Origin of the sequence: Pseudomaricurvus alkylphenolicus (assembly GCF_011683955.1) — a bacterium.
GTDB classification, from domain to species: Bacteria; Pseudomonadota; Gammaproteobacteria; order Pseudomonadales; family Cellvibrionaceae; genus Pseudomaricurvus; species Pseudomaricurvus alkylphenolicus.
Window position 1 is genome coordinate 230,686 of record NZ_JAAQPI010000005.1, and the last position, 202,100, is coordinate 432,785.

162 protein-coding genes and 2 pseudogenes (1 of these 164 running past the window's edge) are annotated in these 202,100 nt (G+C 53.1%); 94 read left to right on the plus strand and 70 right to left on the minus strand.

Annotated elements, in window-relative coordinates; all coding sequences use genetic code 11:
• The 9 genes from guaD to xdhA all read right to left on the minus strand — a co-directional run.
• Nucleotides 1-845 carry the 5' portion of a guanine deaminase gene (gene guaD / locus HBA55_RS15150; protein WP_166993024.1) on the minus strand. Its footprint begins 469 nt before the window's first position, so 845 of the gene's 1,314 nt are visible here — the first part of the coding sequence; the start codon lies at nucleotides 843-845; the stop codon falls past the left edge of the window.
• Nucleotides 846-938: 93 nt separating this feature from the next.
• Complete coding sequence (locus HBA55_RS15155; RefSeq protein ID WP_166993027.1) at nucleotides 939-1,460, minus strand: ureidoglycolate lyase; 522 nt, start codon at nucleotides 1,458-1,460, stop codon at nucleotides 939-941.
• A gap of 3 nt (nucleotides 1,461-1,463) precedes the next feature.
• Nucleotides 1,464-1,805: a hydroxyisourate hydrolase gene (gene uraH, locus HBA55_RS15160; RefSeq protein ID WP_166993030.1), complete on the minus strand. Its 342-nt coding sequence runs from the start codon at nucleotides 1,803-1,805 to the stop codon at nucleotides 1,464-1,466.
• A 47-nt stretch (nucleotides 1,806-1,852) separates the two neighbouring features.
• Entirely contained in the window at nucleotides 1,853-2,353 is a 501-nt protein-coding gene (gene uraD / locus HBA55_RS15165) for a 2-oxo-4-hydroxy-4-carboxy-5-ureidoimidazoline decarboxylase (RefSeq protein ID WP_166993033.1), read from the minus strand.
• Entirely contained in the window at nucleotides 2,350-3,366 is a 1,017-nt protein-coding gene (gene alc / locus HBA55_RS15170) for an allantoicase (protein WP_166993036.1), read from the minus strand. The genes uraD and alc overlap by 4 nt, the downstream gene beginning before the upstream one ends.
• 187 nt (nucleotides 3,367-3,553) lie before the next feature.
• Nucleotides 3,554-4,912: an allantoinase AllB gene (allB, locus tag HBA55_RS15175; RefSeq protein WP_166993039.1), complete on the minus strand. Its 1,359-nt coding sequence runs from the start codon at nucleotides 4,910-4,912 to the stop codon at nucleotides 3,554-3,556.
• A gap of 122 nt (nucleotides 4,913-5,034) precedes the next feature.
• Complete coding sequence (gene xdhC, locus HBA55_RS15180; protein WP_206019812.1) at nucleotides 5,035-5,898, minus strand: xanthine dehydrogenase accessory protein XdhC; 864 nt, start codon at nucleotides 5,896-5,898, stop codon at nucleotides 5,035-5,037.
• Between the two features lie 21 nt (nucleotides 5,899-5,919).
• Entirely contained in the window at nucleotides 5,920-8,253 is a 2,334-nt protein-coding gene (gene xdhB / locus HBA55_RS15185) for a xanthine dehydrogenase molybdopterin binding subunit (protein ID WP_166993045.1), read from the minus strand.
• Nucleotides 8,246-9,736, minus strand: a complete 1,491-nt coding sequence (gene xdhA / locus HBA55_RS15190) for a xanthine dehydrogenase small subunit (RefSeq protein WP_166993048.1) — start codon at nucleotides 9,734-9,736, stop codon at nucleotides 8,246-8,248. Before xdhA ends, xdhB begins: the two co-directional genes overlap by 8 nt.
• Before the next feature lie 317 nt (nucleotides 9,737-10,053).
• On the opposite strand from xdhA, the gene HBA55_RS15195 reads away from it, so the two are divergent.
• The 4 genes from HBA55_RS15195 (at nucleotide 10,054) to HBA55_RS15210 (ending at nucleotide 15,033) form a co-directional block, all read left to right on the plus strand.
• On the plus strand, nucleotides 10,054-10,896 hold the full coding sequence (locus tag HBA55_RS15195) for an outer membrane protein OmpK (RefSeq protein WP_166993051.1): 843 nt from the start codon (nucleotides 10,054-10,056) through the stop codon (nucleotides 10,894-10,896).
• A gap of 482 nt (nucleotides 10,897-11,378) precedes the next feature.
• Nucleotides 11,379-12,209, plus strand: coding sequence for an outer membrane protein OmpK (locus HBA55_RS15200; RefSeq protein WP_166993054.1), 831 nt, complete (start codon nucleotides 11,379-11,381; stop codon nucleotides 12,207-12,209).
• A gap of 112 nt (nucleotides 12,210-12,321) precedes the next feature.
• Nucleotides 12,322-13,071 (plus strand): type 2 periplasmic-binding domain-containing protein, encoded by a 750-nt coding sequence (locus HBA55_RS15205; RefSeq protein ID WP_166993057.1) that lies wholly within the window; start codon nucleotides 12,322-12,324, stop codon nucleotides 13,069-13,071.
• A 24-nt stretch (nucleotides 13,072-13,095) separates the two neighbouring features.
• Nucleotides 13,096-15,033, plus strand: coding sequence for a methyl-accepting chemotaxis protein (locus tag HBA55_RS15210; RefSeq protein ID WP_166993060.1), 1,938 nt, complete (start codon nucleotides 13,096-13,098; stop codon nucleotides 15,031-15,033).
• A 210-nt stretch (nucleotides 15,034-15,243) separates the two neighbouring features.
• On the opposite strand, the gene HBA55_RS15215 is transcribed toward HBA55_RS15210, so the two are convergent.
• Complete coding sequence (locus HBA55_RS15215) at nucleotides 15,244-15,432, minus strand: DUF2783 domain-containing protein (RefSeq protein WP_166993063.1); 189 nt, start codon at nucleotides 15,430-15,432, stop codon at nucleotides 15,244-15,246.
• A gap of 25 nt (nucleotides 15,433-15,457) precedes the next feature.
• Nucleotides 15,458-17,071 carry an FAD-dependent oxidoreductase gene (locus HBA55_RS15220; protein ID WP_166993066.1) on the minus strand — a complete coding sequence of 538 codons (1,614 nt, stop codon included), beginning with the start codon at nucleotides 17,069-17,071 and terminating at the stop codon, nucleotides 15,458-15,460.
• A gap of 531 nt (nucleotides 17,072-17,602) precedes the next feature.
• On the opposite strand from HBA55_RS15220, the gene HBA55_RS15225 reads away from it, so the two are divergent.
• Entirely contained in the window at nucleotides 17,603-18,013 is a 411-nt protein-coding gene (locus HBA55_RS15225) for a DUF805 domain-containing protein (protein WP_166993069.1), read from the plus strand.
• A gap of 232 nt (nucleotides 18,014-18,245) precedes the next feature.
• Here HBA55_RS15225 and HBA55_RS15230 read toward each other — a convergent pair whose 3' ends face one another.
• On the minus strand, nucleotides 18,246-18,449 hold the full coding sequence (locus HBA55_RS15230; RefSeq protein ID WP_166993072.1) for a hypothetical protein: 204 nt from the start codon (nucleotides 18,447-18,449) through the stop codon (nucleotides 18,246-18,248).
• Between the two features lie 28 nt (nucleotides 18,450-18,477).
• Between HBA55_RS15230 and HBA55_RS15235 the strand changes: the two genes are divergently transcribed.
• The 4 genes from HBA55_RS15235 to HBA55_RS15250 all read left to right on the plus strand — a co-directional run bounded on the left by HBA55_RS15235 (nucleotide 18,478) and on the right by HBA55_RS15250 (nucleotide 24,687).
• Nucleotides 18,478-19,701, plus strand: coding sequence for an APC family permease (locus HBA55_RS15235; RefSeq protein WP_166993075.1), 1,224 nt, complete (start codon nucleotides 18,478-18,480; stop codon nucleotides 19,699-19,701).
• 161 nt (nucleotides 19,702-19,862) lie between these two features.
• Nucleotides 19,863-20,669: a crotonase/enoyl-CoA hydratase family protein gene (locus tag HBA55_RS15240; RefSeq protein ID WP_166993078.1), complete on the plus strand. Its 807-nt coding sequence runs from the start codon at nucleotides 19,863-19,865 to the stop codon at nucleotides 20,667-20,669.
• 113 nt (nucleotides 20,670-20,782) lie between these two features.
• Nucleotides 20,783-21,835 carry an AraC family transcriptional regulator gene (locus HBA55_RS15245; RefSeq protein ID WP_166993081.1) on the plus strand — a complete coding sequence of 351 codons (1,053 nt, stop codon included), beginning with the start codon at nucleotides 20,783-20,785 and terminating at the stop codon, nucleotides 21,833-21,835.
• Nucleotides 21,836-22,272: 437 nt separating this feature from the next.
• Nucleotides 22,273-24,687, plus strand: coding sequence for a TonB-dependent receptor (locus tag HBA55_RS15250; RefSeq protein WP_166993084.1), 2,415 nt, complete (start codon nucleotides 22,273-22,275; stop codon nucleotides 24,685-24,687).
• A gap of 36 nt (nucleotides 24,688-24,723) precedes the next feature.
• Here the strand turns inward: HBA55_RS15250 and HBA55_RS15255 are convergent, their stop codons facing one another.
• A complete protein-coding gene (locus HBA55_RS15255) occupies nucleotides 24,724-25,926 on the minus strand; it encodes an MFS transporter (protein ID WP_166993087.1) in 1,203 nt (400 codons plus the stop codon).
• A gap of 117 nt (nucleotides 25,927-26,043) precedes the next feature.
• Between HBA55_RS15255 and HBA55_RS15260 the strand changes: the two genes are divergently transcribed.
• Nucleotides 26,044-27,711, plus strand: coding sequence for a thiamine pyrophosphate-dependent enzyme (locus HBA55_RS15260; RefSeq protein WP_166993090.1), 1,668 nt, complete (start codon nucleotides 26,044-26,046; stop codon nucleotides 27,709-27,711).
• Between the two features lie 3 nt (nucleotides 27,712-27,714).
• On the opposite strand, the gene HBA55_RS15265 is transcribed toward HBA55_RS15260, so the two are convergent.
• Nucleotides 27,715-27,915 (minus strand): phenylacetate--CoA ligase, encoded by a 201-nt coding sequence (locus HBA55_RS15265; protein ID WP_166993093.1) that lies wholly within the window; start codon nucleotides 27,913-27,915, stop codon nucleotides 27,715-27,717.
• Entirely contained in the window at nucleotides 27,912-28,781 is an 870-nt protein-coding gene (locus HBA55_RS15270) for a LysR family transcriptional regulator (RefSeq protein ID WP_240946097.1), read from the minus strand. The genes HBA55_RS15265 and HBA55_RS15270 overlap by 4 nt, the downstream gene beginning before the upstream one ends.
• A gap of 145 nt (nucleotides 28,782-28,926) precedes the next feature.
• Here HBA55_RS15270 and HBA55_RS15275 point away from each other — a divergent pair, with 145 nt between their 5' ends.
• Nucleotides 28,927-29,892, plus strand: coding sequence for a pyridoxamine 5'-phosphate oxidase family protein (locus HBA55_RS15275; RefSeq protein ID WP_166993099.1), 966 nt, complete (start codon nucleotides 28,927-28,929; stop codon nucleotides 29,890-29,892).
• Between the two features lie 17 nt (nucleotides 29,893-29,909).
• Here the strand turns inward: HBA55_RS15275 and HBA55_RS15280 are convergent, their stop codons facing one another.
• From HBA55_RS15280 to HBA55_RS15290, 3 genes are all read right to left on the minus strand, one after another.
• Nucleotides 29,910-30,428 carry a hypothetical protein gene (locus HBA55_RS15280; RefSeq protein WP_166993102.1) on the minus strand — a complete coding sequence of 173 codons (519 nt, stop codon included), beginning with the start codon at nucleotides 30,426-30,428 and terminating at the stop codon, nucleotides 29,910-29,912.
• A gap of 58 nt (nucleotides 30,429-30,486) precedes the next feature.
• Complete coding sequence (locus HBA55_RS15285; protein ID WP_166993105.1) at nucleotides 30,487-31,515, minus strand: glutathione S-transferase family protein; 1,029 nt, start codon at nucleotides 31,513-31,515, stop codon at nucleotides 30,487-30,489.
• 135 nt (nucleotides 31,516-31,650) lie between these two features.
• Nucleotides 31,651-32,514, minus strand: a complete 864-nt coding sequence (locus tag HBA55_RS15290) for a fumarylacetoacetate hydrolase family protein (protein ID WP_166993108.1) — start codon at nucleotides 32,512-32,514, stop codon at nucleotides 31,651-31,653.
• Nucleotides 32,515-32,610: 96 nt separating this feature from the next.
• Here HBA55_RS15290 and HBA55_RS15295 point away from each other — a divergent pair, with 96 nt between their 5' ends.
• On the plus strand, nucleotides 32,611-33,759 hold the full coding sequence (locus HBA55_RS15295) for an alpha/beta fold hydrolase (RefSeq protein WP_166993111.1): 1,149 nt from the start codon (nucleotides 32,611-32,613) through the stop codon (nucleotides 33,757-33,759).
• Between the two features lie 264 nt (nucleotides 33,760-34,023).
• Here HBA55_RS15295 and HBA55_RS15300 read toward each other — a convergent pair whose 3' ends face one another.
• From HBA55_RS15300 to HBA55_RS15345, 10 genes are all read right to left on the minus strand, one after another.
• Nucleotides 34,024-34,662 (minus strand): TetR/AcrR family transcriptional regulator, encoded by a 639-nt coding sequence (locus tag HBA55_RS15300; RefSeq protein WP_166993114.1) that lies wholly within the window; start codon nucleotides 34,660-34,662, stop codon nucleotides 34,024-34,026.
• A 450-nt stretch (nucleotides 34,663-35,112) separates the two neighbouring features.
• Entirely contained in the window at nucleotides 35,113-35,691 is a 579-nt protein-coding gene (locus HBA55_RS15305; protein WP_166993117.1) for a YtfJ family protein, read from the minus strand.
• Nucleotides 35,692-35,703: 12 nt separating this feature from the next.
• Nucleotides 35,704-36,861 carry an amidohydrolase family protein gene (locus HBA55_RS15310; protein WP_166993119.1) on the minus strand — a complete coding sequence of 386 codons (1,158 nt, stop codon included), beginning with the start codon at nucleotides 36,859-36,861 and terminating at the stop codon, nucleotides 35,704-35,706.
• 41 nt (nucleotides 36,862-36,902) lie between these two features.
• Nucleotides 36,903-39,158 carry a TonB-dependent receptor gene (locus HBA55_RS15315; RefSeq protein WP_166993122.1) on the minus strand — a complete coding sequence of 752 codons (2,256 nt, stop codon included), beginning with the start codon at nucleotides 39,156-39,158 and terminating at the stop codon, nucleotides 36,903-36,905.
• A 388-nt stretch (nucleotides 39,159-39,546) separates the two neighbouring features.
• Nucleotides 39,547-40,206, minus strand: coding sequence for a peroxiredoxin (locus tag HBA55_RS15320; protein ID WP_166993125.1), 660 nt, complete (start codon nucleotides 40,204-40,206; stop codon nucleotides 39,547-39,549).
• A gap of 130 nt (nucleotides 40,207-40,336) precedes the next feature.
• Nucleotides 40,337-41,179 carry a glutathione-dependent disulfide-bond oxidoreductase gene (gene yghU / locus HBA55_RS15325; RefSeq protein ID WP_166993128.1) on the minus strand — a complete coding sequence of 281 codons (843 nt, stop codon included), beginning with the start codon at nucleotides 41,177-41,179 and terminating at the stop codon, nucleotides 40,337-40,339.
• A gap of 31 nt (nucleotides 41,180-41,210) precedes the next feature.
• Nucleotides 41,211-42,086 carry a lysophospholipid acyltransferase family protein gene (locus HBA55_RS15330; RefSeq protein WP_166993131.1) on the minus strand — a complete coding sequence of 292 codons (876 nt, stop codon included), beginning with the start codon at nucleotides 42,084-42,086 and terminating at the stop codon, nucleotides 41,211-41,213.
• Between the two features lie 154 nt (nucleotides 42,087-42,240).
• Nucleotides 42,241-43,020: an SDR family NAD(P)-dependent oxidoreductase gene (locus HBA55_RS15335; protein ID WP_166993134.1), complete on the minus strand. Its 780-nt coding sequence runs from the start codon at nucleotides 43,018-43,020 to the stop codon at nucleotides 42,241-42,243.
• A 40-nt stretch (nucleotides 43,021-43,060) separates the two neighbouring features.
• Nucleotides 43,061-43,561, minus strand: a complete 501-nt coding sequence (locus HBA55_RS15340) for a VOC family protein (RefSeq protein WP_166993137.1) — start codon at nucleotides 43,559-43,561, stop codon at nucleotides 43,061-43,063.
• Between the two features lie 7 nt (nucleotides 43,562-43,568).
• Nucleotides 43,569-44,468, minus strand: a complete 900-nt coding sequence (locus HBA55_RS15345; RefSeq protein ID WP_166993140.1) for a VOC family protein — start codon at nucleotides 44,466-44,468, stop codon at nucleotides 43,569-43,571.
• Nucleotides 44,469-44,748: 280 nt separating this feature from the next.
• Here HBA55_RS15345 and HBA55_RS15350 point away from each other — a divergent pair, with 280 nt between their 5' ends.
• The 4 genes from HBA55_RS15350 (at nucleotide 44,749) to HBA55_RS15365 (ending at nucleotide 50,622) form a co-directional block, all read left to right on the plus strand.
• Entirely contained in the window at nucleotides 44,749-46,845 is a 2,097-nt protein-coding gene (locus HBA55_RS15350) for a TonB-dependent receptor (protein WP_166993142.1), read from the plus strand.
• Nucleotides 46,846-46,986: 141 nt separating this feature from the next.
• Entirely contained in the window at nucleotides 46,987-48,201 is a 1,215-nt protein-coding gene (locus HBA55_RS15355) for an MFS transporter (protein ID WP_166993145.1), read from the plus strand.
• A 75-nt stretch (nucleotides 48,202-48,276) separates the two neighbouring features.
• Nucleotides 48,277-49,311 (plus strand): AraC family transcriptional regulator, encoded by a 1,035-nt coding sequence (locus HBA55_RS15360; RefSeq protein WP_166993148.1) that lies wholly within the window; start codon nucleotides 48,277-48,279, stop codon nucleotides 49,309-49,311.
• 81 nt (nucleotides 49,312-49,392) lie between these two features.
• Nucleotides 49,393-50,622 carry a zinc-dependent alcohol dehydrogenase gene (locus tag HBA55_RS15365; protein ID WP_166993151.1) on the plus strand — a complete coding sequence of 410 codons (1,230 nt, stop codon included), beginning with the start codon at nucleotides 49,393-49,395 and terminating at the stop codon, nucleotides 50,620-50,622.
• 1 nt (nucleotide 50,623) lies between these two features.
• Here HBA55_RS15365 and HBA55_RS15370 read toward each other — a convergent pair whose 3' ends face one another.
• Nucleotides 50,624-51,676 carry an AraC family transcriptional regulator gene (locus HBA55_RS15370; protein WP_166993154.1) on the minus strand — a complete coding sequence of 351 codons (1,053 nt, stop codon included), beginning with the start codon at nucleotides 51,674-51,676 and terminating at the stop codon, nucleotides 50,624-50,626.
• A 124-nt stretch (nucleotides 51,677-51,800) separates the two neighbouring features.
• Here HBA55_RS15370 and HBA55_RS15375 point away from each other — a divergent pair, with 124 nt between their 5' ends.
• The 7 genes from HBA55_RS15375 (at nucleotide 51,801) to HBA55_RS15405 (ending at nucleotide 59,302) form a co-directional block, all read left to right on the plus strand.
• Nucleotides 51,801-52,571: an SDR family NAD(P)-dependent oxidoreductase gene (locus HBA55_RS15375; protein WP_166993156.1), complete on the plus strand. Its 771-nt coding sequence runs from the start codon at nucleotides 51,801-51,803 to the stop codon at nucleotides 52,569-52,571.
• A 33-nt stretch (nucleotides 52,572-52,604) separates the two neighbouring features.
• Complete coding sequence (locus tag HBA55_RS15380) at nucleotides 52,605-53,609, plus strand: thiamine pyrophosphate-dependent dehydrogenase E1 component subunit alpha (protein ID WP_338109416.1); 1,005 nt, start codon at nucleotides 52,605-52,607, stop codon at nucleotides 53,607-53,609.
• A gap of 25 nt (nucleotides 53,610-53,634) precedes the next feature.
• Nucleotides 53,635-54,612, plus strand: a complete 978-nt coding sequence (locus HBA55_RS15385; RefSeq protein WP_166993159.1) for an alpha-ketoacid dehydrogenase subunit beta — start codon at nucleotides 53,635-53,637, stop codon at nucleotides 54,610-54,612.
• Between the two features lie 11 nt (nucleotides 54,613-54,623).
• Nucleotides 54,624-55,919: a dihydrolipoamide acetyltransferase family protein gene (locus tag HBA55_RS15390; RefSeq protein WP_166993162.1), complete on the plus strand. Its 1,296-nt coding sequence runs from the start codon at nucleotides 54,624-54,626 to the stop codon at nucleotides 55,917-55,919.
• 11 nt (nucleotides 55,920-55,930) lie between these two features.
• Nucleotides 55,931-57,436, plus strand: a complete 1,506-nt coding sequence (locus HBA55_RS15395) for an aldehyde dehydrogenase family protein (RefSeq protein WP_166993165.1) — start codon at nucleotides 55,931-55,933, stop codon at nucleotides 57,434-57,436.
• 113 nt (nucleotides 57,437-57,549) lie between these two features.
• On the plus strand, nucleotides 57,550-58,359 hold the full coding sequence (locus HBA55_RS15400) for a substrate-binding periplasmic protein (RefSeq protein ID WP_166993168.1): 810 nt from the start codon (nucleotides 57,550-57,552) through the stop codon (nucleotides 58,357-58,359).
• A gap of 199 nt (nucleotides 58,360-58,558) precedes the next feature.
• Nucleotides 58,559-59,302, plus strand: a complete 744-nt coding sequence (locus tag HBA55_RS15405; protein WP_166993171.1) for an aldehyde dehydrogenase family protein — start codon at nucleotides 58,559-58,561, stop codon at nucleotides 59,300-59,302.
• Nucleotides 59,303-59,316: 14 nt separating this feature from the next.
• Here the strand turns inward: HBA55_RS15405 and HBA55_RS15410 are convergent, their stop codons facing one another.
• Entirely contained in the window at nucleotides 59,317-60,222 is a 906-nt protein-coding gene (locus tag HBA55_RS15410) for a LysR substrate-binding domain-containing protein (RefSeq protein WP_166993174.1), read from the minus strand.
• A gap of 152 nt (nucleotides 60,223-60,374) precedes the next feature.
• On the opposite strand from HBA55_RS15410, the gene HBA55_RS15415 reads away from it, so the two are divergent.
• On the plus strand, nucleotides 60,375-61,436 hold the full coding sequence (locus HBA55_RS15415) for a tartrate dehydrogenase (RefSeq protein WP_166993178.1): 1,062 nt from the start codon (nucleotides 60,375-60,377) through the stop codon (nucleotides 61,434-61,436).
• Between the two features lie 70 nt (nucleotides 61,437-61,506).
• Here HBA55_RS15415 and HBA55_RS15420 read toward each other — a convergent pair whose 3' ends face one another.
• The 3 genes from HBA55_RS15420 to HBA55_RS37850 are packed head-to-tail and all read right to left on the minus strand — an operon-like array spanning nucleotide 61,507 to nucleotide 74,218.
• Nucleotides 61,507-63,495 (minus strand): CHASE2 domain-containing protein, encoded by a 1,989-nt coding sequence (locus tag HBA55_RS15420; RefSeq protein ID WP_166993181.1) that lies wholly within the window; start codon nucleotides 63,493-63,495, stop codon nucleotides 61,507-61,509.
• 17 nt (nucleotides 63,496-63,512) lie between these two features.
• A complete protein-coding gene (locus tag HBA55_RS15425) occupies nucleotides 63,513-66,953 on the minus strand; it encodes a TonB-dependent receptor domain-containing protein (protein ID WP_166993184.1) in 3,441 nt (1,146 codons plus the stop codon).
• 41 nt (nucleotides 66,954-66,994) lie between these two features.
• Nucleotides 66,995-74,218 carry a DUF4214 domain-containing protein gene (locus HBA55_RS37850; protein WP_166993187.1) on the minus strand — a complete coding sequence of 2,408 codons (7,224 nt, stop codon included), beginning with the start codon at nucleotides 74,216-74,218 and terminating at the stop codon, nucleotides 66,995-66,997.
• A gap of 241 nt (nucleotides 74,219-74,459) precedes the next feature.
• On the opposite strand from HBA55_RS37850, the gene HBA55_RS15435 reads away from it, so the two are divergent.
• Nucleotides 74,460-75,194 carry an SDR family NAD(P)-dependent oxidoreductase gene (locus HBA55_RS15435; RefSeq protein WP_166993190.1) on the plus strand — a complete coding sequence of 245 codons (735 nt, stop codon included), beginning with the start codon at nucleotides 74,460-74,462 and terminating at the stop codon, nucleotides 75,192-75,194.
• A gap of 21 nt (nucleotides 75,195-75,215) precedes the next feature.
• A complete protein-coding gene (locus HBA55_RS15440; protein ID WP_166993195.1) occupies nucleotides 75,216-75,836 on the plus strand; it encodes a 2-hydroxychromene-2-carboxylate isomerase in 621 nt (206 codons plus the stop codon).
• On the opposite strand, the gene HBA55_RS15445 is transcribed toward HBA55_RS15440, so the two are convergent.
• The 4 genes from HBA55_RS15445 to HBA55_RS15460 all read right to left on the minus strand — a co-directional run bounded on the left by HBA55_RS15445 (nucleotide 75,833) and on the right by HBA55_RS15460 (nucleotide 79,224).
• A complete protein-coding gene (locus HBA55_RS15445; RefSeq protein ID WP_166993200.1) occupies nucleotides 75,833-76,177 on the minus strand; it encodes a T-complex 10 C-terminal domain-containing protein in 345 nt (114 codons plus the stop codon). The genes HBA55_RS15440 and HBA55_RS15445 overlap by 4 nt on opposite strands.
• Nucleotides 76,178-76,446: 269 nt before the next feature.
• Nucleotides 76,447-77,307: an alpha/beta fold hydrolase gene (locus HBA55_RS15450; protein ID WP_166993205.1), complete on the minus strand. Its 861-nt coding sequence runs from the start codon at nucleotides 77,305-77,307 to the stop codon at nucleotides 76,447-76,449.
• Between the two features lie 26 nt (nucleotides 77,308-77,333).
• Nucleotides 77,334-77,537 (minus strand): DUF2783 domain-containing protein, encoded by a 204-nt coding sequence (locus tag HBA55_RS15455; RefSeq protein ID WP_166993209.1) that lies wholly within the window; start codon nucleotides 77,535-77,537, stop codon nucleotides 77,334-77,336.
• 10 nt (nucleotides 77,538-77,547) lie between these two features.
• Nucleotides 77,548-79,224 (minus strand): FAD-dependent oxidoreductase, encoded by a 1,677-nt coding sequence (locus HBA55_RS15460; protein ID WP_166993214.1) that lies wholly within the window; start codon nucleotides 79,222-79,224, stop codon nucleotides 77,548-77,550.
• Between the two features lie 294 nt (nucleotides 79,225-79,518).
• Between HBA55_RS15460 and HBA55_RS15465 the strand changes: the two genes are divergently transcribed.
• Nucleotides 79,519-80,481: an MBL fold metallo-hydrolase gene (locus HBA55_RS15465; protein WP_166993220.1), complete on the plus strand. Its 963-nt coding sequence runs from the start codon at nucleotides 79,519-79,521 to the stop codon at nucleotides 80,479-80,481.
• A gap of 201 nt (nucleotides 80,482-80,682) precedes the next feature.
• Nucleotides 80,683-81,144: a MarR family winged helix-turn-helix transcriptional regulator gene (locus HBA55_RS15470; protein ID WP_166993223.1), complete on the plus strand. Its 462-nt coding sequence runs from the start codon at nucleotides 80,683-80,685 to the stop codon at nucleotides 81,142-81,144.
• A gap of 206 nt (nucleotides 81,145-81,350) precedes the next feature.
• Here HBA55_RS15470 and HBA55_RS15475 read toward each other — a convergent pair whose 3' ends face one another.
• The 4 genes from HBA55_RS15475 to HBA55_RS15490 form a co-directional block, all read right to left on the minus strand.
• Nucleotides 81,351-82,481 carry a GGDEF domain-containing protein gene (locus HBA55_RS15475; RefSeq protein WP_166993239.1) on the minus strand — a complete coding sequence of 377 codons (1,131 nt, stop codon included), beginning with the start codon at nucleotides 82,479-82,481 and terminating at the stop codon, nucleotides 81,351-81,353.
• 224 nt (nucleotides 82,482-82,705) lie between these two features.
• Entirely contained in the window at nucleotides 82,706-83,278 is a 573-nt protein-coding gene (locus HBA55_RS15480; protein WP_166993242.1) for a TetR/AcrR family transcriptional regulator, read from the minus strand.
• Nucleotides 83,279-83,515: 237 nt separating this feature from the next.
• Entirely contained in the window at nucleotides 83,516-85,609 is a 2,094-nt protein-coding gene (locus HBA55_RS15485) for a TonB-dependent receptor (RefSeq protein ID WP_166993246.1), read from the minus strand.
• Between the two features lie 122 nt (nucleotides 85,610-85,731).
• Complete coding sequence (locus HBA55_RS15490; RefSeq protein ID WP_166993250.1) at nucleotides 85,732-86,529, minus strand: SDR family oxidoreductase; 798 nt, start codon at nucleotides 86,527-86,529, stop codon at nucleotides 85,732-85,734.
• Between the two features lie 771 nt (nucleotides 86,530-87,300).
• Between HBA55_RS15490 and HBA55_RS15495 the strand changes: the two genes are divergently transcribed.
• The 13 genes from HBA55_RS15495 to HBA55_RS15555 all read left to right on the plus strand — a co-directional run bounded on the left by HBA55_RS15495 (nucleotide 87,301) and on the right by HBA55_RS15555 (nucleotide 107,591).
• Nucleotides 87,301-88,347 carry an FAS1-like dehydratase domain-containing protein gene (locus HBA55_RS15495; protein ID WP_166993254.1) on the plus strand — a complete coding sequence of 349 codons (1,047 nt, stop codon included), beginning with the start codon at nucleotides 87,301-87,303 and terminating at the stop codon, nucleotides 88,345-88,347.
• 94 nt (nucleotides 88,348-88,441) lie between these two features.
• Complete coding sequence (locus HBA55_RS15500) at nucleotides 88,442-89,869, plus strand: aldehyde dehydrogenase family protein (protein ID WP_166993257.1); 1,428 nt, start codon at nucleotides 88,442-88,444, stop codon at nucleotides 89,867-89,869.
• 103 nt (nucleotides 89,870-89,972) lie between these two features.
• Nucleotides 89,973-91,184 (plus strand): thiolase family protein, encoded by a 1,212-nt coding sequence (locus HBA55_RS15505; RefSeq protein ID WP_166993260.1) that lies wholly within the window; start codon nucleotides 89,973-89,975, stop codon nucleotides 91,182-91,184.
• A gap of 3 nt (nucleotides 91,185-91,187) precedes the next feature.
• Complete coding sequence (locus tag HBA55_RS15510) at nucleotides 91,188-92,111, plus strand: bifunctional OB-fold nucleic acid binding domain-containing protein/MaoC family dehydratase (protein ID WP_166993263.1); 924 nt, start codon at nucleotides 91,188-91,190, stop codon at nucleotides 92,109-92,111.
• Between the two features lie 94 nt (nucleotides 92,112-92,205).
• A complete protein-coding gene (locus tag HBA55_RS15515) occupies nucleotides 92,206-92,955 on the plus strand; it encodes a TetR/AcrR family transcriptional regulator (protein ID WP_166993266.1) in 750 nt (249 codons plus the stop codon).
• A 352-nt stretch (nucleotides 92,956-93,307) separates the two neighbouring features.
• Complete coding sequence (locus tag HBA55_RS15520; protein ID WP_166993269.1) at nucleotides 93,308-93,484, plus strand: hypothetical protein; 177 nt, start codon at nucleotides 93,308-93,310, stop codon at nucleotides 93,482-93,484.
• Between the two features lie 504 nt (nucleotides 93,485-93,988).
• Complete coding sequence (gene malQ / locus HBA55_RS15525; protein ID WP_166993272.1) at nucleotides 93,989-96,082, plus strand: 4-alpha-glucanotransferase; 2,094 nt, start codon at nucleotides 93,989-93,991, stop codon at nucleotides 96,080-96,082.
• Entirely contained in the window at nucleotides 96,079-98,370 is a 2,292-nt protein-coding gene (gene glgB, locus HBA55_RS15530) for a 1,4-alpha-glucan branching protein GlgB (protein ID WP_420821502.1), read from the plus strand. The genes malQ and glgB overlap by 4 nt, the downstream gene beginning before the upstream one ends.
• 9 nt (nucleotides 98,371-98,379) lie before the next feature.
• Entirely contained in the window at nucleotides 98,380-100,473 is a 2,094-nt protein-coding gene (gene glgX / locus HBA55_RS15535; protein WP_166993275.1) for a glycogen debranching protein GlgX, read from the plus strand.
• 2 nt (nucleotides 100,474-100,475) lie between these two features.
• Nucleotides 100,476-102,923, plus strand: a complete 2,448-nt coding sequence (locus tag HBA55_RS15540) for a glycogen/starch/alpha-glucan phosphorylase (protein ID WP_166993278.1) — start codon at nucleotides 100,476-100,478, stop codon at nucleotides 102,921-102,923.
• A 57-nt stretch (nucleotides 102,924-102,980) separates the two neighbouring features.
• On the plus strand, nucleotides 102,981-104,249 hold the full coding sequence (gene glgC, locus HBA55_RS15545) for a glucose-1-phosphate adenylyltransferase (RefSeq protein ID WP_166993280.1): 1,269 nt from the start codon (nucleotides 102,981-102,983) through the stop codon (nucleotides 104,247-104,249).
• Nucleotides 104,250-104,360: 111 nt separating this feature from the next.
• Nucleotides 104,361-105,995 (plus strand): alpha-D-glucose phosphate-specific phosphoglucomutase, encoded by a 1,635-nt coding sequence (locus tag HBA55_RS15550; RefSeq protein ID WP_166993283.1) that lies wholly within the window; start codon nucleotides 104,361-104,363, stop codon nucleotides 105,993-105,995.
• 33 nt (nucleotides 105,996-106,028) lie between these two features.
• Nucleotides 106,029-107,591 carry a glycogen synthase gene (locus HBA55_RS15555; RefSeq protein ID WP_166993286.1) on the plus strand — a complete coding sequence of 521 codons (1,563 nt, stop codon included), beginning with the start codon at nucleotides 106,029-106,031 and terminating at the stop codon, nucleotides 107,589-107,591.
• A gap of 13 nt (nucleotides 107,592-107,604) precedes the next feature.
• Here the strand turns inward: HBA55_RS15555 and HBA55_RS15560 are convergent, their stop codons facing one another.
• The 3 genes from HBA55_RS15560 to HBA55_RS15570 are packed head-to-tail and all read right to left on the minus strand — an operon-like array spanning nucleotide 107,605 to nucleotide 109,014.
• A complete protein-coding gene (locus tag HBA55_RS15560; protein WP_166993289.1) occupies nucleotides 107,605-108,042 on the minus strand; it encodes a phosphate-starvation-inducible PsiE family protein in 438 nt (145 codons plus the stop codon).
• 1 nt (nucleotide 108,043) lies between these two features.
• Nucleotides 108,044-108,610, minus strand: coding sequence for a universal stress protein (locus HBA55_RS15565; RefSeq protein ID WP_166993292.1), 567 nt, complete (start codon nucleotides 108,608-108,610; stop codon nucleotides 108,044-108,046).
• Nucleotides 108,610-109,014, minus strand: a complete 405-nt coding sequence (locus HBA55_RS15570; RefSeq protein ID WP_166993294.1) for a universal stress protein — start codon at nucleotides 109,012-109,014, stop codon at nucleotides 108,610-108,612. Before HBA55_RS15570 ends, HBA55_RS15565 begins: the two co-directional genes overlap by 1 nt.
• A gap of 261 nt (nucleotides 109,015-109,275) precedes the next feature.
• Here HBA55_RS15570 and HBA55_RS37225 point away from each other — a divergent pair, with 261 nt between their 5' ends.
• Both HBA55_RS37225 and HBA55_RS15575 read left to right on the plus strand, forming a co-directional pair.
• Nucleotides 109,276-109,746 carry a (2Fe-2S)-binding protein gene (locus tag HBA55_RS37225; RefSeq protein ID WP_206019813.1) on the plus strand — a complete coding sequence of 157 codons (471 nt, stop codon included), beginning with the start codon at nucleotides 109,276-109,278 and terminating at the stop codon, nucleotides 109,744-109,746.
• On the plus strand, nucleotides 109,743-111,911 hold the full coding sequence (locus HBA55_RS15575; RefSeq protein WP_240946098.1) for a xanthine dehydrogenase family protein molybdopterin-binding subunit: 2,169 nt from the start codon (nucleotides 109,743-109,745) through the stop codon (nucleotides 111,909-111,911). The genes HBA55_RS37225 and HBA55_RS15575 overlap by 4 nt, the downstream gene beginning before the upstream one ends.
• Before the next feature lie 150 nt (nucleotides 111,912-112,061).
• On the opposite strand, the gene HBA55_RS15580 is transcribed toward HBA55_RS15575, so the two are convergent.
• Nucleotides 112,062-113,240, minus strand: a complete 1,179-nt coding sequence (locus HBA55_RS15580; protein WP_166993301.1) for an FAD-binding oxidoreductase — start codon at nucleotides 113,238-113,240, stop codon at nucleotides 112,062-112,064.
• Nucleotides 113,233-114,840 (minus strand): phytoene desaturase family protein, encoded by a 1,608-nt coding sequence (locus HBA55_RS15585; protein WP_166993304.1) that lies wholly within the window; start codon nucleotides 114,838-114,840, stop codon nucleotides 113,233-113,235. The genes HBA55_RS15580 and HBA55_RS15585 overlap by 8 nt, the downstream gene beginning before the upstream one ends.
• A 173-nt stretch (nucleotides 114,841-115,013) precedes the next feature.
• On the opposite strand from HBA55_RS15585, the gene HBA55_RS15590 reads away from it, so the two are divergent.
• Together HBA55_RS15590 and HBA55_RS15595 are read left to right on the plus strand one after the other, a co-directional pair.
• Nucleotides 115,014-115,646 carry a TetR/AcrR family transcriptional regulator gene (locus HBA55_RS15590; RefSeq protein WP_166993307.1) on the plus strand — a complete coding sequence of 211 codons (633 nt, stop codon included), beginning with the start codon at nucleotides 115,014-115,016 and terminating at the stop codon, nucleotides 115,644-115,646.
• A 110-nt stretch (nucleotides 115,647-115,756) separates the two neighbouring features.
• Nucleotides 115,757-117,349 (plus strand): ABC-F family ATPase, encoded by a 1,593-nt coding sequence (locus HBA55_RS15595; RefSeq protein ID WP_166993310.1) that lies wholly within the window; start codon nucleotides 115,757-115,759, stop codon nucleotides 117,347-117,349.
• Nucleotides 117,350-117,385: 36 nt separating this feature from the next.
• On the opposite strand, the gene HBA55_RS15600 is transcribed toward HBA55_RS15595, so the two are convergent.
• Genes HBA55_RS15600 through HBA55_RS15615 form a run of 4 tightly spaced genes read right to left on the minus strand, consistent with a single transcriptional unit; the run spans nucleotide 117,386 to nucleotide 122,806 of the window.
• Nucleotides 117,386-118,528 carry an acyl-CoA dehydrogenase family protein gene (locus HBA55_RS15600; protein WP_166993312.1) on the minus strand — a complete coding sequence of 381 codons (1,143 nt, stop codon included), beginning with the start codon at nucleotides 118,526-118,528 and terminating at the stop codon, nucleotides 117,386-117,388.
• A gap of 26 nt (nucleotides 118,529-118,554) precedes the next feature.
• Nucleotides 118,555-119,739 (minus strand): acyl-CoA dehydrogenase family protein, encoded by a 1,185-nt coding sequence (locus tag HBA55_RS15605; protein WP_166993315.1) that lies wholly within the window; start codon nucleotides 119,737-119,739, stop codon nucleotides 118,555-118,557.
• A 28-nt stretch (nucleotides 119,740-119,767) separates the two neighbouring features.
• A complete protein-coding gene (locus tag HBA55_RS15610; protein ID WP_166993318.1) occupies nucleotides 119,768-120,958 on the minus strand; it encodes an acyl-CoA dehydrogenase family protein in 1,191 nt (396 codons plus the stop codon).
• A 45-nt stretch (nucleotides 120,959-121,003) separates the two neighbouring features.
• Nucleotides 121,004-122,806, minus strand: coding sequence for a long-chain-acyl-CoA synthetase (locus tag HBA55_RS15615; RefSeq protein ID WP_206019816.1), 1,803 nt, complete (start codon nucleotides 122,804-122,806; stop codon nucleotides 121,004-121,006).
• Between the two features lie 293 nt (nucleotides 122,807-123,099).
• Between HBA55_RS15615 and HBA55_RS15620 the strand changes: the two genes are divergently transcribed.
• Genes HBA55_RS15620 through HBA55_RS15635 form a run of 4 tightly spaced genes read left to right on the plus strand, consistent with a single transcriptional unit; the run spans nucleotide 123,100 to nucleotide 126,367 of the window.
• Nucleotides 123,100-123,546: a Zn-ribbon domain-containing OB-fold protein gene (locus tag HBA55_RS15620; RefSeq protein WP_166993325.1), complete on the plus strand. Its 447-nt coding sequence runs from the start codon at nucleotides 123,100-123,102 to the stop codon at nucleotides 123,544-123,546.
• Nucleotides 123,547-123,566: 20 nt separating this feature from the next.
• Nucleotides 123,567-124,682, plus strand: coding sequence for an acyl-CoA dehydrogenase family protein (locus HBA55_RS15625; RefSeq protein WP_166993328.1), 1,116 nt, complete (start codon nucleotides 123,567-123,569; stop codon nucleotides 124,680-124,682).
• A 9-nt stretch (nucleotides 124,683-124,691) separates the two neighbouring features.
• The gene (locus HBA55_RS15630; protein ID WP_166993331.1) at nucleotides 124,692-125,873 is read left to right on the plus strand and encodes a lipid-transfer protein; all 1,182 of its coding nucleotides are present in this window, start codon (nucleotides 124,692-124,694) and stop codon (nucleotides 125,871-125,873) included.
• A complete protein-coding gene (locus HBA55_RS15635) occupies nucleotides 125,870-126,367 on the plus strand; it encodes a nuclear transport factor 2 family protein (protein ID WP_166993334.1) in 498 nt (165 codons plus the stop codon). Before HBA55_RS15630 ends, HBA55_RS15635 begins: the two co-directional genes overlap by 4 nt.
• 409 nt (nucleotides 126,368-126,776) lie before the next feature.
• On the opposite strand, the gene HBA55_RS15640 is transcribed toward HBA55_RS15635, so the two are convergent.
• A complete protein-coding gene (locus tag HBA55_RS15640) occupies nucleotides 126,777-127,931 on the minus strand; it encodes a helix-turn-helix transcriptional regulator (protein WP_166993337.1) in 1,155 nt (384 codons plus the stop codon).
• 259 nt (nucleotides 127,932-128,190) lie between these two features.
• Here HBA55_RS15640 and HBA55_RS15645 point away from each other — a divergent pair, with 259 nt between their 5' ends.
• Nucleotides 128,191-129,282 (plus strand): aromatic ring-hydroxylating dioxygenase subunit alpha, encoded by a 1,092-nt coding sequence (locus HBA55_RS15645; protein WP_166993340.1) that lies wholly within the window; start codon nucleotides 128,191-128,193, stop codon nucleotides 129,280-129,282.
• Between the two features lies 1 nt (nucleotide 129,283).
• On the opposite strand, the gene HBA55_RS15650 is transcribed toward HBA55_RS15645, so the two are convergent.
• The 6 genes from HBA55_RS15650 to HBA55_RS15675 all read right to left on the minus strand — a co-directional run bounded on the left by HBA55_RS15650 (nucleotide 129,284) and on the right by HBA55_RS15675 (nucleotide 135,395).
• Complete coding sequence (locus HBA55_RS15650; protein WP_166993343.1) at nucleotides 129,284-130,057, minus strand: slipin family protein; 774 nt, start codon at nucleotides 130,055-130,057, stop codon at nucleotides 129,284-129,286.
• Nucleotides 130,054-131,415 (minus strand): NfeD family protein, encoded by a 1,362-nt coding sequence (locus HBA55_RS15655; RefSeq protein WP_166993345.1) that lies wholly within the window; start codon nucleotides 131,413-131,415, stop codon nucleotides 130,054-130,056. Before HBA55_RS15655 ends, HBA55_RS15650 begins: the two co-directional genes overlap by 4 nt.
• A 73-nt stretch (nucleotides 131,416-131,488) precedes the next feature.
• Nucleotides 131,489-132,118 carry a maleylacetoacetate isomerase gene (gene maiA, locus HBA55_RS15660; RefSeq protein ID WP_166993348.1) on the minus strand — a complete coding sequence of 210 codons (630 nt, stop codon included), beginning with the start codon at nucleotides 132,116-132,118 and terminating at the stop codon, nucleotides 131,489-131,491.
• Between the two features lie 20 nt (nucleotides 132,119-132,138).
• Nucleotides 132,139-133,437: a fumarylacetoacetase gene (gene fahA, locus HBA55_RS15665; RefSeq protein ID WP_166993351.1), complete on the minus strand. Its 1,299-nt coding sequence runs from the start codon at nucleotides 133,435-133,437 to the stop codon at nucleotides 132,139-132,141.
• A gap of 37 nt (nucleotides 133,438-133,474) precedes the next feature.
• On the minus strand, nucleotides 133,475-134,797 hold the full coding sequence (gene hmgA / locus HBA55_RS15670) for a homogentisate 1,2-dioxygenase (protein ID WP_166993353.1): 1,323 nt from the start codon (nucleotides 134,795-134,797) through the stop codon (nucleotides 133,475-133,477).
• A gap of 127 nt (nucleotides 134,798-134,924) precedes the next feature.
• Nucleotides 134,925-135,395 carry a MarR family winged helix-turn-helix transcriptional regulator gene (locus tag HBA55_RS15675; RefSeq protein ID WP_166993356.1) on the minus strand — a complete coding sequence of 157 codons (471 nt, stop codon included), beginning with the start codon at nucleotides 135,393-135,395 and terminating at the stop codon, nucleotides 134,925-134,927.
• Between the two features lie 151 nt (nucleotides 135,396-135,546).
• On the opposite strand from HBA55_RS15675, the gene HBA55_RS15680 reads away from it, so the two are divergent.
• Nucleotides 135,547-136,089: a VOC family protein gene (locus HBA55_RS15680; RefSeq protein ID WP_166993358.1), complete on the plus strand. Its 543-nt coding sequence runs from the start codon at nucleotides 135,547-135,549 to the stop codon at nucleotides 136,087-136,089.
• Between the two features lie 16 nt (nucleotides 136,090-136,105).
• Here HBA55_RS15680 and HBA55_RS15685 read toward each other — a convergent pair whose 3' ends face one another.
• Complete coding sequence (locus HBA55_RS15685) at nucleotides 136,106-138,463, minus strand: CHASE domain-containing protein (RefSeq protein WP_166993360.1); 2,358 nt, start codon at nucleotides 138,461-138,463, stop codon at nucleotides 136,106-136,108.
• Between the two features lie 166 nt (nucleotides 138,464-138,629).
• On the opposite strand from HBA55_RS15685, the gene HBA55_RS15690 reads away from it, so the two are divergent.
• From HBA55_RS15690 to HBA55_RS15725, 9 genes and pseudogenes are all read left to right on the plus strand, one after another.
• Complete coding sequence (locus tag HBA55_RS15690) at nucleotides 138,630-139,844, plus strand: NupC/NupG family nucleoside CNT transporter (RefSeq protein ID WP_338109417.1); 1,215 nt, start codon at nucleotides 138,630-138,632, stop codon at nucleotides 139,842-139,844.
• A 119-nt stretch (nucleotides 139,845-139,963) separates the two neighbouring features.
• Nucleotides 139,964-140,533, plus strand: coding sequence for a phosphoribosyltransferase family protein (locus tag HBA55_RS15695; protein WP_166993362.1), 570 nt, complete (start codon nucleotides 139,964-139,966; stop codon nucleotides 140,531-140,533).
• A 101-nt stretch (nucleotides 140,534-140,634) separates the two neighbouring features.
• Nucleotides 140,635-141,519: a methylenetetrahydrofolate reductase gene (locus tag HBA55_RS15700; RefSeq protein ID WP_166993364.1), complete on the plus strand. Its 885-nt coding sequence runs from the start codon at nucleotides 140,635-140,637 to the stop codon at nucleotides 141,517-141,519.
• A gap of 11 nt (nucleotides 141,520-141,530) precedes the next feature.
• On the plus strand, nucleotides 141,531-141,968 hold the full coding sequence (locus HBA55_RS15705; RefSeq protein WP_166993366.1) for a PilZ domain-containing protein: 438 nt from the start codon (nucleotides 141,531-141,533) through the stop codon (nucleotides 141,966-141,968).
• 252 nt (nucleotides 141,969-142,220) lie between these two features.
• The gene (locus tag HBA55_RS15710) at nucleotides 142,221-142,796 is read left to right on the plus strand and encodes a helix-turn-helix domain-containing protein (RefSeq protein ID WP_166993368.1); all 576 of its coding nucleotides are present in this window, start codon (nucleotides 142,221-142,223) and stop codon (nucleotides 142,794-142,796) included.
• Nucleotides 142,797-143,542: 746 nt separating this feature from the next.
• A pseudogene (locus HBA55_RS38195) lies at nucleotides 143,543-143,812 on the plus strand (methyl-accepting chemotaxis protein); the annotation flags it as partial.
• A gap of 87 nt (nucleotides 143,813-143,899) precedes the next feature.
• A complete protein-coding gene (locus HBA55_RS38200; RefSeq protein WP_420821503.1) occupies nucleotides 143,900-144,214 on the plus strand; it encodes a CZB domain-containing protein in 315 nt (104 codons plus the stop codon).
• Nucleotides 144,215-144,444: 230 nt separating this feature from the next.
• Complete coding sequence (locus tag HBA55_RS15720; RefSeq protein WP_166993372.1) at nucleotides 144,445-145,995, plus strand: PQQ-binding-like beta-propeller repeat protein; 1,551 nt, start codon at nucleotides 144,445-144,447, stop codon at nucleotides 145,993-145,995.
• Nucleotides 145,995-146,564, plus strand: coding sequence for a TetR/AcrR family transcriptional regulator (locus tag HBA55_RS15725; RefSeq protein WP_166993374.1), 570 nt, complete (start codon nucleotides 145,995-145,997; stop codon nucleotides 146,562-146,564). Before HBA55_RS15720 ends, HBA55_RS15725 begins: the two co-directional genes overlap by 1 nt.
• Before the next feature lie 39 nt (nucleotides 146,565-146,603).
• Here HBA55_RS15725 and HBA55_RS15730 read toward each other — a convergent pair whose 3' ends face one another.
• Entirely contained in the window at nucleotides 146,604-147,764 is a 1,161-nt protein-coding gene (locus HBA55_RS15730; RefSeq protein WP_166993376.1) for an aromatic ring-hydroxylating oxygenase subunit alpha, read from the minus strand.
• Between the two features lie 135 nt (nucleotides 147,765-147,899).
• Between HBA55_RS15730 and HBA55_RS15735 the strand changes: the two genes are divergently transcribed.
• On the plus strand, nucleotides 147,900-148,892 hold the full coding sequence (locus HBA55_RS15735; protein WP_166993378.1) for a GlxA family transcriptional regulator: 993 nt from the start codon (nucleotides 147,900-147,902) through the stop codon (nucleotides 148,890-148,892).
• A 12-nt stretch (nucleotides 148,893-148,904) separates the two neighbouring features.
• Here the strand turns inward: HBA55_RS15735 and HBA55_RS15740 are convergent, their stop codons facing one another.
• Together HBA55_RS15740 and HBA55_RS15745 are read right to left on the minus strand one after the other, a co-directional pair.
• Entirely contained in the window at nucleotides 148,905-149,711 is an 807-nt protein-coding gene (locus HBA55_RS15740) for an MBL fold metallo-hydrolase (protein WP_166993380.1), read from the minus strand.
• A gap of 136 nt (nucleotides 149,712-149,847) precedes the next feature.
• Nucleotides 149,848-150,054, minus strand: coding sequence for a type 1 glutamine amidotransferase family protein (locus tag HBA55_RS15745; protein WP_166993382.1), 207 nt, complete (start codon nucleotides 150,052-150,054; stop codon nucleotides 149,848-149,850).
• 164 nt (nucleotides 150,055-150,218) lie between these two features.
• On the opposite strand from HBA55_RS15745, the gene HBA55_RS15750 reads away from it, so the two are divergent.
• Both HBA55_RS15750 and HBA55_RS15755 read left to right on the plus strand, forming a co-directional pair.
• Nucleotides 150,219-151,478 (plus strand): FAD-dependent oxidoreductase, encoded by a 1,260-nt coding sequence (locus tag HBA55_RS15750; protein ID WP_166993383.1) that lies wholly within the window; start codon nucleotides 150,219-150,221, stop codon nucleotides 151,476-151,478.
• Between the two features lie 34 nt (nucleotides 151,479-151,512).
• Nucleotides 151,513-152,493 carry an ornithine cyclodeaminase family protein gene (locus HBA55_RS15755; protein ID WP_166993385.1) on the plus strand — a complete coding sequence of 327 codons (981 nt, stop codon included), beginning with the start codon at nucleotides 151,513-151,515 and terminating at the stop codon, nucleotides 152,491-152,493.
• Between the two features lie 2 nt (nucleotides 152,494-152,495).
• On the opposite strand, the gene HBA55_RS38040 is transcribed toward HBA55_RS15755, so the two are convergent.
• The gene (locus HBA55_RS38040; RefSeq protein ID WP_166993387.1) at nucleotides 152,496-152,960 is read right to left on the minus strand and encodes a winged helix-turn-helix transcriptional regulator; all 465 of its coding nucleotides are present in this window, start codon (nucleotides 152,958-152,960) and stop codon (nucleotides 152,496-152,498) included.
• Between the two features lie 163 nt (nucleotides 152,961-153,123).
• On the opposite strand from HBA55_RS38040, the gene HBA55_RS15765 reads away from it, so the two are divergent.
• The gene (locus HBA55_RS15765) at nucleotides 153,124-154,317 is read left to right on the plus strand and encodes a cytochrome P450 (protein WP_240946125.1); all 1,194 of its coding nucleotides are present in this window, start codon (nucleotides 153,124-153,126) and stop codon (nucleotides 154,315-154,317) included.
• 12 nt (nucleotides 154,318-154,329) lie between these two features.
• A complete protein-coding gene (locus tag HBA55_RS15770) occupies nucleotides 154,330-154,650 on the plus strand; it encodes a 2Fe-2S iron-sulfur cluster-binding protein (RefSeq protein ID WP_166993391.1) in 321 nt (106 codons plus the stop codon).
• A 74-nt stretch (nucleotides 154,651-154,724) separates the two neighbouring features.
• Here HBA55_RS15770 and HBA55_RS15775 read toward each other — a convergent pair whose 3' ends face one another.
• Nucleotides 154,725-156,521 (minus strand): acyl-CoA dehydrogenase C-terminal domain-containing protein, encoded by a 1,797-nt coding sequence (locus HBA55_RS15775; protein ID WP_166993393.1) that lies wholly within the window; start codon nucleotides 156,519-156,521, stop codon nucleotides 154,725-154,727.
• Nucleotides 156,522-156,690: 169 nt separating this feature from the next.
• Here HBA55_RS15775 and HBA55_RS15780 point away from each other — a divergent pair, with 169 nt between their 5' ends.
• From HBA55_RS15780 to HBA55_RS15810, 7 genes are all read left to right on the plus strand, one after another.
• Entirely contained in the window at nucleotides 156,691-157,365 is a 675-nt protein-coding gene (locus HBA55_RS15780) for a TetR/AcrR family transcriptional regulator (RefSeq protein ID WP_166993395.1), read from the plus strand.
• A 245-nt stretch (nucleotides 157,366-157,610) separates the two neighbouring features.
• Nucleotides 157,611-159,821, plus strand: coding sequence for a TonB-dependent receptor (locus tag HBA55_RS15785; RefSeq protein WP_166993397.1), 2,211 nt, complete (start codon nucleotides 157,611-157,613; stop codon nucleotides 159,819-159,821).
• Nucleotides 159,822-159,840: 19 nt separating this feature from the next.
• Nucleotides 159,841-160,647: an enoyl-CoA hydratase/isomerase family protein gene (locus HBA55_RS15790; RefSeq protein WP_166993399.1), complete on the plus strand. Its 807-nt coding sequence runs from the start codon at nucleotides 159,841-159,843 to the stop codon at nucleotides 160,645-160,647.
• A 439-nt stretch (nucleotides 160,648-161,086) separates the two neighbouring features.
• A complete protein-coding gene (locus tag HBA55_RS15795) occupies nucleotides 161,087-163,894 on the plus strand; it encodes a TonB-dependent receptor plug domain-containing protein (protein WP_166993401.1) in 2,808 nt (935 codons plus the stop codon).
• 5 nt (nucleotides 163,895-163,899) lie between these two features.
• The gene (yfcC, locus tag HBA55_RS15800) at nucleotides 163,900-165,381 is read left to right on the plus strand and encodes a putative basic amino acid antiporter YfcC (protein ID WP_166993403.1); all 1,482 of its coding nucleotides are present in this window, start codon (nucleotides 163,900-163,902) and stop codon (nucleotides 165,379-165,381) included.
• Nucleotides 165,382-165,388: 7 nt separating this feature from the next.
• Nucleotides 165,389-166,579: a beta-aspartyl-peptidase gene (gene iadA / locus HBA55_RS15805; RefSeq protein WP_166993405.1), complete on the plus strand. Its 1,191-nt coding sequence runs from the start codon at nucleotides 165,389-165,391 to the stop codon at nucleotides 166,577-166,579.
• A complete protein-coding gene (locus tag HBA55_RS15810; RefSeq protein WP_166993407.1) occupies nucleotides 166,579-167,865 on the plus strand; it encodes a cyanophycinase in 1,287 nt (428 codons plus the stop codon). The genes iadA and HBA55_RS15810 overlap by 1 nt, the downstream gene beginning before the upstream one ends.
• Before the next feature lie 55 nt (nucleotides 167,866-167,920).
• Here the strand turns inward: HBA55_RS15810 and pepD are convergent, their stop codons facing one another.
• Nucleotides 167,921-169,378, minus strand: a complete 1,458-nt coding sequence (gene pepD, locus HBA55_RS15815) for a beta-Ala-His dipeptidase (RefSeq protein WP_166993409.1) — start codon at nucleotides 169,376-169,378, stop codon at nucleotides 167,921-167,923.
• A 170-nt stretch (nucleotides 169,379-169,548) separates the two neighbouring features.
• Here pepD and tdh point away from each other — a divergent pair, with 170 nt between their 5' ends.
• The 3 genes and pseudogenes from tdh to HBA55_RS37470 all read left to right on the plus strand — a co-directional run bounded on the left by tdh (nucleotide 169,549) and on the right by HBA55_RS37470 (nucleotide 174,348).
• Nucleotides 169,549-170,577, plus strand: coding sequence for an L-threonine 3-dehydrogenase (tdh, locus tag HBA55_RS15820; protein WP_166993411.1), 1,029 nt, complete (start codon nucleotides 169,549-169,551; stop codon nucleotides 170,575-170,577).
• 56 nt (nucleotides 170,578-170,633) lie between these two features.
• Nucleotides 170,634-171,824 carry a glycine C-acetyltransferase gene (locus tag HBA55_RS15825; RefSeq protein WP_166993413.1) on the plus strand — a complete coding sequence of 397 codons (1,191 nt, stop codon included), beginning with the start codon at nucleotides 170,634-170,636 and terminating at the stop codon, nucleotides 171,822-171,824.
• A gap of 232 nt (nucleotides 171,825-172,056) precedes the next feature.
• Nucleotides 172,057-174,348: pseudogene (locus tag HBA55_RS37470) on the plus strand (penicillin acylase family protein).
• On the opposite strand, the gene HBA55_RS15840 reads toward HBA55_RS37470, so the two are convergent.
• Nucleotides 174,338-175,288: a LysR family transcriptional regulator gene (locus HBA55_RS15840; RefSeq protein WP_166993417.1), complete on the minus strand. Its 951-nt coding sequence runs from the start codon at nucleotides 175,286-175,288 to the stop codon at nucleotides 174,338-174,340. The pseudogene HBA55_RS37470 and the gene HBA55_RS15840 sit on opposite strands and share 11 nt — an antisense overlap.
• 145 nt (nucleotides 175,289-175,433) lie before the next feature.
• On the opposite strand from HBA55_RS15840, the gene speB reads away from it, so the two are divergent.
• Nucleotides 175,434-176,450, plus strand: a complete 1,017-nt coding sequence (gene speB, locus HBA55_RS15845; RefSeq protein WP_206019817.1) for an agmatinase — start codon at nucleotides 175,434-175,436, stop codon at nucleotides 176,448-176,450.
• Here the strand turns inward: speB and HBA55_RS15850 are convergent.
• A complete protein-coding gene (locus HBA55_RS15850) occupies nucleotides 176,431-178,008 on the minus strand; it encodes a bifunctional aminoglycoside phosphotransferase/ATP-binding protein (RefSeq protein ID WP_166993419.1) in 1,578 nt (525 codons plus the stop codon). The two genes, speB and HBA55_RS15850, sit on opposite strands and share 20 nt — an antisense overlap.
• Nucleotides 178,009-178,128: 120 nt before the next feature.
• Here HBA55_RS15850 and HBA55_RS15855 point away from each other — a divergent pair, with 120 nt between their 5' ends.
• The 3 genes from HBA55_RS15855 (at nucleotide 178,129) to HBA55_RS15865 (ending at nucleotide 181,156) form a co-directional block, all read left to right on the plus strand.
• Nucleotides 178,129-178,389 carry a hypothetical protein gene (locus tag HBA55_RS15855; RefSeq protein WP_166993421.1) on the plus strand — a complete coding sequence of 87 codons (261 nt, stop codon included), beginning with the start codon at nucleotides 178,129-178,131 and terminating at the stop codon, nucleotides 178,387-178,389.
• 221 nt (nucleotides 178,390-178,610) lie between these two features.
• Nucleotides 178,611-180,098 (plus strand): aldehyde dehydrogenase, encoded by a 1,488-nt coding sequence (locus HBA55_RS15860; RefSeq protein WP_166993423.1) that lies wholly within the window; start codon nucleotides 178,611-178,613, stop codon nucleotides 180,096-180,098.
• Between the two features lie 125 nt (nucleotides 180,099-180,223).
• Nucleotides 180,224-181,156, plus strand: coding sequence for a LysR family transcriptional regulator (locus tag HBA55_RS15865; RefSeq protein WP_166993425.1), 933 nt, complete (start codon nucleotides 180,224-180,226; stop codon nucleotides 181,154-181,156).
• 74 nt (nucleotides 181,157-181,230) lie between these two features.
• Here HBA55_RS15865 and HBA55_RS15870 read toward each other — a convergent pair whose 3' ends face one another.
• Nucleotides 181,231-182,628, minus strand: coding sequence for an aminotransferase (locus tag HBA55_RS15870; protein WP_240946099.1), 1,398 nt, complete (start codon nucleotides 182,626-182,628; stop codon nucleotides 181,231-181,233).
• 270 nt (nucleotides 182,629-182,898) lie between these two features.
• On the opposite strand from HBA55_RS15870, the gene HBA55_RS15875 reads away from it, so the two are divergent.
• From HBA55_RS15875 to HBA55_RS15905, 7 genes are all read left to right on the plus strand, one after another.
• Nucleotides 182,899-184,170, plus strand: coding sequence for an NAD(P)-binding domain-containing protein (locus tag HBA55_RS15875; protein WP_166993429.1), 1,272 nt, complete (start codon nucleotides 182,899-182,901; stop codon nucleotides 184,168-184,170).
• The gene (locus HBA55_RS15880) at nucleotides 184,170-184,580 is read left to right on the plus strand and encodes a RidA family protein (RefSeq protein ID WP_166993431.1); all 411 of its coding nucleotides are present in this window, start codon (nucleotides 184,170-184,172) and stop codon (nucleotides 184,578-184,580) included. The genes HBA55_RS15875 and HBA55_RS15880 overlap by 1 nt, the downstream gene beginning before the upstream one ends.
• Before the next feature lie 26 nt (nucleotides 184,581-184,606).
• Entirely contained in the window at nucleotides 184,607-185,287 is a 681-nt protein-coding gene (locus HBA55_RS15885; RefSeq protein ID WP_166993433.1) for a DUF1028 domain-containing protein, read from the plus strand.
• Nucleotides 185,280-186,452: an acetylornithine deacetylase gene (gene argE, locus HBA55_RS15890; RefSeq protein ID WP_166993435.1), complete on the plus strand. Its 1,173-nt coding sequence runs from the start codon at nucleotides 185,280-185,282 to the stop codon at nucleotides 186,450-186,452. Before HBA55_RS15885 ends, argE begins: the two co-directional genes overlap by 8 nt.
• A gap of 110 nt (nucleotides 186,453-186,562) precedes the next feature.
• Nucleotides 186,563-188,968 carry a TonB-dependent receptor gene (locus HBA55_RS15895; RefSeq protein ID WP_166993437.1) on the plus strand — a complete coding sequence of 802 codons (2,406 nt, stop codon included), beginning with the start codon at nucleotides 186,563-186,565 and terminating at the stop codon, nucleotides 188,966-188,968.
• A gap of 66 nt (nucleotides 188,969-189,034) precedes the next feature.
• Entirely contained in the window at nucleotides 189,035-190,456 is a 1,422-nt protein-coding gene (gene aspA / locus HBA55_RS15900) for an aspartate ammonia-lyase (RefSeq protein WP_166993439.1), read from the plus strand.
• Nucleotides 190,457-190,468: 12 nt separating this feature from the next.
• Nucleotides 190,469-191,887, plus strand: a complete 1,419-nt coding sequence (locus HBA55_RS15905) for an APC family permease (RefSeq protein ID WP_166993440.1) — start codon at nucleotides 190,469-190,471, stop codon at nucleotides 191,885-191,887.
• Between the two features lie 10 nt (nucleotides 191,888-191,897).
• On the opposite strand, the gene glpD is transcribed toward HBA55_RS15905, so the two are convergent.
• Both glpD and HBA55_RS15915 read right to left on the minus strand, forming a co-directional pair.
• A complete protein-coding gene (gene glpD, locus HBA55_RS15910; protein ID WP_206019818.1) occupies nucleotides 191,898-193,484 on the minus strand; it encodes a glycerol-3-phosphate dehydrogenase in 1,587 nt (528 codons plus the stop codon).
• Nucleotides 193,485-193,633: 149 nt separating this feature from the next.
• Complete coding sequence (locus HBA55_RS15915; protein WP_166993442.1) at nucleotides 193,634-194,395, minus strand: DeoR/GlpR family transcriptional regulator; 762 nt, start codon at nucleotides 194,393-194,395, stop codon at nucleotides 193,634-193,636.
• A gap of 211 nt (nucleotides 194,396-194,606) precedes the next feature.
• On the opposite strand from HBA55_RS15915, the gene glpK reads away from it, so the two are divergent.
• The 3 genes from glpK to HBA55_RS15930 all read left to right on the plus strand — a co-directional run bounded on the left by glpK (nucleotide 194,607) and on the right by HBA55_RS15930 (nucleotide 197,439).
• Entirely contained in the window at nucleotides 194,607-196,082 is a 1,476-nt protein-coding gene (gene glpK, locus HBA55_RS15920; protein WP_166993444.1) for a glycerol kinase GlpK, read from the plus strand.
• Between the two features lie 31 nt (nucleotides 196,083-196,113).
• On the plus strand, nucleotides 196,114-196,803 hold the full coding sequence (locus HBA55_RS15925; protein WP_166993446.1) for a helix-turn-helix domain-containing protein: 690 nt from the start codon (nucleotides 196,114-196,116) through the stop codon (nucleotides 196,801-196,803).
• 105 nt (nucleotides 196,804-196,908) lie between these two features.
• The gene (locus HBA55_RS15930) at nucleotides 196,909-197,439 is read left to right on the plus strand and encodes a DUF3806 domain-containing protein (RefSeq protein ID WP_166993448.1); all 531 of its coding nucleotides are present in this window, start codon (nucleotides 196,909-196,911) and stop codon (nucleotides 197,437-197,439) included.
• Nucleotides 197,440-197,560: 121 nt separating this feature from the next.
• Here the strand turns inward: HBA55_RS15930 and HBA55_RS15935 are convergent, their stop codons facing one another.
• Nucleotides 197,561-197,782, minus strand: coding sequence for a hypothetical protein (locus tag HBA55_RS15935; protein WP_166993450.1), 222 nt, complete (start codon nucleotides 197,780-197,782; stop codon nucleotides 197,561-197,563).
• Nucleotides 197,783-197,961: 179 nt separating this feature from the next.
• Here HBA55_RS15935 and HBA55_RS15940 point away from each other — a divergent pair, with 179 nt between their 5' ends.
• From HBA55_RS15940 to HBA55_RS15960, 5 genes are all read left to right on the plus strand, one after another.
• The gene (locus HBA55_RS15940) at nucleotides 197,962-198,597 is read left to right on the plus strand and encodes a YceI family protein (protein WP_166993452.1); all 636 of its coding nucleotides are present in this window, start codon (nucleotides 197,962-197,964) and stop codon (nucleotides 198,595-198,597) included.
• A gap of 272 nt (nucleotides 198,598-198,869) precedes the next feature.
• Nucleotides 198,870-199,514 carry a transporter substrate-binding domain-containing protein gene (locus HBA55_RS15945; RefSeq protein ID WP_240946100.1) on the plus strand — a complete coding sequence of 215 codons (645 nt, stop codon included), beginning with the start codon at nucleotides 198,870-198,872 and terminating at the stop codon, nucleotides 199,512-199,514.
• Between the two features lie 18 nt (nucleotides 199,515-199,532).
• Nucleotides 199,533-200,423 (plus strand): glutathione S-transferase family protein, encoded by an 891-nt coding sequence (locus tag HBA55_RS15950; protein ID WP_166993456.1) that lies wholly within the window; start codon nucleotides 199,533-199,535, stop codon nucleotides 200,421-200,423.
• Between the two features lie 319 nt (nucleotides 200,424-200,742).
• Complete coding sequence (locus HBA55_RS15955) at nucleotides 200,743-201,612, plus strand: dienelactone hydrolase family protein (RefSeq protein ID WP_166993458.1); 870 nt, start codon at nucleotides 200,743-200,745, stop codon at nucleotides 201,610-201,612.
• Between the two features lie 292 nt (nucleotides 201,613-201,904).
• On the plus strand, nucleotides 201,905-202,100 hold a 196-nt coding region (locus tag HBA55_RS15960), incomplete at its 3' end, for a helix-turn-helix domain-containing protein (protein WP_166993460.1).

A 202,100-nucleotide genomic window follows, 5' to 3' on the forward strand; every position in this document is an offset into this window, starting at 1 on the left:
TGACATTCGTCTTCACACAGGTGAATGCCGTGGGCGAATACGCTGCGTTTGCCCAGCAGGCCGTGTTGGTCGTAGGCGTCCAGGTAGTGTTTGCTGTCCGGGAACAGTTCCGATACCCACACCACCTCGTTGGCGTTTTCGGAAAGGTGGGTGTGCATATACACATCCGGGTATTCCTTCAGTAGCTCGGCGGCGCGGTGCATCTGCTCGCTGCTGCAGGTGGGTGCGAAACGCGGGGTAACGGCGTATTGCAGTCGGTCGCGGCCGTGCCACTTTTCGATCAGGGCCTTGCTTTGTTCGTAGCCGCTGTCGGCGCAGTCGGTGAGTTCTTCCGGGGCGTTGCGGTCCATCAGCACTTTACCGCAGATCATGCGCAAGTTTTTGGCCTGGGCGTGTTCGAAGAAGGCGTCCACGGATTCCGGGTGAACGGTGCCGAATACCAAAGCGGTGGTGGTACCGTTGCTCAGCAGCTGGTCGAGGAAGAACTCGGCACGCTGGCTGGCGTATTCGCGGTCTTTAAACTGAGTTTCCGTGGGGAATGTGTAGGTGTCCAACCATTCCAGCAGTTGCTCCCCGTAGGAGCCGATCATCTCGGTCTGCGGGTAGTGAATATGGGTATCGATAAAGCCGGGGGCGATCAGGCCGTCGGTGTGGTGAATCACCTCGGTGCCTGCGGGCAGGTCGGCGAGCATCTCTTCCGCTTTGCCCAGCGCCTCGATGCGGCCGTTGTGTACCAGCATCAGACCGTCTTCCAGGTACTGGTATGATTTCTCTGACGGCATTTGGGCCGGGTCGCCCAAAAAGTGGAGAATGTCGCCGCGAAATGCCTTTAGTGTATCGCTCATGGTTTTGTTCTCTTGAACTTTCGTTTTTTCGTTTCTTCGTTCTTTCGTAGGGTGGATTAGGCGCTTGCGCCGTAATCCACCATTTGCCTCGCCCTATGCATTGTCTGATAGGTTAACGCGCAGTTGCTGCTCTGGGGTCAGCTCTATTTCATCGCAATTGTGACCATCGCCACCGCGGTCTACCACCAAAAAGTCACTCTGTTCATTAAGCGCCAGGCAGAAGTGGTGCCAGGTGCCTTTGTGGTAGTTAACACCCTGGTCGCTGCGGGCCAGAAACACCTGCAGCTGCGACTCATCGAAATCGCCCGCCGGCGCCACTACCACCAGGTAGGGTTGTTGGCCCATGGGGATAAACGCCTGGCTCGATAATGGATGGCGCTCCATCATTTTGATGGCAATGGGTTGCTGCAGTGGCGTGGAGCGAAAAATGCTCACAATGGCGCGGCCGCCTTCGGCGTCCACATCGATGTCGGCCAGGTTGTGGTATCGCTCGGTGTAACCCTGGTTAATGCCGAAGTGGTGCGCTTGGTCGCTCACTTCAATCACATCGCCGAAGGGCGCAAAGGCTTCGCGGGTCAAGGGTTGTGGCTGCACGGTGTTGATGGTGTCGCTCATGGTTCAGCTGCCCCGGTAGGTGGAATAGCCGTAGGCGGTCAGCAACAGCGGAATATGATAGTGAGCACCACTGCCGTCGATGGTAAAGACGATATCCACGTAGGGATAAAAGCCGGCTTCTTCGTTGCGATCAAAATAGGCCTGGGTGTCAAAGTGCACGCGGTAGCAGCCACCGTCCAGTACCCGGTCCTGGTCCAGCAAATTGGGGATGCGACCGTCGCTGTTGGTGGTGCCGGAGGCCAGTTGCTGCCAGTCGCCGTTGACCTGCTGATACAGGGTAATGGCTAGGTCGGCGGCGGGCAGGCCACGGGTGGTATCCAGAACGTGGGTGGTAATTTGGCTCACGATTGGGCTCCTTTGTTTTCCCTTGTCGTCGAATCAGCTTAGCTGCTTCAGACCAACTTATTCAGGCGGATATGGAAGATCTTGCGCTGTTCTTCCGCCGCGTTTTTCAGTTCGGCCTCCCGGTCGTTGGGGAGACGGGCATTGAGCAACGCCAGCATTTCTACAGCGCTCTTGCCAGTAGCACAGACGATAAAGATAAAACCAAACTTCTCTTCGTATTCGCTGTTACCGGCGGCCAGGGCATCGATCACTTCGTCGCTGGCTTCGTTTACCGAGGATTGCTCGCCGCTGGCCAACTCCTTGGTGTTGGCGTACTTGGCCTTGAGGCTGCTGACGTCGCCGATTTTGGGGTGACCGTCAAAGGCTTCCAGGTAGTCGCCCTCCGCCAGGTCGAGCCAGTTTTCATTGGCTGCGGTGTACAGAGCATCGGCATCGGCAAAAGGGCGCGCCTCGACCATGCGGGCAACCCAAGTGCTGCTGGTGCAGCACTGCATAAACGCGTGGGTCGCCTGGTCGGCGCTCATGGCATTGAGATCCGCGAGGCTCATTTCAGGTCTTCCTTACGGTAACCGAAGACGCGCATGCGCGATACACCACCATCCGGGAAGATGTTCAGACGCACGTGGGTAAAGGTCTGCTGCGCTGACTCGATCTCTTGCATAAACAGGTGCTCGCGGTGGGCGTAGAGCTTCTGTTCGCCAATCACGGTTTGCCACTCGGTGTTGCCGGCCAGTACATCGCTGTCGCTGCCGTTGGTACCTTCCAGGGAGAAACGGTCCGGGAAGTTACCTTTAAAGTGGGCCGTGTCCACGAGAACTTTGTTGACGGAACCTTCGGTGGCCAGCTTGACGATGGACCAGTCGGGGCCTGGGTCACGGCGGCGCTTGGTTTCCCAGCCGTCACCCATGTTAACGCCACGGCCGGGCATGATCAGGTTGTTCTTGTCGCTGAAGAACATGTCGGAGCACAGCAGTGCACGACCGCCGTTTTTGATGGAGGCCAGGTCGATCAGCTCACCGGGCAGGAACTGGGAGGCATCGATGCTGGGGTCGCCGTACACGCGGAAGCGGGCCACACCACCGTCCGGGAAGATGTTGAGGCGGATGTGGGTCCAGATCTGGTCGCTGTCGATGCTGAACAGGTTCTGGCTGTGGGCGTCTACCGGGGTCTGGGGCAGCAGGGTGGTCCACTCGGTGTTGTCATCCAGCTGACCGTTGCAAACGCAGGCTTCGATGGAGACGGACTGAGGGGCGTTACCGCGGAAGTGGTTGGTGTCCACATCAAAGCCGCGGATCACACCGGGAATGCCCAGGCGAATGGTGCACCAGTCAAACTCGCGACCGTTGTCGCGACCGTAGCTGCGGCGCGATTCCCAACCGTCCATCCACTTGCCGCGATCGGTGTATTTGTCATCGATAAAAACGCCGCGACCGGGTTTGAGCAGATTTTCCATGCCCGCGAAGAAGTCATCGCTGCAGGCCAGGGTTTCGCCGCCAAGGCGCTCAGAGGCCATGTCGATCAGCTGTTGGGTAAAGTAGGTGTTCAGTTCTTCGTTGTTCATTGTCGGTCCATTCGTAGGTTGGCGTTTCGCGATGTCGTCCAATCCCTTCTGAGGCTGGGTTCTCGCGATATCGTTCAATCGTTTTGTAGGTTGGATTAGCGCAGCGTAATCCAACGGGTTTTTGGTTTAATTTTAAATAATGTCGGATTACGCTGCGCTAATCCGACCTACGTTTTTGCGGTTTTAATTACTTCAAATTTCCCTTAAGCAGGGGTTGTCCGGCCGGGCCGGTCACAAACTGGTCGTTTTCAAACACTTTGGTGCCGCGCAGGTAAGTCGCCATCACCTCGCCCACAACGGCTTTGCCTTCATAGGGGGTGATCTTGTGGCGGTGTTTGATCATGTCGTTGCTGATCAGGTATTCGGCACCGTCGTTAAATACCAGCAGATCGGCGTGGTAGCTCTCGGCGATGCGGCCCTTAATATGGCCCAATCCGGCAAAGTCGGCGGTGGCGGCGGACATCAGTCGCGAAACCTCTTCCAGTTCAAAGCCGCGATCCAGTGCGTCGGTCCAGATCAGGGGCAGTCCGAACTGCAGCGCCGAGATACCGCCCCAGGCTTTTTCCACGTCACCACTGTCGATGTGTTTGAGCTGTGGTGTGCAGGGGGAGTGATCGGAGACGATAAAGTCGATCACGCCATCTTTAATCGCCTGCCACAGTTGTTCGCGGTTGCTGTTTTCGCGAATCGGCGGGCAGCACTTAAACAGCGTCTTGCCGTCCGGGATGTTTTCTGAAAACAGGGTCAAATAGTGGGGGCAGGTTTCTGCACTCACGCCCAGTCCTTCGCTGCGGGCGGCACTGATGTTTTCCAGCGCCTCGGCGGAGGAAAGGTGCACGATGTGGGTTTTGCAATGGTGACCTTCTTGCTTGAGTTCGCGGGTCAGTTTGATCATCAGATCAATGGCGTCGTTTTCCCACTGCTTGGGGCGCGACTCCAGAAACGTCTGGTAGCTGTCGCCGATCACCGGTGGTTCGGTGTCTTCACTATCCAGCTCTGCGTGAATCAGGTAGGGGGCGTTGTGCTTGGCCAGAATCGGCATGGCCTTGCGCAGGTCCTCCTCGGTCATATTGGGGAATTCTTCGATGCCGGAGTCGATCAGGAAGGATTTTACACCGAGCACACCGGCGCTCAGGAGTTCGTCCAGATCGTCGACGCTGTCCGGGATAACGCCACCCCAGAAGCCGACATCGACCCAGAGTTTGTCGACAACCGCTTCCATCTTTTCGTGCAGTGCCTGCTTGTTGATGGTGACGGGGATGCAGTTCAACGGCATGTCCACCAGGGTGGTAATTCCGCCGGCGGCAGCGGCCTGGGTGGCGGTGTTAAAGCCTTCCCAGTCGGTGCGGCCGGGTTCGTTGATGTGCACGTGGGTGTCCACCAGACCGGGCATTAATACTTGGTTGCCCAGGTCTTCCACTGTGCAGCCGGGGTTCTCGTTATGGGGCAGTACGGCTTCAATAACACCGTCGTTGATTTTGACGGTGGCCGCGCGGATTCCTTCTGGGGTAATAACCCGCTGGCTGCGTAAGGCAAACTGACTCAATGTCGGTTACTCCGTGTTTTTGTGGAGAACAGCAGATAGTCTTTTCTCAACCGGCAGATTAGGGCTGCCGGGCGCACGCAATTTGGGAAAAGACTATCGGCTGTCCTCCGTGTGAAATGGGTTTAGGCGCTGGCGACGGTGTCTTCGCTCAACATGGTTTTCAATTCTTTCCAGTGCAAACCCTGTTGCGTGGGTTTGGCCGGTTCGTCCCGTTGGTACAAGCCGATGATCTCACCGGCTATCGACACGGCGACTTCCATCGGGCGTTTGCCCGGCACGGCGCTCAAGCCCACCGGGCAGTTGATGCGTTGCACCAGTTCCGGGGCGATGCCGCGGTGGTCAAAGCGCTGCTGGAAGCGCTTCCACTTGGTGTCAGAACCGATCAGACCCAGGTAGCCAAAATCTTCGCGCTTCAGCACACGGCGACAGATTTCGTAATCCAGCTGGTGGTTGTGAGTCATAACAATGTAATAGCTGTTGGCCGGCATGGTATCGACTTCGTCGGCCGGGGTGTCACTGACGACTTTGACAACATTGCTGCTGTTGGTGGCGTTTGCCGGGAACAGTTCCTCGCGGGTGTCCACCCAGCTCAGGCGACAAGGCAGGCCTGAGAGGATAGGGGCCAATGCCTGACCAACGTGCCCGGCACCAAACAACATAATGTTGATACGACTGGCGGCAAAGGGCTCGAACAGCAGGCTGGTGCTACCGCCACAGCATTGACCGAGGGAAGGACCCAGCGGAAAGTGCTCAATGTGCTGTTGGGTATCGCCACCGGCGAGAATACGATGGGCAATCTCGACGGCTTTGTATTCCAGATGGCCGCCACCAATGGTGTCGTAGCTGCGATCGGCGGTAACCACCATCTTGGTGCCACTGTCGCGGGGGGCAGACCCCCTCACGCCGAGTATTGTCACCAAAACATAAGCTTCACCTTGTGCCGTTAAGTCATTGACCGCGTCGACCCAGCGAGTATTGGCTGTCATTGTCATGATCCTGACCTCTCGTTAGCGCTTTTGCAGGTTAGCGACGGCTGCCAGCACACGCTCGGGCGTGGCCGGGGTATGCAGCTCCGGGCTGACCTGGTAATCGGCGACACTGGCAACGGCGTCGCGTAGGGCGGACCAAACGGAAATCGCCAGCATAAAGGGGGGTTCACCCACTGCCTTGGAGTTGTAGATGGTGGCTTCGCGGTTGGGCTCGTCCGGCATCAACTCCACGTTAAACACTTCGGGCATATCCGCTACGGCCGGGATCTTGTAGGTGGCCGGACCGGTGGTGAGCAGACGCCCTTGGTCGTTCCACATCAGTTCTTCTGTGGTGAGCCAACCCATGCCCTGGACAAAGCCGCCTTCAATCTGGCCGATATCGATGGCCGGGTTCAGCGAGTGACCCACGTCGTGGAGAATATCCACACGGGTGACCTTGTATTCCCCAGTTAAGGTATCGATCAATACCTCGGAGCAAGCAGCACCGTTGGCGTAGTAGAAGAACGGGCGACCGGCGGCTTTTTCACGATCGTAGTGAATTTTAGGGGTTTTGTAGTAGCCGGTGGACGACAGCGAAATACGGTTGGTGTAAGCCAACTGCGCCAGTTCACCAAAGCTCATCACTTTTTCGCCGATAGTGACTTGGTTATCGGCAAATACTACTTGAGAAGCATCGACATTAAAGTGCTCGCAGGCGAAATCGATAAAGCGCTGCTTAATGGTGCGCGCCGCGTTTTGAGCGGCCTTACCGTTCAAGTCAGTGCCGGAAGAGGCAGCGGTGGGCGATGTATTAGGCACCTTGTCCGTGCGGGTGGAGGTGACGTTAATGGTGTCCACATCCACCTGGAATTCTTCAGCGACAACCTGGGCGACTTTGGTAAACAGGCCTTGGCCCATTTCGGTGCCACCGTGATTGAGCTGAATGCTGCCGTCGGTATAAACATGAATCAAGGCACCGGCCTGGTTCAGGTGTTGTACGGTAAAGGAGATACCGAACTTAACGGGAGTCAGAGCAATACCTTTCTTCAACAGAGGGTTGGCGGCGTTAAATTCCAGAATTTCTTCGCGGCGCTGCTGGTAGTTGCTGCTGGTTTCCAGCTTTTCGATGATTTCCGGCAGCAGGTTGTGTTCGACGGTCTGATGGTAATGGGTAACATTGCGATCATCGGTGCCGTACAAATTGGTCTTGCGCACTTCCAGTGGGTCCTTGCCCAGCTCGCGTGCGATATCGTCCATGACACCTTCGATGGTCATCATACCCTGAGGGCCACCAAAGCCACGGAAGGCGGTGTGAGAAACGGTGTTGGTTTTACAGCGGTTACCGGTGACGCGCGCCTGGTTCAGGTAGTAGGCGTTGTCGGAGTGGAACATGGCCCGGTCGACAATGGCGTCGGACAAGTCCGGTGAGTAACCACAGTTGCCGTTAACGGTGACTTCGATACCTTCGATGCGGCCGTCGCTGTCAAAACCAACGCGGTAGTTGTTTTCGAAGGGGTGACGCTTACCGGTCAGTACCATATCGTCGCTGCGGCTCAGGCGCAGTTTGACGGGCTGACCGCTCTTGCGTGCCAGCAGGGCGGAAACACAGGCCCAGGGTGCGGCGTGGGTTTCTTTACCCCCAAAACCGCCGCCCATACGACGCATGTCGACGGTTACCAGGTTAAAGGGAATGCCCAGTACCTCGGCCACCAGCATCTGTACTTCGGACGGATGTTGGCTGGAAGTATAAATGGTCATGCCGCCGTCTTCGGTGGGTTCAGCGGTGGAGATTTGACCTTCCAGATAAAAGTGTTCCTGACCACCGATCTGTACTTCACCTTCGAGCACATGGGCGGCTTTGGCAATCGCCGCGTTGGCATCTCCACGCTGCTGGGTGTGAGGTGGGCGAACAAAGTTTTCCTGTTCCAGGGCTTTCTTAACGCTGAGCACAGGTTCCAGTTCTTCGTATTCCACAACGGCCAGTTTGGTGGCCTTGCGGGCCAGGTCGTGGCTGGTGGCGGCGACGGCAAAAATGGTCTGGCCAAGGAATTCAACTTTTTCTTTGGCAATCACCGGATCACCGGGAAATACCGGTCCGATATCGATGTGTCCGGGGACGTCGTCGGCGGTGATCACCGCTACCACACCTTCGGCTTCGCGAACCTTGGAGAGGTCCAGGCTTTTGATCAGTCCGTGGGCAATGGTGCTTTGACCGATGGCTGCGTGCAATTGGTTGGCCAGTTCGGGGCGATCATCTATATAGACGGCTTCGCCGCTGACGTGTTTGTCGGCGCTCTCGTGTTTGCGTGACTTGCCTATGCCTCCTTTAATGGCGGAGGACTGAGCCGGATTGATTTCGGGGAGATTACGCATGGCTGGTCGCTCCTTTCTGACTGATAAATCCTCCATCAAAGTAATTCACTACGCGGGAGTTGGCTTGCGGCTGATCCAACTCCAGGTAGCATTTCTTGAGAAGGTTTTTGGCAACCTGCATGCGGTAGTCTGCAGAGGCGCGAACATCGCTCAGTGGTGAGAAGTCGTTTTCCAGCGCCTGCATGGCATTTTCAATGGTGGCGGTGTTCCAGGCTTGGCCTTTCAAGGCGGCTTCGCAGTTAGAAGCACGCTTGGGAATGGCCGCCATGCCACCGTAGGCCACGTCGGAAGTTTCGATGACTCCGTCTTTCACGTTGATGTGAAATACGCCGAGTACGGCGGAGATATCGTCGTCCAGTCGCTTGGAGATCTTATAAATCTTGAGGGCGTGATCGGCTTTGGCTTTAGGGATAAAGACGCTGCGAATAAATTCGTGTTCGCGCTGGTCTGTGACTTTGTAATCGACAAAGTAGTCTTCAGCTGGGATGGTGCGTTCCTGCTGACCACGACGCAATGTGATGGTGGCGCCCAGGGCGATCAGCACCGGAGGGGTGTCTCCGATGGGGGAGGCGTTGCCGATATTGCCGCCGAGTGTGCCGTGGTTACGAATTTGCAGTGAGCCGAGCCGCTCTATCATGTCGCCAAAGTCGGGGTATTCCGCAGCAAGGCGTGGCGTGAACTCACTGTAGGGCAGGGCGGCACCAATGGTGAAGCCTTGGTCCGTTTCTTCGAATATCTGCAGTTCTTCAACGTTGCCGACGTAAATCAGCGTTTCGAGCTGCTTAAGCTGCTGGGTGATTTCCAAGGCCAGGTCGGTACCACCGGCCAACAAACGCGCCTGGGGGTGTTGCTGGAGCAGGCTAGCGAGTTCTTCAACCGTGTTGGGGGCGAAGGCGCTGTGTTCACCGTCAGTCAGCTCACGGATGCTATCAGCGTGGATAGCCTGCAGGGTTGCGGTGGTGTAGGCCTTGTTGCGATCGAACTGGTCGGGCCCATGGTTTGCCGCGGCCTTGGCGGCATCCAGAATGGCTCGGTAGCCAGTGCAGCGGCAGAGGTTGCCGGCCAGGGCTTCCAGTGTCTGGTGTTGGTCGGGGTTGGGGAAGTTTTTGTGCAACGCAAACAGCGACATGACAAAACCGGGGGTACAAAAGCCGCACTGGGAGCCGTGGTGGTCGACCATGGCCTGCTGCACCGGGTGCAGTCTGTCGCCGTCTTTCAGGTCTTCGACGGTAATCAGTTGCTTGCCGTGCAGGCTCGGCATGAGGCCGATGCAGGCATTGAGGCTCTTGTAACGCAGGTCGCCGTTTACCAGCTCCGCTATGACAACGGTGCAGGCACCACAGTCGCCGGAGCAGCAGCCTTCTTTAGTACCGCTGCGCTTCTCCTCGGCACGCAGGAACTGGAGGATGCTGGTATTGGGGTTGCAATCAGTCAGGGTTCTCACGGTGTTGTTCAATAAGAACCGGATGGATTTGTCCGCCATATTTCTCGATCCAGATTTATTGTGATTTGGGGCCAAACGGTTTTTCTCAAAACCTGACACATGTGACAGGTTTTCTAATCTAAACGAAACACCAGGCCGGGTCAACTTAGTTTTAGCTTGTTTTGGCGACTGTTTCTGACTGTTGTGGCAAGTTTTGGTCAAATACTCTAAGCCGTTGTTTTTATAGGAGGAAAAGTAATGAAAATGACATTTATATGACTGTGAGAGGGGTTTGGTTGACAGATACCGGGCCCCGGACTTGACTTTGAAAAGGCGCCAGGAGCGGCTGATTAATAACGAATTGGGAGTAAGTGTGTATGATTTTTAACCAGAAAAGGTCATTTCCGGCTTTTGTGACGGTTTTGTTAAGTCTTTTTTCACTGGGAGCGGTAGGGGCGCAATGGAGTTCAACGGAGTTGCATTTGCAGTATGGGAATTTGCAGAAGGCGTTTCAGGGGGGCGACGGAGGTGCTGAGACGGGGGGCACGACGATTTTGACCCTGCAGCATGCCAGTGGTTGGAAGTATGGGGATAACTTCTTTTTTATTGATCATTTGAATTATGGCCGTACGGATCTGGAGAAGCTTGCGGGTATAGAGCCGACTGATGAGTTGTATGGGGAGTGGTATTCGAATTTCAGTCTCGGGAAGATGACGGGTAAGGAGTGGTCGTTTGGTCCGGTGTCGGATGTGGGGTTGATTGCCGGGTTTAATTTCGCGCAGGAGGTGGACACGCTGTTTTATCTGCCGGGGGTGAGGTTTTCTTTGAAGTTGCCCGGGTTTGCCTTTGCGAATGTGGATGTGACGGGGTATTTCCAGGATGGTCCGGATAAGTTTGGGGTGGATGCGGATGATGATGGCTTTATGGTGGATTTTAATTGGGCGTTTCCGTTTAAGTTGGGGGAGACGCTTTGGAGTCTTGAGGGGCATGTTGAGTATATCGGTGGTGCGGATTTGACGATTGATGGTTTTGATGTGGGGGCTGAGCGGGAGAGTTGGATTTTGGCGCAGCCGCAGTTGCGGTTGGATGTGGGGCATTTGTTGTTTGGTACTAAGGATCAGTTGTTTGCGGGGGTTGAGTATCAGTATTGGAGCAATAAGTTGGGGGATAAGGATACGGATGAGAGTATGGCGCAGGCTTTGTTGGTGTGGCGGTTTTGATCTTTTTGTGCCTCAAAGGGAGGTTGTACCAAATTCGTGGATTTACCCCAAAGGGGCACAAGAGCCGCGAAGCGGTGTAATCCGCCGGTCTGGTTCTGTGCCTCAAAAGGCGGTCGGGCGGTTGTTTTCGGAGCTGTCGGTCGGCCCTCCAGGCTACCCTCAGTCCAGAAAAAGCCCGGCAAAAAACGCCGGTCTTTTTCACTCCTTCGGCTCCCTCTTTAACGCTCCGAAAACAACCGCCCGACCACCTCTCACACCGCGGTATGCTGACTCGGGTGCCTTAATGAAAAAATATCTCCAAATTGATCAATTTCTTACCTTCTCTAACTCTCTGATTTAAATAAACTGAAACGTTTAACCTAATCACTAAGGTAATTAAAAACCTGTCTTGAGTGTCAAAAATATTCTTGACACATGTGCCAGGATTCTGTTTTTCTTGGTCTCGCAATAACACTGACTAATTGTTTCGTGGAGAGACGAGAATGATAAAAACCAAAACCACCTTGACCGCTTTGACTCTGATGACTTGCGCCAGCGCATTGCAGGCCGCTGACTGGAGCAGTACCGAAGTCCATTTCCAGCACGGTAATCTGCAGAAGGCCTTCCAGGGTGGCGGCAGTGAGTCCGAGACTGGTGGCACTAACATTTTGACGCTGCAGCATGCCAGTGGCTGGAAGTACGGCGACAACTTTTTCTTTATCGACCACCTTAACTACGGCCGCACCGATGCCGAGAAGGCTTCCGGTTCTGGTACTGACGATGAGCTTTACGGTGAGTGGTATTCGAACTTCAGTCTTGGCAAGATCACTGGTAAGGATTTGAGTTTTGGTCCTGTCAAGGATATTGGTCTGATCGCCGGTTTTAACTTTGCGCAGGAAGTCGACACGTTGTACTACCTGCCCGGCGTGCGCTTTGCTCTGAATCTACCCGGTTTTGCCTTTGCTAACCTCGATGTGACTTCCTATATTCAGGACGGCGAGGATAAGTTCGGCGTTGACGCCGAAAGCAACACTTATATGATCGATTTTAACTGGGCCTATCCGTTCAAGATTGGTAACACCAGTTGGAGTCTGGAGGGGCATGTGGAATATATCGCCGGTTCCGATATCACTATCAATGGCGCAGATTTTGGTGCCGAGCGTGAGAGCTGGATTCTGGCGCAGCCACAGTTGCGTCTGGATCTTGGGGAGGTGCTTTTCGACAACAAGGGTAAGTTGTTTGTCGGCCTGGAGTACCAATACTGGAACAACAAACTCGGTGATGCAAATACCGACGAGAGCGAAGTGCAGGCATTGGTCGTCTGGAATCTGTAACAGTCTGACGATCGAGGTCGAACACCTCTCGAAAAAGGATCTTTCAAGCCCGGTTGCCGGGCTTCTCATGGGGTAAAGGTCACTGTAGCTATCCAAAGAGGGTGGCACAGCTATGATTTACCGCCTGATGTTCATAGTGGCCTTTATGGCCCTGGCAAATCCGCTTAAGGCTCAACAGACGCACTTTGTGTTTGGCGTTGAGGACTTGGATTATCTTCCTCACTACGGTTACGCAGAAGGGAAGGACTACGGTGGATTTTCCCGGGCGGTGTTCGATCGCTTCGCCGATTGGGCCGGAATCACAATCAGCTACAGACCCTTGCCCATCAAACGGCTCTACAAGGAGTTTCTGTTTGAGGATGAGCTGGACTTTAAGTACCCGGATCATCCTCAGTGGCAAAGCGAGCTTAAGGATGAGTTAAGGATTCACTATAGCCGTTCGGTGGTGAGTTATGTGGATGGCATTATGGTGCCCCCTGCTAAATTGCAGACATCGGCCGGGACCATGAAAACGCTCGGGGTTCCCAGAGGTTTTACTCCGACGGGTTATCTGCAGCAGATTCGTGATGGCGGCCTGGTGGCAGTGGAGCAGCCTAATCTGAACGCATTGCTGAAGATGGTAATGACGCGACGTGTGGATGCTGCCTTGATCAACGTCGATGTGGCCCGCCACCGTCTGCTTAACGATTTGGATAATCCTGGTGGTCTGGTGTTCGATCCAAGCCGCCCACATTTTAAGAGTTCGTACTTTCTATCGACTCGAAAGCACCCCGAGCTGTTGCGAAAATTCAATCAGTTTCTGCAATTGCATCAGCGCGAGATTCAACAATTCAAGGACAAGTTTCAGATTCACGAGGGATGACATTTGACTGACAGGTAACCCACTATGAAGTCACTGCTCAATCTGCGTCTTAAACACAAATTGATTATCAGTATGGCTGCGGCGTTGTTGTTGCCGCTGATTATCAGTACCACTTTCTTTGCTCACAGTATCCGTAGCCTGATGGACGAGCGTATGACCGCCTCGGAATTGCCGACGGCATTGCGTGAAGTTCGTAACAGTATGGAACTGGAGCTGCAAAAGCCTGTACTCATTTCCAAGGGTATTGCTGAGAACCGGTTTGTTCAGCGTTGGTTGGAATCAGGCGAGTCGCCGGAGCAATTGGGCGATATCAAGGACTACCTGAGTCACTTGAAGGAACAGAATCAGGCAATATCAGCCTTTGTTGTTTCTGGCACCACCGGGTCTTACTATAACAACGGTGGTCTGTTCAAAACCCTGTCCAGGGATTCCGCCAAAGACGGTTGGTTTTACGATTTTATCGACAGCGGCCAGCCAGTAGGTTTAAGTATTGATGTGGACGAAGCCTCTGGCCAGACCACGGTATTTATCAACTACGGTATCACACTTAATGGCAGTGTAAACGCCGTTGGGGGGATTGGTGTTTCCCTCAGCCGTATGTCAGAGATCGTTCGCGAATACAGCGTTGGTCAAACCGGACAGATTTTTGTGGTGGACGCCAAGGGACAGATCAAGCTGCATCGCAACGCCGCATACAGTGGCAAGGATATTACTGAGGTTATCGAAGGTGAACAGATTCATCGCAAGTTATTGAGCGATGGAGGTTTTGCCAGCCTGGAATTTGAACGGCAGGGGGAGTCGTTTATTGGCGCCGCTATACCGTTGGTTTCCAGTGACTGGATTCTGGTTGCCGAGATTCCGAAGGCGGAGCTTTACTCAGGGCTCAACGATACGATTGTCAGCAGTATATTGATCAGTCTGGTGATTGCGGTTGTATTTTTGGTCTTTATCGCAATGCTTGCGCGCAATATTATTAATCCGATTGAAACCATCTCGGAGTCGCTGGAGGATATCGGTAAACGCGGGGGTGACTTGACATCGCGCCTGCCCGAAGATCGAGCCGATGAAATCGGCGATCTCGCCCGAGGTGTGAACCAGTTTATCGAGCAGCTGCAGGAGATGTGTCGCAAAATACTGGAGGCATCCATAGCGTTGGATGGTGCCACTTCTGATGTGAATCGCAATATTGAAATCGCTTCGGATTGCACGCAACAGCAGCAGCAAAATACAGATATGGTGGCTACGGCTGTCAACGAGATGGGCTCTACGGTATTGGAGATTGCCCGCAATGCCAGTGAGGCCGCGGACGTGTCTCGTATGGCTCAGGAGGCGTCTGCGCAGGGGCAGGAGTTTGTGGAGCAGAGCATCCAGGATATGGGCCAGTTGACAATGGCGATGGACAGCTCAGTGGAATCGGTGCAGGCGCTGGCCCATGAGATCCAGTCCATTACCAGTGTGTTGGAAGTGATCCGCGGTATTTCCGAGCAGACCAATCTGCTGGCTCTCAATGCCGCCATTGAAGCGGCACGGGCGGGAGAGCAGGGCAGGGGCTTTGCCGTTGTTGCTGATGAGGTTCGGACACTGGCGCAACGCACCGCCCAATCTACGGAAGAAATCAATGAGATGATTCAGCGGCTCGACCAACGTGCACACGATACGGTAACCGCTATTCAGATGGGGCATTCCCAAACGGAAACCAGCGTCAAAGGGGTGGAGGAAACCGGAGAGCGGCTGCGCAGCATCGCGGAACGTATTACTCGTATCTCGGATATGAATTATCAGGTGGCGGCGGCTACGGAGGAGCAGAGCCAGACCACCGAGGAGATTAATCGCAATGTGACGCTGATTGCGGATCATTCGCGCACCACGGGTGAAGCGGTGGTGCAGTGTAATGAGCTGTGCACGAGGCTTAATCAGCAGGCGCAATTGCTGAATGGATTAATGGGGCGGTTTACGTTGTAAATGTAATCATGGCAAGGCGTTGGGTGGATTTACCCAAAAAACGGGCACAAGAGCCGAAGGCGTCGCCTAGCCAACAGTAGGCGCTTTAGGCGAGCGCCTACTGTTGGAATCCACCAATTGCCGGCAAAGTGCCAAATCCAAGGTGGATTACGCTACGCTAATCCACCCTACGCAGGTACGCAGTGCGATTGAGCTTTAGGGTAATCGCGATTACTGCTCCGACGCTACCTCAAGCGCCTGGTCTAGCACACCTGCTTCTCCAATATGATTGGCCAACACCAAAATCAGCTTGGCGTTCATCAGTTGGATTTCGTCTTCCGATAAATCCCGCTGAGCATCGATCAGCTTCTGGTAAAAATCGTCCGGGTTTTTAATATTGGCTTTCAGATTTAATGACATTTTTTGCTCCTTTATTCTATCTTATTTAGTGCTGGCAAGTGGCTTTGGCGATGGCGGCCTGAATGGCGTCGGCATCGAATTCACGCCAGCGGGCGGCAACGTGCTGATCGGGGCGCAGCAGATACACGGCACCTTGTTGCCCGTCGAAGCGCTCTGTCAGTAGGCCTTCTTTATCCTCCAAATCGCGTCCGACTACGGTTACCTTGGCATTAATACCGTTAAAAGAAACGGTGTTGGTCGCAGGAGCATCACCAAATACCAGTACTTCAAATTCACCGCCGATCTGGTTCAGGAACCAGCCGTCTTTGCCGTCTTTAACGATGGGAGAGTCTGCGCAGTTGCTACCGGGCTTCATGCAACCGGCAAACTCGGTACCGTCATCGGTATTCAGTGATGACTGCACATAAGGCGTCGGCATGGACAGGCGTCCACTGTTGACAAGAGGCCTGGCAAATTCGTGTTTTTCCGCTAACCTCAGCACAGCGTCGCGAAAGAATCGACTGCTTTTGCTCTTGGGGGTAATAAAGTCGGTGGAGCGAGTGGAATTCAGCAGGTTGTCATCGGCCGCGAAAACGCGCTCCTCGGAGTAGGTGTCCAGCAGTTCCAATCCGGCTTTGCCGTCCAGTACAAGCTTGAGCTTCCAGCCCAGATTGTCGATATCCTGCACACCGGTGTTGGCGCCGCGGGCACCAAAGGGGGAAACCTGGTGGGCGGCATCGCCGGCAAACAGCACACGACCGTAGCGGAACTTGTCCATGCGGCGACAGGCAAATTGATAAACTGAAACCCACTCCAATTCAAATTCCGCATCGTCACCGAGCATCTGTTTCAGTAGAGGAATAACATTTTCGGGTTTCTTGGCTTCTTCGGGGTCGGCATCCCAACCTAATTGGAAGTCGATGCGCCAGACATCGTCAGACTGTTTGTGAAGTAGAGCGGATTGATTCTTATGGAACACCGGATCGAACCAGAACCAGCGTTCAGTCGGGAAATCGCTCTTCATAACGACGTCAGCAATCAGGAAGCGGTCCTGGAAGAACTGACCGGAGAATTCGCCGTCCACCATTTTGCGCGTATCGCTGTTAGCACCATCGCAGGCGATGATCCAGCCCGCCTCCATGGTAAAGACACCGTCGGGAGTCTCAATTACCAGCGATGCATGGTCGTCGTGCTGTGTGATGTTCAGCAATTTGTGTTTCCAGCGCAGATCAACGTTCTCTTCACTTGCGCACTTGGCAACCATATATTCTTCCAGGTAGTACTGCTGCAGATTGATCATGGCCGGCATCTTGTGGCCTTCCTCCGGCAGCAAATCAAATTCGTAGGCCAGTTTTTCCTTGAAAAACACCTTGCCCACCTTCCAGCTTACGCCTTTTTCAACCATAGGGGCGGCGACACCGAGACGGTCCCAGACTTCCAGCGGACGTTTGGCGTAACAGACGGCCCGCGAGCCGATACTGACGGTGTTGTTGTCATCCAGCACTACGGTGGGTATGCCCTGAGCGGCGCATTCCAGTGCGGCGGTCAGGCCGATGGGGCCGGCTCCGATAATGACGACGGGATGACGCTTGATAACGCCTTGCTCTTGCTCTCGCGATTGCTGGTATTCAAATTCCGGGTAGGTGTAGGTGTTTAGCATTGTTATAGGTCTCCATTAATGGCATGCCTTGGTGATAAGGCAGTAGTTACCGTTGAAACCAATAGTAGTTACATGTGAAACTAAAATCAAGAGATATCACCACAGAAATTCAGGTTATTTTAGGTTTTTGGCGGTCTGAATGGACGATAAAGTTTGTAAAACAAGGAGGGATCATCAAATAAAAGAAGGAATAGGTTTAATGTGGCCAAAATAAAACCGTGGCAGTCTTACATATGGTTGCATATGAGAGTATATGAAGGGTTGGGTGGCGTTGTTGGGTGCTCGAGTAACCAATCCTTTATTTGATTTGAGCGGAGCGCCAGCCGTTTGGGTTCGCCGGGACAGTGTGTTAGAGGTCATATGAAGATAAGTCATAGATAGATGGCGAATGTCGTGCTATAACCTCTTGTGCTCATAGGGAATTGGGTCTTGATTCACCAAAAAGGAATTTTCCTTCCTGAAGTCAATCCTCTCCCTTGTGTACTTGTTTGTCAGGCGACGTGTTCAATTGTAAAAAGGGAGTTAACCATAATGACGGAAAATATTTACGAAAGCCCCAACTCGCAGATCTTGAACGAATCTGACGAGGTTGTGTCCCACACTGTGAAGGAAATCCTCTTTTCTTTTCGGGGTCGTATTCGCCGATCTACTTACTGGAAGTCAATGCTGGGGATGATGGGGGTCTTTCTGATACTTTTTCTTGTCGTCGGTGCATTAAATGTCAGCGAAGGTGCTATTTCACTGGCAATGCTGATTTTGTATTTGCCATTAATGTGGATTTCTTTCGCAATCCAAGTGAAACGTTGGCATGATCGGGACAAATCCGGGTGGTGGGTACTTATTTCTTTTGTTCCTATCATTGGTCCGATCTGGGCATTTGTTGAAAACGGTTGTCTGGCCGGTACAGAAACCGCGAATCGTTTTGGCCCACCGGAAATCTAAAATCTGTCGTCGCGCTGACCTGGGCCACCCCTTTGAGGTGGCCATCTGGTGGTGAGAGTGGTTAAGGGAATGTTTTCTGGTTTAGAAAGCTTTGTTTAGTGTGACGCCGAAGGTACGGGGATTACCGGTGCATCGAAGGTGCTGCCTTTGTAGGATTTATCCAGAACGTTGCGTCCCCACAGCGTCAGTTGCAGATCACCTGATCGGATAGGAATTCATAGTCACAGTAGACTTAGCCATCAATGCCTTCTGTAAGAGATAAGGACTGCTTAATCCCGAGGCTGACAACATTTTCCGGATCAATCACCAAACGATCTCCCGAGCGGTCACGGCTGCCGTTGCCGTTCTGGTTAGGATCGCCCCGTGCGTCAAATGCCAGAGCAAGCCGGTGGGGATAGCTTGGCAATCCGGGCCCCAAATTGATAATTTGTGCCATGCTTGGGCTAGTGCATAAGGGAAGGATTATGACTGAGCCTCAGTTAAAACGTTCTATCTCATTGCCGCTCCTTGTATTTTACGGATTGGGGACCATCGTTGGTGCGGGGATATATCTGTTGGTCGGGAAGGTCTCCAGTGAGGCAGGCACAGCAACCGCTTATGCTTTTCTGTTGTCAGGACTGGTCGCTTCTTTTTCAGCACTCAGTCACGGGGAGTTGGCAGCCAGGCTGCCGCGCTCTGCCGGTGCCAGTGTTTATGTCGATCGGGCCTTTAGGCGCAGGTGGCTTGCAGGGCTTGTGGGCTGGGCGGTTGTCGCAACCGGCATTGTCTCTAGCGCTGCTATGGTGCGGGGCAGCGTGGGATATCTGGATGTATTTATCACATTGCCACCAGCCCTTGTGATGGGAATTTTTACCCTGTTGCTGGTTGGGATTGCGATATGGGGAATGAAGGAAAGTGCCCTATTGATCACTCTCATAACCTTGCTTGAAGTTGGGGGGCTGATCGTCGCGATTTACATCAGCAGTGACTTGGCCCCAGTATTGTCGTGGTCTGAAATTTTGATGCCCCCAATTGATACGGGTGCCTGGCTGGGGATCAGCATAGGAGCCTATCTGGCTTTTTATGCCTTTATTGGCTTTGAAGATATGGTCACCGTCGCAGAAGAGGTGACAGATGTGGAACGTGCCATGCCCCGGGCCATCATAATCGTAATGGTCCTCGCGACAGTACTTTATGTCGGTGTTGGCATCGCCGCACTGCGGGTTATGCCTGTCGCGGATCTGGCTGCCAGCTCCGCCCCATTTGCCGACCTCATCAGTCGTGCCGGGCAATCCCCTGTTTTTATCACCCTTATTAGCCTGATCGCCATCATTAACGGCGCGTTAGTGCAGATCATCATGGCTTCCCGGATGCTCTATGGAATGGGGCAGGAAGCATTGGCTCCCAAATTTCTGTCGGTAGTGCACCACAAGAGACAAACGCCCCATGTCGCCAGCTTGATGGCGGGTGTGGTCGTGCTGGCTTTTGCGCTTTTTTTACCCCTCGTTACGCTGGCGAAACTCACAAGCAGTATTATTCTGATGGTGTTTACCCTGGTGAATCTGGCATTGGTTCGCCTGCGACTACGGGACGGTGTACCGGATGACGCTTTCAATCTTCCCCTGCTTGTTCCTATCATTGGTGCGCTTCTTTCGCTAACACTTTTTCTTTGGCCGTTCATTGGTGAGGTTGTTGGTGTCGGACATTAACGGTTTCATATTTGGCGCAATATGTACTCATGTTGCGAAGTGTATTGCAGTACACAAGCGCCACCGTACCGGCTGAACAGTAGGTCACGATACCGGGGTTGCCAGAGGCTGGCGTTGTTTGTATATTTCAAAAAATACAAATAAGTGACAAGTGGTGTAATATGTCTGAGCAAGACTCAATATTAACCGAACGCCAGGGCGACATTCTGATTGTGACCCTCAATCGCCCACACGCTAAAAACGCCGTCGATCCGGAGACTGCTCGTAAATTGGCGGAGACCTTTGTGGCCTTCGACAGGGACGAAAACACCAAAGTGGCTGTATTTATGGGTGCACACGGGACCTTCTGTGCCGGGGCCGATCTTAAGGCGGTGGGTTCAGGCAACTTTGGCGAACTGCCCGACCCGCAAACACCCATTGATCCCTATGACGGCTCTGCGCCTATGGGACCAAGTTATCTTCGGTTGTCCAAACCTGTGATTGGCGCAATATCCGGTTATGCGGTGGCCGGAGGGCTGGAGTTGTCGCTCTGGTGTGATATGCGGGTGGTAGAAGAGGATACCGTGTTTGGGGTGTTCTGCCGTCGTTGGGGGGTGCCTTTGATTGATGGTGGCACGGTACGATTACCTCGGTTGATCGGTCACTCCAACGCCATGGATCTGATACTGACCGGCAGACCCGTCCATGCCGACGAGGCTAAGTTGATGGGCCTGGCGAATCGGGTTGTGCCAAACGGTAGTGCCAGGGAAGCGGCGATTGCGCTCGCCGAGCAGATTACCCGCTTCCCACAGCAGTGCATGCTCAATGATCGCCGTTCCGCCTACGAACAGTGGGATCTGTCTTTTGATAAAGCGATGGCCAACGAGGCGCGACTTGGGCGCATGACGCTGGAAAGTGGGGAAACCGTGGCTGGTGCGCAACGATTTGCCTCCGGCAGGGGGCGCGGGGGCTCCTTCGACGATCTTTAGCCTGGTTTAGGGGGCGGCACCAGGCTAATCACCTACCGCCATTAGATTAGTCATTGGCGGCAAATGATTGCTATGCTGGGGTAGGGTGGACAGTGACCATCCAAGGAGCGCCCATGACCAGCATGATCATCAAAAAATCCATCGAACGTCCAATGCCCAGTGAAATTGGCAGGCAATCGACGCTTCTGGCCGCCTGGGCAGTCGTTATTCATCGATTATTGGAGCATCGGGGCATTGATGCCAACGCGCTGTTTACCGAGTGCGGGATCGACCGTGAGTTGCTGCTCAATCCTGCTAACCGAATTCCGCATCACCAGATTGGTAAAGTCTGGCAGCGTGCCGGTGAGATCACTAACGACCCCAGCCTCGGGCTTGATGCCGCTGAAGTGATTTTTCCTGGCATGTACCACACCTTAAGTGCCGCCATTTATGCGGCGCCCAATATTCTGACCATGCTGGAATATCTCTCGCGTTATCGACGTATCTTTCATCCTTTGTCGCGTATGGAGCTGCAGCGGGATGGTCGCTGCTTTCGATTTCACTGGGGCCCCAAAGAGCCTTATGTATCTCACTTTGGAGCGGAGGCGGTCGTTGCAGCATTTATTGGTTTGTGTCGACAGTTAGGGGGCGCAGATTTTGCGCCCAGTGAAATCCACATCAAGCGCCAACTCAACCCATCGGCACAGCGTCGCTACAAGGCGTTTTATCGGGCACCGCTGTATTGCAGCCAGCCTGAAAACACTCTTGTGTTTGCTCCCGGACCACTGGAAAAACCACTGCTGACCTCGAATTCAGTAATTGAAAAGCTGAGCGTACAGGCTACACGGGAATATATCGCAACCCTGGATGAAGAGGATATCTGCAATACGGTGTATTGCAAAATCATCGAAGCCTTGCCAGCCCGCGCTTACGGCGAAGAGATGATTGCTCAGGATCTCCACCTCAGCGTGCGTACCATGCAGCGCAGACTCAAAGACGCTGGCACCAGCTATGATCGTCTGTTGCAGGATACCCGGCGAGAGCTGGCGCTCAGCTACATTCGCAATCAGGATTTGAGTCTACAGGAAATCAGTTACCTGGTTGGATTTACCAAACCCACCAATTTTACCCGAGCCTTTAAGCGCTGGACCGGGCAGACACCCGGCGCATATCGAGAAGGGCGATAGTTAGAGGAGCCCTCAGCGAGTAAAAAGAGCCCTCAGCGAGTAAAAAGAGCCCTCAGCGAGTAAAAAAAGCCCTCAGCGGTTAATAAATGTCCTCAGCGAGAAAAAGAACTTCAGCTTGCTGGCAACAGTTTAAATACGTCCTACAATCAAAAAAATAGGACGTTCGATCAATTTTAATAATCGTACAGAATCTGTCAAAGCGCGTTAAATAACGAATTGATCTAGGCTGTTTTTGAAAATAGGACGGTAGATCTATTTTATATCGGGCGCGGCTCTGCTAGTATTTTCTGAAAATAGATCGGGCGTCCTAATGATTGGGTGTCCCATTAATGTCATCAATGATCTAACGGAGAAATGAGAACGCGAAGAGCAATCCTGTTACCGGTGATCCACCGGTAGCGTTAGAAGAGCACATCTTATTGAGAGGAGAGAGTGCAATGAAAACAATAAAATCAATAAATTCAAGAACAAAAGTCTTAACACCATTATTGTTGGCGACCGCCATTGCCAGCGGTAATGCCAGTGCTGCGGTACTGGAAGAAATTGTGGTTACGGCGCAAAAGCGTGAGCAAAGTTTACAGGATGTGGGTATCGCTGTTTCCGCGTTCACCGGTGACCAGATGAGTCAACTGGGTTGGGATACCGCGGATGACGTGGTTTCTCAAGCCCCGGGCGTGACACTGGTTCAGCCCAACGGGCCGGGCTCGTTTTACATTAATATCCGCGGTGTCGCGCAGAACGATTTCTCCGGGGATAACCAGGAATCACCCGTCGCAATCTATGTGGATGATGTCTATGTGGCGTCACCGACAGGAGCGGCATTCCAGTTGTTTGACTTTGAGAGAGTGGAAATTCTCCGTGGTCCTCAGGGCACTCTCTTCGGTCGTAATGCTACCGGTGGTTTGGTGCACTATGTCACCAAACGCCCGGAACAGGAAGCCAGCGGCTACGTTAAGGCGACTTTGGGTGACTATGACCAGGTGGATATAGAAGGGGCCATTGGCGGCGGACTGACAGACTCGGTGTCAGGACGACTATCTTTTAGCTCCAATACCCACGATGGCATTATCAAAAACAATGCCGGTTCCGATTTGGGCGACAATGACAGCTGGGGGGCTCGTGGACAATTGCTGATTGAGCTTGGCGAATCTTCAGAGCTGCTGTTGAATGTTCGCGCCGGTGAGCTGGACAACAGCAATGCGCCGTTTGATCACAGCTCCGCAAGACCCGGCCCCCTGGGTCTTGGTGTCCACTTTGATGGCAGCGATTTATCAGACGACGGAGGCTATAACGGTTGGGGTAACTACGCCGACCCGGATGGTGGTGAGATTCTTGAGGGCGAATACGACGCAGACGCGTATGTCAAAATCGAAACACAGGGTTACACCGCAACATTTAAAACCGATGTCGGCGAGGGCTTGGAGTTCGTTAGTATAACAGACTACAACGAGCTCGAACGCGATTACCGTGAGGATTCGGATGCGAGTCCCAACCCCTTTTTCCACTTCACGCTTACGTCGGATATGGAGCAGTTCTCTCAGGAATTTCGCTTGAGCGGAGAAACGGATAATACCAGTTGGGTGACCGGTGCCTACTACATGAAGTACGAAGGTGACCTCTACACTGGTGGTACCGCCGGTGGCTTCGCACGAGCGGCATTTGGCCCGCTGATTGGCGACCAGGCGACACTGGACGCTTTATTTCCCGATGAGTTTGGCTTCGACAGCCCCTTCAGTACCCAGACGGAATCAACCGCTATCTTCGGTCAGCTTGAATATAGCCTGTCCGATTCACTGACGTTGACTGCGGGTCTGCGTTGGTCAAAAGAAGAAAAAGAGACGGAGTTTATTCAGTATTTTTCTCTGTTTGAGTCAACTACATCTAACGAGATTGCCACTCGGGATTCTCTTGGAATCGGTCCTTACTGGAGATACAGCGACGGTACCTACTCAAACCTGGGGGCTTACGTCTTCGAAGGTGGCGAGGGTAACCCTGTTGTTCCTCTGATTGAAGGCGAAGCTGATACCGAAATTGACGACGAATTCTTCACTTGGAAGCTGGGTCTGGATTGGCAGGCGACGGAAGACACACTGTTGTATCTGAGTTATAACCGTGGCATCAAGGCGGGTGGATTTAACGCACCTCTGGACGCGACTTTGTTCTCTTATGGCGCTTTGACTCCAGATGAGTTCAACTTCGACAAAGAGACTCTGGATGCCTATGAGTTCGGTTTCAAAACTGAGTTGTGGGACGGTCGTGCACGACTGAACGGTGCCATCTACTACTACGATTATCAGGACTACCAGGCGTTTAACCTGGAAAGCCTGACCCTGTTTGTGTTTAACACTGACGCGGTCAATCAGGGCTTTGAGCTGGAATTGCAGGCCTCACCGGTTGAAGGTATGGATGTACTGCTGGGTATGGCCTACACCGATACCAAAGTGGAGGACGCCTATAGTCCGGACGGCGGTGCGACACTGCTGGATCGCGAAATGATTATGACACCCGAACTGACCTTTAACGGCATGTTTCGTTATGAGTGGGAGCTGGGCGGCGGTAGTCTTGCGGCGCAGTATGACTTCAGCTATATGGATGAGCACTTTTTCCAGTTAAAAAATTCTCCGGTGGTTGAAGAAGATGCCTATGTCATTTCCAATATTCGTTTTACTTACACCACTGATGAAGGCGACTGGATGGCAACCGCGTTTGTGAATAACGTGACTGACGAAGAGTATCGTCAGATGGCACTGGATCTTTCCGGAGCGCCCTCTGCCGGTGGATTTGGCATGACGGAAAGTGCCTATGGCAAACCTCGTTGGTGGGGCTTTAGCGTTACCTACAACTGGAACTGATTTAAGTTCAGCGGCGGCTTCGGTCGCCGCACCTCGTCAACCTCTCTTGGGCTCCGTATGCGGAGCCATTTTTCTTCCGCTGCGCAGTTCCAGGGAACACAAAAGACACAAAACGGCGCAGATCATCAGGGCAATGGCCAGCGCCAATGGTGTACCCTGAAAAATGCGACCACAAATGGCGCCCGCGCCGGCACCGACTAATAATCCCACTGCGTTATGCAATGACGATGCGGCTCCCGCCGCTTTGGGAAAACGTTTAATACAACCACTGTTGGCGTTAATTCTGATGATGATAATGGGCATCAGACTTGCCAACATCAGCACCGCAACGATCATGGAATTACCCCAAGGCCAAATGATCAGCAACAGAAATACAATGCTGATCACGGTCAGTGGGATACTGGTCAGCAACATCATGTTGTCCAATCCAGCTTTGCTCACCCAGCGGTTGTTCAAAAAGGCGGCTGCCATCATCAAGGCCGTACCGGTCGCGTAAATGTAACTGAATTGATGTTGGGCGAATCCCACGTATTCCACCATCAGATTTGAGGCAGCGGCCAGATAACAGAACAAACCTATGGAGGTGGCAATCTCAGCACCGATATAGAGTTGGATAAACCGGTCCGCCAATACTTGTCGGCAATCACGTTGTACCTGTGATAGCGAGAAGGGACGGGGCTTAAACGGAGCCCTGATCAGTTTTGACTCTCGCCGAAAGTAAATGATCAGAAGTATCGTCAGTGAGAGAAAGGTGACAAATAACCAAGACCAACCCCAATGGCTCGATAAGGAAAAGCCCGCGATCGGGGTGACCACCCTGACGGCCATAGCCACCACAAATGTTGAAGAGATTAAGCGAGCGGTCTGTTCAAGGTCGAATCGATCACCGATCAGTAAAGCCGCCTGGGCACTGGCGGCACCTGCCCCAAGGCCTTGAATTGCACGCATGACCAGCATGCTGCTGAGACTGTCAGATAGAGCGCATCCAACGGTTGCCACAGCAAAAAGACCCAGACCCCATAGTAAAATTCGCGAGCGGCCATAGGCATCGGAAAGAGGACCGGCGAGAAATTCCCCGGTGGCCATACCGACGACAAAGGCACTGATGATCAAACTGCCGTCTTCGGCCGTAGTACCAAGCCCTTGAGTGATCAGCCCCAGGGAGGGGACGATACCATCAATGCCGAGCGCGGCGATGGAAAAAAGCAGTCCATAGAGGATGATTTGGAATTTGGTCATGGCGATCGATTATTGCATGGGCTGATAACTGGCGCCAGCGGATACCATTGTGGCGGCAGGGGATTAGCGTGGGTCGTTACAATCAGTGTTAATCCTTTTTTGATCCGGAGTTTTCAGATGACCGATTCCAATACTTCCATCTGTGGTGGAGAAGCCATTATTCGAGCTGCCATGGCCAACGGTGTAGACACCATTTTTGGCATCCCTGGCGCACAAATTTATCCGATGTTTGATGCTATGCAGCGTCTCGGTGTCAATACGATTACCGCACGCCATGAGCAGGGTGCGGCCTATATGGCGATGGGTTACGCCAAAGCAACCGGTAAACCCGGAACCTTCGCGGTGGTGCCCGGTCCCGGGGTACTGAATACGACGGCTGCATTGTGCACCGCCATGGGGGGCAACAGTCCTGTGTTGTGCTTGACCGGGCAAGTGCCTTCCGCGTTTATGGGCAGTGGCCGCGGGCATCTGCATGAGCTGAGCGATCAGACCGGAACCTTGAAAACTCTGATCAAAGACGCGATTCACATCAGTGATCCAGCACAAACCTCCAGGCTGATGAACGATGCATTCAGCACCATGCTGAGTGGTCGACCCGGGCCGGTTTCTGTGGAGATGTGCTGGGACACTATGGCCAAACCCCAAAAGGGTATTCATATTGACGCCGGTATTGAATCGGTTCAGCAACCGGCGTTGAATCCGGATCAGATCGAAGCGGCCGTCAAGGCGTTGTCCGCTGCCAGGTTCCCGATGATTATGTGCGGGGGCGGTGCTCAGCACGCCTGCGAAGAAGTGTTGACACTGGCGGAGATGTTACAGGCTCCGGTCACCGCCTTTCGCAGTGGTCGTGGAGTGGTATCAGAGGATCATCCACTGGGAGTGTCATCGGTGGCCGCCAGGGAGCTGTTTGACAAGGTGGATGTCCTCGTGGGTGTCGGTTCTCGCCTCGAAATGATCTATATGCGTTGGCGGGATATGGGCTTTTATGAGCGGAAACCTGAAGGTGGTCCCACCCTGATTCGCATTGATATCGACCCCTTGGAAATGCAGCGCTTTGAGCCCGATATTCCTGTAGTTGCCGATGCGGCGACGGCTTGCCGGGCATTGGCGAACGCGCTTCAATCCCGCGTGTCTGTGGATAGCCATCGAGTCGAGGTCATCGCTGCGGCCAAAGCCAAAACCAGAGCCGCCATTGAAAAGGTGCAGCCCCAAATGGCGTACCTGGATGTCATACGCGAGGTTTTGCCCCGCGATGGATTTTTTGTGCCGGAGCTTTCCCAGATGGGTTTTACCTCTTATTTCGGCATGCCCATTTACGAACCCAGAACCTATGTCACCGAGGGTTACCAGGGTACCTTGGGGTATGGTTTCCAGACGGCATTGGGGGTTAAGGTGGCGTGCCCGGATCGCGCGGTGGTCTCTGTTAACGGCGATGGCGGTTTTATGTTCGGTGTGCAGGAGCTGGCGACAGCAGCGGCGCACAACATCGGATTGATCACCCTGGTATTCAATAATAATGCCTATGGCAATGTACGCAGGGACCAGATGCAAGGCTATGGTGGGCGACTCAACGGCTCTGATCTGGTTAACCCGGATATGGTTAAATTGGCAGAGAGCTTTGGAGTCGATGCCTATCGGGTGAATACACCGAATGCGCTCAAGGCGACACTGGCCAAAGCGATCGACAATGACCGTCCGGCGTTAATCGAAATTCCCGTTGAGCGCGGCAGCGAAATCGCGCCTTGGGAGTTTATTCATATGTCGGATAAGCCCTGGAGCCAGTGACCTTTACGGCGAATTCTTCAGAAGCTGCCGAGCGAAGGAGGGTGTACAGACCATAAAATCCGGGCTGGTGAGTTGAATCATTTCCACGACTTTGGCACTGCCCACCAGACCGCCCACCGGTATGACATTGGCGCCATAGGATTGCAGAGCATCCACTGTGGGTATGCCTGCGACCCACAACCGCTTTTTTGATAGTGAATTCACTCACCAAATTCCCGTACGAGAAAATCAATAAAACACCGGACCTTGCGCGATAAATACCTCCGATGGGGGTATATGGCATACATGCCAAATTCCAGGGTGGTGTACTTGGGAAGCACTTGTTTTACCAAGCCCTCCTGTAACGCGTCTTCGATAATAAATCTGGGAATCAGTCCGATACCACCTCCTGCTATCGTAATCTCTCGTACGGCTCTTGGGCTGTTTACCGCGACCCGGGATTGAACCTCCACCGTTTGCATGGTGCCATCGGCCTTTACCAGTGGCCATTGGCGTGCGATGCGAAAGTTGCTGTCGATGATACAGTGGTGATCAGGCAGTTGCCGGGGCGAGTGAGGTGTGCCGTTTTTTTTGAGGTACTCGGGAGAGGCACACAGGATTAACGGGTAGGTTTTAATGTGACGGGCGACGAGATTGGAGTCGTCGACACTGCCAATCCGAACGACGACGTCGATGCCTTCTTCAAGCATGTCGATCATGCGGTCTGTGAGTTGCAGGTCTACATTGAGGTCTGGGTGTTTCTGTAAGAATCCGGGTAGCCGTGGTGACAGTTCCATTTCGCCGAAGGTTACGGGTGTACTGATTCGCAGTATCCCACGAGGCTGGGATTGTTCGCCTGCCACGTCATCGAGCATGGAGTGGTATTCGTCCAGTAGTGGCAGTACACGATCGTAGTAGTTTTGGCCGGCTTCGGTCAGCGCCAGGCGGCGGGTGGAGCGGTTAAATAGCCGAACTCCCAGACGCTTCTCTACTTCTCCCACGTATTTGCTTACCAGGGCCTTGGACAGGCCCAGACGCTCGCTGGCGGCGGTAAAGGAGCCCGTCTCCACCACTGCAATCACGGTATTCATGCCATCGATTGTGTCCATAATTGTCAATATAGCATTGACAATATTTCAATGATAGCAATGTTTATCAATATATCATTTACGGCGATACTGAACTCCGTCGGTCTGATTTGGTAGTGCCAGGGGCGAGGAACTTCGGAGCAAGGCTATGAAGAGTACTTTTGAATCGTCACCCTTTCATCGGGGTGAACAGCAGCTACAGCACCGGATGGGTGTGCGCGAGCGTATGGAGCAGTTTGGCCGTCGCGTGATTCGCGATCATATGCCGGATCAACACCGGGCGTTCTATCAGCAGTTGCCGTTTGTTATGGTGGGGCACGCGGATGAAGGCGGGCGGCCCTGGGCTTCTATGCTTTTGGGTGAGCCGGGTTTTATTCAGTCGCCCAATGAGAAGGTATTGAGTATTGAGGCACAACCGGTGAAGGGTGATCCACTGGCGTGCAGTTGGAAGGTGGGTCAAAAATTTGGTTTATTGGGGATTGAGTTACACAGCCGGCGGCGTAATCGTCTGAATGCTACGGTTGAGGAATCGTCCGAAGCAAATGTTGTCTTGAGTGTGGATCAGTCGTTTGGAAACTGCCCAAAGTACATTCAAAACCGCTCTCTGCAAATGTTGGATGGTGTTAAATTGCCGGAACCTGAGGTGGAAGTGATTCAGGCGTTGGATGATCGTGCCCGCGATTTAATTCGCAATAGTGATACGTTTTTTGTTGCCAGCCACGTGAATACCGGCAGTGGTGAGGCCAGTGATGGTGCCGACGTCTCCCATCGGGGTGGTCGCTCCGGGTTTGTGCGGGTGGATGAAGACGGGACCCTGGTGATTCCGGATTATTCGGGCAATAACCATTTCAATACGCTGGGTAATTTTGTCGAGAATCCCCGAGCGGGACTGCTCTTCGCGGATTTTGAGAATGGTCATTTGCTGACCCTTACCGGGGCAGTGGAGATTATCTGGGATTCTCCAGAGGCCGAGCACTTTGCCGGGGCTGAGCGACTGTGGACGTTTAGGGTCGAAGAGGGACGTTGGCTGAATCACAGTCTGCCTTGGCGTTGGCAGTTGCAGGAGTATTCTCCGTTCAGTTTAAAGACGGGGACCTGGCAAGCGGCGATGTGAACCATTCCGGCTGTCACTCAGGGATTTGCGTATTCCTCCCGCTCAAATCCAAATTCCCGCGACAACAGGCGCAGCTCCTCGCTGGGGCGGCGGGCATCGGCCCAACCCCTGGCGAGCATGCACTGTTTGTGCACTTCGGTTTTGCTTTCTTTTGAGCGCTGAGTGGATACCGGACGAGGTTCAGTACGGGAGGGGGTCCGGCCCAGGTCGCAATCCACGTCCCTGGACATGCCCGCCGATGCACTGACACCGCCACCAGCGACTGTAGAGCTGTTGCCGGAGTGAAAACAGCCGGAGCCTTGACCGGTTACTTTCATGGCGTGTTCTTCACACTGGTTGCGATCTTCGCGGTGTTTGGCCATCAGCGCCTTTCGCTCCTTCAGATATTGGTAGCGGTGTTTGAGGCAGCCGCGGTAATCGTCCGGGGAGTTTTTCATGCAGTAGTTTTGCGCCTGTTTGGAGATGTCCGGCCCGCTACAGCCACTCAACAGCAGCAGGAACAGTGTGATGGGTAATACCGTTGCACCAATGCGCATGACCTGAAGCCTCCCTTTGCTGATGCCAGGTAACTTCAGTGTAGCAGTTAGCGGGCGGTTAGCGACTGAACGCGTGTCCCGCGAAACAGGTTTCCAGTTTGCGGGCCAGGGCCGGGTCGGCGGCTTTGCTCTGTTGAATCAACTGCAGTGAGCTGTCGATAGAGTGGTGGCCGTGTTCAAGGATGGCGGTTCGGTAGCTGTCCCGGGATTTCAGTGCCTCCCAATAGCGGCTGATGTTGGGGTATTGATTGTCCCGCAGGTAGTAGTCCAGCCAGTCAGCCTCGCGCAGACGTTCAAACACGGTGAGCCAGCTTACATCGGCCAGGGTGAATTGTTCGCCCATGATCCAGGCGCCATTGATCTCCAGCTGTTGTTCAAGATCCGACAGATGTTTGTGCATGTAGTCGCGGCCGGCGGCCATCTTTTTCAACAGCGGGTTGAGTTTGGCAAAGCCTCCCAGGCCAGTCAGTTTCAAGAGTGTAAAGAGGACGGCTCGAATCTTCAGGCGATGAAACAGTAAACCAACCAGCGGATAACGCAGCGGAATAAAGGTCATGCCGGCGGCGAACAAGGGCAGGCTCAACATTCCGGAACAGTAGCCAGCGCTGATCTTGATACCCTCGTCAGCGTTTTCGCCGATGACGGAGGCCTTATCCACCCAGTACTGCATTTCCTGTTGCGCCTTTTCAAATTTCGGGACCAGGAGGTACGGGGTATCTGAGTGGGACGCTGCATAGGTCAGGATGTCGTGGGATTCGTACACGGGGTGACCGTTATGAACCAGCACGGGCAAGATGCCGGCGGGATTGACCTTGAGAAAGTGTCTGCTCAGGGTTTCGTAATAGCCGGTTTCGATCAAGTGAATATGGTGACCTTTGTAGGGAATGCCAAGCTCGTCGAGGCAGACTCTGACTTTCTTGGAACACAACGACAAGGCGTTGTGGTAGAGCTCGAACTCCTGTTCATGGCGCAGGGTGATGTCCTTGTGCACACCTCCGGCCATGGCGTGGGTTTTGCGGTGGCGTTTCTCCCACAGGAACCAACAGATAGACAGGCCCACTGCCAAACAAAATAACCCAAACAACATAGTTACTGCCTTTGCACTCTGTAATGGTGAAAGCGGGTTGGACGTACCCCGCTCTCTAGTAATTGAGGTTCTGACATAATATCTAAAAATGACAATATGTCAATTGAATATGATCCAATAGGCGTTTGTTTGATTTTACGCGGGCTGGTCAGCCACTCCATTGACCAGAGTTCCGACACCACTGACTTCCACTTCGACCTGGTCTCCAGCTTCGAGCTTCACCATAGGTTGACGTAGAGCACCCACACCCTCGGCGGCGCCGGTAACTATGACATCACCAGGCTCCAGCCAGGCAAATTCTGAGATATAGCTGATCAGCTCAGCGAACCCAAAAATCAGATCGTCCAGGGCCATGCGCTGCATTTCCTGGCCGTTAACGCGACAGACCAGAGTCATGGTGTCCAGATCCACTTCGTCCGCAGTGGCCAGGCAGGGGCCAAAGCCACCGCTGCGATGAGCATTTTTACCGGCGGTAATTTGGTTGGAAGCAATCTGATACATACGCGCAGATGCATCGTTAAACGGGGTGTAGCCGGCTACATAGTCGAGTGCTTTCTCAACCTCAATATTGCGCCCGCGTTTGCCGATGACCAGGGCAATTTCTCCCTCGTAGTCAAACACGGGTTCAAGGCGGGGTTTTTCAAGGTCGTCGCCTGATGCGACCAGGGTAGCGGGGCTGCGCAGGAACAAGACTGGCTTTTTGGGTTTTTCCTGCAGGTGCATATGGTCTTTGGCTTCTTCGTAATGGGAGTGGGTATTCATACCTGCACACCAGATGGTGCCGGGGTTGGGGATAACTGGCAGCTGCTGTATCTGACTGAGTTCAAGATCTCCGTCGGTTGCGTTGACTATTTCCCGCGCTTCTTCCAGGCCGGATGCCAAAAGTGATTTCAGGTCTGGATATCGGTTGCCCAAACGTGCTTTTAGTTCAATAACCCGGTTACCTTTTAAAGCACCGAAAGAGGGGATCTGCTGGTTCAGGTAGCTGATCAGTTTCATGGTCTATACCTTGGTTAATGTCTTAACTTGTAATCTAGTTCATTAATGAATATTATGTCAATTAATAACCGAAGACAAAGTATTACGGGAGCTGTTATGACCACGATTGAACTCTTATTGCCGGCACTTATCGTGGCGAGCGGTTTTTGGATTTACTACCGCTTGCCGGTATCGGACAAGCCATGGTCCATTCTGCTGAACGGCTTAAGTGGATTTCTGGTATCCCGTGAACATAAAGGCAGACCTACTCCGATCCCGCAATTTACGACGGACATGCGCTATCAGGGCACGACGCCACCGCCAAACACCTCCAATAAACATGGGGAGATTGAATACCTGGATGGCGATATACCTGTGATTCACTGGTATGAAGAGGTCAGGGGCAGTGTTTTTCATTTTGTCACGGCCGGAAATCCTGCCAATGAGGCGGTGGTGATTGTGCCTGGCCTGCCGGAGTCATGGTGGGCGTTTCATCACCAGATCGTGGATCTGTCGTCGGATTACTATGTGATTGCCGTGGATTCAAAGGGCTACGGTCAATCCGATAAGCGGCTTTATCTCGACTACACTAATCCGGGTATGGCGGAGGATATGGCGGCGTTGGTGGATAAGTTGGGCATTAAGCAATTTAATATGATGGGGCATGATCGCGGTGCCGTGGTTACGGATCATATGACCAATGTGGCATCCCTGAAGGGGCGGATACTGCGTTATGTGCGTATGCAGCAGTCTTTTAATGAGCCCCATGGCAAGCCCGTTCCGCCACACCATATTATGAAAACCAAATTTGGTGAGGCACTGTTTCGGTCGAGGAATTTTGTGTCGTTTATTTATCGGGCCTGGTTTCCGTCGAATCTCAGTGAGTCCACGTTACAACGGCTTGAGTACGAGTTTTCGTTTAAAGGTACCGCTGCTGCGATGCGAAAATATTTTGAGACGACGGATTTTGGCGTAGAGCTTAACGACAGGCACAACACGTTGTTTAATGCCATGACCATGCCGATGTTGTTGTTGCAGGGGCAGTACGATAAAGGCCAGCACCCGGAAGAGTATGGCCAGTCGCCGGCGTTTGTGACGGACGCGAGGGTTCAATTTATTCATGCGAATCATTTCTTGCACCTGGAGAATCCGGTAGCCACTAATCGGGCGATTCGGAAGTTTTTTACCGAGGTTAAGGTGGCAGACAAACCGGAGTCCAAGCGAAATCGGGTTAAGGCAAAGGAGCAGGCCGCTGAGGCGAGTTAGTCGCGAAAAGTGAGTCGACAACAGCAGAACGGCGGCAATCGCGGTTAGCGTAACGTCAGGGCTCTGGACTGTTCTGCTGTTAAACGGATTTTTTCTGGTAAGAAATCAGAGTAGTGAATTCAAAGTTTGTTGAAAAGTGCCTTCGCCAAAATTGGATAACTGCGTTGGCTAACTATGATGTAGCACCACTATGCCAGCGTCCAGGCGCCTTATTCTCCTAATTTTGGCTTTGAAATTATTTCAAAGAACTTCGGATTTCCGACACTAATTTTCCAGTCCGCTGCATTCCTGGGTGATTTTTTGTGCTTTCTTATCTGTGACGCCCAGTACTCGAAGATAGATCAGGGTCAGATCGTGGGTGTACTGAGCCAAGTGGTCCGGTTTACGAACCGCTTCATAGAGTACGCCGGTAAATCCCCAGATTAAAAAATCCCGCAGGGCATCCAATTCGCAGGGTATTTTGAAGGCACCGCTTTCCACTCCCAGCCGAATATCATCCATCGCATCTTCTGCGATCAGACGTGCGATCTCGTCTGCCATGATGTGTGGTTTTTGGGTGAGCCATTGAATGGCGGCGTCCATCATGACTTTTTTGAAAAGCAGGTTGATGCCGATGGCGATTCGGGTTACCGGATCGTCGTATTGTTGCTGGAGTTCTTTGATGTCTTCGTTGTTTTTCTTCAGTAGTGCTTCGGCGACGACAGGTACGACGTCGCCGACGGAGTCGAAGTAGTTGTAGAAGGTACCGTAAGCGACGTCAGCGGCGTTGGTGATGTCGGTGACTGTGGTGTTTTCGATGCCTTTGTCGAGGAAGACTTCGCTGGCAGCCTCGAGCAATTTGATACGGGTTTTCTGTTTGCGTCGGGTTTGACGGTTGGCGGTTGGCGCAGTGGTCGAGCTCATGGGTTTCCGATGCCATAAATCAGGGTGTTTCGGAAAAATCTACCACAGTATCAGTATTGATACAATGTCAAAATTGTGGGAGTGATTGTCGGCAGTGTACCATAACCGGAAGTTCATAATCCTGGTTCAGGGCACCATGGGCGTTCGATAATGTCTGCAACGACCGCACGACGTAGGGTGGATTAGAAGCGCTTTGCGCTTCGTAATCCACCGATCCGCCGAAGGTTTAAATTGGCGGCGGCCGTGTACAAATCACCTGTTACAGGCACATTCAAGGGTGTTAAAAACCGGGCCGAAGCCAACGAACATCTCCGGCAGAACCGGCGGATTACGGCGCAAGCGCCTAATCCGCCCTACGCATAAACAACGCCGTCAGAGTACCAATCCTGCGAGTTTCTAAGACCGGTTATGGCACAGTGAAGACTTCGCCATTGAAAGAGTGGCCGTGGATCAGAAGTTGCTAAGCCGTTGTTGGACCAGCTCGATAAAGGTGTTGATTTCTTCTGATGATAATTGACCATTTCTGTGGGCAACGACAATTCCGCGGGCATCCACCAAAGTGATACTGGCGCCTTTGTTTGGTAGCCCCCATGCTTTTCGGACACTTGCTTCTTTATCCAGCACGAATTCAGCGTCACTATTGGAACGTTGCATATCCTCAATTTGCAGGCGCGCCATTTTTTGCAGAAACGACGAGACGTCCGCTACGTTTAATATCGTTAGGGTGGCAAATCGCTCGTTGTCAAGTTGCAGGTTGTCCAGTTGCTCGAACAATTCCCTATTGATGGTGTCCACCCCCAGCGCCGCATTGAGGTGATTGACGATACGTAGCTTGTTGGTTAAGTTTCGGGCTTGCCAGTTCTTGTAGTGTATGTCATTACCTTCCTGAACCAGTTGCTCGGCTGTGGCAATAGTTGCGGGTACCATTTGGCCGCTGACCGGATCGGCGGCAACATTGACAGCGGCAAATGCCAAGGTCGTCGCCAGGCTCAGGCGGGTCAGCGACTTTAATGTTTTGGTTAGAGTCATTAAGTGAAATCTCTATGACAGCCGAAACAGTTTTTCAGCATTGAGGTGGTAGATCTTTTCTTTGTCCGCGGTGCTGATCGGTGCGGCGTCCATCATACGAACGGGTTCTTCGGCTTCTTCGGCGGGGTAATCCACCGCAAAGAGGATGCGGTCAGGGCCTACGACGCTGTGTGACAGCATGAGTGGGTGTTCGTAGTTCATTCCGCTGGTGGTGATATAGAAGTTGTCCAGGAAGTATTCGCTCGGTTTTTTGTGTAGTGACCGCTGTGGCGGTTGCAGGCTGTGGAACAGCGCCATTTTGTGGTCGATGCGAGGCAACCAGAAGGGGATGCCTTCGCCCATATGGCCCAGGACTATTTTCAGTTTTGGGAATTCTTCAAAAACGCCGCCGAGTATCAAACGCAGAGCGTGGAGGCTGGTATCTATGTTAAAGCCAAAGGCGGCGGCTTCCAGGCCAAAGTATTTCTGAAAGGGTTTGACCATATCGGGCGCAGGTGTACGGGGATGGATGTAAATTGGTACGTCCAGCTGTTGTGCTTTTTCCAGGATTACCCAGTATTTTTCCTCATCCAGAAATTCGCCTTTGGTATGGGAGTTGATCATCAGGCCTTTCATGCCGAGTTTGGTTACGGCGCGTTCCAGTTCCTTTGCGGCACCTGAAGGGTCTTGAGGCGCGACGGTGGCCAGTCCGGCAAAACGGTCCGGATGGCGTTGTACCGCACTGGCCAGCTGTTCGTTAACGGTCTGGGCAAGATCACTTCCCTGGCGGGCATCGTAAACCTGCACGCCGGGAGACATTAGCGACAGCAGTTGCATATCGATGCCGTCGCGGTCCATCGCGGCCAGGCGCAGCTCGCCGATATCCATCATCCGTTCCATGTTACCTTCTGCGCCTTTGGCGGCCAGGCTCTTCATGGTGGTGCCGAAGAATTGGGTAAAACCCGGTTCGTCGGCGGGCTTTTGAGCCAGTAACTTTTGCTGGGCGAATGCCAGTTCGGGGGTGATAAAAAATTCTTCAACGGTAATGCGTTTGAAGGTTTTGCCGCCGGCGACGGAGCCCGCTTCGCGCCTGGCCTGACCCGCTAGCGGACTGTGACTGAGTGTGGTCGCACCGAGTAGGGCTGAGGTGGAGAGTGCTCCCTTGATCAGTGTTCGCCGGTTAATGCTCATAGATAAGTGCTCCAGTATTGTCTATGCGAATTGGTGGTTATTTAGAAAGTGTAGGTCAATTCCAGCCCGTAGCGGCGTGGTGTGGCCCAGCTTTGTCGGCCGCCGCCGCCGATTACATCGGGGAAAATAGCTACATTGTTAAGGTAGTCCTCGTCACCGCAGTTATTGCAGAAGGCTCTGATGCGGGTTTTACCGTCGGCAAGATCCCACCACGCGGCCAGGTTGATAACGCCATAGCTTTCCTGCAGGGCATCCGGGGAGTTGTCGAAGTCGAAGTAGTAGTCGTCTTTCCAGGCGTAGTTACCTTGAAAAGAGAGTTCGCCACCGGATTCGAGAGAGAGGGTGTAGTTAAAACCGACGCTGACGGCATGTTCAGGTGCGTAGGCCATTTTGTTGCCTGCCCGATCACCGTCGATGGAGTCAAACTCATCGAACTCTGCATCCTGAAAGGTATAGCTGAAGTTTACCGTTAAACCCGGGGCCAGCAGCGCGATCACATCGGCTTCAAAGCCGTTCATGGTGCTTTCGCCGGCGTTTTGAGTGAGTCCGGTCGGGGAGCCATTGATTGCGATAATGGATTGAACTTGCTGGTCTTCGTAGTTGTATCGATACAGTGCTGCGTTGAATTGCAGGCGTTGGTGCCACCATTGTGATTTGAGTCCGACTTCCAGCATGGTCAGGGTTTCTTCATCAAAACTCTGACGGGCAGCTTCGGGAGTGGTGACCTGAAATTGTACGCCACCACTTTTAAAGCCGGTGGCGTAGGAAGCGTAGACCATGACGTCATCGGCCAGCTGGTAGTCCAGTGTGATTTTGGGGTCGGTTGATGAATAGTTGAGGGTATCTCCGACGCTAAAGGGTATCTCCAGTGGTGGAAACAGTGGGGTATTGGTAATGCCGCCGTAGGTGTATTCCTTTTCGTCGTCTGTGTAACGCAATCCCAGGGTGAGACTCAGATCCGGCGTTATGGCGTAGGTGGCCTGGCCGTAGATAGCGTAGCTCTGGGTTTCGATTTCCACATCACTGCCACTGGCGTTGTATTCCAGACCGGGGAAGCTCAGTAAACCGCCCGAAAAAATCGGCGCCAGTGAGGGGGCAAGGCGACTGTCGGGGCCAAACGGAAGAACGTCTATGCGGCTGGCGTCGTCACTAAAGTAGTAGATACCTGTGACCCATTGCAGACGGTCGTCGAAGGTAAAAGCGCCGCCCTCGACGGAGTTGAACCGAAATTCCTGACTGTATTGGGTGGAGGCTTGTTCGATACTGTGGTTCCAGATGTCCAGTACGGTGGCGTCCAGGTCTCGACTTTCTTGGTAGTCTTCGTCACTGCGGCTGGTGATGGAGGTGAAGTCGACGGTTTCTCCCATCCATTTGACTTTGAGGGCCAGCAAGTTGCTGTCGCGTTCGAGAAAACCGGGGTCGGTAAAGGCGTTGCTGTAGCGGTTTTTTTGGTTGTCGGCAACCGCGGCGGCGACGCTACCGTTCATGATTAGCATGGGTGACGCCGCGGTAATGCCGGAGGCTGCTTGCAGGGGTTCAGCCAATTGGGCATCGGAATCCACTTGGTTGACTTCAGCGGTAAAACTGACTTCAAGGTTGTTGGGTGTGGCCAGCAGTGTCAGGCGAGCGCTTTGATTGTGGTTGTTGTCATCTTTACCGCTAACCGTGTCTTTGTAGATACCGTCGGCATCAGTGGTGGCGAGGCTCAGGCGCGCGAGCAGTTTTTCTTCCAGCAATGCACCGGAGAAGGAGCCGCTGGCGAGGTAGTAGCCGTCATTGCCGATGGCGCCTTTGAGTTTGCCTTCGAATTCGTTAGCTGGCTTGCGGGTGATCATGTTGATGGCACCACCGATGGTGTTACGGCCGTAGAGGGTGCCTTGTGGGCCTTTAAGAACTTCGACGCGTTCGAGGTCGAGGATACCGGTCAGGGTGTTGCTGAAGCGGGCGTTGTAGATTTCGTCGACGAAGACGCCGATGGAGCCGTCGGTGCCTATGTCGAATTTGCGCGTGCCGATACCACGGATAAAGACGTAGGGGCGGGCGAGACTTTCGCCGCCGACGGCGACGCTGGGCATCGCGTGCTGGAGTTGGTCAATGTCACCCCAGCCGGCGTTTTCAATGTCTTCGGCACCGAAGGCCGAAATCGAGGAGGGGACTTCCTGCAAGCTTTCGGCGCGTTTTTGCGCGGTAACGATTACTTCTTCCAGGGCAAAGGATGTCTGTTCCTGGGTCAAGCCCGTCGTTGGCAGTGTTATCGCCAGGGCAGCCGCCAGGGGCATGAGTTGTGGCTTACGCATTGGTCTCTCCTAAAAACGCCGGTTTTTATGTCTATTAGTGATAATCAATATAATAATGACTATATGTCAGAACTGATATTGAATTCATTTTAAGTGGTTGTCAATAGTTTGTGTTTTTGCTGCGTTAGTTGGAGGGGAGTCAATTGATGGAATTAGGGTTATATGGAGGGGCCTGAGGAGCCCTGCCTCAAGCGAAAGCCGGGGGTTCCGCTGAATCCGTGGTTGGTTTAGTTTGGTACCTTATTCGACAGGTTTTTTGTCAGACTTTGACTGGATCAAGGTGATGAGCTGATTACCAGGAGGGGGCGCAGGGGCCGCGAGAGATTGGAATACTTGATAAGCGTTAAAACAGGCTCCCGTCCAGGCGGGAGCCTCGGGAAATGGCAAATTAACCCGGCTGTTTAACCTTGCGAAGATAGGGCTTAACGGTTTCCCAGCCTTCGGGAAACATACCTTTGGCCTCCTCATTGCTTACCGCAGGTACAATAATCACGTCTTCTCCCTGCTGCCAGTTTACAGGTGTGGCCACTTTGTGAGCCGCCGTCAGTTGCATGGAGTCAATGACCCGCAGGATTTCGTCAAAGTTGCGCCCCGTGGTCATGGGGTAGGTGATCATCAGTTTGATGTTTTTATCCGGGCCAACGACGAAGACGGAGCGTACGGTGGCGTTGGTCAGTGCGGTGCGGCCTTCGGCAGTACCGGTCTCATCGGCCGGAAACATGTTGTAGAGCTTGGCGACATTGAGGTCGGTGTCGGCGATAACGGGGTAGTTAATCGTTGAACCCCCGACTTCTTCGACGTCCTGCAGCCATTTTTCGTGATCCTCCACGGGATCGATACTAAGGCCGATGATTTTGGTGTTGCGTTTTTCAAATTCAGGCTGGATTTTTGCCATATAGCCCAGTTCGGTGGTACAGACCGGGGTGAAGTCCTTGGGGTGGGAGAAGAGGACGGCCCAGCCGTTGCCGATCCATTCGTGAAAATCGATGTTTCCCTGAGTCGTCTGTGCCTGGAAGTTCGGTGCTTGATCGTTGATACGCAGTGACATGGTGGCCTCCGTGAATTGATGTGCGATGCGCTCTTTAAATCTAGCAGGCTTTTGGGGCGGCGAGATGTCAGCGGCGCCAACAATTCACGGAGTTGAAATCGCCCCTGGGTTACAGGGGGTTTCTTAAGCGTTAGTCCAAGTCGCTGGCGTCGTGGCGTTCTTTGACCTGCAGTTCTTCGGGGCCCCAGACGCGGTTGACCCGGCGACCGCGTTTAACTGCGGGGCGCTCGTGAATTTCACTGGCCCAGCGTTTTACGTGTTCGTAGGAGTTTACGTCCAGGAATTCCTGGGCCTCGTAAATATTGCCTACAACCAGGATGCCGTACCAGGGATAGGTGGCCATGTCGGCGATGGTGTACTCGTCACCGCTAAGGTAAGGTCTTTCAGCCAGGTTTCTGTTCAGCACGTCTAACTGGCGTTTGACTTCCATGGCGTAGCGGTTGATGGGGTATTCGTATTTTTCGGGCGCGTAGGCATAGAAGTGGCCGAAACCGCCGCCCAGGAAGGGGGCACTGCCCATTTGCCAGAACAGCCAGGATAGACACTCAGCGCGCGCTGCCGCTTCGTTGGGTAGGAATTCACCAAATTTCTCTGCCAGATGCATGAGGATGGCGCCGGATTCGAACACGCGAACGGGTGTTTCTCCACTGCGATCCACCAGGGCGGGGATTTTCGAGTTGGGGTTGATTTCAACAAAGCCACTGCCGAATTGGTCACCTTCACCAATGTCGATCAGGTAAGCGTCGTATTCTGCGCCGCGGTGGCCCAGGGCCAGCAGTTCTTCCAGCATAATGGTGACTTTGACGCCGTTGGGCGTGGCCAGCGAATGCAGTTGAAACGGGTGTTTGCCCACGGGTAGTTCGTGAGTATGGGTTGCTCCGGAGATGGGGCGGTTGATGTTGGCAAAACGTCCGCCGCTGGCGTGGTCCCAGGTCCAGACGCGGGGTGGGGTGTATCCGTTGGTATCACTCATGGCAGTTCCTTGGGTGTGTTGCGGCGAGGGGTTAGATTCTCAGCAGGCGACGCCAGAGGGCATCGCCCGAGCGGTTCTGCTCGCGCAGTACCAGCAGCTCGCCAATCATGGTCTCAATGGAATGGGCAACCTTGCTGCGGGTTGCGCGCATTTTCTGTGGGCTCAGTTTTTGATCTTTGAGGTTCGAAAGATCAATGGCATCGCCAAACTTGATGTAGCAGTGTTGAGGTTTTGGCAGCCAGGATCCGAGTGCCCCGGAAGGGACCGGCGGCAGCATATCAGTACGGGTATCCTGGTTGAGCAGACCCATCTGGGTCATTAGCCGACCTATTGGGGTATTGGGAAGATCTTCGCCTTCAAGCAGGTGCCCGTAGAATTCATCCGGCCCTACCAGAGCGGTGGGAACAATGGTGTAGCCATGTTTGGCCGCCAGTTTGACGAAGCCGTAACGTTGCTTCCACTGCAATGTGTATTTTTGCGCAGCGGTTTTGGTGGCTTCGTGAGCTCCGCCAGGAAAGACCAGAATGTCGCTGCCGTTCTCCATCAATGCGCTGCACACTGTTGGGTCGCCGATCACGGCTCCCTGGCCGAGTAGGAAGTCTTCGCTGAAACGATTCCAAAGAAATTTGTCTCCCATGGCGCGCAAAAAGCGGCCGTGTTCCATATAGAGCTTGGGGCCAAGAATCATGCCGTCGAGGGCGAACAGGGAGTGGTTGCCAATAAACAGACAGGGTCGGTTGGGAATTTTGTCGGCGTCGATCAGAGTGGTCTGAAAGATCCAGTCCAGCGCCTGGAATACTCGTCGAAATCGGGAAAATGCTGGATAAGAGACCCGCAGTGCCTTTTCAATGTGCCGCTCTATACCGGCTTGGTCGTAGGGTAGGTTGTGTTTGCTGGTGATGTCCATACTGCTTCCTTGGCTCATTTCCTCGTGGCGTGGTTTTCAGGCGCCAGCGCAGAAGCAATATAGCCTATTTGTATGGATGCGTCGCGGGTTAACGACCGGGCGAGCGTGACGGTCCAGTCACGCTCGCCTGTAGATCAGAGGAGTGTATTTGTTATCAGTGACCGCCCGGTGCTCCGTTGCTGCCGGTGACCAACTGCAGCAATGCACCGGAATATCCACTGTGCATTCCACCATCCACGCTGATCGCCTGACCGGTGATATAGCGACTGGCGTCGGAGCCCAGGAACAAAAACACAGGCGCAATATCCTCGGCGGGATCGGCGTGTCGAGCCAATGCTGTCAACATTTGGGTTGTCCGGCGCTCTTCGGGGCTGTTGCCCAGCGCTGTATCCACATATCCCGGGCAGACACTGTTGACCCGAATGCCCCGCTGACCCAATTCCATCGCAGCCATGGAAACCATACTGTTCACGGCGGCTTTGGCCGCGGAATAAACACCACTGCCCGGCATGCTGAGCTTACTGGCCATCGAAGAGGTGGCAATAATGGCGCCGCCATCGTTCAGATGTTCTGGGGCGTACTTCAAGCCGTAGAGTACACCCCACTGGTTAATACTGGTGATCTTCTCAATAAGGGCTTGGTCGGTTTGTTCAAAGGTTGGGCCGATGTCGCCGACACCGGCGTTAAGCACCACAATATCCAGCTTGCCGTTCAGTGCATCTTCTGCGCCGGCGAGGGCGTTGGCCACGCTGGTTTCGTCGGCGACATTACAGGGTAGATAGTGGGCGCCGATTTGGTCGGCGATTGCGGTAGCGTCGACAATATCGGCAATGACTACCCGGGCGCCGTTTGCAATGAAGAGTTCCGCTATGGCGCGCCCAATGCCAGATGATCCTCCGGTAATAAATGCCTTTTTGTTTTCTAAGTCAAACATCGTTGGGTATCCTGCTCAGTGTTGAAGGTGGTATCCGATCTTATTGAGACCCGGTAAACCGATCGAGTCGATCCACGCCCGCTAGCCGAGTTGGATTTTCGTCAGCACTGGGAATTTCGCAAAGCTCCAGAATATTGCCGAACGGGTCCCGGCAATAAACCACATAACAGTCATTGACGCCCGCCACTGGCTCACCAAGGGCAGATCCGCCGAGGGCAAGTAAACGGTCAAATTCCGATTTGCAGTCGTCCACGTAAAAGGCCAGGTGCCGGATACCGGGTTCGTGAGGGCCGAGTGTGCCGGGGGCATCGCCGCGGGCACAGGGCGACTGGTATTGCCAGAGTTCCAAGTGGCAATTGTGACCCGCCAGCAGGTGTCCGCGACAGGCACTGCCTTTGGCGCCTATGGCCCGGTCAGCCTCAGGGCTGTTTTCCCAGCCTTCATTGGTCATGACTTCGAAGCCAAACATCTTGTGGTAAAACTCAACGGCGGCTTCCAAATCCGGGACCACCAGCCCCGGGTGGGCAAATGCTAGAATCATTTTGACCTCAGAAGGTTTTGGCGGGTGCGTAGTGTTCCAACAGCAGCAATACGTTGCCACCACAGGGTTCCAGCACTCGCGCACAAAGTAGCCCGGTTAATGGGTCTCTTTCGGGGGCATGCAGGCTTTCCATGCCAGCCCACAGAGCGTCGTCATAGGCGCGCTGTACGTCTTTGGCCTGGTAAACGATTTCACTGATATAGGCACCGTGTTGCTCCTTATGCGTTTTCTGTTGTTCGGTACGGGCGTTTTGTAAAATAAAGAAACTGCGCCGGGCTATTGGATCGTAGTTCTGATCGGTCATAACCACCCACTTGTCGCCATCGTTTTCAAAGGTTTCCAGAACCCGCAAATCCATGACCTTGCCATACCATTCCGTCATGGCATCCACGTCGTTGCAAACCGATGTCGTACCGACCATTTCCAGACCACATTCCCCCGAAGGCGCATGGGTAAACTCCTGCACCCGAAAGGTCTCGTTGGTGTATTCCATAATCTCAATCCAGCGCCCCTCGGGGTCGTGCACCACAAAACCGTCGTAGGTGGGGAATTCTTCAAACGGCATCACTTCCCGGGCGCCGTGATTCAGCAAATGGTCCATAGAGGCACGGGCATTACTCGTAATCCAGCAAATATGATTGTAGCCATGGCCGTGCTGACTCCACCAATTGCGTTCATACTCAAACTGAAAGGGAGGTGCTTCGATCTGAATCTGATAGGCGCGGCCACCACAGCCCATAAAGGTGTAGTCCGAGTGTCCCTCACCGGTCACGTGAAATACGGCTCCGGAGAAATAGTTGGTAATACCATGGTGCCAGCGCAGGTAGGGCATCATGTTTTCTCTGGGCTTATCGTCGTATATGCAGAGGTGGTGCAGGGTGTAGTTCAGCTCGGTAACGCCGGTCATATCTGGACTCCTGGGTGTTTACTGTGTCGCGGGAACAACTAGATTAACTCCAGAGGAGAAGGTAATAAGTGGCTTTTAAGGTCTGTTGTGGTGGCTTTTTAGGACAAAGTGTGAAGGTGAGGTCTAGGCCTTAAAAGATACTGAGGTAGTCCTTAAAAGATATTCGAAAATTCGCGGGTACTGCTAGTCTGTTCCCAGGCAGTAAGTGTTGAGAGAGCGATCTCATTTGAGAGCGAAATCTCATCTAATGATAAAAGCCCCGAATGAGGAGAGTTGGACAATGACTTTTAACTATAGACCCCTGACCCTGGCGTTAGCCGTTTTGATGCAACCGAGCCTGGGAATGGCGCAGCAGTTTGAGCTTGAGGAAATTGTCGTTACCGCGCAAAAACGTGCTCAGAGTACGCAGGACGTGCCACTGGCAATCAGTGCGTTTAATGGTGAAGATCTAAAGGCTATGGGGGCAGTGGATTCCAGTTCCATTGTTGCCCGCACACCGGGAATGAACGGTGGCAAGGACTCGGATACCCAATCCGTTATCTCTATTCGTGGAATTGGTACATCGGCGTTTTCTCCCGGTACCGATAATTCCGTGGGTACCTACTATAACGAAGTGCCGGTCAGTCGCACTATTGGTGGCCACGGTTTCCTCGATGTCGAGCGGATCGAGGTGGTGAAGGGCCCGCAAGGCACTTTGTTCGGACGCAATACTTCTTCTGGTGCCATTAGCGTTACTAACAATGCTGCCGAGCTCGAAGCGGATAATTTGGACGTCACCCTGGGTGTAGGCACCGAGAGCTATTCCATGGTGGAAATCGTGGCCAACAAGTCTCTCGGTGACAATGCTGCGATTCGTTTTGCGGGCAAGCACGATGAGCGTGACGGAACCTATTCCGATGTGGATGGAACCGAATTAAACAATCGCGATCACGATCAATATCGAGTATCACTGCAGTGGAACCCTACCGATACCCTTAACGTTAAATGGTTTTACGAACGCTTTGAGAGTGATACGGACTGGGGGCCGGTCGCACGGGACCAGGCGTTTAACAGCAAAGTGGATATCGAAGTACCGCCGTCGGGTTTTGTGGAATCCGACCTGGCTGTATTGAATATCGGCGTTGATCTGGGCGAAGACTATACCTTGACGGCCATCACCGGTTACTACGATAACGAAACCCGTTTTAGTGCCGATATCGATGCCGCTGAAGCCGGCGAAGGCTTTGATATTGGCGAGCTGGCGGAACTCTGGGATATGGAACAGTTCAGTCAGGATTTTCGTATTAATTATAGTGGTGATCGTTTCGATTGGTTTGTCGGCGCCAGCTACTATAACGAAAAAGTTTCCGTTGGCAGTTTTGCGGAGTTGCGCGGGCTGGATATAGGCTTTGGTCCTTTCCCTGATGAAAACGGATTTGGCAGCAACGAAACCGATAGTGTCGCTGTTTATGGTGACCTGATATACCGCCCGACTGACGAGCTGACCTTAACGCTCGGTGCGCGCTATACCCGCGAAGAGAAGGACGCAAGGGTCGATAACGCCGGCATTGTTGTGTTCCCCGCGCAGGCCACAGGCCAACCTCTGCAGGCGAGCGAAGACTGGACCTCTTTCGACCCGCGCTTCGCCATTGACTACGCGTTGAACGAAAACACGCTGATCTATTTTAACTTCGCCCAGGGGTTTAAGTCTGGTGGATTCAATCGTCAGCCCAATGCCTTGCTCACCGGTGTGGACGCAGTGGACCCGGAAGAGAACAACGCGTACGAGATAGGTATCAAAGCCGACTTGCTGGAAAACCGCGCCCGTATTAACGCCGCTTACTTTTTCTACGACTACACTGATTTTCAGAGCGAAGTGCAGCAAAATGGCGTACTCAATATCTTTAACGTAGGCAACCTGGAAACTCAGGGTATTGAGATCGATGCCACCTTCTTGGTGACTCAAAACCTGGATTTGCGATTGGCTTACGCCTGGCTGGACAGCGAAGTGCAAGACGGCTTTGTCGACGACCCTGCCTCCGGAGTGCCAGTTTCCCTGAAGGGTAACGATGGTTTGCGCTCACCGGAAAGCTCCTGGTCTTTGGCGGCCACCCACAGTTACCCCATGGCGCAGGGTGAGCTGGTGTCCCGGCTGGAGTACACCTACACGGATGATATGTTCTACACGGTCACCAACGACCTGCAGGCGGAAGATTATGGTCTGTTGAATCTGCGTCTGGCTTACGTCTCTGGCGACGATACCTGGAGTTTGGCACTGATCGGTGAGAACCTGACTGACGAGGAATATGAGTCTTCGGTTGTGGCGCTGTTTGATGCGCTTTCGGTACCCGGTATGAAGCGTACTGTGCGCGCCGAGGTTCGTTACAGCTTCTTCTAAAGTCTGTGTCGGTACAAGGAAGTACCGGCAATGCACATATTCCGCCAGGTTTGGGCGCCTTCGTAGCAGCGGGCTCAGACCGCGACAAAACCCGATCAATGATACAAACTTAAACTGTACAAAACAGCGGTTATAGGCTTTGTGAGCGATTTACCTATGCAGACTTACCCTACTGATGACTACCTTAATCGTGGCTCAGCCATTACTGCAGCGTTGGTTATCGCCGTTGTGGGGGCGATTTTTTACAATATTTTGCCTTTGACGATTGGTACTTTGCAGGAATATCGACAGTTGTCCGGAGCCCACAGCGGGTTGGTGGGGTCATTGTTTTATGTGGGTTTTAACCTGACCGCCGCCAGCGCGTTTTTTTGGATTCGTCGTATTGACTGGCGGCTGGCCTGTGGCATTGCCATTGTGATTACGGCGTCCTCGCTATTGGTCAACGGCGTCTTCAGCCGCTATTGGGTTCTGTTGACCAGCATTGTTATCGCCGGCGGCGGCTTCGGTGTTCTCTATGCGATCTCCACCACGCTAATCGGCGATACAGAGAACATGAGCCGTTGGTACGGCATTAAAATTGCTCTGGAGGCAGGTGCGGGTGCGCTTTTGTTTCTGGTGCTGCCTTCTACGGTCATCAGCCTTTGGGGGTTTGAGGGCTTGATTATCGTACTGACGGCTATGGTCATTGCGGCAGTTCCGGTGTTACCGTTTTTACCCAGAGGCGGCGTTAAACAGGCCTCGGTAGAGCCGTCGACCAAGGCGACAGTAAACACCACCAATCGTGCGGCAGTAGTCCTTGGTCTGGTGGCGTTGATGGTGTTTTTTACCGGTGAGACCGCCGCCTGGGCATTCGTGGAACGGATTGGAAACTCTGCAGGCATGGACGGCGTTCTGGTCGGACAGATTCTTTCGCTGGCGTTGCTGTTTACCCTGTCTGGCTCGTTTCTGGCAGCGGCGCTGGGGGCACGGTTGGGGTATTGGGTGCCTATGTTATTGGTGACGGGAATCTTCCTGCTGGGACTGACGGGTTTGTTCTTTGCCGCTCACACAGTCATCTATGCAGCCAGTGCCTGCCTGGTGATGTTCTCAGTAGGCTATGGCGTGCCCGTGATGCTTGCCTCCATTGCCAGCCTGGATTTGGATGGCCGTTTTGTGGTGCTTACTGTGCCGGCAGTGGGCCTGGGGGCAATGTTGGCACCGGGGCTGGCGGGGCTAATCAGCGATTGGGCAGGTACCCTGCCTGTGCTGCTGTTCTGCGCAAGCTGTGCCCTGGTGGCCCTGATGCTGCAGTTTTTCTGTTTACGCCAGAGCAAAAACTCTGAATCACATCTCACTTCCGTTCCTCTCCCCATGTAAACCCTACATTGGTTGTTGCAATATGGCTTCGCTCTTCCTAAAGTCAGAAGGAACCAGGGGAAGGCGGATACCACCATGCGCACAACAGACCAGGTTGACGTGATCACCAATAATACCAACGCACTCTACGCCATTAAGCTGCTGGATGAAGCGGTGGCACTCGGTCTTGACCGAGGGGAGTTGCTGGCAGATGCGGGGGTGCATCGCAGCGAAGTCGACAACCCGGAAGCGCACCTGGCCATGGAAAAGTACCTGCGCCTGGTTGAGATTACCATGGACCGGTGCGAGGCTCCGGATCTGGGTTTTCGCGTAGGGGAACATACCTCGCTGATGGAGCATGGTGTACTCGGTTACGCCATGTTGAACAGTGCCAACTTTGCCGAATGTCTGCAGCGTTATTGCCGTTACCAACGCTTGGTCGGGCCTCTGTTTGAAGTGGAAGTGGTCACCGAGGGAGATGTCGCGATGATGTGTACCCGGCCGTTGCCTGGCGGTTGGCAACTTTCCCCCAGTGTTATCCGCTATTACACCCAGGAATGGTTGGCAACAGGTGTGATCTGGGCGTCGTTGATTGGACGCGACTATCTGTTTACCGAGGTGGAGATCGCCCATAGCGCTGAAGGTGGGGAGCAGGCCTACGAGAATCACCTCAAGCTTATGCCTCGTTTTGGTCAATCGGGAACCCGGGCAAAGTTTCCGGCGGAGTGGTTGTCTTTACCACTGCAGGTAGCCAATGAGAGCATCGGCGCAATGTGCGCCCAGCAGTGCGAACGCTTGCTTGATGAACTTTCACACTACCGTGGCTGGGCGGCGGAGGTCTACCGGCAATTATCGCTTTCCCCCGGCGAGATACCCAATATGAATGCCATGGCGGACCGTCTGCATATGGCATCACGAACCTTGCGGCGTCGTTTGGATTCCGAAGGATTGACGTACCAGCAGCTGGTGATTGATTTTCGACTGGCGATGGCCAGGCAATACCTGCGAGAGAGTCAGTTGCCCGTCAATGAGGTCGCAGAGCTGGTGGGTTACGCGAATCCCGCCAATTTTTATCGTACCTTCCTGCGTGCCGAGGGTATGACTCCCCAGAAGTTCAGAACTGTTATTTGAAGGTTCAGAAATGTCATTAAGCGTCGGGGCGGGACTGCCTAGAATAAAACTCATCGATGGTTAATCAGTGAGGAGCCCCAGATGCCAAAGACCAATACCGTGCTTACCATCCCCGAACCCAAGCGCGTCGCCCTGAAGCAGAAACCTTTTCCCAAAATCGCACCGGGTTATTCCCTGATGAAGGTGGAGATAGCGCCAGTATGCATCGAACATCAGGTGTATCTGGAACACCGCATGGAGTGGCACTCCGACGAAGAGCACCAGGGGCATGAGGGTGTGGGCACTATTTGCGAAGTATTGCCGGGTTCGCGTTTTAAAGTGGGTGACCGTGTGATTATGTATCAGGGTAACCCCTGCCAAGAGTGTTTTGTTTGTACCCGTGGACTCAGCCCCACCCATTGCATGGAGATCCCCTACGAGCTGTTTGCCGAAGCCGGTACCCAGGATCCTCGCGCTAACCTGGATATTCTCCAACAGCTGGGAGTGGAATCACCTTTGGATGTACCCGGTGGTCTGAAGGACATCGAAAACAAATGTGGCAGCGAATCCGGTGGCTTTGGCTTCAGTCAGTATCGCATCGGTCCGGATCATATGATCCAGAAGATCCCCGACGATTTGCCGTTTCGTTACGCGGCACTGGCCAACTGCTCTCTTGGTTGTACCTATACGGGCATTGAAGAGATGGGGGTGAAAAAGGACGACTGGGTTATTGTTGCCGGTGTGGGTTTTATCGGCTTTGGTTCCATCATCAACGCCAAGTATCGGGGTGCCAGGGTTATCGTGCTCGGTCGTAATCCGTTCCGAATGGAACAGGCGAAGAAAATGGGCGCCGACTATATTGTCAATCCGGATGATGAGGACTGGCTGGAACAAATCCACGCACTCACGGGTGATCTAAAGGGGGCCGATCATGTGATCGAAGCTTCCGGTTATCCCTATTACCAGAAAAAATGTCTGAAGGCTGTTCGACGATTTGGCAATATGTGGCTGTACGGATTCCTGGTGGAGAACAATGAGCCACTACCCATCCATTTGCTGGATGAGATCCATAACCGTGGCGTTAAACTGAGCGGCAACCACGATGTGCATGTTAAACATCGCGAAGGCCTGCTACGCATGCTCTGTAATCCGGAAGTGCAGAGGATGGCCGATCACCTGATCACCCATGAATACAATATGTCGGAAGGGGCAGAAGCCTTTGAAGCGGCATTGTCAAAAAAAGCCGGCAAGATTTTTCTGTATCCACAGGAGAACTGCCCGAATTCCGGGCCCTCGGCGAGTCTGAGGGAGTTAGAGTCCGCGGTGAGGTAAATCAGTCCGCCAGAGCCTGTTCCCGACAGTGAATAGGTGGAAAACCGTAATACGCCTTAAACGCCCGGCTAAAAGGGCCGGGTTGGGAATAATCCAGTAAATAGGCGATCTCCTGTATCGATATGCGGGTGGCTTCCAGATATTGCCGGGCCAACGTCATTCGCACTTCCAGCACAATTTGTTTGTAACTGGTGTCGGCGCGGTACAGGCGTTTGCGTAACTGTGCGGTGGACAGTCGCAGTGACTCTGCGGCTTCCTCTAACCGTAACATACGCCGGCCGGGACGGCTCAGCAGCAGTTGACGCACAGAATGAGTGGTGTTGGCAATGGGCTCGCCAGGCCCCAGAATCCGTTCGCACATCACATTGCAAACATCAGACATGGCCCAGTTGGCGGTAGCCACGGGCATTTCCAACCAATGGGCTGGAAAGCGGATTTCCGAACGTTCCTGGTCAAACTCATGAGCGCAACAGAATGCCTGCCGGTAGAGCTCTGAGTAGCTTGGGGGAGCAAAGGCAAAGCTGATTTTTGCCTCGGAGAAATCCACCTCGTTGCCCAGCAGCTGGGTGAGCAGATTCCAGTTTCCGGCAAGGCTGTCCTCGATCACATCCTGAAAGTCCCCCATATGGGCCATATAGGGCACTGGGCGCAATACCACCGTATCACCTTCAACTTCGATGATGTCATCGAAGCGATCGGTGGTCAGTTCGTGGTAGCGCATCAGAATATCAATGGCCTTGCCGACGGTGCCGCTGCTGGCCCCGGCATAACCGATCATCCCCAGATCAAGTAAGGACAACTTAGAGAACAAATGTACGGTGATGCCCGGTATTTTTTCGCGGATATGTCTGAGAACTCGCCCCAGCTTTTCATGACTCAGGTTGTGATTATCATCAATGTCGCTGTCGCTGATGCCGGCATGGAGCAAGCCGGCTCTATAGGCAAAATCCTGATCCTGGCCCAGGCACTCCTGCAGCCGCCGCAAGGTATTGGCAAGTATGCGATTTTCCTCGGCTTGGCGTGAAAATGCAGGCTCATGGGCGGTCGATGACATATAGCTCTACGGGATCTGTTGTGGGTGTTCACAAGTGTAAAACGATGGGTCAGAAATGTCATTAAGCACGGCCTGGGGGTGCTCTAAAATATTTCTCAATCAACTGAGTGGGAGGAAACACAGCATGCACACACTGGATAATAAAATTGCGGTGATTACGGGCGGTACCAGCGGAATTGGTCTGGCGGTTGCCAGGAATTTTGTCGCCGCCGGAGCCAGGGTGGTGATCTGTGGCCGACGCGATGCTGCCAAGATAGCACAGGAGATCGGTGCTACTGCCAAAGTTCTGGATGTGACTCAAGAAGCACAGGTTGAAACTCTGCTGCAGGAAGTGAGCGCTGAAGTTGGCAAGATCGATATTCTGGTCAACAACGCGGGTATTGCCGAAGACGGCGATGTTGAAAGTTTCGACTCCGATGCGATGAAGCGCATTATTGATATCAATCTGTTCGGTCCCTGGTATCTCCTCAAACATGCTCCCTGCCACATGAATGACGGTGGCTCTATTATCAATACCGGTTCAGTGGCCGGTTCGGGCATAACGCACGCCGGTTCCGGTGCCTATTCCGCCAGCAAGGCGGGGCTGTCTTACCTGGCTCGTACCAGCGCTATTGAACTCGCCCCCCGAGGTATTCGGGTTAATACCGTCTGCCCGGCTGTCATTGCCGGTACCGGCATGATGGGTGAAGACGACGGCGGTGCCGAGGCTCAGTTTATGGGTGCGCTGACCGCGCTTGGCCGCATGGGACGGCAGGATGAGGTCGTGGGCATTTATAACTTTCTGGCCAGCGATGCCTCCACCTTTATTACCGGCCAGGACGTTCGTGTTGATGGCGGCATGACGGCGGGAATCGGCTTGCCGATTTTCGCCGCCCTCTCTGGCGAATCTCTCTAAGTCGTGCAACGGATCCAAGCAGGAAGTGACATTGTGAACACCGCATTAAAAACCACCACGCTCAGTCATGAACAAAAGGTCAAACTCTTTACCAATCTGGTGAGGGGCAACCACTACGACAAGATGATGTATCGCCGCATGATGCAGGGCAAGTTGATCGGCTTTTACCATCCTGCAGAGGGTGGTGTGGCACCAGGGGTCGGCGCCTGCAGCTTTCTCAATCAGGACGACAACCTCAATCCCCATCATCGCGGTCACGGAATCATCCATATGATCAGCAAGGGAGTGGACGTTCGAACCTTCCTGGCTGAGCACACCGGTAAGGACACTGGTTGTTGTAAGGGGCGTTCCGCCTGGCACTTTTCTTACCCCGAACACAAGGTATACCAGCAGTCGGGCTTTATCGGTCACAACTTTGCTCCCACCGTGGGCTGGGGCTGGGCAGCCAAACGTCGTGGCAAAGGGCAGGTGGTGATGAACTGCTCCGGCGATGGTTCTTACGGAGAAGGCCGTGCCCATGAGTCTTTGTTAATGGCACAAAACTGGAAGCTTCCAGTGATTTTCTTCTGTGAAAACAACTCCATGGCGATCTTTGCGTCCGCAGAAGAAATGCACCCTCTGCCGGATATCTCCTCCCTGGCGCAGGGATTTGGTATGCCCGCCATGGTGGTTGATGGCCAGGATGTGTTCGCCGTGGCTGAGGCTGCTCTAGTTGCCATCGATCGGGCGCGACGCGGCGAAGGACCGACGTTTGTCGAATGTAAGACACAGCGCTTTAAAGAACACGATATTGGCACCCCTGACCTGCGTGGCTGGGAAGAGCGCAGTGACGAAGAACATCAGCAAATGCGCAACCGCGAGCCGGTAACTCTGGCCACGGAAAAGGTGCTGGCAGACGACGTGTTAACCCAATTGCAAATCGAGGACATCCACGAAGCGGCGCTAAGAGAAATCGAAGAGGTCGAAGCCTTTGCCGACAACAGTGAGATCGCTAATCCCACCGAAGAAGAATTGATGGCAGCCGTTTTTGCTGACTGACCCGCTGCCAACCGGAGAATAAATCATGAGAACTTTGACGCTGATTGATGCCATCAAAGAGGCTTACCAGGAAGAGCTGCGCCGGGACGATGACGTCTTTATGGTGGGCCAGGATATTCGCGGTGGGATTTTTCCGCATACCAAGGGACTGGTGGAAGAATTCGGATCTGATCGTATCCTGGATACACCCATCGCCGAGTCCGGTATGTATGGCGTGGCACTGGGAGCGGCCCAGGAAGGTATGCGGCCAATCGTTGATTTTATGTTTGGCGGATTTTCCTATGTAACTTTTTCTGAATGCTCGGTGACCACCGGTCAATATCATTTCTTGCACGGCTCCCAGAGAGCCCTGCCGATCACCATGACGGCGGGCGTGGGCACCGGCCAGCGCCTGGCCAACGATCACGCCATGAGCATACACGGCACTTTTGCCCATCATCCGGGCATCAAGGTTGCCATGCCTTCGACGCCCTATGATGCCAAAGGCATGTTCAAGGCGGCCATTCGGGATAACAATCCGGTGATGATTCCCTGGCATATGGGCATCATGATGCTGAAGGGTGAGGTGCCGGAGGAGGATTATGTGGTGCCCCTGGGGGTAGCCGATATCAAACGAGAGGGAACCGACGTTACGGTGCTGGCCAACAGCCTGCAGCTGCAAAATGCACTAAAAGTCGCGGACAAATTGCACGGCGAGGGCATCAGTTGTGAGGTAATCGATCCGCGCTCGTTTGTGCCCTTTGATTTGGAAACGGTGCTACGTTCGCTGGAAAAAACCAACCGACTGGTTGTGGTTGACGAGGACTGGGAGTCGGGCTCGTTTGCCAATACCGTATCCGCCAAGGTGATGGAGCAGGGATTTGATTTGCTCGATGCCCCGGTAACGCGAGTCACTTTGCCGGATATGCCTGTGCCGGGTGGATATATGGAGGATTATATTGCTCCCAACGTCAACAAAATTGAAGCGGCCATTCGTAGCGTGTTGGCCCGTATTGCGGCTTGAGGAGAAAAATCATGGGAATTGCTTACACCATGCCCAAGCTGGCAATGGCGATGAATGAGGGCACTATCAACGAGTGGTTGGTTCAGCATGGCGCCAAGGTGCAGAAGGGCCAGCAGATTATGAATGTGGAAACCGAGAAGGTATCCTACGAATGCGAATCGCCTGAAGAAGGGTTCTTGTGCATTGTGGTGCCCGAAGGAGAAACAGTGCCCTGTGATACCACCATTGCTCATTTCTGTGCCAGTGAGGAAGAGGTTAACAACCTGCTGGGTGAAAACGACTCATCCGCGCCGTCGCCAGAGACTGATGCGCAAACTTCAGAATCGACTGTGGATGAATCTGCGGACGCAAGCGCAACCAGAACGCCGCTCGAATCCGTTGTTGACAAAGGCTACGAAGCAGGTCGAGTGAAGTCTTCACCCGTGGCACGCAAGCTGGCCCGTGAAAATAATCTGGATATTACCCGGATTGAGGGAACCGGCCCCGGTGGTCGCATCATAAAATGCGATGTGCTTGCAGCCGTAGAGAATCGCATTGAGCCTTCTCAGGCGACCTCTGCATCGCCATTGGCAGTTCCCCCTACGGAAGGGACCAACGTCAAAGCCCGAATTCCCATCAAAGGCATGCGTAAGACCATCGCCGACCGTATGCAACAGAGTTTGCAAACAACGGCGCAGCTGTCGTCCAACTGGGAATCCGACGTTACCGACCTGTTGGCCCTGAGGCAACGATTTGTGCAACGGCAGGAACAGCTGGGTACCAAGGTTTCGGTAAACGCCTTTTTAATCAAAGCTATTTGTTGCGCCATAAAACAGGTACCCATTGCCAATGCCTGCCGGGAAGGTGATGAAGTTGTGATCTATGATTCGGTCAATATGGGAATCGCTATTGCGGTGCCCGGTACCACTGAATTTGACAGCGGTCTTATGGTTGCTGTGTTGCATGGGGTGGAGCGTATGGGCGTGGCGGAAATTGATCTTGAGATGAAAGCGTTAATCGGTCGGGTCAGAAACGGCGAGGCCCGCCCGGAGGATTTGTCCGGCTCGACCATTACAATGTCTTCCACAGCGGGTATTGCACCTCCGGGTATGACGGCAACTCCAGTATTGAATCTGCCCAATGTCGGCCTGGTTGGCCCTTCCACACCGCAGCAGAAACCGGTGATTTATAATGGAGAAATGGTGGCGCGCACTATGTTGCCCATGAGTTTTACCTTTGATCACAGTGCAATGGATGGAGAGCCCGCAGCGCGATTTATGTCTGCATTGCATGAAGTCCTGGAGACGCCCGAACTGATGTTGGCCTAAGGGGTATTATTGTGGATTCATTGATTCAAAAATTACTGTGCAAGTACGGAGCAACCGGAGAAACCCATCGATTCTTTGGTCAGCATCACAAAATGTATATCAACGGTGAGTTTACTGACGCCAGTGATGGTTCGATGTCTGAGGTGTTGGAGCCCTGTACTGAAGCACTGCTTGCCAGAGTTCCTGCGGCCAGCACCGAGGACGTCGATCGCGCGGTGGCCGCCGCTCGTTATGCATTTGATCAGGGCGAGTGGTCTAACTGGAAGCCGGCTCAACGTGAACGGCTGCTCAATTGTTTGGCGGATCTGGTTGAAGAAAACGCCCAGACGATAGCCGAAATCGAATCCCTGGATGCCGGCAAAGCCATCGAGGGTTGCAAGGCGGTAGACATCGCCGGCTCCGTTGACCTGCTGCGCTATATGGCAGGTTGGGCACGCAATATTGAGGGCAGTACTCGCCAGGTATCTGCTCCCGGTGAACATTTTGCTTGTACTTTAAAGCAACCGATCGGTGTGGTCGCGGCTATTGTACCCTGGAACTGGCCATTTAATATGGCCATTTGGAAGTTGGCGGCGCCGCTGGCGACGGGTTGTACCCTTGTGCTTAAGCCTGCACAAATTACACCGTTGAGCATGTTGTTTTTTGCCGGGCTGTGTGAACAAGCCGGCGTTCCCAAAGGGGTGATTAATATCATTACGGGTAAAGGCAGCAGTGTCGGCAATGCACTGGTGGCGCACCCCAACGTAAACAAAGTATCTTTCACGGGTTCGACGCCCGTGGGTAAAACCGTGGCAAAAGCAGCAATGGACAATATTAACCCGGTCACTCTGGAGCTGGGCGGTAAGTCACCCATGGTGGTTTTTGAGGATGCCGACATTGATCAGGTGGTTGAAGCCACCCAGCAGAGTATCTTTTTTAATACCGGTCAGGTTTGCAGCGGCGGTTCTCGGTTGTACGTGCATCGTTCCATTTATGAAGAGGTGATTGAGGCGGTAGCAGATCGTGCAGAGGTGATGAAAATCGGTTTTTCCCTTGACCCGTCAACGGAGATGGGTCCGGCTATTTCGGCGGATCAGCAAAGCACGGTTCTGGACTATATCGAAGTGGGGCGTGAAGAAGGGGCTCGTCTGGTGTGTGGTGGGCACCGCCCGGATGACGCCGGTTACTTTGTGCAGCCAACGATCTTCGCAGACTGTAACAACAATATGCGTATTGTGCAGGAGGAGATTTTTGGTCCCGTATTGGCGGTGATCCCCTTCGATACCGAGGAGGAGGCGCTTGAGCTGGCCAATGACAATATCTATGGTCTGGCGGCGAGCGTGTTTACCAGGGATTTTTCCCGTGCGATGCGATGTGTGCAAAGGCTTGAGGCTGGGACTGTCTGGGTAAACACCCACGATATGATTGACAGCAATACCCCGTTTGGCGGGGTAAAACAGTCGGGTTTTGGTAAAGACTTGGGGCCTGAGCAATTGGAGCATTTTCTTGAGACCAAATCTGTTTGGATGACGTTATAACCCCCCGATAGAAAATTATTGGCAATAAAATGGACACATCAGGTAATCGGGTGCTTGCTGCAGTCTGTTAAGCTGGTTATTCCGTCAATAGCTGCTTCAAGGCAGGGTTATCTATGCATGCACTTCTGTGGATTCTCGGTGCTCTGCTGCTGTTAAGTGGTTCTGCGAGCACCGGAGCTGACAATCAGGGTCTCAGGTTACACATGGCGGGGGTTGAATACCGTAAACCATTCGAATATCTGGAGGGCGGTGAAGTCAAGGGTGTCAGCATTGATATCGCCCGTGCCGTCTTTGCTGATATGGGGGTTGATGTGTCTATTGAACTGCTGCCCCTCAGACGGTTAATTCGGGATCTCAAGACTGGCCGCATCGACGGCAGTGTAATCTGGGTGCCGGAACTTGACGCGATGGTGGACGGTGTTATTCGCACAGGTGTACCTCACTACTATTCACGAACCAGCTTTTTTGCGCTCAAGAATATCCCGCTAAACTTGGATCGAGCGTTTGGCAGCTACCGGCTAGGAATTATGGGGCCGACCGAGAACGTCCGCGTGCGCTTTCCCGACTCTCACATCGTGTCCTACAAAGACGACTACCTTCTTGTCAAAGCGCTTAAACGCGGTCGCGTTGATATCATCGCACTTGAAGATGCTGTTATCGACGAAGTGGCGAAAACGCTGAAGATTGCAGACCAGATCACCCATGTGGCGCTGGAGACTTATCTGCGATCATACGCGGCGTTTTCGTTCAATGCGCTGGGGCTGAGAGCAGAAAATTATCGACGGCGCTATGAACGCAGTCTTCTCAAATTGAAGCGCTCCGGCGTGATCAGAAATATCCTTGATCGGTACAGTGACCTTAGTCACTACAGTCACTATGGCGAGACAATGACAGAAACCCTGATCGCCACACACCTGAAATAGCAGGTATTCGATAGGCTGGTGGTTCTATTATCCTATGCGGCCAAACGATTAACATCGCCATTTATCGCCATTGTGCGATGGTCTTCATCTTCAGTACGCTGGTGCAAGCGTTCGATAACACTTCAGGAGATTCAGTCCATGGCTCGTATACCCGCACAGCGACTACAAACATACCGAAAATTTCCGGCCGGCGTGGTAAATGTGCTGGCGGAAAATTATGGCCGCCGGTGCTGATAGTCTTAAACAGCTGACACTGGAGCTCGGTGGCAATGACGCGGGTATTGTATTGGACGATGCTGATCCGAAAGAGGTGGCACCGGGGATTTTTGCTACCGCGTTTATGAATAGTGGCCAGGTGTGCGCGGCCCTCAAGCGCCTCTATGTACACGACAGTATTTACGACGCCGTGTGCGATGAGGTTGCCAGTCTGGCCAAGGCCGCAGTTGTTGGAGACGGTGCAGATCCTCGAACCCAGTTTGGCCCGGTACAAAACCGGGCGCAATATGAAAAGGTCTGTGCCTATATCAACGATGCCAAAGCTAACGGTAAGGTGATTGCCGGTGGAATGATTCCGGAGGGGCCTGGATTCGTGTTGCCACTGACGGTGGTACGCGATATTGAGGATGGAACTGCGGTGGTGGATGAAGAGCCTTTTGGGCCTATTTTGCCGATTCTTCGCTATAGTGATCTTGATGATGCCATCAGACGAGCCAATGGGTCTGAGTTCGGGTTGGGTGGGTCCGTGTGGTCTTCCAATGTTCAGCGGGCGCAGGCATTGGCGTCGAGGCTCGAGTGTGGTTCTGCCTGGGTAAACCAGCACGCTGCCTTCGCGCCTAATATACCTTTTCCAACCTGCAAACAGTCGGGCATTGGCGTGGAGTGGGGAATGGAAGGGTTGGAGCAATTTACCCGCCTGCAGGTTATTAATATCTCCAAACAGTAAACGAGGAAAAAGTTTTATCCTCGTTTATATTCAACAATTGCCTCGGCCAGCAGGCGTGCCGGCAGCGTTAACTGGTCAGGGTGGTGATGGACAAGATGGACGGACTGCTGAACCGCCATGGGCGGTTCAAGAAGAGTGATCAAACGCCCTTCGCGTAGGTCTTTTCCTACTTCGCTGCCATCAGCCAGGACAATACCCAACCCCAGCTTCGCTGCGTGAATGGCCTGAAACCCATAGTCCATGTAGAGGTTTTGCTGGTTGCGGTCCGGTTGCAGATGATTTAGCTGAAACCAGCGCTGCCATTGGCTGATGCGATCGTGAATTAAGGGATAGGCCAACAGATCCTCGGCATTTTGTACAGGCGTATCCGCCCGTACCAGTTTGGGGCTGCAAACTGGAATGTAGGACTCTTGATATAGCGGGGTCACCATGCGCAGGGTTTCCACCGGTTCGCCCAAGCATACTGCCACATCAAATTCTGCGGGCAGGGTTTGCTGTCGTGGCGTCAGCGTGATCAGACGCAGCGTTATTTCGGGGAAGCGCTGGTGAAACCCGCCCAGCACTTCCATCAGCCAGCCCATGGCGATGGTGGAGGTGGAGGCTACCACCAGCTCTCCGCTCATGCTTTCGGGATCGAGATAGGCTAACCCATCGGTCAATTCGGCAAAGGCGCTTTGTACGCTCCTCAAAAGTCGATTACCAGCGGTGGTCAGGCTCAGGCGGTTGTGCTGGCGGTGAAACAGCGCCACTCCTAATTGTTCCTCCAGTTGGCGAACATGACGACTCAGGGCCGTGTGGGAGATGTTCATCTCCTCGGCGGCGCGGCGGACGTGGCAGTGACGCCCGACGGCTTCAAAGGCCTTGAGAGCGCTGAGGGGTAGGTTACGGAGGGTGAGGGAGGCAGGGCTGGATGGTTTCATGGTGCTTTTTTGTTACCAACTTGGTCTAATATGGCTGCTTTCTGGAAAGCATAGCATTCCATATACTCTTGTCTTGTGGCAACGATAAAATATTCTGATTTAGTTTGCTCCATTCACTGTTTCAACATTGATCCGAGATAGAGGACCCACCCATGACAACACTTAACATTGCGGTAATTCCTGGAGACGGCATCGGCAAGGAGGTTATTCCCGAGGGAATACGGGTGTTGGAGGCCGCCGGAGCAATTCATGGTATCGAGTTTCAATGGACGGAGTTTGACTGGTCTTGCGAAACCTACCATAAAACCGGCCGTATGATGCCGGAGGGTGGCATTGATCAGCTGCGGGGCTTTGATGCTGTTTATCTCGGGGCTGTGGGTTTTCCCGGAGTGCCTGATCATATTTCCCTTTGGGGGCTGTTGATTCCTATTCGTCGCGAGTTCGATCAGTATATAAATTTGCGACCGGTACGACTGTTCGATGGCGTTCCTTGTCCATTGGCTGGCAAGAAACCGGGCGATATCGATATGTATGTGGTGCGTGAGAATGTTGAGGGTGAATACTCGAATATTGGTGGTATTCAGTACGAGGGTACAGATCAGGAGCTGGTGGTTCAGCAGAGTGTGTTTACCCGTCGTGGTACGGATAGGGTGATGCGGTATGCGTTTGAGTTGGCGAATCGGCGCCCCGGCAAGCATATCAGTTCTGCCACCAAGTCTAACGGTATTATTCATTCGATGCCGTTTTGGGACGGTCGTTTTGCAGAGATGGCGAAGGCATTCCCAGATGTGAAAACCGATCAGTTTCATATCGATATTATGACGGCGAATTTTGTGCGCATGCCGGAGTTTTATGATGTGGTCGTGGGGTCGAATCTGTTTGGGGATATTCTGTCTGATCTTGGGCCGGCGGTGACAGGTACTATTGCTATTGCACCTTCGGCGAATATTAACCCGGAAAGAAATTTTCCGTCTATGTTTGAGCCGGTGCATGGCTCTGCGCCTGATATTGCAGGGCAGAATATTGCCAACCCTATTGGTACGATTTGGGCTGGTGCGATGATGTTGGAACATCTCGGGTACCGTGAGGTTCATGATACGGTGATGGAGGCTGTGGAGCGCGTATTGAAAGAGGGCGCCGGACTTACCCGTGATATGGGAGGGACGGCGAGTACTCAGGAGCTGGGGCGTGCTATAGAAATGGCAGTTGGTTAGGTTTATTGATTTCTCTTCACTACTTTTGGGGCATTTTGGTTTGTGCCCCTGTTTTTTTAGTGTGGATTTGTTATTTGCTGTCTACGATCACATCGCCATTCCAACGGCGCATGTCTGGTGGCGAATTTCGATAGGTTTGCAGAATCTTGAGATAGTACTGGGAGGGGCCATCGCCGCCGCGTTGCGTCTGGCATTGCTCAAACCCCTGCCGCGCTTCTTCAAAATCACCCGCCTGAAAGGCGTCCAGCCCCAGGGAAAAACTCTCAATCCAGGGTTCGCCTTCCCGGCAGTCTACCAGTACCTCGTAAAGGGGTACTGAGTCCTTTTTGCCCAACAGTTGAAAGCGTCCTACCGGACGATGATTGAAGGATTCGCTGGTCTGATCCAGGGTGTCCTGATCAATCAGAATACTGGTGCCGAGATACTTGTTAAAACCCTCAATGCGCGAAGACAGGTTAACCGCATCGCCAAGGGCGGTGTAATCGAAACGATAGGTGGAACCCAGATTTCCGACCAGGCACTCCCCGCTGCTAATGCCGACCCGCGTCGTGAGTGTATGGCCGTAGATTTTCTGCGAGCGAATCGTATGGATCATGGTACTGGCGGCGTGGACAGCGTGGTCTGCTTTGTTCTCGTCCTCCAGGGGAGCTCCCCAGATAGCAAACACGGCGTCGCCGATATATTTAATTACCGTACCGTGAGTTTCCAGCACATCCTTGGTCATCATTTCAAAATAGGCATTTAATACGCGACCCAGTTCTTCAGGATTGGTGTGCTCTGATAGCGAGGTGTACCCCTGCAAATCCGTGAACATCACAGTGATGGGTTTCATTTCACCCCCGGGCGTGAGATCAAAACCGCTTTTGGCCACTTTTTCGGCAATGACAGGAGAGATGTAGGAGGAGAAGGCCGAAATCAACTTGCGTTCTTTGCTGGCGGCCACATAGTAACGCTGGATGGTGGAAATCAATAGTGCCAGCGGCAATTGAATCGTCAAAGGCATCAGCCAGTTAAAGAATATCAGCTGTTGCCAACAGATCCAGATGCTCAGTGAACCGAACACCAGTGCGTACAGCAGGGCCAGAAAAATTGTGACTTTCAAGGGGATGTAGTAAAAGGAGGCGACGAACGCTGCTGCCAGTATCACTACCACCAACAAGTCAAAGAAAGCACCTGTTCGAACCAACCAATCTCCCTTGACTAAATTGGAGAGCACGTTGGCGTGCACCTCGACCCCGGGTGCAAACGGGTGGCCACGCAGGGAGTAGGGGGTCAGAAAACTGTCTCGCATATCACCACTGAAGCCCGTTGCGTATTTGCCGCCAATCAGAACAGTTTTACCGGTAAAATAATCTTCAGGTACTCCCTCGTCGTCCAGCGCCTGAGAGAAGCTGATAGAATCCACGGTGCCGGGAGGCCCCAGGTAGTTAATCCAGAGTTCCCGGTCGGGAATTTCGCTGGCGGACTGGCCCTTTTGTCGTCGGAGCTCCTCTGCAGCTAACCAGCTGGCGTTCTTGATGGGTATATCGCCAGAGCCCAGGTTCATGCGCCTGACACCGAAGTCCGGGTCTACGGGGTCCAATGTCAGTAATCCCCAGCCAAAGGTGGGTTCTCTAAGTGTTAATAAAGGCGCGGCCACGGCTCGCTCGATGACCCCCATATTGCGCTGAGCCTTGACGCTCGCTCCAAGAATCACCCGACCGCTACGCTTGATGGCCGCCTCAAAGGCCGCATCTGCCTTTTTGTCTGAACTGGCGACATCAAACAGAATATCGTAGATCACCAGGTTGGCTTTCTGGCGAGTGAACTTGTCAAGCAGGCTGGCGTGCAAGCGTCGGTCCCAGATTCGATCCAGAGGTTGCTTGAGTTGTTTGTGGGCGGTCTCGTCGAGATACACAATGACGATTTCCTCGGTCTGAGCCAAGGGGCGAAACACAAACAGAAGATCGAAGCTGAGACGCTCCAGGCCATTGCCCAGGCGGCTGAAATTCACCAGAATGCCGGCCAAAATCACCATGGTGATGCTGATAAGCAGAGAGCGGGTGTGTTGGGTCAGCATACCTTGCCCGGGGCTTCCTAGAGGTTGAGGTTGAGTGTGATCCTGGCGGTGCGCCGGGATTGGATTTCAGCGCGGGGAATCAGACTGTTGATGCGGGGCTCCTCGTCCTCCAGGTTGTCCACGCGCAGCTCCACTTGCCAACGTTGGCGCTGGCTGCGATAGCCGAGGCGAAAGTCGCTGGAGCTGAAATCATCTTGCTGTTCAACACCATAAAAGCCGCTGTCCTGGGGCCAATAAAATGTCGAGTCCAGTCGTGCAAAGATTCCCAGTGGATGATTGTAGGCGGCCATGACACCGAAGCTTTGAAGGCGGGCGCGGGTATCGGTGGACGTGAGCCCGGTGATCAAGGGATCGGTAACGACAGCGTCTACACCCAGCAGACCGGTTTCCAGATCCGACTGCACAAATTCGTAACGCGCGCCCACCGACCAGTATTGAGACAACAATTGATTGGCACTCAGAGATATATTTTGTTCTCGATATTCAAGCCGATTGGTCAGTGCCTGTGGAGTCGTTTGTCGGGTTAAAAGATCGTAATCAAAAGCCCCGAGCCGCTCATTACCCCGCTGCTGTATCCACTGGTATTGCGCATCCAGGAACAGATCGGCGGAAGGGCTGTATTGCAAACCGATGCCAGCAACATCAAAACGCGATCCGGAAACATCCGGTGCGATCGGGATAAGTGAACGATAAGTCTGAACAAAACCGGCTAACAATGAGGGTTCCAGGCGCAGGCTTTGGTCCGCAGCAAAACCGCCCAACGAGCCGCTGTAAGCTGCACGTAAACGCCATTGCGGTGCCGGACTCCAGTTTAATCCGAGTTTTGGTGACCAGCGTTGCTCCCGAAAGCTGCCCCCTGTCGCCGGTGGCGAATCAATATGTCGCGGTGCTTCGAGCCACTCATAGGCCAGGCCCAAGGTCAAATCCAGTTGCGACTCCAGTCCCAATGTCAGGTAGGTGTAGGCACTGGTGCGTTCCAGGTCTTCGCTCAGTCGCGTGACCGATACCGGATCTGCAAAAAAGGGTCGGGTGGCACCGGTGAGGTGGTCCAATTGTTCATCTAAGGTAATATCGCCGCGTTGCAACCGCAGGCCGCTGATCCACAATCGTTCGGCGTTCTGCTGTATATGATTAAGTTCCAGTGAGGTCAGTTTTTCTTCGGCCATGCCGGAGGATTGGAAAGGTAAATTGAGGCCGGAGGTGGTTTCTCCCTCAGCGCCCTGTGTAAATATCATAGGTACAGACGGTGTTTCAAAACGGGTTTCGGCATCGTAGCGGCTGATGAGCAACAGCGTATCACTTCCCGGCCGATGGCGGTGGTGAAAGCCCAGTGTATAAACATCAATATCCGCGTCGATATCGCCGTCAATTTCGCCGCCAAAAAAACCTGCATCGACATCTGTGCTGCTGTCTTCGAGTTGCAGATACACGCTGGTTTGCTCAGTGAGATGGTGTTTGATCTGCAGGCTCAAGAGCCCGGTATCAAAATCCGTCTCCACCGAGTCGGCTTCGAAGAAGTTCAGGGAACCCCCAATACTTGCATCCAAAACCACGCTGGTGCGGTGACTATTCAGGTAAGCACTGATCTCACTCAGGCTTTCATGGTCTTCATCGAGATAGGCATTGACGTCCAAGCCGTAACGCTTGTTGTTAAAAAACGCGGAGTATTCCTGATTGCTGACAAACCGCGAAAGTGTACCGGTTTGCGCAGGGGCTAACAGATTCGCCAGCAGCAGTTCACTGGCAATCGCCGCCTCAGTACGCAACAGATCCGTGCCGGTTTGTCGGGTCAGGCTGTCCGCCATATAACGATGGGCGGAATAATTGCTGTAATCGTCTTCGATAGCCTGGCTGGCGTAGCGGACAGCTCGAGTGGACATGCCCAGGCTTTCATAAATGGCTGCCAGATTGGTTTTGCGTACCGACAGGTCCTGATCAAGCAATAACCGCGATCGAAACAGATTACGATTGTCGTTCAGTTCGATGGCCCGGTGCATGGAACGGGCTGCATCAGAGTATCGATTCTGTTGTTTGTCCAACAAGGCGCGATAAAACAGCGGGGTGGGGTCCTGAGTATCCAGCGCCTGCGCCAATACCAGCTCTTGACGGGCCTTATCCTGAAGTTCATTTTCCGCCAGGGCTTTACCGAGATAGCTGCGCAATAGCGAGCGATTGGGTTCCATAGCAGCCGCCAGTTTGATGGATTCCAGCCCCTCATTGGCTTGCCCTTGCCGAAATGCCTGCAGACCGTCTCCCAGCCAGCTTTGGGCAAAGTCCGCGTCCAGTGCCAACGCCTGTTGAAAATAGGGCAGAGATTCCTCTGTCGCTGCTGCCGATAAAAAACCCTGCAGCGAGATTGACATGGGATTATTAGGGGAAAGCTCCAAGCTACGGCTGAGAGATTCTCTCGCATCCCGAAGTTCACCGCTACTGAATTGGAGTTCCGCCAGTCTTGCCAAGATTGGGCCAAAACTGTCGCTTCTCTGCAGCGCTTGTTGGGCCGCCGCCAGCGCACCGGGAATGTCTCCACGAGACTGTTTCCAATAGGAATAGGCCAGCCATTCAGAAGCATTGTTTGTGGGAGCAACTTGCTCGTGGGAGGCAAAGGTGACCGCATCAAACATCTTGCGCAATGACTGTAGCAGGGGGCTTTTGTCAGCGGCGTCCATCAAGGCCTTTGCGTCGTCCAATTGTCCTGCCATGAGCTTGAGGTTGGCCCGGTAAAGCTGGGCATCATTGCCGGTCAAGGTCTGTTGGGCCAAACCGGTGGCAACGGCGGCTTTGAGATTGCCCTGTTGATAGTGTTGGAGTGATTCCTGCAGCCGCCTGCGATCCTGATCATTGAGCTGTAATTCTGAAGGCACCAGTACCGGGGGATAATAGAGCCATTGGTGCAGCTCCCGGTAGTTGTTGCTCAGCGACGATGTCTGAATCTCTCGACTCGGTCCCAGCATGGCAACTTCACCGCCTGCCAGACTGACGGAATGTCCCTCGCTGGTAATGTCCACGCCCCCCTCGACCATGGCGTAGGTTGTCGCGCCCTGGCGACTGACGCTGAGATTAAACTCCGTGCCCCGTATGGCCCCGGTGGCGGAGGGAGTCAGGATTTCCACGGCTTCGGGTGTGCTGCGACTAAAGAAATAAAACAGACCCTCTATGATGCTGAGTGCTACAGAGTTGTCGGGTTGGGAGGGAGGAACAAGATCAACCAGGCTGAGTTCATCAATCCTCAGAATGGCTCCGGTGGAAAGTTTGATGGCGGCGCGGCTGTCATCCCCGGTACGCAGTCGTGTGTTTGCGCCCACCTGTTGTCCCTTGGCGGCGTCGTGCCAGATTTTTCCGTCCACAGAATAATCAACGTCGCCACGAACCGAAACGATTGTCGCGCTGAAAGGTACCTCGCCAAAAACAGTGGACGTCGCCAATAGAGCGATCAAGCAATACAATCCCAGCCTCATTATCCCTTCCGTTATTATTCGTTCTGCAACAGACCGTTTGTTCAGGCCTCCCAAAAGGAATCCCACAGCGCTTGGTCCTCGACCACACCGGTGAGTGTGATATCGTTGGTAAAGACATAATCGATAATTTCCTTGGCGGTATCTGCGGTGGCGCTGTCACTGGTTACCGCACTGATCAAGGTGTTGACGTTTTGATCAAAGCCTTCATCAGGGTATAGCATGGTGCGCTCAGCATAGTAAACCGAGACCTCATGCTTATTAATCAATATTGCCCTGTCGCTTTCTCCACCGGTGGGCGCGTAGGCGCCGTTAATAACAGCCAGAATAAATACGTCTCTAGGCATGCCTGCATCGAGTTGCTCCTGCCAGTAAATAAGTCCACCCTCCGCAGGAGAGCGATTGAACATGTTCTGGTAAATTGACTCGATAAATTCCAAATTGCTGGTGCCCTGGGGATAGGTATTCTGGTATTCCTCTTGGACGGAGAAGCTTTGAGCGGCCTCATAAAAAGTTAATGCACCTGAATAAATTTGCCCAAACCAATAGGTAAGTCCGGTGGCCTGGGGTGCACGGCCGAAATAGGCGATATAAAGATCACTGAGGGCGTCGAGCTGAGTGGCGGCATTGGATTTGAGTGCACCCGCGCCATCTGGATCCTGCAGGTCTTCTAGCGCGACCTCAACCTGGAAGACATCATTGCCCATGCCATAGCCGAAACCCACCGACTCGATACTGGTGATGGTATCGCGATCTTCATCACCATCGAGAATGCCGTCAGCATAGACATACTGGCTCGGCAGGTAATCGGCCAACAGAATATCATTGCCCTCGCCGCCATCAATAATATCGTTACCCAGCCCGCCTGACAGTTGATCGTCGCCTTCTTCGCCGTAGATTTCGTCGTTACCGGACTCGCCAAACAGCTGGTCGTCACCTTCGCCGCCGATCAGACTGTCATCGCCAAAGCCCAGGCTTAGAAAGTCATTACCGGCGCCCGCATCGACCACGTCTGCAATCACATTGGTGCTGGTAATCTGAATGGCATTATCGCCCTCGAGGAAGTCACCTTGCCAGTTGTCCAGTACTTCGTCTACTTCGCGAGATTCCGCGTAGGCCATCTGGCTGACCGGAGAATAGCCTTCGACAAAGGTGACCGAATTAACGTTACCTTTAATATCTTCACTGGTTTCGGGCTCATCTTTTGCGAAGACACCCTCCAGCTGAATCCGCAGGCCGGTATCGTCATCCAGAAAGCTGATTGCATTCTCATCGGCTGACAACACTGAGCCGCTGAGCTTTGACGGAACCGCTTGAGGGGTGGCCGCCACCGAGGAAAGATCAAGGGGACCACCCACGTTATCGCCTTCGCTGAGGGCTACGGTCGCTGAACCGTCGTCGGCGTTTTCGCTTAAAGGCAACAAATAAAGCGGTTTTTGATTGAAATAGTGGAAGCCTGATTCCGACTGAGTGTCTTCCAACACCGATGACAAGACACTTCCAGGACCAGGTTCTTCCGTCTGTAGACCTCCGTTGTCCTGAATCACCAATTCCGGGCTGATAAATGTGAAGTCGTCAGCGCTGTTGTAATTCACTTCATAACCGAGGTCCTGCATGGCTCCCACGGTCACAATGCTCAACGGCATGGGGGGACTGTTTTCGGCAAATCCGGTCATCAGTTCAGTGTCGAATAAGCTCTCAGTCCAATGACTGCGTGCGGTGCCTGGTCCACCCTGGGTTTCCAGCGGAACGGAAGTGGCGGTGGTGTTGTTAATCAGTTGCCCATAGGCTGTGGCGGCATTGGTTCCGGTAAAATTAAAGCCTTGCGCAAGACCAAGTTGGTCAAAAAACCAACCGGAAAACCCCAGCACATGCCCCATCTCGTGAATGATTACGTCCTGCAATATGCCTTTGGCTTCCATGGCGAAAACATCTGCGGAGTCAAATGACATAATGCCGTGAATAGGCAGAAAACTGGAAGTGCGAATCCAGTCAGCTCCCGCTTGCGCGAGTATACCTCCGGGGCCATCAATGGAGGTCACAGAGGCATCAATCAGCAGATCGTCCACAAATCCCCATGACTCTGTTTGTACGCCGGGCAGATTCCCGACAATAATCTCCTCCCATCGCTGAGCTGCGGCTTCGAACAACGGCAGATAACTGGCGTCGCCGCTAAAGTTAACGACAATATCGAAATCACCAGGGTTAGAGGACTGCACCTCGGAGACACTAAGCGTGTAGGTACCCAGGCTGTTTTCTTTACCCGAAGCTTCTATGTAATAGGTACCGCTGGCATCGGGGGTAAACAGTAGTTGGCTGTCAAAACCGACACCGCTGTCGTCGTCGCTGGTGGCGTCGAGCAGGGTGGTTTGATAGATACCGGATAGAAATGGATCTGTGAGTGTGCCGCCGTCGCTGTTGGTACCATTGAGATTAAAGCGATAGGTGATTCCTGCCTGCAATTCCACGGCGAACCAATCCCGATCACCAAAACCTTCGATTACACCGCTACTGGAGCCATTAACGGTCACGCTGCCTGCCGTTGCCGCCTCATTGCCAAAGTCGTCTTCGATGACGGGTTCCGTAGCGTCCAGCACCGACACTTCATAGCCGCCAGTGGCTCCGGCATAACCGCTTGCCGCTATGTAAAAAACGCCAGTTTCACCGGGGGAAAAATCCAAATAGCTGTTGCGGCCGAAACCGCTGTCATCGTCGCTGGTGCCGTCGATCAGAGCCCCGGTGGCATCGTATAGACCGCTGAGGAAGGGGTCATCGAGATCGCCTTTGTCTGTGGCCGCGCCTTCGAGACTGATCTGATAATGTCGCCCGGATTCCAGTTCGACAGCAAACCAGTCTATATCACCGGCGCTTTCCAGTTCGCCGTTTGTTGCCTCACCGATGACAACGGCTCCGGTATTGTCGATACTGTCTCCGAAGTCGTCACTGGCGATGGCTCCGAGATCGGTCAAAGAGAGTTTATAGCTGCCGCGGTCATCTCCGAAGGCCGCTGCTGCCACAAAATGGGTACCCGATTCCCGTGGTGAAAAAATCAGCTGACTGTTTAGGTCAACGCCGCTATCGTCGTTGCTGGTGGCTTCGATAAACAATCCAGTTTCTGCATAGATACCGGCAAGGAAAGGGTCCGAGAGGTCTCCCGCTCCGGTTGGCAATCCCTCAAGGTCAATTTGATATCGATTGCCCTGTTGCAGTTGTACAGAAAACCAGTCCTCGTCTCCCTCGCGTTCGATCGTCCCCCTGACGGAGCTGTCAATGTTGAGCTGGCCTCGAGTGTCAGCGTCGGAGGCAAAATCGTCTTCAAGAGCAAAGAGGTTGAGCGATAGCTGATAAGAACCTACCGATTCACCGTAGCCACCCGTGGCGATATAGTGAATGCCGCTGTTGACGGCGGTAAAGAACAGACGGCTGTTGGTATCCGTGCCGCCATCGTCATCTTCACTGTTAGCCAGCAGACTCGAGGACGCATCGTAGATACCGCGCAAGTAGGTATCGTTGAGTGTTCCACGCCCGCTAGGGGATCCCTCCAGATCGATCTGATAAGTTTGCCCGGCGGTCAAGGTAACCGCAAACCAGTCTTGGTCCCCGGCTTTTTCGATAAGGCCGCTAACAGATTCAGCGATTGTTAAAGTGCCTTCGGTACTGGCGTCATCGGTAAAGTCGTCGTCCCCTCCCAGTGCATTGACGCTGAGGCGATAGCTGCCGGTGTTATCTCCATAACCCGAGGCGGCAACAAAGTAAAGGCCGGTTGTTGCAACACTAAGTTCGATCTGGCTGTTAAAGCTCTCTCCACCATCGTCATCGCTGGTGCCAACCAAAGCCTCGCCGTTGCTGTCAAATACACCAGTGAGAAACGGATCGGCGAGCGTGCCTGCCATGGTAGCATTGCCTTCGAGATCGATCTGATAGGAGGTATCGGCATTGAGCACCAGAGCAAACCAATCCTGGTCGCCGACTTGTTCAATCTCGCCTCCGGCGCTGTCACCGACCAGCAGTTCACCCAGGGTGTTAATATCAGAACCAAAGTCATCGTTAGAGACAGGGTCTGTAACGCTGAGTCTGTAACCGCCGGTTTCGCTGCCAAACGCCGCGGCCGCAATGTAATAAGTGGCGGTTGTGTCGGGCTGGAAGCGCAACTGGCTATAGAGTCCCTCACCGCTGTCGTCGTCGCTGGTGAAGTCGATAAAGTTGCCGGATGTGTCGTAAATGCCGTCCAGATAGGTATCTGAGAGCGCTCCATTGTCGATTTGGAACCCTTGAAGATCGATCGTGTAGGTCTGCCCGCTCTGCAACTCAATAGCAAACCAGTCTCTGTCACCGGCGGTTTCGATAGTTCCCGTTACCTCCGAACCGGGCAGCAATTGTCCAAGAGTGCTGACATCTGCACCAAAGTCGTCTTCGATACTGGCATCGTCGTTGAGGATGGTGGCCTCAGCCCAGGTCAGTAGCAGGTCACCACTGTAGAGATCTAACCAGAGGTTCTCGTCACCCTCGCTTTGCAGGTCTCCTTTGATGTCCAGAGTGATATTCCGACTGGTTTCTCCGCTGGCAAATATCAGGCTTCCCGAGGGTAAAACACCACCGATAAAATCATCGCCGTCGACATCAAGGCCGTTGTACACCTCCCAGCGCAATACTGATTCCTGATCCAGATCTCCGCTGCGCACCACCTGAAAATTCATTGAGGTGCTGCCGGTGTTGCCCTCCAACACCGACGGGTCAAGCGCTTCTATGGTAAATTCGACGTCGGGTGGGGTAACGTCGTCCAGGCTCAGGTTGTAGGTGCCAACCGTATCTCCGAAAGCGCCAGCCGACAGGAAGTAAACGGCCGTGGTCTCGGGGGTAAAGAAGACCTGGCTATTGGTATCTATGCCGCCATCGTCGTTATCAGTCCCCGGGACCAAATTTCCAGAGGCGTCGTACAGCCCTCGAAAAAAGGGATCCGTGAGTGTTCCGGCTGCTGTTGGGGTGCCCTCCAGGTCTATGAGGTAATTGTGGCTGGCTTCCAGTGAGGCAGCGAACCAATCCTCATCACCCGATGACTCTATGGTGCCCGTTACTGATTCGCCGATAAGCAGTGAACCAAGCGTATTGATATCCTGAGTGTAATCGTCGAGATCGTCGTCGTTGAGAATGGCACCTTCTGACCAGGTCACCAGTTCGCCATCCACGTAGAGATCAAGATAGAAAAACTCGTCCTGCTCCGGAGTGATATCTCCCTGAACTTCAATAAACAGGGTTGCGTTGGTTTGATCGGGTGCGAATTCAAATTCTCCGAAGGGCAGTCGACCACCGACAAAATCACTGCCATCGATGCCTTCGCCAGCAAATACCTCCCATTGGAAACTGGAGGCCAGTTCGGTATCGCCTGTGCGCAGGATTTCGAAACTTAACTGCGCGCCGGTTTCATTCCCCTCCAGCTGGGAGGCATTGAGAGGAGCCAGCGAGTATTGCCAGTCTGCCTGAGTGATATCCTCTACGGACAGCTGATAGGTGCCAGTATGAGTACCAAACGCTCCGGCAGCAATGTAGTAGGTGCCCTGAACTTCAGAGGTGAAGGACAGCTGACTGTTGGTGTCTGTGCCGCCATCATCGTCCGTGCTGCCGGGCAGTAAGTTTCCTACGCTATCGTAGATGCCGCGAATATAGGTGTCATTGAGCGTACCCATTGCTGTCGGCGCGCCTTCCAGATTAATCAGATAGTCGCGATCCAAGGCCAGTTCAATCGCAAACCAATCGTTGTCTCCGGATTGTTCAATGGCGCCGATGACGGGCGTACCCGGGAAAACGACGCCTGCGGTCTGCGCGTCTTCACCATAATCGTCCTCAGCGGCAAGGTCATCATTTAAGATTACCCCCCAGTCGTAAGCGATGGTTTCGTCGCCAGCGATCAGAGTCACGTATAGTGTTTCGTCACCCTCTGGTAAGGTGTCCCCTTGAATCTGCAGGGTCAGCGTCTGGGAACTTTCTCCCTCCAGAAAATCCACTCTGCCAGAGGGCAGTTCCCCACCGACAAAGTCATCCGCTTGCGGATCGCCAAAAGGATCGAGCTGCCAGTCGACGCTGGACGGTAAGCTTAAATCACCTTCGCGCACCACCTCAAAACTGAATTCGGTAACACCGTCATCGCCTTCCTCCTTGCGGGCGTCGAGAGCTGAGACGCTATAGTTCCATTGCGGTTCACGCGCTACCTCTTCAACCGATAATCGGTAGGTACCTGTGCTATCGCCGTAGCCGCCTGCGGCGATAAAGAATGTGGCGCTCACCGTGGGTGAATAAAACAGACGGCTGTTGAGGCCTTCGCCGCCATCGTCGTTGGCGCTGTCTTCCAGCCAAACGCCGTCTGCGCTATATATCCCGCGGATGTAGGTGTCTGGCAATGTGCCCTGTTCTGTTGCCGAGCCTTCCAAGTCAATTTGATAGTCAGTGCCGGCTACCAGTTCAACAGCAAACCAATCCTGGTCATACGCAATTTCGATCTCGCCGGTGACACTACTGGCGGGGACTATTTGTCCGCTGGTATTGATGTCCTGGGAATAATCATCCGGGCTGTCGTCGTTGAGAACGGTAACTTCGTCATAAGCGATAAAGGCACCATCGCTGTATAGGTCGAGAAAGAAAGATTCGTCGGATTCGGGGTCGTCGTCGCCCTGGATATCAACAAAGACAGTCGCGGTGATCTGTCCCGCCTCAAACTCCACCTGCCCGAAAGGAAAGAAACCTCCGGCAAAGTCGAGAGTGTCCATGTTTTCCGTAAAGACTTCCCACTGAATAGTGGAAGGGAGATGGACATCACCGCTGCGATGAATATCGAATAGTATGGTCGTCGAGCCGGTGTTGCCTTCCTGAACACTGGGCAAAAGTGCCTCGACAGCATATCCCCAGCCCACTTGATCCAAGGTTAACTGATAACTGCCGATGTTGGCCCCAAAGGCTCCGGCGGATAAATAATAGATTCCGCTGAGGTTGGGACTGAACAGGAGTCGGCTGTTTAGCCCATCGCCCGAATCATCGTCACTAGTGCCTTCGAGAAAGACGCCGTCAGCGTCGTAAATGCCATCAAACAGAGGATCCGTCAGTGTGCCCTGGCCGGTGGGGGCTCCCTGTAAATCGATGGCGTAAGTGCTGCCCGCCACCAGCTCGGCGGCAAACCAGTCGAGATCTCCAATCTCCTCTATTTCACCTAAAACGCTACTTTCGACCTCAATAAGGCCTGGTTCCGTGCTTGGCGAGTTGCCAAAGTCATCGGCCATTTTACGTCCCCTGTATGAGGGCTGATTATGGCCCTTTTCCTATCCAGACTAGTTGAGTATGGCTGTTTCAAATAGACCAAAGTGGTATCTGAACGCCATAGTGATATGAACTATTGTCATAAACCGACTGTCACTTCTGACATATTAATTGACACTGGTTCCGGTTTTCTCTTTTGAGAGTTGCAGAATGGAACTCACTGTGTGACATTAACACCAATACTCACAGAGAGAGTTCAAAAGCATGAATCAGAACAACAGCGGTTCCGTATTGGTCGTCGGTGCCGGCGATGCCATTGGCAGTGCGATAGTGCGCAGATTTGCCCGCGAAGGCTATAGTGTTATTGGGGTTCGCCGCAAGGGTGAACAACTACAGCCTTTAGTTGACGAATTAAATGCCAAGGGACTGAAGACTTACGGCTGGACTTGTGATGCCCGTAAAGAGGAAGAGGTGGTCGAGTTGATGGAACGCATCGAATCGGAGATCGCACCACTGGATACGGTGATCTTTAACGTTGGTGCTAACGTACCTCTTAAAGTGCTGGAGACCACCAGCCGTAAGTTTCAGAAGATTTGGGAAATGGCCTGCTACGCAGGTTTTTTGACCGGGCGTGAAGCCGCCCGACATATGTTGCCGAGAGGGAAGGGAACGATTCTGTTTACCGGAGCAACGGCCAGTGTTCGTGGTGCAGCGGGCTTTGGTGCATTCGCCATGGCCAAGCACGGGCTGAGAGCATGGGTTCAGAGCATGGCTCGGGAATTGGGACCTCAGAATATTCATGTCGGGCATTTGATTATCGATGCCGCGGTGGATACCCCTTGGATTCAGGAAAACGTTTTGAAAGGAGTCTCGGATCGTAAATCTGACGATATAGTTAATCCCGATTCCATTGCGGAAGTTTTCTGGCAAATGAAGGAGCAAAAGCGCGATGCCTGGACGTTTGAGCAGGATTTAAGACCCTGGGTGGAGCGCTGGTGATAGATATCAAGGAGTAGAAAGATGACTAAACGGGTTGAATTGTATTTTGATTTTGGCAGTCCCACGACTTATCTGGCGTATCATCGTTTGCTATGGATTGAGCAGAATTATGATATTAAGCTGCACCCCATTCCGGTATTGCTTGGGGGGATTTTCAAAGCCACCGGGAATCATTCGCCGGTGACGATACCTCTTAAGGCCGCCTGGATGAATGGGGATTTACAGCGCTACGCGAATCTCTATGGCGTGCCGATGGAGTTCAATCCCCACTTTCCGATTAACACATTGTATTTGATGCGCGGTGCCATTGCGGCTCAACACTTGGGGGTTTTTGACAATTATCTGAATACTGTTTTCCATGCAATGTGGGCTGAGCCTGTTGATATGGGGGATCTAAAAGTGGTGGAGGAAGTGTTAACACGGGCAGGTATTAATGCCGGTGAGATACTTGAAATGATGCAAACCACCGAGGTTAAGGAGCAGCTTAAGGCTAATACGGAGCTGGCCGTAGCAAGGGGGGTGTTTGGTTGCCCGGCGACCTATTATGAGGAAGAGTTGTATTTTGGTCAGGATCGCTTGTTTTTTGTCGAACAGCAACTGGAGACGGATGGCTTGAAACGACCTGCACAGCTCAGAGCTTAACCGCCCATTGTTATGGGGAAGTTTGATATTGAACGGGTGGCATCTTCGACGGTAGTGAAACTGTATTCCCCTTCGGCGTTGACTCCTTCGCTGCTACCGTCTGGGTAACTGACCGTCCAGGAACCATCGGGACGATATTTTTCAGTAGTGCCATCCAGGGCAATGACGGAAGTTGAGCCGTCAGGGTGGGTACGGAAAACAGTGCCGTCAGCGTCGGTGGTTTCTGTACTGCCGTCCTGGCGTCGAATCACCTGTTTTTGTGATCGCTGTTGATGAAATGTCTCCAGCTCGGCCAGTTCCGTAGAGATCTTTTTGGATGTTGCAATATTATAAATGATCATGTTGCGCCGCCCAGTGTTGATTGGATAGTCGGAAATCTAGGTTATAACCGCGAGGTATATGCCTCTTTATAAATATTCGAAAGATGAATAGTACGCCATTAATAGTAGCGATCTGCTTTTTTGAGGCAATGCCAGAAGAGGAAAATTGAGACAAGGTTCATGTTGCAACCGCAGGAAAACCGGAGTTGCGGACGGGCGGTAGCGGTTCAGGGATAAAGGGCGTATGGGGACTGGTGAATCTGTAGGTTCACGGTTGTTAACCTCTGGCTTTACCGCAAAAATCCGGCAATGGCATTTTGTTCCAATGCAGTCTGATAGAGTGAGACGTGCCCACCAGGCCGATTGATGACCCGGCAGCGTGCACCTGTGGTTTGCATGCGCTTGACGTCATTGTCGGTCATCATCTTTGTTTTTTCCCCGCGGATCAGAAGTGTACTGGCGGTAATCTGCTCATAGCAATCCCACAGTTCGTAGTCACGGGGATCATAGATCAGCATATTCCACAGCTCGGGGGTGTGGTGGTAGGTGTAGGTGTCCTTCTCAGTACGACGGGACCAGATGCGAGCTAACCAACGCCATTCGGCATCCTTCAGCTGCAGGTGATCCCTGGACAAGCCGGCACGCAACAATTTCTCGAAACCCTCCAGGGAGTCTGCCTCGGGCAGTGTCTGCAGATTCCTGGCGAGCGCAAGACGAAATTTTTCCGGGAGCTGCGGAGCGGAGTCATTAATCACCAAATGCGTAATGTCGATTCCGGTGATATGGGCGCAGGCGTAAATTCCCAATGAGCCACCTCGTGAGGCACCGATCCATCGGACTCTTTCCACGCCAAGTTGTTCCAGCAGGGATTGAGCAACTTCACACTGGGATGCCATCACCATGTCCCGGGTTGGGTCCTGAGGCCACTCCGATTTGCCGCAACCGATTGAGTCGGGGCAGAGGACGTGGTACTCGGTTGCCAAATGCCTTGCCAGCAGTTCACCTTCAGCGGCGTTGCCGGCGACACCGTGCCATATAAGCACAGTGTCGTGGTTCGGGTCGCCCCATTCGAGAAAGTGTATGCGGTGCCCCGCACAGTGCAGCTCACGCGAGCGCGGCACCAGGGTGAGTCGGCTTTCCAGTGTGGTCACACTCGTTAATCCTTATAGCTCAGCGCCTAATTCTGTACGGGGTCCAGATCTTTGGCGATGGCCATGGCTTCGCTCAAAATACGATTATCGCCAATGTGATTGGCGAGTAACAGAATCAGTCTGGCGTTGACCCGCTCACTGTCGGCAGTTTGCAGGTCCCGGTGCAGGTCGGTGAGCTCCGCGTAGAAGGCATCGGCGTCGTTAAGATTGGCTTCGGTATTCAGGTGCATGTCGTAATCCTCAGAGATCGTAGCCCAGGGCTCGGCGGTGAGCGGCGTGAATGTCGGCAGCGGTAGGTTGTTGCCAGCGGCCACAAACCACTTGGTCCGGTCTGAACAGGTAGGCACTACCGGGTCGCAAAGCCAGACGTTGGGCGACCAATCCCTGCGGATCGGAGATAGCTTGAACAGCAGCTTGCGACAGCTGTCTGGCCAGCGTTTGGGCTTTGTTGGCATCTTTGCTGAGAAGTATCCAGGCCAGATCTGGGTTCTCGGTGACGAGGTTGGGTACTACTTCGCCGTTCGCGTCAATGTCCACCATGGCGACAAAGCGGTTGCCCAATTGGTTCATCAGCCAGGCGTCTTCGCCATTGATTTTGATTGGCGCGTCTTTGCACACGGCACCGGGCACTACACCGCCGTTAAAGTCCTCACTGTCTGCTGTGTTAAGGGGTGATCCTTCGTAAGTGCAGGGCAGCGACAGTCGACCGCTGTTGACCAGGCTGCGGGCAAAGGGCTGATCTTTTGCCAGACGCAGGGTTTCGTCTCTAAAGACCCGGCTGATGTGATTTTTGGGGGTGATAAAGTCAGTGGCGCGGGTGGAGTTCAGAATGTTCTCGGCTGCTCCGTGCTGGCGCTCGGTATTGTAGGTTTCCAACAGTGCCAGTGGTGCCTCTCCCTTGAGGATGGCGCTGACTTTCCAGGCCAGGTTCTCTACAGACTGCACACCACCGTTTGCTCCGCGTGCACCGAAGGGCGATACCTGATGGGCCGCGTCGCCCATAAAGATCACCCGATCTTTGATGTAGTCATCCATCTTGCGGCACTGGAAGGTGTATACGCTGGCCCACTCCAGTTCAAACTCCACATCTTCACCCAACATGGCTTGCAGGCGGGGGCGGATATTTTCTTCTTTCTTTTCCTCTTCCGGATCGGCGTCCCAGCCCAGCTGCAGGTCGATACGCCATACATCGTCTGCCTGACGGTGAAGCAGGGCAGATTGGTTGCGGTGGAAGGGGGGATCAAACCAGAACCAGCGCTCGGTGGGGAAGTCAGCCTTCATCACCACATCGGCAATCAGGAAGCGGTCCTGGAACACCTGGCCCTTGCTCTCAAGGCCCAGTTGGGTACGTATCTTACTATTGGCACCGTCCGCCACCAGCAGAAAATCACAGCTTAGTTGGTAGGTACCATCTTTGGTCTCAACTGTGATATGGGTGCCTTCCGGGTTGGTTTCCAATTCGGTGACCTTGTGCAGCCAGCGCAAGTCAATGCTGTTCTCTTCGGCGATACGATCGACCAGATATTCTTCAAAGTAGTATTGCTGGAGGTTGATAAAGGCCGGCAGCTTGTGTTGGTCTTCGGGCAGCAGGTTGAATTCGTATACCTGTTCGTCCTGGAAGAACACTTTGCCCAGCTGCCAGGTCACACCTTTGTCCACCATGCGCTCGGCGGCGCCGTAGCGGTCCATAATTTCGAGTGTGCGCTTGGCAAAGCATATGGCTCTGGAGCCTACGCTGACGGTGTTGTTATCGTCGAGAACAACGGTGGGGATGCCCTGAAGGGCAAAATCCAGGGCGGCAGCCAGTCCACAGGGACCTCCACCCACAATGATGACCGGATGATGCGTCCGGCCTGACGAGTCCTGATCCGGGCTGCGAACATAGTCGTAGACCGGGTTCTTATAGGTTTTTTGCATATCGGCTATCCAGATTTATGTAGGTTTGGTTCTGAGAGGCTTTTCAATAGTTATCCCAATAGCTATTTAGTCTCTTCTGAACTCTTATTTTGTTTCTTATGAAACTATATATCAGGTGAGGCGTGTTTGTTAAGTGGTTTTTTATAGCGATATTTGCGGGAAAACGTTGTGTGATATGGATAAATAAGTTACATTGGCAACTAATCTGGATGTGGAAAGCCCCCGATCCGATAGCCAAACGTTTCAAAAACAACTTTTAACGACAATTCGATTAAATAGATTCAGGAGCTTGTAATGGCCAAGAAACCCTTCGCCTCTTCGGCAGATCTGGGAGAAAAGAAAGAAACCCTGGAAGTCCTGGCAGACGGCGTTTACGCCCTGACCGCTGAAGGTGACCCCAATGTCGGCGCCATCGAAGCCGAAGACTTTGTGATTGCCTTTGAAGCCCGTGCAACCCCTAAAGCTGCCAACGATTGGCTGGAGCAGCTACGGGAGCACACCGACAAGCCGGTCAAGTATCTGGTGCTCTCTCATTATCATGCCGTACGTGTTCTGGGGGCTTCTGCTTTCAATGCGGAGTCCATCATCGCCCATGAAAAAACCAAATTCCTGATAGAAGAGCGCGGTATGCAGGATTGGGCCAGTGAATATGGCCGTATGCCCCGCTTGTTCCGTGAGCCGGATGGTATCCCGGGACTGACTCACCCGGACATCGTGTTTAATGACCGTTTGGAAATTCCTCTGGGTGGTGATCGTGGCAGTCTGATTCTGGAGTACTGTGGTCGCGGCCATACCGCCGGAGATATTTGCGCCTGGTTGCCCAAGCAGAAGGTCTTGTTTGCGGGTGATCTGGTCGAGGCTGCGGCAGCACTGTACACCGGTGACGCCTTCCACTTCGATTGGTCCAGCAACACCCTGGATAAGGTCAAGGCTTATGAAGCCGAGGTTCTGGTCGGTGGTCGTGGTGCCGTCGCCCGAGGACGCGATGAGGTGGATGCAGCCATTGAGCAGACCCGTGGTTTCCTGTTGGGTATGATTGAGAAGGTGGGCGAAGTCCACCGCGCTGGGGGTACTCTGAAAGAGGCTTTTGAGAAGACCCGTGATCACTTGGCACCGAAGTTCGGAATGTGGCCGATCTTTGAGCACTGCCTGCCGTTTGATGTTCAGCGTCTGTGGGATGAAATGGAAGGGGTTGATTGGCCTCGCATCTGGACCGACGAACGTGACCAGGAAGTTTGGGATCAGCTGCAGGACTGATCTTCTAACGCATTGTTACTCTGCAACAGGGCGGTCGCGTGACGGCCGTTCCTGCGTGTCTTTGAGCAGGTCGGGGTTATTCCGCGATCTGCTTTTTTTTGCTTTGAATTTATAGTCTTGTCAGCTTGTTTTAATTCCGGTCTTCTCCCCCTGTAAGAAAATGGTTACACTGGTAACTAAAATTTCAGTTAAGTGCAGTTCATGACTTCCAATACCGACCGTACCTTGATTCTCGATCGTTTTATTGCTTACCGCATGGTGAATTTGGCCAAATGGATGAGTGATTCCTGTTCTGAGATTTATACCGATGAATTTGGCCTGACGATTGCCGAGTGGCGTATTTTGGCTCGGTTGGCGGAGCATGAGCAGCTGAATGCCCGCGACATTGGTGAAATTACATTTATGGATAAGACCAAGGTATCCAGGGGGGTGAAGCTACTCGATTCCAAAGGGTATCTGAATAAGGAAAAGAGTGAGGAGGACAGTCGAGTCACTTTCTTGTCGTTGACGGATTCCGGGCGGGAGGTTTATCACGAGATTGTTCCCAAGGCGTTGAATTGGGAGAGTCGGTTATTGAAGGCACTGGACGTAACTGAATATCGGGATCTGGTGATGATTCTTGATAAATTGGAAAAACAACTGTCGGTTATTGATGACGGGTGAGCTAAATTGATAGGCGTTAAGACCTGGAAGTTTAATAAGGTCTCCTGGTTAAAAATTAACCAATGCGCTGAACCAAAGACTATGACAGGGCTGTAACATTTTTTCCGAAAGTCGTCCAAAGACTTATCCACAGAAGTTGTGAATAGATTCCCATCTCATTCGAGTAAAACTTCGGTTTCACATCTAGGTTCCACGGCAGAATTGACCTAATCCGCCGAAACAACACGATTGCGCCCTTCGGTTTTGGCTTGATATAACCGTTGGTCTGCCAACTTAAAAAAGCTCTCAACACTCTCGCTTATATCGGGAATTTGCTCCACCATGCCGGCGGAAATCGTTACAAAATCACCTATGTCGCTGCCGAGATTGGGAATCTCTAATGCCGCAATCTTGCGACGAATGCGATCGGCGGTATTGCTGCCATCAATGAACTCAGGGTCAGTAATCAATACTCCAAACTCTTCTCCTCCGAGTCGAAAGACAAAGTCTCCTGGACGCCGGAACAGGCGGTTTAACTCATTGCCGATAGTCGCTAGTGCCTGGTCTCCGGCGGCATGCCCATGCAGATCATTGAGGCGCTTAAAATAATCGATATCGAGCATGATGAATACGAGATTGCTGGAAACCCGCTGTGCTCTGCGCAGTTCGCGGCTGAAAATTTCATCGAAGCTGCGGCGATTAAGAAGGCCCGTCAGTTGGTCGGTTGTTGCGAGCTTTTCAAGTTCACGGTTTAGGCTCTTCAACCGGTCTTGTGCCTCCTGGCGCTGAAGACGCTCGCGCATCAGATCCAGGGTGCGTGACGACAGGGCGTCGTACATAATCAGGACGGCGTCGATTAACAGGCGTGCTGCGCTCTGCATTTGTTCACTAGCGCTGCGTTTGGCATCATCTATTTCCAAGCCGGCCTGGCTCAACTTGACGACCAGTGCCATACGCATGTCTCCGTCCACAATATGTGTAGCCAGCCAGCGCATCAAGTATTTAAGAATCTGTTCAAGCTCCTCACGCGAGGGGTGCTCGCTGGCGCTCGTTTTGAGCTTCATGGCATCGGGCAGAAACTTCCGATGTTCCTGGCAGTGGCGTTGAGTCCATTCGTCGTCGGCCAGATTTTTCTTCCAGATCGCTTCTTCCGTTTCAAAATGGTATTCGGCGTAAGCGGTAAGCTCATCGAAAATACGGCGGTGTTCCAGAACGTCATCGTGCACGATTGCGTTGGCGAGTTGGTTCAGCAGTTGCACCAGGCGCTGATGTTGCTTATCGATAATATCGATCCCGGTTTCGAACTTACTGCTCCAGGGAAAAACCTCAAAATAGTCCAGGGACTGTGTTTCGCTCATTACACCTCTGTATTTCTGCGGATGTCACTTTCAGTATAAGCTTCAGTCCGTTGAATACAGTGCCAAGTGTTTGATCTATATCATAAATTCTGCTTGTGTGCAGGTAAATGTGTCTAGCGGCCATAGCGGTGGTAATCATGGCTGGGTTTCTCGTCTTGAGAGGATCACCTCACTCTGGCTTAAGTTTAGTTTATATGGCTGATCCATGAAGACTCTATGCGGCGCTAGCTGAGTTTATCTCCAAGACCGGTGTGGATCAGAACCGCCAGGTCTTCCGCCAGGCGGGGAATACTACTCTTGATATCGCCTGTGATAACCGCTTCCAATACACCATTGACGGCGGCGCCGTAAAATACGGCATAGAGGTTGATTTCCCGCGCCGTAAGTTTGGCATCGGCAGCGCGGGAACGGGCTCGCAGCATTTCTACATTGTGTTTGCGAATGGTCTGCATGGCCGCATCGCCGGCGCGTCCCGTCAGGGCCAGCCGCAGTATGGGGTCATCGCGATTGATACTGCCGAGCCAATGTTTGAGAAACTCTGTCAGGCGATCCAGGGGGCAAAGGCTTTCGTCTTCATGGTATTGGTCAGAGACCGCCTTCATTTCCAGCAGCCATTCGCCAATATGCTCCACTACGATGGATTGACGATCTTTATAGTTTGAATAGAACGTCGGACGGGTGACGCCAGCTTCATCTGTGATTTGTTCGATGGTGATTTCTTCGAGGACTTGATGCTCGAGCAGGCGGCCAAGTGCGTCTTTGAGTTTTTGTCGGCTTTTGGCTCGGCGTAGATCCATAGTACAGCGTCCGGGCAGTGTTCTTATTGCTTTACTCTACGTGGGTTCAGCACATTTCTAGCAAATAGGGGGTAACCCGCTGAATTTATTAAAAAAATTGCCAGATGATTCGAATATAACACTGGCTTTGCCAAAACACAATTAGCGCATGGTCGGGAAACAGGACAGGAAGTTGAGTTGGGCTTCAAGTAAGAGAAGGGGCACCTTGGAGTTGTGCCCCTGATATGGCCGCCTGCCTCAGAATTGGTAGGCGATATCGAGACCGTAGGTACGGGGATTACCCAGATAGTTCACCCCGACGCCTGCCTGAACATTGGGTACGCCATTGATGTAGTAATCTTCGTCGGTGAGATTCTTGCCCCAGATGGACAGCTTAAACGCACCGGTTTCTCCGACTTTGATGTCAGACCATGTCAGTCGCGCGTTGAGCAGAGAGTAGTCATCGACGGCGGTAAGCGCAGCCGAAGGCGCGTCGAAGTAGAGCACATGATCATCTACATAGCTGTAGTCCAGGCGCAGGTTCAGCTCTCCCACGGGAAGCGGGGTATTGTAGTTAACACCGAGACTATAGGTGGTTTCGGGCGAATAGGGGAAGAGTGCAGTGTCTTTGGCGTCGGTACCATAGAGGACAAATTCATCGTATTCGGCATCCAAATAGCCGTAATTGGCGTTGAACGTCAGGCTGTCGGTAATTGCCGCTACTATTTCCAATTCAAAGCCATTGACACTGGTCTCACCGGCATTGGTGGTCTGTGAGTAACCGTAAAAACCGAGGAACTCATTGAGCTGCAGGTCCTCGGTATTATTTTGGAACAGTGCCGCATTTAACTGGATGCGGTTATCGAACAGGCGAGACTTGAGACCCAATTCGTAAGTTGTCACTGTTTCTCCGTCATAAGGGGTGGAGGCCACTGTCGCGTTTTCGGCTTCACCGTTGAAACCGCCTGACTTCCAGCCTTGGGCGACTTTAAGGTAGGTGTTCACCTCTTCGCTCCACTGGTAGCTGGCGACAAACGCCGGCGAGACATTGCTCCAGGTATCGGAAGATTTGGAACTGTATACCGGGTCACCGGGCAGCCGGAAACCCAAGTGTTCGACGTAAAACTCTTTTTCTTCTTCGGTCCAGCGCAATCCGGCGGTTAGTGTCAAGGCTTCGGTGACTTGGTATTCCACTTGCCCATAGGCAGCGTAGGAGGTGGCATCGACACCGTAGGTGTTAGAGACTACGAAGGGCCCCGGGAAGATGTAAGGGTTATTGGCGTCTGCCTGTTCCTGAAAATAAAACAAACCAGCGACATAATCGAGATCGCCGATGGAACCAACAAACTGGAATTCCTGGGACAGCTGCTCGTGCTCCACTTCTCGAACGGTATGAAAGAAAGTCAGTGCAGTGGCATCAAAGTCAAAGGTATCGTCGAAGCTCATTTCGCGATAGGCGGTAATAGATTTAATGGTGAGATCACCAAAGTCTGCGGTTACATGCAGTGCATGGCCTTCACCGGTGGAGCGGTCATAGATGGCGCCGTTGGCCCCGGCATTGTCCAAGCGCTCGTATACCGGTTGCGGAGTGGCTTGCGGCATGGACGGGGTATTGTTTTTCTCAGACCAGTCGAAACTGTATTGAAGCTCCAGGTTGTCGGTGAGGTTGGCAAGTACGGAAAAGCGGCCGGCCTCGGAGTCCAGTTCTTTGTATTTATCACCGGTTGCCGGATTATCGTCAAAGCCGTCGCGGTCTTGTTTCAGGTAGGAGAGGCTGGCACTGACGCGATCTTCAATGATTGAGCCGGTGATGCTCGCGCCCAGTTTGCGAGCGCCGTAGTTACCGATACCAACGTCGATCTTACCGCTGAGCTCTTCGCTGGGCTGGCGGGTGATCAGATTGATGGCACCACCGACAGTATTCTTGCCATAGAGGGTTCCCTGGGGACCGCGGAGAACTTCGATGCGTTCGAGTTCAGCGACGTCAAATATGCCGCCGACGTTTTTCCCGATAAACACGCCATCAAGGTAGATTCCGACGGTCGGTTCCCAGGTAACGGCGGGGTTGATGGTCACAGAGCCGCGTATGGAGATGGTGGCGCTGGTGCTGCCGGCGGGGGATTCGGCAATTTGTACATTGGGTACGTATTGGCTGACGTCTTCAATGTCGCCAATGCCCTGGTGTTCCAGTGCTTCTGCGTTAAAAGCGGAGATCGCTACCGGTACGTCCTGGAGATCCTGGGCGCGTTTTTGTGCCGTAACGAGCACCTCTTCAAGCACGGCAGCTTGGGTCATGGAGGTGGCGCTCATGCATACCAGCGTCGCCAGTAGACGTCGGGAATAGGGAATCATGTTGTCTCTCCGAAATTTTAGAGTTGTTATCGACTTCGTCCTCTTGGGGTGCGGTTGCATCCACCTCGAAAAGTCTAAAACCGGAGGAGTACTTGATATACCTACAAATGTAGTAGGGCGACTCAGCCCTGTGCCAGTGCCAGCGCGTCTTCTGCCATTTTCAGAAAGCTTGGGGGTTCTCCACCGCCGTAGACTTCCAGCGCGGCGCCGCTGACATAGGCCGAGCTGTCAGCTGCCAGGAACAGACAGGCGTTGGCGATGTCTTCGGGGGTGGCCATGCGGCGCATGGGCAGTGAGTGTTCGATCAGTTCGATACCGGCCTTGCCGCCGTAGTGGTCTTCGGCCGCAGAGGTACGGATTAGGCCGGCGATAATGGCGTTGACGCGAACCTGTTCGGGGCCCCACTCCTGGGCCAGAGACCGGCTGAGGTTGATAAGGCCGGCTTTGGCGGCGCCATAGGCGGCGGTTCCCGGGGAGGGGCGTGCGCCGGAGACGCTGGCTATGTTAATGATGCTGCCACCTCCATTTTTAACCATTGCGTTGTGGGCCTGTTGGGCGAGTATGAGCGGTGCAATGAGGTTGAGGCGGATGATGGATTCGCTGAGGCGGTAGGGGGCATCGGCGGCAACTACGGGGGGGCTGCCGCCGGCGTTGTTAATGAGAACGTCCAGGCGACCGGTGTGTTCGAGTGCGGTGTTGATGAGTGTTTGTGAGGCTTCGGGGTCCCTGACGTCTACGGGAATAAATATGGCTTTTTGTCCGTTGGCTTGGGGCAGTTGTTCGGGTTCGCGGCGGCCGCAGATGTAGACTTGGGCGCCGGCCTGGAGGAAGGCTTCGCTGATGCCGTAGCCGACGCCTTTGCCGCCGCCGGTGACGATGACTGTTTTTCCGGTGCCTTGGAAGTGTGGGGTGTTGGGCATGGCGCTTTAGACCTTGTTTCGCTGCTTTTTACGATAGCTTTGATGATGGCAATTTGGGGGAGTGGGTACAATCGTTATTGGGTTGTGTGGAGGAAGGGATGGATTTTTTTACTCTGTTTAGACTATGAGTTTGGCGGTTTCGGGTTGAGTACCTCTATTGGTAGTTGAAGGTTCTGTGTCGGATCGATCCTCCTGTGGTGGTAATTAGCTGTGTCAGGGTCGGTGCCTCAATCGGTGGCTGGGGGGGCGCGTTTTCAGAGCTGTCGGGCGGCCCTCCGGCCTTCCCTCAGTCGCGAAAAAGCCTAGTACTCCTTCAAGGTGATATTGCCTAATGCAGCGTCAATCAGGGCGTTTTCTGCAAGGCGCGCTGGTGAAGGCATAGTGGGCCTATGTCAAGCCAGGGCAACACAGCAGAAGGCGCCCTGATTGGCGCCCTTCGGGTCAAAATCTAAGCGGCCCATTGCGTTGTTGTTCCCTCTCGACGTAGAACCACTACGCCTTCGAGGAAACGCCTAGCACTGAGCCGCTTAGATTTTGACTGCATTAGGCAATATCACCTTGAAGGAGTACTAATAGAAAACGCCAGTCTTTTTCACTCTTTCGGCGCCCTCTTTAATGCTCTGAAAACGCGCCCCCCCAGCCACCTTGGTCTGTGGTAGGTCTGAGTTGAGCGTCTTAATTGAAGGTGGTTTCAACAAAAATATTGAAATTGAATTCAAAATCGAGTTTACTGAAATAAGTGGCCAGTATTTGCATGGGAATTTTGATGTTATGACGAGTGAAGCAATCGATTTTGACTGCCAGGAAAGTTTTGAACAGGCGATCCATGCCTATGTGGGTCAAGAAGTGGCGCCCAGAACCCGGGGGCTGGATCCGGTCAATGCGACGATGATCCGCCATTGGTGCGAGGTGATGGGGGATACGAATCCGGTATATACGGATGAGGTATTGGCGCGGGATTCCGTGAAAGGTGGCCTGATTGCACCGCCGAGCATGTTGCAGGTGTGGAGTATGGAAGGGTACCCGATGGCCTTTGATGCGCTTGAGGGGACGCCGCTTGATTTGCAGAAGGAGCTGCATGATGTGTTCAACCGCGGCGGTTATCCGTCAGTGGTGGGCACGAATTGTATCCAGACATATGAGCGGGATTTGCGCCCCGGTGATGAGGTCTATTTCCGTACCGTCATCGACAGTATTTCTGAGCAGAAAACCACGGCATTGGGTACCGGTTATTTTATTGAGACGAAAACGGAGTTTACGGACGCTCAAGGTGGGGCGGTTGGCTCAATGATTTTCCGGGTGCTTAAGTTTCGTCCGCATGGGCAGAGTGAGGGCGCAGCTGCACCGGTGAGTGCTCCTGTGGATGTTGCGGCTGTTGCGATTGCGGCTGAGCCTCAGGGATTAAAACGTCTGGACTTTGGCAGTGTTGGCGTCGGTGATCAGCTACCATCGTTTGAGATTCCCGTTACTGCCGGTTTGATTGTGGGCGGTGCCGTCGCGTCGCGGGATTTTACGCCGGTGCATCACAATAAGGCGGCAGCAGAGGCGCAGGGAATGCAGGATGTGTTTATGAATATTCTGACCAGCGGTGGTTTGCTAGGGCGTTATGTAAGTGATTGGGCTGGCTCGGAAGCTCGGGTGAAGTCGATGAATTTGAAGTTGGGTGCGCCTAATTTCCCCGGTTTTACCATGACAGTGAGCGGTGAAGTGACGGAGTTGGATGCCACCACTGGTGAGCTGAGCCTGAAGGTGGTGGGCACGAATGCCTGGGGTATGCATGCCCAGGCGAATATGGTGCTTGAGTTGCCTGTTGCGTAGTCCGAAGCGCTGTTTTCCAGAATCCTCATCCATCGTGCAGGTTTGACCGAAACACACTGCATACCTGCGGTGTAATCTTTTCAGGAAAGTGAATATGTCCGATTTTCAATTGACCATCAATGGCAAGGGCGTGGATGCCGAACGTTATTTTGAAGTGATTAACCCGGCCACCGAAACACTGGTGGCGCAGGCCCCCGATGCCGGTCGTACGCAACTGGAAGCCACTGTGGCTGCTGCCAATGCGGCATTTGTCAGCTGGGGCCAAAGCGCCAGAAGCGAGCGCAATAGTCACGTGCAGCAGTTGATGGGGCTACTGCAGAAAAATCTGGAGTCGCTCGCGCAGTTGTTGACACAGGAACAAGGCAAGCCATTGCAGGATGCCCGTGATGAAGTGGGGGCTTGTCTGATGTGGTGTGAGGCGTTTGTTCATACCAGGTTGACCAATAAAATCCTGCAGGATACTCCGGAAAATCGCATTGAGCTGCAGCATCGTCCTCTGGGTGTGGTCGCCGCCATAGTGCCATGGAATGCCCCGCTGATGGTTGCTGTTTGGAAGCTGTTGCAGGCTGTTTTGAGCGGCAACACGATCATCATAAAACCGTCTCCTTATACCCCTTTGACGGCCTTGAAGCTCGGTGAATTCTGCCGGCAGGCGTTTCCGCCCGGTGTGGTTAACGTGTTGTCCGGTGGCAATGAACTCGGTCAATGGATGACATCTCATGAGGGCATTCACAAGGTGTCATTTACCGGCTCCACCAACACCGGTAAACAGATTATGGCCAGCGCATCCGGCAACCTGAAGCGGTTGACCCTGGAACTGGGTGGCAATGACGCAGCGATTGTTTTGAATGACGTTGATGTAGCCGCCGTGACTGAAAAGCTGTTCTGGAGCGCGTTTTACAACGCCGGCCAGATCTGCGCTGCACTCAAGCGTTTGTATGTTCACGAGGATATCTACGAGGCGCTTTGTCAGGCCTTGGTCTCCTATGCGGGCTACATTAAACAGGGCAACGGCCTGGAAGAGGGCGTGGCCATGGGACCGGTGCAAAACCGAATGCAGTTTGAAAAACTCTGTGAACTGAGCCGTTCGGTGCAAGAAGAGGGTGGACGCTTCCTCTGTGGCGGTGTGGTCACGGCACAGCAGGGCTATTTCTTCCCGATTACTCTGGTGGCTGACCTGGCTGACGATTCCCGCTTGGTGTCCGAGGAGCAGTTTGGCCCCATTTTGCCCATTCTCAAGTTTAGCGATGTTGATGAAGTCATCGAACGGGCGAACAACACGCCCTATGGATTGGGTGGTTCGATCTGGACAAACAATTTGGAATTAGGGGCTGAACTGGCTAATCGCTTGGAGAGCGGATCCGCGTGGGTGAATCAGCACGCAGCGGTGCGGCCGGATGTACCTTTTGGGGGGGCCAAACAGTCGGGTATCGGTGTTGAAAACACGGAACTCGGTCTGGCCGAATTTACCCGGGTTCAAGTGATCAATGTCGCTTCTCCAGCAGCAGTAAGTGCGAATTAGGGCATAAGAAATATTGAAACCGAATTCAACTAATCGTATTATTGAAATTGAAACCAAATTCAATAGGTGCAAACAGTACTAGATTCAAAAGCAGGTATTCAGTATGGGATTAAAAGGTAACGCGGCGATCGTGGGGTTTGCCCAGTACAAGCCGGAAAAGTACGCCACGGCGCCGCGGGCGTTTCATTTGGATCAGGTGGCGGAGCTAACCCGTCTGGCTATTGCCGATGCCGGGCTGGAGGCCAAGGATATTAACGGCCTGGCCGTCAATGGCCCCTGGTTTAATGAGGCCGCGAGTTTTGTACCGGCTTCTGTAGCTGAGTATCTGGGCACCGAGCTGAACTTTGCCGAGGTGGTTGACCTGGGGGGCGCTGGCTCTGTGGCTATGGCCTGGCGGGCCGCAGCCGCGATCGAACTGGGACTGGCTGACGTGGTGGTGTGTACGATTCCCCAGCGGATGGCGCCCATGGCTCCTGACGCCGACCCTTTGGCTGCCGCCGCCAGCATGAGATACGGCGGACACAGTACCTTATATGGCGCGCCGGAAGCGGAATTCGACATCCCCTATGGCCATATGGCCCAAAATACCGGTTATGCCATGATCGCCAAACGCTATGCCGATCAGTATGGCTATGACGAGCGGGCTATGGCCAAGATTGCGGTGGATCAACGCATCAACGCCCTGGCCAACCCCGACGCCTTGTTCTTTGGCCAGCCCATTAGCATTGAAGATGTATTGGCCAGCAAAATGGTCGCCGACCCATTGCATATGCTGGAGATTGTTATGCCGGTTGCCGGTGGGGGTGCTTTTGTCGTTGCCAGTCGCGAGGTGGCACAGAGATTGAACAAACGCCCTGCCTGGATTACCGGGTGCGGTGAAAGACTGACCACCAAATCCCCCAGCTATACCACTAACATGCTGGCAACCCCCATTGGGCCAGCATCGGAAAAAGCCTTCAATATGGCCTCCGTGCGACCCTCCGATGTGGATCTGGCCTGTATCTACGATTGCTACACCATCACGGTGCTGCTGAGCCTGGAAGATGCCGGTTTTTGTGGCAAAGGGGAGGGTATGGGTTTTGTCGCCGACAACGACCTGACCTACAAGGGCAACTTCCCGGTAAATACACACGGCGGTCAGCTCAGCTTTGGCCAGGCCGGCACCGCCGGTGGCATGTCGCAATTGATCGAAGGGGCGACCCAGATCATGGGCTCGGCCGGCGAACGCCAACTGCAAACCTGCAATACCGTTTATGTCTCAGGCACCGGCGGGGTGATGAGTGAACAGACGGCACTGATTCTTCAAGGGGACTGATTGATGAACAAACCTGCACCCGTCGCAACTGACACCTCCGCTCACTATTGGAAAACCCTGCGTGAACATCGCGTGGATATCCAACAGTGTAACTCCTGCGATCATTGGATCTTCTATCCACGCAACCACTGCCCCAAGTGTCTGTCGGCAGATTTGGCATGGAAAACGGTTTCTGGAGAGGGAACGCTCTACAGCTACACCCTCAGCAGAGTGCCAACAGCGCCCGAATTCGGGGGGGAGTTGCCCCAAAAGCTGGCAGTGGTACAGCTGGACGAAGGGCCGCGACTTAATACTACGCTGTTGTACCTGGATGAAGACCGGATTGAAATCGGCATGCGACTCAAGCCCGTGTTTGAAGATCGGGAAGACTGCACGCTATTGCACTATACGGCAACCAGTGTCGAACCGCCCCAATGTGAACCCAAGGTCGCTGAACAATCTGTTGTTGAAGCTGAAGCCCCTATGCGTCAGATTGCCCATAACGATATCGAGGGGCTCAAGAGCCTGATCAGCGACGAGTTCAGTCCTTGGAGTAACCCGGTAGTAGTCACGCAAGAACTGATTGACCGGTTTGCCGAGCTGAGTGGTGACGACTATTGGATCCACACCGATGTCGAAAAAGCCAAAAAGCTCAGTCCCTTCGGCGGTACCATAGCCCAGGGTGCATTGGTACAGGTTCTGCAATCTCGCTTCACGGTGCCGCAGCATTACGAAGTCACCGGCTATACCAACATGGTGAATTATGGCTCCGACAAGCTGCGATTCCCAAGCCCCGTATTGGCTGGCAATCGGATCCATATGCGCAACCGCGTCAAGGCCGTCGAAGCCTCCTCCAGCGGCACCCGTATCACCCTGGAAATGCACACCCACGTAGTAGGCCAGGACAAGCCGGCGGTGATCAACGAGATTGTGATAGGCTATATGTAAACTTGAAGCTGAATTCAAACCCAACGTATACTTGCCCCAGATCCAGACAAACCCCGGATTCGACGGGGCAAGAGAGAAGGGAAGTAAGCGAAGTATGGCAGCCAAACGCAAAGCCCCGGCCAAAAAGGTCAGCATCAAAGACGCAAAACCCCGTGAGACACGCAGTGCCCGCGGTGCCGCGGCCCGTGAAAAGCTCAAAAAAGCAGCGGCTCGGGTACTGGAGAATGTCGGCTACCACCAAATGAAAGTCGGTGATGTTACCAAAGAGGCCGGTGTCGCCATGGGGTTGTTTTACCATTACTTCTCTGATCTAAGGTCCCTGACCGAAGAAGTCCTGGAAGACTTTCTCGACAGCTTTGAGCAACTCGAAGAAATTGAAAAAGACGTTCCCAAAGGCGACTGGTATCTGCGAATGTACGCCCACAACAAGTTTGTGGTCGACTATTACACCCAACACGCCGGTTTGATGCGTTGCCTGTTCCAATTTGCTGACGAAAACCAGGAATTCAAGGAGCTCTACCGTCAATCCACTCTCAGACAATTGCACTGGCTCGCCGATTTGCTGCCACAACTTTTCCCTGATGCCGGGTTGAATGAAGACGAATCCCTGATGATTGTCTACGGGTTGGCGGGTAGTGGCGTGTCGCTTCTGCGCGAATACTATATAGATCAGAATCCGGCGCTGCGCACCAGCAAGCTCACTGGTGAAGAAATGGCTGAATTGATCACCGTTATTCTCTACCGCGGGCTGTTCCTGGAAAACCCACCCGCTGAACACCTGAAATACGCTGGCAAGTTGTCTCACATGAAAGGGATTCATCGATTGATGGTGTCTTCGCACTAATTATTGTGAACGCCTGATGTCGTACGGCCGCAAGATAAGATTCATTTTCTTTGGTGCGGCGCCTTATTTTGGGAATTTGAAACTGTCAGAGCCCAATGCAATACTTGTCCATCGTGGAACATCCACTTGTACAGAGAGCCACATCGGGACAAGAGGTGACAAGGGAAGAATGGTCCCGACAGCCCCTCATCGCCCCCCATCTGGCAGAATACATGAAAGATAGGCTGGTGATGTTCAAGGGCAATGAAGCTTCCAGGATTGAGTGTGATAACTATTCCGTGATAAAGGAAGTGCATAAAAAATCGGACTTTATTTCACCGCCTATGGTTCTGACCAGCTTCGTGCTTTGAAGATGCGTGACTTAACCAGCATGTCGGTGGCAATGCCCAACGTCGCTCTGGATGATGCCGGCACCACCAAGGGCAGTGCAAATTTTTCGATCCTTGGGCTAGGCATCAATAGTAATATTCCCTCCAGCGAGTTCGAGGCAACTGTCAAGGCAGCTGTAACGATCACTTTGATAGGCTGATTGCGCTTCATCGCTCTTGTTCGGGCTTTCTGAAATGTCCTTATAAGGTGCTATGGCGTGTTCGTAGACAGTGGTCTTTGTCATGAGGCTGTTACCAGTGGGTTTCCATTAGCGATAGATGGTCAGATTCTTCTCTCTCGATAACTGAGAGAATTATCTCCGCTGGTCTGAGGCTTGGGAAATTCCGCTTTTTCCCCTCGCGATAGAATCGTTTCATGACAGGTGGGGACTGATTGATGCGCTTCAATAGTAAAAAAAGGCATTTACGGCCAATGTTGATCTGTTTACAGGGAAATAACCGGTAAGTTAGCCAATTCCCCGTTGTTTAATTAAGTTAAGTGAAATATCATTAAAACCACTTAGTCATTTAATTCAATTAAATTTGAAAAAAGGGCTGAATGAGTTGACAGGCTCTGGATTGCTGCGATCATGTGGCGAGGTTTGTCTTGGGAGTCGCGGGCTATTGCCGTGGCTGATGTGGTCTGCTGGTAACTGACACCCTGCATGAGCAATCTTGACAAATTGTTGTACCTGACCGGGGTGGCGGCGGACTACCTTGATTACTCCGGGCACAGGCAGCAACTGCCATGGGAACGGCGGCTGGAGGTCCTGCGCGTTGCAGGATACCGGCCTGAAGACTCTGCGGCCGTCGATTCGGCGGCGTTTGAACTGGACGCTCGTCCCTGGCTCCAGTGGTTGCAGCCGTTCAATGTCGTTGACCAAGCTACCCCTGAACTTTGGATTCGCCTCCATCCTGACCAACTCGGCCAAAGCCTCGACTGGCAACTGTGCTGTGAAGACGGTACGGAGTTTAAGGGCACAGTCCTGCCGGCTGAACTGGTTGAAGCGGGTGATTATTATATTGATCAGGTACGCTACAGCGCCCGTAATTGGACGCTCCCCGGTGATATACCCAGCGGCTACCACCAATTGACGCTGACTAACGGCGAAACATTCGCCCAGGCGACCGTGGCGGTGTGCCCTCAAAGGGGCTATAGCCAGATTGACGACGCGTCGGAAAAGATCTGGGGCATAGCCTGTCAGCTATATACTCTGAGATCGGAACGCAATTGGGGCGTTGGCGATTTTAGAGATCTGTCGGAGCTGATCGATCTGGTTGTCGGGCAAGGCGCAGACATGATCGGCCTCAATCCGCTGCATGCGCCATTAAGTGACAACGCCGACACTCCAAGCCCCTACAGCCCTTCTGACCGGCGTTTGCTGAGTCCGCTCTATATCGACCCCGAGCAGGTGCCTGAATATCGCGCCAGCGCTGACATCAGCAGACTGGAACGGGACCCCGCTTTTGTTCAGGAACTGGCCGATCTCCGAACTCTGGAACTGGTGGACTATGACCGCGTGCTACGGTGCAAATACAAAGTCTTCGAACTGATGTACAGCCAGCTGCTCAAGGCCGGTCAAAAGACCTCAGAGCGCTGGCAGGCACTGCGGCAATTTGTCGCCAAGCAAGGTGAATTGCTGCAACAGTTTTGCGAATATGAGATCCAGCACAATCGATATGCAAGGGCGTACCAAAAGGATGCCGGCTTCTACCAGTACCTGCAGTGGCTGGCGAGCGACCAGCTAAGGCAATGCCAACAGCAAGCGACACGGCGCGGTATGCGTATCGGTCTGCTGGGGGATTTGGCTGTAGGTTCCGTGGCCGAGGGCTGCGAGGTGCAAGCGAATCCGAGGCTTTACCATAGGGACGTCACCATCGGTGCGCCACCCGATCCCTTTTCCGAAACCGGTCAAAACTGGAATCTTCCAGTGCTTAATCCGGTGCAGCTTCGGCAGAGCGGTTACGCCCACTTCATTGGTTTATTGAGGACCAATATGCGTAATGTCGGCGCGCTGCGCATTGATCACATTATGGCGTTGATGCGTCTGTGGTGGTGCCTGCCGGGTGAGGAGGGCAGCGATGCCCGCAACGGCATATACGTTTACTACCCATTACGCGAGTTGATGGCGTTGTTGCGGTTGGAAAGCCATCGCAACCGTTGCCTGGTGGTGGGCGAAGATCTGGGCGTCGTTCCTGTTGAGCTGCGTGAACAGATGACGCAGAGTCGGATTTACAGCAATAATCTGTTGTATTTCGAGCAGGATTACGAGGGCAGGTTCTTTGCGCCCGGGCACCAGCAGGCAGATGCATTGCTGATGATCACCAATCATGATGTTCCGTCTCTGGCTGATTGGTGGAGTGGGGAGGATTTACGCCGTCGTGACCAGCTGGGGTTATTCAGCCCGGAAGTATTTGAGCAGGAGCAATCACAGCGCGCTCATCATCGCTATACGTTGTTGCAGTGGTTGCAGCACCACCATGTTCTTCCTGCCGGCTGGGGGCCAAACGATGTTGATCACCCTTTTGATTTTGATCTGAGCGAAGCCATCCATCGCCTCTGCGGACGCAGCCAGTCGCAGCTACTGCTGGTGCAACTGGAAGACCTGCAAATGGATTTACCGCCGGTGAATATTCCCGGCACCCATTTGCAATACCCCAATTGGCGTCGCAAACAATCCATTGATACAGCTGAGCTGTTTGAGACTGAACAGGCTCAGAGAATTTTTTCCGCGGTTAACAAGGAACGCAAACATTGAACAGCAAGGCAACCACCAAGGCCAGTAGCAAAGTCAGTCGCAGCGAAAACCGCAAGTCGGCCAAATCGACCCGATTGACCAAAGTAGCGCCGACCCTGACTCAAGACGAAATCCAATCCCTGTTACAAGCCCGCCACGCCGATGCGTTTGGCGTACTGGGCTTACATGACAACCCCAATGGCAAAGGGCTGGTGGCCCGCGCCCTGTTTCCTGGAGCCGACAGCGTTGAATTGATTGCCAGAACCTCCGGCAAAAAGATTGCCAGCCTTAAACCCATTCACCCGGATGGTGTGTTCGAGGCGACCATGGGTAATCGCAAGAATCGCTTCGAATATTTTTACCGGGTGAGCTGGGGGGAGGTGACGCGTGATCAGGAAGATCTCTACCGCTTTCCGTCGTTGCTCAGCGAGGACGATGCCTATCTGTTCTGTCAGGGCAGTCACGAGCAGGCCTATCGCTTTTTGGGGGCTAACCCAGCAACCTGCGAAGGCGTCGAAGGGGTTCTGTTTACCGTGTGGGCGCCGGCGGCCAGTCGTGTGTCCGTGGTGGCGGATTTTAATCACTGGGATGGGCGTACCCATGTGATGCGCAAACATCCCGGCTGCGGCATCTGGGAGCTGTTTGTTCCCGAGGTGGCGCAGCATGCGCTGTACAAGTATGAAGTGATCGATGCCGAAGGCAATCTCCTGCCCCTTAAAGCCGATCCCTATGCCCGCTCCATGCAGCACCCACCGGAGACGGCCTCGCGCGTGATTCTGGATCAGGATTACCAATGGAACGATGGCGACTGGATGCAACAGCGCGCCGAGCAAACCCACTTGGACCAGCCGGTGTCCATCTATGAAATCCATGCGGGCTCCTGGCGACGCAAGCCGGAAGAAGGCAACCGCTATCTCAGTTACCGTGAACTGGCGGACGAACTGATTCCCTACGTGCTGGATATGGGGTTTACACACGTGCAGCTGATGCCGGTCAGCGAGTTTCCGTTTGACGGTTCATGGGGTTACCAGCCCATTGGCATGTACGCACCGAGTATCCGCTTTGGCACGCCGGATGAGTTTAAGTATTTCGTGGACGCATGCCATCGCAACAATATCGGCGTATTGCTCGATTGGGTGCCGGGGCACTTTCCCACAGATCAGCATGGTCTGGGCCGCTTTGACGGCACCTGCCTGTACGAGCACGAAGATCTGCGCCAGGGTTTTCATCCGGATTGGAATACGCTGGTGTATAACTACGGCCGCTGTGAGGTCATGAGTTACCTGATCAGCAATGCCAATTACTGGCTCGACGAATTCCACCTGGATGGTCTCCGTGTAGACGCTGTTGCCTCCATGCTCTACCTGGACTACAGCCGCGAAGAGGGCGAGTGGATTCCCAACGAGCACGGCGGCCGCGAGAACCTGGAGGCCATCTCACTGCTGCAGGCGGTCAATTCCCGTATGTACAAGAACCACCCCGGCATAATGATGATTGCCGAGGAATCCACCGCCTGGCCGGGTGTTTCCAAACCCGTCGATGGCGGCGGTTTGGGCTTCGGTTACAAGTGGAATATGGGTTGGATGAACGATTCACTTCGCTATATGGAGAAAGACCCGATCCATCGCCAGTATCATCACAACGAAATGACCTTCAGTACGGTTTACGCCTGGGACGAAAATTTTGTCCTGCCCATCAGCCACGACGAGGTGGTACACGGCAAGGGTTCTTTGCTGAACAAGATGCCCGGAGACGAATGGCAGCGTTTTGCCAACCTGCGGGCTTACCTGGGCTTTATGTGGACGCATCCCGGTAAAAAACTGTTGTTCCAGGGGTGTGAATTTGCCCAGGGGGACGAGTGGAATCATGATGAGAGTCTGCAATGGCATTTGCTGCAGTACGACTTTCATCGTGGTGTGCAGGAATTGGTCCGTGATCTCAATAAGACCTATCGGCAATTACCTTCTCTGCATCAGCTGGATGCCGATGGCAGTGGTTTCGAATGGCTGCAGCTTAACAGCCAGGAAAACTCTATTTTTGCCTGGTTGCGCAAAGGTGGTGACGAGCATCTGCCGGCGGTTGTGATCAGTAATATGACCCCCCAGACCCACTTTGATTACCAGTTGGGTGTTCCCCATGCCGGTGCTTATAGCGAGCGTCTGAATACGGATGATCCGCGTTACGGTGGCAGTGGTCAGGCCAACGGCGAGTTACACACTACTGACATAGCCTGGGACAACCAGCCGCATTCCCTCTTTATCACAGTGCCACCTCTGGCGACGGTGATACTGCAGTTCGATCGGGGCTAATACACCACCATGCGAATGGAACCCGGCCAAGCGATGCCTCTGGGTGCTACCCTGGATCAAGAAGGGTGCAACTTTGCGCTCTTTTCCGAGCATGGGACGGCGGTTGAGTTGTTTCTATACGATCCCAGCGGTGAGCGGGAACTTGCCCGGCACTGGCTGGCGGAGAGAACCGGCGATGTGTGGCACGGTTACCTGCCGGGAGTGGAAGCGGGGTTGTGCTATGGCTATCGGGTCCATGGGCCCTATGAGCCCGAGGCCGGGCACCGGTTTAATCACCATAAATTATTGCTCGATCCTTACGCGCGACAGTTGCGCGGTACCTATCGGCATCATGCCAGTTGTTATGGGTATGACAGCGACAGCGAAGATAAAGATCTCAGTTTTGACCGTCGCGACAACGCTGATTGTGTTCCCAAGGCGGTTGTCACGGCAGACAGTACAGACGTGCATGGGATAGATCATCCTCGGACCTCCTGGGCGTCCACGGTGATCTACGAAGCCCACGTGCGCGGCTTTAGTCGTTTGAACGAAGCCTTGCCGCAGCCACTGCGGGGAACTTTTGCCGGGCTTGCAGAGAGCGTGGATTACTTTAAATCGCTCGGCATCAGCGCCGTGGAACTGATGCCCGTGCAGGGTTTTATCAACGAACCTTTCTTAACGAAAAAAGGCCTGAGTAACTATTGGGGCTACAGCACGCTGGCGTTTTTTGCGCCGCATCGCAGTTATATGAACAGTGCGGACATCATGGAATTCCGGCGCATGGTGGATAAGTTTCACGATGCCGGTATCGAAGTGATTCTGGATGTAGTGTATAACCACACCTGTGAAGTCGATGAGCTGGGCCCGACATTAAGTTTCCGGGGCATCGATAATGCCAGCTACTATCAATTGCAGATTGATGAGCCGCGCTATTACGTGAACCATTCAGGGTGCGGAAATAGCCTTAATATCCAGCATCCGCACGTCCTGCAGATGGTAATGGACAGCCTTCGTTATTGGGCGGGTACCATGGGGGTTGATGGTTTTCGTTTTGATCTGGCCTCCAGTTTGGGGCGTGGCTCCGAGGGCTTCGACCCTCACTCCACTTTCTTCCAGGCCATTGCCCAAGACCCACTGTTGTCGCGCTTGAAAATGATTGCCGAACCCTGGGATCTCGGTCCCCACGGTTATCAGCTGGGTCACTACCCACAGCCCTGGAGCGAGTGGAATGATCGCTATCGCGACAGTGTTCGACGTTTCTGGCATGGAGAAGGCGGCGAAATGCCAGAGCTGGCGAAACGGCTGCATGGCTCTAGCGATATTTACGAAGCCGGTCACCGTCGCCCCCATTCCAGCATTAATTTTGTCACCAGTCACGACGGCTTTACGCTTCATGATTTGGTGAGCTATGACCATAAACACAACCAGGCCAACGGCGAAGACAACCGCGATGGTCACCACCACAACCTGAGTGCCAATCATGGTGTCGAGGGCGACACCAATGATGAAAAGGTCAACTGTCTACGCCGCCGCCAGCAGCGCAATTTCCTGGCGACGCTGATGATGTCTCAGGGTGTCCCCATGTTGTTGGCTGGAGACGAGCGGGGGCACAGCCAGGGTGGTAACAATAACGCCTACTGCCAGGATAATGAAATCACCTGGCTGGACTGGAATCTGGATCAACATCAACAAAAGCAGTTGGCGTTTACGCAACGATTGCTGCGGATAAGGCGATCGATTCCCTTGTTACTGGCGGACCGTTACCGACACGGGCCCGGCGAGCTGGCAGCTGACGAAAATATTACCTGGGTCAACGCCAATGGCGAACACATGCAGGATCACCACTGGCATCAACAGGATGCCGGCCTGCTCGGCTACTTGTTGACCCAGACTCACCAGACAAAAAGACAATGGCTGGTGATTCTCAATGCAGAAGAAAAGGCACGAGCATTTCGACTCCCGACAAGCCCCAGCGGATGTTGGTGGGTCCTGGCTGATACCGAAAAAGACAGCGGTGAATCGATTTCGGAATCTCATGATTCGGCCACTGTGATCGAACTGACGGCTAAGTCTGTGCGGATCTTTTCCTCGCAACCGGAACACACCGATACAGAGGTGCAATAACCATGACAAAAGAACCAAATACCATTGGAGTAAACCGCGGTTCGCTGCAAGACGAACTGCAGAACCATTTTGAACTGACCCTGGGCCGAGACGGCCTGGATGGTTCTCATCATTATCTGTACAACGCTCTGGCCCTGACCGTACGCGACCAGCTGGTAGCCAAATGGCGTCAGACCCGTGCCCGCTATAAAGCGGAAAAACCACGCCGGGTTAACTATTTGTCGCTGGAGTTTTTGATGGGGCGCAGCCTCAATAACGCAGTCCTGAATCTTGATCTCGAAGACAAAGTGCGTGAGGCACTGAAGCAATACGCCTGTGATTTGGAAGAAGTCGAAGCGGCTGAAATGGACGCGGGTTTGGGCAACGGTGGCCTGGGGCGCCTCGCAGCTTGTTTCCTCGACAGTTGTGCCAGTCTGGAATTGCCGGTGACCGGTTACGGTATTCGCTACCAGTATGGTATGTTTCACCAGAAAATAAAAAATGGCTATCAAGTGGAGACACCGGACCACTGGCTGCGCAATGGCAACCCCTGGGAATTCGAAAGCCCGGAAAACACCCGTCGGGTCCAGTTTTTTGGTCGAAGCGAATATTACAAAGATGAAAAGGGTCGCCAGAAAGTGCGTTGGGTGGACAGCCACGATGTACTCGCGGTGCCTTACGATATGCCTGTTCCCGGTTATCGCAACGATACCGTCAATACGTTGCGCCTTTGGAAGGCAGAAGCGACGGATGAATTTGACCTGGAAGAATTCAACGCCGGTAGTTATACCGATGCCGTGGCAGAAAAGAACCAGGCTGAACAGATCACCATGGTGCTTTACCCCAATGATGTCAGCGAGCAGGGTAAAGTCCTGCGCCTGCGCCAGCAGTACTTTCTGGCCAGTGCCAGCTTGCAGGATGTGATTTGCCGCTGGGTCAACCGCAATGGCAAGGACTTTACTGAATTCGCCGAACAAAATGCCTTTCAACTCAATGACACCCACCCGACCGTGGCCGTGCCGGAGTTGATGCGCCTGTTAATGGACGAATACGGCTTTGGCTGGGAACAGGCCTGGGCTATTACCACCAAAACCATGGCCTATACCAACCATACGTTGCTGCCCGAAGCGCTGGAAACCTGGTCGGTGGATTTGTTCAGCGAACTATTGCCACGATTGTTGGATATTATCTACGAAATCAATGCACGCTTTCTGACAGAGGTCGCTGAACGTTGGCCCGGTGATTACGACCGCCAGCAGCGCATGTCGATTATCGAAGAGGGGCACGGCCGACGTATCCGCATGGCACACCTGGCTATTGTTGGCAGTTATTCCGTCAATGGGGTGGCGGCGCTGCATACAGATCTATTGAAGCGTGGTCTGTTCGCTGATTTTTTCCAGCTCTGGCCCGAAAAATTCAATAACAAAACCAACGGCGTGACTCCGCGCCGTTGGTTGGCTCACTGCAACCCGGAATTGAAAGATCTGATCAATGAATCGATCGGCGACGAGTGGGTGCATGATCACCAGCAATTGTCCAAACTAAGGGCTTTTGCCGATGATTCGGCCTTTGCCAAGAAATTCCTGACCATTAAGACGCGCAACAAGAAAAGGCTCGCCCAGATGGTGAGCGAGAAGTGTGATGTGAGTTTCGATACCAGCATGATGTTCGATGTGCAGGTGAAGCGTATCCATGAATACAAACGCCAATTATTGAACGTTCTGCATGTCATTCACCTCTATGACCGTGTGCGCCGCGGCGATACCGAGGGCATGCAGCCCCGCTGTGTGCTGTTCGGCGGTAAAGCCGCTCCTGGTTACGCCCTGGCCAAAACCTTTATCAAATTGATCAACAATGTGGCGCAAGTGGTTAACCGCGACCCACAGTTGCAGGATTGGTTGAAGGTGGCATTTCTCCCGGACTATTGCGTGACAGCCATGGAAACCATATGCGCAGGTACGGATCTCTCCGAGCAGATCTCTACCGCCGGTAAGGAAGCTTCGGGTACCGGTAATATGAAGTTTATGATGAACGGCGCTGTGACCATCGGCACACTCGATGGTGCCAACATTGAAATTCGTGAACAGGTCGGTGACGACAATTTCTTCTTGTTTGGGTTAACCGCCGACGGGGTCGAGGCGATGAAAGGAGACTACGATCCCAATCGCATTATCGACGAAGACCCGGATTTGTCCCGGGTGATGAATTTGCTGGAGGGTGGCCATTTCAACCTGTTTGAAAATGGTATCTTCGATCCGGTGTCCGCGAGTATTCGCAGCGCCACCGACCCCTGGATGACAGCCGCGGATTTTCGCAGCTACATTGAGGCGCAGCAGCAAGTGGCCGAGGCTTACCAGAACAAGCAAGCCTGGGCTCGCATGAGTATTCTCAACACTGCATGCAGCGGACACTTTTCCAGTGACCGTACCATCAGTGAGTACCGAGACGATATCTGGCACAAACAAGCTTAGGTCCAAGAGTTTCGCTTGCGCCAGTCGTACTAAAACCTAATAAAAAGGTAAACTGCTATGGAAGATCAAAATCCACGCTACGTCAGCCGCCTGACCAAAAAAACCTTTGCCTTGATTCTGGCGGGGGGACGAGGGTCGAGGCTTTATGAACTGACCGACTGGCGCGCAAAGCCGGCATTGTATTTTGGCGGCAAATACCGAATCATCGACTTTCCCTTGTCGAACTGTATCAATTCGGGAGTGAGGCGAGTGGGCGTTCTCACTCAGTACAAAGCGCACTCCCTGGTTCGTCACATTGTTCGCGGCTGGAGTCACTTTAAGAAAGAGCTTGGCGAGTTTGTGGAAATTCTGCCAGCTTCACAGCGCTATTCCGATGACTGGTATCAGGGCACCGCGGACGCCATTTATCAGAATCTGGATATTATCCGCGCGGAAAAACCGGACTATGTGCTGGTGCTTTCCGGCGACCACGTCTACAAGATGGACTACGGTGCCATGCTGGTGGAGCACGTGGAAAGCGGTGCGGATATGTCCGTCTGTTGTCTGGAGGTTCCCGTCGAGGAAGCCGCCAATGCCTTTGGTGTGATGCAGGTAAACGAAGACAGCCGTGTGATTGGCTTTCAGGAAAAGCCGGCCGAACCCGCCCAGGTCCCCGGTAAACCCGGTCTGACCCTGGCCTCCATGGGTAACTATATTTTTAATACGGAATTCCTGTTTGATCAATTGATCCGGGATGCGGGGGATGGTTCGTCTTCTCACGACTTTGGGAACGACATTATTCCGGCCATTATCGATAAGAACCATGTGCACGCCTATCCCTTCCGTGATGAGAAAACCGGTGACCGAGCCTATTGGCGCGATGTCGGCACCCTGGATTCCTTCTGGCAGGCCAATATGGAGCTGATCGACACGGAGCCGAAGTTTGATATGTACGACGGCGACTGGCCGCTGTGGACCTATCAGGAGCAGCTGCCGCCGGCGAAATTCGTGTTTGACGCTGAGGATCGCTGTGGCAGCGCGGTGGAATCGATGGTGTCCGGAGGTTGCATTATCAGCGGCGCAGAGGTCAAGCGTTCGGTGCTCTTCTCCAACGTGCGCATCGAGTGTTACTCCCAGGTGGAACGCTCAGTGATTCTGCCCGAGGTCACCGTTGGCCAGAATGTGAAAATTCGCAATGCCATTATCGACCGGGGGGTGACGGTACCCGATGGCATGATAATCGGCCATAATGCGGAGCAGGATAAGGCCAATGGCTTGAGGGTAACTGATAAGGGTGTGGTACTGGTGACAAGGGGGATGTTGGGCCAGCCCGAGGGCTTCGCATAACAGAAAGCGTGATGCAAAAGCCTGATGGAGACCAATGGGAGTGAGAAACCATTAGCCAAAGTGGCGCGACCCGGACCGGTCGGGCCACCATACGTATAAAGAGAGAAGATTATGGCAGTTAAGACCGTAACGACGAGTCCCTTTGAAGGGCAAAAGCCGGGCACCTCCGGCTTGAGAAAAAAGGTTCGGGAGTTTTCCCAGCCTGGCTATTTGGAGAATTTTGTTCAGTGTATTTTTAATGTGATTGGCGATTGCCAGGGCAAGTCCCTGGTGATCGGGGGCGATGGCCGCTACTTTAACCGCCAGGCGATTCAGACCATTATCAAGATGGCCGTGGCCAACGGCTTCGGCAAACTGATCATCGGCCAGGGCGGAATCCTATCAACCCCCGCCGCCTCCTGTGTGATCCGCAAGCACCGCACTGAGGGCGGCATTATCCTTTCCGCCAGCCACAATCCCGCCGGGCCCGAAGAAGACTTCGGCATCAAGTACAACGGCGTCAATGGTGGCCCGGCTACAGAGACGGTCACCAATGCGATCTATGAAGCCACCACCACTATCGATCAATACTTGATTGCGGAAGCCGGGGATCTGGATCTCGACCGGATTGGCGTCAGTCAGATCGAGGATACCCAAATTGAAATCATTGATCCGGTGGCTGACTACGCCGATCTGATGGCGGAGATTTTTGACTTCGAAAAAATCCGCTCCCTGTTAACCCACAACCGTTTTCACATGTGCTTCGACGCCATGCACGCGGTAACCGGCCCCTACGCGGTAGAGATACTGGAAAAACGCCTCGGTGCCGAGCCAGGCACCGTTATCAATGCCGTACCCCTGGAGGATTTCGGCGGAGGCCATCCGGACCCCAATTTGGTTCACGCCAAAGAGTTGGTCGCCAAGATGAATAGCGATGCCCCACTGGCGTTTGGGGCTGCATCTGACGGCGATGGCGACCGAAACATGGTTTTGGGCAGCGGCATGTATATCAATCCGTGCGATTCTCTGGCGGTGCTGGCAGCCAATGCTCATCTGGTACCCGGCTACTCGGAAGGTATCGCCGGAGTGGCCCGCTCCATGCCCACCAGCCGTGCGGTGGATCGTGTCGCCAGAGCTTTGGATGTTCCCTGTTTTGAGACGCCAACGGGCTGGAAGTTTTTTGGTAACCTGATGGATGCCGGCAAGATATCCCTGTGCGGTGAGGAAAGTTTTGGTACCGGCTCAGATCATGTTCGTGAGAAAGACGGCCTATGGGCAGTTCTGTTCTGGCTGAATATTATTGCCACCTTGGGACAACCGGCCCGATCACTGGTGCGGTTGCACTGGGAACGCTATGGTCGCGATTACTTTAGTCGCCACGATTATGAAGCGGTCGACGCCGAAAACGCAGCGAAATTGGTGCAACAATTGCGCGCAAGTCTGAGTGACTTACCGGGTAAGAGTTTTGCCGGCCTGACGGTGGAAAGTGCCAACGATTTTCACTACGTGGATCCCGTTGACGGCAGCGAAAGTGCTAACCAGGGGGTAAGAATCTATTTTGAAGGCGGTGCGCGGGTAGTGTTCCGCCTTTCCGGTACCGGCACGGCGGGAGCAACATTGCGGGTTTACTATGATCGCTACGAAGGCGACCGCGCGATGATGAACATGGATGCGCAACGGGCACTGGCAGATGTGATTGCGGCGGCAGATGCCTTGGCAGGCATCGAAGAATTCACGGGCCGCACGGCGCCGGATGTGATTACCTGATCAAACTGCCAACCCTGGAGGCATAGCAACAACATGAAGATACTAATGGTTGCCGCTGAAAACGGCGCCTTGGGCGGCGGCAAAGTGGGTGGTATGGGGGATGTGATTCGCGATATTCCCCGCGCCCTGAGCCGCTTGGATCACCAGGTGGATGTGGTGATGCCGGGATACCAGAAGTTCTCCCGCCTTCCGGGCACGCAAGTGGTGGCAGAGTTGGTGGTGAACTTTCGTGGCGAAGACCAGGCATTGACTCTGTCTCGCCTGCCCAGCGATGAGAATTATCCGAATCTGTGCACCTGGGTGGTCGACCACCCGATGCTGGCCCCCTTGGGTGATGGCCGTATTTATTGTGATGATGAACCCGGTAAGCCGTTCGCCACCGATGCGTCCAAGTTCGCCTTGTTCTGTATCGGTGTTGCCCAGGCGCTGATAGAAAAGCATCTCGGTGAGCCTGAGGTTATCCATTTGCACGACTGGCATACGGCATTGCTGGCGGTATTGGCGCATTATCACCCGCGCTATCATTCGCTGGGGGATACGCGGATGGTTTATACCATTCACAATCTTTCGCTGCAGGGTATTCGTCCGTTCAGTTGGGACGATTCAGCGTTGGAGAATTGGTATCGTCAGTTGGCGTTTGATTACGAGGCGATTCGCGATCCCCGTTATGAAAATTGTTATAACCCGATGCGAGCGGCCATCAATTTATGCCACAAGGTGCATGGGGTATCGCCGACCTATATTGGAGAGATTCAGAAGCCCAGTCAGCCTGAGTTGGGCTTTGTTGGTGGCGAGGGACTGGAGGATGACTTGCGCCGGGCAGCCGAGGAGGGACGCCTGGTTGGGATTCTCAATGGTTGCGAATATGGGCCTGAATTTACCGATGTCGGCGGGCTAGATGACTGTTTGGTGCTGATGGAAGAGATGCTGCGTAAATGGCGGTTGTCTGGTGACACGCCTGAGCGGCATGATACTGCGTTGGCGAGGGTTGCCCGCTGGAGAGGTCAGCGAGAGGCCGGTGACTGCAGTGGACTGGTGTTGACGTCTATCGGACGTATCAGCGATCAGAAGGTACGCTTGTTGCAACAGCCGATGCAGGACGGTCGCAGTGCCTTGGAGCATTTGTTGGATCGATTGGATGAGGCTGATCGTCTTGTCCTGCTGGGCAGTGGTGATAAGGGACAAGAGGCGTTTTTCGCTTCCATCGCCGAGGCCCGCGCGAATCTGATTTTCTTGTGCGGTTATTCCGAACCCCTGTCATTGTCGATCTACGCCAATGGCGATTTGTTCCTGATGCCGAGTTCGTTTGAACCTTGCGGCATTAGCCAAATGCTGGCAATGCGGGCGGGGCAGCCTTGTCTGGTACACCACGTTGGGGGACTGGTGGATACGGTTGCGGATGGTATCAACGGGTTTGCGTTTACTGGGGATTCGCCTTTGCAGCAGGCTGAGAATATGGTGCGGCGTTTGGAATCGTGTTTAGCCTTAAGTAAGGACGATCCGGACGCTTGGGGTCAAATTGGCAATGCCGCAGAGAAAGTCCGATTTCTGTGGTCCGGTGTAGCCGAACAGTATATTGCAGAGCTATACCACTAAGCGCCAGTTTCGATTAGCTTTGGCTGGCGCTTGGGAGTTTGTGAACCATCCAGTAACCTATGCTCATGGCGACCACGACGACACCAATTGCGTAGACGTACGACGGCTCCAGCTGTTCAAAGTCCATAATGATCACCTTTTGGGCGATTGCCATAAGGGCGGTGGCCATGACGATCTTGACGTGAATAACATCTTCCCGCAGATATATGGTGATGTTGATCAGGATTTCGATCGCGATTAACACCGCCATAAAAGCGCCAAAAGTTGCCAGCATGTCGGAGATAGTCAAGATAAACTTGGGTGCTGACATCAGCTTTTGCCAGATAGTCCAGCCTACATCGACGACACCCATAATGATGACGAACACCATAAAAATCGATAAGAGTCGCACGCAAAATTTTACGATAGCGTAGAGTTTCAGCGTGAGGATGTCATCCGAGTCTATCTTCACGTCAGACCCTCTCCAGCTTGGATGATTCAAATTGAATCGGTGAGGCAAAGTCTGAGGGTTTTACAGTCAGAACGTTACAGGATACAGAGTCAATAACCGTTTCAGCAGTATTACCAATAAACAGACCAGGCAATCCTGTGCGACACACACTTCCCATGATCAAAAGCCCGGATTCAACGGTATTGAGATAATCGGAGATACAGGACTTTGGTGGACCCTCGATAAATTTAAGCTGTATCCGACTCATATCGAATTGTTCAATGGTTTTTAGAATCTGTTTTCGACGTGCGTTAAATTCCTGTTCCGCCAATCGGGCAATACACAAGTCATCTTTTTTAGACCAGTATTTGAGGAATTCTTTACCGTAAAGCTGCCAGGCATGAAGCACAGTAATCGGGCACTTAAGTGCGGTGGAGATCGCAAATGCTTGTTTTAGAAGCTGGTGGTTCAATCTGTCACAGGCCACTTGATCGTCACCAAATTGGACGTCCAGGGCGACAACTATAGACTCCAGTCGAGCACTGGTTTGCTCAGCGGCTGCCCAGACTAAAATGGGGGATTTGCGCATCAAGTGCTTAGTGGTGCTGCTAAAATAAGATCTGTTTTGCGGACGATTCTTGCGGCACCCGTTACGATGATGTCGACCTGATGGGATGTACAATAACGGAGGATTTCCCGATAGGCAGTTCCCTTTAACACTTGGTAGTCGAATCGAATGTTTGGGTAGCCGCTCTGGCAGGTTTGGATGGCTCCCCGCAGTTGCTCCGACAGGTTTCTTTCGGCAATCGCGAGGAGCTCCATCGGTGAGTAGGCCTCCTGGACTACCGCCGGGCTGTTTTTTAGGGAATCGATGACGGTTAGCAGGGTGACGCGACTCTGCGTGGCTTCCGCGTAGTCCATAACGTTGCAATGCTGCTCGCTGAGCCTTTCATGAGGTGAAATGGCCAGAGCCAAATGGGGTCTGTGCATCATTTGCTGACTCCTTTCTGTGTGTCTGACGAAACGGTAATCAATTGACAGCATCAGTGTTGCATGTTTTCTATATAGACAAAAATAGATATTATCTAATATTGAAATAAATAATTATCTATATATTTGTTTGACTTTCATCTTTGCCAGGCTTTGAACTTTTTACTTGGGTCAGCATCCATTGATATGCCGTGTGGCAGGGTTTAACCTTATTGCCAATTTTTATTCTTACCGGAAACCCGGTTATTGCAGGGGCAGTGAGTCATGAGCGATAAAATCATTATTAATGGTAAAGAGCAGACTGTAGACGTGGATGGCAATATGCCGCTGCTGTGGTATCTGCGAGACGAGCTGAATCTTACCGGTACCAAGTTTGGGTGTGGGATGGCATTGTGCGGTGCTTGTACGGTTCATATCAATGGTGAAGCCGTCAGATCTTGTGTTACACCTGTTAACCAGGCGGTTGGTAAGCAGGTGACGACCATTGAAGGACTGTCCGATAGTGGTGACCATCCCTTACAGAGGGCCTGGATAGAACACAAGGTGCCGCAATGCGGATATTGTCAGGCAGGTCAAATTATGAACGCTGCAAGTTTACTGGCGCAAAACCCAACACCCACTCAGGAAGAAATCGAGCAGGGGATGCAGGGCAATATCTGCCGTTGCGGTACCTACAACCGTATCAAGAACGCCATCGCTTCTGCAGCTGTGCAGATGCAGGAGGTGAAGTCATGAGCGTATTCAAATTATCGCGTCGCGATTTTTTAAGAGTCTCCGGAACGGCAGCGGGTGGGGTCGCGCTTGGTGTGATGTTGCCCGCTGGTAATGCGACCGCAGGTCACTCGGAACATTTTGAACCCAATGCGTTTGTCTTAATCGATTCTGAGGGCAATACTACTATTCATTGTGGCCGCTGCGAAATGGGGCAGGGGATTTCAACAGCGCTGCCAGCAGCGGTAGCCGATGAGTTGGAAGCGGATTGGTCCAGAGTGACGGTATTACAGGCTGATGGCGACAGTGACAAGTATGGCCCTCAGGCGACTGGTGGGTCACGCAGCATTAATACCATGTATGTGCCCATGCGTGAAGCGGGAGCTTCTGCTCGCATGATGCTGGTTACTGCAGCCGCCAAAATCTGGCAGGCGGAGGTGGACGATTGCTATGCGGAGAACCATTTTGTTTATAACCGTAAATTGAAAGCTCGACTGAGTTACGGGGAGTTGGCTGCCATCGCAGCGGAGTTACCGGTTCCGGAAAAGCCTGCGCTCAAGACAAAGGATCAGTATCGTTATATCGGAAAACCATTGCCCCGCCACGATCTGGGTAAGGTGGTGGTTGGAGAGCGCACTTACGGTATTGATACGCGTATCCCCGGAATGAAGTTTGCCGCAATTAAACACGTGCCTGTTTACGGTGGTTCGGTTAAATCTTTTGATGCCTCTGAAGCTGAGGCGATGAAGGGTGTTGAAAAGGTGGTTAACATCCCGCGTTTCCAAGCACCTTACGGTTCACTGGGTGGCATAGCGGTGGTAGCCAATAATACCTGGACGGCGCAGCAGGCGCTGGCAAAGGTGAAGATTGAGTGGGACCGTGGGCCTCATGGCGGCTATAACACCAATGCCTATAAAGCAGCGATGGTGGAGCAGGTGGAAAAGCCAGCAAAGCCGGTGTTCAAAAGAGGGGACCTTAAAGCGGCGTTTGACGCAGCCAAGGTGACACACTCAGCGACTTATGTGCAGGGTCATTTGTCCCATTCGCCCATGGAGCCCATGGTGAGTTTGGTTTCAGTCACCGAGGATGCCTGTGAGGTATGGGCATCGACACAGGATCCGGAAGGTATTCAGCGTACCTTGGGTGCTTATTTGGGCAGGGCTCCAAAGGATATTTTGGTGCACGTGATGATTTCGGGCGGAGCTTTTGGGCGTAAGTTTAAGTGTGACTACGTTCAGGAGGCGGCAGCACTATCGCAGGCCGTTGGGGCACCGGTGCAGCTGGCTTGGTCACGGGAGGAGGATACCAAGACGGGCTATTATCATTCCACCAGTGTACAGCATCTCGAAGGGGCAGTGGACTCGGAGGGCAATGTCACTGGTTGGTTGCATCGCAGTGCGTTTCCTACCATTGCTTCTACGTTTGATCCGTCGATTGAGTGGCCCCGGGAGCAGGAGTTGGGCGCGGTCATTAATCATCCGTACGGAATTAGGAATTTGGAGGTGGAGTCCGGGCACGCGCCGGCGCATACACGCATTGGCTGGTATCGTGCGGTGAGGGCATTGTTTGAGGGGTTTGCGTTTAACTCTTTTACGGATGAGTTGGCTTATCAGTCCGGGATGGATTCTTTGGAGTTCTTTCGCAAACTTTATCATAACAATAAGGACCCGGATCAGGCTGAGCAGGTGGAGAGGTCTTTGGCGGTTCTTGAGCTGGCCGCTGAAAAAGGGGGTTGGGGCAAGGAGTTACCGCAAAACCAGGGCTTGGGTATTGCGGTTCACTACAGCTTTGAGAGTTATTTGGCGATGGTGGTCCAGGTCGAGGTTATCGGTGATGATATTAAGGTGCATCGTGTGGATTGTGCGGTCGATTGTGGGGAGGTGCTGAATACGGACGGGGCTACGGCGCAGATGGAGGGGGCTGTGGTGATGGGGATGTCTCTGGCTTTGTATACGGAGATCAGTTTTCGGGACGGGGAGGTTGTTAACAGCAATTTCCATGATTATCCGGTGTTGAGAACCAGTGAAGTTCCTCCGATTATCAATGTTCATTTTGCCGAAAATGATTATAAGGCGACGGGGCTGGGTGAGCCGGGTGTGCCGACGTTTGCGCCGGCCTTGACGAATGCGATTTTTGCGGCGACCGGTAAGCGGTATCGGTCTTTACCGATTAAGCCGGTTTATTCGTAGTGTCTGTTGAGACTGGGCGCAGTTCAGTGCCTCAACGGGCGGCTGGGCGTTCCTTTTTCGGAGCAGTCGGGCGCCCCTCTTTAAGCTCCGAAAAAGGAACCCCCAGCCACCCTTTACACCGCGGTATCCGATGTTGGGTGCTTCAATATTTTAGAGTTGGATTTCAATGTCCTCCAGTGGAAACGCCACGCAGGAGTGACACCAGCCGTATTGTTGGTCGGTTGTTCTCAGGTGCGCTTCAGATGGGTTGAAGACTTTGCCTTTGGTGATTTTTACTCGGCAGAGGCTGCACTCTCCAGAGCGGCAGGCGTTTTCGGTTCCGTAGCCGTTGCGTTCCAGGGCATTTAGCAGCGGTTCGTTGACCGGTGTTTTAAAGCTCCCGCCACCTTGTACTGTTACTGTGATTTCTTGTGTCGGAATGATTTGCTGCGGCCATCCCGGTTGTTGCTCCGGGTGTTTGGGGGGACCATTGGCTTCGATTCTTACGTGCCTGGGTTTTACGGCCAGGGTGCTTAGCTGTTGCGCGCAGTATTCGTTAAAGGGTGTGGGGCCACAGATATAGAACATTTTGTTTTCTATTGTTTCGAGGCGCTGTTGGATAAATTCTGCACTCAGGTGTCCGGTCAAACCCTCATAGTGCTTGGTGGGGCGGGAGATCACTTTATCCAGAATCAGATTTGGCAGTTGCTCAGACAGTTGTTTCAATTCTTGATCAAAAATAATGTCATTTTCATAGCTTGAGGCGTAGATCAGATGAAAGCGATACGGGTGTTGCCGGTCTGCGATTTCTCGAATCATACTGATGGCGGGGGCAATGCCGGAGCCTCCCGCCAGGAATACCAGATCTTCTCCGTGGAATAGGGGGTTGTGGTAGAAGGTGCCCATTGGGCCAGTACTCTGGAATCTGTCGCCGACTTTAACCCGGTCTAATAGGAAGTGGGTAACATAACCGGGTGTTACGCGCTTGATGGTCAGGTCGTAGTGAGTTCGAGTCAATGGTGCTGAGGAGATGGCGTAAGGTCTGGCGGTTTCAACTCCGTCGATGTTGACGAACAGGTTGATATACTGCCCCGCCTGGAAGGGAGGCAGTTGACGGTCATCGCTCGAGACCAGCCTCAGAGTTTTAGTGGACGCGGTATCGTCAATGATTTCTGCCACGGTCAGGTCGAGGCGTTTGGGGTGCAGGGTGGCAATGGTGTTGGCGACTTTACCTCGGTGATCTGCGAAATCTGAGCCACAGCTTTCCAGTTCTTGTTTGTGTTTAATCCCTTCCTGGTAGCCGTGCAGTTGGTTGAGGAAGGCTTGTTTTTCAGTGGTTTGTTCAGGCATTTTCAGCAGCCTCCTCGTGGGCGATTTGCGGTTCTATCTGTTGTAGATGTTTTAGTACGGCTCTGGCGGTACTTTCTCCCGCCATATAGGTTGGCTGAAAGCCACCCATGCCATTCCAGCAGCCCGCCAGGTACAGGCCTTTGATGGCGTCCATGCGTTCGCGAAACAGGGGGCCGTCCTGAATATTTTGGTCGAAGCCGTAGATGGCACCGCCGGGGGTATTGAGGTACCGCATCATGGTCAGTGGGGTGGCGGCTTCGATTTCCTCAATGTGCTCACGAATACCGGGGAAGACTCTTTCTGCCTGGTCGAGCAGGTGTTGGGCGAATTGGTATTTGGTCTGTGCATAATCTCGCGGCGGCACGGATTCCCAGGGCTGACCGTACTGCAGGCACAGGATCGACAGGGCGCTTTTGCCGGGTGGGGCAAAGCTGGGATCGTCGTGGTTGTAGCAGGTCATCATGATATTGGGCGGCGGCGCCAGGCTTTTCATGGCTTCAAAGGCATGTTCTTCGTCGCGCTCGTCGATAATAAAGTTTGAAGCTGCGGTCACGCCGATGTCTTGCGGTGAGCAGTCGAGTCCTACGTAGAGGACAAAAGCGGAGGTTCCCAGGCGTCGGGATTTCATATCCTCGGCAACCGTCGGTAGTGGGTTGTCGGTGTCCAGCAGTTCATTATAGGTGTGGATAGGGCTGGTGTTGGAGACCACCGTGGCGGTGCGGTACTCTTGACCATCTTCGGCGCTTACGCCGATAACTTTTCCATTTTTCGTGAGTATTTTGTGTGCCCCACAATTAAAGCGAACTTGCCCACCGGCTTGCTGGAAGGATTCCAGCAGCGCGCTGGAGATCGCCTGGGAGCCACCCCGTACATGGCAGGGTTTAAAGGCGGCGTAGGCGTAGATCATCATCGCAAGATCAACAAAGGGAAGATCTTTGGTGGGCATGCCGATATAGCACCAGTAGGCCGCCAGTACGGTTTTCAAATCCTGATCCTGAAAGAACTCGTCCAGTACTTGTTTGGCGGGTACCAAACCGTATTTGACATAGTTGGGGCAAGAGCTGTGCAGCAGCTCGGTATTCAACTGTTTTTGCGCGTGAGGAAAGGCCATAAAGGCCTCGATGGTGATGGTTTCCGCGAGGATCATGAAACGGTGGATGGCCTCGGCCTCATCAGGATAGGTCTCGATCAACAGTTTCTGTATCTCGCCCCAGTCGGCGGGAAGTGTGACGTCCAGTTCGCCCGGCAGTACGATACGGTAGAGCTCTTTTTCTTCAACTACTTCGAGCTTATCCATGATGCCCAGCTGTTCGAACATCTGGCGCAGTACAAAGGGTTGTTCCTCCGTGCCCATGCCACTCAGCTGGTGCAGGGCGACTTCAAACTCAAACTGGCCCCGAACAAAAGAGGTTGCGCAGCCGCCAGGGATATTATGCCGCTCCAGCAACAGGGTTTTGGCTCCACCCCGTTGGAGCGCGGTGGCTGCAGTGAGGCCGGCATTTCCGGCTCCAATGACTATTGCATCAAAATAAGAGTCTTCAACCGTATCAAAACAAGAGTCATCAACTGGTTCAAAATAAGAGTCATCAATTTGAGTCATGCTGGGTCCTCGTTGTCCCTGTATGCAATCTTTACAGTGTAAATTACAAGGCAGCATTACTCCTGTCAATCTTTACGTTGTAAATATTTGGTGGCATTTGTGGCTGCAGACTCTGGTAGGGTGGTATAGTGGCGCGGTTTTGGGTTGTTTGGCGGGATTTGCCAAGGTCGTAAATGGGCTCCAATAAGAAAATCAATAAAGCTGAGGGCAGCTATCACCACGGTGATCTCAAGAGTTCATTGATCGACGCCGCCTATGAGATTCTCAACCGCGTGGGCGCCGATGGGCTGTCCTTGAGGGCGATCGCAGCAGAGGTAGGGGTGTCGCATATGGCACCTTACGCACACTTCAAGAACAAGAAAGAGCTGTTCCAAGCGGTGATTGAGACGGGTTTCGACCGTCTGGCCGATGCCATGGACAGTAAAGGAAAGAGCTGCGAAACGCCCCGTGAACAGATTCTTGTCTATGGCTCGGCCTATCTGGAATTCGCCACTGGAAACCCTGAGCTGTATCGGTTGATGCTTGGGCAGATTCAGGGGCTGGGGCTTAAGAAGCAAGCACCCGATGCCGCCAGCCCGGTTTCCAAATCTGAGGAGTTGATCATCAGCAGCAAACGCCCCTTTGTGCTGCTGGTGCAGGCGTTCTCCAAGATCCACAGTGACCCGGAAAAAGGCAAGAACCAGGCGCTGGGGGCATGGTCGCTGGTACATGGAATCGCTGCGCTGGTGATTGAGGGGTATATCCAGGTTCCGGAAGGGGTGGATATGCGTGATTTCTTGGTCGCCGTGACACCTCAGGGATTGTAGCCTTTTCGTATAAGGTTTATACAGTTTCGCTCGACACAAACACAGTAAATCCCTATAGTAGCGCCCGTTTATTCACACCCTTTTGATAGCTTCCACTCAGGATATGCCCCTTGATTACCACCGCTAATATCACCATGCAATTTGGCGCCAAGCCGCTGTTTGAAAATATCTCCGTCAAATTCGGTGGCGGCAACCGCTATGGCCTGATTGGCGCCAACGGCTGTGGTAAATCCACCTTTATGAAGATCCTGGACGGTAGCCTGGCGCCCAGCGCGGGCAACGTGACGATCACACCCAATGAGCGCATTGGCAAATTGCATCAGGATCAGTTTGCGTTTGAGCAGTACAGTGTTATCGATACAGTGATTATGGGGCACACCGAGCTGTGGACGGTGAAACAGGAGCGTGATCGTATCTATTCTCTGCCTGAGATGTCCGAAGAAGAGGGCATGAAGGTGGCTGATCTGGAAGTGAAATTTGCGGAAATGGACGGCTACAGTGCCGAAAGTCGCGCCGGCGAGATTCTGTTGGGTGCCGGTATCGAGGAGAGTTTGCACTTTGGTCCCATGAGCGAAGTGGCTCCTGGCTGGAAACTGCGGGTACTGCTGGCACAAGCGCTGTTCTCTGACCCGGATATTCTATTGTTGGACGAGCCGACCAACAACCTGGATATTGACACGATTCGCTGGTTGGAAGAGGTGCTCAACGAACGCAAGAGCACTATGGTAATTATTTCTCACGATCGGCATTTCCTGAATTCCGTCTGCACCCATATGGCGGATATTGACTACGGTGAGTTACGGATCTATCCGGGTAACTATGATGACTTTATGACCGCCTCAACCCAGGCCCGTGAACGCTTGCAGTCGGAAAATGCTAAAAAGAAAGCTCAAATCGCCGAGCTGCAACAGTTTGTCAGCCGTTTTTCAGCCAATGCATCGAAAGCAAAGCAAGCCACTTCACGGGCGAAACTGATTGACAAAATCAAATTGGAAGACATTCAGCCTTCCAGCCGGGTCAGCCCCTACATTCGCTTTAAGCAAGAAAAGAAGCTGCATCGTCAGGCACTGATTCTGGAAACGCTTGGCCATGGCTTTGATGGTCAGCCCTTATTTAATGACGGTAATTTTATTTTGGAAGCCGGTACTCGTCTTGCGGTAATCGGCGACAACGGCGCAGGCAAGACAACGTTCTTGCGCTGCTTGATGAATGAATTGACACCTGATCATGGCAAGATTCAGTGGGCGGAAAATGCCACTCTGGGCTACTGCCCACAGGACAGTGCCGCGGATTTTGACTGCGATCTAAACCTGTTTGATTGGATGAGCCAGTGGCGCAAGCCCAGTCATGATGATCAAATTGTGCGTGCAACTCTGGGGCGATTGCTGTTTTCGTCGGATGAATTTAAAAAGCAGGTCAAGGTTTGCTCAGGTGGTGAAAAGAACCGGCTCCTGTTTGGTAAACTCATGATGCAGGAAACCAATGTCCTGCTGATGGATGAGCCGACCAACCATCTGGACATGGAGTCCATTGAAGCACTTAATCTGGCCCTTGAGCACTACGAAGGCACACTGATTTTTGTCAGCCACGACCGTGAGTTTGTTTCCTCCCTGGCCACTCGGGTGATCGAGATCAAGGATCAGCAGTTGATCGATTTTCAGGGGACCTACGAAGAGTATCTGGCCAGTCAGGAAATTAGCTGACCGGCTTCCAGTCTGTGCCTGCTTATTATTTCATCTTTAGTAGCCGTTAAGTGTCGCGAAGCGGCTGCGGTGAAAACCGGTGTTGCCAAAGCTTTGTTCCGCCACTCGCAGCCGTTTCAGGAAAAAACCGATTTCCAATTCGTCGGTGACTCCGATACCGCCATGGAGCTGAATGGCTTCGTTGCTGATCAGCTGACACACTTCGCCGACCTTGGCCTTTGCCAGGCTCGCCAGTGTAGCAACTTCCTCAGTGGTGGCCTCTTTGCTATCCAGCGCTTCCAGCGCCGCCATCACCGTGGAGCGGGCCAGTTCCAGTTCGGCAAACATTATGGCGGCTCGGTGTTGCAGCGCCTGGAAGGAGCCGATGGGCACGCCAAACTGGTTACGTTCTTTTAAATAGGCAACGGTTCGGTCCAATAATTCCTGGGCACTACCCAGCATCTCAGCGGATACGCAAATACGCGCGCGGTCCAAAGCCTGATCCAATACTGGAAAGGCGCCTCCCGCGGAACCTAGCAGAGCGTTTTCGGATACAGTTACCTGATCAAAAGTCAGGTTCGCGCAGTTGCGACTGTCGATGCGAGTGCTGGCCTGTTTTTGGATATCGTTGGCAGAAACCAAAAACAGACTCAATCCGGCTTGATCGCCGGGCTCGCCTGAGGTACGCGCAACCACAATCAAGTGCTCGGCATTGCCGCCGTTGGCGACATATCGTTTTTGTCCGTTTAACTCGTAGTTGTTGTCACGGGGAGAGGCTCGCAACGCCGTTGTTGCAGGGTTGTGATGCGAGTCTTCGTCCAAAGCCAGAGCAATCCTCAAGCGGCCCTCAATCAACGCTGGGATCAATTCCCGTCGCTGTTGGTCGTTGCCTGCCAATAGCACAACGGAGCCCGCCAATACCACACTGTCCAACAGTGGTGAGCTATTCAGAGTATGGCCCGCTTGTTCGAGTACCGCACCCAGCCCCATAAAACCAAAGTCCAATCCCCCAAGCTCCTCGGGGAAGATCATGCCGTTCCAACCAAGTTCCACGATTTGCTGCCAGACGTCCCCATCGTAGCCTTTGGCATCGCGGGTATCACGCAATTGGCGCAGTGCGGATACCGGCGATTGCTGCTGAAAAAACTCCCTTGCCGTGTCCTGTAAAAATCGCTGTTCTTCTGACAGTACCAGAGCCATTGTGTTTACCTTTTACTAAGTGCGGGTCAAGCGGGAAGACCGAGTACGCGTTTGGCGATAATATTGAGTTGGATTTCCGAGGTGCCGCCGCCGATAGACAGCGTTTTGGATTGTAGCCAGTCGCGGGTGATTGCCAGCTCTTGGTCGCTATAGTCGTCACCCTCCCAGCCCAAAGCACGGTTGCCCAGGATCTTTAGAAGCAGCTCACCTTTCTGTTTCTGTTGTTCCGTACTGCAGTATTTAAAGATGGACGTTGCCGCACCATTACCGGCGCCTTGTTTGGCTTCTTCCATGGTTCTTCTCAGAGTCAGCGCAAAGGCCTTTTCATTAATGTCGATGCTCACCACTTGGTCGCGTATTACCGGGTCAGCGATACGCCCCTGGTGTTCGCCGATATACTCCTTGGCCAGCTGGTGAAGTACATAGGGGCTTTCCGACTCGCCACCAAAGTTGGCAATAGCAGCGCGTTCGTGTTGCATCAGGCGTTTGGCGACGCTCCAGCCTCCATTGACCTCACCCACGAGGTTGGCTTTTGGAACCCGAACGTTTTCAAAAAAGACTTCGCAGAAGTGCGACTCACCGCTAATCAGTTCAATCGGTTTGGCCTCAATGCCGGGGGAGGTCATATCGATCAGCAAAAGGCTGATGCCATCGTGTTTCGCAGCTTTTGGATCGGTACGTACCAGCGCATAAATCCAGTCAGATTTATTGGCGTAGGAGGTCCAGATTTTGGCGCCGTTAACAATGTAGTCGTCACCATCGGACTCCGCCTTCATCTGTAAGCCGGCAAGATCAGAACCGGCGTTGGGCTCACTAAAACCCTGACACCAACGGATTTCCCCGCGTGCCATCCTCGGCAGGTGCTCTTGCTTTTGCGCCTCGCTGCCAAACTCCAGCAGCACCGGCCCCAACATCCAGATCCCCAGATTCAGCTGCGGTGGTCGGCACTGCAGACGCGTCATTTCCTGATTGAGTATGGCGGCTTGTTTTCGGTCCAGACCTCCGCCGCCATATTCGATGGGCCAATCCGGGGCAAACCAGCCTTTGTCGCGCATGCGTTCAAACCATTGTTGCTGTTCCCGACTTTGAAATTCGATATGGCGACCACCCCAGATCTGTTCGTCTTCGGCGGCGGGGGTACGCATACTGACCGGGCAGTTATCCCGTAGCCACTGGCGTACTTGCTGGCGAAATTCTTGATGCTTATCCAACGGAGTCTCCTGCTGTTCAGTCATACTGTTATCGCGCCGCCATGGGCATGCCCAGACCGAATGCTGCTACCAGATCACGTTGGACCTCGTTAACGCCGCCACCAAAAGTGGTGATCTGGCATTTGCGGTATTCTTCTTCAAGATCACCCAGCAGTTCGGTGCCGATCACATCGTGAGGCAACAGGGCGCTGCTGCCCACAATGTCCATCAGCTTGCGATATACCTCAATCAAACATTCTGTGCTGTAAACCTTGGCGCCCGAGGCCAATGCCGGGCTCATGCGATTTTGCTCCAGATCCCAGGCCATACGCAGATTGATCAGGCGCATGGCCTCAAGACGGCCGTAGCTTTCCGCCAGTGCGGTTTGAACCCAAGGCTCATCGATCAGCATATTGGTGTCGCTCAACCCCGGCGCCTTGCTCGCCCAGGCATGAACACGGTCATACAAGCCAAGCCCATAGACATTGAAAGCAGCCAGGCCAACACGCTCGTGATTAAGCTGTGAGGTAATCAGCTGCCAGCCTTTGTTAAGTTCGCCGACCAAGGCGCTGGCAGGAACCCGAACATTTTCGTAGTAGGTCATATTGGTGGTGACTTCACCCACGGTATGGATGGGTGAGTGGGAAAAACCCGGGCTGTTGGTGGGTACAATAAAAATACTGATGCCCTTATGCTTGGGAGCCTGGGGATCAGTGCGTACCGCCAGCCAGATGTAATCGGCGCCCCCGGCACCACTGGTAAACACCTTGGTACCATTGATCACATAATCGTCACCGTCGCGTTCAGCACTGGTGGACAAAGAGGCCAGATCAGTACCGGCGCCCGGTTCACTGTAGCCAATGGCGAAGTGGATTTCTCCCGCGGCAATTTTGGGCAGGTACTTCGCTTTGTGTTCTTCGGAGCCATGCTCCATTAGCGCCGGGCCGACGGTATTGAGTGTAACGAACGGAATCGGTGCGTCTGCAAGGCGCAGTTCTTCAAAAAAGATCAGCTGCTCGACCGCTCCAAGCCCTTGACCGCCGTATTGTTTGGGCCAACCCAGAGCCAGCTTTCCGTCGACGCCCATTTGGCGGACCACCTTGCGAAAGACCTCGCCACCTTCGCCTTCACCCTCGTTACCACGCACGGCTTGGCGAATTTCGGGAGTGATCAATTGTCGAAAGTACTCGCGTAATTCCTCGCGCAGGGCCTGTTGCTCTGGAGTGAATTCAAATTGCATAGGAGTTTCCTGATAAAGTCATTCGGTGTAGGCCGTGGTTGGTTTTCAGGCGCTGATAAATGCAGGTAATTGCTGCTCTGCCAGGCTTTGTTCGTCGAGCGGGACATAACGTTGATTCGCATCGCTGATAACATAAAGAGGATCGCTCACCAGCTCAGGTGAGTAGCCCTGCTTTTGCAAGTCCACTTTGCGTAGCTTAAACGTGGTGGTCAGCTCGGCCTGTTGGCACAACCTGACGAACAGAGGTACAGCGTAGGGTGGCAGTCGATCTTTGCAGTGTGCATAGAAGGCAACCGGATCGAATTCGGCCTCCGATTGCATCACCAGAGCCGCCATACCCGCACGGCCTTCTGTATTGGGTACGGCAACGCCGTAGATGTTCAGGCTCTCGAGTCCATCAAAATCCGAAATGGCATCGGCAGCTTCGCTGGCGGATACATTTTCGCTTTTCCAGCGGAAGGTATCCCCGACACGGTCGACAAAGTAATAGTAATCGTCTTCATCCCGTTTCAGCAGGTCGCCGGATCGGAACCAGGCGTCACCGTCGGCAAATACATCGTGCAGGATTTTTTTCTCCGTGGCTTGCTCATCGGTGTAGCCTTCGAAACGCCCGGCGCCGCTGCCGGGAATATCCAGAATCATGGCGATAAGCTCGCCCACTTCATCCGCTTCGCACTCTATATAGTGACCATTGGCATCACGGGGGTGGCTGTCGGTTTCAGCGTCGTATCGAACCAGGCGGGCATTGGAACGCTCTTTAAAAGGAATGCGACCACATGAACCCACTTTGTTGTCGAGATTCATAATGCCGGAGTTGGCTTCGGTGGCGCCCCAACCCTCGTAGATATTCTCGATGCCGAAACGCTGCTGAAACGCTTCCCATATGTCACTGCGAAGACCGGCGCCAATAATCGATCTCAATGGGTTGTCGGCGTCATTGATTTGAGGAGGGCGGTTCATCAGGTAGCGGCATATTTCACCAATGTACTGACAAGTGGTGACGCCGTGACGACGAACATCCTCCCAAAAGCGACTGACACTGAAACGTCTACGTAAAACAATAGTGGCTCCGCGGGCCAAAGCAGCGCTGACCAGCGACATGCCTGCTGCTCCGTGGTAGAGGGGAAGAAAACAGTAAAAAACGTCATCGGGGCCCGTGTCTAAAACGGCGGCGTTGCTCTCGCCGGTATTCATCCAGCGCATGTGTGACATATGAGCGGCTTTGGGCAAGCCCGTGGTTCCAGACGTAAAGACATGAAAAAGGTCGTCCCGGCCCATTAATCCGGAACGTGATTCTTTTGGCGGGTCAATGGTTGGTGACGACTCGGCCAGCGTGGAGAAATCGACCATTGCTTCGGGAATGTCAACCTGGTTGAGTGGATCGGCAATCACATAGCAGGGCAGGTCGCCCGTTACATCCGCCGCAGAGGCAAAGCCTTGAAGGCATTCAGCACCCAAAAACACCATACGGCTTGCGGTGGTCGACAAGGCGTGACGCAGGGCTTTGTCCTGGGCGTGAGTATTGATCAAGGCCGTGGTGACCCCGAGTTTTGCCAGCCCCACGTAAACAAAAAAGAACTCCGGGCGGTTATCCATCATCAGGGCCGCAACATCACCCTGCCGCAGGCCCAGCTTGGCGGCCGCATTGGCGACGCGGTTGGCCTCAAGATTCAACTGTCCGAAGGTGACAGGCTTATCCTCGTAGATAAGAAAGGCTTTATTGGGGAAACGCCGGGCCTGTTCTTCATAGCGGTCGGCCACGGTATAGGTCTGGTCCGGGGTATGGGTCGCCGCGGCGGCTGCCTGAATATTGAGCTTGCGCTGGGTTTCCTCACGGCTGATGGTCATTGTGTTCCTCATGCCTGTTTATCGCTGTTTTTAAACACTGAAATCGATCCTACTTGAGATTGAATTCATATTCAATATGCCGGCTTACACGACTAGTCTTTTTGTATTAGCTTATAGTGTAGATGCCGTTTGGTGGTTTGCTAAAAATTATCTAACCTATTGTATTTTAAAGGTTAAACTCAGTTTCTAAATGGTAAATTGAAATTGAAACCAAAATCAACTTATACTGTAGATACCGACTTGAACAGTGACCGGTTTCCACCTGAAATCCGGGTCACCCATGGGAGATAAGCATGAGTGAAGCCAAGCGGGCGCGAGTACCGCGCCGTCCACGCCCCGGAATCAACCGGGACAACAGTTTCTTTTGGGAGGGTTTGAAAGAAGACAAGCTTCTTATTCAGCGCTGCCAAACCTGTGGAGAGTTACGCCATCCACCGGGTCCAATGTGCCCCCATTGTCACTCCCTGGAATGGGATACGCTTAAGGCCTGTGGCAGGGGCACCATCTACAGCTATGTGAATCTGCACCATCCCGCGGTACCGCCATTTGCCAATCCCAATCCCATTGGTCTCATTGAATTGGAAGAGGGCACACGCCTGGTCGCCGGATTGCTCGATATAGAGGCTGACGAGGTGCGTATTGGGCAGCCTGTAGAGGTAGTGTTCTACCGCGAGCAGGAAGATGACGATCACGCTATCGCGCTATTTCGGGTGACGGACAAAAGCGCCGAAGCCGCATAAAGAGAGGCCAAAAAACAATCATGGATTTCGCGTTTACTGAAGACCAGCTGATGATACAGGAGCTGGCTGAGAAAATTATTGCTGACCGTTGTCACGATGAGTTTCAGAGGGAGTTTGCTCAACAACCGCAGCGCTATGACCCGGTGCTTTGGTCGCGACTGGCCGAAGCTGGATTGTTGGGGCTTAACCTGCCGGAAAATTGTGGCGGTATGGCATTGGGTTTTGCGGAATTGTGCCTGCTATTGCAGGCGCAGGGTAAACACCTGGGGCCGGCACCTTTGTATGCGACGCTGGTTCTGGGAGCCTTGCCAATAGCGAAATTTGGCAGTACGTCATTGCAGCAGCGTTACTTGCCGGAAGTGGCAACGGGCAAGTGCCTGTTGTCGGCTTTGGTTGATGCCCGCAATCTCCAGCGCCCAAAATTTCAGGCTGAAGTAACCGATGATGGGTGGAATCTGAATGGTATCTGTGATGCTGTTCCCTTTGGTGTTGATGCCCATTGTTTTGTCGTCCCGGTCAGTACCCCTCAGGGTATCGAAGTCCTTGTGGTAGACGCGGATGTGCAAGGCATATCTCGTTGGGATCAGCGCGGTGCACAGGCGCAAGCTCGTGTTCAGTTGGAGAATGTGCACGTTGGTAAAGACGCACGTATCAATGAAGAAGGCAAGGCCGCTGATGTGTTGGCCTGGTGGCAACCGAGAATACTGACTGCGCTGAGTGCCATTCAGGTGGGCGTTGCCACCGAGGCATTGCGTCGTACTGCAGAATACACTGGTGAGCGCAAGCAGTTCGGTAAACCGGTAGCATCGTTCCAGGCTGTGGCTCATCGGGCGGCTGATGCCTATATGGATATTGAAGCCATGAGTGCCACTTTATGGCAGGCGGTATGGCGGCTGGATCAGGAGCTGGAGGCAGCTCGCGAAGTTCACACCGCCAAGTGGTGGGCCTGTGAGGGAGGGCATCGTATTGCTCATACTGCACAGCACTTACACGGTGGCATGGGAGCGGATGTGGACTATCCCATTCATCGCTTTTTTCTTTGGGCCAAGCAGCTGGAGTTCAACGGCGGCGGCGCCAGTGTGCAGTTATCGAATTTAGGATGCGAGATCGCCAATCGTCCTGCGGATTTCACTTGAGGTAAATTTATGAGCAAGAAAACACTGGCCAACCAGGCTGCTATCGTTGGCATTGGTGCGACTGAATTTTCCAAGGATTCCGGCCGCAGTGAAATGCAGTTGGCGGTGGAATGTGTAACGATGGCATTGGCTGATGCGGGTATTGATCCATCTGAGGTGGATGGTCTTTGTACTTACACCATGGACCATAATCCGGAGATTGAGGTGCACCGGCTGATTGGTGCCAAAGAGCTGACGTTTTTCAGTCGTGTTCACTACGGTGGCGGTGCGGCTTGCGCGCCAATCCATCAGGCAGCGATGGCAATTGCCACGGGTATTGCCGATGTGGTGGTCTGCTACCGCGCCATGAATGAGCGTTCCAATTATCGCTTTGGTACGGGTATGCAGGACACGCTACCGGACCCAACGTTTGAGACGGCTCACTACGGTTGGTATATCCCGCACGGGTTGATCAGTCCGGCATCCTGGGTGGCGATGAGTGCACGTCGTTATATGCACGAGACAGGAGCCACCAGTGAGGATTTTGGTCGGGTATCGGTGGCGAGTCGTGATTTTGCGGCCACCAATCCGGCGGCGTTTTTCTACGACAAGCCGATCACATTGGAGGAGCATCAGAATTCACGTTGGATTGTGGACCCACTGCGTTTGCTGGATTGTTGTCAGGAGAGTGATGGCGGTGTCGCCATTGTGTTGACGTCACCTGAGCGGGCTCGGGATCTGAAGCAGAAACCGGTGATTGTTCGCGGTGCGGCCCAGGGCGCCTGTGATGATCAGCAGATGATGACGTCTTACTATCGTAAGGAGATGAGTCGTTTGCCGGAAATGGGGCTGGTGGCCAAGCAGTTGTATCAGCAGTCAGGAATTACTCCCGAGGATATTCAGACGGCGGTGATTTATGACCACTTTACGCCGTTTGTGTTGCCGCAGTTGGAGGAGTTTGGTTTTTGTGATCGCGGTGAGGCGAAAGATTTTGTTCGAGATGGACATCACGCCCGTGGGGGGCGTTTGCCGATTAATACTCACGGTGGTCAGTTGGGTGAGGCCTATATTCACGGTTTGAATGGTGTTGCAGAGGCTGTTCGCCAGGTTCGTGGTACGAGTGTGAATCAGGTAAATAATGTGGAGCATGCGTTGGTCACAGCGGGTACGGGTGTTCCTACCAGTGGTTTGATTTTAGGGGTCGATGTGTGAGTGATTCCGGGCAGTTGCAGCGGTTGTTGGATATCGAGGCGATCAAGCAATTGAAGTATCGGTATTTTCGGTTTCTGGACCAGAAGCGGTTGGTTGATTTGCAAGCGCTGTTGTTGCCTGAGTGCACGGCGTCTTATCATGACGGTGCCTATCGTTTTGATGACCGCGATGGAATTATGGCGTTTCTGCGCTTAAGTGTTGGCAATGATACGCTCTTGACGCTGCATCAGGGGCATCATCCGGAGATTGAGTTTATTGCTGATGACGAGGCGTTAGGTTATTGGTATCTGCAGGATGTTGTTATCAATAAGGAGAAGCTGACTCGCATGGAGGGCAACGGCTTTTATGAAGATCGGTATCGCAGGGTAAACGGGGAATGGAAGTTTGCTCACACCGGTTACAGGCGCACCTATGATATTCGTCAGCCCCTTGGGGAGTTGATTGAGTTTTATGATGGTTTTGAATGTGGGGCTTATACCATTCCTGAAGCTTGAGCTCGATCCTGGCTTTAATGGATTTGGTGTGTCTTACCAGCCTGGAAGAGATCGAGAGGATCTGACAGTCTTCTTAGTGCCATAACCGGAAGTTCGAAACGGCAGGATTTTCTTCCCGCGTAGGTCGGATTAGCTCCGCTTCGCGGAGCGTAATCCGACGGTTCCGCTGGAGCTGTTCGTTGGCTTCGGCCCGGTTTTTAACACCCTTGAATGTGCCTGCAACAGGTGATTTGTACACGGCCGCCGCCAATTTAAACCTTCGGCGGATCGGTGGATTACGAAGCGCAAAGCGCTTCTAATCCACCCTACCTCGTGCGGCCGTTGCGGACATTATCGAACGCCCATGGTGCCCTGAACCAGGATTATGAACTTCCGGTTATGGCACACAGCCGTCAAATCGAATCCAATTCTACTGGGTTGAAGCCAACCCGGTTAATACCAACGACACCAGCATCGATTGCTGAGTTACACCGGTTTTGGCAAACACCGAGCGCAGGTGCGCCCTGACGGTGTTTTTTCTGACTCCCAGCTCTTCTGCCACGCCATCAGTGGTGTGGCCTTCTGCCAGCAGGATCGCGATGGTCGCCTCTGAGAGTGTGAGCCGGTAGAGGTCCATCAGCATGCGTACGGAGATTTCGAGATTTTTGTCAGGGTCTTGTATAAAGACGGTGAGGTAGGGGGTGACTTTTGAGGCATCTTTTTGGTCAACCGGCAGGGGTTTGATCACCAGTTGGTAATCGGGTTTTCCGGAGCCACGAGGCACGGCAATAGCGTGCACGGGCGCCCGGACGATATCTCTCGGTTTACCGTGAACATCGTCCAGCGCCTGTTGGATGTGATCCTGGAGGTTGTCATTGAGTCCGGTGTTGTCGATACGGATCTGATTCTGGACTTGCATGAGCCCGTCGTGATCTTGCAGGTATTGTTTGGCGGTTGTGTTGAGCTGCAGGATATTGCCGTTTCGATCGAGCGTCACCATGCCGATAGACCGTTTGGAGATAGTATCGGCGTAAATTTGCCGTTCAGCGTCCAGTTGTCGCAATTGGATGCCCAGGCTGACGGATTGATGCAAGTGTGGGATCAGCAGTTCGAAGAAAGCTCTTTCTTCGTCGCTGAATGGTCCCTGTTCTTTTTCGCGAACAAAGCGAATCGACATGCGTGAGCTTTGTTGGTAGAGCCAGTCAATGCCCGCGATATAGTAGATGCCGAGTGGTTCCAGAATGAGCTGGTAGTATTCACTTTCGAGCAGTTGTGTCCTGGGCATGAGGTCCTCGATGGTGACCACGGTGTCCAGGGAAAGATTGACCAGAGGGTCCTGGGCGTAGAGGCTTGCGTAGGCTCCTTCTTCCGTGCCATCCATTGCCACATCGGCTTCATTGCCACTGGTGTAGATAAGGCCACTGTCAGTGGCTGTCGGTGGCCGCGTGATGAGGGTGGCGTGTTGCAGATTCAGCAGTTCTTTGAGCTGAGTCAGGAAGAATTTATTGGTATTGGAGGTGGTGGCCGCGCCGTAGAGGGAGTGGAGCAGGTTGGATAGGGTTTGATTGTCGATCGCTAGTGGCATGGCAGTCCTGTTCTCTGTGTCATTCTCTGGTTTTAGCGCAGGCTGTCAGATTATAGGGGGTTTGGTTAACAAGTGGGAGTCATTGTTTCTGAACCTGGCCGGTGGCAGGGAAGAAAAATTGATTGAGATCAAATACTTAGTTCGTAGATGCTCCAGGGCGTTTGTCTTAGACCGAATGGACTAGGACGTTATCGAGCCGGGGGGGATAGTATCCTTGTCAAGAGGTCCATTCACCCATTATTGCAATACGGAAACTACCATGGCACGCACTGCAGACTATCAATTCGGCGAATATACCTTTCCTCGAGGCTGGTTTATGATCGCCGTCTCCAAGGAGGTGGAACAGACCCCTCAGGCGATTCGTTACTTTGGGCAGGATATGGTGATCTATCGCGGCGAGAGCGGCCGGGTGGTGGTAATTGATGCCTATTGCCCTCACATGGGTGCGCATTTTGCCAAGAACTCCACGTCCTATGTGGTGCTTGATGGTGAGCGGATTCAAGGAGATTCGATCCGTTGTCCTTACCATGGCTGGAAGTTTTCGCCCGAAGGTCAATGTGAGGAGATTCCCTATTCTCCTTCACCTATTCCCAAGAAGGCTTGTGTGAAATCCTGGCCGGTACAGGAGTTGGGTGGTTGTGTATTTATGTGGCATGACCCGGAGGGAGGTGATCCGGACTATGATCTGCCTGCTTTGGATGAGTGGGACGACCCGGCCTGGGTGCGGTGGGAAGTTGATCACCTGGGTGAGATGGATACTCATCCCATTGAGATCGTCGACAATATGGTGGATAAGGCGCATTTCACGCCAATCCATGGCAGTGCGGAGGCGGAGTACTTCGAGAATGTCTTTAAGGATCACGTGGTTGTACAGGATTTCGCCGCGGGGCATCGTACGCTCGCTGAGCAAGCCTTGTTGACGTACACCTGGTACACGGGCCCTGCGATTTTGCGTTCACGGATGGACGGAGATCACCCCTCTATTATTCAGATTACTCATACGCCGATTGACGACGGCAGAATTCGTGCCTGGCATGCATTGTTAGTTAAATCAGCTGATCCTGAGAATCCTGAGCAGGGCGTTGCAATGGCCAGGGAGTATCAGGAGCAGAGCCGCCTGTCATTGATGCAGGATTATGAAATCTGGGCTCATAAGCGGCCGACTTTCCAGCATCTTAAAGTGATGGGTGATGGTCCCTTTGGTCAGCTGCGTCGTTGGTATCAGCAATTCTATGTGCCGCGGAAAAAGGCCGCTGAAATCCAGCAGAAGGTTAATGGAACCATCATCACCAAGGGTACCAAGCGGGATCCGTGGCCTGAGAAGAAACAAGAGGTTGCCGTTGAAGAGTAACCTAAGTCTGCGGTGGGCGATTCTTCTGCGCCTGCCAGGCTTCCATCAGATCCATCGGTAACGGAAACACAATGGTGGAACTTTTGTCGCCGGCAATTTCAGTCAGGGTCTGGAGGTAACGCAGTTGCAGTGCCTGTGGTTGTTCGGACAGTGTGGTGGCGGCGTGAAGGAGTTTTTCCGCCGCTTCGAATTCGCCCTGTGAATGAATGACTTTAGCGCGGCGTTCGCGTTCTGCCTCAGCTTGTTTGGCAATCGCACGAATCATGCTTTCGTCGAGATCCACGTGTTTGATTTCAACGTTGGAAACCTTGATGCCCCAGGCGTCGGTTTGTTTGTCGAGACTGTCCTGAATGTCGGCGTTAAGCGTTTCCCGTTCTGCTAACATTTCATCCAGTTCGTGTTGTCCCAACACGGAGCGCAGAGTGGTCTGTGAGAGCTGACTGGTAGCTTCCAGATAGTTTTCCACCTGGATGATCGCCCGTTGTGGATCCAGGACCCGAAAGTACACCACGGCGTTGACTTTGACAGAGACATTGTCACGGGAGATTACGTCCTGGGTGGGAACATCCATCACCACGGTGCGTAGGTCGACCCGCACCATTTGTTGCAATACGGGTATGACAATGATGAGTCCGGGACCTTTGACTTTATAAAAGCGCCCCAGCAAAAAGATTACACCCCGCTCGTATTCGCGCAGGATGCGGAACATGGACATCAACAGCAGCACACCCATCAGCGCCAGGGTGACGTAAAAATAAAGTAGTTCACCGATCATGGTGGAGTCTCCTTGCGGGCTTTCAGGAATACGCCTTCGGCTTCAACGATGGTGACGCGGTCGCCGGGTTGCAGGGGTTGGTCGCAGCTGATTTGCCAGAGTTCGCCTTCGAGCCTGACCATTGGATCTTCTCCGTGCAGGCATTCGACCATAGTCTGGATTCCTTCCAATGCGGAAACCCCGCTGACGGTGACTTGTTGTCGCGAGCGTGCCAGCATACCCAGTACCACGACGAGTAACAGGCCGCTGAATACCGAAACAGCGAGTATGACCGGCAGGGCGATTTGGTAGGCGGGTAAACGGGTGTCCATCAGGATGATGGAACCGATCACAAACGCGACTATGCCGCCGAGTCCAAGCGCACCGAAACTGGGGGCAAACGCTTCCGCTACCATCAGGGCGATACCGAGGATAATCAAACCCAGTCCGGCGTAACTGACCGGTAATACCTGGAAGGCGTAGAGGGCCAATAAAATGCACACGGCGCCCACAATACCAGGCACGCCCATACCGGGATTTGAAAATTCAAAAATCAAACCGTAGATGCCCAGCAGCATCAGTACATAGGCAACGTTTGGATCGGTGATGACAGACAGGAATTCGTTGCGCCAATCAGGCGCGTAGTGGGTTATGGCTGTGCTGGCAGTTTGCAGGAGGACGGTATTGGCGCCCACCTTAACTTCTCGACCGTCCATTTGTTGCAGTAATGCCTGCAGGTCAGTCGCGACTATGTCTATCACGTTTTGTTCCAGCGCTTCGCTGGCGGGTAGACTGGCGGCGTTGCGTACCGCGTCTACGGCCCAGTCTTTGTTACGCCCTCGCAGTTCCGCCAGACCCTGAATGTAAGCAACAGCGTCGTTGAGTATTTTGCGCTCCATGGCTGTGGCGGGTTGAGTCGGCTGTTCTTGTTGCTCTTGCTTGTCCTGTTCATCCGGCAGTGTCGGCATTTTAGGAGCGCCTATTTGAACCGGTGTGGCGGCCCCCAGGTTGGTGGCCGGCGACATGGCGGCGATGTGGCTGGCGTAGAGTATATAAGTACCGGCGCTGGCAGCACGGGCGCCTTCGGGAGCGACGTAGGTGGCAACGGGGATACTGGAGTTGAGTATGGTCTGAATAATCTGCCGCATGGATTTGTCGAGGCCACCCGGGGTGTCCATTCGCAGGACCAGCAGGTGTGCGTCAGCGCTAATGGCGTCGTTTAAACCCCGTTGGATATAGTCAGCTGCGGCGGGGCCAATGGCGCCCTTGATATCCAGGACCCAAATGCGGGAGGGTGTTTTATCCTGAGCCTGTGTGCTGACGGTGGCGACCGTGCATAGCAGGATTTTGAGAGTGAGTAAAAGACCGCGCCACACCATGCCTGGGGTGCTCCGACTGTCCAGATACTATTCAGTATAGTGGGGAATCAGCCGGGAGCGCGGTATATGGAGCCTATTGAGCGTCCACCTGGTTGGCCGGAGCCGCCTTTTGGAAAGCGTCCAGCTGGTTGCAGGCTTCATAGGCCGCCATGATCTTCGGGTAGGGGGTCATATCCACCTCGAATCTCAAGGCATTGAATACCTGAGGGATCAGGTAAACATCGGCCAGGGTCACCTGGTCGCCGTTGCAGTATGGGCCTTCCCCCAGCTGTGCTTCCAGGGCGTCGAACCCCAGACCCATCCAGTGATGCAGCCAGGCTTTTTTGCCCTCGTCTCCACCGCCAAGATCACCGGCAACGTACTTCAGCACGCGCAGGTTGCAGATGGGATGGATATCACAGCCAATCTGATAGCACCAGCTGCGCACCTTGGCCCGCTCGACAGAATCCACCGGCAATAGCGGTGTTTGAGGATGGTTTTCTTCCAGCCATTCCAAAATGGCCGGTGACTGGGTCAGTACCTCGCCATCATCAGTTTTAAAGCTGGGTACCAGCCCCTGGCTGTTAATGGCCAAGTATTCGGGCGAACGGTGTTCTCCCTTGAGCAGGTTAACTGCTGTCATCTGCGCATCCAACCCTTTCAGATTGAGAGCGATGCGCAGGCGATAGGCGGCGGAGGAACGAAAGTAGGTAAAGAGTTCCATATCTATTGCTCCCAACGCGCTTACGATTTGGCAGGCAGAACCGTACTGGCCACTTCACCAAAGCCAATACGACGGGCGCCGTCGCGCTGACAGAAGCCGCGCATGATTATGGTGTCACCATCCTGGACGAAGGTGCGGGTCTCGCCGTTGGCCAGGGTGATTGCTTCTTTGCCGCCGCGGGTCAGCTCAAGCAAGGAGCCGGCTTCCTCGTGCTCAGGGCCCGACTGGGTACCACTGCCCAGCAGGTCACCGGATTGCAGGTTACAGCCGTTAATGGTGTGATGTGTCACCATCTGCGCGACTGTCCAGTAGGAGTATTTGAAGTTTGAGGTGGAGAGATGATTTTCCTCTGCAGAACCTTCAGTCTTGATCAAGCAGTCCAGGGAGATATCAAACTGGCCATTGGCGCTGTTGGCATCACTGGTCAGGTACTCCATGGGTTGTGGATCGGCGGCATCTCTTTCAAATGCAGCCCGGAAAGGCGCCAACGCTTCGGTGGTAACAATCCAGGGGGACACCGTCGAAGCAAAGTTCTTAGCCAGGAATGGCCCCAGTGGCTGGTATTCCCACGCCTGAATATCCCGTGCGGACCAATCGTTGAACAGGCACATGCCAAAGACATGATCTTCAGCGTTTTCAATGCTGATGGGCTCGCCCAGCTCGTTACCGTTACCGACATAGATGCCCATTTCCACTTCGTAATCCAGGCGCTTACAGGGACCAAACGAAGGCTCAGTGGCGTCGGGGGCTTTGGTCTGGCCGCAGGGACGACGGAAATTCTGGCCAGAGACATCGATGCTGGAAGCACGGCCATGGTAACCGATCGGAACCCACTTGTAGTTGGGCAGCAGCGGATTGTCGGGGCGGAACAGTTTGCCGACTGCGGTGGCGTGGTGAACCGAAGTGTAGAAGTCGGTGTAGTCGCGTATCTGGCAGGGCAGTTTGTACTCGGCATCGGCCTGGGCAACCAGACAGGATTGCAGCGCAGTCTGAGCGGTAGCACCTTCGCGCAGGGTTTCGGACAGCGCCAAGCGCAGCGAAGACCAGGCTTGTTTGCCCATATCCATAAACGGGTTCAGGTCCTCACCGCTGCAGGCCTCCAGCGCCTGTTGGGCCAGATCCGTATAAACGCCGCTTTTGGCGGCCGCGGCGAGATCCAGAATCTGGTCGCCGATGGCGACGCCACCGCGAAAAGCTTCGTTTGTACCGCTGCGGCGAAACGCAGCAAATGGCAGGTTCTGAATCGGAAAGTCGGTATCGGTGGTATTGGCGGAGGTAACCCAGCTGGTCAACTCCGGAGCGTGTGTTTGGTTCAACATGGTTTTGGTCACCTTGTGCGTTGTTGAAAGTATCAGTTTAGTCTTTGCTGCCGTTATAGTATTTCTTCAGTCCGTCCCAGCACTTTAGATAGTTTTGTTGACGGGCATTGGTATTGAGTGCAAATTCCGTTGGGGCAATGACATAGCGGGATTCAAACATAAAGGCCAGGGTATCTTCGTAGCGGTGGGGCTCCAGCTCAGCGTTGGAGGCCGCTTCGAAAACCGCCGCTTCCGGTCCGTGAGGTGTCATGCAATTGTGCAGGCTCATGCCACCGGGTTCGAAGCCGGCTTCTTTAGCGTCGTATACGCCGTGAATCAGGCCCATAAACTCGCTCATGATATTGCGATGGTAATAGGGCGGGCGGAAGGTGCCTTCGGCCACCATCCAGCGTGGAGGGAAGATCACAAAATCCACATTGGCCGTCCCCTCGGTTTCGGATTGGGAGGTCAGCACGGTAAAGATGGACGGATCGGGGTGGTCGTAGCTCACTGTGTTCATGGTGTTAAAACGGGCCAGATCGTATTTGTAGGGTGCGGAATTACCCACCCAGGCAACCACGTCCAGGGGAGAGTGGCCCAGCGCTGCTGCAAACAGATTGCCGGAAAACTTTGCGATCAGGGTGAAGTTATCCTCCACATCTTCAAACCAGGCGGTGGGGTACTGGAAGTCGCGATCATTGGCATAGCCATTGGCGCCGACGGGACCGCGTTCAGCCAGCTCCAGCGGTGCACCGTAGTTTTCGCAGATATAACCGCGGGCACTGCCTTCAGGCAGATCAATGCGGAACTTGACGCCGCGGGGGATCACCATAATCTCGCCCGGTTTGACATGCAGTATGCCCATTTCGGTGTATGCGAGCAGGGTTCCCTGCTGGGGGACAAACAGCATTTCACCGTCGGCGTTGTAGAAAAAGCGTTTTTCCATATTGGCGGTGGCAGTGTAAACATGGATACCGATACCGGTCTGACTGGCGGCGTCGCCATTGGCGGCAACCGTGGTGAGTCCATCGACAAAGTCCACATTGCCTCCGGGCAGTGGCAGGGGATCCCAGCGCATCACATTGGGTGGTGCAGGAACTTCCGTGATTGGACCTGTGCGCAGCAGTCCGCGATCAATGGCTTCAAAATCGCCCATGGCAATCGATGGCCGAATGCGATACGTCCAGGTGCGCCGGTTCTGGTGCCGTGGCGCGGTAAAGGCAGTGCTGCTGAATTGTTCAGCGTAGAGGCCGTAGTTGACCTTTTGCGGACTGAACTGGCCGACGGGTAGTGCTCCCTCCAGTGCCTCGGTTTCGTGTTCATTGCCGAAACCATTAAGGTATTGGAGTTCCTTGGGATCTATCGATGCTGTACTCACCATGGTGATCGAGACCTTTTTTGTTGGCTATTAACGTTATGGCCGCCTAGGGGCAGCTCTGTGTTTTCTGCTTTAAAACTTGGTAACAAATGTTACCGAATGGGCAAATAAAGGCCCTGTGGTCCTTGTGTCAATCCAGAGAAAGCGTATTGGGCAAAGTCTTTACGTGTTTGAGCAATTTGTCTGTCATCTTGATCAATGACGCCCTTTCTTCCTCGTTCAGTCCCAGCAATACTTCTTCCTGCTGTTCCAACACATTAGGAACAATGTCTTCGTAGGCCTCCAGGCCCTTTTCAGTTAGCTCGAGGCGAATCAGTCGACGGTCTTCGAGGTCAGTTTTTTGAGCCACAAATTCCATCGCTTTCAGTTCTTTGATGGCGCGACTGATGGGCATCTTCTCCAATTGGACAAATTGCCCTATTTCCTTGGCCGACATGCCTCCCCGCAGCGCCAGGGCGGCCATGACCCGCCAGGCATTTCGAGTCATACCATAGGTCTGACGGTAGTAGCGCCCGACAATATCGCTGACGTGCCCCTGCAGGATGGATAGCTGGTAGGGGAAGAACGACGGCAGATGCAACGGGCGTTGGGGTTTGACCATAAGTTTCGACGAACTATACCTGGAGTTAACTTTCTTTGATTTGGGTCAGTATAACGCGACTTGACATTGGTAACAACGGTTACTATTATGGCTGCAGTTAGTAACAAATGTTACCAAATGTGTAGAATACATAACAATCGAGGACATCAACATGATCGAACTACAGCAGATTCACCACGTCGCATACCGTTGCAATGACGCCAAGGAAACCGTGGAGTGGTACCAGGACAAGCTCAACATGGAGTTTCTGGTAGCCATTGCCGAAGATCAGGTGCCTTCCACCAAAGAGCCTGATCCTTATATGCATTTGTTCCTCGATGCCGGTAACGGCAATATACTGGCCTTCTTTGAGCTGCCCAACTCACCGGAAATGGGGAAAGATCCCAATACACCGGAATGGGTCCAGCACATTGCGTTTGAACTCAAGGATCGTGACGCGCTGATTGCCGCCAAGGAGGAACTGGAGGCCAAAGGGGTGGAGGTGTTGGGAGTCACCAATCATGAGATTATTCACTCCATATACTTCTTTGATCCCAATGGTCATCGCCTGGAGCTGACTTTCCGCGATGGTACCGCCGAGCAAATGGCAGAGCTCAAGCGCGTGGCTCCGGCGATGTTGGAGGAGTGGTCCGTGACCAAGAAAGCACCAAAGCATGCGGCCTGGTTGCACGAAAAAGAATTTTCGGAACACTGACAGAACTCAGTACCCGTTAATTTAAATGGGCATCCTGTGGCAGCCAGACGTCAAACTGGCTGCCCTGGTCCATGTCACTTTCAAGCTGCACAAAGCCGCCGTGCATTTCGGAAAACTCTTTCACCAATACCAGACCCAGTCCGGTTCCCTCAATGGTATTTACTTCCGTATTGCTGATTTGGCTGAAGCGTTGGAACAGTCGCTTCTGGTCATCTGTACTGATGCCGATTCCTGTGTCCTTCACCGAAAATAAAACTCCACTGCGATCTTTATAGTCCATACCTTTGGCACTCAGTGTGATCTTTCCTTCGGGCGTGAATTTGATTGAGTTGGAAAGCAAATTCAGCAAAATTTGCTGTAGGCGGCGGCTGTCAGCTTGAATCAGAATGTCCGGTTGGGGCGTTTGCGTGACTATCATAAGATGTTTGTCCAATGCCAGCGGCCGGACCTTGTTAGATAGCTCCTGCATTAAATGGCAGACGCTGACTTTTTCCAGGTTCAACGTCATTTCACCAGCTTCAATTTTGGCAACATCCAAAACATCATTAATCAGCTCCAACAACTGCTCACCGTTACGTTTTATGATATCCAGCGAGTCCATCAACTTGGTATCGCGACGTTGTTCGTCGTTAGCGGTGCGAATCAGGCGCCGCGTAAAACCAATAATGGAATTGAGCGGAGTGCGAAGCTCGTGAGACATACTGGCCAGGAATTGGCTTTTGGCGTGGTTGGCGGATTCAGCCTGGGAGAGTGCCTTGCGCAATTGCGAGGTTTTTTCAATTACCTGCTGTCGAACCTGCATTTCCCGGCCGGTAATGAGCAACAATAATGCACCGGTAACCCATACGAATAACATGGCACCGATCAGAGTCCACCAGGTGCTCCAGTCCTGATGATCCTTCAGATAGCGAGCGGTGGGTGTGATTTTAATGATCCACTGGCGGCCGGCGAAATCCAACGGTTTCTGCCAGGTAAATGCCGAGCGTTGTTGATTGTGGTTGCCATATAAGGTCACCGGGTGGTTTTTGTCGGTGACATCCGTAACAAGAATATTCAGATCCGAGCGGATCTGTTCCGTCAGATTCTCCTCCAGTAGCGTGCCGACATGAAATAGACCCGCTACCAATCCGGCGAGTTCATTCGATTCCGCGTTGTCAACGCTGGGGAGATCTCTAGAGAAAACCGGTTGAAATACAACAATAGCGTTTTCACGGTCTCTGTTTCGAGCCAGCGTCAAGGGCGCGCTGGCGGAGATGGCACCCAGACGTCGGGAGCGCTCGATAGCGGCTGCACGACGCGGTTCGGTTCCCGGGTTAAAACCAATGATGGGGTTGTTGTAGCCTGCTCCGGTTGAGTTATAACGAATCGCCAGATATTCATCGCGTGGAGCCGCAGACACCAGTTCCCCGTGGAACAGCTCTCGAATATAGGGGAGTGGTGCACCGTTTTGCCTGAGCTCTTCTTCAAATGCCCGGCGTTGATCATGGGGTACCCGCTCAATCCAGGAGATGATTTCCAGGCCTGGAAAATTGTGATTCAGTTGCCGATAAAAGCGTTCGAATTCATCAACGGTGACCTCTTCGCTGGCGATAAACAGACCTTTTACGGCACTTAATCCGGACAACACGTAGCCCAACTGACGTTCAAAAATTTGCGTTTCAATCAAGGCCAGCCGGGTAAAATCGTCGCCGATACGCTCCTGGGCGGAATCCCTCGTCCACGCGAACAGTGCGACCGCAATGGTGAAAACAAACGCCAGGGGCAGGGCAATCTGAATTCGACGGGAGGAGAGCTCTTGCGGTTGTTTCTGGGACAGGATCAACAGAAGCGGCGTGAACACCAATACCCCTATAACATCTCCCACCCACCAGGTAATCCAGCTCAGTCCCAGGGTTTCTTGACTGATCAGGCCAACTCCATAGAGATTCAAACTGCCGCCGCTGGCTCCAACCAGGCAGGCGACCGGGCCGCCCAGCAGCGAAAACACTGCAATTTCGCGGATTTCTACAAACGCGGTGGGAAAGCCCACGTAGCGCCTTACCAGCCAGGTACCCAACAGGGCCTGGAGAGATGCGCCCAGGCCAATGGGCAAGGCAATTCGCGCGCTGTGAAGCAATTGATGCATTTCAATGCCACTCAGGCTTTGCATCGTATTGAGCAGGGCTGAGCCGAGGAATACACCGGGTACTGCCCGGTACCCCCAGAGCAACACCGCCGCCAGCGCAATCCCGGATGGAGGCCAGACCGCTGAGGCAAAGCCCGGGGGGATGGCCAGCAGCAGTCCCAGCTTGCCGGTCAGAAAATACGCCAGTGCAACCAATAGTATGATGGCCAGCGCAGGTGTCTGGCGAGCTTGAATGTCAGTGCTGATCACTAAGGTCTCTCTGGCCGGTCCCAGGGTTATGCCTGCAAATTATAGCAGCGGCTGGGGATAGTCACCCTTAAACTATGGACATCCGGCTTGACCTCGATAACACTGAAACTTAGTATGGTTAACTTCGCTTAAACGTTTAACTTGAATAAAAGGGGTAACCCCAGCTGTGATTGGTCTGATTGGCATTTTTGCCCTGTTATCTCTTGCGTTCCTCCTGTCTGAAAACCGCGGCGCTATCAACTGGCGCACCGTGATTGGTGCCTTTGCCATACAGGCCAGTCTGGCGGCGCTGGTACTTTATGTGCCTGTAGGAAAGGACATCCTTGCCGGAGCGGCCAATGGCGTCCAGCACGTGATTGACTACGCGGATGTGGGCGTAACCTTTATGTTTGGTGAACTAGCCGGTGATTCATTGGGTTTTATCTTTGCGGTCAAGGTGTTGCCCATCATCGTATTCCTCTCAGCACTGATGTCGGTGCTCTATTTTTTGGGCTTAATGCAAAAAATCGTCGGCTTTATCGGCGGTCTGATCCGCACAGCGCTGGGCACCAGTAAGGCGGAATCACTGTCGGCCACCGCCAATATCTTTGTCGGCCAAACTGAAGCCCCGCTGGTGGTCAAGCCCTACATCAAACAGATGACGGACTCTGAGCTGTTTGCGGTAATGTCCGGCGGTCTGGCCTCCATCGCCGGGGCGGTAATGGCCGGATATGCCAGTATGGGGGTAGAGCTGAAATACCTGATTGCAGCCAGTTTTATGGCCGCGCCGGGAGGGTTGTTAATGGCCAAAATCATCAAGCCTGAGGTGGACACTCCCCGCGACGATATGAGCCACGCCGAGTTTGATGAGGGTGAGGCCCCGGCCAATGTCATTCACGCCGCCGCCAACGGCGCCCTGACCGGTATGCAACTGGCCATGAACATTGGTGCCATGCTGGTTGCGTTTATCGCTCTGATCGCACTATTGAACGGTATGATCGGTGGAATCTGCGCTCTGTTTGGCTTCGAGGGCGTTACTTTGCAGCAATTGTTCGGCTACATGTTATCGCCGCTGGCGTTTGTCCTGGGCGTCCCCTGGGAGGATGCGCGGGACATTGGCAGTCTCATCGGTCAGAAGCTGGTCCTTAACGAGTTTGTGGCCTATGTGGATTTTCTCAATATGCGCGAAGGGCTTTCAAAGGAGGCCCAAATCATTGCCACCTTTGCCCTGTGTGGCTTCGCCAATCTCTCATCCATCGCCATTTTGCTGGGGGGACTGGGTGGCCTGGCGCCTGAGCGGCGCAGCGATATCGCAAGATTGGGACCCAAAGCAGTAGCCGCCGGCACATTGTCCAACCTCATGAGCGCCACCCTGGCCGGGCTGTTCATCAGCCTGGGCTGATCGGCCGTACAGCAAATACTTCTGTAGAACAAAAACTGCTCGATTCAGGTCGAGAGCGGCGGGGGATAATGGTACTATTCGCGCCTCAAAAATTGTGAACTGTAAAACTGGAGACAAGTGTGGAAAAGGTGTTTATCAGCTCCCAGCAACTGCTGGAAGATTCCTTCAATCTGGCCCTGAGCGTCTATGAAAGTGGATTCAGGCCCAACTATATCGTCGGTGTATGGCGTGGTGGGGCTCCAGTCGGCATCGCCGTCCAGGAAGTGCTGGATGTAATGGGAGTGGAGTCTGATCATATCGCCATCCGCACTTCGTCCTACACCGGTATTGGCGAGCGGGATAAGAGAGTACGGGTTCACGGCCTGACTTATCTGATCAAACGCCTGGAGTCTGAAGATTCGCTGCTGATTGTCGATGATGTGCACGATACTGGCTTGAGTATCGAGCAAACGATTATGGACCTGCGCGAGGCCTGTAAGAAGAACACTCCGGAAATCCGTATCGCGACCCCTTACTACAAGCCCGGCAACAATCAGGCGCGCCAGGTACCTGATTACTATATACACGAGACCGACAAGTGGCTGGTATTCCCACACGAGCTGCACGGTTTGAGTCTGGATGAAATCCGCGAGCATAAGCCTGAACTGGCGAAAGTGGCGGACAAGCTGATCAAGCTGAAGAATAACTGAGTTTTCGGCAGCTCAGATCGATGTGAAACTCTTCGCATCATCGACTAAGGTTTTGATAGGACAACAGAAAACCTGTCAGGACTTGATGGAGTGCTCGCCCCATGCCCCAGCTTCTGCTCGAAATGGTACCACCGACCCGTAATGAAGGCGTCGCAGGACTCGAACAGAAGCTGGCTTATATCCAAGAGGTGGCATCGGCGTCGCCTCTGGAAGCCGTCAATATTCCCGAAATTCACCCGGAAAGCAGTCACGACAAGGGGGCGGTGCGCCAGAACCGGTTTGAAGATCGGATGGAGCCCAGGCAGTTTGCCCGTCATATCCGGGAAACCTGTGGTCTTGAGTGCATTGTTAACCACGTGGTGGTGCATACGCCCGAATTACAATTTAAGGATTGGCTGCGCCAGACCCGGGAAGAATTTGGTATCGGTCAAGTGGTGTTTGTCGGGGGTGAACACCATGATGTGAGTTATCCCGGGCCGGATGTCTGCAAAGCCAACCAAATCGCACGTGAGCTGTTGCCGGAGTTGCGAATTGGCAACATTTGTATCCCCAGCAGGAAGGATGAGGCTCGTCGGGTTAAGCAAAAATGTCATTCCGATGTGGATTTCTTTACCACCCAAATCATCTATGAATTTGAGGGCTTGTGGGCATTTTTTGAAAATCTACAGAGCGCGGGTTCCATCAGCCAAACCTTCTATATCAGCTTTTGCCCTCTAAGCAGCGAGCGCAACCTGGAGTTTCTTCGATGGCTGGGAGTGGTCTTCAGTCCTCAACTAAGCGAACGGTTGCAAGCGGACACCGGGAAAATGCAGCAAAGGTCCTGTGAACAAATCCTCGCCATATGGCAGCAATTGAAGGGTCACCTGGAGCAATCAGAGCTGGATCTTTGCATAAATCTTTGTCCGATAGGAAAGGTTTCGTCTGCCTTATGTCGACAGCTGGCTTTCCAATTGCTAAAAGAATATGAGGCATCCGATTCTGTCTAGCGGAGGTAGCTATGCCAGACAATAAACGCCAGTATTTTCGCCATCAGACTGATATTCCCATTGCGGTCAATGTTGCCCGGGAGAGTGCACTGCCCCATACACCGTTGATCAATATTAGTGTTGGTGGGCTTTGTTGCGAAGCGGATGGTTACATCTCAGAGGGCACGCCTATCGATATCGCAATTACTTCAGACAAGCCACTCTACCGCGGCAGCGGAATCGTCAGCTGGTGTCGGGAGAAGACCAATCACCGCTTTGAAATTGGCGTGAGTTTCAGCAACATGGAGGAGGTGTTTCGGGCCCGGATGGTGGAACAGGTCTGTCGTATCGAGCAATACAAGCTGGACGTATTGGCGGCTGAGGGGCGGGAGCTGAGCATAGAGGAGGCGGCTAACGAGTGGATTGATAAGTTTGCCGCTACCTTTGCCAGCGACTTTCAGCAGATGTAATCCCTCATACCCCTATTTCTTCACTGCATTCACAATACCACTTCGTTGCCCCTTCACATTAATGATCAACCCGAGTCATCATAAATGATGCTTGGCGCATAATTCATCTTTTGACCTGTGTCAATCAAAGTCCCGAAAACAGAAAAAGCGCTTAAAGCGCAACTTGGGACCTGAGTACAATGCCTCAGTAGCAAAAACACACGGCATCGCTCCCTGTCCTTTATGCGACAGTGCGAGCGTGAGGGTAAGAGCGTGAAGGACAATTCATCCGAGCGGGTGTATCTCACTCCACAGCAGGTTGCCGACCGGCTCATGGTATCGACCGCCTCCGTACGTCTGTGGGCCAGTAATGGGCTTTTGCCGGCCGTGACCACGGCCGGCGGACATCGCCGTTTCCTGGCGGAGGATATAGGTGCATTTGAGCAGGCCCGCCGGGAGAGAACAGAGGAAAGACGCGGATTGGATCTGCTGGTGATCACCGGTGATGATCAGCTGAGCCGACTGGTACAGACCCTACTTTGTGAGCACCCGGAGGTGGCCTCGGTTGCTGTCGCGGGCGGGCTCTTTGATGCGGGCAGAGAATTTGAGCGTCGGCATCCATCGGTGTTGATGCTGGATCTGCCCATCCCGGGATTAGACGTCATTGAGCTGAGCAAAGCTCTCAATTCCACATCTGCCACGGTCAATTTGCGCCTGGTGGGGGTCGGCTCCCCGGATTTCCTTGAAACAGCTACAGACGAAGCGGCTGCTTTCGACGCCTTCGTCAGCAAGCCATTCGACGAGGCGACCCTGCTGGAAATTCTTTCTCTGGATCTTGAGCCCGTCTGATTGCCAACCTTTAACCCGATATAAAACCTTGAGCCGGTTCGATTAACCACCAGACTGGGATTTTCACCTGTTTTGGGGGCCAAACCAACGAGTTAACGAGTGTCCAGAGACTGTGGTAAGGTGTGGCCGTGCCGCTCTCCCACGTGGATTGGGGGTTGTCCGTAGGGAGCGAGGAATTCGAAAATTCGATTTCAGATCTTTTGGGTCCGGCCGATCTATTGAAAACACAATAAATAAGTCAAAGGGGAACCACTGACAAAGGATTGTGACAGGTGCCATGTAAGATACGCTCCGGCCCTGAGGATTGTGAGTGAAACCAGAGAACAAAAACTATGTTTGTAAAGGCTAAACAATTTCGTGAAGTCGACGCCCAGCGTGTTCAGCTGGAGCGCACCTGTCAACGTCAGGAAGACGAGCTGCAAGCCGCTAATCAGCGCATTGCCGAACTTGAGGCACAATTGCAGGAGCAATCCAGCCAGCCCAGTGATCTCGGGGTTATGCGGGTAGCAGTGAAAGGGCTGCAACCGGTAAATAATATCCGAGAGCGTATTGCGGATATGGCGAATAACCTGTTGGATGAGCGTGACAATATCATAAATTCTGCCACCATCTACGATCAGTCAACGAGTAATATGCGTTCGTTGATCGCCGGGCTGAGTGATATCAGCGGCGAGATCACGGTGACCCGCGAGGGGGTGGCGGGGCTTCGCGGTGCGACGGAAGAGATTACTCAGTTTGTGGGAATTATCGACAATATTTCCGAGCAGACGAATTTGTTGGCCCTCAATGCGGCGATCGAGGCGGCCCGTGCAGGCGAGCAGGGCCGTGGCTTCGCGGTGGTGGCCGATGAGGTACGGAATCTGGCGAAGCGTGCCGGTGAGGCGAGTGCCGAGATTGCCAAGTTGGTGGCGGATATCAATAAGAAGACACAAGACGCGGACTCGAGTATCACCTCGACTCAGAGCAGCTGCGATACCATGCTGGAAAGCGCCAAAGTCACCAACGATTCGTTGGATAAGTTGATTGATTTTTCCCGCTCCATGCACGAAACCATTACCAATGAAGCGATGGCGAGCTTTATCGAGACGGTGAAGATTGATCATATGGCCTGGAAGCAGGATGTCTATCAGCGTTGGCTGAACCGTGAGGGTGGTAACAATGAGGTGGCCGATCACCGTCAGTGTCGCTTGGGCCGCTGGTATTATGAGGGTGAGGGAGCAGCAAACTACAAGGGGCTGCCGAGTTACTCGCAGCTGGAGATACCTCATGCAAGTGTCCACAAAAATGGTATGGAGTCTCTGGATCTGTTGAAAGCCGGCGATCTGGAGGGGTCTGTGGGCGCGCTGGCCAATATGGAGCGGGCCAGTGATGAGACCATTTCTTTGCTGACTCGGTTGGGGAATGAGATCGGGAATTGATCTCCGTAGGATAGGCCGACTTGGGTCGGCCGCTTTCATACCTCAATTGGCGGCAGAGATGGCCGCCCGACAGCTGCGCAAACGCCTCCTCCCCAGACATCGTTAACACCGCGGTTCTTCTAATTTCCAGGTAAAACCCTTCTAATCAATTTGGACCATGCCTGTGTCTCGATCTGTTTTTATAGTTTAACTATAAAAACCATGATCCACTTCTTATCCAAGGTAGCTCTATGTCTTTTAAGCGTTGTTGTATGCTCGCCGCCTCCCTGATTCTGGCAGGCTGCGAGTTCTCACAAGTCGCCCGCAATATTGAAAGCGAACCTGCACAAGCCCCCGAGTTTATTGGGTCTCCGGCTGTTGCCAGGCCACTTGCGGGTGAAGTGCCTGATTATCCTCATATGGCTCCGCAGGGTCTGAATACAATGCACGGTGACAGCTATAGCTCGGATGTACATCATGCCAGTGGTCCGCTCGGTCATAATCCCGCGATTCAGTCGCGTACTGGTTCGCCTTACCCTGGAGGGCAGTGTGCGACGGTGACCTTCGACCGTGGCGGGCGTCTGGTGGCATTGTGCGCGTCTGTGGTGGGCTTTGAGCTGCATTTACTGGCTCCCCGGTCTCTACAGCTATTGGCGCGTTATCGATTGTCGATGCGCCCTTCGACGTTTGAGGCGCTGGTAAAGCGGGACCAGAGTGTGGTGATGACGGATACGTCAGGCGGTGCCTACTTTTATTTGGACGATGAGGACCGTGCGGTGTTGGTGGATAGCCGGCAGCGGTTAATGCGAGTTGGACATCGCCAAACGGCCGAAGGCGGTTGGGAGTTTTTTCTGGCGGACAGTTGGCAATTGGGGGGTGACTTTGTGCCCCAGGATTGTATGAATTGGAATAACTGGTTTCCGTCCGGTGAGTGTGATCCTGCTACAGCGGTCATGCCGGACCTGGAGGGCAACATCTGGTGGGTGACTCGCAGGGGACGTATCGGTACCTTGGAGCCAGAGTCTGGCCGTATCAAGATGATTCGGTTGCCCGGAGAAGAGATTCAAAATGGTTTTTCGGTTGCACACGATGGTGTCTATATCGTTTCGGATCATGCACTCTATGCCATGAAAGCTGACGCAGAAGGTCTGCCCAGGGTGATTTGGCGCGAGCAATATGATCGCGGCAGTGCTAAAAAGGTGGGTTCGATTAATCAGGGTTCTGGAACGACCCCGACCTTGTTGGGTGAGGACTATATCACCGTGACGGATAATGCTGACGAGCGTATGAATCTGTTGGTTTACCGTCGCGCACCGAAATTTGAGGGTGAACGCCTGGTGTGCAAGGTGCCTTTATTTGAGTCCGGCGCATCTGCGACGGATAATTCCATGGTAGCCTGGGGGCGTTCCATTTTTCTGGAGAATAATCACGGCTACAGCAACGCCATGCAACAGGAGGACTGGGGAGCTGTCACAGGTGGAATCAGCCGTATTGATGTACGGGAAGACGAATCGGGTTGTGACACTGTTTGGACGTCTGCGGAAAAGTCACCATCAGTAGTACCAAAGCTATCGTCGGGCAACGGCCTCTTGTATTTTTATACGTTTGAACCTCAGGCCGACGGCCAGAACGCCTGGTATCTGTTGGCGCTGGATGCGCAAAGCGGAGAAACCGCCTTTAAGATTCGCACGGGAGTGGGCATGAATTACGATAATAATTGGGCACCGATCAGCATTGGTCCAGACGGCACTTTGTACGTGGGGACTTTTAAAGGACTGGTCGCTATCTGGGATCAAGAGTAATGGCGAGACCCAGGTTGCGAACACAAATACTGTCAGCGGCCAAATCCCTGGTGCAGTCGCAGGGAAGCTTTGCTTTCACCATGAGAGCGGTTGCGGATGCCGCCGGTGTAACAGAAGCCAGTGTGTTTAATAACTTTGGCGATAAAGCCGGTTTGGTGCAGGCGCTGATTCGGGAGTCAATGCCACAGTACCAAACATTGATTCAAGTTATTGAAGAACCTGAGGTCCAGAGTTTGGAAGTGTGGTTCAAGGAACTGCTGGCCGCTGCAATCGCCTATTTTGAAATGGTACTGCCCCTTAGTTCACAGAACATGGGGGCAGGGACCAAGACCCAGGCATCTCCCCGCGCCGAGGGGTTTTATTCACCCCGCCGTCGGCTTGAGCAGCAGCTTGAATCTTTAGAGCAACGAGGCAGCGTGCTGCTGCCTGGTGGCGCCGATGCAGCAGCCCTGATGATCATGGGAGCGGCCATGCACTCGGCCACCACTCGATTAAGCCTGGGGCAGAGCGATGCTCAGCCCGATTTGATCGGATCCAAAATCGCCGCGTTTTTTCTCAGGCCTGGCTAGACATAATGTATTGACCTGCCCAATATTGCAAAAGCGTGTCTAAAGCCGCATGTCTTCCTCATAGCGACGGTGAAACTCTGTCAGCGCAGATTCGAAGCGGCCGAAGTGGATTTCCTTGACGATGCCACTTTCCATATTCGCCTGAATGGTTTCGCCCAACACCCAGTCTTCCGTGAGAATATGATTGACCAGATAGTGGTTTTTCTCATGTATTTTGCGCTCTTCTTCTGACCAGTCATCGCTGCCGTTCTTCGGCGGGTTCACCAGCAGTACTTCCTCAATACGGGTTTCACCGGGCGCCAAGGGCACCATTTTAATCAGAGAAATATTGTCCGGCTGCGCGAGCAGCAGCATCCCGGGCGGCAGGTTGTAGATCACATTGGCCATTTGACGCATATCCCACTGGTCTTCATTCAGGTCCCTCGCCTCCAATAGAGGTTTTTTGGGCAGGATCATCCGCATGTAGGGACCCCAGCTTTCCCAGGTGGACAGATTGCCCAGAAAGAAGGGCGCCAGGGTATCTTTATGCGCGACATTAAAGTGGTAGGCCTCAATGCCGCCTTCCGCCAAAATTTTCCAGTTAGCCTTAATCACGTAATCCCGACGTGCATAGACCCGCTGATTTTCCAAATCCAGATACTTAAAGCCGAGCGCCATTTCTTCGTGCAAGAAATCATCCGGCAGTTTTTGTTCGGGATCGGGGTGTATAAACACCATTCCGTTGATAACGCGGCTATCAAACTCAATCAAATTCAGTTCGTCTTTATTCAAGTCGGAGAAACCGCTTTCAAATTCCGGTGCGGCTATAAGCTTGCCCTCAGAACTGTAGGTCCAGGCATGGTAGGGGCAGCTGAAGCGGCGTTTACAGCCGCTGCTGCCTGTTGCCACCAAACGTGCATTGCGGTGTCGGCAGACATTGGCGTAGACCCGAACCTGATCGTCCTTGTCCCGTACCATCAACAGCGGTAAACCATTGATCCAGTCCAAAGAAACATAATCACCGATATTAGGCACTTCGTTAGCCGTCGCGATAGCAGCAGGCATTTGTTGAAAAATCAGCTGGGTCTCGCGCTTAAACCAATCCTCTGAAACATATCGATCAATGGTATGGGTCTCGGTGGAATCGTGAAATTGCTTGTCTCCGTTTTCATGAAGTTCCACCACTTCCTTGATCAGCCGGATTTCAGTCTGTCGATCCATAGTTGGGTCCTCTCTCTGAGATGATGTTTGAGCCTGATCTGCCAGAGCCGTATAGGGGTACTTTATCAATGTATAATCAACTAAAAATGACTATAATTGACAAATATACAACCATTTAAGACAAGCAGGAGAGCCATGGCCTTGACACAACAGCGAGCGGTTAAAATCGCCTATCTAATCCCAGATCAATTCTGGAGCGGTACTGTGGTGGGTGCTGTCGAGATCTTTCACGGTATGGCACTGAATGCCAAAGCGTTTCAAAGCAAGCAATATCGAGGTTTTGACGTATCTCTGCTGAGTACGACGGAAAAGAAACCCCTTGGATTTTCAGGGCTCACCCTCGATACCCGCTATTTTGGTGCTCCGGAGTTCATTAACGAAAGATTTGATGCGATAGTCGTTCCCTCTGTCTGGAATCTGTCGATGGATAACCTGAGGGAATCCGACAATGCGTTGGCCTGGTTACGGCGGCAGCATCAGCAGGGCTGCATTGTCGCGGGATTGGTGACCGGTGTGTTCTATCTGGCAGAGGCCGGTCTTCTCGATGGCCGGGAGGCGACCATACACTGGGCCTCGGTGAATATTTTCCAACAGCGTTATCCCAACATCAAAATCACGCCGCAAGTGCAACTCATTGAATCAGACAATATTATTTCCACCTCGACGACACCGGCGACGTTTCATGTGACGCTATTGTTGATTCAGCGGTTTCTGGGGGATAGGGCCGCAGAATTTGCTTCCCATTATTTTGCCATTCGGGATAAGGAAGCACCGCTTCCCGAGTTTCTGGAACCGTCCAGTCTCGATACTCTGGTCGATGCCGTTCGTGACAAAATACGCATGAATTACACGGAAGATATCTCGCTCGAAGGCCTGGCATCAGAGTTCAATGTGACCTCTCGAACACTTTCCCGCCGTTTTGTCGCCACTACCGGCATCACTCCCATTCACTACTTGACCAAACAGCGCCTCAATATTGCCCGGCGTTTACTGCAATCAACCGATTTTCAGATTCAGCGTATTGCAGAGCAATCCGGGTTTGCATCAGCGACCGTGTTTGGCCGCAGCTTTAAGCAGGAGTTTGGGCAGACACCCCGGGAATTTCGACAATCGCTGCCCAATACTTGACGATTTCCAGAGTTAAAGCACCACCTTCTGGCAGGAGCGTATAAGATTGATTTTGCTGAAGTTATAACCGGACAGTCTGCTCATCAGATTCTCTTTGCCCAGTAACTGCAAAGTGATCGCTTTTTGGCTGTATCCCTGTTGATGCAATTGCTGGACCTCTGCAGCCAGATTGACGATGTAATCATACTTTTCCTGCAGCCGTTGCTTGCCGTCTTTAACGATACCGCGATGGGGGCAGATGATGGTATCGAATTCCAGCGCCAGAACACGTTTGGTGCTCTCAAGAATGGTGGCGATATCTTCGTCGACGCGAAGCAGCTTCAAATGGTTGGCGATATACAGGTCTGCACTGAATAGCCAGCCGCGTTCCGGTAACAGATAGCAGGTCATATCCTTGGCATGGCCCGGTGTAAAGATGCTTTCGACACGCTCACCATCAGCCAGGCACAGGTCCTGCGGGATCACAGCAGCCTCCACTCGATCAGCTGCTCCCCATAGAATTCGCTGCGTAATCGGAATCCGAAAACCCCGCTTGAGTTTCTGTACTGTTAATTCCGGCGCCAGGGGTGTGATGTTGGTCAGGGTTTTGATCCGGCCGGCATTTCCGCTGTGGTCTTCATGGTGATGGGTCAGAATCAACTGCTGCAGTGGTTTCTCTTCGACAAAGGGCTTAACGTAGCGCCACTGGTTGGTCGGACCGGTGTCAATCAGGGTATTGCCCAGTCGGTACAGAATGAATGAACTGTTGATGCCTAAATTGAAACGACCTACCCGGATGGCATCAATGCCCTGATATTGAAACTTATCTAATACTGCCATCGATGAATCAACTGCTGCTATAAATCGCCGAAATGCACTTATCTTGCATAACAGGTTGCCGCCAGGCAATGACATTTCCAGCCTTTAGGATTGTCCGATTCAATGAATTTGCGTCTGAAATCCATGAGCTTTGAAGTCACACTGAAAGGCCATTGACAGACTCCACCATCAACTCATGCTGCAGAATCGTCATGAGTGTCCAGCGGCATTGGACTGGTTTACTGAGTCCACCGACATCGGCGACGATCCGCAGGGCCTCGATCATGCCGCTCAGCGACAGCAGGGTGAACTGAGGCTGCAATAGAAACCCTACATGAAGCTTGGTGGAGTCAGTGGTCGTCAAGATAATCGCCTGTGCCAACGGTGGTGTTGCTACTCTGAAATATCTGTCTGTTATTTGCAAGTTTTTGTCGGAATATTCCTAGCCGCCCATTCCCGCCAGAAGCTAGGATACGACCACACTGTCAGCCTGTGGCTTTGAGTCGATCGTTGAGGAAGATAAATCCCGTGCAAAAAACACTGATTATTGGCGCTGGCCTGCTCGGATTGAGTACCGCCAAAGCCCTGCATGACCTTGGCCGCGAGGTGGAGGTGCTGGATGCTGCCGAAGAGGTTGGACTGGGCGCCAGCTACGCCAACGGGGGTATGCTGACGGCGTCCATGTCGGACCCTTGGAATTCACCGGGTGTGCACCGGCATCTGGCGTCGTCATTGTTTGATCCCACTTCGCCTATGAAGCTTCATCTTAAGGCGATTCCTACACTGTTCTGTTGGGGGTTGAAGTTCCTGCGCAATTCCACTTCGCGCCGCCACACCCACGCCGTGCAGTCAAATTATGCACTGGCCAGCTACTCGATAGGGCAAACCCGCGCCTGGCGTGAGCAGCTTGATCTTGACTACAACGCCGCGGCGGCGGGTTCCATGAAAATCTTTCGCAATCCGTCGGCGGCTCAGGGGCCTCTGGCCCTGGCCAAAGCGCTGCATCCGGCCGGGCTTCGATTTCACCAGCTGGATGTAGACGGAGTTCTTGAATACGAACCCATGCTGCATGACATTCGAGACCAGATCACCGGCGCACTGTACTTCCCTGGCGACGAAAGTGGAGATGCCCACTTGTTTTGCCGTGCGCTCAAACGTTATCTGCAAAATCAGGGAGTTATGGTTAATACGGGCGTCCCTGTTGAGAGCCTGATGATCGCCAAGGGTAGAATCCGCGGTGTTCGTACCCAATCGAAAGAGTATATTGCAGACTGCGTCGTCGTAGCAGCGGGCACCCAGACCCCGGCATTGCTAAAGGGAACTGGAATATCGCTTTCGATCGCACCGGCCAAGGGCTATAGCGTGACCTTTTGTGGAGAAGACGCAGGCCCTCTGCCGACCATTCCGGTGATAGACGATGCGATGCACGCCGCCATTTCTCCTCTGGGCAATCAATTACGGGCAGTAGGTACCGCAGAGTTCACAGGTTTTGATAAGCGCCTGAGTCAGGTACGTATCGACAATCTGGTTAACCTGTTAAAGGCACTTTATCCAAGGATTGCTGCACAGATTGACCTCAATAAGGCCGAGCCCTGGACCGATTTTCGCCCCATGAGCAGTGACGGCAAACCCTTTATAGGGGAGAGCTGCGTCAAAGGGCTTTATATCAATAGCGGTCACGGTCATTTGGGCTGGACCAAGGCTGCCGGCTCCGCCTGTTTGCTGGCGGACCTGATGACCGCTAGAACGCCGGCAATTAACGATAAGCCTTTTGCGGTTCACCGATAACCCAATTCATTTAGTTAAATACGAGGCACCTACTATGTCACTCACTATCATTAACGCTGCGCAAGTTCGCGAGTTACTGTCCATGGACGAATGCATTGACGTCATGGTGCCCGCAATGATTGCGGCGTCCTCAGGCACGGTGTCGATTCCCCCACGAATGATCACTCCCCTGATCGATAACAGCGGCTTTTTTGCGCTGATGCCGGGCTCTTCAGCTGATCTTGCTACCTATGGTGCGAAGGTGGTGAGTCTGCACCCTCAAAACCCCGCTAAGGGGCTGCCGGCCATTCAGGGGTTTGTGACCTTGTTTGACCACCATTCCGGTGCGCCGGTTGCGATTATCGAGGGTGCTGAAGTGACGGGAATTCGCACGGCTGCTGCCTCTGGCCTGGCGACGCGGCTGTTGGCTCGTGAAGATGCGACCACCTGCGCCATTTTCGGGACCGGTGTTCAGGCGGTCACCCATATCGACGCGATGAGTGCGGTCCGGCCGCTGACTGAAGTACTGATCTGGGGGCGTGATCTGTCCAAAGCTGAGGCGTTGGCATCGGAGCAGGCTGAGCGAACCGGACTTAATATTCGCGCGACTGATGATCCTCAAGCTGCTGCTGGCTGTGACATCATCTGTACCGTGACGGGCTCAGCCGAACCGATTCTCAAAGGTGAATGGGTGCAACCGGGAAGTCACGTGAATCTGGTAGGCGCCCATTCATTGGACAAACGCGAGGCAGATACTGATCTGATTGCCAAGTCGGCAGTGTATACCGATCTGATGGAATCACTGCGGAATGAAGGGGGAGATGTGATGATCCCTGTGCAGGAGGGGCTTATCAAAGAAACACATGTCGTTGGTGAACTGGGGCAGCTGGCCAACGGCGATATTGCGGGCCGTCAGGACCGGCAACAGATTACTGTGTACAACTCCCTTGGTGTAACGGCTCAAGACCTCTACGCCGCCCGTTATGTTTATGACCGGGCTCTCTCGCGAAACGCCGGTGTGAGCGTGGCCTGGTAGGCTTACTCTAGCGCTGGTATGGGGGACGAGGGTTTGATTTCCTTGATCACCACACAGGAAGCAATGTCCTTTACGCTGGGATAGCGCAAGATCCCCCGCATTGTCAGATCTCCCAGATCGTCAATATCTTTCGCGACCACTCGCAGCATCAGGTCATTGGGGCCGGTAATGGCCAGGCATTCGATGATCCGCGCTTCGCTCTGTACCGCATCAAAAAAGGCGGTAGTGTCGGTTTCTGAGCGCTGATCCAGATTCACCAGAATTACCGCAGAGATATGGCAACCCAATAATTTTGGGTCCACCTCTGCGCGATAACCTCGAATGATGCCAGATTCCTCCAAGGCCTTGGTCTTGCGTAAGCAGGGTGATTCGGAAAGGTGTACACGCTTGGCCAGCTCCACATTGGACAGTCTGCCATCCTGCTGCAAAACGGCAAGGATGGCTTTTTCGTCATTTTTGATTGTCACGGCAGGAATCCACCCATCTTTTGCTAATCAGGGGCAGATTATGTCTATTCCTGGCAAAAGATAAAAGTAATTGGACAGAAAAAGTCCCAATAGCCTGGTTAGAATATTCCTCTGTCAACACAGTGCCCCGAACCCTGTCCTGAGGAGAAACCAGACGGTGACTATGGCTGAAACCAACCACTTTCCACTGGGTGCCCGCTTATCGGTCGCCAGTTTATCAAAAGACCCCTACCCACAACTGCTGGAACTACAGCATCAAGAGCCCATAAGCTGGATTGCAGAACTGAATATGTATTATGTACTGCGACACAGCGACGTTGAGTACATTCTGAAAGACGCCGAACACTTTATTACCGGAACAGAGTCATCCCTGGTTTATGATACTTTCGGCGAACATATGATGACGGTAGAGGGCAAGCAACACCAACGCTACAAAGGCAAAGTACGCAAGCCATTTATGCCCAAATTTATTCGCGAAAATATCGAGACAGAGATCACTTGCCTGGTGGATTCCTTGATCGATGGCTTTCAAAACAAAGGCCAGATAGAGCTTCGTTCCGCGTTTGCCAGTCGTATTCCGGTACAGACAATGTTGCAACTGTTTGGGCTACCTCAGCAGGATGAAAAGTACCTGCGCTGTTGGTACAACGATTTCGAACGGGCGCTGGCCAACTTCCAGTGGGATGAAGCGATACGCAGTAAAGCGAAAACCAGCGTCGAGGAGTTTCATCAACACCTGCAGCAAAGCATCGGGCATTTGCGTGAACATCCCAACGCCTCGTTGCTCAGCTCCCTGGCCAATGCACCCGAAGCAGAACGGCTAACGGATGAAGAAATCCGTCACAATGCGTTGATCATCTTTTTCGGTGGTATCTCCACTGTCGAGGCCTTGATCCTTAATGCACTCTACGCGCTGTCCACCCATGCGGATGTTTTTGAACGGGTGCGCAAGGATCTCAGCTTGTTACCGAAAGTCCTTGAGGAAACCGTTCGCTGGGCGGCGCCGGTTCAGTCTGCCACCCGACATGTCGTCAAAGACTGTGAATACGGTGGTGTTAAATTCAAAAAGGGCGACACGGTTAACTGTATGTTGAATGCAGCCAATCGGGACCCCGAAGTATTTTCCGATGCCAATCGCTTTGACATTGACCGCCCGGACCTCCGTCGTCATATTGGTTTTGCCACAGGCGGCCACTCGTGTCTCGGCTCTCATCTCGCCCGTGCCGAAGCTCGAATTGCACTGGAGCGGCTGATCACGCGGCTGCCAAATTGCCGTATGGACCCCGGTCGGGCATCGGCCCCGGAGGGTTATGAATTTCGCCAGCCGCTATCGCTGCAACTGATTTGGAATCACTAAGGGAACACCGCCATGGTTGAACTGGTTTTTATTGACAGCAATGATCAACGTTACCAAGTAGAAGGGGAGGTGGGCCGCAGTTTGATGGAAGTGGCAATGGATAATATGGTGCCTCATATCCTCGCCGATTGCGGCGGCTGTATCTCCTGTGGCACTTGCCGGGTGGATGTGGTTGAGACCTGGCAATCGGTGGTCGGACAGGCGACGGCTTCAGAAGCAGACCTGATCGAAGGGCTGGATCAGCCAACCCCGGCAAGCCGTTTGGCCTGCCAGGTGACTGTTACCGAAGAAATGCAGGGTGCTGAGTTTTTGCTGTCGGATGAGTTCTGCTAGTGGAGTGTATCAAATAGATTGCTGAAATCGACAATCTATTTGATACACTTCACTAGTCACTCCGCAGCGTCAAGTCAGAATTGAAAATGTTCCGCCGACAGCGTCATTAGGCTTTCGGCGCCGGCGTTAATCACCTGGACGCAGGTACGGGTGCGCGGCAGCAGGTGGTTGAAATAAAACTGAGCCGTGAGGATTTTGGAACGATAGAATTCGGGCTCTGCGGTGCCCGATTCCAACTTCCGAGCCGCCACCGCCGCACTTTGTGCCCACAAGTAGGCAAGACAAACATAGCCGCAGTACATCAAATAATTGACGGAGGCAGCGCCGACCTCTTCAGGGTTACTCCGCGCGCGCTCCCCGATGTTGAGTGTCATCGTTTGCCATTCAGTCGTCAGCTCTCTGAGTTTGGCCAGCAGTGGCCCAAGCGTCTGGTGCTCCGCTTCCAGATCGCAGAATACGTCGATTTGATTGATAAATGTTTGCAGCGTGATCAGCCCAGCCCCCAGTACCTTGCGGCCCAGTAAATCCAAAGCCTGAACACCTGTGGTACCTTCATACAGCATGGCAATACGGGCGTCGCGCACGTTTTGCTCCATGCCCCATTCGCGTATGTAGCCGTGTCCGCCAAAACACTGCAGGCCCTGGTTGGCTGCTTCAAAGCCGGTTTCACTGGCAAAGGCCTTGGCAATAGGCGTCAGAAAATCCAGCTGACTTTTGGCCGCGTTGCGAGTTGCCTCATCGTTGCCGCGCTCAGCCAGGTCCAGCTGTTGGGACAAGTAGTAAATCAGCAACCGGTTACCTTCGGCGAACGCCTTTTGGGTCAATAGCATACGCCGAACGTCGGGGTGCACGATAATCGGGTCAGCGGGTCCGTTAGGGTTTTGGGGGCCGGTGGGCGCGCGCATCTGCAAGCGTTCACGGGCATAGGCCAGGGATTTCTGGAAGCCGAGTTCGGCGTGAGCAACACCCTGAGTGGCTGCAGCAATGCGAGAGGCGTTCATAAAAGTGAACATGGCCATCAAACCACGATTGGACTCACCCAGCAAATAGCCTTTGGCGCCATCGAAGTTCATCACACAGGTGGCACTGGCTTTAATACCCATCTTATGCTCAATAGAGCCACAGCGAACAGAATTGCGCTCTCTAAGGTTGCCGTCATCACAGAGGTACTTGGGCACAATAAACAGTGAAATACCCTTGGTACCCTCAGGCGCGTCCGGAAGTCGTGCCAGCACAATGTGAACAATATTCTCGGTCAGGTCGTGTTCACCGCCGGTAATAAATATCTTGGTACCAGTGATGTTGTAGGAGCCATCCTGGTTGGGTTCAGCTTTGGTGCGCAACAGACCCAGATCGGTACCGCAATGAGGTTCCGTGAGGCACATCGTCGCATTCCAGCTCCCGTCGATTAATTTGCGTTCATATAAACTTCGCTGCTCGTGAGTGCCAAATTCCGCCAGAGTCTCAATGGCCCCTGATTGCCCAGCGGTATAAAGGGCGAAGCCTGTGTTCGCGGCGGTCAGCATTTCACTCAGAACCCGACCCAGAGAAGAGGGCAGCCCCTGACCACCATAGTCGGCAGCTCCCGTTACAGAAGCCCAACCACCGTCGGCGTAGAGTCGATAGGCCTCTTTAAAGCCATGAGGGGTGTTCACTACCCCGTCGTTCCAATGGCAGCCTTCTTCATCACCACTGCGATTGATTGGAACCAGAGCGTTCTCACAAAATTTGGCAAATTCGTCGAGGATGGCATCCACCATTTCCGGGCTGGCGTCTTCTCCACCGGGAAGGGAGGCGTAGTGGGTATCGAAGCCGAGAACTTCTTTCATGGCAAAACGGATATCCCGCATTGGTGCTTTGTAATTTGTCATGGTTCTGATTCGTCTGTGTTGTCTCCATTGGCAATATGCCATAATTTATTTGTTTATCGCAAGCAAATATATTTCAGGATTTTGTTGCCGCTCTATTGGGGTCCGCCTTGACCGGGTCCAACCAATACGGTTTACTGACGCCTTTCCAGCCTGGTCCCTTAATCCATCAATGCCAAAAACAACCGCCCCCGATACCTCTGCATCAACCACTGCCAAACACCAGCGCAGGACTCACCTGGAACGAACAGAACTGTCCGATCGCCGAATGTTTGAGGCAACGGAATCACTGATTCTGGAGGTGGGGACACAAAAGACCACGCTTAAGGAAGTGGGCGAGAGAGCCGGTTACAGCCGAGGACTGGCCAATGCTCGCTTTGGCAACAAGGAAACCCTATTCCTCAAGTTGGCCGACCGATGCCGGCGGCTGTGGCTGGATGAGCTGAATCAGGCGGCGGGTGACAAGCGCGGCCTGGCGGCCTTTTTATCCCGTTTTGATGCGATAGCCTCCTACAGCAGTAATTCTCCGGAAGATGCCAGGGTTATGTATATTCTCTGGTTCGAGTCAGTCGGCTCCAATTCGGACATGAAAGAGAGCCTGGCCCGCTTTCATCAACAGGCTCGGGACGATATCCGCAATCTGATTATTGATGCCAAGGCGGCCGGGGAGATCGCCCAGGATATCAGCCCCGAATGCTTTGCGGCGCACTTTACCTCCACCTTGTTTGGCCTCTGCTACCAATGGGTGGTTAATCCCTACGCGATCGACGTTGCTCAGCTCATGGCCGATATCAAGCAGCAGATGCTGCTGGTGTTAAGACCTACCTCCAGTGTCCACCCTGAATAGCCGATTGGTTTAGCCCAATCATCATCACCGACTATAGATCTGTATTTTTACAGGGCAGTCCCTCAAGTCTCAGGTTGACATCAAATGTACTCGCCTATATATTTGTTTGAAACAAGCAAATTGCTTGCGACAAACAAACGCCTAGAGCGCAGGTTCAGTGCCAATACAAACATCATAGATCTGAGTAGATTTGAATAAACCCTAACCAGTGGCCCAATAACGACTATCAGAGAGCAGGTAACCCTATGTTTATTAACAATATTCCAGGAAAAAATGTCCTCAAAACCCTTCCCGCAGCCATCGCCCTGGGCCTGTGCGGCACAGCCGCTGCCGAGGAAGATGAGGCACTAAAACGAAGCGCTGCAAGCATTATGCTGGAAGAGGTAGTAGTCACCGCCACAAAGAAAGCCTCTGCCGAACAGTTGCAGGACATTCCCATAGCAGCCACCGCCTACAGTGAGGATCAGCTGTTGATTTTGAATGTTCGGGATCTGAAAGGCCTGTCTCACACCATGCCGAATGTGTCCATGGATGAATCCGGTACCACCAAAGGCGTCGCCAATTTCTCGTTTCGGGGGCTCGGGGTTAACAGCTCTATTCCTTCCGTTGACCCAACGGTGGGTGTGTTTATTGATGGCGTTTATCTGGGCACCAATTACGGGGTGGTGTTCGACCAGTTTGATCTGGCGGGCATCGAAGTCTTGAGAGGTCCTCAGGGATTGCTGTTCGGCCGTAATGTTACCGGTGGCGCCGTAGTGGTCAACACCAAGAATCCGACTAGCGAGTTTGAAGGTTCGATAAGAACGGCCATCGAATCCGGGCTCAACAAGTATGTTATGGCTTCCGTCTCCGGTCCCGTGATTGAAGACAAACTGCTGGCCAAGCTCGCTGTCTATATGAATGACGACGATGGTTATTTCGACAACAAATTCAATGGTAATAATGACTTTGGTGAATCCCGAACCGAATTGATTCGCGGCGGCATGACCTGGTTAGGCGACGAGAGCGCCGAGTTGACCGTCAAATACGAACACGGGAAGTCTGATGGCGATGGACCTGCGTCCCAAAATCATGCGCTGTTCCAGCGTGACTCTCTGGATTTTTCCATTGACGAGGAAGGCTTCTATGACACGGAGTGGGATTTTGTTTCCGCCAAATACACGGTCGATCTGGGTGCCGGTGTATTAACCAATATCATTGGCTGGCGAGATATGGAGCACGCCACTCTAATCGACGCAGATGCCACTCCAATTTTTGGCTTTCACGCCAGCTCTGTTACTCAAGCTGAACAGTTCAGTGAAGAATTGCGTTACAACATCACCCTCGATGATTGGGTGGATGTGACCGCAGGATTCTATTATTTCACTCAAGACCTCACCTATGTGGAACATCGCAGTATTGCTGGTGGCGCTCTCAATCTCAATGGCGGAGGCACACTGGATCAAACCACCGTTGGAATCTTTGCCTCGGCAGACTGGCGCTTGAGCGATACAGTGACGTTAAATACCGGTGTTCGCTATACCATCGAAGAAAAGTCCGCAAAGCTTGCCACATTCAGTCCGTTGTTACCTTGCCGCGTTGACTCCGCCAGCTGCCTGGACCACGACTTTGACGATGATGAAGAATGGGCAAATGTGACTCCCAAGATCGGCGTGCAGTGGTTCGTCGATGAGAATACCCAGGTGTATGCCAGCTACAGTAAAGGTTTTCGTTCCGGCGGTTACAACATGCGCAACGTATCGCCCACGGTTGAACCGGGACCATTCGATGAAGAAGAACAGGATTCCTTTGAAATCGGTGTCAAACTGGACACACTGGAGGGCAGGTTGCGTTTGAACGCAGCAGCGTTCTACAACACGATCACGGATATGCAGCGAGAAGTGCTGGTGCCCGATGAAACGGCCGGTACCGCGCAAACCATCCAGAACACCGCAGATGCAACGATCAGCGGCGTAGAACTGGAACTGACGGCGGTTCTGACAGAACAGCTCTTGCTGGGGGTCAACCTTGGAATTCTGGATGGAGACTACGACAAGGTGGAGTACGACATCAGTGGCGACGGTTTGGTTGACGATACCGATGAGGGTTTAAGCCTGCCACGTCTGGCGCCGCTCAGCGCCGGTATAAGCCTCACCTGGCAAGATGAAATATTCTCAGGCCATTCCTTGTTAGCACGCGTTTCCTTTAATCACCGTGACGAAGCTGCATACAACGACAATAATGTGGGCTATCTCAATGCCGCGGATATTGTGGATGCCAATATCTCCTTTACCACCGCCGACGAATCAATCACTGTCTCCGTATTCGGCCGCAACTTGAAGGATGAGGTGTCCCACGGCGGCAATACGCCGTTGCCCAGTGCTCCGTTATTTGGTTACTCCGGGGGCTCGGCACCTTCTTTCTCGCCATTAACCAAAGGCAGGATTTACGGCGCGGAATTCGCCTATCGATTTTAACAAACAGCGGGGGTTACTCATGTTGGAAACCAAAGAATATCGTCGTCTGTCGCTTACGCGAAATGGTGGGGTTTTGATAGTGACCCTGAACTCAGGTCACAAAGCCAACGCTTTTTGCCTGGAGTCCATGCAGGAATTGAACGATGTGGCTAACACTGTCGCGGAGGACATGGATGTGTCCGCAGTCATTCTGACCGGTCAGTCTCAGATATTCAGTGGGGGCATGAACCTGAGTGACTCCAGTGTACTTGAACCCGCCGGCCGCAATTTACAAGAGTTGCGTCGCGGCGCTGCGCTTGGGGCAAAAATGTGCCGCGCCTGGGAGTCCATTGAAGCACTGACCATTGCCGCTATTGAGGGCGGTTGCGTGGGGGCGGGTGTGGCTCTGTCCCTTGCCCTGGATTTGAGAGTTTGTGCTGAAAACAGCCTGCTGTATGTCCCGGAGATTGAACGCGGCATGAACATGAGCTGGCAGAGTGTGCCCCGCAGCGTCAGTCTGATTGGTCCCGCGAAAACCAAGCGTATGTTTATGCTGGCGGAGAAGGTGACTGCCGCACAGGCGTTAGACTGGGGCTGGGCGGACTATTTATCAGCTTCCGGCACGACCGTCGATCAAGCCTTGCAGCTGGCCAAACAAATGGAAAAACTCCCTCCCATTTCAGTGCGCATGTGCAAACAGTCCATTAACGTCGCGGCTAATGCCCTTAATCACGCCGTCAGCTATATGGATGCTGATCAACTGGTATTGACGCAACACAGCGAAGACTACCGCGAAGGGATTGATTCATTTCTGGAAAAACGGGAACCCAGTTATCGGGGGTGTTGAAATTTCACTGCTGTTCTCCCAAATTGACTGTTGACAAGATAGAACATTGGTTTCACCATAAAGGCAATCAGTGAAAAACTAATCGTATCTAACGACAAAGCACCTATGAACAGACGCGCACCCCAGCGCTGCTCAGATACCCACTATCTGAGCGAGTGGTTTGACGAATAAGACACCCACCCGGTGACTCCGGGTGGGTGATCTTGCGTTCGTGCTCTGTCTACCCCGCCAAAGCATCCTTGTCTAGATCATCACAGCCAATACTTTCTGGCTGACTACAATTTAGAAATACACGGTTTTAGGAAATCCGCCTGCGGTTTTGTGCTGCTATTTCCTGGAATCATCATCCCGGTTTGCCCGTGTTTCGAGCAAACCGACGCTATCTTCTGCGCATATGCCGGGGATATTTATCGAATTCTGCGGGGTAGAGGAGAAAATTATGTTCTATAAGAAACATCCACTCGCCCGTGCCGTTGCTTTGAGTGGCATCGCGCTCAGCTCGACGACATTTTTAGCACAAGCAGCAGATCAGCAGCTGACTGAGAATGATCTGCTGGAAGAAATTGTAATTACTGGTACCCATATCAAGGGACTGGATATGGACGGCGCCATGCAGGCGGTGCAACTCGATCGCGAAGATATTGCCGAGTCAGGCGCAGCCAGCGCTGCTGAGATCTTACGTGACCTGACTCAGACCGGTGGTGGCAGCGGCACCTTTTCCACCTCCACGGGGGGCCCACTTTCCGGCCAGACTCCGGTGGGTGCAGGCGGAGTTTCTCTGCGGGGACTCGGCACCGCCTCCACTCTGACGCTGGTCAATGGGCGGCGTATGTCAGTCAGTTCGTTTGCCAACGGCACAGAGTCATTTATCGATGTAAACTCGATACCCTCTGCCGCCATCGAGCGAGTAGAGGTTTTGCCCAGCGGGGCATCGGCCACTTATGGAGCTGATGCTGTTGCCGGAGTGGTGAATATTATTCTTCGTGAAGACTTTGAAGGCAGCGAGTTGTCAATCTCCGGAGGCAACTCAGCCGAGTCCACTGATGAAGGACGCTACAACCTGAACTGGGTATGGGGCGGGAACACCGAAAACTCCAACACCATGGTGTTGGTGGACTACTATAGCCGCAGCGGTTTCTATGATCGCGACCGCTCTATTTCGGAAAATTCTGTTAGACCCAGTCAGCAAGGTATCTATCCGAGCTTTAACGATCTGTTTTTCAACTTCTACGATGTGATCCAGAAGCAAGCCGATGGTGGCTGTCCGGTCGATCAGGCAGGCTTTAGCGGTTTTGGTGAATATTGTGAATTGGATGCCAACCAGTTTGCCTCTATTGATGATGAGTACGAAAGCCTCGGTGTGGTGGCCACTCATGAATGGGATATTTCCGACAGGCTCTCACTGTTTACAGAGTTAATGTACCAAACCTATAAAACCCAGGGGGTCAGTTCGCCGGCGAAATTTAATGGCGCTCCCGTGGACCCTGAAAGTCCGCTCTGGCCCGCCAGTGTGATTGCAGATATGGAAACCGAAGGCTCCTTTAACGAAGACTTTGGACAATTCTCCGACTACTTTGGGTTCCCCATTTTTGCCTGGGGTGCGTTGCCGGAGCCTCGCGCCGTTGAAGTCGAAAGTGAGTCTTTTCGTCTGGTGACTGGATTTAAAGGTCAGTGGGATCGTTTCGATTGGGAGCTTGCGGCGACTTACGGGCGCTCGGAATCGGAACAGAGAGGACTTTCCGGACTGGTCAAGAAAGCGGAACTTTACGATGCGCTTTTAGGCAATATCTGTGATGACGGTACGCGAATTGATCGCTGGGAGGTGGATCTGGTGGATGATGGCGCCTCCTATAATGGCGGTAGCTGTGAAGATCTGGGTAAATCCACACTCTGGTATGATCCATTCAACGGTCAAACTGAACAGATGCAAGGAGTCCGTGAACTAATCGAGACTCAGGCCAGCCGTGAAGGCGAGAGTTCGGTCTGGTCCCTTGACGCCGTGATCTCAGGGCAGCTGTTCAGTCTGCAGGGGCGGGATGTCTATGGTGCTTTGGGGGCAGAGTTTCGGCGCGAAGAGGTTGAGGACACCCCCTCGGCTGATGCTACCGCAACCTCAGACAATCCTGAGCCTATCCTCGGGTTCAGCTCTACCGGTGCAGACTATGAACGGGATCAATTCGCCCTGTTTGGAGAAATGTTCATTCCCCTAAGCGAAAACTTCGAACTGCAGTTGGCGGCCCGCTATGATGACTACGACGATTTCGGCTCCGATATCAATCCCAAAATAGGATTTCGCTATCAGCCGATCGAAGCGTTGATCCTGCGTGGTAACTGGTCTACCTCGTTCCGGGCGCCATCTCTTGCCCAGGCTGGTGCCAGCACACTCTTGTCCAGCTACAGCATTGACTGCCTCGATACGCCGATTGCCTGTAACGGAGACAGCAGCGCTGACGGCGCTTCTTTGTTATCGGAAGACTTGGGCAACCCGGATTTGGAACCGGAAGAGGCGACAACCTGGGGCTTTGGTTTCGTATTCAAGCCAACTGAAGATATTGATGTCAGTGTCGATTACTGGAATATTGAACACGAGAACCTGATCGGTATTGATGAGGATGATTTTATCCGTAAAGCCTTCGCCGGTGAGTATGCCGTCACCACCGAGAGTTTGCCGACGGGTCAGCCAGGGCTCCAGGTTAATCCCGGTGGGTTTGTGGTTGATGCTCACTTCCCTCTGGCAAACCTTGGGGAGCAAACCACCAGCGGCGTGGACTTTGCCTATACTCAGTACATTGATACCAATAATCTGGGCAGCTTTACCATCAAGTTCGATGCCACCTACCTTGACGAGTTTGATCGTGATTCCTCTGATTTTTCTGAAATAGAAAGTCTTGCGGGTGACTACAAGTATCCGCGCTGGCTGGTTAACGCCAAGGTGCGCTGGCGCTACGACAGTTGGAGAGCTTCGCTATCCGCCAACTACACTCACGATTACCAGGACGACCCCAGTAATCAGGTGCGCGATGCTCTGGGTCTTGGAGATGACGATGAGGTGGATGTGAGCTCCTGGACGGTTTGGGACTTGAGCCTGAGTTACGACTTGCCCAGCGAAAGTTATGTCACCTTAAAGGTGGACAATCTTTTTGATCGCGAACCGCCTCTGGTATTGGGTACCGGTGCTAATGTGGATCATACCAACCACTCCTCCATGGGGCGCTTTGTCACTCTCAACTACACTCACGTATTTTGATCAAAATGACAGACAGCAATCCAGCACTCACATCGCGCATGCCGGATACCTACCTGATACTTATCGGGGTGGCCCTGCTTGCCTTTGCGATGACTTACCTGATCACACCGGGCTCCTTTGGTCTGGTGGAACAGGTGCAGAGCAATGGCGAGGTTCGACAACTGCTGGACCCGGACAGTTTTACCCCGGCGCCAGACGGTCCGCAAGGGTTACCACTGTTCGCGGAAGGCGGAAAGATCGGCTTGCTCAATCTGCCCTTCGAAGGTCTGGTCTCCGGTGATAAATGGGGAGCGGCGATCGGGGTGTTTGCCTTTATCCTGATCACCGGCGGTGCCTTCGGTGTGATCCTGGCCACCGGTGCTGTGCACCGTGGCCTGCTGGCGTTGATCCATCGCAGTCGTTCACTGGATATCCTGGCCGTACCCGTGTTGTTTGTGGCGTTTTCCCTGGGCGGAGCCGTGTTCGGCATGGGCGAGGAAGTGATTCCCTTTGTTTTGATTGTGGTGCCGGTGTTTTTGGTGATGGGCTACGACAGCTTAACGGCTCTGCTGGTTACCTATGTAGCCACCCAGATCGGTTTCGCCTGTTCATGGATGAATCCGTTTTCGGTCAGTGTGGCACAAGGCATTGCGCAGTTGCCACTGATGTCCGGGCTTGGTTTTCGGGCAACCTTGTGGGTGCTGTTTACGGCTCTCGGTACCGGCTTTGCCGTTGTTTATGCCCTGCGTGTCAAGCGCGATCCTCAGAGATCCCTGACTTATCATTGTGATCAGCAAGTGAAACGGGAAAAGGCGTCGGCGTCTCACACTGGTCTCACCGTCGCCGATTGGGGAGTGCTCTTGACTTTGTTCAGTGGTATTGCCTGGATGGTCTGGGGCGTTACCCAGAGAGGCTATTATCTGCCGGAAATCGCCAGTCAGTTTTTTACCATGGGTGTGGTGGCTGCGGTTATCGGTTGCTGCGGGCGCCTTGACGGTATGACTGCCAACGGTGCAGTCGAGGCTTTTCGCCATGGTGCCGCGCAGTTATTACCGGCAGCGCTGGTGGTGGCTTTTGCCAAAGGCATAGTGCTGGTGCTTGGTGGTGCCGGGCCGGGTCAACCCAGTGTGCTTAATACGCTCCTGCATCATGCCTCCCAGTCTCTCTCGGGGTTACCGGAGATGGTGGCGGCCTGCGCCATGTTCCTATTTCAGAGTGTGTTTAACTTCTTTGTCACTTCCGGCTCGGGGCAGGCGGCGTTGACCATGCCCATTATGGCTCCGCTGTCAGATCTGATTGGTGTCAGCAGACAGGTAGCGGTTCTCGCTTTTCAGTTGGGTGACGGCTTTACCAATATCATCGTACCCACTTCCGCTGCGCTGATGGGTTGCCTGGGAGCAGCTCGCGTAGACTGGGGAGTCTGGATTCGGTTTATGGCCTGGCCGATTGCGGCAATATTCTTGCTTTCCTGCGCCGTCATGGCGGTGGCTGTAGTGATTCAATTTTAGGTGTTTCATGTTAACTCTTATTAAAAATGCGCAGTTGTTTGCGCCCCGCAATCTTGGGGAGTGCGATCTGCTGGTGGCCGATGGGCGTATTGCACTGATCGAACGGCATATTGATATCGGCGGAGCGTCTTTGCCATTAAAAGTGATCGATGCAAAGGGAAAACTGTTGGTTCCCGGCTACGTTGATACTCTGGTACACATCACCGGTGGTGGTGGCGAAGGCGGCTTTAACAGCCGCACACCGGAGCTGACCCTTGCTGAAGCGGTCGGGGCAGGTGTCACCACACTGGTGGGCGCACTTGGTACCGACGCCGATACTCGCTCTATCGAGGATTTGTTCGGCAAGACCAAGGCGCTCACTGAAGATGGGCTGTCCTGCTATATGTATACCGGCTCCTACGAGGTTCCAGTCAGGACCCTGACCGGAAACGTTCGCAGTGACCTGATCTTTCTGGACCCGGTGATTGGCGTAGGAGAGATCGCCATTGCCGATCATCGAGGATCGCAACCCACTGTTCAGGAGCTGGCTCGAATCGCATCGGACGCCAACGTCGGGGGTATGATTTCCGGCAAATCCGGTATTGTGATGATCCATGTGGGAGCTGGCAGGGAACAACTGGAATTACTGCATCAAGTACATCGGGATTTCGAGCTGCGTCTGTCTCTGTTTTATCCCACCCATATCAATCGCAGTCGCGCCTTGCTGGAGGCCGGTATTGAGTTTGCACGCAAAGGTGGCAGCATCGATTTTACGGCATCCACCACGGAGCATATTCTGGCGATGGGTGAGCTGCGGGCAAGCGAGGCGCTGGCACTGGCACTGGAAGCAGGCGTATCGGAAAACCAAATCACCATTTCCTCCGATGCCCAGGGTTCACTGCCGCATTTCGACCAAGCCGGACGACTCGACGGGCTGGAGATTGGTCGCATTGGCTCCTTGCACGAGGAATGGACCAGAGCGGTGCGGGAGCATCAAGTATCTTTCAGCACCGCACTGGCGACCGTCACCCGTAACCCCGCCAAAGTGACCGGATTACACCGTAAAGGCGAAATCGCTGTAGGTAAGGATGCCGACTTTAATTTGCTGGAGCCCGATAGCCTGACTATCGATAGCGTTATGTGTCGGGGGCGGTGGCTACAGCACAATGGCAAACGCGTCGCCAAAACCGCGTTTGAACATGTGGAGGTAGAAGCCTGATGTATCGATTTACAGTGCGATTGAGAGCTTTGTGTCTGTTGTTAGTATTAAGCTGGTCAGCTGGTTTACTGGCAGCGCCGGGGAAGTTGTTGATTGTCGGTGGAGCCCTCAGCGAAGAGACCGCGGATATACATAGAGCACTCCTGCAAGCCCAACCCGGTGAGTTACCGAAAATCGCCATTGTGCCCCTGGCGTCCTCCAGCCCGGTACAAAGCGCTGACAAGTTTCGCCGCTCACTCATTCGCTATGGCGCCCGTGCCGAACAGATTATGGTACTGCCGTTGGCGGTAAAAGATGATCGATCAACGGAGTATGACGAGCGCAACTGGCGTGCAAACGCCGATAAAGAGGCTCTTGCTTCCATTCTGGAGCAAGTAGGCGCCTTCTGGTTTGTCGGTGGTGATCAGATGCGTATTATTGAAACCCTGTTGCCGGAGGCCGACAAACCCACTCCGGTGCTGCGAGCGATTCGTGAACAGCTCAATCGCGGTGCGGTTATCGGTGGCACCAGCGCCGGGGCAGCCATGATGAGTCACACCATGATTACCGCTGGAGACAGTTATAATGCGCTGATCAAACCGTCGGCTGATCGCTACGCAGGCACCGAAACCCAGGAACAAGGGCAGCTACACCTGCACCATGGGCTTGGTTTTTTTGCGCCGGGTATTATCGACCAGCATTTCGATCGCAAGGCCCGCTTGGGTCGACTGGTCAAGGCCATGCATGACAGCGGTGAATCGACTGGAATTGGAATCGATGAAGACACCGGCATTCTGGTGGACTTGCAACAGCAACAGCTAACCGTGCTCGGCAGTGGCAGTGTGACTTTGTTGAACACCAGCTCCAGTCGCTTTGAGCAACGGCCGTTTCAGGCACGAGATGTCAGACTCAGTTTGCTGGCGGCGGGAGACCGATTTGATTTGCACAAATGGCAAGTCAGTCATTTAAACGGCAAGCCAACGGTGGGTAATGAGTACGCCGATGAGCCGCCGTTACAGGGCGCGGGCCCGGCCTTGGCCAATGGCCGCATCAATCATCTGCTGGGCTATCAGTTACTGGACAACGCCGGCGCCGATGAGATACGTCGCTATACCTTTACCGAGCAGGGTGGAGGATTTGTTTACCGTTTTCGTCAGCTGGGCGACAGTCAGGGTTATTGGTCGGCGGATAATGGCTCAGTGGATCGTTACAGTATAATCGATCTACGGTTTGATATTGAGCCGGTAAAAATCCGTATTGGCAGTCAGGTGACCGATATAGGTCATCGCCAGCAGGCCAGACATTAAAACACAGGGGCATTGGCCTGTCGGACATTTGATACCATCCGACAGGCCACCATTATTAGAAGCTTTTCAAGACGTCCTGCAATAGTTGCCAGAACGGCTCTACGGTTTCAATTTCCAAGCGCTCGGACGGAGAATGAGCGCCGCGAATCGTAGGCCCAAAGGAAATTGCGTGTGTGCCGGGCATTTTGTCAATCAAAATGCCGCATTCCAAGCCTGCATGAATGGCCTTAACAGCGGGAGTTTCTCCATAACGTTCCCGATAACATTGCTTGACCCGATCCAGCAGAGGATTGGAAAAGTCCGGTAGCCAGGAGGGGTAACTGCTGCCCTCCTCAATCTCCAGATCAAAGGCCTCTGCCGTGGATAACAGGGTCTGGGTTAGTCCCTCTGCTTCACAGGCATTAAAAAAACGCAGGCTGGTTTCCACCTCCAGACCGTCTTTATTGATTTGTGCACGAGCCAGGTTAACGCTGAGATCCACCAGGTCGGCTGGCTGGTCGGCATTGTACGTCAGTGCACCGTGCGGTAACGCCAGCAGTAATTGGCGTACACGGCGGTGATCACCGGCTTCCAAAACCTGATCCAGATCACAGGGCTCCAGAGTTACGGTCAGATTCTGGTCCGCTTCCGGGAGATAGCTCTGCCACCGCTGCAGCAGGATCTGCGTTAACTCTTGTAGTTGAGTCTGAGCTTCGCTCGGGCAGGCTAGATGACAGGTAAGGGCACGGGGAATAACATTGTGGGCTACACCTGCGTTCAGATCGCCGAGACGTACGCCAAATTCTTCGGCCGTGTAGAGCCACTGCGCCGCCAGTTTGATGGCGTTGCCCAATTGCTGATGAATCTGAATTCCCGAATGGCCTCCAGACAAACCATTGATGTTGAGTTTAAGGCCCAGGTAGCCCGCAGGCAGAGATTCCCGTTGAAGCGCTTTGCGGAAACGCCAGTCTCGACCCCCGGCGCAACCGATAAAGATCTCGCCCCAGTCCTCTGTATCCAGGTTCAACATCACTTTGCCGGTAAGCAGTGACGCATCCAGATTCAGAGCCCCACCCAGCCCGGTCTCCTCGTCTACCGTAAACAGGAGTTCCAGTGGTGGGTGCTCTACCTCGGGGTCGGTCATTACCGCAAGCGCTGCGGCACACCCTAAACCATTGTCGGCACCCAGGGTGGTGCGATCCGCCTTGAGCCATCCATCCTTAACCTGCAACTGCAAAGGATCAGTAGCAAAGTTGTGATCTTTGTCGTCGGTTTTGACGGTCACCATATCAACGTGGTTCTGAATAACCACCACGGGACGGTCCTCGCGGCCCGGCGTAGCCGGTACACGAATCACGATATTGCCGATGTCGTCCTGTGCCCACTGCAAGTCATGTTGTTGGGCTTGCTCAATCAGATAGGCCCGTATCTGCTGTTCCTGCTTGGAAGGGCGAGGTCTCTGGGTGAATTGGTAGAAGTGCTCCCAGAGGTGGGCTGGGGCGGTGGGGTAGTTATCCGGTTTCGTCTGAGTCATGGCCTTGGGGGCTTTCCTCTGTAAGGGCAGGTGGCATAAAAAGGGTCCATTATAAAAGATTATTTTCTTGCATCAAGGAATAGTTACATCTACTATGCTGGAATTCTTTCCGATATCCAGTGTATTCAGATTGGTATTTAAACAATTCTATAGCCAAAAGAGGTAGATATATGAAGGCGTTGGTCAAGCAGCATGCCGATACGGGGCTTTGGTTACAGGAGGTACCCGTACCGGAGATGGGCATCAATGATGTCCTGATCAAAGTCAAGCGTACCGCTATCTGTGGCACCGATATGCATATCTACAACTGGGACAGTTGGGCCCGGAAGACCATCCCTGTGCCCATGACTATTGGTCACGAATTTGTCGGCGAGATTGTTGACGTAGGTTCCAATGTGAATGACTTCAGACCAGGGCAGTTGGTGTCGGGAGAGGGCCATGTGGTCTGTGGTCGCTGCCGCAACTGTCTGGCGGGCCGCCGTCACCTCTGTGCCCACACCAGCGGTATCGGCGTTGATCGCCCCGGAGCTTTCGCAGAGTATCTGGTGTTGCCCATGTCCAACGTCTGGGAACACCGGCCGGGTATCGATCTGGATGTCGCGGCGCTGTTTGATCCCCTTGGCAATGCCGTTCACACCGCTCTGCAATACGATCTGCTGGGGGAGGATGTGTTGATTACGGGAGCCGGTCCCATAGGCGCAATGGCGGCAGCAGTGTGTCGGCACGCCGGTGCCCGCCATGTGGTCATCACCGATATCAATCCGCAGCGACTGGAACTGGCTGCCACCCTCGGTGCCACCCGAACGGTGGACGTTACGCGGGAGAGCATCGAAGATGTTCAAACACAACTGGGCATGAGCGAAGGCTTTGATATTGGTCTGGAAATGTCCGGCAATGCGTCCGCGTTTAAATCGCTGTTGGCCAATATGTGCCACGGCGGCAAGGTTTCCATCCTGGGAATTCCCGGAGACGATGTGGCCATCGACTGGAATACCGTCATATTTAATATGCTGACCCTCAAAGGCATCTACGGCCGGGAAATGTACGAAACCTGGTACAAGATGTCTGTGATGGTGGAGTCCGGCCTGGATATTTCACCGGTGATTACCCATCGTTTGTCCTATCGGGATTTTCAGCAGGGTTTTGAGGCCATGAACAACGGCGAGGCCAGTAAGGTTATTTTGGACTGGGAAAGTTGATTTTTCCATCCCATGCTTAACGCATTCTTTTCGATATTTATGTCAGGAGTAACACCGTGACCGATCAATTCCAGGAGTTTGTCTCCAGTGAACTGGCAGCCATTAAAAATGCCGGACTGCTCAAGGGCGAGCGGGAAATTACCACTCGTCAGAGCGCTCATGTAGAGGTGGCCAACAATGGCGATCTGCTGAACCTCTGTGCCAATAATTACCTCGGATTGGCCCAGCATCCGGCGGTTAACGCCGCCGCCAAAGAAGGGCTGGAGCGCTGGGGATATGGCATGGCGTCCGTGCGCTTTATTTGCGGTACGCAGACATTGCACAAACAATTAGAGAGCAAGCTGAGTGAGTTCCTGGGTACCGAAGATACCATTTTGTATCCCTCCTGCTTTGATGCCAATGGCGGCCTGTTTGAAACCCTGTTGGGCGCCGAGGACGCGGTGATTTCTGATGAACTCAATCATGCCAGCATTATCGATGGCGTTCGCCTCAGCAAGGCTCAACGTTTCCGCTATCGCAACAACGATATGGCAGACCTTGAGGCTCAACTCCAGGCGGCCGATACCGCCGGAGCCCGATTTAAACTGATCACCACCGATGGCGTTTTCTCCATGGACGGCTATATCGCCCGTCTGGACGAAATCTGCGACCTGGCTGACAAATACAACGCACTGGTTCACTTTGACGATTGCCACGCAACCGGCTTTATTGGTAACGGTGGCCGTGGTACCCACGAGCTGCGTGGCTGCATCGACCGGGTGGATATTATCACCGGAACACTGGGTAAAGCCCTGGGGGGCGGCAGTGGTGGTTATACCGCGGCCAGCGCCAGTGTGGTGGAATTACTACGCCAGCGTTCCCGCCCCTATTTGTTTTCCAATTCAGTGGCACCCACTATCGTTGCCGGCGCCATCAAGGCTCTGGAACTGGTCACCGGCAGCAGTGAGCTTCGTGATCGCCTCCACGATAACACCGCTTATTTTCGCGAGGGCCTGGAGAAACACGGCTTTGAATTATTGCCTGGTGAGCATCCCATCGTGCCGGTAATGCTGCACGATGCGAAACTGGCCGGGGAGTTTGCGGCCAATATGCTACAGCAGGGCGTTTATGTGGTCGCGTTTTCCTATCCGGTGGTGCCCAAGGGGCGGGCCCGGATCCGCACCCAGATGTCGGCGGCGTTGACTCGTGACGATCTGGATTTTGCCATAGAAGCTTTTGGCCGGGTGAAACAGTCCATGGGCATTTAAGCTCGACCTCACGGTCATCAATAATCGCCCGCAACGCTGTGATTTCGTTGCGGGGCGATTATACTCTCTGCTGATTCGATGCTTGATAAAGCACAAATAATAAGTTTGCAGAGACCAGCTCATGACCGTTTGGATGCGTCGTTTTCTTATTTTGATCCCCCAGGCGGCTCTGCTCATAGCCGTCGTGTTCTACTTCGCGTTTAAAGCCAGTCTGCCGGCCTTGGATGGGGAAATGCCCGTCGGCCAAAACCTGTCCGCCGCAGCGAGCATTTCCCGCGATGCCCTGGGCATTGCTACGATCGATGCCGACAACCGACTCGATGCCGCCTTTGCTCTGGGCTTTGCCCACGGCCAGGATCGCTTCTTCCAGATGGACATCCAACGTCGCTATGCTGCCGGTGAGATGTCTGCCTTATTGGGAGACAAAACACTGAAGCGGGATAAGTCCATGCGGCTTAACCAGTTCCGGCAACGAGCGCTGCAAACCCTGTCGCTGTTGACGGCTGACAGCCTTCAGTTATTGGAACACTATGTGGCCGGTGTTAACAGGGGGTTGAGTTCGCTCGGCAATTCACCTTGGGAATACCTGTTGCTAGGCCAGGAACCACAGCGCTGGCGCCCTGAAGACAGCCTGCTGGTGAGCGCCTTTATGTTCAGTCGCATGACAGCGCGAATTCCCCAGAATGAATATGCCCGTGAACTGCTGCTGCGCAGTGGCGGAGAGGAGCTGCTGAGCTTTCTGCAGCCCCCGGGGACCCAATGGGACACCGCCATTGACGGAACCACCATGGCGGCAAATGCAATTCCTGCAGCCGAGGTGTGGTCGCTCAGTGATACCTCGTCATTGGCTGAAGAGTTGGCGGCAACAACTTCTGCCGGTTTGCCCCCCATGATCGGCTCCAACAGCTGGGCCGTATCCCGCCTTATGAGCGAGCACGGTGGCGGGATTCTGGCCAACGATCCCCATTTGGGATTTAACCTGCCTCATATCTGGTATCGAGCCCAAATTAACTACAGGGATCAGAACCGACAAGCAGTGCAACTGAACGGTGTTTCTTTTCCGGGCTTGCCATCCATCGCCATTGGGACCAACGGCAAAGTGGCCTGGGGCATGACCAATTCAGCGGGAGATTGGGCGGATTTGATTGCGGTGGAGATAAAGGATGATCAGTATAAAACCGCCGACGGCTGGAAACCCCTGATCAGCCACGTGGAAATTATCGAAGTGGCGGGCGAGGAGCCCATCGAATGGGTAGTGCAGCGCACCGAGTGGGGGCCGGTTGTGGAATTCAACGGCGAAAAACTGGCGCATCGCTGGTTGGCCCATTTCCCGCAGGCGCTGGACGCTTTCGCCTTACTGTAGCTGGACAGTGCAAAAACGACGGCAGAGGCACTGGCACTGGGTCAACGCGCTGGCGTCAGCCCTTTTAATATGCTGGTGGCGGATGCGGCAGGGGATATCGGCTGGAGCTTGACCGGTCGCTTGCCGCAACGTGGCCAAACCCGGTCGGACCGGGTGATCTCCTGGCAGAATGCCGACGAAAGCTGGCAGGGCTGGCTGGCTCCCGAAGACTACCCGGTGCTGCAACAGCAGGATCGCCGTTATCTTTGGACGGCTAACAATCGCATTATCGGTGGCGACGATTTACAAAAAATTGGAGTGGGGCAATACGAGCTTGGCGCACGTGGCTGGTTGATTGAGCAAGACCTAAAGCAGATGCAGACCGTCGACGAACAGCAATTGATCAAGCCGGTGTTCAACAACAAGGCAGTGATGCTGGAGAGTTGGTATCACCATCTTAGCGATTTTCTCACTCAGTTACCGAATCCCGATGACGATCTCGATGAAGCCAAACAGGTATTGGATGGTTGGACGGGCAGAGCACAGACCGATGACGCCGCTTATACCCTGGTAAAAACCTACCGAAAACAATTTCGCAAACACCTTAATAACGCCCTGATTGCACGCATGCTGGAACAGGTAATCGTCAAACCACAAACCGATCTGGATAGGATCTGGCTCTTGAACCGACAAAGCGAGGGCGCATTGCTGCAACTTCGGGATCAGCACCCGGAACACTGGTTGCCCGCTGATATCGAATCCTGGAAATCCTGGCAGTTGGCGATGTTAAAGGCGGCTGTCGACGAGCTTAAGGAGCGACATGGAAACCTTGCCGACGCGCGCTGGGGAAGTGAAAACCGCCTGAAGATGCACCACCCGGTGGCAGCGGCTCTGCCAACGTTTTTGGCGCAACGATTGAATATGCGTGACGACGAACTGGCTGGTGATGCGGATATGCCTCTGGCTCAGCACCCCCATCAAGGGCAGTCTATGCGGTTTATTGTTGCGCCCGGCCGTGAGGAACAGGGATTGCTGACCATGCCCGGTGGGCAGAGCGGGCATCCGTTGTCACCCTTCTATAATAGTGGGCATGAAGACTGGATCGCGTTTAAACATACACCGTTACTGCCGGGTAAACCTATTCATCGGCTGAGGCTTAATCCCCAGAGTGTTAGCCCCTAGCCGCCGCTTCAGGCGCGCGGCTGGATTGCAGTAACAAGGTCCGAAAGCGTTCGACAATAGGGTTGTTCTGGGACTGGCGCCGGGTAATCAACTGGTAGGTATTGCTGTAACTAAAGCGCTCGGCGAACAGTTGGTATAGCTGATCACGCCACATGGGCAGGGCGGCTATTTGCTGGGGCAGATATCCTACATAACGCCCGCTGAGCAGCAGGGCCAATCGAGCCTCCTGTTGCAGCGCTGAAGCCTGTCGATTCCAGCGGTCGATGACCGGATTGACCTGCTGATCCGAGCGCATGATAGGAGACTCTACAAATTCACACTGGTTCAGGTGCTGCAAATTGGCAGCGTTCTCCTCACAGCCAAAAAGCGCATGGGCCCGACCGCAATAGAGTGCCATACGTTCTTCAAACAGAGGGTCGCAACGAAGATTGGCTGGAGGATGTGCACAAAGCGAAATGCCCATTTGAGTCTGGCCGCTGGCCACCGCCTGGGGGATGTCGTCAGCCGTCAAGCTGGCAAGATGCAGGCGAACACCCGGTGCTTCCTCTCCAAACAGCGCTATGACCTTGACCAGGGCATTACCCTCCGTCAGCAAAGTCTGCTCTGCAAAAGCAATATGCAGGTCTCCCAGCAAGGTGTCGTGCGCGGCATTGACCCGGCTGCGAAACTGCTCGAGTGCCCCTAACAGCTCTTCCGTGGCCTGGTAGACAACCTTGCCGTGCTCCGTCACGGAAAACCCGCCGCGACCGCGGTTGCACAGGCGCATATCCAGGCGCCCCTCCAGATCGCTCATATGGTTGGAAATGGTGGATGTAGCAATGTTGAGTTCGGTTTCTGCCGCCGAAAAGCCACCGCAATCGACCACGGTTTTAAAGATGCGCAACAATTTCAGATCAATATCCGCCAGCTGCCGGGAGAGAGGGGTTTTCTGCTTGCCCATTGGGGGCTTCCGCCTTTACTTAGACATTTGCAAAAGTATAGCGTCGGATAATTTTATTTAAAGCCAAAGTGAGCCCCGGTATAACAGGTAATTATCAGCAACACTGATCAATAACAGAACAATTGATGCCCAGAGGAGGCTCACCGTGGATTTGGACAAGCTCAATCGCCTGCGCGAAACCTATCAGGACAAAGATGGTTCCGAGTATATGACGGAAGACTTCCAGCATATTACGGAAAAAATGGCTAACCGCCCCCACAGCAAGAATAAGTCCTATTCGGGTGTGCCCACTTTTTTGGATCTGCCCCATCAGGAAGACTATACGGATCTGGATGTGGCCCTGATTGGCGTGCCAATGGATCTGGGGGTGACCAACCGCAGTGGCGCTCGCTTCGGGCCTCGTGCGTTGCGCACCATTGAGCGTATTGGTCCCTATAACCACGCACTGGACGAAATTCCTTCCGCCGTGTTGAAAGCCGCAGACGTCGGCGATGTGCCTCTGCGTACGCGCTTCGACCTGGGCAAAAGCCATGAAGATATCTACGAGTACTACCGGGGTGTGGTAGCGGCCGGCGTCAAGCCCCTTTCTGTGGGCGGCGATCATTCCATTACCCATCCGATCATGAAAGCCCTTGGAGCCGATCGTCCTGTCGCCATGCTCCACATCGATGCGCATACCGATACCGGCGGTCCCTACGACGGCGAAAAATTTCACCACGGTGGTCCCTTCCGCCAGGCAGTGTTGGATGGGGTGCTGGATCCGGATCATTGTGTTCAGATCGGTATTCGGGGCTCCGCCTGTATTAGCGGTGAATTTTCTTTTGACTCCGGCATGACAGTGATTCATGCGGAAGAAGTAGAGCAAATGGGTATCGACGCGGTGATTGCCAAGGCTCAGGAGGTATTGAAAGACCAGCCGGTGTATATCACCGTGGATGTGGACGGAATCGACCCCGCCTACACTCCAGGCACAGGCACCCCCGAAGTCGGCGGCATGACACCGTTGCAGGTGCAGATGATTATCCGCAGCCTGCAGGGCTTTAACATCATTGGCGGAGATGTGGTAGAAGTAGCGCCCCAGTACGACGCCACCACCAACACTGCCCAGGTGGGCGCTCAGATGCTGTTTGAAATTTTCAGCGTTATGTCGTTTGATCGCTAACGGTCAGACGATCCACTAACGCTTGCAGGTTCAAGGGGGCGGTGGTGTCAATCACAATGGCATCCTCGCGCTCTGACTGCGTCAGTGGCTCCTGGTGGGCCACCTGATCCAGCATCACTGCCGTAGTGGCTTCAGACGCATCGTTACCAGCCTGTTCTCGGGCGTCCAGACGACGGCGCAACTCCTCCTCACTCGCCTCGCAGGAAAGGATCACAAAGGGTTGACCCAATTGCTGTGCTTGAGCCTTAAATACCCCTCGCAGTTTTTCATGCAGGAAAGTAGCGTCCACAATGCAAGGCAGACCCGCTTCGCTGACAATTTGCATCAGAGTAGCAAGCTTCTCGAAAGTCTTGCGTGAAGCCTCGTTGGTATAAATACTCTTATCGCTTGCCTCATCGGGCCCCAGTTCGAATAAACGCTTGCGTTCCACATCGGATCGCAGTCGGATGGCACCCGTGGCGCTTGCAATCCGGGCAGCGACAGTGGATTTTCCGCTGCCGGAAACGCCATGGGTGATGGCGGCAAAAGTGACAACCGGCCGGGTGTATTCCAGCGCCAACCGGGCATACTTTTGGTAGGTGGCATAGCATTCCTGCTGCTGAATTTCCTGCGGTGAAAGGCTGGCCACGGCCAATAGAGTCACCTTGGCCCGAACCACAGCAAAGTATACTTTGTAGAAGTTGAGCAACTGCAGTGCCTGATAGTCGCCACTGTATTCCAGATAGGTATTCAGAACCCGATTAGCTGCCTCGGGCATGTTTCGGGCTTCCAGGTCCATCACCGTAAAGGCCAGTTCACAGGCCACATCTATGCGGCGAAAGCTGGTATTGAATTCGATACAGTCGAAAAACAGCACCTCGCCGTCTTCCATCTTCACCATATTGCCCAGGTGCAGGTCTCCGTGGCACTCCCGTACAAAACCATTGGCGTAGCGCTCGCCGATCAAGCCTTCCAGACGTTTAAAGTGCTCGGTGGACCATTGGTCCAGCTGCTGCAATACCTTTAGGTCAGGCTCATGGCAGAGCAAGGGACGGATCTGGTCGAAGTTCTGCTCAATGGGGTGCCAGACAGCGGCAGGGGTGCCGGGCTGTGGTTCAAAGTCTGTGCGAGGAGGCGGGGTATCGGCAATGGCTTGATGGAAAAGCGCCAAATTGCGGCCAATTGCGGCAAAGTCAGTATCCGGCAACTCACCGGCAGCAGCAAGCTTATCCAGGGTACGGTTGACGTCAAACTGCTTCATCTTAACCGCGTAATCGATGATTTCGCCTTTACCCCCAATGGAAATCTCACCATTGTTGTCATTAATGCTGACCACCTCCAGGTACAGCTCCGGGGCAAAGCGATGATTCAGCCTCAGCTCCTCCTCGCAGAAGAACTTGCGTTGCTCCAGAGTAGAAAAGTTGAGAAAACCAAAATCCATGGGTTTTTTGACTTTGTAGGCGTATTCACCGGTGAGCAACACCCAGGAAATGTGGGTTTGCAGCATCTCAACGGCGATAGCGGGGTGGGGGTAGACACTGGCCTGTTGCAGCGCCTCGATCATATGTGGGCTGTCCATAAGTCCTCGGATCAGAAAAAGCTATTTAATGCAGAAATATAACATAATTTACAAATATTGAGTCGGCCGTAAGAATCAAAGCCTTTGATTTTAAAAACAATTCCCTAAAGTGGCCGATCAATGTCTATAAAAAAGTTGCAATCCTACCTCAGCGCCGCGGCGCGTCTCAACACCAGTGGCAACGCTGATATTGACCATGCACGACTACTATTAAAGTCGGAACAATGGGGTCTTGCATTGCAGTCGATCCAAACAGGACTGAATAAAGGTCAGCTTGAACAGCCTGGTGAAGCTTACGAGTTGCTGGCGGAGGTTTATCGAAAGCTGGGCAAGGCTCATCTGGCTCAGCAGGCGCTCAGCGACCGGGCCCTTTGTCTGTAAAACCGTCTTGAAACCTGCTTTGAAAGCTGCCTTAAAGCTCCAGCATAGGAAAAGCTGATGCAAAACAAAGAATAATAAGATTTTAACTTTTCCCTGACCTGGCCCAGTCTTATGGCTGGCGTGGTGATTTAACTAAATTGACTATCGGCTTCATTAACTTTCTTTTTTGCTTCAGGACTTTAACAACGTAAATTTACGTAGTACGGGAGATATTCAAGACGATGAAAACCTATCAGCAGTGGCAGGAAATGGCACTAAACCTGACCTTGCCCAATCAGGCCTATATCGACGGCAGGTTTGTCGATGCGGTTGGCGGTGCCCAATTTGACACGGTTAATCCTGCCACCGGAAAGGTGATCACATCGGTTGCTGCTTGTGACGAACGGGATGTGGATATCGCCGTTACGTCCGCTCGAAAGGCCTATGACAGTGGAGTCTGGTCTCGTATGGCGCCCGCTGACCGTAAAACGGTGCTTTGCCGCCTTGCTGATCTGGTATCCGAACATGGGGAAGAGCTCGCATTGATGGATAGCCTGGACATGGGCAAACCCATCAGCGATGCGTTCAATCTGGATGTGCCGGGCTCTGCAGCCTGCATCCGCTGGTTTGGTGAGGCCATAGACAAGATCTATGGAGAAGTGGCGCCAACAGGAGGCGGCGCCCTGGCAACGGTGACCCGCGAACCCCTTGGGGTGATTGCAGCGGTGGTGCCATGGAACTATCCGCTGGATATGGCCGCCTGGAAGCTGGCACCGGCCCTGGCCGCGGGCAATAGCGTGGTCCTGAAACCCGCGGAACAATCGCCCCTGTCCGCGTTGCGCCTGGCGCAGCTGGCCACTGAAGCGGGGATTCCGGACGGTGTTTTCAATGTGGTGACGGGTGATGGACCCGGGCCGGGCCAGGCTTTGGGGCTGCATATGGACGTCGACTGCGTGACCTTTACCGGTTCAACCTCCGTTGGCAAGCGCTTTATGAGCTACGCCGCCGAATCCAATTTGAAGCAGGTATGGCTGGAGTGCGGAGGTAAGAGCCCAAATCTGGTATTCGAAGACGCCGATTTGGACCTTGCGGTGGATTTTGCCATCACTGGTTGTTTCTTTAATCAGGGCGAGGTCTGCACAGCAAACTCACGTCTGCTGCTGCAGAGCAGTATTAAAGAGCAGTTTGTGGAAAAACTGCTGGCGCGCCTGGGCAGTCGCCAGCCGGCGGATCCATTGGATCCAGACACCCAGATGGGAGCCCTGGTAGATGCACAGCACACTGAAAATGTACTCACCTATATTCGCAAGGGTCAGGAAGAGGGTGCACAACTGCTCTGCGGCGGCGAAAAGGTAGAGGTGAATGGTGCGGGCAGCTATATCGCTCCAACGGTTTTTGACCAAGTAACCGAAGATATGACTATTGCCCGGGAGGAAATTTTCGGACCGGTGCTAAGCATACTCACCTTTGAGAATGAAGATGAAGCAATCCGCATGGCCAACGGCACTATTTACGGCCTGGCAGCTTCGGTATGGACCGAAAATGTGAATCGGGCCTATCGCGTGTCTCAGCGGCTTAACGTAGGCACTGTTTCTATCAACACCGTGGACGCTTTCAGTGTGATGACGCCCTTTGGCGGCACCAAGCAGTCGGGTTTTGGTCGCGACTTGAGCCTACACGCACTGGACAAGTTTTCAAACCTGAAGACCACCTGGTTGGCACTGCGTTAGCGGAGCCGGATCAAGGCCCGTGTGAGTTAATAAAAAGCATTGGAGAGCAGGGGGTACTCCCTGCTTTTTTTTGCCTCCTGCATTAACAAAACCTATTCTATAAACATAAGACCCAGGAATTTACGATGCGATATACTCTGAAACAGCTGCGCTACTGCCTTGCGGCCGCCCAATCCAATAGTGTCACGCGGGCGGCTGAACAGATGAACGTGTCCCAACCCTCGATTTCGGCGGCCATCTCGCACCTGGAAGATACTTTTAATATCCAGATCTTTATTCGCCATCACGCCCAGGGCCTCTCGTTAACCCCGGCGGGGCGTCGGTTGATCCAGGAAGCAACACGCTTTATGAATCAGGCCGAGAGCCTGGAGTCTTACGCCAAAGAGCTGGGCGACTCGGTCACGGGAAATCTGGATGTGGGCTGCATCAGTACCGTGGCGGCTATCGCCATGCCTAATCTGATGCGGACCTTCTATTTTAAGTTCCCCGGTGCATCCATCAATTGCCTCGACGGCAATCAGGAGCAATTGTTTGAAGGCTTGCAGGATGGACGTTTTGAGCTGGCCATGACCTATGATCTTCAACTGGATAACTGTTACCGGTTTGAACCCTTGGTACAATTGCCAGCCTACGCGATTTTGCCATTGGATCACCCGTTGGCTGAGTCTGAGCAGCTGTCTCTGACGGAGCTGGCGGGCCACCCAATGGTGATGTTGGATTTACCCCTGAGCCGCGAATACTTCCGTTCGCTGTTTTTGAGCGTTGGCAAAGAACCGAAGATTGCCTACCGGGCAAAATCCCTGGAGATGGTGCGAAGTCTGGTGGGAAATGGTTTCGGTTATTCGTTGGCAAATGTGCATCTGCACCATTCCATGGCCCGTCAGGAAAGTTATGCCGGGGTATCAGCGGTGGACGGTACCCGCTACCGTAGTATCCCACTGAGCGATGAATTGCTGCCACTGCGATTCGGGATGATTATGCTGAAGGACGTGCAGTTAACCCGATTGGCCGATTGTTTTGCGGACTATTGTCGAGGTTACTGGAAAGATCAACATTAATAAAAAGGGGGCAGGGACCTGAAATCGCCTGCCCGAAAGGGTACCCGACTATTGGCTTACACTGAAGAGCCGATTTAAGGCGTCCAGAGACCTTCTTCTTTGAGATCTGCCATGGTCGCTACAATGCTCTCGCGCAGTATGCTTGCCAAAGTATCGACCTGATCACGACTCATAATCAGAGGCGGAGACAAGACATTCATATGAGCCAGTGGCCTGACGATCAAGCCCCGTGCCTGACAATGGTCGGCGATGCGGTTGCCTACTTTGGCTTCCGCCGGAAGCAGCTCCTTGGTTTCTTTATTGGCAACGTTTTCCAAACAAATCATAAATTTACGACCGCGAACCTGTCCCACAATTGGCAGGTCGGACAATTCGCGAATCTTCTGCTCAAAGTAATCGCCGACATCCTGAACGTGTTCGCAAAGGTTTTCCTGTTCAATGATTTCGATATTCTTGAGTGCGGCCGCACAAGACACAGGATGACCGGAGTAGGTGAATCCATGGGTAAACAGGGCACCTTCTTCTTGAGGCACACTGATCACGTCATAAATCTTATCGGACAGAATCGTTGCCCCCAGTGGCACGTAACCCGACGTTAAACCTTTGGCGCAGGTAATCATATCAGGCACGATGCCAAACTCGTCTTCCGAAGCAAAGAAGTGGCCCAGACGGCCGAACGCGGTAACCACTTCGTCGGACACATAAAGCACATCGTACTTGCGACAAACCTCCAGGGTACGGCGATGATAACCTTCGGGCGGCACAATAACACCGCCGGCGCCGAGAATCGGTTCAGCAAAGAACAGAGCGACGTTATCCGGACCCAATTCCACAATCTTGTCTTCGAGTTCCTGCACCAGCTGATCACAGAACTCCGCCTCAGTCATGCCTTGCGGCCGGCGATAGGGATTGGGGCAGGAGATGTTGTGTACCAGGTCTTCGTGGATGTCGAACCCAATATGGTCGAACTTTACACCGGTGATCGACATGGCCATATAGGTACTGCCATGGTAGCCATCAATACGAGAGATGATTTTTTTCTTGTTCTTTTTGCCCAGCTGATTGAAATAAAAGTGCGCGATACGAACTGCGGTATCGTTGGCTACGGAGCCGCCGCAACCATAGAACACATGATTGAGGTTGCCCGGGGCCAACTGTGCCAGTTTGGCGGAAAGCTCTGCCGCAGGGGGAGTGGTATGGTGACCAAAGCAAGAGTAATAGCACATTTCCTTGGCCTGCTCAGCCATGGCTTCGGCGATTTCGGTACGACCATAGCCGATATTCACACACCAAAGGCCGCCTATGCCGTCCAGATAACGGTTACCGTCAGAGTCGGTTACGTAAATATTATCGGACTCGGCTACAACCAGGGAACCCTCTTCATGAAAAGTGGAAAAATCCGTCCAGGGGTGAATATAGTGATCCTTATCCTTCTGGCGCAAGTCCTGGGTGTCGTATTTTTGCTCTGTCAATTTCGATTGCTCCTGGGTTGATGTCAACAGTCTCGACCATGCTCCTCCAAATGCGGCAAAAAGAAAATATGGTTTTCTTCCCTTCTGCATCAAAAAAACTGAACCAACAACCATCATTACTTTTTTTGATGCAGATCCCATAAATATAATATTTAACAAAAGCAGACCGCCTCTCTAAGCTGGACCCATCTCGAACATCTTCATGATCAGCAACCCTGACAACCTGCAGGCTCACTGATCAGTACCACAAAACCAAAAGAGGACTCCAACGTGACCGTTGAAAAAACCGATACGCTGGTTATAGGCGCCGGCCAAGCCGGTGTGGCCATGAGCGAACACCTGAGCAACCTTGATGTACCCCACATTGTTCTGGAGCGCAATCGTATCGCAGAACGCTGGCGTTCCGAGCGCTGGGATTCACTGGTCGCCAATGGTCCGGCCTGGCATGACCGTTTTCCCGGCATGGAATTTGACGACGTCGACCCTGACGCTTTCGCGGCAAAGGATCGAATCGCTGACTACTTTGTCGCCTATGCTGAGAAATTCAACGCACCCATTCGCACCGGTGTCGAAGTGAAGAGCGTCAAGCGTAACTCAGACCGTGCCGGTTTCACCGTTGAAACGTCTGCGGGAACCATAGAAGCCAATCGCGTGGTGGCGGCAACCGGCCCATTCCAAAAGCCGGTGATTCCTGCTATCGCGCCAGACAACAGCAAAATTACACAGATTCACTCGGCACAGTACCGCAACCCGGAACAGCTGCCGGAAGGTGGCGTACTTGTGGTTGGAGCGGGATCGTCGGGGGTACAGATAGCCGACGAATTGCAGCGCGCCGGTAAACAGGTATTCCTGTCGGTAGGTCCACATGACCGTCCACCACGGGCCTACCGCAACCGTGACTTTTGCTGGTGGTTAGGCGTTCTGGGTGAGTGGGATGCGGAAGCTATGAAGCCCGGTACCGAACACGTCACCATTGCAGTCAGCGGCGCCCATGGTGGAAACACAGTGGACTTTCGGCGCCTGGCCCATCAGGGCATTACTCTGGTCGGCCGGACCAGTGGTTTCGACAATGGCGTAGTGGGTTTTGATGGCGATCTGGCGGAAAATATCGCCAATGGCGATGAAAACTACCTGGCGCTGTTGGATGCGGCCGATGCGTATATCGAACGCAACAATCTTGATCTGCCAGAAGAGCCTGAGGCACGTGAAAAATTATCTGACCCGGATTGTGTCACCAATCCCATTTCGGAGCTGAATCTGGCGCAAGCGGGTATTACTTCTATTGTCTGGGCGACGGGGTTCTCCGTTGACTACAGCTGGTTACAGGTCAACGCCTTTGACGAAAACGGCAAGCCTGCTCACCAGCGTGGGGTCTCCACAGAGCCTGGCGTTTACTTTGTCGGCTTACCCTGGTTGTCCCGTCGCGGTTCCACCTTTATCTGGGGAGTGTGGCACGACGCCAAGCATATTGCTGACCATATCGCGACCCAACGAAAGTACCTGGCTTATCGCGATGCCACTCAGCGAACAGGAGAAGCTTGATGCCCACGCACACGCGAATCCGAATGTTCAACACCAAAGAAACCTACCCTAACCAGAGCTTGGACAACGACCTGTGCCAGGCAGTACGAGCCGGGAACACCGTATATGTACGAGGCCAGGTGGGTACGGACTTCGAGGGGCAACTGGTGGGGTTGGGAGACCCTGCCGCCCAGGCGGAGCAGGCTATGAAGAATGTTAAACAACTGTTGGAGGAGTCAGGCAGTGACCTGAGCCATATCGTCAAGACCACAACGTTTATTACAGATCCCCGTTTTCGCGAACCGGTTTACCGTGAGGTAGGGAAGTGGCTGAAAGGCGTATTCCCGATCTCAACCGGCTTGGTGGTCTCTGCTCTGGCCCAGCCGGAGTGGTTAATGGAAATTGACGTGATTGCAGTAATACCGGAGTAATCCGGTATTACTTTTGGAGCTTTATTATGACCTTTTCTATTGCAGCACGCTGCCCTGATTCCGGTCTGTTGGGTATTGCCGTCACTTCTTCCAGCATTTGCGTCGCCAGTCGTTGCGGATTTGCCAGAGCGGGTGCTGGTGCCGCTCTGAGTCAGAACATTACTGACCCTCAATTAGGCACTGAACTTCTATCACTTTGCAGCCGCGGTTTAGAGGCACCGGCCGCTCTGGACCAGCTCTGCTCACAGGCAAAAGACATACAGTGGCGTCAGCTGGCGCTGGTGGATATGCAGGGTAATACGGCCCACTTCAGTGGTGATCAGGTACTAGGGATACATGGCTCGGCTTCGGGTCCGGCCTGTGTTTCTGTAGGCAATCTGCTAGAACACGCCGAGGTACCGAACGCGGTCATTGAGGGTTTTCAAAAAGCGACAGGACACTTTGCTTCGAGATTGATTGCCGGATTGGAAGCGGGGTTGGCGTCAGGAGGGGAAGCCGGTCCCATTCACTCCGCGGGTGTCATGGTGGTGGATAAGCTATCCTGGCCAGTTGTGGACTTGCGAGTGGACTGGGAAGAACAGGCCGATCAGGCAATTGGCCGCTTGAGAAGCGTCTGGCAGGAGTACGAACCGCAACTGCAGGCGTATGTCGTGCGAGCTCTCGATCCCGCCAATTCCCAGTCTTACGGAGTTCCTGGTGATGAGTAGAGCCGACAGCATTTCGCTGCTGCAACAACTGGTTGCCTTTGACACCACCAGTCATCTTTCCAATTTGGCCCTGATTGATTTTATCGTTGATTACCTCAAGGGTTTCGGTGTAGAGAGTCAACGAGTATTTAGTGAAAACAAGTCCAAGGCAAACCTATACGCGACCATCGGTCCTAAAGACATTCCCGGCGTCATGCTGTCTGGCCATACTGACGTGGTCCCGGTAAAAGGGCAGTCCTGGGATACCAATCCTTTTACGGTAGTGGAAAAGGACGGAGCTTTGTTCGGCCGCGGTACTGCCGATATGAAGGGCTTTATCGCTGTGGTGTTATCGCGGGTTCCGCAGATGGTTGAAGCGGATCTGAAGACACCGATTCATCTGGCGTTTTCTTACGACGAGGAAATTGGGTGTGTCGGTGTACGACGCCTGCTGCATATGATGGAAGGCTTGCCGGTAAAACCGGCGATGTGCATTATCGGTGAACCCACCGAGATGTCTGTCGGAGTGGCTCACAAGGGCAAAATTGCGGCTCGGGTGAAGGTGCGGGGAGTGGAGTCTCATTCGAGCTTGCCCCAAAATGGCGTTAATGCCATTGAATACGCGGCGGAACTCATCGCCTATATTCGACGTTACGCTCGTCAACTGGCGCAAAAGGGACCTTTTGATTCCAGTTTTGAGACACCCTATAGCACACTGCAGACTGGAGTTATCCAGGGTGGTTCGGCGGTTAATATTGTTCCCAATTCTTGCGAATTTGATTTCGAGATACGCAATATACCTTTGCAGAATATTGAAGAGCTCTTTCATAAAGTTGAGGCCTTTGCCCGCGACGAACTTCAACCGACCATGCGATCGGAACACAAACAATCTGGGATCACCATCGAAAGGTTATCGAGCTATCCAGGCCTGTTAACACCTGCAAACGCGGAAATTGTAAGGTTTGTGAAAAAACTGGCGAATCAGGACAAAGTTGGGACTATCGCTTTTGGAACAGAAGGCGGGTTATTTAGCGAGACGCTGGGGATACCAACAGTAGTCTGCGGACCGGGCAGCATAGTTCAAGCCCACAAGCCCAATGAGTACATCAGAGTTCCACAACTAAGGAGGGCAGAACAGATGATTGACAGACTGATCAGCTCACTCTCTATTGATGAAAATGCATAATTAAAAAAAGCGATGCAGTAAGAATAAAAATACGAATTTACACCCGCTCGCTGCGGGAACAGAATGAAATAAAGAGATAACAACAGCTATAGCAGGAGAGGTCTCCAACAATGTTCAAACAAAATAACCGTAAAATCACTTCATCAGCACGCCTGGCCCTTGCCATTGCAAGCCTTGCGGGGACGGAAGCGCTGTTAATGCCTGTCGCTTACGCTCTCGAAATCGAGGAAGTGATTGTTCAAGCTCGAAAACGAGAAGAGTCACTGCAAGATGTACCCATTGCCGTAAGCGCTTTCTCCGGTGATATGCTGAATGATCTTGGGGTCAAGAACGCAGGCGATATTGCTACCTTTACCCCCAATTTTACTTGGCATACTGAATTTGGAATGGCCTCTCCGCAACCCTATCTGCGCGGAATCGGAACCAATAATTTCGCCCCTATAAACAATGGGCCTATTGCGGTCTACCAGGATAACGTATTCATAGGCCCCAATATCGCCCAGGGCTTTGCAACCTTCGATTCCGAACGTGCAGAAGTTCTGAAGGGGCCGCAAGGCACGCTCTACGGTCGGAATTCCACCGGTGGGCTAATTAACTTCATTTCACGCAAACCAGAAGTGGGCGGTGGCAACAGCGGCTACATCAAAACCGAGATCGGTAGTTTTCAAACAACCAATATTGAAGGCGCCTATGGTTTTGAACTCGGTGACAACTCCGCTGCCCGGTTCGCCTTTGTACGTAACCTGAATCAAGGAGCGGTTGACAATATCAACCCCAATGCCGATGAAGACCGGACCGGTGCAATCGATGATATGGCCGCTCGCTTCCAGATTGCCATTGAACCGAATGATGACCTTGCAGTCTTGATCAATACGCACTACGGAAAATCAGAGCCGGATACTTCTCCATTCAAGAATATTGGTCTTCAGGCAGTAAACCCTAATTTTTCTGAGGATGGTATCAACCCGGATCCTTGTCCCAATCCCGGTCTGGGTTCGGGTTGTACCGACTTGTTTACCGGATTCGTAGATGATTCCGACATGCATACAACCAGTCGTTCAGACGACTTCGAGAATGTTAAGGCTTATGGAGCCTTCCTTCAGTTGGACTATGACATTAGCTCAGAAATGTCTCTTCACTCATTGACCTCCTATGACTACGCGGAGATTCGCCGTTGGGACGATGTGGATGATGGCAGTATTGCTATCGAAGACGACTTCTATGCCGATGATTTTCACTTCTGGAGTCAAGAGCTGCGTTTATCTGGAATGGGAGATAGTGCCAATTGGCATTTAGGGCTCTACTACTACAACGAAACCGCAGAAGGGGTTCAAATCTGGACCAACCCCATATGGGGAACGGGTGAAGGCAATGAGCACGAGGTTGAGACCACCAGTTACGCGGTATTTGGTCAGTATGATTTCAATGTAACGGATAAGCTCCGCATGGGCCTGGGCCTGCGTTGGACATACGAAGAGAAAGACGTTCAGAAATATAATGGCTTCTTACCTTTGGTTGCTGTCGGTGACGGTTTTCTGGAAGACCTGGGAGATGTCAATGTGTCGTCCGACTACGGGGTTACCGTGGGTACTCCCAACAAGAAGGACTGGGACGAAATTACAGGACGAATCTCACTGGATTACACCACTGATGACCAAAACCTCATTTATGCGGCCTTGTCTCGAGGCTTTAAAGGGGGAGATGTTAACGGTGCGGCATTTCTCGACGATTATGTAACCGCTGCTGATCGAGGACCCTGTGCTTCCGGTGACGAAGGCCCGAATGGACCACAGGATCGCTGTCAATCCACCATTGATGCTTTCCAGGGAAAAATTATACCCGTTGATCCAGAAATACTGGATGCGTTTGAAATCGGTTTTAAAGGCGACTTTCTCGACGGAAATCTGCGCCTAAATGCGGCAGCTTTCTATTACATCTATAAGGAACAGCAGAATACGATTCTGCAGCCAAACCCGGCTGCAGTGTCCGGCCCAGGAATCACCACTTTGAGTAACGCTGGACGCTCTGAAATTCCAGGTGTTGAGATGGAATTGATTTATACTCCAACAGACGCTTGGTATCTTCAGCTGAATCTCGGTCTGCTGGATCCCGAGTATGAAGAGTTTCGCAGTCCTATTGAAGGTGGCAGTGACTTTAGCGGCAATCAGATATCTCTGACACCGGAGCGTTCGGCATCTGCATTGGTACGTTATGATCAACGTCTTGATTCCGGTGCTGTGATTGCCTGGCAGACCGACGTGACATACCAGAGTTCCACTTTTTTCCAGCCCAGCAATACCCCGCTGTTGAGCGAAGGCGGCTACTCCATTTGGGGCGCCCGCGTCAGCTATACTGAGCCGGACGATCAATGGACGCTCGCTCTTCACGCAAAAAACCTTGGCGACAAGGAATACTTCGGGTCGGGTTTTGATGTATCGGCCCTTGGTTGGATGGCTATGAAACCGGGGCAACAGCGCTATATTGGTTTGTCGTTCGACTACCAATTCGGTCAATAAACCTCTCGTCCGCGCCCGATTTCAATCGGGCGCGTCACTATCAAGTTTACCCCTGGAAACCATAAAATGAATAACGCCGCGCAAAACGCTACAGGCGGGTTTAGAACTGAGCACGATCTTCTTGGCGAAGCCAAGGTGCCTGTGAGCGCGTACTACGGCATCCAAACCCAGCGCGCCAAGGACAATTTTGACATAGCCGGTGTGCCAATCAGCCATTATCCGGAACTAATCAATGCTCTGGCAATGGTCAAACTCGCTGCCGCACGAGCCAATCACCAGTTGGGGCTTCTGGAAGACAGGGTTGCCGGTGCCATTGATAGCAGCTGCGCGGACATCATGGAAGGTCAGCTACATGACCAGTTTGTGGTGGATATCATCCAGGGGGGTGCAGGCACCTCTACCAACATGAATGCCAATGAGGTGATTGCCAACCTCGCCCTGGAAAAACTGGGACATGCCAAAGGGGAATATCAGTATCTGCATCCCAACAACCACGTTAATCTGTCCCAATCCACCAATGACGCATATCCGACAGCGTTGCGGCTTGCCATTATTTTGGCAACCATGCCGCTACAGCAAACCATTGCCAAATTACAAGAGAGTTTTGATCAGAAGGCACAGGATTTTTCCGGGATTTTGAAAATGGGCCGCACGCAGCTTCAGGATGCGGTTCCGATGAGTCTGGGGCAAGAATTCAGGGCCTATTCCGTCACCTTAACCGAAGACCACGACCGAATTGGCGAACTGGCAGGTCTATTGGCGGAGGTCAATTTGGGTGGAACGGCTATAGGTACTGGACTCAACACCCATCCGGACTATGCCAGGATCGCCGTCGAACACCTTAACGCAATCAGTGGTCAACCGATGAAACTGGCAGGCTGTTTGGTTGAAGCGACATCCGATATGGGCGCCTTTGTGCTCTTTTCCAGCATGCTGAAACGACTAGCGGTAAAGTTATCCAAGATCTGCAATGATTTGCGTCTGTTGAGTAGCGGTCCCCGTGCGGGCTTGAATGAAATCAATTTACCACCGATGCAACCTGGCTCCTCGATTATGCCCGGTAAAGTGAATCCGGTTATTCCTGAAGCCGTCAACCAGATGGCTTTCGAGGTAATCGGCAATGATGTCGCGGTAACATTGGCAGCAGAAGCCGGGCAGCTTCAACTCAATGCGATGGAGCCACTGATTGGTGGTAATATCCTGCAATCCATGAAAATGTTGCAGCGAGCCATGGTGATGCTAACAGAACGTTGTGTTGACGGCATCACTGCCAACCCCAGTATTTGCCAGGGCTATATCAATAACAGCATCGGCGTGGTGGCAGCCTTGAATCCGGTGATTGGATACGAGCATGCCTCTCGTATTGCCAAACGGGCCTTGGCCGAAGATCGCGGCATTATTGAACTGGTGCTGGAGGAACGGCTGATGGACGAGAAACATCTGAACAGCATTCTTAAACCTGAAAATATGTTGGCGCCAAGTCTATAGGGGAGAGTTACAATGACCGAATCGATAGGAGCGGCGGTAGGCACTGAAGTGAAAGCGAATACTGGCAACGGTACACTCAAACAAGTGTTAGGGTTCCGTTCACTTGTTGCAGTTGCCATTGGCCTCGTGGTTTCCCAAGGGGTGATGGTGATGATCCTGCAGGGAATCGGTCTTGGAGGGCTTGGCTTTTTAATACCTCTGACAATCGCTTTTTTGTTGGCCATTGCCTATGCATTTTCCTTTTCTGAGCTGGCATTGATGCTGCCAAAGGCTGGCAGCCTCAGCACCTATACAGAAGTGGCGATAGGGCACTTTCCGGCCATGGTAGCGACCTTTGCCGGGTATGTGGTGGTAGCGATGTTCGCGCTGTCGGCGGAGTTATTGCTGGTGGATTTAATTCTGTCGGAACTGTTTCCCGGTTATTTCTCTCCAATGGTGGTGGCAATTGGCATTCTTGTGCTGTTTACCGCACTGAATATTATCGGGGTCGATATCTTTGCCAGGTTGCAATCATTGTTGGCTTTTACCATGATCACTATACTGGTGCTGCTAGGCTGCGTTGCGGTGACAGGCTCAGGGAGCAACCCGACGCTGGATATTCAATTGTTTGAGAATTGGAACCCGGCAGGATCGGAAGTACTTTCACTGATCGCCATTGCTATCTGGGGATTTGTGGGAGCTGAATTTGTCTGCCCCATGGTCGAAGAGACCCGAAATCCCAGTCGCAACATACCCCGCTCCATGATTACCGGTATTTGCATCATTATGGGTGTTTATCTGTTGTATTGTCTGGGAGCGCTCCTATACGTACCTACAGAACAATTGGCATCGGATTCTCTGCCACACAAGACTTTTGTATTCGCTGTGTTTGGCGAAAATGGGCGAGTTTTCTTAGCGGCGGTAGCCATAACTGCGACTTGCAGTACGGTAAATACCTCCATGGCGGCTATTCCCCGGATGCTTTATGGAATGGCCAAAAACGGGCAGGCGCTTCCGGTTTTCAAACAGATCAATCGCCAATTCCAAACACCCTGGGTGGCCATTGTATTTATCGCTCTGATCACTGGCCTGCCGCTGGTGTTGCTGGCCAATGATGCAGAGTCAGTTACACTGCTGTTGATTTCAGCGTCTTTGGCCTGGCTGCTGGCCTATATTATTGCCCATGTGGATGTGATTGTACTGCGCAGAAGACTGCCTGACCTGCATCGCCCCTTCAAGACCCCTTTCTATCCGTTGCCGCAGATCCTGGGCATACTCGGTATGGGTTACGCCTGTTTTCACACCTCTCCATCTCCGGAGTTGACTCAAAAGGTCTATTTGATGTCCGGTGCGGTGCTGGGGTTGGTCTGCATAGCTGCTGCATTGTGGGTTCGCTTGGTCATGAAAAAGAGGCTGTTCCAGCCGGAACCCATAGAGTCGGTATTCTCTTAAGTTTTCGAACTCAGCTGGCAAGTCTGTCGACGCCGTGGGGATGATGCTCCTGCGGTGGAGCCAGATACTCCTGGACCCGTCGTTTTTCGTCGTCACTTAAAAACAGCCCGAGCTTGGAACGGCGCCATAGGACATCCTCGGCGTCCACAGCCCATTCCTTCTCCACCAGATAGTCAATTTCCTGTTGGTAGAGTCCATGGCCAAAGTCTTCGCCCATATCTGCCAGACCTTTGCAGCCTTCTAACATCTGGTGAGTCAAGGTGCCGTAAGATCGCGTGTAGCGATTGATCAGATGAATCGACAACCAGGGGTAGAGCTGCATCAACTCATGGGACAACTCTTCCCGGCTGTCAAAGACACCACCGGGCAGTGGTTCATGGGCTGTCCAGGCATTGCCCATGTTCGGGAACCACGGGGTGAGTTGGTCGACTGCCGCCTCCGACAGTTTTCGGTAAGTTGTGATCTTTCCACCGAAGATCGACAGTAAAGGTGCGAAACCATTGTCGTCATCAAGCTCCATGGTGTAATCGCGAGTCACGGCATCGGGTGAATCGGATTCATCCTCCAGCAGAGGTCGTACACCGGAATAACTGGAGACAATGTCCTTGCGGGCAATCTGATGTTTAAAGTGTCGATTCACCACAGAGATCAGATAATCGGTTTCGTCTTCAGAGATACTGACCTGTGAAGGATCTCCACTGTATTCCACATCTGTTGTGCCTACCAGAGAGAAGCGCTCTTCATAAGGAATGACAAAAACGATGCGGTTGTCTTCGTTTTGAAGAATATAGGCCTCAGGTTCCCAGTGTATTCGGGGAACGATAATGTGGCTGCCTTTTACGAGTCGAACCTGTTTGGGGGCGGGCTTCTCCATCGTGTCGTCAAAGAAGCTGCTTACCCATGGGCCGGCGGCATTAACCAGCCCCTTTGCCGTAACCTGCCGGCGATCTCCAGCGGTTGTATCTTCCAATTCCACTTGCCACAGTTTGTCGATACGCCTGGCCTGAACACAACGGGTACGGGAGAGGATATTAGCGCCTTTGTCACGAGCCCCCACCGCATTGAGCACCACGAGGCGCGCATCGTCTACCCAACCATCGGAATATTCAAAACCACGCCGAATATCGTCGATCACCGGACTGTTCTTATAAAAACGAATACCGTGAGAAGCGGGCAGAGTCGCCCGTTTAGCCAAATTGTCATAGAGGAACAAACCCGCCCTAATCATCCAGGCTGGCCGCAGGTGGGGGCGGTGGGGCAGACGGAAGCGCAGCGGATTCATGATATGAGGAGCTTTTTTAAGCAGCACCTCACGTTCGGCCAGCGCTTCGCGTACCAATCGGAATTCGTTGTGCTCCAGATATCGCAATCCGCCGTGTATGAGTTTGCTGCTGTTAGAGGAGGTTGCTGAGGCCAGGTCATTCATTTCACAGAGCAACACCTTGAGGCCCCGCCCGGCTGCGTCCAAAGCGATTCCGGTACCATTCACACCTCCGCCGACCACTAACAGGTCGTAGTGATTATCCGCAGAGCTGGACGTTGTTTTGCCACTGTTTGTCATGTTCGCCTCACGATGGTAGATCGGGGTGAAAGCCATCACCCTTCTCTAAGATTAGCAGAGTGGAGACACTCTAACATTCGATAACGAAAATAAAAAGACATAAACGAACACAAACCAACATGTGAACTCGAAACTAATTGAATTTACTGAGCCAACCTGTTGAATTTATTAAGCGAGCTTCGGAGTCATGACACCAAGTGCAGGTGAACCTTATGCTCATGGAGAAGACGGGCGATCTCAATGGGTGGATCTTCGTCGGTGAAAAAGTGGTCCGCCTGACTGATATTACCCAGCCTGACCATGGCGCTGCGACCAAATTTGGAATGATCGGCGGCCAACAACACCTGACGGGAGTTGGCGATAATGGCTTGGGCAACTCGCACTTCCCGATAGTCGAAGTCGAGCAGTGAACCCTCGTCGTCAATGCCGCTAATACCAATCACGCCAAAGTCCATACGGAAGTTATGAATAAAGTCCTCGGTGGCTTCCCCAATCACCCCTCCATCCCTATGGCGAACCTCGCCACCGGCAATAACCACCGAGAAATCCTCCTTGCTGCCCAAAATCATGGCGACGTGAAGATTGTTGGTAACGACTTGCAGGCCTTTTTTCTCCAATAAGGCTCGTGCAATGGTCTCGGTTGTGGTGCCGATATTGATGAACAGGGAGGAACCATCGGGAATCATCCGCACCAGCTCGGCGGCTATCTTCTCTTTCGCCTCCAGATTCATTATTTTTCGGGTCTGATAGGCCGTATTGACCGTGCTGGATTCCAGGCTGGCGCCGCCATGATAGCGTCGGATCTTGCCTTCATTGGCCAGATCGGTCAGGTCTCGACGAATCGTCTGGGGAGTCACCTTAAAGTGAGCCACCAGCTCATCAATTCGGGTAAAGCCGTTTTTGCTGATGTGGTCCAGGATTTTCTCCTGGCGATGCTGTTGTGCCATATCACCTGACTGCCGAAAATAAGGGAAGAATTTTCACTCAACCCGGGATAGATAAGGAAGTTTATCCCGTTTTGAGCCAGAATAACTACCACATGAGAACAAAATGCCGGACCGCGACTGGGGCTGAATCGGTAGAAAACAGTTTGTGACTTGAATGTAATGTGTTAAAACGAACAAAAACGAAAATATTGACTCACCAAGGGTATTCGCCATGACGGATTACATCCTGTCCATCGACCAGGGAACCACCAGTTCTCGCGCTATTTTGTTCACCGGCAACGCTGAGATCGCCAATATCGCCCAAGAGGAATTTCCCCAGCACTTCCCGGACGACGGCTGGGTCGAACACGACCCTGAAGACATCTGGTCCACGGTGCTGAAGACCTGCCAGGAAGTGGCAGGGGGGTTAAACCCGGAACAGGATCTGATACGCGCCATCGGTATTACCAACCAGCGGGAAACCACCCTGGTCTGGGACCGCACAACCGGCGAGCCTGTTTATCGCGCTATCGTCTGGCAAGACCGAAGGACCAGTGAATATTGCGCTCAACTTAAGAAAAAAGGGCTGGAAGAGAAAATCCGTCAAACCACCGGCCTGTTGATCGACCCCTATTTTTCCGCCACCAAGATTCGCTGGATTCTCAATGAAGTCCCTGGTGCGCGAGAAAAAGCGGAGGCGGGAGAACTGGCGTTCGGGACTGTCGATACCTATCTGCTGTGGAAACTCACTGGCGGGCGTGAACACAGAACCGATGCCACCAATGCTTCCCGCACCATGCTGTTTAATATTCATACGCAACGGTGGGATTCCGAACTGCTGGAGTTGTTTGAAATCCCCGAAGCCATGCTGCCGGAAGTCATGGACTGTGCCGCTGAATTTGGCACAACCGATGCCACAATATTCGGCTCTGAAGTGCCGATTCTCGGTATGGTTGGTGACCAACAGGGGGCCTTATTCGGTCAAACCTGCTTTGCAAGCGGTATGGCCAAAAGTACCTACGGAACCGGCTGTTTTATGATCGCCAACACCGGTGATCAGGCGCTGTTATCGGAGCACCGACTGCTGACCACTGTGGGCTACCGATTGGATGGCAAAACCACCTATGCTCTGGAGGGCAGCATTTTTGTCGCCGGAGCCGCCATTCAGTGGCTTCGGGACGGCATAAAGCTAGTAGAAGACGCTCGCGAAACCGAGGCCCTGGCGAGGCAGACTCCGATAGATCATGGCGTTTATATGGTGCCAGCGTTCACAGGACTGGGTGCACCTTATTGGGATCCTGAAGCCCGAGGCGGTATTTTCGGTTTGACGCGGGACACCGGAATTAAGGAAATTGTCACCGCCGGGTTACAGTCTGTTTGCTACCAGACCAAGGATCTTCAAAAAGCCATGCAGAGCGATGGCCAGCGGCCTACCGAGATCCGAGTCGATGGTGGCATGGTGGTAAATGACTGGGTCATGCAATTCCTTGCGGATGTACTCGGGGCACCGGTACTGCGACCCCAGGTCACGGAAACCACCGCTCTGGGTGCGGCCTATCTCGCTGGCCTGAAAGCCGGTATATTTGAGTCCTTGGAGGCCCTGGAGCAACAGTGGCAATGCGAACACCGATTTGAACCCGCCATGAGCAAGGAGCAGAGAGACCAATTATATGAGGGTTGGCAAACGGCGGTGAAGCGGGTTCGATAAACCCATTTTTTAAAGCGGAGGAGATCCTGGCGTGAGCGAGGACGAGTTTTTCGAAGACGATTACATGGACGATGACGGCGAAGACAGAAGTAAGAACAGCCGTCGTAACACCTTCTCCGCCTGGGAGTCCCTGTTAAAGGGTGGCGCAGGTCTGGCGGGGCAGGTCATCTCCCGAGCTACCGGTCAGTCCAAGAACCTGTTGGAAATGACTATGAAAGCTCCCGAGTATCTGGAGCTGATGGGCAAGGCAGGCCGGCGGCTCAAGGATCTACGGGAGGTTTCCAAGCTCACCGTCGAAGATTTGGCCAAGGCCATCGACCTGGATAATCCCGATCTGCTGCGCGCGGTGGAGGAGGGCCGGTCACCCATCACACTGGACATTCTGTTAAGGCTGGCCTCGTTTTATTCCCGCAATGATCCGCTGTCGTTTGTTCTGTCTTTCAGTAAGGAATATGCTCCCTGGCTATGGTACGTTCTCCGCGTCACCGGGATGGAAAAGATACTGATCACCGTTGAAAGGGAGCTCAAGTTCATCAATATTTACCGTAGTCGTGATATGGCCCGTGAGCTCAGCGATGAAGACTTTGATCGAGTACTGGGCTTTACCCGAAAATCGTTTGATACGGCACTGGAGTTTATCGCTGATGTCGACAGCAGCCGAAACGACCACAAAAAAGAGAGTTCACCTGAGCAAGCGCCGGAGCCTGATTCTCAGCCTTGATTTCCCTGCATCTAAGATCTACATTTTTTATGTAGCCTGCTGCTGAACAACGACTGCTGGTGTTTTTGGGGTATTTATCTAGCTCATTCAGTCTTGGGGAATACTATGCAAATCAAATCTGTTGTCCTGCTACTCGCCGCGATAACCGGCTTTTCCATTTTAACTTCTGCCAACGCCGCTCCGGTTAGATACGGACTGAGCGGAACCACGATAGATACTTTATCTTTTAAGGATCAAAACCAATTGCAACGACAGGTGGATTTGATCACGGAGATTGCCAGGGTGGATCTTGGCATGTTGATCGCTGGCAACCGAAACGACCTGCGCCTGTTGCAGACAATGGTTGACCGCGAACTGATCAATCAGGATGAAGTCTTTAAATTGCAATCCATGGGGGCGGTTCTGGGTAACGTTTACGTAAGAGAGCTCGGCCTACAATGGCGCGTCTATGAAGACCGTCAAGGCCGCAGCCGCGCAATTTGTGTGCCCAAAACCGACCACTGCCTGTTCCCGATTACCATGTTGTCGAGACGGATGGAGGCCGGACTGAAACCCGATGTTATGAAGATCTATAAAGAAGGGCAGCGCATGATCGCACCACACCTTCCTCGATCGCCTTACGACTCTTCTATCTAAGTCAAGTGCTCTCCAATCAGAGTAGAGATCAACACCGACAAAAAGGCCCGGATCAACTTCAACGCTGATCTGGGCCTGAGGTAGTTTTCTAACTATTGTTATTCAATGACTTGACAAGTGCCTATGGGTGACGATGATGAGCCGGGTGGGTCAGTCGCCAATGCAGATAGAACTGATGACCGAGATACCAGCCAACGCCAAACAGAATCGTCAGCAGGGTAATGACGGTATGAACGCCGGGTGCGGCGTCAATCAGAAACAAAAAGCCCATCATAATGATGAACACCGAGAACGCGGAATGCAGGTCTATCTTTTCGCCATTCTTAAAATTGGGGTTCAGCATGGGATACCTCCTGGGTCATGCCCAAAGTGACCTTATTTTCAGTATAGTTCCGTCTGTTCATTTACCGATATAAAGTTGAAAACTAATGGGATTGCTGGTTACAACTGTAAGCTCTAAACCTGGCAGTAGCTGTGTTATTCTGCTTCATATCTTCATTTAAGTCTTGACCGGAACTACCCATGCTCTGTCATTACCAGAATTTCCACCGCGGAGCCTTTGTCGTATTCAGCGTGCTTGCGCTGCTATTACTAACATCTTGCACTGAGCTTATTCGGCAAAACCACAAAATCGATCTAAAAACCCTGGAAGGCGGCAGTTACCGTTTGGATTCCAGTCATTCAACACTTCTTTTCAAAGTGGATCACTTTGGCCTAAGTACCTATGTTGGCCGTTTCAACAAAATCTCTGCAACACTGGAGTTCGACCCTGACAATATTCAGGAAACCTCGTTAATGGCCATCGTCGAAACCAGCAGTATAGATGTCAATAACCCGGAATTCTCCGAGACATTGACGGGAGAGGACTGGTTCGACAGCCAGAACTTCCCCCAGGCGGTCTATGAAACCCAGGGTGTTAAATCTATCAATGGGAACAACATAGTCTATGAGGGCACATTAACAATGCTGGGAAAAGTCGTCCCAGTGGATCTTCAGGTTCATTTCCGTGGAGGCGCCAATAATATGCTCACTGGCTACTACACCATTGGCTTTTCCGCCAAATCAGTGCTGAAACGCTCCGACTTTGGCCTTGACCGTTATCTTGGTTTGGTAGGAGATGAGGTTGCATTAGAGGTGTTCGCCGAGTTCGTGAGGTAAGCAATCAGAATCTCTGATCGCCGCCATCAAAAAAAACTGTTGTTGTTTATTTCTCAATAGAGCCAATATGAGCTTCTTTCCCAATTTGGGAGTTGGTTCTTTTGCCCAGGTGTAACTCAGTACAGACAAGGCCTCAAACGCTCCTTTGCAGCTTGGCAATAGTTGTTAGCAGCCTATTATTTACAGTTCAGAGTCAGGCGGAGTCTGTACTTCGATACGCCTTCGCAGAATACCCGCCCTGGGCATATCGCGAAAACGACAAGATTAAAGGGTTGGAATATGAACTGGTGAAAGCGGTCGTTCTGGAAATGGGGCTCGAACTTGAGGCAACACTGGTCCCAAATCGACGATCATACCTTGGCCTTTTACAGCAGAGTTCGGATTTCAAGAGCGGGCCAGCCACTCCATCGATGCTGGCTGAGAATCGGAAAAACAACCTGTATACAACAGGTGTACAGCTATATCGCGTTAAAATCTGTCTGGCGTCACTACGGGGCAAATCGTCTCCAGGTAGGCGAGTTGGTCACGTTCGCATTCATAGCGCCGTGGAGAAAGACGTATCCTCACCAAATACTTCCAATGTGAAGTTTACAAATTCCACAGCACTGCTTAAAGCGTTGCTAAGTGGCCGGATCGATTATGCTTTTGATGGCATGGTTTCACTTATGTACGGCGCAAAGGTGCTTAATTTGCGTCGAAATCAGCTGGTTTTGAAAAAGGTCAGATCAGTACCTATCACCATGTATTGGTCAAAGTCGGCGCTTGGTTCAAGGTATATCTCCCTCAGCCGGAATTTCGATCAAAATCTCGAAAATCTGAAACAAAGTGGGGTAGTAGCAGAGATCTTAGTGAAATATGGCAAGCTGGAATACTTTAGCGACTACGGGGAAACGGTTGCAAAACAAACGGTCTACTAATCTACGCGATGGGGAAGTATGGGAATTTTAACTGAGAGAGATATATACACCAAGGATGTATTAAACTGGAAAGGCGTTCACCTTTTTCACTATCAAGGTTCAGCGTGTTCCCAGAAAGTCCGAATCTTCTTAAATATGAAGGGCATTAACTGGCAGTCACATCCTATCAATCTGGCTCGAAGGGAAAACACCAGTGAGTGGTATATGGGAATCAACCCCCGCGGATTGGTCCCGGCGCTTGTTCACGACGGGCTTGTTATCATCGAAAGCAACGACATATTGTCCTACATCGAAGAGAGGCTTCCAGGTCCGAAGCTGATGCCGACAGATAGAGAATCAGAATTAATGGAATGGCTGAGGATAGAGGACGAGTTGCACTACGACCTTCGTAACCTAACAATGCGATTTATTGCGCCATCACAAGTGTTTAAACGCAATAAATCAAAACTGGAACACTATCGCCGAACCGGCTCCGGCACGGTTAACGGGGTCGCAGACCAAGCAAAGGCGGTCGAACTTAAGTTCTGGGAGAGCTTTTTACGCAATGACGGCATAACAAACGAGCAAATTCGAAACTCAGTTGGCCGCTTTCGCGAGTCTCTCGATCGTTTAGACTCAGTACTTGCAGACCAAGATTTTATCCTTGGGGATTCCATTACCGCAGCAGATATCGCTTGGTTTATCTATGTCTACCGTATTCAGCTAGCGGGCTATCCCGTATCTAAACTGCATACACAGGTAGGGCGCTGGCGAGATCTCCTGTTAAAGACTGACGGCATTCAGCAAGAGCCTAAGATGCCTATAGCCAATCTGGTGATTATGGCTGCGTGGAAGTTAAAAAATCGATTGATGAGATCCAGCCTTTGTGACATAGCCCATTTGCCAGTAACCGAAGTTATCACTACATAAGCGTCGTACTTCAGGTAGCGTTGAATTATTCCAGTGAGGCGATACCTGATTCGCCCAGCCGTTGCCCCCGATCGGGGGCCCGCCTATCCAGAAAAACGAACATATTCTCCTTTCATCTGGTCTCAGCTGTCTTTCAAGGTGAGTAGCCGACCTGGTTGATGTGGAAATCAATGTTGAAGTAGACAGATAACAGGGAATTTGCCAAATCACTGAGCATTTCACCAAATTTTCATCGACGAGGTGGTTTCATTTCCCTAGAGAATTACTATACTGCTAGCCGGGACTTATGAGGTAAAAATAACCTGCAAGGAGCTTTTATATGAGAAATATCTTTTTTATCTGTCTATTCGGCCTACTTTCGATACCTGCCCACGCCGTTAAGATTCTAGAAAACCAACTCCCCTTTATTCACTACCTGAGCCTGCCGATTCAAAGCGCCGGGCAAGATTTGACATTGTCTGGTGAATTCAGATTGCCACGTGACCCGGAAGTTGAACAATTTCCGGCCGTTATCGTTCTGCACAGTTCCGGTGGCGTCGACAGCACAGGTCGTCTCTATATCAAGGCCTTGAATAACGCTGGAATAGCCACCTTCGAGCTAGATATGTGGGGCGCGCGTGGCCTGTCAGGTGGTACTGCAGATCGGCCGGCCACAGTACAAGAGACACTGGCTGATGCCTTTGCCGCCTTGGAGTTTCTGGCTCAACGGGAGGATATCGATGCTGACCGAATCGGAGTTCTTGGATTTTCGTGGGGCGGCGTACTGTCACTTTTAACCGCAACGGAAGCCTACAATGCAATAAGCGGCACGGACGTCAGGTTTGCCGGGCATGTAGCCCATTATCCGGTTTGCTGGGCCTACAATGTGCTTCCTGGATTTGAATTTTCAAACCTGACGGGTTCTCCGGTAATGATTCAATCGGGAGAACTCGATGATTACGACGTTCCTGGCATTTGCGAGGGAATGGTTGCCGGGCTGGCGGCTTCGGATCAGGAGCTGGTTGATCTTAAAATGTACGAAAATGCCTATCATGCGTGGGACCGTCTCGAACCAGCCTTGGTGGTAGAAGATCCATTTGCCCACTTGGGGCAAGGCGGTATTGTAAATCTGGTACCCGATCAAAAACTGGCAAAAAAATCTCGCAAGCGAGTCGTCAGATTTTTTAAGACTTTGTTTGATTTGGACTAACGCTTCATATGGCCCCGGCTGTAATGCAGCTTGGGGCTTTCTCAGAGATGACAGTGTTATTGGTTTTATAAATTGTATTCAAGGAATGTAAGAGGAGGATAGTGCGGGTTATTGCATGAGTGATATCTACGTATTTTGTGCGCCGACCTTATTTTAACATAATCTTTATTATGCGAAATGAATTGTAGGCGCAATATAGTAATGTCCTATTTGAGCAATTTAGAAATGTCCGCTTTTGCGTATGATATTCGGCCCTTTACCGGACCGATCGACGCATTAGGAGCCATTTTCGATGGGAAGTTTGCTGACTATGGGACAGAAACAACTGGACAGACTCACGATCCTGGAGCGTGTTAAAGATCGTCGATTAACTCAATCAGAGGCCGCCAGATTGCTGGGCATCAGTGATCGTCAAGTGAGACGGCTTTATAGCGCCTACAGCGACCAAGGCGCTCAAGCGTTGGTTTCCAAACACTACGGTCGTACAA

Coding starts and splice junctions, on each gene's coding strand:
- HBA55_RS15460 (WP_166993214.1), bottom strand. CDS start 79,224: ATGCAAAAAACCTATAAGAACCCGGTCTACGACTATGTTCGCAGCCCG.
- HBA55_RS15775 (WP_166993393.1), bottom strand. CDS start 156,521: ATGACAAATTACAAAGCACCAATGCGGGATATCCGTTTTGCCATGAAA.
- HBA55_RS15230 (WP_166993072.1), bottom strand. CDS start 18,449: ATGGCACAAATTATCAATTTGGGGCCCGGATTGCCAAGCTATCCCCAC.
- HBA55_RS15540 (WP_166993278.1), top strand. CDS start 100,476: ATGACAAAAGAACCAAATACCATTGGAGTAAACCGCGGTTCGCTGCAA.
- HBA55_RS15475 (WP_166993239.1), bottom strand. CDS start 82,481: ATGAGCGAAACACAGTCCCTGGACTATTTTGAGGTTTTTCCCTGGAGC.
- HBA55_RS15950 (WP_166993456.1), top strand. CDS start 199,533: ATGGGAATTTTAACTGAGAGAGATATATACACCAAGGATGTATTAAAC.
- iadA (WP_166993405.1), top strand. CDS start 165,389: ATGTTAACTCTTATTAAAAATGCGCAGTTGTTTGCGCCCCGCAATCTT.
- HBA55_RS15930 (WP_166993448.1), top strand. CDS start 196,909: ATGCAAATCAAATCTGTTGTCCTGCTACTCGCCGCGATAACCGGCTTT.
- HBA55_RS15490 (WP_166993250.1), bottom strand. CDS start 86,529: ATGCCCAACACCCCACACTTCCAAGGCACCGGAAAAACAGTCATCGTC.
- HBA55_RS15785 (WP_166993397.1), top strand. CDS start 157,611: ATGTTTATTAACAATATTCCAGGAAAAAATGTCCTCAAAACCCTTCCC.
- HBA55_RS15155 (WP_166993027.1), bottom strand. CDS start 1,460: ATGAGCGACACCATCAACACCGTGCAGCCACAACCCTTGACCCGCGAA.
- HBA55_RS15895 (WP_166993437.1), top strand. CDS start 186,563: ATGTTCAAACAAAATAACCGTAAAATCACTTCATCAGCACGCCTGGCC.
- HBA55_RS15210 (WP_166993060.1), top strand. CDS start 13,096: ATGAAGTCACTGCTCAATCTGCGTCTTAAACACAAATTGATTATCAGT.
- HBA55_RS15885 (WP_166993433.1), top strand. CDS start 184,607: ATGACCTTTTCTATTGCAGCACGCTGCCCTGATTCCGGTCTGTTGGGT.
- HBA55_RS15400 (WP_166993168.1), top strand. CDS start 57,550: ATGCATGCACTTCTGTGGATTCTCGGTGCTCTGCTGCTGTTAAGTGGT.
- argE (WP_166993435.1), top strand. CDS start 185,280: ATGAGTAGAGCCGACAGCATTTCGCTGCTGCAACAACTGGTTGCCTTT.
- HBA55_RS15500 (WP_166993257.1), top strand. CDS start 88,442: ATGTCCGATTTTCAATTGACCATCAATGGCAAGGGCGTGGATGCCGAA.
- HBA55_RS15795 (WP_166993401.1), top strand. CDS start 161,087: ATGTTCTATAAGAAACATCCACTCGCCCGTGCCGTTGCTTTGAGTGGC.
- HBA55_RS15855 (WP_166993421.1), top strand. CDS start 178,129: ATGTCTATAAAAAAGTTGCAATCCTACCTCAGCGCCGCGGCGCGTCTC.
- HBA55_RS15485 (WP_166993246.1), bottom strand. CDS start 85,609: ATGATTCCCTATTCCCGACGTCTACTGGCGACGCTGGTATGCATGAGC.
- HBA55_RS15720 (WP_166993372.1), top strand. CDS start 144,445: ATGTCTTTTAAGCGTTGTTGTATGCTCGCCGCCTCCCTGATTCTGGCA.
- glpK (WP_166993444.1), top strand. CDS start 194,607: ATGACGGATTACATCCTGTCCATCGACCAGGGAACCACCAGTTCTCGC.
- HBA55_RS15275 (WP_166993099.1), top strand. CDS start 28,927: ATGAAGAGTACTTTTGAATCGTCACCCTTTCATCGGGGTGAACAGCAG.
- HBA55_RS15610 (WP_166993318.1), bottom strand. CDS start 120,958: ATGCAATTTGAATTCACTCCAGAGCAACAGGCCCTGCGCGAGGAATTA.
- HBA55_RS15680 (WP_166993358.1), top strand. CDS start 135,547: ATGATCGAACTACAGCAGATTCACCACGTCGCATACCGTTGCAATGAC.
- HBA55_RS15340 (WP_166993137.1), bottom strand. CDS start 43,561: ATGATTCTAGCATTTGCCCACCCGGGGCTGGTGGTCCCGGATTTGGAA.
- HBA55_RS15225 (WP_166993069.1), top strand. CDS start 17,603: ATGACGGAAAATATTTACGAAAGCCCCAACTCGCAGATCTTGAACGAA.
- HBA55_RS15550 (WP_166993283.1), top strand. CDS start 104,361: ATGGCAGTTAAGACCGTAACGACGAGTCCCTTTGAAGGGCAAAAGCCG.
- HBA55_RS15285 (WP_166993105.1), bottom strand. CDS start 31,515: ATGTTGTTTGGGTTATTTTGTTTGGCAGTGGGCCTGTCTATCTGTTGG.
- HBA55_RS15305 (WP_166993117.1), bottom strand. CDS start 35,691: ATGACTCTAACCAAAACATTAAAGTCGCTGACCCGCCTGAGCCTGGCG.
- HBA55_RS15200 (WP_166993054.1), top strand. CDS start 11,379: ATGATAAAAACCAAAACCACCTTGACCGCTTTGACTCTGATGACTTGC.
- HBA55_RS15280 (WP_166993102.1), bottom strand. CDS start 30,428: ATGCGCATTGGTGCAACGGTATTACCCATCACACTGTTCCTGCTGCTG.
- HBA55_RS15880 (WP_166993431.1), top strand. CDS start 184,170: ATGCCCACGCACACGCGAATCCGAATGTTCAACACCAAAGAAACCTAC.
- HBA55_RS15625 (WP_166993328.1), top strand. CDS start 123,567: ATGGATTTCGCGTTTACTGAAGACCAGCTGATGATACAGGAGCTGGCT.
- HBA55_RS15365 (WP_166993151.1), top strand. CDS start 49,393: ATGCCAAAGACCAATACCGTGCTTACCATCCCCGAACCCAAGCGCGTC.
- HBA55_RS15780 (WP_166993395.1), top strand. CDS start 156,691: ATGCCAAAAACAACCGCCCCCGATACCTCTGCATCAACCACTGCCAAA.
- HBA55_RS15915 (WP_166993442.1), bottom strand. CDS start 194,395: ATGGCACAACAGCATCGCCAGGAGAAAATCCTGGACCACATCAGCAAA.
- malQ (WP_166993272.1), top strand. CDS start 93,989: ATGAGCAATCTTGACAAATTGTTGTACCTGACCGGGGTGGCGGCGGAC.
- HBA55_RS15410 (WP_166993174.1), bottom strand. CDS start 60,222: ATGAAACCATCCAGCCCTGCCTCCCTCACCCTCCGTAACCTACCCCTC.
- HBA55_RS15310 (WP_166993119.1), bottom strand. CDS start 36,861: ATGAGCATTAACCGGCGAACACTGATCAAGGGAGCACTCTCCACCTCA.
- HBA55_RS15650 (WP_166993343.1), bottom strand. CDS start 130,057: ATGATCGGTGAACTACTTTATTTTTACGTCACCCTGGCGCTGATGGGT.
- HBA55_RS15415 (WP_166993178.1), top strand. CDS start 60,375: ATGACAACACTTAACATTGCGGTAATTCCTGGAGACGGCATCGGCAAG.
- pepD (WP_166993409.1), bottom strand. CDS start 169,378: ATGACTCAGACGAAACCGGATAACTACCCCACCGCCCCAGCCCACCTC.
- HBA55_RS15375 (WP_166993156.1), top strand. CDS start 51,801: ATGCACACACTGGATAATAAAATTGCGGTGATTACGGGCGGTACCAGC.
- HBA55_RS15320 (WP_166993125.1), bottom strand. CDS start 40,206: ATGTCACTGCGTATCAACGATCAAGCACCGAACTTCCAGGCACAGACG.
- HBA55_RS15730 (WP_166993376.1), bottom strand. CDS start 147,764: ATGGATCGACAGACTGAAATCCGGCTGATCAAGGAAGTGGTGGAACTT.
- HBA55_RS15370 (WP_166993154.1), bottom strand. CDS start 51,676: ATGTCATCGACCGCCCATGAGCCTGCATTTTCACGCCAAGCCGAGGAA.
- HBA55_RS15865 (WP_166993425.1), top strand. CDS start 180,224: ATGCGATATACTCTGAAACAGCTGCGCTACTGCCTTGCGGCCGCCCAA.
- HBA55_RS15630 (WP_166993331.1), top strand. CDS start 124,692: ATGAGCAAGAAAACACTGGCCAACCAGGCTGCTATCGTTGGCATTGGT.
- HBA55_RS15590 (WP_166993307.1), top strand. CDS start 115,014: ATGGGCTCCAATAAGAAAATCAATAAAGCTGAGGGCAGCTATCACCAC.
- xdhB (WP_166993045.1), bottom strand. CDS start 8,253: ATGCGTAATCTCCCCGAAATCAATCCGGCTCAGTCCTCCGCCATTAAA.
- yghU (WP_166993128.1), bottom strand. CDS start 41,179: ATGAGTGATACCAACGGATACACCCCACCCCGCGTCTGGACCTGGGAC.
- HBA55_RS15850 (WP_166993419.1), bottom strand. CDS start 178,008: ATGGACAGCCCACATATGATCGAGGCGCTGCAACAGGCCAGTGTCTAC.
- HBA55_RS15740 (WP_166993380.1), bottom strand. CDS start 149,711: ATGGCAGTATTAGATAAGTTTCAATATCAGGGCATTGATGCCATCCGG.
- HBA55_RS15640 (WP_166993337.1), bottom strand. CDS start 127,931: ATGCCACTAGCGATCGACAATCAAACCCTATCCAACCTGCTCCACTCC.
- HBA55_RS15300 (WP_166993114.1), bottom strand. CDS start 34,662: ATGAGCTCGACCACTGCGCCAACCGCCAACCGTCAAACCCGACGCAAA.
- HBA55_RS15655 (WP_166993345.1), bottom strand. CDS start 131,415: ATGGTGTGGCGCGGTCTTTTACTCACTCTCAAAATCCTGCTATGCACG.
- HBA55_RS15905 (WP_166993440.1), top strand. CDS start 190,469: ATGACCGAATCGATAGGAGCGGCGGTAGGCACTGAAGTGAAAGCGAAT.
- tdh (WP_166993411.1), top strand. CDS start 169,549: ATGAAGGCGTTGGTCAAGCAGCATGCCGATACGGGGCTTTGGTTACAG.
- HBA55_RS15515 (WP_166993266.1), top strand. CDS start 92,206: ATGGCAGCCAAACGCAAAGCCCCGGCCAAAAAGGTCAGCATCAAAGAC.
- HBA55_RS15570 (WP_166993294.1), bottom strand. CDS start 109,014: ATGATGCACAGACCCCATTTGGCTCTGGCCATTTCACCTCATGAAAGG.
- HBA55_RS15390 (WP_166993162.1), top strand. CDS start 54,624: ATGGGAATTGCTTACACCATGCCCAAGCTGGCAATGGCGATGAATGAG.
- glgX (WP_166993275.1), top strand. CDS start 98,380: ATGCGAATGGAACCCGGCCAAGCGATGCCTCTGGGTGCTACCCTGGAT.
- HBA55_RS15510 (WP_166993263.1), top strand. CDS start 91,188: ATGAACAAACCTGCACCCGTCGCAACTGACACCTCCGCTCACTATTGG.
- HBA55_RS15445 (WP_166993200.1), bottom strand. CDS start 76,177: ATGATCATTTATAATATTGCAACATCCAAAAAGATCTCTACGGAACTG.
- HBA55_RS15205 (WP_166993057.1), top strand. CDS start 12,322: ATGATTTACCGCCTGATGTTCATAGTGGCCTTTATGGCCCTGGCAAAT.
- HBA55_RS15810 (WP_166993407.1), top strand. CDS start 166,579: ATGTATCGATTTACAGTGCGATTGAGAGCTTTGTGTCTGTTGTTAGTA.
- HBA55_RS15935 (WP_166993450.1), bottom strand. CDS start 197,782: ATGCTGAACCCCAATTTTAAGAATGGCGAAAAGATAGACCTGCATTCC.
- glpD (WP_206019818.1), bottom strand. CDS start 193,484: ATGGCTTTCACCCCGATCTACCATCGTGAGGCGAACATGACAAACAGT.
- HBA55_RS15520 (WP_166993269.1), top strand. CDS start 93,308: ATGCGTGACTTAACCAGCATGTCGGTGGCAATGCCCAACGTCGCTCTG.
- HBA55_RS15645 (WP_166993340.1), top strand. CDS start 128,191: ATGGCACGCACTGCAGACTATCAATTCGGCGAATATACCTTTCCTCGA.
- HBA55_RS15330 (WP_166993131.1), bottom strand. CDS start 42,086: ATGGACATCACCAGCAAACACAACCTACCCTACGACCAAGCCGGTATA.
- HBA55_RS15260 (WP_166993090.1), top strand. CDS start 26,044: ATGACCGATTCCAATACTTCCATCTGTGGTGGAGAAGCCATTATTCGA.
- HBA55_RS15600 (WP_166993312.1), bottom strand. CDS start 118,528: ATGGCTCTGGTACTGTCAGAAGAACAGCGATTTTTACAGGACACGGCA.
- alc (WP_166993036.1), bottom strand. CDS start 3,366: ATGAACAACGAAGAACTGAACACCTACTTTACCCAACAGCTGATCGAC.
- hmgA (WP_166993353.1), bottom strand. CDS start 134,797: ATGGTGAGTACAGCATCGATAGATCCCAAGGAACTCCAATACCTTAAT.
- xdhC (WP_206019812.1), bottom strand. CDS start 5,898: ATGACAGCCAATACTCGCTGGGTCGACGCGGTCAATGACTTAACGGCA.
- HBA55_RS15565 (WP_166993292.1), bottom strand. CDS start 108,610: ATGCGCAAATCCCCCATTTTAGTCTGGGCAGCCGCTGAGCAAACCAGT.
- HBA55_RS15735 (WP_166993378.1), top strand. CDS start 147,900: ATGGCCTTGACACAACAGCGAGCGGTTAAAATCGCCTATCTAATCCCA.
- HBA55_RS15240 (WP_166993078.1), top strand. CDS start 19,863: ATGTCTGAGCAAGACTCAATATTAACCGAACGCCAGGGCGACATTCTG.
- xdhA (WP_166993048.1), bottom strand. CDS start 9,736: ATGGCGGACAAATCCATCCGGTTCTTATTGAACAACACCGTGAGAACC.
- HBA55_RS15700 (WP_166993364.1), top strand. CDS start 140,635: ATGCCCCAGCTTCTGCTCGAAATGGTACCACCGACCCGTAATGAAGGC.
- HBA55_RS15425 (WP_166993184.1), bottom strand. CDS start 66,953: ATGAGGCTGGGATTGTATTGCTTGATCGCTCTATTGGCGACGTCCACT.
- glgC (WP_166993280.1), top strand. CDS start 102,981: ATGGAAGATCAAAATCCACGCTACGTCAGCCGCCTGACCAAAAAAACC.
- HBA55_RS15765 (WP_240946125.1), top strand. CDS start 153,124: ATGGCTGAAACCAACCACTTTCCACTGGGTGCCCGCTTATCGGTCGCC.
- HBA55_RS15465 (WP_166993220.1), top strand. CDS start 79,519: ATGGCCAAGAAACCCTTCGCCTCTTCGGCAGATCTGGGAGAAAAGAAA.
- HBA55_RS15955 (WP_166993458.1), top strand. CDS start 200,743: ATGAGAAATATCTTTTTTATCTGTCTATTCGGCCTACTTTCGATACCT.
- HBA55_RS15255 (WP_166993087.1), bottom strand. CDS start 25,926: ATGACCAAATTCCAAATCATCCTCTATGGACTGCTTTTTTCCATCGCC.
- HBA55_RS15435 (WP_166993190.1), top strand. CDS start 74,460: ATGAATCAGAACAACAGCGGTTCCGTATTGGTCGTCGGTGCCGGCGAT.
- HBA55_RS37850 (WP_166993187.1), bottom strand. CDS start 74,218: ATGGCCGATGACTTTGGCAACTCGCCAAGCACGGAACCAGGCCTTATT.
- HBA55_RS15615 (WP_206019816.1), bottom strand. CDS start 122,806: ATGACCATCAGCCGTGAGGAAACCCAGCGCAAGCTCAATATTCAGGCA.
- HBA55_RS15295 (WP_166993111.1), top strand. CDS start 32,611: ATGACCACGATTGAACTCTTATTGCCGGCACTTATCGTGGCGAGCGGT.
- HBA55_RS15790 (WP_166993399.1), top strand. CDS start 159,841: ATGTTGGAAACCAAAGAATATCGTCGTCTGTCGCTTACGCGAAATGGT.
- yfcC (WP_166993403.1), top strand. CDS start 163,900: ATGACAGACAGCAATCCAGCACTCACATCGCGCATGCCGGATACCTAC.
- HBA55_RS15345 (WP_166993140.1), bottom strand. CDS start 44,468: ATGACCGGCGTTACCGAGCTGAACTACACCCTGCACCACCTCTGCATA.
- maiA (WP_166993348.1), bottom strand. CDS start 132,118: ATGGAACTCTTTACCTACTTTCGTTCCTCCGCCGCCTATCGCCTGCGC.
- HBA55_RS15195 (WP_166993051.1), top strand. CDS start 10,054: ATGATTTTTAACCAGAAAAGGTCATTTCCGGCTTTTGTGACGGTTTTG.
- HBA55_RS15580 (WP_166993301.1), bottom strand. CDS start 113,240: ATGCCTGAACAAACCACTGAAAAACAAGCCTTCCTCAACCAACTGCAC.
- HBA55_RS15220 (WP_166993066.1), bottom strand. CDS start 17,071: ATGCTAAACACCTACACCTACCCGGAATTTGAATACCAGCAATCGCGA.
- HBA55_RS15385 (WP_166993159.1), top strand. CDS start 53,635: ATGAGAACTTTGACGCTGATTGATGCCATCAAAGAGGCTTACCAGGAA.
- HBA55_RS38200 (WP_420821503.1), top strand. CDS start 143,900: ATGGCCTGGAAGCAGGATGTCTATCAGCGTTGGCTGAACCGTGAGGGT.
- HBA55_RS15455 (WP_166993209.1), bottom strand. CDS start 77,537: ATGCACCTGAATACCGAAGCCAATCTTAACGACGCCGATGCCTTCTAC.
- uraD (WP_166993033.1), bottom strand. CDS start 2,353: ATGAGCCTCGCGGATCTCAATGCCATGAGCGCCGACCAGGCGACCCAC.
- HBA55_RS15245 (WP_166993081.1), top strand. CDS start 20,783: ATGACCAGCATGATCATCAAAAAATCCATCGAACGTCCAATGCCCAGT.
- HBA55_RS15470 (WP_166993223.1), top strand. CDS start 80,683: ATGACTTCCAATACCGACCGTACCTTGATTCTCGATCGTTTTATTGCT.
- HBA55_RS15620 (WP_166993325.1), top strand. CDS start 123,100: ATGAGTGAAGCCAAGCGGGCGCGAGTACCGCGCCGTCCACGCCCCGGA.
- HBA55_RS15315 (WP_166993122.1), bottom strand. CDS start 39,158: ATGCGTAAGCCACAACTCATGCCCCTGGCGGCTGCCCTGGCGATAACA.
- HBA55_RS15405 (WP_166993171.1), top strand. CDS start 58,559: ATGTGCTGGCGGAAAATTATGGCCGCCGGTGCTGATAGTCTTAAACAG.
- HBA55_RS37225 (WP_206019813.1), top strand. CDS start 109,276: ATGAGCGATAAAATCATTATTAATGGTAAAGAGCAGACTGTAGACGTG.
- HBA55_RS15585 (WP_166993304.1), bottom strand. CDS start 114,840: ATGACTCAAATTGATGACTCTTATTTTGAACCAGTTGATGACTCTTGT.
- HBA55_RS15860 (WP_166993423.1), top strand. CDS start 178,611: ATGAAAACCTATCAGCAGTGGCAGGAAATGGCACTAAACCTGACCTTG.
- HBA55_RS15505 (WP_166993260.1), top strand. CDS start 89,973: ATGGGATTAAAAGGTAACGCGGCGATCGTGGGGTTTGCCCAGTACAAG.
- HBA55_RS15235 (WP_166993075.1), top strand. CDS start 18,478: ATGACTGAGCCTCAGTTAAAACGTTCTATCTCATTGCCGCTCCTTGTA.
- HBA55_RS15555 (WP_166993286.1), top strand. CDS start 106,029: ATGAAGATACTAATGGTTGCCGCTGAAAACGGCGCCTTGGGCGGCGGC.
- HBA55_RS15755 (WP_166993385.1), top strand. CDS start 151,513: ATGTCACTCACTATCATTAACGCTGCGCAAGTTCGCGAGTTACTGTCC.
- fahA (WP_166993351.1), bottom strand. CDS start 133,437: ATGTTGAACCAAACACACGCTCCGGAGTTGACCAGCTGGGTTACCTCC.
- HBA55_RS15335 (WP_166993134.1), bottom strand. CDS start 43,020: ATGTTTGACTTAGAAAACAAAAAGGCATTTATTACCGGAGGATCATCT.
- HBA55_RS15250 (WP_166993084.1), top strand. CDS start 22,273: ATGAAAACAATAAAATCAATAAATTCAAGAACAAAAGTCTTAACACCA.
- HBA55_RS15360 (WP_166993148.1), top strand. CDS start 48,277: ATGCGCACAACAGACCAGGTTGACGTGATCACCAATAATACCAACGCA.
- HBA55_RS15705 (WP_166993366.1), top strand. CDS start 141,531: ATGCCAGACAATAAACGCCAGTATTTTCGCCATCAGACTGATATTCCC.
- HBA55_RS15770 (WP_166993391.1), top strand. CDS start 154,330: ATGGTTGAACTGGTTTTTATTGACAGCAATGATCAACGTTACCAAGTA.
- HBA55_RS15480 (WP_166993242.1), bottom strand. CDS start 83,278: ATGGATCTACGCCGAGCCAAAAGCCGACAAAAACTCAAAGACGCACTT.
- HBA55_RS15290 (WP_166993108.1), bottom strand. CDS start 32,514: ATGAAACTGATCAGCTACCTGAACCAGCAGATCCCCTCTTTCGGTGCT.
- HBA55_RS15270 (WP_240946097.1), bottom strand. CDS start 28,781: ATGAATACCGTGATTGCAGTGGTGGAGACGGGCTCCTTTACCGCCGCC.
- HBA55_RS15940 (WP_166993452.1), top strand. CDS start 197,962: ATGCTCTGTCATTACCAGAATTTCCACCGCGGAGCCTTTGTCGTATTC.
- HBA55_RS15420 (WP_166993181.1), bottom strand. CDS start 63,495: ATGCTGACCCAACACACCCGCTCTCTGCTTATCAGCATCACCATGGTG.
- HBA55_RS15440 (WP_166993195.1), top strand. CDS start 75,216: ATGACTAAACGGGTTGAATTGTATTTTGATTTTGGCAGTCCCACGACT.
- aspA (WP_166993439.1), top strand. CDS start 189,035: ATGAATAACGCCGCGCAAAACGCTACAGGCGGGTTTAGAACTGAGCAC.
- HBA55_RS15840 (WP_166993417.1), bottom strand. CDS start 175,288: ATGGGCAAGCAGAAAACCCCTCTCTCCCGGCAGCTGGCGGATATTGAT.
- HBA55_RS15675 (WP_166993356.1), bottom strand. CDS start 135,395: ATGGTCAAACCCCAACGCCCGTTGCATCTGCCGTCGTTCTTCCCCTAC.
- HBA55_RS15215 (WP_166993063.1), bottom strand. CDS start 15,432: ATGTCATTAAATCTGAAAGCCAATATTAAAAACCCGGACGATTTTTAC.
- HBA55_RS15350 (WP_166993142.1), top strand. CDS start 44,749: ATGACTTTTAACTATAGACCCCTGACCCTGGCGTTAGCCGTTTTGATG.
- HBA55_RS15575 (WP_240946098.1), top strand. CDS start 109,743: ATGAGCGTATTCAAATTATCGCGTCGCGATTTTTTAAGAGTCTCCGGA.
- HBA55_RS15495 (WP_166993254.1), top strand. CDS start 87,301: ATGACGAGTGAAGCAATCGATTTTGACTGCCAGGAAAGTTTTGAACAG.
- HBA55_RS15725 (WP_166993374.1), top strand. CDS start 145,995: ATGGCGAGACCCAGGTTGCGAACACAAATACTGTCAGCGGCCAAATCC.